General features: G+C 39.4%; 216 protein-coding genes, 2 tRNA genes and 2 riboswitches (2 of these 220 only partly in view). Of the genes, 179 read left to right on the top strand and 39 right to left on the bottom strand.

All coding sequences use genetic code 11. The features are described 5' to 3' along the window. From PLZ15_01385 to bglX, 17 genes are all read left to right on the top strand, one after another. Positions 1-137 carry the 3' end of an SDR family oxidoreductase gene (locus PLZ15_01385; GenBank protein ID HOI28382.1) on the top strand. 838 nt of this gene lie to the left of the window's left edge, so only the last 137 of its 975 coding nucleotides appear in the window; its start codon lies beyond the left edge, outside the window; its stop codon occupies positions 135-137. Continuing rightward, a complete protein-coding gene (locus tag PLZ15_01380) occupies positions 137-577 on the top strand; it encodes a dTDP-4-dehydrorhamnose 3,5-epimerase family protein (protein ID HOI28381.1) in 441 nt (146 codons plus the stop codon). Before PLZ15_01385 ends, PLZ15_01380 begins: the two co-directional genes overlap by 1 nt. A 2-nt stretch (positions 578-579) precedes the next feature. Next, positions 580-1,434 carry an SDR family oxidoreductase gene (locus PLZ15_01375; GenBank protein HOI28380.1) on the top strand — a complete coding sequence of 285 codons (855 nt, stop codon included), beginning with the start codon at positions 580-582 and terminating at the stop codon, positions 1,432-1,434. Positions 1,435-1,436: 2 nt separating this feature from the next. Continuing rightward, positions 1,437-3,089 carry a hypothetical protein gene (locus PLZ15_01370; GenBank protein ID HOI28379.1) on the top strand — a complete coding sequence of 551 codons (1,653 nt, stop codon included), beginning with the start codon at positions 1,437-1,439 and terminating at the stop codon, positions 3,087-3,089. A gap of 22 nt (positions 3,090-3,111) precedes the next feature. Further along, positions 3,112-7,530, top strand: coding sequence for a glycosyltransferase (locus tag PLZ15_01365; GenBank protein HOI28378.1), 4,419 nt, complete (start codon positions 3,112-3,114; stop codon positions 7,528-7,530). Continuing rightward, the gene (locus tag PLZ15_01360) at positions 7,523-9,043 is read left to right on the top strand and encodes a glycosyltransferase family 2 protein (GenBank protein ID HOI28377.1); all 1,521 of its coding nucleotides are present in this window, start codon (positions 7,523-7,525) and stop codon (positions 9,041-9,043) included. The genes PLZ15_01365 and PLZ15_01360 overlap by 8 nt, the downstream gene beginning before the upstream one ends. A gap of 125 nt (positions 9,044-9,168) precedes the next feature. After that, positions 9,169-9,978, top strand: a complete 810-nt coding sequence (locus tag PLZ15_01355) for a flagellin (GenBank protein HOI28376.1) — start codon at positions 9,169-9,171, stop codon at positions 9,976-9,978. A 93-nt stretch (positions 9,979-10,071) separates the two neighbouring features. Beyond that, positions 10,072-10,404, top strand: a complete 333-nt coding sequence (locus PLZ15_01350) for a flagellar protein FliS (protein HOI28375.1) — start codon at positions 10,072-10,074, stop codon at positions 10,402-10,404. 3 nt (positions 10,405-10,407) lie between these two features. Next, a complete protein-coding gene (fliD, locus tag PLZ15_01345; protein HOI28374.1) occupies positions 10,408-12,171 on the top strand; it encodes a flagellar filament capping protein FliD in 1,764 nt (587 codons plus the stop codon). Positions 12,172-12,188: 17 nt separating this feature from the next. Continuing rightward, positions 12,189-12,509: a hypothetical protein gene (locus PLZ15_01340; GenBank protein ID HOI28373.1), complete on the top strand. Its 321-nt coding sequence runs from the start codon at positions 12,189-12,191 to the stop codon at positions 12,507-12,509. 4 nt (positions 12,510-12,513) lie between these two features. Further along, positions 12,514-12,768 (top strand): hypothetical protein, encoded by a 255-nt coding sequence (locus PLZ15_01335; GenBank protein ID HOI28372.1) that lies wholly within the window; start codon positions 12,514-12,516, stop codon positions 12,766-12,768. Between the two features lie 243 nt (positions 12,769-13,011). Beyond that, positions 13,012-13,494 (top strand): chemotaxis protein CheW, encoded by a 483-nt coding sequence (locus PLZ15_01330; protein ID HOI28371.1) that lies wholly within the window; start codon positions 13,012-13,014, stop codon positions 13,492-13,494. Positions 13,495-13,579: 85 nt separating this feature from the next. Continuing rightward, entirely contained in the window at positions 13,580-15,604 is a 2,025-nt protein-coding gene (locus PLZ15_01325) for a methyl-accepting chemotaxis protein (GenBank protein HOI28370.1), read from the top strand. Positions 15,605-15,774: 170 nt separating this feature from the next. Continuing rightward, entirely contained in the window at positions 15,775-16,182 is a 408-nt protein-coding gene (locus tag PLZ15_01320) for a bacteriohemerythrin (protein ID HOI28369.1), read from the top strand. Between the two features lie 37 nt (positions 16,183-16,219). Further along, positions 16,220-16,612: an energy transducer TonB gene (locus tag PLZ15_01315; protein ID HOI28368.1), complete on the top strand. Its 393-nt coding sequence runs from the start codon at positions 16,220-16,222 to the stop codon at positions 16,610-16,612. Between the two features lie 13 nt (positions 16,613-16,625). Beyond that, entirely contained in the window at positions 16,626-18,707 is a 2,082-nt protein-coding gene (locus PLZ15_01310; GenBank protein HOI28367.1) for a methyl-accepting chemotaxis protein, read from the top strand. Positions 18,708-18,805: 98 nt separating this feature from the next. Next, positions 18,806-21,019 (top strand): beta-glucosidase BglX, encoded by a 2,214-nt coding sequence (gene bglX / locus PLZ15_01305; GenBank protein ID HOI28366.1) that lies wholly within the window; start codon positions 18,806-18,808, stop codon positions 21,017-21,019. Positions 21,020-21,042: 23 nt separating this feature from the next. Here bglX and PLZ15_01300 read toward each other — a convergent pair whose 3' ends face one another. The 3 genes from PLZ15_01300 to PLZ15_01290 are packed head-to-tail and all read right to left on the bottom strand — an operon-like array spanning position 21,043 to position 24,898. Then, positions 21,043-22,233, bottom strand: a complete 1,191-nt coding sequence (locus tag PLZ15_01300; GenBank protein ID HOI28365.1) for a uroporphyrinogen decarboxylase family protein — start codon at positions 22,231-22,233, stop codon at positions 21,043-21,045. Then, positions 22,223-24,070 (bottom strand): Na+:solute symporter, encoded by a 1,848-nt coding sequence (locus PLZ15_01295; GenBank protein HOI28364.1) that lies wholly within the window; start codon positions 24,068-24,070, stop codon positions 22,223-22,225. Before PLZ15_01295 ends, PLZ15_01300 begins: the two co-directional genes overlap by 11 nt. Positions 24,071-24,097: 27 nt before the next feature. Continuing rightward, the gene (locus PLZ15_01290; protein ID HOI28363.1) at positions 24,098-24,898 is read right to left on the bottom strand and encodes a glutamine amidotransferase; all 801 of its coding nucleotides are present in this window, start codon (positions 24,896-24,898) and stop codon (positions 24,098-24,100) included. 231 nt (positions 24,899-25,129) lie between these two features. On the opposite strand from PLZ15_01290, the gene PLZ15_01285 reads away from it, so the two are divergent. The 52 genes from PLZ15_01285 to PLZ15_01030 all read left to right on the top strand — a co-directional run bounded on the left by PLZ15_01285 (position 25,130) and on the right by PLZ15_01030 (position 97,037). Continuing rightward, positions 25,130-27,976, top strand: coding sequence for a TonB-dependent receptor (locus PLZ15_01285; GenBank protein ID HOI28362.1), 2,847 nt, complete (start codon positions 25,130-25,132; stop codon positions 27,974-27,976). Positions 27,977-28,026: 50 nt separating this feature from the next. Continuing rightward, the gene (locus PLZ15_01280) at positions 28,027-29,571 is read left to right on the top strand and encodes a FlgD immunoglobulin-like domain containing protein (GenBank protein ID HOI28361.1); all 1,545 of its coding nucleotides are present in this window, start codon (positions 28,027-28,029) and stop codon (positions 29,569-29,571) included. Positions 29,572-29,585: 14 nt separating this feature from the next. Next, positions 29,586-30,734, top strand: coding sequence for a GntR family transcriptional regulator (locus PLZ15_01275; GenBank protein HOI28360.1), 1,149 nt, complete (start codon positions 29,586-29,588; stop codon positions 30,732-30,734). A gap of 30 nt (positions 30,735-30,764) precedes the next feature. Further along, a complete protein-coding gene (gene uidA, locus PLZ15_01270; GenBank protein ID HOI28359.1) occupies positions 30,765-32,555 on the top strand; it encodes a beta-glucuronidase in 1,791 nt (596 codons plus the stop codon). A 3-nt stretch (positions 32,556-32,558) separates the two neighbouring features. Next, positions 32,559-34,259: a sodium:solute symporter family protein gene (locus tag PLZ15_01265; protein ID HOI28358.1), complete on the top strand. Its 1,701-nt coding sequence runs from the start codon at positions 32,559-32,561 to the stop codon at positions 34,257-34,259. 92 nt (positions 34,260-34,351) lie between these two features. After that, entirely contained in the window at positions 34,352-36,244 is a 1,893-nt protein-coding gene (locus PLZ15_01260) for a hypothetical protein (GenBank protein ID HOI28357.1), read from the top strand. 40 nt (positions 36,245-36,284) lie between these two features. Next, positions 36,285-38,138 (top strand): beta-N-acetylglucosaminidase domain-containing protein, encoded by a 1,854-nt coding sequence (locus PLZ15_01255; protein HOI28356.1) that lies wholly within the window; start codon positions 36,285-36,287, stop codon positions 38,136-38,138. Positions 38,139-38,149: 11 nt separating this feature from the next. Next, a complete protein-coding gene (locus tag PLZ15_01250) occupies positions 38,150-39,964 on the top strand; it encodes a beta-N-acetylglucosaminidase domain-containing protein (protein HOI28355.1) in 1,815 nt (604 codons plus the stop codon). 20 nt (positions 39,965-39,984) lie between these two features. After that, positions 39,985-41,229 carry a glycoside hydrolase family 127 protein gene (locus PLZ15_01245; protein HOI28354.1) on the top strand — a complete coding sequence of 415 codons (1,245 nt, stop codon included), beginning with the start codon at positions 39,985-39,987 and terminating at the stop codon, positions 41,227-41,229. A gap of 14 nt (positions 41,230-41,243) precedes the next feature. Then, the gene (locus PLZ15_01240) at positions 41,244-42,461 is read left to right on the top strand and encodes a metallophosphoesterase family protein (GenBank protein HOI28353.1); all 1,218 of its coding nucleotides are present in this window, start codon (positions 41,244-41,246) and stop codon (positions 42,459-42,461) included. 4 nt (positions 42,462-42,465) lie between these two features. Next, complete coding sequence (locus PLZ15_01235) at positions 42,466-43,698, top strand: Nramp family divalent metal transporter (protein ID HOI28352.1); 1,233 nt, start codon at positions 42,466-42,468, stop codon at positions 43,696-43,698. Positions 43,699-43,712: 14 nt separating this feature from the next. Next, entirely contained in the window at positions 43,713-44,624 is a 912-nt protein-coding gene (locus PLZ15_01230; GenBank protein ID HOI28351.1) for a sugar phosphate isomerase/epimerase family protein, read from the top strand. After that, a complete protein-coding gene (locus PLZ15_01225; protein ID HOI28350.1) occupies positions 44,606-47,191 on the top strand; it encodes a family 20 glycosylhydrolase in 2,586 nt (861 codons plus the stop codon). Before PLZ15_01230 ends, PLZ15_01225 begins: the two co-directional genes overlap by 19 nt. A gap of 2 nt (positions 47,192-47,193) precedes the next feature. Then, entirely contained in the window at positions 47,194-48,930 is a 1,737-nt protein-coding gene (locus tag PLZ15_01220) for a glycoside hydrolase family 88 protein (GenBank protein HOI28349.1), read from the top strand. A 25-nt stretch (positions 48,931-48,955) separates the two neighbouring features. Continuing rightward, the gene (locus PLZ15_01215; GenBank protein ID HOI28348.1) at positions 48,956-49,714 is read left to right on the top strand and encodes a glucosamine-6-phosphate deaminase; all 759 of its coding nucleotides are present in this window, start codon (positions 48,956-48,958) and stop codon (positions 49,712-49,714) included. After that, on the top strand, positions 49,711-52,248 hold the full coding sequence (locus PLZ15_01210; protein HOI28347.1) for a hypothetical protein: 2,538 nt from the start codon (positions 49,711-49,713) through the stop codon (positions 52,246-52,248). Before PLZ15_01215 ends, PLZ15_01210 begins: the two co-directional genes overlap by 4 nt. Before the next feature lie 18 nt (positions 52,249-52,266). Next, positions 52,267-53,727 (top strand): TonB family protein, encoded by a 1,461-nt coding sequence (locus PLZ15_01205; GenBank protein ID HOI28346.1) that lies wholly within the window; start codon positions 52,267-52,269, stop codon positions 53,725-53,727. 1 nt (position 53,728) lies between these two features. Further along, a complete protein-coding gene (locus PLZ15_01200; GenBank protein HOI28345.1) occupies positions 53,729-54,940 on the top strand; it encodes an oligogalacturonate lyase family protein in 1,212 nt (403 codons plus the stop codon). A 4-nt stretch (positions 54,941-54,944) separates the two neighbouring features. Next, complete coding sequence (locus tag PLZ15_01195; GenBank protein HOI28344.1) at positions 54,945-56,303, top strand: DUF1080 domain-containing protein; 1,359 nt, start codon at positions 54,945-54,947, stop codon at positions 56,301-56,303. 15 nt (positions 56,304-56,318) lie between these two features. Further along, on the top strand, positions 56,319-57,677 hold the full coding sequence (locus PLZ15_01190; protein HOI28343.1) for a Gfo/Idh/MocA family oxidoreductase: 1,359 nt from the start codon (positions 56,319-56,321) through the stop codon (positions 57,675-57,677). A gap of 1 nt (position 57,678) precedes the next feature. Then, entirely contained in the window at positions 57,679-58,596 is a 918-nt protein-coding gene (locus PLZ15_01185; protein ID HOI28342.1) for an FAD:protein FMN transferase, read from the top strand. An 11-nt stretch (positions 58,597-58,607) separates the two neighbouring features. After that, a complete protein-coding gene (locus PLZ15_01180) occupies positions 58,608-59,885 on the top strand; it encodes a Gfo/Idh/MocA family oxidoreductase (protein HOI28341.1) in 1,278 nt (425 codons plus the stop codon). Then, a complete protein-coding gene (locus PLZ15_01175) occupies positions 59,882-60,133 on the top strand; it encodes a hypothetical protein (protein HOI28340.1) in 252 nt (83 codons plus the stop codon). Before PLZ15_01180 ends, PLZ15_01175 begins: the two co-directional genes overlap by 4 nt. After that, positions 60,130-61,743 carry a glycosyl hydrolase family 28-related protein gene (locus PLZ15_01170; protein HOI28339.1) on the top strand — a complete coding sequence of 538 codons (1,614 nt, stop codon included), beginning with the start codon at positions 60,130-60,132 and terminating at the stop codon, positions 61,741-61,743. Before PLZ15_01175 ends, PLZ15_01170 begins: the two co-directional genes overlap by 4 nt. An 8-nt stretch (positions 61,744-61,751) precedes the next feature. Continuing rightward, positions 61,752-63,008: a mandelate racemase/muconate lactonizing enzyme family protein gene (locus tag PLZ15_01165; GenBank protein ID HOI28338.1), complete on the top strand. Its 1,257-nt coding sequence runs from the start codon at positions 61,752-61,754 to the stop codon at positions 63,006-63,008. A 14-nt stretch (positions 63,009-63,022) separates the two neighbouring features. Continuing rightward, positions 63,023-64,240: a mandelate racemase/muconate lactonizing enzyme family protein gene (locus tag PLZ15_01160; protein ID HOI28337.1), complete on the top strand. Its 1,218-nt coding sequence runs from the start codon at positions 63,023-63,025 to the stop codon at positions 64,238-64,240. 210 nt (positions 64,241-64,450) lie between these two features. After that, positions 64,451-65,479 (top strand): LacI family DNA-binding transcriptional regulator, encoded by a 1,029-nt coding sequence (locus PLZ15_01155; protein ID HOI28336.1) that lies wholly within the window; start codon positions 64,451-64,453, stop codon positions 65,477-65,479. 400 nt (positions 65,480-65,879) lie between these two features. Further along, positions 65,880-68,879 carry a TonB-dependent receptor gene (locus tag PLZ15_01150; protein ID HOI28335.1) on the top strand — a complete coding sequence of 1,000 codons (3,000 nt, stop codon included), beginning with the start codon at positions 65,880-65,882 and terminating at the stop codon, positions 68,877-68,879. A gap of 109 nt (positions 68,880-68,988) precedes the next feature. Continuing rightward, positions 68,989-70,683, top strand: coding sequence for a FlgD immunoglobulin-like domain containing protein (locus tag PLZ15_01145; protein ID HOI28334.1), 1,695 nt, complete (start codon positions 68,989-68,991; stop codon positions 70,681-70,683). A 100-nt stretch (positions 70,684-70,783) separates the two neighbouring features. Next, positions 70,784-72,199 (top strand): glycoside hydrolase family 28 protein, encoded by a 1,416-nt coding sequence (locus tag PLZ15_01140; GenBank protein ID HOI28333.1) that lies wholly within the window; start codon positions 70,784-70,786, stop codon positions 72,197-72,199. 20 nt (positions 72,200-72,219) lie between these two features. Continuing rightward, the gene (locus PLZ15_01135; protein HOI28332.1) at positions 72,220-73,464 is read left to right on the top strand and encodes a glycoside hydrolase family 88 protein; all 1,245 of its coding nucleotides are present in this window, start codon (positions 72,220-72,222) and stop codon (positions 73,462-73,464) included. Positions 73,465-73,568: 104 nt separating this feature from the next. Then, entirely contained in the window at positions 73,569-75,107 is a 1,539-nt protein-coding gene (locus PLZ15_01130) for a right-handed parallel beta-helix repeat-containing protein (protein HOI28331.1), read from the top strand. Between the two features lie 187 nt (positions 75,108-75,294). Then, complete coding sequence (locus PLZ15_01125; protein ID HOI28330.1) at positions 75,295-76,278, top strand: TRAP transporter substrate-binding protein; 984 nt, start codon at positions 75,295-75,297, stop codon at positions 76,276-76,278. 2 nt (positions 76,279-76,280) lie between these two features. Continuing rightward, complete coding sequence (locus PLZ15_01120) at positions 76,281-76,766, top strand: TRAP transporter small permease (GenBank protein HOI28329.1); 486 nt, start codon at positions 76,281-76,283, stop codon at positions 76,764-76,766. Between the two features lie 35 nt (positions 76,767-76,801). Next, a complete protein-coding gene (locus PLZ15_01115) occupies positions 76,802-78,100 on the top strand; it encodes a TRAP transporter large permease (protein ID HOI28328.1) in 1,299 nt (432 codons plus the stop codon). A gap of 125 nt (positions 78,101-78,225) precedes the next feature. Next, complete coding sequence (locus PLZ15_01110; protein HOI28327.1) at positions 78,226-79,458, top strand: DUF4861 domain-containing protein; 1,233 nt, start codon at positions 78,226-78,228, stop codon at positions 79,456-79,458. 15 nt (positions 79,459-79,473) lie between these two features. Beyond that, positions 79,474-80,886, top strand: coding sequence for a glucuronate isomerase (uxaC, locus tag PLZ15_01105; protein HOI28326.1), 1,413 nt, complete (start codon positions 79,474-79,476; stop codon positions 80,884-80,886). Between the two features lie 11 nt (positions 80,887-80,897). Continuing rightward, positions 80,898-82,448 (top strand): tagaturonate epimerase family protein, encoded by a 1,551-nt coding sequence (locus PLZ15_01100; GenBank protein HOI28325.1) that lies wholly within the window; start codon positions 80,898-80,900, stop codon positions 82,446-82,448. Between the two features lies 1 nt (position 82,449). Further along, a complete protein-coding gene (locus PLZ15_01095; GenBank protein ID HOI28324.1) occupies positions 82,450-83,097 on the top strand; it encodes a bifunctional 4-hydroxy-2-oxoglutarate aldolase/2-dehydro-3-deoxy-phosphogluconate aldolase in 648 nt (215 codons plus the stop codon). A 10-nt stretch (positions 83,098-83,107) separates the two neighbouring features. After that, positions 83,108-83,953, top strand: coding sequence for an SDR family oxidoreductase (locus PLZ15_01090; GenBank protein ID HOI28323.1), 846 nt, complete (start codon positions 83,108-83,110; stop codon positions 83,951-83,953). A 43-nt stretch (positions 83,954-83,996) separates the two neighbouring features. Continuing rightward, positions 83,997-85,085, top strand: a complete 1,089-nt coding sequence (locus PLZ15_01085; protein HOI28322.1) for a sugar kinase — start codon at positions 83,997-83,999, stop codon at positions 85,083-85,085. A gap of 14 nt (positions 85,086-85,099) precedes the next feature. Then, entirely contained in the window at positions 85,100-86,374 is a 1,275-nt protein-coding gene (locus PLZ15_01080) for a lactate racemase domain-containing protein (protein HOI28321.1), read from the top strand. 19 nt (positions 86,375-86,393) lie between these two features. Beyond that, the gene (gene gnd / locus PLZ15_01075; GenBank protein HOI28320.1) at positions 86,394-87,857 is read left to right on the top strand and encodes a decarboxylating NADP(+)-dependent phosphogluconate dehydrogenase; all 1,464 of its coding nucleotides are present in this window, start codon (positions 86,394-86,396) and stop codon (positions 87,855-87,857) included. Between the two features lie 28 nt (positions 87,858-87,885). Beyond that, entirely contained in the window at positions 87,886-89,868 is a 1,983-nt protein-coding gene (tkt, locus tag PLZ15_01070) for a transketolase (protein ID HOI28319.1), read from the top strand. A 15-nt stretch (positions 89,869-89,883) separates the two neighbouring features. Continuing rightward, on the top strand, positions 89,884-90,717 hold the full coding sequence (kduI, locus tag PLZ15_01065; protein HOI28318.1) for a 5-dehydro-4-deoxy-D-glucuronate isomerase: 834 nt from the start codon (positions 89,884-89,886) through the stop codon (positions 90,715-90,717). A gap of 12 nt (positions 90,718-90,729) precedes the next feature. After that, positions 90,730-91,491: an SDR family oxidoreductase gene (locus PLZ15_01060; GenBank protein HOI28317.1), complete on the top strand. Its 762-nt coding sequence runs from the start codon at positions 90,730-90,732 to the stop codon at positions 91,489-91,491. Then, positions 91,488-91,928, top strand: a complete 441-nt coding sequence (locus tag PLZ15_01055; GenBank protein HOI28316.1) for a cupin domain-containing protein — start codon at positions 91,488-91,490, stop codon at positions 91,926-91,928. The genes PLZ15_01060 and PLZ15_01055 overlap by 4 nt, the downstream gene beginning before the upstream one ends. 97 nt (positions 91,929-92,025) lie before the next feature. Beyond that, positions 92,026-93,087, top strand: a complete 1,062-nt coding sequence (pelA, locus tag PLZ15_01050) for a pectate lyase (protein HOI28315.1) — start codon at positions 92,026-92,028, stop codon at positions 93,085-93,087. Between the two features lie 137 nt (positions 93,088-93,224). Next, positions 93,225-93,599 carry a response regulator gene (locus tag PLZ15_01045; protein ID HOI28314.1) on the top strand — a complete coding sequence of 125 codons (375 nt, stop codon included), beginning with the start codon at positions 93,225-93,227 and terminating at the stop codon, positions 93,597-93,599. 193 nt (positions 93,600-93,792) lie between these two features. Next, positions 93,793-94,995, top strand: coding sequence for a HAMP domain-containing sensor histidine kinase (locus tag PLZ15_01040; protein ID HOI28313.1), 1,203 nt, complete (start codon positions 93,793-93,795; stop codon positions 94,993-94,995). Positions 94,996-95,044: 49 nt separating this feature from the next. Further along, complete coding sequence (locus PLZ15_01035; protein ID HOI28312.1) at positions 95,045-96,412, top strand: hypothetical protein; 1,368 nt, start codon at positions 95,045-95,047, stop codon at positions 96,410-96,412. A gap of 34 nt (positions 96,413-96,446) precedes the next feature. Then, positions 96,447-97,037 (top strand): pseudouridine synthase, encoded by a 591-nt coding sequence (locus tag PLZ15_01030; GenBank protein ID HOI28311.1) that lies wholly within the window; start codon positions 96,447-96,449, stop codon positions 97,035-97,037. 55 nt (positions 97,038-97,092) lie between these two features. Here the strand turns inward: PLZ15_01030 and PLZ15_01025 are convergent, their stop codons facing one another. Continuing rightward, positions 97,093-99,012 carry a TonB-dependent receptor gene (locus PLZ15_01025; GenBank protein ID HOI28310.1) on the bottom strand — a complete coding sequence of 640 codons (1,920 nt, stop codon included), beginning with the start codon at positions 99,010-99,012 and terminating at the stop codon, positions 97,093-97,095. A 141-nt stretch (positions 99,013-99,153) separates the two neighbouring features. Continuing rightward, positions 99,154-99,361: riboswitch (cobalamin riboswitch) on the bottom strand. Positions 99,362-99,569: 208 nt separating this feature from the next. Between PLZ15_01025 and PLZ15_01020 the strand changes: the two genes are divergently transcribed. The 10 genes from PLZ15_01020 (at position 99,570) to PLZ15_00975 (ending at position 109,063) form a co-directional block, all read left to right on the top strand. After that, on the top strand, positions 99,570-100,238 hold the full coding sequence (locus PLZ15_01020; protein ID HOI28309.1) for a succinate dehydrogenase cytochrome b subunit: 669 nt from the start codon (positions 99,570-99,572) through the stop codon (positions 100,236-100,238). Continuing rightward, positions 100,235-102,148, top strand: coding sequence for a fumarate reductase/succinate dehydrogenase flavoprotein subunit (locus PLZ15_01015; GenBank protein ID HOI28308.1), 1,914 nt, complete (start codon positions 100,235-100,237; stop codon positions 102,146-102,148). The genes PLZ15_01020 and PLZ15_01015 overlap by 4 nt, the downstream gene beginning before the upstream one ends. After that, positions 102,145-102,915 carry a succinate dehydrogenase/fumarate reductase iron-sulfur subunit gene (locus tag PLZ15_01010; GenBank protein ID HOI28307.1) on the top strand — a complete coding sequence of 257 codons (771 nt, stop codon included), beginning with the start codon at positions 102,145-102,147 and terminating at the stop codon, positions 102,913-102,915. The genes PLZ15_01015 and PLZ15_01010 overlap by 4 nt, the downstream gene beginning before the upstream one ends. 173 nt (positions 102,916-103,088) lie before the next feature. Further along, complete coding sequence (locus PLZ15_01005) at positions 103,089-104,753, top strand: hypothetical protein (GenBank protein ID HOI28306.1); 1,665 nt, start codon at positions 103,089-103,091, stop codon at positions 104,751-104,753. A gap of 6 nt (positions 104,754-104,759) precedes the next feature. Beyond that, the gene (gene obgE, locus PLZ15_01000; GenBank protein HOI28305.1) at positions 104,760-105,746 is read left to right on the top strand and encodes a GTPase ObgE; all 987 of its coding nucleotides are present in this window, start codon (positions 104,760-104,762) and stop codon (positions 105,744-105,746) included. Further along, positions 105,725-106,735 carry an iron ABC transporter permease gene (locus PLZ15_00995; protein HOI28304.1) on the top strand — a complete coding sequence of 337 codons (1,011 nt, stop codon included), beginning with the start codon at positions 105,725-105,727 and terminating at the stop codon, positions 106,733-106,735. The genes obgE and PLZ15_00995 overlap by 22 nt, the downstream gene beginning before the upstream one ends. 11 nt (positions 106,736-106,746) lie before the next feature. After that, the gene (locus PLZ15_00990) at positions 106,747-107,577 is read left to right on the top strand and encodes a M48 family metalloprotease (GenBank protein HOI28303.1); all 831 of its coding nucleotides are present in this window, start codon (positions 106,747-106,749) and stop codon (positions 107,575-107,577) included. Between the two features lie 115 nt (positions 107,578-107,692). After that, positions 107,693-107,766 (top strand) — tRNA-Met (locus tag PLZ15_00985). Positions 107,767-107,788: 22 nt separating this feature from the next. Then, positions 107,789-108,133 (top strand): preprotein translocase subunit SecG, encoded by a 345-nt coding sequence (gene secG, locus PLZ15_00980; protein HOI28302.1) that lies wholly within the window; start codon positions 107,789-107,791, stop codon positions 108,131-108,133. Positions 108,134-108,223: 90 nt separating this feature from the next. Continuing rightward, a complete protein-coding gene (locus tag PLZ15_00975; GenBank protein ID HOI28301.1) occupies positions 108,224-109,063 on the top strand; it encodes a TIGR00730 family Rossman fold protein in 840 nt (279 codons plus the stop codon). Positions 109,064-109,080: 17 nt separating this feature from the next. On the opposite strand, the gene rpsU is transcribed toward PLZ15_00975, so the two are convergent. The 5 genes from rpsU to PLZ15_00950 form a co-directional block, all read right to left on the bottom strand. Further along, a complete protein-coding gene (gene rpsU, locus PLZ15_00970) occupies positions 109,081-109,284 on the bottom strand; it encodes a 30S ribosomal protein S21 (protein ID HOI28300.1) in 204 nt (67 codons plus the stop codon). 84 nt (positions 109,285-109,368) lie between these two features. After that, entirely contained in the window at positions 109,369-109,824 is a 456-nt protein-coding gene (locus PLZ15_00965) for a universal stress protein (GenBank protein ID HOI28299.1), read from the bottom strand. A 2-nt stretch (positions 109,825-109,826) separates the two neighbouring features. Continuing rightward, on the bottom strand, positions 109,827-110,663 hold the full coding sequence (locus PLZ15_00960; GenBank protein ID HOI28298.1) for a hypothetical protein: 837 nt from the start codon (positions 110,661-110,663) through the stop codon (positions 109,827-109,829). Further along, the gene (locus PLZ15_00955) at positions 110,663-111,253 is read right to left on the bottom strand and encodes a sigma-70 family RNA polymerase sigma factor (GenBank protein ID HOI28297.1); all 591 of its coding nucleotides are present in this window, start codon (positions 111,251-111,253) and stop codon (positions 110,663-110,665) included. The genes PLZ15_00960 and PLZ15_00955 overlap by 1 nt, the downstream gene beginning before the upstream one ends. 59 nt (positions 111,254-111,312) lie before the next feature. After that, positions 111,313-112,710, bottom strand: a complete 1,398-nt coding sequence (locus PLZ15_00950) for a M14 family zinc carboxypeptidase (GenBank protein HOI28296.1) — start codon at positions 112,708-112,710, stop codon at positions 111,313-111,315. Between the two features lie 103 nt (positions 112,711-112,813). On the opposite strand from PLZ15_00950, the gene PLZ15_00945 reads away from it, so the two are divergent. Beyond that, a complete protein-coding gene (locus tag PLZ15_00945) occupies positions 112,814-113,353 on the top strand; it encodes a thioredoxin family protein (protein ID HOI28295.1) in 540 nt (179 codons plus the stop codon). 4 nt (positions 113,354-113,357) lie between these two features. Here the strand turns inward: PLZ15_00945 and PLZ15_00940 are convergent, their stop codons facing one another. Next, positions 113,358-114,077 carry a DUF2461 family protein gene (locus PLZ15_00940; protein HOI28294.1) on the bottom strand — a complete coding sequence of 240 codons (720 nt, stop codon included), beginning with the start codon at positions 114,075-114,077 and terminating at the stop codon, positions 113,358-113,360. 5 nt (positions 114,078-114,082) lie between these two features. Continuing rightward, on the bottom strand, positions 114,083-114,727 hold the full coding sequence (locus tag PLZ15_00935) for a hypothetical protein (protein HOI28293.1): 645 nt from the start codon (positions 114,725-114,727) through the stop codon (positions 114,083-114,085). Positions 114,728-114,842: 115 nt separating this feature from the next. Between PLZ15_00935 and PLZ15_00930 the strand changes: the two genes are divergently transcribed. The 10 genes from PLZ15_00930 to PLZ15_00885 all read left to right on the top strand — a co-directional run bounded on the left by PLZ15_00930 (position 114,843) and on the right by PLZ15_00885 (position 127,019). Beyond that, positions 114,843-115,343 carry a class IV adenylate cyclase gene (locus PLZ15_00930; protein ID HOI28292.1) on the top strand — a complete coding sequence of 167 codons (501 nt, stop codon included), beginning with the start codon at positions 114,843-114,845 and terminating at the stop codon, positions 115,341-115,343. A 34-nt stretch (positions 115,344-115,377) separates the two neighbouring features. Further along, positions 115,378-118,521 (top strand): exodeoxyribonuclease V subunit gamma, encoded by a 3,144-nt coding sequence (locus PLZ15_00925; protein HOI28291.1) that lies wholly within the window; start codon positions 115,378-115,380, stop codon positions 118,519-118,521. Positions 118,522-118,748: 227 nt separating this feature from the next. Further along, positions 118,749-119,375, top strand: coding sequence for a helix-turn-helix transcriptional regulator (locus tag PLZ15_00920; GenBank protein HOI28290.1), 627 nt, complete (start codon positions 118,749-118,751; stop codon positions 119,373-119,375). Positions 119,376-119,583: 208 nt separating this feature from the next. Next, complete coding sequence (greA, locus tag PLZ15_00915; GenBank protein ID HOI28289.1) at positions 119,584-120,054, top strand: transcription elongation factor GreA; 471 nt, start codon at positions 119,584-119,586, stop codon at positions 120,052-120,054. Beyond that, positions 120,055-121,146, top strand: a complete 1,092-nt coding sequence (gene ribD / locus PLZ15_00910; GenBank protein HOI28288.1) for a bifunctional diaminohydroxyphosphoribosylaminopyrimidine deaminase/5-amino-6-(5-phosphoribosylamino)uracil reductase RibD — start codon at positions 120,055-120,057, stop codon at positions 121,144-121,146. It abuts the gene before it with no gap. Between the two features lie 15 nt (positions 121,147-121,161). Beyond that, complete coding sequence (tilS, locus tag PLZ15_00905; GenBank protein ID HOI28287.1) at positions 121,162-122,526, top strand: tRNA lysidine(34) synthetase TilS; 1,365 nt, start codon at positions 121,162-121,164, stop codon at positions 122,524-122,526. Beyond that, complete coding sequence (gene hpt, locus PLZ15_00900; protein HOI28286.1) at positions 122,523-123,077, top strand: hypoxanthine phosphoribosyltransferase; 555 nt, start codon at positions 122,523-122,525, stop codon at positions 123,075-123,077. Before tilS ends, hpt begins: the two co-directional genes overlap by 4 nt. Before the next feature lie 17 nt (positions 123,078-123,094). Next, complete coding sequence (gene ftsH, locus PLZ15_00895; GenBank protein HOI28285.1) at positions 123,095-125,194, top strand: ATP-dependent zinc metalloprotease FtsH; 2,100 nt, start codon at positions 123,095-123,097, stop codon at positions 125,192-125,194. Continuing rightward, positions 125,181-125,849: a dolichol kinase gene (locus tag PLZ15_00890; protein ID HOI28284.1), complete on the top strand. Its 669-nt coding sequence runs from the start codon at positions 125,181-125,183 to the stop codon at positions 125,847-125,849. The genes ftsH and PLZ15_00890 overlap by 14 nt, the downstream gene beginning before the upstream one ends. A 51-nt stretch (positions 125,850-125,900) precedes the next feature. After that, positions 125,901-127,019, top strand: coding sequence for a DUF4837 family protein (locus tag PLZ15_00885; GenBank protein ID HOI28283.1), 1,119 nt, complete (start codon positions 125,901-125,903; stop codon positions 127,017-127,019). On the opposite strand, the gene PLZ15_00880 is transcribed toward PLZ15_00885, so the two are convergent. Together PLZ15_00880 and PLZ15_00875 are read right to left on the bottom strand one after the other, a co-directional pair. Further along, complete coding sequence (locus PLZ15_00880; protein HOI28282.1) at positions 127,020-128,972, bottom strand: DUF2723 domain-containing protein; 1,953 nt, start codon at positions 128,970-128,972, stop codon at positions 127,020-127,022. Next, complete coding sequence (locus PLZ15_00875; GenBank protein ID HOI28281.1) at positions 128,935-131,715, bottom strand: hypothetical protein; 2,781 nt, start codon at positions 131,713-131,715, stop codon at positions 128,935-128,937. The genes PLZ15_00880 and PLZ15_00875 overlap by 38 nt, the downstream gene beginning before the upstream one ends. A 217-nt stretch (positions 131,716-131,932) precedes the next feature. Between PLZ15_00875 and secA the strand changes: the two genes are divergently transcribed. The 4 genes from secA to PLZ15_00855 are packed head-to-tail and all read left to right on the top strand — an operon-like array spanning position 131,933 to position 138,445. Next, positions 131,933-134,995, top strand: a complete 3,063-nt coding sequence (gene secA / locus PLZ15_00870) for a preprotein translocase subunit SecA (GenBank protein HOI28280.1) — start codon at positions 131,933-131,935, stop codon at positions 134,993-134,995. Between the two features lie 12 nt (positions 134,996-135,007). Next, entirely contained in the window at positions 135,008-135,346 is a 339-nt protein-coding gene (locus tag PLZ15_00865; protein HOI28279.1) for a P-II family nitrogen regulator, read from the top strand. After that, positions 135,321-137,762, top strand: coding sequence for a tetratricopeptide repeat protein (locus PLZ15_00860; GenBank protein ID HOI28278.1), 2,442 nt, complete (start codon positions 135,321-135,323; stop codon positions 137,760-137,762). The genes PLZ15_00865 and PLZ15_00860 overlap by 26 nt, the downstream gene beginning before the upstream one ends. A 26-nt stretch (positions 137,763-137,788) precedes the next feature. Further along, on the top strand, positions 137,789-138,445 hold the full coding sequence (locus tag PLZ15_00855) for an ATP-binding protein (GenBank protein ID HOI28277.1): 657 nt from the start codon (positions 137,789-137,791) through the stop codon (positions 138,443-138,445). Between the two features lie 17 nt (positions 138,446-138,462). Here the strand turns inward: PLZ15_00855 and PLZ15_00850 are convergent, their stop codons facing one another. From PLZ15_00850 to PLZ15_00830, 5 genes are read right to left on the bottom strand one after another with little or no spacing between them, the layout of a single operon-like run. Further along, the gene (locus tag PLZ15_00850; protein ID HOI28276.1) at positions 138,463-139,005 is read right to left on the bottom strand and encodes an RNA methyltransferase; all 543 of its coding nucleotides are present in this window, start codon (positions 139,003-139,005) and stop codon (positions 138,463-138,465) included. Further along, positions 139,005-139,337, bottom strand: a complete 333-nt coding sequence (locus tag PLZ15_00845) for a multidrug efflux SMR transporter (GenBank protein ID HOI28275.1) — start codon at positions 139,335-139,337, stop codon at positions 139,005-139,007. The genes PLZ15_00850 and PLZ15_00845 overlap by 1 nt, the downstream gene beginning before the upstream one ends. A gap of 15 nt (positions 139,338-139,352) precedes the next feature. Beyond that, on the bottom strand, positions 139,353-139,859 hold the full coding sequence (locus tag PLZ15_00840) for a hypothetical protein (protein HOI28274.1): 507 nt from the start codon (positions 139,857-139,859) through the stop codon (positions 139,353-139,355). Positions 139,860-139,915: 56 nt separating this feature from the next. After that, entirely contained in the window at positions 139,916-140,821 is a 906-nt protein-coding gene (locus tag PLZ15_00835; protein ID HOI28273.1) for a DUF4249 family protein, read from the bottom strand. Between the two features lie 14 nt (positions 140,822-140,835). Then, positions 140,836-143,208 carry a TonB-dependent receptor gene (locus tag PLZ15_00830; protein HOI28272.1) on the bottom strand — a complete coding sequence of 791 codons (2,373 nt, stop codon included), beginning with the start codon at positions 143,206-143,208 and terminating at the stop codon, positions 140,836-140,838. A gap of 204 nt (positions 143,209-143,412) precedes the next feature. On the opposite strand from PLZ15_00830, the gene PLZ15_00825 reads away from it, so the two are divergent. Continuing rightward, positions 143,413-143,676 (top strand): hypothetical protein, encoded by a 264-nt coding sequence (locus PLZ15_00825; protein ID HOI28271.1) that lies wholly within the window; start codon positions 143,413-143,415, stop codon positions 143,674-143,676. Positions 143,677-143,753: 77 nt separating this feature from the next. Here the strand turns inward: PLZ15_00825 and PLZ15_00820 are convergent, their stop codons facing one another. Together PLZ15_00820 and rlmN are read right to left on the bottom strand one after the other, a co-directional pair. Next, the gene (locus PLZ15_00820; protein ID HOI28270.1) at positions 143,754-144,278 is read right to left on the bottom strand and encodes a hypothetical protein; all 525 of its coding nucleotides are present in this window, start codon (positions 144,276-144,278) and stop codon (positions 143,754-143,756) included. Between the two features lie 59 nt (positions 144,279-144,337). Continuing rightward, complete coding sequence (gene rlmN / locus PLZ15_00815; protein ID HOI28269.1) at positions 144,338-145,402, bottom strand: 23S rRNA (adenine(2503)-C(2))-methyltransferase RlmN; 1,065 nt, start codon at positions 145,400-145,402, stop codon at positions 144,338-144,340. Positions 145,403-145,530: 128 nt separating this feature from the next. Here rlmN and PLZ15_00810 point away from each other — a divergent pair, with 128 nt between their 5' ends. The 10 genes from PLZ15_00810 to PLZ15_00765 all read left to right on the top strand — a co-directional run bounded on the left by PLZ15_00810 (position 145,531) and on the right by PLZ15_00765 (position 152,927). After that, complete coding sequence (locus tag PLZ15_00810) at positions 145,531-146,673, top strand: acyl-CoA dehydrogenase (protein HOI28268.1); 1,143 nt, start codon at positions 145,531-145,533, stop codon at positions 146,671-146,673. Positions 146,674-146,680: 7 nt separating this feature from the next. Then, positions 146,681-147,136, top strand: a complete 456-nt coding sequence (gene yidD / locus PLZ15_00805) for a membrane protein insertion efficiency factor YidD (GenBank protein ID HOI28267.1) — start codon at positions 146,681-146,683, stop codon at positions 147,134-147,136. Next, entirely contained in the window at positions 147,126-148,037 is a 912-nt protein-coding gene (locus PLZ15_00800; GenBank protein ID HOI28266.1) for a tetratricopeptide repeat protein, read from the top strand. The genes yidD and PLZ15_00800 overlap by 11 nt, the downstream gene beginning before the upstream one ends. Next, positions 148,030-148,872, top strand: coding sequence for a hypothetical protein (locus PLZ15_00795; GenBank protein HOI28265.1), 843 nt, complete (start codon positions 148,030-148,032; stop codon positions 148,870-148,872). The genes PLZ15_00800 and PLZ15_00795 overlap by 8 nt, the downstream gene beginning before the upstream one ends. Beyond that, entirely contained in the window at positions 148,869-149,297 is a 429-nt protein-coding gene (locus PLZ15_00790) for an ACT domain-containing protein (GenBank protein ID HOI28264.1), read from the top strand. Before PLZ15_00795 ends, PLZ15_00790 begins: the two co-directional genes overlap by 4 nt. Positions 149,298-149,379: 82 nt before the next feature. Beyond that, positions 149,380-150,741 carry a PFL family protein gene (locus tag PLZ15_00785; GenBank protein HOI28263.1) on the top strand — a complete coding sequence of 454 codons (1,362 nt, stop codon included), beginning with the start codon at positions 149,380-149,382 and terminating at the stop codon, positions 150,739-150,741. 21 nt (positions 150,742-150,762) lie between these two features. Further along, positions 150,763-151,368: a LemA family protein gene (locus PLZ15_00780; protein HOI28262.1), complete on the top strand. Its 606-nt coding sequence runs from the start codon at positions 150,763-150,765 to the stop codon at positions 151,366-151,368. 25 nt (positions 151,369-151,393) lie between these two features. Then, positions 151,394-152,140, top strand: a complete 747-nt coding sequence (locus PLZ15_00775) for a TPM domain-containing protein (protein HOI28261.1) — start codon at positions 151,394-151,396, stop codon at positions 152,138-152,140. A 66-nt stretch (positions 152,141-152,206) separates the two neighbouring features. Then, complete coding sequence (locus tag PLZ15_00770; protein HOI28260.1) at positions 152,207-152,563, top strand: DUF309 domain-containing protein; 357 nt, start codon at positions 152,207-152,209, stop codon at positions 152,561-152,563. Positions 152,564-152,594: 31 nt separating this feature from the next. Further along, positions 152,595-152,927: a 4Fe-4S dicluster domain-containing protein gene (locus PLZ15_00765; GenBank protein HOI28259.1), complete on the top strand. Its 333-nt coding sequence runs from the start codon at positions 152,595-152,597 to the stop codon at positions 152,925-152,927. Positions 152,928-152,976: 49 nt separating this feature from the next. Here PLZ15_00765 and PLZ15_00760 read toward each other — a convergent pair whose 3' ends face one another. Further along, positions 152,977-153,852, bottom strand: a complete 876-nt coding sequence (locus tag PLZ15_00760) for an endonuclease/exonuclease/phosphatase family protein (GenBank protein ID HOI28258.1) — start codon at positions 153,850-153,852, stop codon at positions 152,977-152,979. 69 nt (positions 153,853-153,921) lie between these two features. Between PLZ15_00760 and PLZ15_00755 the strand changes: the two genes are divergently transcribed. The 4 genes from PLZ15_00755 (at position 153,922) to trxB (ending at position 157,061) form a co-directional block, all read left to right on the top strand. Further along, positions 153,922-154,770, top strand: a complete 849-nt coding sequence (locus PLZ15_00755; protein ID HOI28257.1) for an MBL fold metallo-hydrolase — start codon at positions 153,922-153,924, stop codon at positions 154,768-154,770. After that, a complete protein-coding gene (locus tag PLZ15_00750; protein ID HOI28256.1) occupies positions 154,770-155,105 on the top strand; it encodes a nitrite reductase (NAD(P)H) small subunit in 336 nt (111 codons plus the stop codon). The genes PLZ15_00755 and PLZ15_00750 overlap by 1 nt, the downstream gene beginning before the upstream one ends. Before the next feature lie 3 nt (positions 155,106-155,108). Continuing rightward, positions 155,109-156,029 carry a tRNA epoxyqueuosine(34) reductase QueG gene (gene queG, locus PLZ15_00745; protein HOI28255.1) on the top strand — a complete coding sequence of 307 codons (921 nt, stop codon included), beginning with the start codon at positions 155,109-155,111 and terminating at the stop codon, positions 156,027-156,029. Positions 156,030-156,110: 81 nt separating this feature from the next. Next, positions 156,111-157,061, top strand: a complete 951-nt coding sequence (gene trxB / locus PLZ15_00740; protein HOI28254.1) for a thioredoxin-disulfide reductase — start codon at positions 156,111-156,113, stop codon at positions 157,059-157,061. Between the two features lie 61 nt (positions 157,062-157,122). Here trxB and PLZ15_00735 read toward each other — a convergent pair whose 3' ends face one another. Beyond that, entirely contained in the window at positions 157,123-157,467 is a 345-nt protein-coding gene (locus PLZ15_00735) for a hypothetical protein (GenBank protein ID HOI28253.1), read from the bottom strand. A 189-nt stretch (positions 157,468-157,656) separates the two neighbouring features. On the opposite strand from PLZ15_00735, the gene PLZ15_00730 reads away from it, so the two are divergent. The 10 genes from PLZ15_00730 (at position 157,657) to PLZ15_00685 (ending at position 165,225) form a co-directional block, all read left to right on the top strand. Next, on the top strand, positions 157,657-158,229 hold the full coding sequence (locus PLZ15_00730; GenBank protein ID HOI28252.1) for an RNA polymerase sigma factor: 573 nt from the start codon (positions 157,657-157,659) through the stop codon (positions 158,227-158,229). Next, entirely contained in the window at positions 158,226-158,753 is a 528-nt protein-coding gene (locus PLZ15_00725; protein HOI28251.1) for a hypothetical protein, read from the top strand. The genes PLZ15_00730 and PLZ15_00725 overlap by 4 nt, the downstream gene beginning before the upstream one ends. Before the next feature lie 121 nt (positions 158,754-158,874). After that, complete coding sequence (era, locus tag PLZ15_00720; protein ID HOI28250.1) at positions 158,875-159,783, top strand: GTPase Era; 909 nt, start codon at positions 158,875-158,877, stop codon at positions 159,781-159,783. Continuing rightward, a complete protein-coding gene (locus tag PLZ15_00715; GenBank protein HOI28249.1) occupies positions 159,776-160,729 on the top strand; it encodes a DMT family transporter in 954 nt (317 codons plus the stop codon). Before era ends, PLZ15_00715 begins: the two co-directional genes overlap by 8 nt. Further along, positions 160,716-160,988 carry an acylphosphatase gene (locus PLZ15_00710; GenBank protein ID HOI28248.1) on the top strand — a complete coding sequence of 91 codons (273 nt, stop codon included), beginning with the start codon at positions 160,716-160,718 and terminating at the stop codon, positions 160,986-160,988. The genes PLZ15_00715 and PLZ15_00710 overlap by 14 nt, the downstream gene beginning before the upstream one ends. Further along, positions 160,985-161,476 (top strand): 2-C-methyl-D-erythritol 2,4-cyclodiphosphate synthase, encoded by a 492-nt coding sequence (ispF, locus tag PLZ15_00705; GenBank protein HOI28247.1) that lies wholly within the window; start codon positions 160,985-160,987, stop codon positions 161,474-161,476. Before PLZ15_00710 ends, ispF begins: the two co-directional genes overlap by 4 nt. Then, positions 161,476-162,084 carry a DedA family protein gene (locus tag PLZ15_00700; protein ID HOI28246.1) on the top strand — a complete coding sequence of 203 codons (609 nt, stop codon included), beginning with the start codon at positions 161,476-161,478 and terminating at the stop codon, positions 162,082-162,084. Before ispF ends, PLZ15_00700 begins: the two co-directional genes overlap by 1 nt. Next, positions 162,081-163,727, top strand: coding sequence for an apolipoprotein N-acyltransferase (gene lnt, locus PLZ15_00695; GenBank protein HOI28245.1), 1,647 nt, complete (start codon positions 162,081-162,083; stop codon positions 163,725-163,727). The genes PLZ15_00700 and lnt overlap by 4 nt, the downstream gene beginning before the upstream one ends. Beyond that, positions 163,724-164,755 carry a GntG family PLP-dependent aldolase gene (locus PLZ15_00690; protein HOI28244.1) on the top strand — a complete coding sequence of 344 codons (1,032 nt, stop codon included), beginning with the start codon at positions 163,724-163,726 and terminating at the stop codon, positions 164,753-164,755. The genes lnt and PLZ15_00690 overlap by 4 nt, the downstream gene beginning before the upstream one ends. A gap of 20 nt (positions 164,756-164,775) precedes the next feature. After that, positions 164,776-165,225 (top strand): thioesterase family protein, encoded by a 450-nt coding sequence (locus PLZ15_00685; protein ID HOI28243.1) that lies wholly within the window; start codon positions 164,776-164,778, stop codon positions 165,223-165,225. Here PLZ15_00685 and PLZ15_00680 read toward each other — a convergent pair whose 3' ends face one another. Beyond that, positions 165,226-166,356: a heparan-alpha-glucosaminide N-acetyltransferase domain-containing protein gene (locus tag PLZ15_00680; GenBank protein HOI28242.1), complete on the bottom strand. Its 1,131-nt coding sequence runs from the start codon at positions 166,354-166,356 to the stop codon at positions 165,226-165,228. A 128-nt stretch (positions 166,357-166,484) separates the two neighbouring features. Here PLZ15_00680 and PLZ15_00675 point away from each other — a divergent pair, with 128 nt between their 5' ends. The 11 genes from PLZ15_00675 to PLZ15_00625 all read left to right on the top strand — a co-directional run bounded on the left by PLZ15_00675 (position 166,485) and on the right by PLZ15_00625 (position 175,394). After that, entirely contained in the window at positions 166,485-167,171 is a 687-nt protein-coding gene (locus PLZ15_00675) for a ribonuclease H-like domain-containing protein (protein ID HOI28241.1), read from the top strand. A 45-nt stretch (positions 167,172-167,216) separates the two neighbouring features. Next, positions 167,217-167,828: a hypothetical protein gene (locus PLZ15_00670; protein ID HOI28240.1), complete on the top strand. Its 612-nt coding sequence runs from the start codon at positions 167,217-167,219 to the stop codon at positions 167,826-167,828. 69 nt (positions 167,829-167,897) lie between these two features. Next, on the top strand, positions 167,898-168,446 hold the full coding sequence (locus tag PLZ15_00665) for a hypothetical protein (protein HOI28239.1): 549 nt from the start codon (positions 167,898-167,900) through the stop codon (positions 168,444-168,446). 89 nt (positions 168,447-168,535) lie between these two features. Then, positions 168,536-169,174 (top strand): molybdenum cofactor guanylyltransferase, encoded by a 639-nt coding sequence (locus PLZ15_00660; GenBank protein ID HOI28238.1) that lies wholly within the window; start codon positions 168,536-168,538, stop codon positions 169,172-169,174. 189 nt (positions 169,175-169,363) lie between these two features. Then, positions 169,364-169,807, top strand: a complete 444-nt coding sequence (locus PLZ15_00655) for a MerR family transcriptional regulator (GenBank protein ID HOI28237.1) — start codon at positions 169,364-169,366, stop codon at positions 169,805-169,807. Positions 169,808-169,810: 3 nt separating this feature from the next. Beyond that, entirely contained in the window at positions 169,811-172,009 is a 2,199-nt protein-coding gene (locus PLZ15_00650) for a molybdopterin-dependent oxidoreductase (GenBank protein ID HOI28236.1), read from the top strand. A 1-nt stretch (position 172,010) separates the two neighbouring features. Further along, positions 172,011-172,550 carry a 4Fe-4S dicluster domain-containing protein gene (locus tag PLZ15_00645; protein HOI28235.1) on the top strand — a complete coding sequence of 180 codons (540 nt, stop codon included), beginning with the start codon at positions 172,011-172,013 and terminating at the stop codon, positions 172,548-172,550. Between the two features lie 45 nt (positions 172,551-172,595). Beyond that, entirely contained in the window at positions 172,596-173,540 is a 945-nt protein-coding gene (gene nrfD, locus PLZ15_00640) for a polysulfide reductase NrfD (GenBank protein ID HOI28234.1), read from the top strand. Positions 173,541-173,551: 11 nt separating this feature from the next. After that, positions 173,552-174,124, top strand: a complete 573-nt coding sequence (locus PLZ15_00635; protein ID HOI28233.1) for a YeeE/YedE thiosulfate transporter family protein — start codon at positions 173,552-173,554, stop codon at positions 174,122-174,124. Continuing rightward, on the top strand, positions 174,121-174,726 hold the full coding sequence (locus PLZ15_00630; protein ID HOI28232.1) for a YeeE/YedE thiosulfate transporter family protein: 606 nt from the start codon (positions 174,121-174,123) through the stop codon (positions 174,724-174,726). Before PLZ15_00635 ends, PLZ15_00630 begins: the two co-directional genes overlap by 4 nt. Next, positions 174,723-175,394: a rhodanese-like domain-containing protein gene (locus PLZ15_00625; protein HOI28231.1), complete on the top strand. Its 672-nt coding sequence runs from the start codon at positions 174,723-174,725 to the stop codon at positions 175,392-175,394. Before PLZ15_00630 ends, PLZ15_00625 begins: the two co-directional genes overlap by 4 nt. Positions 175,395-175,459: 65 nt before the next feature. Here PLZ15_00625 and PLZ15_00620 read toward each other — a convergent pair whose 3' ends face one another. From PLZ15_00620 to PLZ15_00610, 3 genes are read right to left on the bottom strand one after another with little or no spacing between them, the layout of a single operon-like run. Further along, positions 175,460-175,927: a nucleoside-triphosphatase gene (locus PLZ15_00620; protein HOI28230.1), complete on the bottom strand. Its 468-nt coding sequence runs from the start codon at positions 175,925-175,927 to the stop codon at positions 175,460-175,462. After that, a complete protein-coding gene (locus PLZ15_00615; protein HOI28229.1) occupies positions 175,920-176,969 on the bottom strand; it encodes a hypothetical protein in 1,050 nt (349 codons plus the stop codon). Before PLZ15_00615 ends, PLZ15_00620 begins: the two co-directional genes overlap by 8 nt. Before the next feature lie 18 nt (positions 176,970-176,987). Then, positions 176,988-177,311 (bottom strand): carboxymuconolactone decarboxylase family protein, encoded by a 324-nt coding sequence (locus tag PLZ15_00610; GenBank protein HOI28228.1) that lies wholly within the window; start codon positions 177,309-177,311, stop codon positions 176,988-176,990. 148 nt (positions 177,312-177,459) lie between these two features. Here PLZ15_00610 and galE point away from each other — a divergent pair, with 148 nt between their 5' ends. Genes galE through PLZ15_00595 form a run of 3 tightly spaced genes read left to right on the top strand, consistent with a single transcriptional unit; the run spans position 177,460 to position 180,337 of the window. Next, the gene (galE, locus tag PLZ15_00605) at positions 177,460-178,434 is read left to right on the top strand and encodes a UDP-glucose 4-epimerase GalE (protein ID HOI28227.1); all 975 of its coding nucleotides are present in this window, start codon (positions 177,460-177,462) and stop codon (positions 178,432-178,434) included. A 9-nt stretch (positions 178,435-178,443) separates the two neighbouring features. Then, positions 178,444-178,992: a dTDP-4-dehydrorhamnose 3,5-epimerase gene (gene rfbC, locus PLZ15_00600; protein ID HOI28226.1), complete on the top strand. Its 549-nt coding sequence runs from the start codon at positions 178,444-178,446 to the stop codon at positions 178,990-178,992. Between the two features lie 22 nt (positions 178,993-179,014). Next, positions 179,015-180,337: a UDP-glucose/GDP-mannose dehydrogenase family protein gene (locus tag PLZ15_00595; GenBank protein ID HOI28225.1), complete on the top strand. Its 1,323-nt coding sequence runs from the start codon at positions 179,015-179,017 to the stop codon at positions 180,335-180,337. A gap of 44 nt (positions 180,338-180,381) precedes the next feature. Here PLZ15_00595 and bshA read toward each other — a convergent pair whose 3' ends face one another. Beyond that, positions 180,382-181,509 carry an N-acetyl-alpha-D-glucosaminyl L-malate synthase BshA gene (gene bshA, locus PLZ15_00590; GenBank protein ID HOI28224.1) on the bottom strand — a complete coding sequence of 376 codons (1,128 nt, stop codon included), beginning with the start codon at positions 181,507-181,509 and terminating at the stop codon, positions 180,382-180,384. A gap of 97 nt (positions 181,510-181,606) precedes the next feature. Between bshA and PLZ15_00585 the strand changes: the two genes are divergently transcribed. From PLZ15_00585 to PLZ15_00565, 5 genes are all read left to right on the top strand, one after another. Beyond that, positions 181,607-182,476, top strand: a complete 870-nt coding sequence (locus PLZ15_00585; GenBank protein HOI28223.1) for a carbohydrate kinase family protein — start codon at positions 181,607-181,609, stop codon at positions 182,474-182,476. Continuing rightward, positions 182,469-183,383, top strand: coding sequence for a dTDP-4-dehydrorhamnose reductase (gene rfbD / locus PLZ15_00580; protein HOI28222.1), 915 nt, complete (start codon positions 182,469-182,471; stop codon positions 183,381-183,383). The genes PLZ15_00585 and rfbD overlap by 8 nt, the downstream gene beginning before the upstream one ends. Positions 183,384-183,543: 160 nt before the next feature. After that, on the top strand, positions 183,544-183,909 hold the full coding sequence (locus PLZ15_00575) for an H-type lectin domain-containing protein (GenBank protein ID HOI28221.1): 366 nt from the start codon (positions 183,544-183,546) through the stop codon (positions 183,907-183,909). A 157-nt stretch (positions 183,910-184,066) separates the two neighbouring features. Beyond that, on the top strand, positions 184,067-184,786 hold the full coding sequence (locus tag PLZ15_00570; GenBank protein ID HOI28220.1) for a hypothetical protein: 720 nt from the start codon (positions 184,067-184,069) through the stop codon (positions 184,784-184,786). Continuing rightward, positions 184,783-185,145 carry a hypothetical protein gene (locus PLZ15_00565; protein ID HOI28219.1) on the top strand — a complete coding sequence of 121 codons (363 nt, stop codon included), beginning with the start codon at positions 184,783-184,785 and terminating at the stop codon, positions 185,143-185,145. The genes PLZ15_00570 and PLZ15_00565 overlap by 4 nt, the downstream gene beginning before the upstream one ends. A 66-nt stretch (positions 185,146-185,211) precedes the next feature. On the opposite strand, the gene PLZ15_00560 is transcribed toward PLZ15_00565, so the two are convergent. From PLZ15_00560 to PLZ15_00550, 3 genes are all read right to left on the bottom strand, one after another. Further along, positions 185,212-186,705 (bottom strand): DUF6089 family protein, encoded by a 1,494-nt coding sequence (locus tag PLZ15_00560; protein ID HOI28218.1) that lies wholly within the window; start codon positions 186,703-186,705, stop codon positions 185,212-185,214. Positions 186,706-186,831: 126 nt separating this feature from the next. Beyond that, positions 186,832-187,104: a hypothetical protein gene (locus tag PLZ15_00555; GenBank protein HOI28217.1), complete on the bottom strand. Its 273-nt coding sequence runs from the start codon at positions 187,102-187,104 to the stop codon at positions 186,832-186,834. Positions 187,105-187,128: 24 nt separating this feature from the next. Then, positions 187,129-187,201, bottom strand: a tRNA-Arg gene (locus tag PLZ15_00550). A 180-nt stretch (positions 187,202-187,381) separates the two neighbouring features. Here PLZ15_00550 and PLZ15_00545 point away from each other — a divergent pair. From PLZ15_00545 to PLZ15_00490, 12 genes are all read left to right on the top strand, one after another. Further along, the gene (locus tag PLZ15_00545) at positions 187,382-188,386 is read left to right on the top strand and encodes a site-specific integrase (GenBank protein HOI28216.1); all 1,005 of its coding nucleotides are present in this window, start codon (positions 187,382-187,384) and stop codon (positions 188,384-188,386) included. 262 nt (positions 188,387-188,648) lie between these two features. Next, positions 188,649-189,104 (top strand): hypothetical protein, encoded by a 456-nt coding sequence (locus PLZ15_00540; GenBank protein HOI28215.1) that lies wholly within the window; start codon positions 188,649-188,651, stop codon positions 189,102-189,104. A 291-nt stretch (positions 189,105-189,395) separates the two neighbouring features. Continuing rightward, complete coding sequence (locus PLZ15_00535) at positions 189,396-190,139, top strand: hypothetical protein (GenBank protein HOI28214.1); 744 nt, start codon at positions 189,396-189,398, stop codon at positions 190,137-190,139. Positions 190,140-190,351: 212 nt separating this feature from the next. After that, complete coding sequence (locus tag PLZ15_00530; protein HOI28213.1) at positions 190,352-190,546, top strand: hypothetical protein; 195 nt, start codon at positions 190,352-190,354, stop codon at positions 190,544-190,546. Beyond that, positions 190,546-191,382, top strand: a complete 837-nt coding sequence (locus tag PLZ15_00525) for a DUF4373 domain-containing protein (GenBank protein ID HOI28212.1) — start codon at positions 190,546-190,548, stop codon at positions 191,380-191,382. Before PLZ15_00530 ends, PLZ15_00525 begins: the two co-directional genes overlap by 1 nt. Next, positions 191,369-192,697 carry a DnaB-like helicase C-terminal domain-containing protein gene (locus PLZ15_00520; GenBank protein HOI28211.1) on the top strand — a complete coding sequence of 443 codons (1,329 nt, stop codon included), beginning with the start codon at positions 191,369-191,371 and terminating at the stop codon, positions 192,695-192,697. The genes PLZ15_00525 and PLZ15_00520 overlap by 14 nt, the downstream gene beginning before the upstream one ends. Further along, entirely contained in the window at positions 192,694-193,092 is a 399-nt protein-coding gene (locus PLZ15_00515) for a hypothetical protein (GenBank protein ID HOI28210.1), read from the top strand. The genes PLZ15_00520 and PLZ15_00515 overlap by 4 nt, the downstream gene beginning before the upstream one ends. A gap of 96 nt (positions 193,093-193,188) precedes the next feature. Further along, positions 193,189-193,854 (top strand): hypothetical protein, encoded by a 666-nt coding sequence (locus tag PLZ15_00510; GenBank protein ID HOI28209.1) that lies wholly within the window; start codon positions 193,189-193,191, stop codon positions 193,852-193,854. 101 nt (positions 193,855-193,955) lie between these two features. Beyond that, the gene (locus tag PLZ15_00505; GenBank protein HOI28208.1) at positions 193,956-194,189 is read left to right on the top strand and encodes a hypothetical protein; all 234 of its coding nucleotides are present in this window, start codon (positions 193,956-193,958) and stop codon (positions 194,187-194,189) included. A gap of 22 nt (positions 194,190-194,211) precedes the next feature. Next, entirely contained in the window at positions 194,212-194,472 is a 261-nt protein-coding gene (locus PLZ15_00500) for a hypothetical protein (protein HOI28207.1), read from the top strand. A 251-nt stretch (positions 194,473-194,723) separates the two neighbouring features. Beyond that, positions 194,724-194,927 carry a hypothetical protein gene (locus PLZ15_00495; GenBank protein HOI28206.1) on the top strand — a complete coding sequence of 68 codons (204 nt, stop codon included), beginning with the start codon at positions 194,724-194,726 and terminating at the stop codon, positions 194,925-194,927. Further along, positions 194,927-195,523, top strand: a complete 597-nt coding sequence (locus PLZ15_00490) for a hypothetical protein (GenBank protein HOI28205.1) — start codon at positions 194,927-194,929, stop codon at positions 195,521-195,523. Before PLZ15_00495 ends, PLZ15_00490 begins: the two co-directional genes overlap by 1 nt. Before the next feature lie 352 nt (positions 195,524-195,875). Here the strand turns inward: PLZ15_00490 and PLZ15_00485 are convergent, their stop codons facing one another. Then, positions 195,876-196,217, bottom strand: coding sequence for a DUF190 domain-containing protein (locus PLZ15_00485; GenBank protein HOI28204.1), 342 nt, complete (start codon positions 196,215-196,217; stop codon positions 195,876-195,878). A gap of 11 nt (positions 196,218-196,228) precedes the next feature. Continuing rightward, complete coding sequence (gene crcB, locus PLZ15_00480) at positions 196,229-196,600, bottom strand: fluoride efflux transporter CrcB (GenBank protein HOI28203.1); 372 nt, start codon at positions 196,598-196,600, stop codon at positions 196,229-196,231. 23 nt (positions 196,601-196,623) lie between these two features. Continuing rightward, positions 196,624-196,718, bottom strand: a riboswitch (Fluoride riboswitch). Between the two features lie 102 nt (positions 196,719-196,820). On the opposite strand from crcB, the gene eno reads away from it, so the two are divergent. The 6 genes from eno to PLZ15_00450 all read left to right on the top strand — a co-directional run bounded on the left by eno (position 196,821) and on the right by PLZ15_00450 (position 203,263). After that, positions 196,821-198,116, top strand: coding sequence for a phosphopyruvate hydratase (gene eno / locus PLZ15_00475; protein ID HOI28202.1), 1,296 nt, complete (start codon positions 196,821-196,823; stop codon positions 198,114-198,116). A gap of 68 nt (positions 198,117-198,184) precedes the next feature. Continuing rightward, positions 198,185-199,567: a type I glutamate--ammonia ligase gene (gene glnA, locus PLZ15_00470; GenBank protein ID HOI28201.1), complete on the top strand. Its 1,383-nt coding sequence runs from the start codon at positions 198,185-198,187 to the stop codon at positions 199,565-199,567. 67 nt (positions 199,568-199,634) lie between these two features. Continuing rightward, entirely contained in the window at positions 199,635-200,249 is a 615-nt protein-coding gene (locus tag PLZ15_00465; GenBank protein ID HOI28200.1) for an acyloxyacyl hydrolase, read from the top strand. 52 nt (positions 200,250-200,301) lie between these two features. Further along, complete coding sequence (locus PLZ15_00460; protein HOI28199.1) at positions 200,302-201,306, top strand: glycosyltransferase family 9 protein; 1,005 nt, start codon at positions 200,302-200,304, stop codon at positions 201,304-201,306. After that, positions 201,300-202,355: a glycosyltransferase family 9 protein gene (locus PLZ15_00455; protein HOI28198.1), complete on the top strand. Its 1,056-nt coding sequence runs from the start codon at positions 201,300-201,302 to the stop codon at positions 202,353-202,355. The genes PLZ15_00460 and PLZ15_00455 overlap by 7 nt, the downstream gene beginning before the upstream one ends. Before the next feature lie 17 nt (positions 202,356-202,372). Beyond that, a complete protein-coding gene (locus PLZ15_00450; protein HOI28197.1) occupies positions 202,373-203,263 on the top strand; it encodes a DMT family transporter in 891 nt (296 codons plus the stop codon). A gap of 31 nt (positions 203,264-203,294) precedes the next feature. Here PLZ15_00450 and PLZ15_00445 read toward each other — a convergent pair whose 3' ends face one another. The 3 genes from PLZ15_00445 to PLZ15_00435 are packed head-to-tail and all read right to left on the bottom strand — an operon-like array spanning position 203,295 to position 205,098. Further along, the gene (locus PLZ15_00445; GenBank protein HOI28196.1) at positions 203,295-203,804 is read right to left on the bottom strand and encodes an O-acetyl-ADP-ribose deacetylase; all 510 of its coding nucleotides are present in this window, start codon (positions 203,802-203,804) and stop codon (positions 203,295-203,297) included. Further along, positions 203,804-204,307, bottom strand: a complete 504-nt coding sequence (locus tag PLZ15_00440; GenBank protein ID HOI28195.1) for a cupin domain-containing protein — start codon at positions 204,305-204,307, stop codon at positions 203,804-203,806. The genes PLZ15_00445 and PLZ15_00440 overlap by 1 nt, the downstream gene beginning before the upstream one ends. Before the next feature lie 5 nt (positions 204,308-204,312). Beyond that, entirely contained in the window at positions 204,313-205,098 is a 786-nt protein-coding gene (locus PLZ15_00435) for an alpha/beta hydrolase-fold protein (GenBank protein ID HOI28194.1), read from the bottom strand. Between the two features lie 143 nt (positions 205,099-205,241). On the opposite strand from PLZ15_00435, the gene PLZ15_00430 reads away from it, so the two are divergent. From PLZ15_00430 to PLZ15_00420, 3 genes are all read left to right on the top strand, one after another. Continuing rightward, on the top strand, positions 205,242-205,436 hold the full coding sequence (locus PLZ15_00430; protein ID HOI28193.1) for a hypothetical protein: 195 nt from the start codon (positions 205,242-205,244) through the stop codon (positions 205,434-205,436). 136 nt (positions 205,437-205,572) lie between these two features. Beyond that, positions 205,573-206,025, top strand: a complete 453-nt coding sequence (locus PLZ15_00425) for a hypothetical protein (GenBank protein ID HOI28192.1) — start codon at positions 205,573-205,575, stop codon at positions 206,023-206,025. Between the two features lie 273 nt (positions 206,026-206,298). Continuing rightward, positions 206,299-207,492: a PLP-dependent aminotransferase family protein gene (locus PLZ15_00420; GenBank protein ID HOI28191.1), complete on the top strand. Its 1,194-nt coding sequence runs from the start codon at positions 206,299-206,301 to the stop codon at positions 207,490-207,492. 44 nt (positions 207,493-207,536) lie between these two features. Here PLZ15_00420 and PLZ15_00415 read toward each other — a convergent pair whose 3' ends face one another. Both PLZ15_00415 and PLZ15_00410 read right to left on the bottom strand, forming a co-directional pair. Then, the gene (locus PLZ15_00415; protein HOI28190.1) at positions 207,537-208,133 is read right to left on the bottom strand and encodes an indolepyruvate oxidoreductase subunit beta; all 597 of its coding nucleotides are present in this window, start codon (positions 208,131-208,133) and stop codon (positions 207,537-207,539) included. A 23-nt stretch (positions 208,134-208,156) separates the two neighbouring features. Next, positions 208,157-209,752 carry a thiamine pyrophosphate-dependent enzyme gene (locus PLZ15_00410; protein HOI28189.1) on the bottom strand — a complete coding sequence of 532 codons (1,596 nt, stop codon included), beginning with the start codon at positions 209,750-209,752 and terminating at the stop codon, positions 208,157-208,159. A 178-nt stretch (positions 209,753-209,930) separates the two neighbouring features. On the opposite strand from PLZ15_00410, the gene PLZ15_00405 reads away from it, so the two are divergent. From PLZ15_00405 to PLZ15_00345, 13 genes are all read left to right on the top strand, one after another. After that, on the top strand, positions 209,931-210,404 hold the full coding sequence (locus tag PLZ15_00405) for a PTS sugar transporter subunit IIA (GenBank protein HOI28188.1): 474 nt from the start codon (positions 209,931-209,933) through the stop codon (positions 210,402-210,404). 17 nt (positions 210,405-210,421) lie between these two features. Next, positions 210,422-211,684, top strand: a complete 1,263-nt coding sequence (gene hisS / locus PLZ15_00400) for a histidine--tRNA ligase (GenBank protein HOI28187.1) — start codon at positions 210,422-210,424, stop codon at positions 211,682-211,684. After that, complete coding sequence (locus PLZ15_00395; protein HOI28186.1) at positions 211,685-212,200, top strand: hypothetical protein; 516 nt, start codon at positions 211,685-211,687, stop codon at positions 212,198-212,200. A 54-nt stretch (positions 212,201-212,254) separates the two neighbouring features. After that, a complete protein-coding gene (gene rlmB / locus PLZ15_00390) occupies positions 212,255-212,986 on the top strand; it encodes a 23S rRNA (guanosine(2251)-2'-O)-methyltransferase RlmB (GenBank protein HOI28185.1) in 732 nt (243 codons plus the stop codon). Between the two features lie 104 nt (positions 212,987-213,090). Next, on the top strand, positions 213,091-214,575 hold the full coding sequence (gene sufB, locus PLZ15_00385; protein ID HOI28184.1) for a Fe-S cluster assembly protein SufB: 1,485 nt from the start codon (positions 213,091-213,093) through the stop codon (positions 214,573-214,575). Positions 214,576-214,625: 50 nt separating this feature from the next. Then, complete coding sequence (gene sufC / locus PLZ15_00380) at positions 214,626-215,390, top strand: Fe-S cluster assembly ATPase SufC (protein HOI28183.1); 765 nt, start codon at positions 214,626-214,628, stop codon at positions 215,388-215,390. Positions 215,391-215,402: 12 nt separating this feature from the next. Further along, entirely contained in the window at positions 215,403-216,749 is a 1,347-nt protein-coding gene (gene sufD, locus PLZ15_00375) for a Fe-S cluster assembly protein SufD (protein ID HOI28182.1), read from the top strand. Between the two features lie 63 nt (positions 216,750-216,812). Continuing rightward, positions 216,813-218,060, top strand: a complete 1,248-nt coding sequence (locus PLZ15_00370; protein ID HOI28181.1) for a cysteine desulfurase — start codon at positions 216,813-216,815, stop codon at positions 218,058-218,060. 75 nt (positions 218,061-218,135) lie between these two features. Then, positions 218,136-218,453 (top strand): SUF system Fe-S cluster assembly protein, encoded by a 318-nt coding sequence (locus PLZ15_00365; GenBank protein HOI28180.1) that lies wholly within the window; start codon positions 218,136-218,138, stop codon positions 218,451-218,453. A gap of 74 nt (positions 218,454-218,527) precedes the next feature. Further along, entirely contained in the window at positions 218,528-219,064 is a 537-nt protein-coding gene (locus PLZ15_00360; protein HOI28179.1) for a BrxA/BrxB family bacilliredoxin, read from the top strand. A gap of 122 nt (positions 219,065-219,186) precedes the next feature. Next, complete coding sequence (locus PLZ15_00355) at positions 219,187-219,651, top strand: Rrf2 family transcriptional regulator (GenBank protein HOI28178.1); 465 nt, start codon at positions 219,187-219,189, stop codon at positions 219,649-219,651. Between the two features lie 148 nt (positions 219,652-219,799). Beyond that, positions 219,800-220,117, top strand: a complete 318-nt coding sequence (locus PLZ15_00350) for a hypothetical protein (protein HOI28177.1) — start codon at positions 219,800-219,802, stop codon at positions 220,115-220,117. A 22-nt stretch (positions 220,118-220,139) separates the two neighbouring features. Further along, positions 220,140-222,434, top strand: coding sequence for a T9SS type A sorting domain-containing protein (locus tag PLZ15_00345; GenBank protein ID HOI28176.1), 2,295 nt, complete (start codon positions 220,140-220,142; stop codon positions 222,432-222,434). Between the two features lie 59 nt (positions 222,435-222,493). Here the strand turns inward: PLZ15_00345 and PLZ15_00340 are convergent, their stop codons facing one another. Further along, positions 222,494-223,540 carry a deoxyhypusine synthase gene (locus PLZ15_00340; GenBank protein ID HOI28175.1) on the bottom strand — a complete coding sequence of 349 codons (1,047 nt, stop codon included), beginning with the start codon at positions 223,538-223,540 and terminating at the stop codon, positions 222,494-222,496. Positions 223,541-223,632: 92 nt separating this feature from the next. Beyond that, positions 223,633-224,670: an NAD-dependent epimerase/dehydratase family protein gene (locus tag PLZ15_00335; GenBank protein ID HOI28174.1), complete on the bottom strand. Its 1,038-nt coding sequence runs from the start codon at positions 224,668-224,670 to the stop codon at positions 223,633-223,635. A gap of 172 nt (positions 224,671-224,842) precedes the next feature. Between PLZ15_00335 and rplM the strand changes: the two genes are divergently transcribed. The 7 genes from rplM to pta all read left to right on the top strand — a co-directional run. Beyond that, on the top strand, positions 224,843-225,268 hold the full coding sequence (rplM, locus tag PLZ15_00330) for a 50S ribosomal protein L13 (protein ID HOI28173.1): 426 nt from the start codon (positions 224,843-224,845) through the stop codon (positions 225,266-225,268). Positions 225,269-225,280: 12 nt separating this feature from the next. Next, on the top strand, positions 225,281-225,667 hold the full coding sequence (gene rpsI / locus PLZ15_00325; protein HOI28172.1) for a 30S ribosomal protein S9: 387 nt from the start codon (positions 225,281-225,283) through the stop codon (positions 225,665-225,667). A gap of 109 nt (positions 225,668-225,776) precedes the next feature. Further along, positions 225,777-226,727 carry a 30S ribosomal protein S2 gene (gene rpsB / locus PLZ15_00320; protein HOI28171.1) on the top strand — a complete coding sequence of 317 codons (951 nt, stop codon included), beginning with the start codon at positions 225,777-225,779 and terminating at the stop codon, positions 226,725-226,727. A gap of 28 nt (positions 226,728-226,755) precedes the next feature. Beyond that, positions 226,756-227,625 carry a translation elongation factor Ts gene (gene tsf / locus PLZ15_00315; GenBank protein ID HOI28170.1) on the top strand — a complete coding sequence of 290 codons (870 nt, stop codon included), beginning with the start codon at positions 226,756-226,758 and terminating at the stop codon, positions 227,623-227,625. A 57-nt stretch (positions 227,626-227,682) separates the two neighbouring features. Continuing rightward, a complete protein-coding gene (gene pyrH, locus PLZ15_00310) occupies positions 227,683-228,414 on the top strand; it encodes a UMP kinase (GenBank protein ID HOI28169.1) in 732 nt (243 codons plus the stop codon). A gap of 32 nt (positions 228,415-228,446) precedes the next feature. Further along, the gene (frr, locus tag PLZ15_00305) at positions 228,447-229,007 is read left to right on the top strand and encodes a ribosome recycling factor (GenBank protein HOI28168.1); all 561 of its coding nucleotides are present in this window, start codon (positions 228,447-228,449) and stop codon (positions 229,005-229,007) included. Positions 229,008-229,153: 146 nt separating this feature from the next. After that, on the top strand, positions 229,154-230,686 hold the 5' portion of the coding sequence (gene pta, locus PLZ15_00300) for a phosphate acetyltransferase (GenBank protein ID HOI28167.1). 723 nt of this gene lie beyond the right edge of the window; only the first 1,533 of its 2,256 coding nucleotides appear in the window; the start codon lies at positions 229,154-229,156; the stop codon falls past the right edge of the window.

The raw sequence follows: 230,686 nt of genomic DNA, 5'->3' as shown, positions 1-230,686 counted from the left end.
TTGAGGAACTGAAGTACCTGGTGGAAACAAAAAGAATTAAAGACCTTAAGAGTCCACGCTATTCAAATCAGGCATACCTGAAAGAACATTATGAGGAATTAATGCTGAAAGTATTCGAAGAGGTAGAGGCTGCCTGATGACTGAACCTACTTTAATTAAAGGCGGATTGGCAGTTGATGACCGTGGTACGGTCGGATTCGTTAACGACTTCAATTTCGACGGCGTAAAAAGATTCTATACTGTTGAGAATCACAGACAGGGATTTGTCCGTGCATGGCATGCACATAAGAAAGAAGGCAAGTATGTAATGGTTATTAAGGGCTCGGCAATAATAGGTGCTGTTAAAATCGATAATTGGGAAAATCCTTCAAAGGATTTAAAAGTAAATCGCTTTGTGTTAAGTGAAAAAAATCCTTCCGTTTTATTTATTCCTGCGGGTTATGCAAACGGATTTATGTCGCTTTCTGAAGACACAAAAATAATTTTCTTTTCAACATCGGAGTTAAAAGATTCCCTTAATGACGATATCCGTTATGATGCTCATTACTGGGAAGCATGGAAAGTAGAGGAGAGATAGAAATGGAAAAAATAATGGTAATCGGTTCAACCGGAATGCTCGGCTATGCTGTCAGTTCCTATTTCAAAACAAACGACTATGATATCGTAGAGATTTCTCGCGATCAGTTCGATATAGCCAATGACCCTATCGATAAATTAAAATCGTTTATGATCGGAGTTGGTGTGGTTATTAATTGTGCGGGAGTAATTAAACCGACAATAGCTAAAAATTCAATCGAAAATGTTTTGAAAATAAATTCATTGTTCCCCAGGAACCTTGCTAAATTATCCGACCAGCTCGGAATTAAGTGCTTTCATATTACTACTGATTGTGTTTATACCGGAAGGAAAGGGAATTATTCAGAAGAGGATTTCTTCGATGCTGAAGATCTTTACGGATTGAGTAAGAATGCCGGCGAGAATAAAGACTGCATGACTCTCAGAACCTCTATCATCGGGGAGGAGAATAATCAGAGCCGCTCCCTGCTCGAATGGGCAAAGAGCCAGGCCGGTAAAGAAGTAAACGGATTTACTAATCATCTCTGGAACGGTGTTACAACACTTTATCTTGCAGAAATTATTGAGACTATTTTAACTCAGGGACTTTTCGAGAAAGGATTATTTCATATCCATTCGCCAAATACTGTCGATAAATATCAGTTGTTGCAGATCTTCAATCGTGCTTACAAACTGGAACTTAAAATTAATCCGGCTGAGGCAAAAGAACCGGTCGATAGAAGTCTTTCAAGCATATACGACCTTTCCAAAAATGCAGCAGTTAAAACAATTGAGCAGCAGGTAACCGAAATGCAGGAGTTTTTTTATTTTTTCAACAACGCAGCTGCAGTCGATGAACAATTAGTTGTCGGATTCTGAAGATGAGGTTTGATACAGATCTTTACACTGCAACCGGCGATTCGCCAGATAAGAGTTTGAAAGAGATTGATTGCAGAGATTGTGTGGAAGCGGATATTCCTGTCATTGCTGATATCTCAACGAGAATCATCTTGAAAGAATTGCCAACCAGTGTAATTTATGAAGTTTGTATTTCAAACCGGAGGTATATCTATAAGGTAATCCGGGAAAATCCGAATATGGATTTCAACCTCGTTTTCCAGTCATATACTAATCTCAGTAAAATGAATTCCAAGGAAGGACTGGTTAAAGTTTATAATTACCGGATCTCGGATGACAATGAAAGTTTTGAGATTCTAATGGAATACCTAGAGGATTACTTCGACGTCGAAACAATTCCTGAAGAGAGCAGACTTAGTTATGCCGAACAAATTTTTGAAATAATTGAAAATGTTATTTCTAATGATTTAATTCCTGTCGATTGCGGTCTGGCAAACTTTGTTACTAATGGTCATAAGGTTAAAATGCTCGATCTCGATTTTATGCTCGGGTGGGATCAGGTATCCTATTTCAATACGTGCTGGTTTGAATCACGGCTTGAAGAGTTAAAAAACTGGTGTCCAGCTATATCAGACCGGGCCGACAATCTCATCTTCACATTTAATTTAAGAAGAAAAAGTTTTTTCGAATCAATTCCATATAATCCCCTGACACAAAAAATAATTGAAGAAGGAGAACAATTACTGGTTGACGGTTATAGCACAAAAGCTATAGACTATTTTCATAAAGCTTTGCGCCTTTCACCTAATTCAGCCTCCTCGTACAATAATTTAGCGGTTGCATATTGGAATATGGATGATACTGAAAAGGCATTCCGGCTTCTGAAGATTGCATTGGAACTAGATCCTCTCAATCAAAACATTATGGCGAACTATATTGATGTTCTCAACTCAAAAAAAATGTATGATGAAATTGAAAAAATATCTGCGCCTATTAAAAATTATGAGTCAGAAATTCTAAACGGTTCGGATTTCAAAAGACTGAAAAATATTCAAAACGAAATTGATAGCTATTCTTATCCCTCTAACTACGCTTATGATATTATGAACCTAAAGCCGAAGGGAAGTCTTGAAACAAGAGTAGAATATTTTGTAAAGTACTGCCCGGAAATATTCGAACCGTGCAATAATTTGCTGTCGGTAGGAAGTTCATTGGGATATATGCTTCTGTTTCATTCCCACAAGGCCCGGAAATGCACCGGAATTGAACCTGACTTTAAAGCCAATGAAATAGTAAGAAAAGTCTGTGAATATAGAAATGTAAATAATATAGAGTTATTCACAGGTACATTTAAAGATTTTGAGAAGAAAGAGAAGTATGATCTTATCTGGATGGGAAATGTTTTTCAGTATATGTATGTCGATTACGGATGGCGGGTCGCATGTGAACTGGCGGAAATATCGGATGGAAGATGCGTAATTGAAGCCCCTTTTGAAGGTGAATACCTTAAACAACAGTCACACCTGAATGCCAACTGGAAAAATGATGTGATGATGAATGAATATACGTTTGCCCGTTTCGAATTTGAAATGAAAAAGTATTTCGATCTGGTCTCTGTAAATCCTTCCGGAACGGATCCTGTTAACAGGCTACTTGTTGTTCTATCAAGAAAATAAACATTAAAATAAAAACTGGACTATGACATCACACAAAGTAAAAAGAGAAGAACTCTTTGAGATCGTAAAGGAAAAAATCCTGCCCGCAAAAATTGTAGGTGATATTGGCTGCGGCATTCGACCTCAGGACTTTATTGAACCACTATATCATTTATGCATCGATCCTCATTATCAATATCTTGAACACGTAAGAGACAAATTAAAATCCGGTGTTAATTACTCGTTTGTTAATGTCGATTGGGCTCGGGCAATTCAGATATTCCCGAAAGATTCAATAGAAACGATTTTCCTGCTGGACGTGATTGAACATCTGGAAAAAGATCCGGCACTTGCATTAATAAAACAGACTGAGCAAATAGTTACAAAGCAGATAGTTGTTTTTACCCCGTTGGGTTTTATTGAACAAAATCACGAAACAGAGAAAGATGCGTGGGGACTTGATGGAGGGAAATGGCAGGAGCATAAATCCGGCTGGCTCCCTGAAGATTTTGGTGAAGGATGGGAGTTTTATATTTGTGAAGATTTTCATACACACGATAATGAGGGTGTTCAATATGAAATACCGAAAGGAGCTTTTTTTGCAATTTACAACTCGCCAAAGACTTCTGTTGAAATCAAACCGGTATTTACTGTCGTGGTTCCAACATATAATCAGGCTCAGTATTTAGGCCATGCGCTGGATAGTCTTATTAATCAATCATTTCCCCTCTGGGAAGCCGTCGTGGTTAACGATGGAAGCACTGATTCCACGCCTGAGGTAATGGAAGAATATTTCCGAAAGGATAAAAGGATAAGATGTTTTCACAAAGAGAATGGCGGTGTTGCGACGGCTCTTAATGTTGGAATTAAAAACTCAATGGGGAACTGGATCTGCTGGCTTTCATCAGACGATCTTTTCGAACCGGATAAACTCGAAACTCATTTTAAAGCAATTAACGATTATCCAGAAATAAAATTCTTTCACAGTCACTGGTATCTTCTACTTGAAGAAACAAAACAGAAAATCGCACCGCCGCTATGGCTTCAGATACCGCCAACGGAATTTCAGGTCACACGATTCTTCTGGGCTAATTATATCCACGGTAATGCTATTGCTGTTCATCGAACTGTCTTCGATCAGGTAGGATTGTTTAACGAATCGCTCAGGCAGGGACAGGATTTTGATATGTGGCTCAGGATTTCAGCGCGGTTCGTTTCTTTTTACATCGACAAACGAACCTGTGTAACCAGAATCCATAAGGGGCAGACAACAAACTCATTCGTTGAAGGCGGAGTGCTCGATTCCACCCGCTCGCTTGTTCAGTTTTTAAATCAGAATCCGTTGGAAGTACTTTTTCCGTTTACAGATTTCAATAATCCTGCGAATGCAGTTAAGGTTATCAATGAAGTAATCTATATATCAACTAAACAGGATGCTTTTCTATACCGCTGCGGTTATACGACAGCACTTGCCGAAAGAACTATGGAATGGTTCTCGCGGAAGTACCCGGTTGAAATCCGTGAAAAAATATTCCCCTTTATTAAGAAAATGGTGAGTGATTACCTGGATCAGCCATTTCCCGAAGAGATAAAAAAAATTCTGAAATTATTTTTAAGCAAAAAAAATATTTTATATGTAAATCATGATTTTATAGCTCTTACTAAAAATTACGTTTTGCAACTGATAACTGCCGGTGATCAAAAAAAAGCCAGGGCTATAGAAACGTATTTGGTTAAGATAACCGGCGGCAATCAATCTGGTGCCGATGGCGGAACTTACATTCCGCTGCTTCCGCAAAATTCAAAAAACGGCTCATTGGAAATGCTTGCGCCCGAAAGTATTCAACACTGGCTTGTTGAGCCGGGTGGTATGCTTGATAATTCAATTAAACATACTATGTCTGTTAAGTGCAAAAAGTGTGATATCCCTTTCAATATCTTTTTTGAATATGAAATGGGGATAAATTCAAATGTTCAGAGCTTTGTCTGTCCGACTTGCCGGCAGGACTACTCATACAGTGATACAAATTTCGATAATGATTTTGTAACATTTAATCATAACAAGACTAAGAATGAAGTTCCGATTAACAGAAGCAAAATAAAGATTGCATATTTTATTCGTGATGCTTCTGTTCTAGGAGGCGGAACAAAAATATTATTTAAGCATATCGAATGGCTTACCAGACTGGGAGCCGGGGTAATCATTTATTCATTTGCCTCTAAACCGGATTGGGTCGATTCAAATCTTAAATATTTCAGAATTAATAGTGAAAAGGAAATTAAAACCGGCTTAGATCTTTATATTGTATTTAGCATTTATGATGTGCCGTTTATTCTAAACCGGATTCCGATTTCAAAAGTTGTTCATATCTGTCAGGGGTATGAAGGTTATCATTACGGCCGGAATTACGATGAACTTCGCGCTGATAAACATATTCTTACAAAACTTCATGCAATACCGGTAAGAAATATTTCGGTCTCCAACCATCTTGTGGATCTCTTCTATTCTAAATTCGGAAGAAGGTCGGAGTATATTCCCAACGGAATCGATCACAGAATATTTTCTTTTAAAGAGTTTGATAATAAAAGGGAACAGTCAATTCTCTTTGTCGGCAATCCTTTTCATCCCCTCAAAGGATTCGATTTTCTGGGATCGGCTATCCGTATGGTTCAGAATTCTCCATTTAAAGTCGACAATCTGAAGCTCTATATTGTGATGGGGTATGAACCGGATCATTTGGAAAAAATTTCTTCTCATATCTCGGACCAGATCGGATGCCCTGTTGAAATTAAGTTCAAATTGAAAAGCGAAGAGATAGCAGAACTGACCGGACGTGTAAGTATTGTAGTCTGTTCTTCATGGTACGAAGGATTCTCTATGCCTCTTCTGGAAGCAATGGCCTGCGGTACTCCTGTGATTACGACTAAGAATCTCGGGGCGCAAAGCTTCTGCAAAAACGGATTCAATTCATTAGAAGTAAATTACGGCGATGCAAATTCTCTTGCTCAGCATATTATTGATATCTGCTATAGAACAATTGATATTAAATCAAGATTGATGAACGCTTTCAATACATCACTCGATTACACAGAACATAATACGGTTGAGAGACTTGTTAAATCCTTTGAAAATCTTCTGAACATGAAATTCGATAGTTCGAAAGTTGATTCACTACTTGAACAATACAAAATAGAATTAGGAAAATTTGCATGCGAAGATTTGCCTGCCGCCGCTACTGAACCTCCTGAAGTAAGTATTGTGATCCCGGTTTTCAATCAGCTTGAGTACACGAAAATGTGCATCAACAGCATCCTGGAGACGATTAACAATAGAATTGAACTGATTATTGTAAATAATGCAAGTTCAGACAGTACTGCTGAATATCTTTCCGGACTTCGGCATGAGAAATTTGAACTTGCTATAGTTAATAATGAAGAGAATATCGGTTTCCCCGGAGCAGTTAACCAGGGAATTGAAATATCGAATGGGAAATATGTTGTTATAGCAAATAACGACATAATTTTTAACCAGGGCTGGCTCGATAGAATGATTGAGATCGCGGATAGCGATTCCAGGATTGGACTTGTAGGCCCGGTGAGCAACGAAGTAAGCGGTCTACAGAAGGATGAATCTGCGGATTATAACACGATTGAAGCAATGAGAAACTATGCGGAGAATCTACGCGAAAAAAATAGGCAGCAGACCCTTAACTTTCCAAGGCTCGCCTTTCTTTGTACACTTGTTAAACGTGATCTTATTAATTCAATCGGCGGGCTCGACGAAAGATTTTCTCCCGGTAATTACGAAGATGATGATTACTGTCTCAGAGCTCAACTGGCCGGTTACAAAGCAGTAATTGCAAAAGATGTTTTTATACATCACTTCGGATCGAAGAGTTTTAAAGCGGACGGAAATAACGCTTATGCCGAAAGACTCAATAAAAACCGGGCTGTTTTTGTAAATAAGTGGGGCGCAACACCGGAAGAGATATGGCTCGAAAACAGATCCGTATCGCCACGTCAGTGTTTTTATCCGGTTAATAAAGATCAGTTTTTAAAATATTTTGAGCGGACAAAAATACATCTTGCTGATAACGAATTTGAACTCGCCGAAGACTCAATTTATTATGCCGTAAGACACTTCGCTCCTGATAATCCATTCATCGCTTATGAAGACTTACTCAACCTCGGTGGTAACATATCGCTGGCAATTAATAATCTTGAGAGAGCTGCGGAATATTTCGAAAAAGAACTGACGGAAAATTCGAATTCTTCCCAGGCTTGTGTAGGATTAGGTCAGGTGCTATTTCAGGGTGAAAAGTTTGAACAGGCTAAATTGATGTTCGAGTGGGCGCTGAAGTATGATGAGTCGAATGAACACGCGCTGAAATTTCTTAATGAAGTAAATGAAAAACTCGGTCTGCAAATCAATCATATAACTCTGGTCGAAACAAATGAATAAGCTAACTCTCTCCATGATTGTTAAGAATGAAGAGAAGTATCTGGAAGGGTGTCTTCAGTCAGTTACGGGTATTGTGGATGAAATTGTGATTGTTGATACCGGTTCTGCGGACAGAACAATTGAGGTCGCAAAAAAATTCGGCGCGTCAGTATTTCATTTCAAATGGGTAAATGATTTTTCGGCTGCAAGAAATTTTGCCTTGAGTAAATCGAACGGCGACTGGATCCTTTACCTTGATGCTGACGAGAGACTAATGCCGGAATCGAGGAATGAACTGCTCGATATTATTAAATCGTCCGGAAGATCGGGATACAATTGCATTGTAAAGAGTCTCGATTCCGAAAACGGGCGGGACAATCAGATGACCTATGTACGGCTCTTTAAAAATTCCGGTGAGATCCGGTTCAAAGGATCCGTACATGAACAAATCCTTCCGTCACTCCTGGATTGTGATTATCGGATTCTTGATTCATCAATATTAATCGAACATATCGGTTATAACATTTGCCTGGAAGGTAAAAGGGATAAGGCGCTAAGAAATCTCGAGCTTCTCTTAAAAGAATATGAAAGTGTCCAGACGCCTTATACCGCATTTCAGCTCGCTCTTACTTTTGAGATTCTGGATAATTACAGCGAAGCCAAAAAATATTTTGAGATTGCGGCGGGATCAACTTCTTTTAGCGCAATTTACAGAGCGCATGCTTATACTTCGCTCGCACTTTTTTCTCACAAAGAGCATAATTCCGCTGCTGCCGAAAATTTTCTAAAACTTTCATTTGAGCTTAGACCGGAAGATCCGTTCTCAAATCTGCTGGGCTCTAAAATATCGATAAGAAAAAACGATTGGAAAAAAGCTCTTGATTACTGCAGGAATGCTGAACGCTTCAATCAGCTTTTATTAAAGGGAAGCGGTAATAAGGAATATTCAGTCTATTTGAACCCTGAAGAAATTGTTTTATGCGGACTGGTAATTGCCAGAAGTACAAATTCTACAGAGCTTCTAAAACAATATTATCGAAAGCTCATTGAATTTGTTAATAGTCAATCTCCCAATAAACCGAACCCGGTCTCAACTGTTCTTAATAAAATATTTAATGACTCAGAACTGAATTCATTCGAATCACAAATTCTGGTTGATTATGCATCGCAGAGAAATCTTTTTTTAATTCTTCAACTATTGCGATTTTATAATTCATCAGGATCTAAGGGAAAAATTCTTGAAAAACTGAACGACATTTTCCCTTCAAATGTTGAAATAATGAAAGTTCTGGCAGAGTTTTATCAATCTGTGAATCTAATCGCAAAAGCTTCTTGTATCTATATAGAATTATCCGCTCAGCAGGTTGACGACCCGTCAATCTACTTTTATCTTCTTTCCTACCATATATCCGAAGGGAACTATGATGATTTTCTGAATATCATGGAATTAATTGAGCGGAAATATGGGAATATACCCGAAGTAGCCGACCGTATAAATCAGATCAGAAGCAGACTTGTAAACATTCCTGATTAGTCATATCAATTTATCTTTAAACTTTTTCAGCATCCAACCGATAATATAACTGAGAAAAAAATCTCAACAAATAACGGTTCAGGCAAGGATGCCTGGGCAAAATAAAAAAACACATGGAGGTAGTTATGTCATTCTCAGTTAACACAAATCTTGGTGCATTAAAAGCTTACAACGCTTTAGTAAAGGTTAATGCGCAGACAGAAAAAGCTCAACTTCGTCTTGCTACACAGAAAAGAATCAACTCAGTAGCAGATGATACATCTGGTTACAGTGTTGGTAAAAAGCTGGAAGCTGAAACAATGGTTAAAAAAGCTCAGCTCAACAACATATCTTCTGCAAAGAACTTCTTATCCACCGCAGAATCCGCTCTTTTACAGATCAACGATAAACTGAATCAGATTAAAGCAAAACAGGTCGACGCTAGCGATCCTTTGAAGGATTCAGCTTCTATCGCAAAGGATATCAGAACTCTGGCCGGTGAAATCAGCTCTATTCTTGGCAACACATCAATCAACGGTACAAATCTCTTATCCAGCACAACCGCACCTTCATTCAATGTTAGCGGCGCAACTTTAACCTTCGATTTCTCAACATCTTCATTAGGCGTTGCATCTCTTGAAGCCGCAGTTGGCACAACTAATCTGCAGAGCACAACCGACAGCACAGTTATCGCCTTTGATACAGCTACAGTTGCCGGTAATGTTAGTGCAGCACTCGGAAGAATCGGTAACCTGTCGCAGGCACTCGATTCAAGAGAAGAATTCTTAACTGCCGCCATTGCTAACAACACAGCCACAATCAGCAGTATATTCGACGCTGACGTTGCAATGGAACAATTGAATGCTACTAAAGGCCAGATCTCTTCACAGATCGGTACAGCAATGGTAGCTCAGATGAATTCTGCACCACAACAGATTCTTAGCTTGTTTCGATAATCTGGATCTCAGTATCGAAACATTGCTCTCTGAGAATTGATTGGAACCCCGGCTTTAATGCCGGGGGTTTTTTAATAAAACTGCGGATAAAAAATGTATAGTGCTCAGTCATTTCAAAATAAAACTAATCCTTACATCGTAAACCAGATCAGTATTGCTTCACCCGAGCAGTTGATTATGAAGGTGTACGATTTTGCTATTCTTCACTGCCAGAAGAATGATATGATCAAAACAAATGAAGCGCTCCAGGTCCTTATCAACGCGCTAAATTTCAGCGATCCTGCAGCTACAGAAATTTCTACCGGACTCCTGAAACTTTATCAATACTGCCAGGATCAGATGAGGAAAAATCATAATCAGGTTGTGTTCAAGATACTCAGCGAATTGAGAGAAACCTGGCTAGAATCAATGAAAAATATGAGATAAGTGATGGCATACGATGCCCTTACAACTTCCGGAATTAATAATCTTGTAAACAGTTTTAAGATCTCCGAGCAGAATAAGCGGATCTCTCCGCTCAATACGCGAAAGACTTACTATCAGAACATTACCTCCGCCTACTCACAGTTAAGCAGCAAACTCGATTCTTTAAAAAGTATTCTTAGCGATTTGAAGTCGACTTCAAGCGATGCTGTCTATTATTCGAAAAGCGGAACGTCTTCCAACACCTCTTTTCTCACAATAAATTCATCGTTGGGCGCCAGTGACGGCTCATATTCGGTTAGAATCAATCAGCTTGCTAAAAACGATCTGCTCCTTTCAAACGACTTGATTTCTGATGATGCCTCGTCAATAATTACAATGCCCGGAACATATGATTTTGAAATCAAAGCAGGTGACGGCAACGGGGGAGAATTTGTTAGTAAAGTTTCTTTAACACTTTCCGAATCGGATTTTACAGAAAGTACGATTAAAAATTCTGCCCTAATGCAGAAAATTCAGAATGCAATCAACTCGGACAGTGCCGTTATTAATTCCAGTTCAGTTGCCGGAAGTACTTTATCATCCGGTTCCTTCGTTTTCGATCTGAACGGAACCGAAACCACGATCAACTACGAAGCCGGAAATTATTCGGAAGTAATTGACAGCATCGTTTCGCAGCTTAATGAAATTGACGGTATTAGTGCCGAAAAAACTACTGACGGTGGAAATGTTGGTTTTTATGTGACCGGCGACAGCACCTCAAACTATATTGGATTCGGTAGCGATACCGGAACGCTTTTAAGCGAACTCGGGATTTCTGAAGGTAAAGAAAAAGCAGCTTCGGGAATCGTAACTGCTTCTCTATTTTCTCCGGTATCGGGACGTTCGCAATTATCTGTTACTGCCAAGAACTCCGGATACGATTACCGGATTACTTCTATAGCCGAATCCGGATCGAATGGAATTCTTGAATCGGTTGGATTGAACCTGGGTACTACGCGACAGGAATTTGTTCAGAATGAAGGACTTGATACCGCGGGATTCCTGTACACGACAACCCTGCTTAATTCGAAGATTGAGTTCAATGGTATTAATATTGAAAGGTCCTCCAATTCAATTTCCGATTTAATAGATGGATCAACTATTCAACTCAAATCGGTTATGCAGGAGGATGATACCACAGTCAATTTAACTGTAAGTAAAAATGTGGATACAATTAAAAATAAGGTGCAGGATTTCATAACCAAATTCAATGAGGTCTATACCTATATAAAAAATAATCTTAAGTCGGATGGATCTACCAGAGCATTATTTGCGGGCGATACAACAGCATCTTCAATTCTTACTACTCTTAGCTCGTTTGCATATACAGCTGTATCCGGCATTCCATCGAATCAGATAAACTCGCTCTCAAAACTCGGTATTACATTTAATGTTGATACTGGTCTATCATTATCAAATACAGATACTTTTAATTCTGTTGTTGAGAACCGGCTTTCTGAAGTGATTACTTTATTAACGGCCGGGACCGGTATTGCGTCTACAATGTATGATAGAATAAATCCATATCTGGGAAGCAGCGGTTATATTACCAAATCCCGAACTGCTTTCGATAATAATATAAAAACGCTTACCGACTCAATTACATCTGCACAGAATAGAATTGATAAGAACGCCGAGATGCTGAGGCAAAGATATATTACACTTCAAATGCAGCTGGCGGAATTAATGTCCTACCAGAATTATTTTTCATCCACTTCTTATTATTAATTTTTATGACAGACTTAATGCAAAAAACAGCCGAAATAAAGGACATGCTCAATAGCCTGGAGAGACAGATAAATCTGATTACACCTGAAAATTTCGAAGAAAATCTAAAAATTTCGCTGGAAATGAAGAAAAGAGTGGATAAAATGAGTTCGGATCTTGCCGCAAAATACGGATTGAAAAATCTCGCGAAATATGATCCCGAAATGATGATTAAAGCTAAACTAATTGAAAAAACTTACGATAATATTATAGAGAACTTCAGAAATGAGTTAAAAAAGACGGAAAATCAGATTTTTCGTTTGAATAGAGAGAAAAAAATAACAACATACATCAGGTGAAACCGTGCAAGTAAAAGGGATCAATAACGGATTATTTTCACAAAGTCCTTCAAAGGTCGGCAAACCCGGGGCAAATAATTCTGTCGATAAGAAAGACAGGATCGAAATTTCAGTTGAAGCCAGGGATATTGCAAAAACCGAACTGGGTTCGCAAAGACTTGAAGAGATCAAACAAAAATTACAAAGCAAATACTACGATAGAGAAGAAGTTCTATCTAAGGTTGCTGCCGCTATACTAAAAGAAATAGAAAATGAATAATTTCTGATTAAGAAACCGGAATAAGGGTAGATAAACTGTCTTTATCTACCCCTCTTTTGGTTTTAAAAAATAATTCCTTATCGCAGTCGCTTCAGCTTTAAATCTCACCGTTTGAATACATTCTTACTATTAAAATTTCTTATGATAATTAATTGTATTGAACCTTTTGAATGCTAAAGAATATTAATGGAACTTCGATAATACTCTACGGAAAAATATTGCATAAAAAGGGACGGGTGGTATATGACAAATAACGAAGTACAGAAAAAGGACTCCGGCCAATTACTTCAGCTTGTTAGCTTTATGATAGGCGATGAGGAATTTGGAATTGATATTCTTCTTGTCCAGGAGATAATAAGGATGCAGCAGGTTACTAAAGTTCCTAATGCACCGGAGTTCGTAGATGGAGTAATTAACCTGCGTGGAAAAATAATCCCGGTTATCGATCTACGATGTAAACTCGGAATTGAAAGAAAAGAACGGGATAAAAATACCAGGATTATTGTTGTTGAGGTAAGCGGGAAAACAGTTGGATTTATTGTTGATGCTGTTACGGAAGTTTTGAGAGTTCCGGAAAACATATTTGAAACACCGCCGGAAATTGTAACCGGAATTAATTCCGATTTTATTAAGGCAGTCGGAAAACTTGAAGATCGTCTCTTAATTCTGATTGATCTGGAAGTTACGCTTACTGCAAATAATGAAGTTGAATTGCTCCCGGTATAAGTTTTAATCGGTATATAACGAGGGGGAGAATAGAGCTGCATTAATGCAGCGGAAAGGAAAAATTATCCAACTATATGAGGGCAAAATGGATTTGTTAAACGTATCCAAATCCGTATCTAAAAAAATATCCCTTTCGGTTGCTGCCGGATTAGTAGCGGTACTTGGATTGGTACTGATTTTCATAATATACTATTCGCAGAATTCAAAACTCGAAAGTGCTCAGGAAATCGCTAAAGAAATAAGTCAGACAATGAAATACTCGATCCTCTTTTCGATGGGAGAGGGCATTACAGATGTTGATCCTTTTGTCGAGAGAGTTAAAAAACTCGATAATGTTGCAGAAGTAAGAATAATCCCTACAAAAATTATTAATGAGTCCAAAGCGGAGAACCTTAATGAACTGGAAAAGACTGTCGCTGCTTCTAAAAAGGATTTCTTTGCCGAGGAGGAGTTTAATAATATCCCAGTGTTTCATTCAATCTCTACATTAACTGCAGAGGAATCATGTACATCATGCCATGAAGGAAGTGCAGGGGATGTATATGCGGTAATGAGCATTAAATATTCTCTCGAAAGAACAAATGCCGAGATATTCGCGGAAAAGATCGGCGCGTTGGTCCTCATTGCTGCGCTTGCTCTTTTTGTCTGGTATATGATTGTGTATCTGATTAGAAAAAATATTCTGAATGACCTCTATAATTACATAAGCAATATTAAAAAATTAGCCCTGGGGGATCTATCCGGTGAAGTAATTGTCAACCGTCAGGATGAATTCGGACAGCTCGGCGACTCACTTAAAAAGCTGAAAGAGAGTCTCTCGGAACAGGCTGCTACGGTAACTGAATTTTCCAAAGGAAATTTAAATGTTGATGTAAAAGTCTTGTCCGAAGACGATACACTGGGTAAAGCGGTAGTTGAAATTAAAAAATCTCTTGTTGCTCTATCGGGTGATGCCGATCATCTATCTAAAGCTGCCGAAGAGGGAAATCTTTCTGAAAAGGTTTCACTCGAAAAACACCAGGGAGTTTACCGGAAAATTATCGAAGGATTCAGTTCGGCATTCGATTATTTGACCGCTCCTATTAAAGAAGGTGCAAAAGTACTTGAAAGATTCTCTACCGGCGATCTTACTGCAAAAGTAATCGGGGAATACAATGGCGAGCATCAGCTGATTAAAACCAGCATTAATAATCTCGGTGCCTCTTTATCATCTCTAATTAGCAGTGTAAACCAGGCTGTCGAAGCTACAGCAAGTGCTTCGAACCAGGTTTCATCTTCCACTGAAGAGATGGCTGCCGGTGCCCAGGAGCAGAGCGCTCAGACTCATGAGATTGCAAGTGCTATCGAAGAGATGACTAAAACAATATATGAAACTACGCGTAATGCCGGAGAGGCTTCTAAAAACGCAAAGTTATCCAGCGGCAAAGCTCAGCAGGGTGTTGTTAAAATAAACGAATCGATGAGAGGTATGGAAAGGATTACCGAATCTGCACAGAAGACGGGACAGATAATTTCTTCTCTTGCAAATAAAACTGATCAGATCGGAGAAATTGCACAGGTAATTGATGATATAGCAGATCAAACAAATCTACTTGCACTTAATGCGGCTATTGAAGCGGCAAGAGCGGGTGAGCAGGGAAGAGGTTTTGCTGTTGTTGCCGATGAAGTAAGAAAGTTGGCGGAACGTACAACAAAAGCTACCAAGGAAATTGCCGAAACTATTAAGGCAATTCAAAAAGAAGCTAAAGAAGCAAACAATTCTATGGTTGAAGCAGGCGAGTCTGTTAAAGTAGGTATCGATTCAACAAAAGAGGTTGAAGAAGTGTTGCAGCAGATCTTCGAGGGTATTCACAGTGTATCGAGTCAGATCGATCAGGTGGCTGCGGCAAGTGAAGAACAGAGCTCAGCTAGCGAACAGATTAGTAAAAATGTTGAGTCGATTAATTCTGTTACACAGGAATCCGCTTCCAGAATTCAGCAGATTGCGAAGGCTTCGGAAGATTTGAGCCGCTTAACCACTAATCTTCAAAGCCTTATCGCTCAATTCAAGGTGGAGGAAAAACAGGGCGGGTATGCTATCCGTAAGAACGGAAAATTGATTACCGTCTGATAATCTTTTAAAAAAGGGATGAAGATTTCATCCCTTTTTTTAATCGAAAAATAATCCTTAAAAAGTCCCTCTATATCTCAAAAAGCACATTTCTTTTTATTTCATTCAACTAAACAAAATTGCTCTGCAGGCGATAATATAGTATAAAATCCATCATTCGGAGAATTCGTATGAGTCTTATCTTGTGGAATAACAGTTTCAGCGTAAATATTATGAAAATTGATCTGCAGCATCAGAGATTGGTTGATATGATTAACAAGCTGCACGATTCAATGAAGAAAAGAGAATCGAACAACGTTCTAGCGGGAATCCTAAATGATATGGTCGCTTATACTTTGGTTCATTTTAAATCGGAGGAAGATCTTTTTATCAAATTCAATTATCCCGCCGGAAGGACTCACAAAATGGAACATGATCTTTTTATTAAGAAAGTCGAGGAGTTTGTTGGTGAATTCAAATCCGGAAATAAAATCCTTTCTATTGAGGTTCTTAATTTTCTGACGGAATGGCTTTCACAGCATATCAAAATTCAGGATAAAGCTTATACGAATTTTCTAAACGATAAAGGAATAGTTTAATCAAAAAATAATTATAAAATAAAATAGGGGAGTTCATATGAAACTAGTTTATTTCTGTGCAGTTCTTTTTTTCATGTTCATTAAGGTTACAGGCGAAAAACTGAATTCAAATTTATTACCGGGCGAGGAAGATTATCTTGCCATAGCTGAAGTTATGCCCGAACCTGTAAGCGGATTACCGGGTTTAATGAAAAAGATTGGCTATCCCACAGTTGCGAGAAAAGCCGGTGTAGAAGGGAAAGTAATTGCGATGGCTTATATCACCGAAAACGGGGATGTTGATAATGTAAAGATTATTAAAGGGCTCGAAGGCGGATGCTCCGAAGAAGTTGAACGCGTTTTAAGAGAAAGTAAATTTAAACCCGGTTCAAATGCTGGAAAAAATGTAAAAGTAAAAATGGCAATGGCATTCCAATTTAAACTACAATAAGAGTGGTATAATCATGAAATCTATCAGGGATATAAAATTCAAAACCAAGTTAAGATCCTCTTTCTTTGTACTCGGCTTAATCTGTACTTTGATTGTTATTAATGTTCTTTACCAGATGACAGTTATTAACGAAGTCAAGGATGAGATTAATTCGGAATATATCGAACCAACAAATAAAGTATCGGAAGTAAATCAGAGATTTCAGACTCTGAATAACACATTGCTGAAGTTCTCAATCGAAGTCTTTCAGAATGATATGAACAAGAACCTACAGGCTCTTGAGGTGAATAAAAAAGCAATCGATGAAAATATAAAGTCGCTAAGTGAAGAGTATCAGGATACCGATATAAGTCAGTATCTGGAATCGATTAAGGCAAGCTGGTCTGATTACAAATCGCTCGTTATCGACGGAACCATCAGTGCGGCAGCGACGGGAAGTTTTGAACTGGCCGCAGAGGTCGCTTCAACTTTCGGTGAGGAAGTGGGTGAGAAACTTGGAAATAATTTCAGTGAGATCAATAAGTACCTTGTTAACAAGGGTGAATCTCTAAACACAGAATTATCTGATATCGCAAATAATTCGCTTATCGTCAGTCTTATAGGAATGGCTCTCGGTACAATCGCATTTCTTTTCTCATTCTTTAAGATTACATCAATGCTGACCAAACCGATAGACGAACTGAAAAAATTAATAGCAAGATTTGCTGAAGGCGATTTTGCTGATTCCGCGGTTATTAATACCAGGGATGAATTCGGTGAATTATCCCGACTGCTTGAAAATATGAGAGAAGGTCAGCAGAATAAAATTGAAGCCGCTAATGAAATTGCCAAAGGTAATCTTGATCTTCAGATAAAAGTACTCTCCGATAAAGATATGCTTTCACAGAGTTTCCAGATTGTTATGGAAAATCTGAACAACCTGATATTTGAAATCAAACTTATAACCGATGAAATTATTAACGGAAAAGTATCAACACGCGGTAATCCGGATAAATTCTACGGAGCTTTCAAAGAAATTATTATCGGAGTCAATACAACGCTTGATGCTCTTTTCATGCCGATAAAGGAAGGAGTTGAAATTCTCGAGGATATGTCGAAAGGAAATTTCACCGCACGTGTGAAAGGTAATTATAAAGGTGACCATAGAATGATTGCCGACAGCATCAATACTCTGGGTAATTCGCTTAACAGGATCCTTGCTGAAATTAGTGATATGGTTAACCGTACGGCATCGATTAGCGAGCAGATCTCCTCTTCTACAGAACAGATGGCTGCAGGTGCACAGGAACAGAGCGTTCAGGCTACAGAAGTTGCTACAAGCGTTGATGAAATGACGCGTACTATTCTCGATACATCCAAAAACGCTTCCAAAGCTGCCGAAGCTTCCAAGAAAGCCGGTGAAGTTGCACAGGACGGCGGTAACGTAGTTGAAAAAACAATTGTCGGAATGAATAGAATTGCAGATTTTGTTGAAAAAGCTTCTGAAAAAATTCAGGCGCTCGGAAAGAGCAGTGAACAGATAGGCGAGATTATTCAGGTTATCGACGATATAGCAAACCAGACAAATCTCCTTGCTCTCAATGCCGCGATTGAAGCTGCAAGAGCCGGAGAACAGGGCAGAGGATTTGCTGTTGTAGCCGACGAGGTAAGAAAACTTGCCGAAAGAACTACCAAGGCAACAAAGGAAATCTCCGATATGATTAAACAGATTCAGGGAGTAACTGATAACGTTGTTCAATCGATGCATGAGGGAAGCTCCGAAGTTGATAACGGAAAGAATCTTGCTAACAAGGCGGGCGATTCCCTTAAACAGATTATTCTTACTTCAGGCGAAGTTCAGGATGTTGTTGCCCAGGTAGCTTCTGCAAGCGAGGAACAAAGCTCTACCAGTGAAATAATTAGCAGAAATGTTGAATCGATAAGCAAAGTTACTAATGAGAACGCCGCAGGTATACAGCAGATTGCCGGTTCCGCTGATGAACTGAACAAGATGACGGATAACCTTAAAGAGCTTCTTACACAATTCAACTTCAGTAATCTTGACTATGCTGATCATCATAATCAAAAACAGGTTACGTCTCCTCTTTACAACTGATTATAAGAGCCCCGTTTTAACGGGGCTTTTTTAATTACCGCATTCTTTTGAAAATCAATTTTCTTATATTAATTCAGACAAACAAAATTTTCACTCCAATGAAAAAAATTTATCTTATCATTTTTTTATCATCGATGCTCGCTGCGCAGAACAGGACTGTTGATCAAAGAGTCGATTCATTACTTTCATTAATGACTCTTGAAGAAAAGATCGGTCAGACGGTTCAATACAGCGGAGGGAAAGTAACTGGTACTAAATCAGCTCGCCCACGTAATGAACACATCGAACTGATCAGAAAAGGAAAAGTCGGCTCATTCTTAAATGTTTTCGGTGCTAATACTACTGCCGAAATACAGAGGATTGCCATAGAAGAGAGCCGCCTGAAAATTCCGCTTTTATTCGGCATGGATATAATACACGGTTATAAAACAATTTTTCCTGTACCTATTGCCGAGGCAAGTTCCTGGGACCCTGAACTGGTAAAGCTTTCGGCAAGTCTTCAGGCAGAGGAAGCTTCATCCGCAGGTATTCACTGGACCTTCAGCCCGATGGTTGATATTGCTAGAGATCCTCGATGGGGAAGGGTTGTTGAAGGGAGTGGCGAAGATCCTTTCCTGGGATCTGTTATGGCTGAACATAGAGTATACGGTTATCAGGGTAATAATCTCGAGGATCCTAAAACAATTGTTGCATGCGCCAAACACTTTGCTGCATACGGCGGTGCTGAAGGCGGACGCGATTATAACACTGTGGATATTTCAGAAAGAACTCTGATGGAGATCTATCTTCCTCCATTTAAAAAAGCTGTTGAAGCAGGAGTCGGCACTTTAATGTCGTCTTTCAATGAAATTAACGGAATCCCGTCTTCTGCTAATCCGCTATTATTGAATCGGATTCTGAGGGATAAATGGAATTTCAATGGTTTTGTTGTAAGTGACTGGAATTCAATCGGTGAATTAATTCAACATGGAATCGCTGCAGATTTGAAAGGTGCTGCCGGACTGGCTTTAAATTCAGGCGTTGATATGGATATGGAATCCGATGCTTATTTCGATTATTTGAAATCCTTGATTGAGGAAGGGGTAGTTTCGGAGGAGACTCTTAATCAAAGTGTTATAAGGATATTAAAAATAAAATTCAGGCTCGGCCTTTTTGACGAACCATTTAAATACTGCAGCAGCGAGCGAGAGAGTAATACGGTCTTAAATGAAAAGATGATAGAAACAGCCAGGGAGGTTGCTAAACGTTCAATTGTTCTCTTGAAAAACAGGAACGGCCTATTACCCCTTTCAAAGAAAATAAATAAAATTGCTATTATAGGCCCGCTGGCCGATTCTAAAGATAATCTGCTCGGACCCTGGAAAGCAGAAGGTGATTCATCGAACGTAATTTCGATTCTGGATGGAGTTAAGAATAAACTCGCAAATTCTGCTCAGATTTTTTATGAAAAAGGCTGCTCGATAAATGGTGAATCCAGAAATGGATTTGAGTTAGCTAGATCAGCTGCTGATCAGTCGGACTTTGTCATTTTATGCGTTGGTGAATCGAGACAGATGAGCGGTGAAGCACGTAACAGAACTAACATAGACTTGCCCGGTATTCAGGAGGACCTGGTTAAGGAGATGCATAAATCAGGTAAACCGGTTATTGTGGTACTTATTAACGGACGCCCGCTTTCAATCAATTGGATAAGTGAGAATGTTGATGCAATTCTTGAAGCCTGGTTTCCCGGTATCCAGACTGGAAATGCAATTGCTGACGTGCTCTTTGGAGATTATAATCCTTCCGCAAAACTTCCGGTTACAATCCCGAGAAGTGTCGGTCAGATTCCGATCTATTATAATCATAAAAATACGGGCCGCCCTTACAATCCTGATTCATTTTATACATCAGGATATATCGATTCAGGCATTACTCCTCTGTATCCATTCGGATTCGGATTGAGCTATACCAGTTTTAACTACGGAAAAATTAAAACCGATAAAATCAGAATGGCAATCGGAGATTCTTTGAGGGTGAACATCGATATTACCAATTCCGGAAAATATGACGGAGAAGAAGTGGTTCAACTCTATATAAGAGACATGGTTGGAAGTGTAACAAGGCCTGTTAAAGAATTAAAGGATTTCAGGAAGGTTTTTATCAGATCCGGTGAAGTTGCAAGAGTCGAGTTTGTTCTGTCTTCAGACCAATTCAAATTCTATGATGCCGATATGAATTATGTCGTAGAACCTGGGAAGTTTAAAATTTTTATCGGTCCGGATTCTGTAAATTTGGAAGAAACCGAAATTGAAGTTTTTCGCGGAAACTAATTGAATTTGCCGGATAAAAAAAATTACTTAATCGGTTGACCCGATTTATCCAGTGCTTCTCTCAATAGAAGAATATTTTCCCTTTTGACCGGAGGAGCAATAGAACAGGCGGTACTGAGAATAAAACCCTTTTTCAATCTCCCGATTTGAATCCTTTTTTTAACATCTTCAAGTATTTCCTCACGGGATGAATTAAGAAGAAGGTTGACTGAATCGATATTCCCTTTTATAAAACCTTTATTCCCGATTCTCTCAACCGCATCCTTAAGTTCAACATTTCCGAGCGGGGGAGGATCGAGGCATTCAATTCCGCTGATACCGGCTTCGAACATTAATTCCAATCTGTCGTTTATAGCTCCGCAGGTATGCGTATAAATATGAACATTCCGGCTTCGTACCGCTGTTGCAATTTCCTTTTCGAACGGGAGGACGAATCTCTGGTAATCCTCCGGAGAAATAAATCCCGACCCGGCGAAAGGCGAAGAGATTTTTATCGCATCAATTCCTGTGTCGCACATGTCGAGTGCCAGTTCTTTAATTAATTCTGTGAAGCGGGATAAAATCATTAGGCACTTTTCCGGGGTATCAATAAGTGCGAGCATTGCATTATCGAGACCGAGATAATCGAGCAGGTAATCGAATGGTGAAGTAATTTCGCCGTGAATCGAGAACTCGCTGCCGGCGCGGTTTACTATATCCTCAATTACATCAAACTTATGTCCGCTGTTAATTAAAAAATGGAGATTCTGGGAAACCGGAATGTAATTCAGTTCTGCCGGCAGATCATCGGGTGAAAGAGTATTTATATCGATCTCTTCTTTTTGATTTCTGAATTCGAAGAATGGAAGATCGTTATACGGGCAGAATGTTTTATCTCCGTTTTGCCACTCAACAATCTCTTGTTCACTTTCTTTAACTACTCTTAAAACTTTCTTACGCCACTCCGGATCATGTCCGTGCAGACTGATCAATATTCCGTCGAATCCGTAAATCTCTCTAAGAGTTATCAAACCATCCGAATATATTTTGGGATCGAACCAGAATTCTGAAGGGGAAACATTAAGCTGCAGCAACATATGTCCGATACTGAACTGGCACATAAGAGGGATCTTATCAACCTGCTCGAGATTCATTGCTGCATTTAATCGTTCCTTCGGCGTCATATTAATTTGTAATCCGTTCTCAGTTAAAATGAAAATTAATTTAGTTTGCATGAAATTTATTCCAGATCCTTAATATCAGATATGAGGAAACTACTGCTACCAATGTTAGAAAAGCTGCAAGCAAATACTGAGAATAGATCCAGTAACCGATTGAAAAAAGGAGACTGTAAACGCCGATGCATCCGATAAACATTCCGAGAATTCCCTCGGCAATAAATGCCTTGCTGAATGACTGGTCGTAATTCGGATCCTCCTTCTTCATAAGATCAGTAATTTTCCTCCATCCAATTCCGCCCGGATGTACAAGCTTGTAGAAACTGATCAATTTCTCTGTTCGTGTCGGCTTTGTTATCAATGTTGCTATTATCCACGAAAGCGTAGTAATGCAGACACCTATAATCAGTTCTTCATAAGTCTTTAACGGTCCTACCTGCTGAATTGCTTCCGCCCGTTCCATTCCTGATGCAATTAAAAGATCAATCTGGCCGTTGTGATACTTTGAAAGAAAGAAGAAAAACAGCGCAACCAGAAATGATACAACCATTGCTGTAATTTCACTAAAAGCATTGATACGCCACCAGAACCATCTGAGAATGAAAAGCAGGCCCGTTCCCGCACCAATTTGAAGTAGAATGTTGAAAGCACTTAGAGCATTCTGTAAAAGAAGTGCGAATGTTCCCGCCAAAACCATCATAAGTACAGTTGATAATCTTCCAACAAGCACAAGTTCTTTTTCTGTTGCTGCAGGTTTTATAAATCTCTTGTAAAAATCGTTAACAACATATGAGGACCCCCAGTTAAAACTTGTCGACATTGTGGACATGTATGCCGAAATAAGGGAAGCCACAACAATTCCCAATATGCCGCTGGGCAGATATGTAAGCATCGCGGGATAAGCCATATCGTGCCGGATGATATCCGGATTAACGTGAGGGAAAGCATGCTGAATGGTTTCAAGGTTCGGGAAAACAACTATGGATGATAATGCCACAAGGATCCAGGGCCAGGGTCTTAATGCATAATGGGCGAAATTAAAAAAGAGTGTTGCGCCCATAGCGTGTTTTTCATTTTTAGCTGCCAGCATTCTCTGAACTATATAACCTCCGCCTCCAGGCTCAGCTCCCGGATACCAGACGCTCCACCATTGCACGGCTATCGGAATAATAAAAACTACCAACGCTAATTCATAATTATTGAAATCGGGTAGTAAGGATAACTTGTTCGAAACTTCCGGATGTGAAAGAAGTTTATCAATTCCACCTATCTGCGGTAAATTGACTGCAATATATGCTGCAACAACGGAACCGATCATTGCGATTATAAACTGTATAAAATCGGTTAATAGAACTCCAAGCAGCCCTCCTAATGAACTGTAGACAACTGTTAATCCCCCTGCAATCAGAATTACTTCAAGCGGACTCATATTCAGCATAACCGAACCAACTTTAACGGCAGCTAACGTAACAGATGCCATGATTACTACATTGAAGAAGAGTCCGAGATAAAGCGCTCTGAATCCTCTGAGAAACGCGGCAGGTTTTCCGCTGTACCGGATTTCATAAAACTCAACATCAGTCATAACATTGGATCTTCGCCATAATTTTGCATAGATGAATACTGTCAGCATTCCGGTAAGCAGGAATGCCCACCATACCCAGTTGCCGGCTATTCCGTTTTGTCTAACGATGTCGGTTACAAGATTCGGTGTATCGACAGAGAATGTTGTGGCTACCATTGAAAAACCGAGTAGATACCAGGGCATGTTTCTGCCGGAGAGAAAAAATTCCGTAGAGTTTTTGCTTGCCCGTTTTGTTGCCCATAATCCGATAATTGTCGTCACTATAAAAAAAGCAATGATGATGATCCAGTCAATAGATTGTAGTAGCATAAAGGTTCCGCTTGAATGATTCATAAATTATTTAATGAACTGAAAAACCTGCTGCCAGAATTTATTATAATATTTCCACTTCATGAAATTAATTCCCCAGTGGGGGCTTGCGCCAGTCATCCATCCGCTTACAATACCGTGATTAAATTTTCTGTAAGCAAAAAGCGGATGCCAATCGTTTCCATTCTTAATATCCACAAGACTTATTGCATCAATCCGGATTTTTGTTTCGTTAAATCCGAGAAGTGGTGGAATTGTTGACCAATCGATTCCATTGACAGCGGGGTGATTTTCATTATTGCATCTTACTTCGTATCCGTCGGTCGACTCGATCAGATCATCATATTCAAGACATTCAACGGGAAAGACTTCATGCAGCCGGCTTCTGCGCCATCCGCCTTTACCCAATTCACCTGTAAAACTGTACCATCCTCCGTTCATATGAAAATGACCTCCTCTTGATACCCATTCTTTTAATAAATCAAATCGGTCAGGGAATGTTACAGGGATATCACCCCACTTTGCGCGGGTGAAAAAATCCGGGTGCAGCATCATACATTTTGTCTCTACATCCCCAAAAATAATTGAAGTAGCCCATTTCAATCTTTCGTTAAAAAGCTCGGGCAACATATTATAAAGTTCCCAGGAAGGTTCGCTTATCACTTCTGCACCGGGAATAACTTTCAAAGCATCGATTAACGGTTTGGCGTAATTCAGAATTTCAACACCCTTGGAAGGTGCCTGGAAAGGTGACTCAACATACTTTTGACCGGTATGAACACACCAATTTCCAACATGCCAGATTTTCAGATTTTTGGAAGGATTCATAACAACCTCTAAATGTGTTTGCTAAAATGTAGAATTAAAAGCAAAATTAAAACATTTTCTTTCTGTATCAACTGTTAGATAGATTGGAAGAAAGATTCTGCTTGACTAATTAATCGAAACTGGTTATTATGCAACCGCCTGGTATACCAAGTATGCCAATCTGTTTTGTTACAACTTGTTTCTCTTTAATAAATCGATTCTTCTTTATTCCTTTTCATTTCGGAGGATTGAATGAAACGTAATAATTCAAAACAGCTTCTCTCTCTCTTATTGCTTTTCTTTTTTTCTTATCAATTAAATCTCTTTGCCCAGTCGGGAAATATCGCCGGCGTTGTTTCTGATGCTACCGATGGCTCTCCTCTTCTTGGTGCGAATATTATTATTAGCGGAACTTCAATCGGTACAACAACTGACCGCGACGGTAAATACAGATTAATTAGAATCCCGGAAGGTCGAACACTTGTACTCTTCATGTACTTAGGTTATGAAACGGACAGTGTCTGGGTGAATGTTGTAAACGGCCGTACAAGTTCCGTCGATGTCAAACTAAGCCCTAAAGTAATAGTTGGACAGGAAGTTGTTGTTACAGGCCAGCTGCAGGGTCAGGCCGCTGCAATCAATCAGCAGATTACTTCTAATACTATTATTAATGTTGTCTCCAAAGATCGCATCCAGGAATTACCCGACCAGAATGCCGCAGAATCTGTTGGAAGACTGCCGGGTATATCGGTTGAAAGAGATGCGGGTGAAGGTACTAAAGTGATTGTAAGGGGACTCTCTGCAAAATTCAATTCGGTTACGGTTAACGGTCAGAGAATTCCTTCCACCGATCCGCAGAACAGATCTGTCGATCTAAGTATGATCTCTTCCGATATGTTAGCCGGTATAGAAGTTTTCAAAGCTCTTACACCCGATCAGGATGGAGATGCCGTAGGAGGCAAAGTAAATTTTGAAATTAAAAAAGCTTCCAGCGGTTTCAATACAAGTATCAGAATGCAGGGGACTTACAATAATCACGAAAAAGATTACGGCAACTATCGGGGCAGTTTTACGCTGAGTAACAGGTACCTGGATAATAAACTCGGTCTGGTTGCAACAGGATCTCTTCAAAGAGCTAACAGAGGGTCGGACCTTCTCGATGCTTCGTACCTTTTCGCTCGCGAAGCTTTACCCGGTGAAAAACACGCGCGGATTACCGTGGAGAATTTGAACCTCGGAGACCGTCAGGAAACAAGAGACCGTTACGGAGCCAATATTGTTCTCGATTACGACCTCGGCAACGGCGAACTGATGTTCAGCAGTATGTACGCAAGAACTGACCGGGATGAAGTCAGAAATCGAAAAAGATATCGTGTTGATAATGCTTATGTCGAATACTGGTTGAGGAGTAGAGAAATAGGAATTGACCTCTTTACAAATTCGTTGAGCGGTAAACACAATTTCAGCTTTATGAAATTGGACTGGCAGACAACCTATTCATATTCTAAATATAATATGCCGTTTATGCATGATTCCGAGTTCAGGGAGGTTGGAGCATTTTTAGGAACTCTTGTTACTGATAAAGGCCCTCAAATAATTCCTCAGGGTGCAAAAAATAATCTTGACCAGACACGATTCTATCAGGATTTCTTCAATAAAGAAATGACTAAGGATAGAGATTTCACCGGACAATTTGATGCTACGATTCCCTATACGTTAACAAACGATCTGTCTGGAAATATTAAAGTCGGCGGTAAATATCGGGATAAAAGCAGAAGTCTTGATAAAGAAGAATGGATGACACTCGCCTTTAAGATAGATCAGATTGGTAAATTAAATCCAAATCTATTTAATGTTACAGGTGAGGGTTATATAAAGATTAATAACTTCTATGATCCCGATTATGATGTTGGCAAGTTTCTTGACGGGAAATATTTATATGGTCCTGCTAAAGCACTCAGCAGAGAGAAAATCGACAACTTTATGAATACCTACTGGTCGGATTACACACGCAATTTCGGAAGAGATCTGGAAGATTACAGTGCCAGCGAAGCCATTACCGCAGGATATGCTATGGCTGAAATAAATATCGGGCCGCGATTAATGATATTACCCGGATTCAGATTTGAAAGAACTACCACCAGCTATAAGAGTGTTTTCGGACAGGCAAAGGTTGATGAAAGAGGAATTGTTACTCTTGAAGGTTCAACCGATACGGTTGGTACGGTCTCCTACAACGAATTTCTTCCTATGATTCATGTGAGGTATAAATTTACCGACTGGTTCGATACTCGAATCGCAATTACCAAATCACTTGCAAGACCCGATTATTTTAATCTGGTTCCATGGGAGAGAATCAGTTATTTCGATGGCACTGTTGAACGCGGGCAGCCTTATCTTAAACACACAAAAGTCTGGAATTACGATATCTTCTTCTCCTTCTACGGCAACTACGGATTGTTTACTCTCGGAGCCTATTATAAATCCCTAAAGGATATTGAGTATATAAGAGTTAGTAGAGTTACTGAACCGGGACCAACTTTAGGATATACACTCACACAACCCGAAAACTCTGAATATGAAACTGAAGTTTATGGAATTGAATTCGAAGTTCAGACTAATTTAAGATTCCTTCCGAATCCATTCGATGGAATCGTTATCTCCGCAAATTATTCATACATCCACTCTAAAACTCATTTCCCGTTTCTTAAAGTCGGACCGAGAAGCCCTCTTCCTCCATTCAATTTTACTTTTATTGATACTGCACGAGAAGGAAGAATGCCGGGTCAGGCCAATCATTTAGCAAATCTGACTCTGGGATATGAGAAAGGGAATTTTTCGGGTAGAATTTCGATGATATATCAGGGAGATGCACTTCAGACAATTGGAGTTCGTTCAGAACTCGACGGTTATTCAGATGATTTCGTAAGATGGGACCTTGCAATGCAGTATAAGTTTCTTCCGAATATGGCAGTTACATTTAATATGAACAATTTAACCAACCTTCCCGAAGGTGCTTTTCTAGGAATTGAAACTTATGCCACAAGAGAAGAATACTTCGGGTGGACAGCTGATCTCGGGATTCGTCTGGATCTCTGATTTTAATCCTTAATTAAATAATATTATTCACACAAAAAAGTGAGGCAGTAATGAAAAAAAATCACAGCAGAATCATCAGTACTTTCCTGGTACTTACTCTTATTGTCTTCGGTTCGCTCAGCTTTGTTAATGCGCAGCGAATTGTTCAGGTCCCTCAGGGTGTCGGTACACTCGATGCTACAATAAGAGGAGATACTCTTGCCAACGGGCAGAGAGTAAATCTTAATACTATTTACGAATTGCAAAGAGGAGGTTACTACATTACACTTTCTTCGATCGAAAATACTACCTATCCGGTTCATATCCGCGCAGCTGCCGGCGGAGGTAAAAAACCGATTATAAGACCGGGTGTATCAGGAGGCGGTGTTTCTAACAGACCTTTCCAGGCAAGAAACAATCTTACTCTCGAGGGCGTTTATGTTACTAACCTCGATGAGCAGAGCGCACTACTACAGAATATTATCAGACTTAGCGCGGATAATATTAAACTTACTATTATTGATTCCCATCTGGATCGTGATCTTCAGGCCGCTATTAGATGTGACGGAAAGAATACAAAAATTATCATTAAGAATTCTATTATCAGTAATATTGGAAGAATGGCCAGCCCTGATAATGGAAGAGGCGTTGATGATAGAGGCAACGATATCGACACATTGATATATGAAAACAATACGTGGTATAATTTAACAAGCAGAATTCTGCGTGACGGCGGCGGAATAATTAAGTACTGTTATATCAATCACAATACTGTTGTTAACGTTGCTCAGTGGGGTTGTTCAATTGGCGGAGCAATCGAAGCACATTTCAGGAACAATCTTTTCATTAATACAGGATTTCTAGGCAGGTCTTCCACTCAGACTTGGGTTATGCTCGAAACAGCCGCTCTGAGCCAGACATGGCTTGATCAGGGATTCACACAACGGCTGATGATACACAATAACAACTTTTATGTTGACCCTCAATTAATTGCCGCAATTCCGTCTGACAGAACTCCTACACCAATGATGAATGATCACGCACTTGCTGCAGCATCTTTATCAGGTTCAACCCTATATAACCAATCTGTTACATTTGGTGCATCACCTGCGGTTCCATTGAATGTATTGCAGGATTATTTCAATGCTGCGGTAACTACAAAACCTGATATGGATATGGGTGGCGGTTCGCCTGACTTTGGAAAAACCCAGATGCCGTTTATTTTCTCCTATCCTACTTCATCGCCTCTTTATACAGCCGGTACAAGCGCTCAGCCGCTTGGCGATCTTAATTATTTCGGTATCCCGGTTTCTGTTACCAACGACGAAATTATTGCAACAGATTATCAGCTTTATCCAAATTATCCGAATCCTTTCAACCCTTCTACAAACATCCGTTATTCACTGCCTGCAGCCGGTAATGTGAAGGTTGAAATCTTCAATACTCTTGGACAGCTGGTTAATACAATCGTCAATAATTATCAGGAAGCCGGTTCTCACAATGTTGTATGGAACGGTAACGATATGAACGGTAACCAGGTTTCTACAGGTATCTATATTTATAAACTGTCTACAAACAATTTTGTAACTGCTAAAAAAATGGTATTGGTAAAATAATTTCAGGATGAATTATGGGCAAAGGGATTAATCCGCATGATCCGGCTCCCTTGTATGAACAGGTTGAATTAGATATAAAAAACAAAATTCAGAAAGGGGAATTATTACCTGGTCAGCAGATAGCTTCTCAGAATGACCTCGCAAGGGAATATGAAGTTAGCCTTATTACAATAAAAAAGGCTCTCTTCAACCTTGTAAATGAAGGTGTGCTTTATACTAGAGTAGGTAAGGGAACTTATATTGCTGAACCTTCTCCTAAAAAGATTGATCTCTCTGCCCATAAAACTATCGGATTGGTATTAAGGGACATTAAGCATCCGTACTTTTCCTATGTTGTCCATTATATTGAAGAACGAGCAAACGAACTAGGATTCAATCTTCTACTATCAAGTTCTTCCAACAGTATGGAAAAGGAGGAAGCCCAGATAAACCGTTTCAGAAGTCTGGGTGTGGATGGAATTATAATTGCGTCTCTATCTCTTCAATACCGTGCAACAGATTATATTAAAAAACTGCACGAGGAAAATTTTCCCTACGTAATGGTCTCATATATGCATGATCCGGAATACTGGTATGTCGGTTCCGATCATGAAATAGGAGGATTTCTTGCTACAGAGCATTTGATCAAACTCGGTTATAAAAGAATCGGGTTCCTTCATGTTGGAAAAGGGAATCTCCTCAGTGAAATCAGAAAGAACGGTTATTACAGGGCTCTGTCTGATTATAATATCCCTTACGATTCGAAACTCGTCTATTATATGGGTGATGAAAATTTCGAATTTATTAACGACCGCTTTTTACAGGGATATCAATTCGGTAAAAGTTTCAAAACACTTGATCCAAAGCCTGACGCACTGTTCATCCACAGTGATTTAATGGCCGTCGGATTCGAAAATGCAATGCTCGAAGAAGGATTCGATATCCCTGATGATATAGCAATTGTTGGTTACGATGGTATTGAGGCCGCTGCCCTCGCTTCGGTACCATTGACCACAATTGTTCAGCCTGTCGAGAAAATCGGAACACTTGCTGTTGACATAATTTTAAAGAGAATTGAAGGAAGTGACATAGGTAACCGTACAATTCTTAAACCCGCCCTGGTTATAAGAGAATCATGCGGAGCTAAGAAAAAATTCTCATCAAAAGAATTGCAGGCCGGCTGATTTTTTTCCCTATTAACAGAGAGAAATGAAATGTTATATCCAATTGTTAATAATTACAGAAATACTCTGGATCTGAACGGAATCTGGAATTTTAAAACAGATCCTGATAAAAAAGGCGAAAAAGATAAATGGTTTAAAGGTTTTAATAACTCCGTTTCAATTGCTGTACCCGGAAGCTGGAATGAACAGCTTGAAGAATTGGGGCTTCTTCATTATACAGGGAATGCCTGGTATTCAAAAAATATCTTTATTCCACCCTCGTTTAAATCAAACAGAATTATACTCAGAATTGGTTCTGTCGACTATAACTCCAAATTCTGGATTGACGGAAAATTTGTCGGTGAAAATAAAATCGGTTTTCTCCCGGTTGAACTGGATATAACCGGTTTTGTTTCCCCCGGTAAAGAATCGCTGCTGGTAATTCTTGTTAATAATGAATTGAATGATGAATCAATTCCGCAGGGAATAACATCAGGCCGGTTCCGTAATGAAAAAAGATTGAGGGAGGAAACCAATCCTCCTACAAGGTTTGACTTTACACCTTACGGCGGAATACACCGCTCTGTTCAGCTTGTTTCTCTTCCTGAAATATCTATTGATAAAATTAGAATCGATACTGCCATTCTTAATAAAAAGACCGGCCTTATCAGTGCGGAAGTTTTTATCAATTCAAAAATTGACGGGATGGTTTCCGCAGAAGTGACCTACGGCAAAAAAACTATAAAAACTGAAAACCGGTTCCGCGGAAATAAATCCACACTTAAACTTAAAATTGATAACTGCAAATTCTGGTCGCCTGAAAATCCTTTTTTATATGATATAAAATTTAAACTCCTCAGAGGCAGCGATATAATTGATGAATATCTTCTTCCGGTTGGTGTCCGCGAAATTGTAATTAATGGAAATAAATTCCTGCTGAACGGCAAAGAAGTTTATTTGAAAGGATTCGGTAAACACGAGGACTTCGATGTAATCGGCAAAGGCCTTTTCCTTCCTCTGATGGTAAAAGATTTCGAGTTAATGAAATGGATTAACGCAAATTCATTCAGAACTTCACATTATCCTTATTCGGAAGAAATGATGTTTTATGCGGACCGGAAAGGAATACTTGTAATTGATGAAGTTCCGGCTGTCAGTCTCGATTTCAGACGCGTAAATGGAACAACATTAAAAACTCACAAAGAACATATTCAAAGACTTATCGATAGGGATTATAACCACCCTTCTATAATAATGTGGGCTGTTGGAAACGAACCGAACCTGGTTGGCGACCAGGAATATTATAACGGTTCCGCAAAAAAATACTGGAAAGAGATTTTCGGTTTTACAAAAAAACTCGATAGCTCGCGCCCGGTTACAGTTCCAAATTGTACGCGTGCCGGTGTAAATGATCCGGTATTTGAATTCTCCGACGTAATTTCCTTAAACAGATATTACGGATGGTATGAGTATCCCGGTTATCTGGAAGAAGCGGTTGAAATCCTTGGCAAAGAAATGGATACTATTTATAAGAAATATAAAAGACCTGTCCTGTTTACTGAATTCGGTGTTGATACAATGCCGGGATTCCATTCGATATCTACTCAGATGTTTACCGAGGAGTATCAGCAGCTTTTCCTTGATGCTTATATAAAATTGATTCGTTCAAAAGAATATACAATAGGCGAACATGTCTGGAACTTTGCTGACTTCAGGACACCTCAGCATTTCAGAAGGGTTGTACTTAACCTTAAAGGAGTCTTCACCAGAAGCAGAGAACCAAAGTCAGCTGCATTTCTTTTAAAGAAGATCTGGCAGAATCCCCAAAAAAATAAAAGATAATCTATGTTCGGAATTTCAATTATAGATCTTCTGGTAGTCGCTTTTTATGCTTTCATTGTAATATGGCTCGGCTGGAAGGCGAAGAAAAAAGTCTCCTCTTCAGGCGATTATTTTATGGGAGGAAGGCGCGGCAGCAAAATTATGCAGGTTGCAAACGCGCTAGGTGCCGGAACTCATACTGCACAGGCTATTGCAGTATCTGGTGCCACTTACCAGATAGGTCTTGCCGGAATCTGGTATCAATGGCTCTACCTCTTTTCAACTCCAATCTACTGGCTTCTGGCCCCGGTCTACAGACGTCTTCGGTATATTACGATCGGTGATTTTTTCCAGGAACGGTACGGTCTTAAACTGGCTTCGGCCTATTCTGTTATGGGATTGATCTATTTCATCGGCGAAGTAGGTCTGATTCTTAAAGCAACCGGCGTTTCGTTAGAAGCAATTACAGGCGGTATGATCTCCGCGGAAGTAATTGTAATTGTCCTTACGGTTTTCTTCCTTTCATACAGTGTTATAGGCGGACTTACATCAGCACTTATAATCAATCTTCTTCAGGGTGTTCTTATAGTTATGCTTTCATTCCTCATCATTCCTTTTGCATTGTTTGCCGGCGGGGGAATAACTGCAATTAAAGAAAAAATTCCGGAACACATGTTCAGTTTTGTCGCACCCGAGGAAGTTACTCTCTTCTTCATTATAATGCTTATTGTTAACGGGCTCGTCGGTGTTTCCGTTCTTCCGCATCATATGGCGATTAACGGTTCGGGCAAATCTGAAATGAACTGCCGTACCGGATGGACATACGGAAATTTTACGAAACGTTTTGCAACACTCGGCTGGGCTTTCGTCGGAGTCTTTGCTGCCGCGCTCTTCCCGGGATTGACTTCGGATAAAAGAGAGTTTGCGTTCGGACTTGCAATTACAAATCTGCTTCCGGTCGGATTAGTCGGTGTTATGATTTCAGCAATGATCGCGACTGTTCTTGCGGCGTGCCATAATTATATGGTAGGCGGTTCGGCTTTATTTACGAGAAATTTTTATAAGCGGTTTACTCATCACAATTCAACCGAAAAAGAAAAACTCCGTGTAGCAAGAATTTCCTCCTTAGTTGTAGTTGTTGGTGGTGTGACAGTTGCATTGACAATTCCAACTGTAGTTGACGGGTTAAAATATATCTGGCAGATAACTGCTTTCTTTGGAATTGCATTCTGGGTCGGTGTTATGTGGAAGGGAGCTAATCGCTACGGTGTATGGGCAAGTTTGATTACCACCATTGCTGTGTCATTGTATGTCGGCAATTATACTCCGTGGAGCCTCGGATTGGCTTATGAATACCAGATAGCTCTATATCTTCCTGCAGGTTTTATCTCTCTTGTCGTTGTTAGTCTTTTTACTAAGAAAGAACCGGATAGCCAGTTGAATAAATTCTTTGCACTCCTTCATACACCGGTTGGAGAGGAGAGCAAATTGAAAGAGCAAGGATTCGATATTATGCTGGAAGGGGAGAGCGTTGCTCATAAATCCGCGGCTGACGGAAAATCGCTCGAAGAGAACGGACATAGTCTGCTCTTAGTCGACCTTCTTTCGCTAAAATCAAAATTCAGTTTTAAACGATATAAAATAGATCTGATCGGGTTTGGTTTTGCTGTACTTTTTGTGATTGCAATTTTATTGTTTGGAATTTTTGTATCCGGCATCGGTTGATTTAATAAACAGAATCCGGTTGCTCTGCATTACTTTCAATTATTTACCGCCCGGTCGGTTTTTGCGTCATTGTTCTCAGTGTGAATGATAATATGATAAAATCAAAATCAATGTTAACTATAATAAAACTGGTATTTTATATCAGTGTGATTTTCCTGTTACCTTCTAAAATCCTTTCGAATGATCAGTTGTCACTTAAAGAGAGTCTTAAAAAAAATCTTTTAATCCTTGCCGATGATCTTATTAAACTTCAGGTACTGAAAGCCTCCGATTCTAATTACGGTGCCTTCTGGTGCGAATCGTGCAAAGACTTTCATACCCGGACCTCGGAAGCTGTTCTGCCTTTGACTGTTGCTTATAAAGAAACAGGAAATCAGAGGTATCTTAATTCGGCAATCGCAACCGGCAACTGGTTGATCAATCAGCAGAAAGAGAACGGCTCATGGTTCGAAACTCCTTCCGAATGGACGGGCACAACCACCGATCAGCTTTTAATGATGGCTGCAGCATATCCGCTTTTAAATAAACATCTTACTGAGACTGAAGCTGAGCGCTGGAAAAAGTCCATTAAGAAAGCTTCCGATTGGTTAGTTGAGAATATGAACCATGTCTTTGCAAGCATAAATTACTGTGCTACTTCCACTGCAGCTCTCGCGGTTGCATTTCAGGTGGTTCCGGATTCAGCATACATAAAAAAAGCCGATCAGCTTGCTTTCCTTGTCCTTTCTAAACATGATGAAGATTTTTTCCTAACTGGGGAGGGAAATAGAGTCCGCGGAACCAAGTATGGAATTGATCTCGGCTATAATATGGATATGTCCGCCTGGGGAATCGCATTATACGCAAGACTTACCGGAAATAAATTAGCATGGAATTATGTGAGTGAATCGTTGAAAAGAATGATCTATTTCATTTATCCAGATGGTTCAACGGACGGATCCTGGGGTGTTCGATCAAGTAAGTGGACTACTTACGGAAGCCTTACTGCCGACGGCTCTCAAATTCTCTTTTCTCTCTTTGCAAGCGAAGACCCTGTTTACAGAACAGCAGCACTCTCAAATATGAATTACTTTATGAATTTGAGAACTAACGGATTGCTTCCACCCGGCCCTCATTATAATAGAATGTTTAAAACTCCTCCTTGCATTTATTCAACATTCTGCCGGGCTAAGAATCTTGCAATGGCGATTCTGTACGGTGACATGTCCTCTGGAATGGCTCCTCAGCTTCCAACTCAAAAAACCGGCTGGGCAAAACATTTCAAAACAATTGATGTTTCCTTAGTACGGACAAAAAATTTTATGGCAACCGTTACTGCTTATGGATATAAGGATATCAGAAGGGGAGCGGATTTCAAATATATGCACCGGCCTTCTGGCGGCTCTGTCACAAATCTCTGGGTCGTAGATTACGGATACCTTCAGTCTTCGAGTCAGACTGAATATTATCAGTGGGAATTTAATTATCCGCAGGCCGAAAACACTCTTCCTCTTACTCCCAGAATCGAGTTTAGTGATACCAGCGCATATTACACTAATCTGTACGAATTTGACGGTGATATGGAACTGGTTGAGAGTGATGGAGCATTTATTGTTTCTACAAGAGGAGAATTAAAAGACAGGAACAGGTGGGAAGGAGGAGTTGCTTACACACTTATAAATAGATTCACGGATCAGTATATCGAGAAGACTATTAAACTCAGATTCCACGGACAAGATCCTGTTGTAAATATTGTTGAACCTTTCGTGCAGAATTCTGATACAAGGTTTAACAAAATTGATGATAGAACAATTGAAATAACAGGCGGCAAAAAAGAATTTGTATTTAAGATGATTTCTGATGGCTCTGATGTCGAAATGGGATCCGGTGAAGGGAGATATTCCCAACCTCTCCCCGCGCTTAAAGGTTATCCGGTTATTATTAAAGTAAAACCCGATCCCGGAAGTTATGAAAAGGAAATTAAATTCAGAATAAGCATAAAATAAAATGACCCGAATAAGAGCGTCAATATTACTGTTTTACTTTATGATTCCATTTTATATCTGCGGACAGAATGATCCTGCCCGTCCAGTACCTCTGGATGAGAGACTAAATTCCGATTCGGTAAAGTTTGTATGGATTGAAAATGGAACCGCAGATATTTATCCGGTACCTGTCGATATCAAATATTCAGATCGTTATCATGATCTGTTTGATGATAACGGCAATCCGGTTGCTGTAATATTATTTTCAAACAAAGGTGGCGAGAGGGCGGCCAGAATGCTTAATCGTCTCCTCCAGAAATTTAACTATGGAACTCTTCCGGCTGTTAATAATAAAAATTCAATTCCTCTAAATACAAAAATTATTTTCTCCTTCCTGAACGATAACCGGTTGCTTAAAAAATATGGAGAGCAGTCGTATTCAATAAAATGGAACTCCGGAAAAGTAATTGAAGTAGTGCTCTCCGGTGCGGATCTTAAAGGAGTTCTCTATTGCGCAGCTTCCTTATCCCAGTTAGTTGTAAGAAATTACGGAAGGGTTATGATCCGTGAAGCGGACCTGACCGACTATCCGTCATTTAAAAGACGTATGTTCAACAGCAAACCGGTTCCTAATCATATTCAATACGATCTCGACTGGATGATCCGCCATAAAATCGAAACAATCTCTTTTCACAATACAGATTACTCATGGGATAAACTCGATTACGAACTTGCCGGAAACCTGGAGCAATTCTCTGACTGGTCCAAACAGTACGGCGGTGTTGAGGGTCTTCTGCTTCTTAATCTTTATAAGGGCGACCCGATTGAAATCTCTAACAAAGATCATCTCCTTAAAATAAAAAATGTAATTGGTTCGGCACGAAGTAAAAGTGTCAGCCGCGTTATGATTCTGGCGGACGATACCCCTCCTTTCAAATTCGGGGAAGGATATGTTCTGCCTTCCAGTAAAGACCGTGAAAAATTCTCTTCAATGGCCGAAGCACATGTTTATCTTATGAATGAACTGGTCGGGTGGAGTAAAAAAAATAATCTTAATATAGAATTCTATTATTGCCCTTCGTTCTATACTTATGAAGAGATGCACTACGGTGATATGGAGCTTTATACGGATACGCCCTGGGAGGACGCAGCTTATAAACCGTTAAAAAGAGATCTGAAAATTATAGGCGACAAGATGAATAAGAATGTTCACATAATGTGGACCGGTCCTTATGTATGTACCCGTACATTAACTGATCAGGATCTTAAAGACTGGACAAGCAATTTAAGCGGACGTGTTCCGTTCCTTTTTGATAATTCTATCTTCGCGCAGCTGGACTATACCGCACGCACAATGTTCACTCCTTATCAGAACGACTTTCCATCAGATTTCGGAAATAAAACCGGCGGTAACGGAATCTTTATTAACGGCGACGGTGTTGGTGAATCGAGCCGTGCAGCTACTCTTACGGCCAACGCTTATATGTGGGAAGGGGACTCTTATAATCCTTCTGTAAGTCTTATTAATGCAATGACAAAATTGTACGGAGCGGATGCTCTTAATACTATGTTTAGATACAAAGAAACTGAGCTGGAACTTGTAAAGGAAATTAAGCAGAGAGAAATTTGGTATGCTGCTGATGAATTGTGGAAATCGATACGGGATACCAGATTTATCACTGAAAAAAATCCTTTTCATTATCACCTCAATTACGGGAGATTTAAAGCTCTCAGGATGCAGCTGAAATATTCGGTTCCTGAACCGGAGGATTATGAGTCGTTTAAAAGAAAATGTATCGAACTTGATAAGAAACGCCGGCTCCTTATTGATGAAATAGAAAAACTCTCTTTTAATAGATTGAGCTATACACTTCAGATGGAAATGGTAAAACTTCCTGATTTTGATAATCAATAGCTTGGATAATTATGAAAAAAAGAATTCTAATACTTCTCCTTTTCCTGTCTGTTAATTCATTCTCTCAGGAGTTAATTAACTCCGGTGATAAAATGCCCGAGATACAGCCGGCACCTGTTCATATTAAATCACTCGGGAAATCGGTTCTCCTTTCTCCGGAAATAAATTCACTCAAAATTATTGCACGGAACGAGGCCGAAATTAAATCTGCCCGTTACATTAATTATCTTCTTAAAAATAAATATGGAATCGAATTCAGTATCGAAAATCCTTATGAATCGAAAAGCTTTGACGGATGGGTTATTAACATTTCCCGAAGTGAAAACAATTCTTTTAATAATAATCAGCATTACAGGATAATACCCGATATATCCGCAAAGGAGATTAATATTTCTTCACCCGGTCAGCTAGGTTTGTTATTCGGAGTTGCTACATTCTCTGAATTTATTGAGCGTGAGAACAGTTTACTTAAATTAAATCTCTTTGAAGTTGATGACTGGCCTGAGTATAGCCGAAGAATTTTTTCCACCGTATTGAAACCCGGGCGTGTTGAAGAGATAATGAATTATGCGCTGATGAATAAAATGGAAACCATTGCCATTGCAAGCAGAGTCTATTCCTGGTTCAGGATTGATGATGAATATCAGAAAGTGCTTGACGAGATAAAAGACTGGCGCGACCGTTTCGGCGGGCCGGAAATTATGCAGTCCCATAATATTTATGAGAAAAAACAGATCGAAATTTCGAATCCCGATGATATAAATCTTCTTAAATCCGTGATTGAAGCAGGATTGAAAATTGGTATCGAGAAAATAATGATTCTTGCAGACGATACGCCTCCTTTTAAGTATCATGAAGGTTATACTCTTACAAGTGAAAATGACAAAAAGAAATTCAGCCATATGGCCGAAGCGCATTGTTACCTGATTAATGACTTGATAGAATGGCTTGATTCAAATTCTTATAAATCGGAAGTCTATTACGTGCCGGCATTTTATACATATGAAGACATGAACTACGGTGACATGGAGCTTTATAAAAATACTCCGTGGGAAAAGGAACCGTACGGGTTTTTGAAGCAGGACCTGAATTTTATCGGTTCGAATATGAATGAGGATGTCTATATTATATGGTGCGGTGTCAATGTAAGAAGCCGCAGCATTACAGTTGATCAGATTAATGACTGGTCACTTAATCTTAAAGGCAGGGTACCATTCCTCTGGGATAATACTATTTACAGTCATCACCCGTTTACATCCGCACCTTTATTCTCCGCATACAGCAATGAATTGCCGGGGGACTTCAGCAAGAGAACCGCCGGAAACGGAATGTTTGTGAATGGTAATGCTGACGCCGAGGATTCAAAGGCTTCTATTATCACAGTAAACGATTTCCTTTGGAATTCTTCAACGTATGATTCTCTCCGGTCTATTCAAAATGCAATGATTCGCTTGTACGGAAAAGCTTCTGCATCGCTTCTGTTTGAGTTCAAGGAAACCGAACTTGAGTTCAGAAAAAAAATCGGCGAGAGGAAACTCTGGTTTGAAGCCGATACTCTCTGGTCAATAATAAGAAAGATCAGATATATCCACGACAAGAATCCGTTTCATTATCATTTCAATTATACACGTATGAAAGCATTACGGCTTCAGCTTAAGAACTCAGTCCCGGAACCGGTGACTAAAGAAAAGTTTGTTGACGAAATTCATCTTCTGGATGGAAAAAGAAACGGAATACTTAGAAAAATGGAAATGATCGATAAAAAAGTTTATGAAAAAATTATTCCGGTAATGTTGCCGGTGCCTGATTATAATATCATTCAATAATGAAATTCACCGGAGATTAAATGAAAAGTTATATGAAAGGATTTGCTCTAATCCCCCTTGTAATCGTTTTGATAACGGGGACGCTGACAGCTCAAAATCAATCTTTTGAAAAGGAAGCTGTCCTTAAAGCTATTATAGAAACTTCGAACTTTGCCGCTTTTACTCTGCTCGATGAACATGGAAAATCGAGATGCGATTACAATCTTACCGAAGGTAAGTGGTACGAGTATGAGCCTCCGTGGCATACAGGCCAGGTTATTAATGCTCTCGTAGAATCTTATAAAATCACAAAGAATCAGAAATATCTGAATGAGGCAATTCGGGCAGGGAACTGGTGGACAAGTCTCCTAATAACCGATCATCCGGTACTCAAAGGAATGCTTAATGCAATTCACGGCGACGGTAATGACAATATTGTATTCGCAACAGTTACAGACGGTACCCCGGGATTATTCAATCTCTATAAAACTACAGGCGATAAAAAATATGCGGAGGTCGCTACCAGCGCAGGTAAATGGATGCTCAAGCATATGTATGTCCCTGGGCACGGCGTCTTTTACGATGCTGTCGATCCCAAAACAGGAAATGTGCTTAAAGAAAATAGTCCCTTCTGGCCCGATAAAAAAGAACAGACACTTTATGATGTCTCGCGCCCGAATAACGAGGGATCTCTATTCAAAGATATGTATGAGTTCACGGGGAATGATGAATTTAAAAAAGTATTTCTAGACCTGTGCGAAAGTCTGATTCAGAAACAGGATCAGTACGGACTCTGGATGGATTTTACTCCCAACAACAAGGATGCAGGATCATTTCATCCACGCTTCAACTTATGGTATGCCGAATCACTTATTGAAGGATTTGATTTAACAGGCGACCGCAGATACCTTGAAGCGGCTGCCAGAACTTTGAGAACCTATCTTAAAGCTATGAGGAAGGACGGCACTTTCTTCTATGTAAATTTCCTGGATGGAAGATATAATGAGAATTCAGTTACGGGCTCTGCAACCGCGTTCTGCGGAATACTGGCTATCAGACTTGTTAATAACGGTTACCAGGAATTTAAAGACAGTATAGAACTTTCTCTCAAATGGATTCTTAAAAACAGATTCTCTTCCGATCATCCCGACCCGAACCTCCGCGGTTCCGTTATTGATTCAAGAACCAGGAGCCGGCAGGGAAAAATCTGGCTTACACAGAGAGATGTGGGAACTTCTTTCGGACTCAGATTTTTATGCGATTATTACAATTATAAATTCAATTGATTATTGGGGAATGTATGAATAAGAAACTAATAACAATACTCCTTCTTTTTATTGGGGCTCTTCTTTACGGGCAGTCGCAGGATCCGGAAACCATTCCCGATAGAATAATTTTAAATCTTACTGAAAATCCCGCATCAGAAATTGCGGTTACATGGAGAACTGTTAAAGAATCGTCTGATCCGAAAGTTGAAATATCCCGGGCTACCCAATGGACTGAATTCGTTAAATCCGCAAGTTCCCATAGCGCACAAAAAGAAAAATTTGTTTCTGACCGCAGCGAAGTGGTTTATCATTATTCGGCAGTTATCAAAAACCTCGACCCTGAAACAAAATATGTTTATAGAGTCGGCTCCGATTCAGTCTGGAGCGAATGGAATCAATTTACAACCGCCTCAAATGAGACAAAAGATTTCAGCTTTGTCTATCTCGGCGATCCTCAAAACGATTTAAAAGAGCATTGTTCAAGATTATTCAGGGAAACTTTCAGGAAAGCACCGAATGCCAGTTTCTGGCTTATCGGCGGAGACCTTGTTACAGATCCGTTCGATCATTTGTGGGGCGAATTCTTTTATGCCGCCGGATTTATCCCGAGAGTAACACCAATAATCGCGGCACCAGGTAACCACGATCATCAAAGAATAATGGTCGACGGGAAATCAAGACGTACTAATGATATAGGTTCAACATGGACATCTCATTTTACTCTTCCTCAAAACGGTCTGAGTGAATTGAAAGAAACTAATTATTATCTCGATTACCAGGGAACCAGGTTTATTATTATTAATTCCCAATCACGAGTTAAAGAACAGGCAGTCTGGCTTGAACAGGTTCTTCAAAATACAGTAGCGAACTGGACAATTGTCTGCTTCCATCATCCGGTCTATTCTTCCGGAAGTGATAGGGACAGCAGAATAACCAGAGATGCATTCCAGCCCTTATTTGATAAATATGGAGTTGATCTGGTTCTTACCGGGCATGATCATACGTATGCCCGTTCAAAAAAAATATTTGAAGGCAAAATTGTAAGTGATGACGCCCAAGGTACCGTGTACATTGTTTCTGTTAGTGGTCCTAAAGCGTATGATCTTGGTAATAAATACGACAGCATTATGGTCAAGACTGCCAATAATATTCAATTATACCAGGTAGTTGATGTTAAAGAAAATAAACTCGTATACAATTCTTATACTGTCGACGGTCGATTATTCGATTCCTTTGAACTAACCAGATAAAAAAATGAAAAACAAACTTTTAATATTTATGTCGTCTATCGGTCCCGGCTTATTCCTTGTCGGTTATAATATCGGAACCGGAAGCGTTACTACTATGGCATCTGCCGGCGCGTCTCATGGAATGATGCTTACTTGGGCTGTACTTCTATCCTGTATCTTCACATATTTTCTTGTCGTCGCCTTCGGCAGGTTTACTGTCGTAACCGGAAAAACCGCACTCGAAAGTTATAAGGAACATTTCGGTAAGGGGATTACAATTTTTGTCCTGGCAACAATAATCTTTACAGAAATGGTTTCCAGCATCGGAGTTATGGCTATTGTTACTGATGTTATCAGGGAATGGTCTATACCGCTCACTGAATCGGGCGAGGGTTTTAATACTGTAATACTGGCCTTAATCCTGGCTGCTGTTATGGTTTTTACATTATTGAACGGCAGGTACAGTCTGATTGAAAAGATTCTAACTGTTTTTGTCACGCTCATGGGTTTAAGTTTTATTCTCACTTCCTTTATGGTTATTCCCGATGCCGGCGCAGTTATAGAAGGACTTATCCCGAACATCCCGTCGGATTCAAATGCTGCGTTGATTGTTACCGGTATGATCGGTACTACGATGGGCGGTGTATTGTATGTGGTTCGCTCTGTAACTGTAAAACAAAAGGACTGGAAACTCGATGATCTGAAGTTTGAAAAGAGAGATGCTTTTATTTCTTCCGCATTAATGTTTCTACTGAGCATTGCTGTTATGGCGAGTGCTGCCGGAACTCTTTTCCCGAAAGGCCTTCATATCGAAAATGCTATCGATATGATCCGTCTGCTCGAACCTCTTGCAGGAAGATTTGCAATATCGATTTTTGTTGCGGGAATTGTTTGTGCGGGATTATCATCACTCTATCCCCATTATATGCTTGTTCCTCTACTTCTTTCCGACTACAATCATGAAAAGCTCGATTTCAAAAAATGGCGCAGCAGGGGAATTGTAATCTTCTATGCTTCTCTTGGACTCGTTGTACCAATATTCGGCGGAAGACCGGTTCTTGTTATGATCGCTTCCCAGGCATTTACACTTGTAGTAACACCTGTAGTTATTATCCTAATGATGATATTAATTAACAAACCTTCATTGATGGGTGAGTATAAAGCATCAAGAGGAATGAATATAATCCTTTCAATTATCTTCATCTTCTCGCTCATTATGTCGGGAATTGGATCTGTCGCACTTGTTGATTTATTTTAAGAGGTGGAATTGAAATGGTTGATTCCAGAATAGTTTGCTGTTATTTGCTTCCGATTACAAAATACGGCTATCCTCCCAATGCCGAAAATACAATCGATTATATAAGCGAGATGCATTCGCTCGGATTCTCGTCGGTCGAGATCGAAGGAATTAGAGAAACTCATTTAACAAAAGTATTCGAAATGCGTTTCGACATAAAAAAAATGATCGACGAGCACAATATTTCTATCCCCTATTTCTGTGCGGTTCTTCCCGGTTTGTCATCTATGGATAAGAAGGAAAGGGAGGCAAATCTCGAACTCTTCGATAAGGGATGTCAGGTTGCTTCCGTATTAGGTTCTAAAGGAATACTAGACAACGGACCTCTGCCCCCGTATCAATTCCCTAAGGAAATTCCGGTTGTAAGACATTATGATGAGGATTCTCTCAGATTTGCTTATTTGCCCGATAACTTCTCGTGGAATAAATTCTGGGATCAACTCGTAGATACATATAAAACTTTATGCGATATTGCTGCCGGTTATAAACTTGAATACCAGGTACATCCGGCTGTCGGTGTAATCTCTTCCTCCACCGATGGGTTCCTCTGTCTTGCAAGAGATGTTAAAAAAGATAATCTCAAATTCAATTTTGATACTGCAAATCTTTTTGCAACCAAGGAGAATCTGGTTCTTTCCTTTATGAAAGTGAAAGACTTTGTGAGTTATATCCATATTTCTGACAACAGGGGATGTAAAGTTGAACATCTCGAAATTGGAGCGGGACTTATAAACTGGCAGAAATTTTTTGAGGTGATAAATAATAATGGTTTTGACGGTCACTTCGGAATCGATATAGGAGGCGAAGAGTCGGGTGTTAAAAAACTGAACGTAGCATATCTTTCAGCAGCTAAATACTTAGAGGAAAAATGGTTAAAGAAAAATTAATACGGTTATTTACAGCTCTTGTTATCATGTCGGTATTGTCACCAATTGCAAAAGCTCAGGAAAAAGTTCTATCTATAATTCCGCTTCCTAAAGAGTACCGGATTTTTGACGGATATTTTGAGTTATCCGCTGGAACAATCGTCAGAAATTTTATGGATGAAAATGAATCCCTCAATATTGTTCTGAATGATATTGATTCGGTCTTTTCACATTTATACAATAAAAAATTTATCGGCCGGAATTCCGGATCAGAACTTTTAATCGGTATTCCGTCAAAGAATAGAAATTTTAAAAAACTGTGCGAGACTCTTAAACTAATTCCCGGAAAAGAAATTGGAAATGAGGGCTATTTACTTCTGATAGAGAAAAACAGGATTTTTATTTCTGCTAATTCTGTTAAAGGGGTGTTTTACGGTCTGCAGTCACTTAAACAACTTATAAAAGGTTCGGTTGGAACCGGCACAATTCCAAATGTTTATATAAAGGATTATCCTTCTTTCGAGTTCCGGGGCGTGATGGACGACATCAGCCGCGGACCGATTCCAACCCTCGACTTTGTAAAATACCAGATACGGCGCCTGGCCGAATTAAAAGTGAATCTGTTTTCTCACTACGTTGAACACGTGGTCAAAACTAAAAAACATCCTGCAATCGCTCCCGATGACGGGTCGTATACTATTGAGGAATGGAAAGAGATCTCCGATTATGCTAAAAAATATTTTATTACTGTTATGGGGAGTTTCCAATCATTCGGTCATTTCCAGAGTATTCTCAGTAATCCGGATTATGCTCATCTCGGCGAAAGCGGAACATTGATATCGCCGGTTAAAGAGGAAAGCTATCAGTTCCTCAAGGATATCTACGATGAAATGATTCCTGCATTCGACGCTCCATTCTTCAATATTAACTGCGATGAAACTTTCGACCTCGGTAAAGCCGAATCAAAACGGCTGGTCGATTCTATTGGCTACGACGGCGCTTATATTCAGCATGTAACCAGACTCAATAAATATGTTAAAGCTAACGGTGTAAGAGCCCTTATCTGGGGAGATATTATACTCGATTATCCCGGCATAATCCCGAGATTACCGGAAGATATGATTGTAGGTACCTGGAATTATGACGACAATGAAAACTTCGAAAGATTCCTGAAACCGTTCAGAGGTGCGGGTCGCGATTTTATGATCTCTCCCGGCGTTCTTAATTCGAATAAAATTTTCCCCGATTTTCATAAAGCTTTTAATAACATTAAGAAATTTATTTCGGAAGGAAAAGAGGCCGGCGCATTCGGTGTACTAGTCTGTGTCTGGGATGACGGCGGTACTGCTCTCTTTAATAATGATTGGCTCGGTGTTGCCTATGGTGCAGAAAAATGCTGGAACCATAATTCAGATGACCGCGATTTTGATTCCCGGTTTAACAGAGCGATCTATGCCGGCTCTAACAATTCTCTTACTTCTTCAATATGGAAACTGAATGAACTGATTCCACTCGAATCGACAGATGGTATGAATGACAAAATCCTGTTCAGCAAATTAGTTCCGGATTCCGGCAGGAGTACAAAAATTTCGCTTGTTGATTGGGATGAAGTCAGTGGAATTATATCAGACGCAGAGAAAGAACTGATTAATTCTCAATTTGTTTTCCATATGGAAGAGAGGAATTTTATTCAGTTCATAATTGATCTTTACCGCGTACTTGTTAATGAAAGGATGATTCTAATTCAATCGGCGGAATCTTATAAAGAAGCTCTTAATATTCAGAATAAAAACAGATCTGCCGCTCGAAACTTGATTCTTCAATCATTGAATAATATTGAAAGATTAATCCGGCAGATAAATGGAGTAAAAGCGGATTTTGAAATTCTCTGGTTGCAGGAGAATCATACTTATGCGCTCGACCGGATTTCAAGCCGCTATCAGAAAAAGGTCGATGATTATAACGATATAAAAAGCCGGCTTAAAGCTGCGCTTAAAAATATTGACAGCTCGCTTCCTCTCCCTTCGGCTGAATCAACTCGGCTTTCAATTACTAAGCTGCCGGGTAAATATTTTCGTGAATGGTTGATGGTAAACCCTATTATCAATAAGGATAATTCTAAAATCTCTGCGGTGGATTATCTGATTGAAATGGGAGGTGAATTGAATGCTGAACCGAAAGTTGCAGAAGAATTCTTTTTCGATTCGGCAAAATACAGATGGCGCAGAGTGGTTACTGATTATCCTGATACAGTCAAACTGGCCGAAATTTTTCCGGATAATAATCAGAATTCGGTTCTCTATGCTTTTGCAAATATCTTCTCGGAAGAGGATCAGTCCGTCAATGCTCTCGTAAGCGGTGACGACGAAGTTGAAGTTATAATTAACGGAAGTTCCGTATTTAAAGGTGCAGAAGATCCGGCTATTCCGGGCAAAGAGGATCCTTTCATGCTTCCGTTAAAGAAAGGGAAGAATAATCTGATGCTTAAAATATCCCAGACGTCTGGTGACTGGCGGTTTACATTCCGTCTTCCGGAATCATCAGTAAGAAACAGTAAAAACAGATATCGAATTGTTACGGATAATTAATTATGAAATTAAAGACTCTTTTATTTGTACTTCTTCTGATTTTTTCGGGATTCAGTTCGGAAGAGGATAAGCGTACTCCGCTTCAGATAGCCCGTGCTATTGCCGACCGTGTAATCAATGATACTGTTTTCGAATTGAAACCGGTTGTTCAGTCACCCCAGCTTGATATCCAGGTAATCGATTTTAACAACATACCCGGGAAAATAAACAAAGGTGCTGGTTATGCTCTATCCTCAATTGATGTAAAGGAAAATGTAAAATTAAAATACGGCCTGAGTTTCAGTTCTCCTGCTAAAATCTGGATAAATGATAAACTAGTATTCGAAAACGGTTCAGATACAAAATTCAGTTTCAAAGAAATTGCATACGGAATATTCAAGTTTCAGGATACAATTGAAGTGGAATTAAATGCCGGACTGAATAAGATCTTGGTAAAAACTCTTTCCGGAAATAATAAAATATATTTAAGGGAAATCTCTGAACCGGAGGCGCCGTTAAAATCCGGATTCACATCCCCATTTAATAACCTGCCGGGAAAATGGTTTTATATAGGAGGATTTGCAGTAAATGAATCGAATCCATTAGAGGAAGTATTTCCACCTGAGAAAGGAATTCATTCCTATTATAAATGGGGTAGTGATTATTTAACATGGCAAATGGAAAAACAGAATCTTCTCCTTGAGCTTGTTATAAAAGATGACGCGGTCTACAAACGTGAATCTTTTGTTGAATGGATGTACCCGACAGGCACTGTTCTATTCGGATTTCAGCATCTGGCGAAAATATCCGGTGAAAAAAAATATTCCGATTATGTTGAAAAGGTTACTGACTTTACATATGCAAACTTTGATCTATTTCAAAAACAATATTTTGAAATGGACGGATTCCGTTCCTCGAATCACCGGTTATTCAGAATAGGAATGCTGGACGACGCATCGGCACCTGCGCTCCCGTACATCCAGCAGATGCTCGATAAACCCGACCCGAAACATGAAATTGTAATTAAACCTGTTCTTGATTATGTCTCCAATGGACAATCGCGCTTAAGCGATGGAACTCTCTGCAGGCCGGAACCGCGGGAAATGACCGTATGGGCAGACGACCTCTTTATGTCCGTTCCATATCTTCTCCGTGCATCAAAGCTCTATAACAATCCGGATTATCTGAATGATGCATCCGTACAGATTATTAATTTCAATAAATATCTTTTCGATAAAGAGAAAAAATTATACAAACATGCCTGGTTCGATTTTGCGAATGAAAAATCTGTCGCTTTCTGGGGACGTGCTAACGGCTGGATTATCTGGGCTTCTTCAGATGCTCTGATGAATATTCCCGGCAATCATAAGGACTTTAACAAAATCAAAAAAATATTTAAAGAACATATCTCCGGACTCATAAAGCATCAGGATCAGTCGGGTATGTGGCACCAGGTACTTGATCGGAATGATTCGTTTGAAGAGACCTCATGCACCGCAATGTTTATAATCGGTCTGGCAAGGGGAATTAAAAACGGATGGGTAAGCAAATCGTATGAAAAAAATTTACTGCTTGCGTGGAATGCACTTAAAAAAAATATAACCAGCGACGGTGTTGTCAAAGATATTACAAGAGGAACGGGAATTGGCAACGACCTCGATTTCTACTTTAATAGAGAACGGTTCGATAACGACCCGAGAGGTTTGGGCGCGGTTATAACTGCTGCGGTTGAAATGGAAATCTATTTGCGAAATAAATAATACTTACATAACTGCGGGATTTTTAATGAAAAACTTTTTAGTCGACAGGTTAAATGTAATTATCACCGAGGATAGGAATGAACTCGGTTCGCTGGCTGCTGAGAACCTGAGCGGACTTATCAACTCCTTACTCCAGGTAAAAGAAAATATCAGAATTGTGTTTGCGGCAGCTCCATCTCAAAACGAATTTCTTAGAGAACTGATTGCTTTCAGGAATATCGACTGGTCTAAAATAACAGCGTTTCATATGGATGAATACGTCGGGTTGGGACATGGTTCCGACAAATTGTTCAGCAGGTATTTGTACGATAATATTTTCTCGAAGGTTAAATTCAGAAACGTTAATATCATCGATTCGTCTGCTCCGGATATTTGGAAAGAGTGCGAACGGTATGAAAAACTTTTAAGAGAGGATGTAATCGACATTGTTTGCATGGGTATCGGCGAGAATGGCCACATAGCATTTAATGATCCTCCGGTAGCCGATTTCAATGATTCTAAATTAGTTAAAGTTGTAGAGCTTGATAACGAATGCCGTCAGCAGCAGGTTAACGACGGCTGCTTCAGCGGATTTGATGAAGTACCTAAAATTGCTATATCTCTTACTGTTCCGGCTCTGTTGTCCGGCAACCATCTCTCCGTTATCGTTCCGGGTTATCGGAAAGCCGAGGCTGTTAAAAACACTTTAACGGGTGAAATATCAACTAAATGCCCGGCTTCGATTTTACGGACTCATAATAATGCAATTCTCTATCTCGATAACGATTCCTCCGGATTACTATGAAAAAAATAAAATCAATAATTCAAAAGTCTGTTATTCTATTCTTCGCTTCAGTTCTGGTTTTTGCACAGGGTACAAATACACGCAGCAGAGCGTTATTGTTCGATTTCGGCCCGGTTAATTCGAAACTGGATCCGCTTGCAATATCGATTGATGAAAAAAGACTTTTCAATTCTGAGGACGGCTTCGGTTGGACTCTTCCTCCTGTTCATTCGTTCGAAAAAACTAAAATGAATGGAACTACTTTAAGAAATAAATTGACAACAGATGGAGTTACAGGAAAAGAGATTGAATTTAAGACTAACATCAAATCCGGCAAATGGTGGCTTACTTTCTGGATGGAAGCTGGAAATGATTATACCAATTCAGCACGGTTGAAGATCAACAGTAGGGATAGGGAGATAAACTGGTTCCGTGTTAAAGCCGGCGAACTCGGTGAATCCGAGTATATGAATCTTTACAGAGTATATCACTCGCTTATCGAAATCGACGGAAATGAATTTGTACTTAACCTTAAAGGCGGGAAAGATTCCATCCGCGTCCTGTCTCTTTCGCTTATTCCTTACGAAGATCCTAAAACTGATTTACATTTTAAAATTGAGCGCCTCGTTAAAGAAGCCGGAAAACATAAATCGAAAATTTCTTTGAATGATCTGAATCGTTATTTATCTGAACAGTCGGCTCTTTATCCTGATGATTCCTATATCCGGTATGTCAGTAATCTGACCTCACTAATGGCGGAAGCTGATCGGCTTAACAATATGATGGGGTGGGAATGGGCTTCGCAAATGACCGGGCTGGGTATATTCGACCGGCTTCATCAGACAATTTGCCTGCTTGATGCCCAGATTGAACACGATTATGATAAAAGAAATCCTTTCAGAGAAAGAGCACTCTGGATGAGAGGAAAACTCGGCTACGATCTTAATCTTCAAAGAGGAGGACAACATGAAAAGGAAATGGCTGCAAGTGATCTAGCCGAATTATTGAAATTGTATCCGGAGGATGAGAACCTCATAATGCTGAACGGCACTAAAATAGATCAGCCCGATTACTGCGATTTTCTTCCTTCCGAACCGGATGCGCCTGAATGGTCACTCCTTCAAAGAGAATTAATATGCAGATTAAGCGGCGAAATAAAATGGTGGGTTACGGAACGGCAGGCGCCGAACGGTGAACTGGGTGGCAAACTTGGCGACGATGTTGAATTACTGAGATGGTGGACGCCCTTCCTTCTCTCAGGCAATAAATACGCGATTGCTGGATGGAAAAAACTGGCAGATGAAGTCTGGAGAAGTCCTAAAGTTTATAAAGGTTATTCTAAATTTCCGATCGATGTTGAACATGCTTCGGAATTTATATCCGACTCTACTCCTGAACTCTTATTTGTTGACTCAGACTCAACTTACTTTAAACGCTTATTGTATACAGCCGAATACTTCGAGAATCTCTGGTCTGCTAAAAATAAATTCGGTAGAAGATTCTTTAAGTCGGCATGGTTTGGTTCAACTGAAGTAGACGATAGACCTCCGCGGGACCGCGACGTTGATTATAACACGCGAGCATTGAAACCGCTCAGGTATCTTGCATGGTCTTCTCGCAAGCAGGAGTTAATCAACCTACTTAATGAATGGTCCGAAGCATGGCTTCATGTCGCACTTAGTACCGATAAGAAGAAACCTGAAGGTTTGCTCCCCTCATCGGTCCGGTGGTATGATGAAGCTATAAACGGCGACGGCCTTACTTGGTACCAGTCCGATATGCTCTGGGATTATTTCGATTGGAGGCATTCCGCCGGTTCTATGATACTCGACCAGATGTTTTTTACATATACATTGAATAATAATTCAAATCTGCTGAAGCCGATCATTCTCAGCCTCGATTTAATTAAAAGTAATATTCACCGGATCGGGAGTAGCAACTCAGAACCCGGCAGCGAAATCTGGGCCGTTAATACTCTGATAAGTAAAAAGAACTTCTGGGAAGTTATAAGCAAATGGCGATTTACAACTGAAAATAAAAACTATGATTCTATTCTGTTGAAATACGGAAATGACTATACAAAATTCCGCATAACCGGAAATTACAATTACCTAATTAAAGGACTGTCGGAAGCATTAGAAGAAATCCGCTATAATACTCCGTTACGTACTACGCTTGCGTTGCATACCGACCGTGTTAGAACCGGCGGAGCGGATCTGCTGAAAGCAATGCTGACTGGCGACGGTACTCCTGAGGGAAGCTCGCCTTATTATGCTGTCACATGGGAAAATACTGATAATAATTTCACAGCTCTCGTTACTGATTCAAATAAAGAAAAACTCAGTATTGAAATCTATTTATTCGGCAAGGATGAGTTAAATGTTACCGCACGAATCTGGCAGCTTCAGAAAGGTGAATATGATCTTCTGTACAAGAATTGTTATGGTGATGTCCTGAAAAAAAACCGGTTTGCAGTTAATAAAGTCGGACAGAAAATAAACCTTGAAATCACTCCGGGAATTACAATGGTTATTGAATTTGTCAGAATTAAATAATGGGATAACTTTAAGAGAATGAAGAGTCTAGCATTTAAAGTTTGCATACTGCTGATTTTATTTACCGGATTGATCGCCTGCGGTACCGGTTCCCGTTTTATTCCGCAATTAGAATTTGAGCCGGCACTTAATTACCCGAAGGAGGCAATTGAAAAATATCTGGAGGGTGATGTTGAATTATTGATTCTTGTTAACAGGGAAGGGAATGTTCATAATGTAAAAATAAAGAATGGATCAGGATTCAAAGTGCTTGATGATGCTGCAGTTAAGCATGCCGAAAAACTGAAATATTTTCCGATTAATAGTTTAGACAAAGATGAAGAGATCTGGATCGATACAAAGATAAAGTTTCGTCTGGATAATCTTGAGAATGGAAATTCTTTCGTGGGAAGAATATGGCCATCCGAAAAAGTATCATGGATTGATGATGAATTCGGATTTGAAATTACAAAGTGGACATCCGAGAAATATGAAAGCTGGCATCTCTATTTCAATATTGAATCTTTCATTGATGCCGATAATGCAATCATCTACTCGACACGGGCAGGCGGTGTTAATCTTTTCCGGCTCAATTTGGTAGACGGTTCAATAACCCAGCTTACAAATCATCAGGGAAGAGTCGGAGGAGTCTGGCATCTTCCCAATCTTAAAAGGATCTGGTACGAAATTGACAATTCTGTTAGAGAACTGAATTACGAAACGATGGAAAACAGACTGGTATTTAAAGATGAAAAGGTTGATATCCGTTCATTCACTGTAACATGCGACGGAAGGTATCTGGTATACTCAATAAATAAGAATCCCGGTTATTCTGACGAACACAGTACCGGACCGTTTGCTGTTATCCGTTTCGATCCTAAGACTTCAGAAACAAAACAGATTTCACCCGATTATGGATTTACTATTAATCATCTGCAGGCATCACCTGACGATCCATCAATTGTAATCCACGCCTGGCAGCATCAATACCGTGAAGGCGGTGCCGGAACTGTCGGCAATGCTCCTATCAGAATCTGGTGGCTGAATGTAAACGGTGAGGAAGGGGGACCCGTTGGACCCCAGGAATTCGGGATCCATAGGACTCATGAATTCTGGTTTTACGACGGCTCGCGTATCGGTTATTCCGCGCGGTATATGTTTGGACCTGATAAGGGGAAACAATTCCTGGGTTCTTGTAAATATGACGGGACAGATAATTTCATGTTCGAAGCACCTGTAGGCCCGGCTCATTCGCAGGTTTTCTCTGATAACAAACATTGGATAGCAGACCAGAATAACGGAATGATTCTGACGCTCTGGAAGTTTGATCGGGACAAAATTCAGGAAGAAATTAAACTATTCCGCCACAATTCTTCCTGGGAGGGACAGCCGGGTCATCCGCATCCACGTTTCAGCCCGGATGGCAAGTATGTTCTCTTCGGAACTGACAAATCCGGATCTCCTCAGGTTTATACTGTGAAAGTAGACATCAATAAATAAAATGAAAACTGGAATTATTCATTTATTAGTTTTTAGTACAGTTCTGCTGCTATCTTTCTATACAATTTGCAGCCCGGCAACAGGTGTTGTAGATACTACTGGTTTTATAGGAAAGAAGAATATTGCTGAATTCAAAACATGGATTGACGACACAACCGGTTATGAAATTACACAGTGGACAAATACCGGGATTAATAATCATCCCTACTTTACCATTGAATCATTTATAGATGAAGAAACCGCAATTATTTTTTCAGACAGAACAGGTAAAAAACAGCTCTACAAACTCTCATTGAATAATGGTGAAATGATCCAGATAACCGATGCTTCGCATCTGGAAACCGGGAATATTTATTTCCTTTCCAAGTTTAAGACAATCTATTTTTTTGATGAAAATAAACTATACTCCCTCAGCATTGAAACACTGAAGACAGATTTCATTTATGATTTTTCCTCCTTAAAGTTTAAGATCCTCTCCTTCTCGGTAACATGCGACGGTAAGTTCTTAGTCTTTTCCGTCAACAAAAAAGAAGCTCTCCCCGGCAATCCCGAATATGGCCCTTTTGCTCTTTACAAATTCAATATAATAGCTAAATCAATTATACCGATTACACACGATCTCGGATTTAATATAGGTCACGTTCAGACAAATCCGGTAGATCCGGACTTAATATTATATTGCTGGCAGTGGGATAAACCGGGCAGACCCAGACTGGTAGGACACGCACCTATTAGAATCTGGTGGATCTCTATTGACGGGAATAACGGTGGTCCGGTGGATCAGGAATACGGTACTCAGCGTACTCACGAAACATGGAGTGCCGACGGTAAATATATATCATACATATCTAAATACAGATGGGGACCTATGAGAGGTAATCAGTTTATAGGGTTACAGACTATTGACGGAACAGAAAACCACACTTACGATATCCGCGTATCCCCTTCGCATCAGAACCTGTTTAAAGATAACCTTCACTGGGTTGTGGACCTTTATAATGATCAGCCCGTACTTGCACTTCTTAGACGGGGAGCTAATAAAATTGAAAAGGTAGAAATTCTCTTTCGTCACAACTCAACATTGATCGAGCAGGATTCACATCCGCATCCCCGGTTCAGTCCTAACGGAAAATATGTCCTTTTCAGTTCCGACAGAAGCGGGTCTCCCCAGGTTTATACTGTAAAAATTAATCTTGAAAAAAATAAACGGTAAAAAAATGAAAACTAAACTGAAATTAATTCATGTGATTCTAATTCTGCTATCTGTTGCTGTCAATGCGCAGCCGAACTGGAAATCTCTCTTTAACGGTAAGGATTTGTCCGGCTGGGAACAGTTAAACGGATCTGCAAAATACTACGTGATGGATGGTGTGCTTGTGGGAGAGGCAATAGTCGGCTCACCGAATTCATTCCTCTGCACAAAAGAAAAATTCTCGGATTTTATTCTGGAGTTCGAAATTAAAACTGATACGCAGTTGAATACAGGTGTACAGTTCAGAAGCGAAAGTTTGGTAGACTTTAAGGAAGGAAGAGTGCACGGTTATCAGGTTGAGATTGACCCGTCCGATAGAGCCTGGAGCGGTGGAATTTACGACGAAGCAAGACGCGGCTGGCTCTATACTCTCGATGAAAATCCGAATGGAAGAAAAGCTTTCAAAAATAATCAGTGGAATTTAGTCCGTGTTGAAGCAATCGGGAATTCGATCAGAACATGGATTAACGGTATACCCTGCGCGGATATTATAGATGACCTAACAAAGACCGGTTTCATCGCATTGCAGGTTCATGATATTAAAAATGATCCTTTAAAAAATGGTATTAAAGCTATGTGGCGAAACATTAGAATCATCACCGATAATCCTTCAAAATTCAAATCTCCTGAATCGGGGATTCCCCAATACAACTATATAAGTAACACAATCTCTGATTATGAAAAGAAGACCGGCTGGAAATTATTATGGGATGGGAAAACTACCGATGGCTGGCGCGGTGCAAAGCTCGATAAATTTCCCGAGTACGGCTGGGAAATTAAAGATGGGGTTCTAAGTGTCCTCTCGTCGGGAGGTGCGGAATCGAGAAACGGCGGTGATATTATCACAACAAAAAAATATAGAAATTTTGAATTGATAGCCGATTTCAAAATAACTGATGGTGCTAACTCCGGTATAAAATATTTTGTCGACCCCGAATTGAATAAAGGGGAAGGATCGGCTATCGGATGCGAGTTCCAGATCCTCGACGATGCCAAACATCCCGATGCCAAACTCGGAGTTGCCGGCAACAGAACTCTCGGCTCTCTCTATGATCTTATTGCACCTGTCGGAAAACGTTTTAACGGGATCGGAATGTGGAACCGTGCCAGAATTATTGTTAAAGATAATCAGGTTGAACACTGGCTCAACGGATTCAAGGTTGTAGAATATGAACGGAATACACAAATGTGGCGGGCTCTCGTTGCATACAGCAAATATAGCGTCTGGAAAAATTTTGGTGAATTTAAGGAAGGACATATTCTCCTTCAGGATCATGGGGACGCGGTTTCTTTCATGAATATAAAAATAAGAGAACTTAACTAGCAGGAGTTAAACCCAATGGGAAATTCAAGAAGAGATTTTATAAAAAAATCTGCGATGGCGGCTGCCGGTGTTGTTGCCGGTTCGGTCGGATTGAATGCAAGAAGTTATTCTAGAATAGCGGGAGCTAACGACAGGGTGTTAGTTGGAATTGTCGGTTTCTCCGACCGCGCCCGCGATTCGTTAATACCTGCGTTTATGAATCATGCAGATAACCTGAATTTTGAGATCAAAGGTGTCTCAGATATCTGGAACCGAAGAAGAAAAGAGGGATCGGAATTTTTCAAAAAGAAATTTGATAAGGATGTTTTAACATATTTGAATAATGAAGAACTGTATGCTGATAAGGATATTGATGCTGTTATTATCTCTACAGCAGATTTTCAGCACGCGCTTCATACGGTCGAAGCTGCTAAAAACAGGAAAGATGTTTATGTAGAAAAACCTTTTGCCGAAACTATGGAGGATAACCGGCTTGCCTTCGACGCTGTTAAGGAATCAGGTATTGTTTGCCAAATCGGTTCACAGCGGAGAAGCGGACCCAACTATCACAAGGCATTTGAGTTTATTAAGTCGGGAAAGTTTGGCGATATAAAAATGGTTGAGATGACGTGGAATGTAAATCAGCCTGGAAGATGGCGTCGGCCCGAACTTGTCTCTTCAATAAGAGAATCCGATACCGATTGGAAGCGTTACATACTAAACAGACCTTTTGAACCCTGGGATCCGAGAAAATATATCGAATACAGATTGTTCTGGCCCTATTCTTCCGGAATTCCCGGGCAGTGGATGGCTCATCAGATCGATACTGTTCACTGGTTCAGCGGATTGAAATTTCCACGCTCCGTTTCAGCTAACGGCGGTATATATATGTGGAATGACGGAAGAAAAAATTTTGACGCTATGACTGCAGTATTTGATTACGGTCCTGAAGATGATCCTACAAAAGGTTTTCAGGTTCTATATTCATCAAGAATGTTCAATTCGGCAGGAGGAGTAAAAGAAATTTACTATTCCAACGGCGGCGAATTGAATCTGGATACTAATAAAGTAACACCGACAGGTGGATTGACCGAGCAGTATGCAAAATCGATGAAGATGAAATCAAACCTGCTTTCTGATTTGGATCTATCCATATCAGATGTGAAAGCTGAAACTTCAGCTAATACTGGCGTGGATCTTATGACCTCACTTCATATGAAAAACTGGATGGAATGCATAAGATCCAGAAAAGAACCCAATGCACCTGTTGAAGCCGGTTACGATCATTCGGTTTCAAACATAATGGTTACCGCTGCTCTCAGAACTAAAAAATTCGTGACATTTGATAAAGTTAACCGGGAAGTTCTGGCGGACGGAAAAGTATTTCAATATTAAAATGAATAAAATTTATTATAACAGTTTTTTTGCGATGGGAACAAGATTTAACCTGCTGTTTCCGTCAATTGATTATGAAAATGGAGATAGATTATTTCTTCTTGTTAGGAACGAGGTTGTTAGAATTGAATCGCTGATTAGTTTTTATGAGAAAGGAAGTGAGATAAGCCGATTGAATAATCGTAAATCAGATGAAATTGATAATGTAAACGATGAGGTCTTTGAAATACTCGAACGGTGCAGGAAATACTATCTCTTAACTGCCGGAGCTTTCGATATAACTGTTAAACCGCTCATGGATTTCTGGATTGCTCATGACTCTCAAAGAAATTTGGAAAACCTGCCTGACCAATTGAAAACAACAACTGGATTCGATAAGGTTTATTTGAATAGCAACAATCGTTCGGTTTCATTCGGTAATCGTGGTATCAGAATAGATCTTGGAGGTTTCGGTAAAGGGTATGCGCTCGCTAGTGTAAAATCATTGCTTATAGATAAAGGTGTAATCAGCGCATTTATAAGTTTCGGTGAGAGCTCAATCCTTGGGCTTGGTTCACATCCCAACGGGAACTGCTGGAAGGTCGGGATTAATAATTTGCTTGAACCGGGTTCAACAGTTTATTCGTTCGATATGGCCGATGAATCTGTCTCAACATCAGGCAGCTATACGATAACCGACGAAGGGAAATTGCATAAAAGTATTAATGTGATTGATCCGGTGAACCATCTGCCTGTTAATTCGATAAAAAGTGTAAGCGTTAAATCCGATTCACCGGAGGAGGCCGAGGTTTTTTCAACCGCTTTTTTAGTAATGCAGAAAGATGAAATAAATAAGGTCGTGCTTAACAGCAATGCAATTTCTGCAGTGGAAGTCTGTTATGATACTGGTCTTCCTGAATTATTTTTTTATACAAAGTAAGGAGTTGGAAATTGAATCAGTTTTTTATTCAGAGCAGGAGAGAATTTCTTAAAAGAATTTCGCTGTTCGCCGGATCCTCCCTCGCTGCTGCTTCAATGCCGTGGTTGTCTATTTTCGGTAATGCTCAGCTTCCTGGAAATTCCGCCTCGGATAGAGTAAGGCTTGGGATAATTGGTATTGGTGATAGGGGAAGCGCTCTTCTTCTTAATGTAAAAGAATTTATGGAATTATTAAATGTTGAGATAGCTGCCGTATGTGATGACTATGAACCGAATTTAAAAAAAGGTCTGCAGCTTGCTGATGGCAAGTCCGAAGGATTTTCTGATTATAGAAGAATGCTTGAAATGAAGAACATTGACGGGGTCATAGTTACTACACCGCTAAATGATCACGTCTATATGACGGTTGACTCACTAAATAGCGGCCGCCATGTTTTCTGTGAAAAAGCGATGGCGCGGAAAATTGAAGATGTAAAATTGATGTACGATTCTTCTTTACAAAGCAACAGGATCCTTCAAATCGGACTGCAGCGGATGTTCAATCCTGTCTACCTTGAAGGAATTGAAAAAATCCATAAAGGTGAAATTGGTAAGGTTACTCAAATACGTGCATACTGGCACAGAAATAATAATTGGAGGCGGCCTCTGCCTGAACCCGGACTCGAAAAGAGAATCAACTGGAGATTATACGATGATATTTCTGCCGGATTATTTACTGAGCTAGCATCACACCAGATCCAGGTTGCTAACTGGGTGAAGAAAACAGAACCTGTATCTGTTATGAGCGCAGGTTCAATTAATTACTGGAAGGACGGGCGCGAGGTTTATGATAGTATTGCCTGCATATTTACTTATCCCGATGGCACTCACTTTATTTACGATTCTATGATCAGCAATAAACATTACGGGTTGGAAGAACAGATTTTAGGCGATAAGGGAACTATCGAATTCGAAGTAAATAAAATTTATTCTGAAAATCCTCCCGATCCTCCGGCTATCCTTAGACTGATTAATGATATTGAAAAAGGAATCTTCGACACAATTCCGATTGGCGGAGCGAGCTGGATTCCTGAAACTGCCTTGCAGAATAAAGGGGAGTTTATCTCGCACAATTACAGAATGGATGAAACAAAACTCCAGCTGGAGGCTTTTGTGAAATATATCCGGGAAGGCAGATCTCCTCAGCAGCTTACAAGACACGGGTATTACTCCTCGGTCTGGTGCCTGCTTGCCGAAGAAGCTGCTAAAACCGGAAAGTCTGTTTCCTTACCCGGAGAATACCTGATATGAAAAAGATTGTTATAAAAAGGAAAGTTCAGCTAAGGGAAATTTATATATGGCTCGTTCTCTTTATTTTTTCCTTCTTCCTTAATATTCTTGCAATTATAATCTACGACGCTTCTTGGTGGGAAATTCTTTCCGAAATTCACTATGTCTTAATACTCTCAGTAATACTTTATTTTGGTATTCTATTAATAAGAGCTGTTATTAAACTCATAAGAATTTTTATGCACAAAATCAGAATGAATGAAAAATGAAAACAAATTCAATTAATTTCTTAAAAGGCAGGATTCTCCCGATATACTTTTTGGCAGCTTCCTTCATATCAGCACAATCTGCTTTTATTAATGTTAAGGAGTATGGAGCAATAGGAGATGGAGTTACTCTGGAAACATCTGCTATCCAAAAAACTATTGATCATTCTTATCTTTACGGCGGTGTCGTATATTTCCCCCCGGGTAAATATTTGACCGGCTCTCTCGAACTTAAAAGCAATATTGAAATCTTTATTTCACCAGGAGCAACTATCCTCGGTAGTACAAATATTTCTGATTACACGGAATATCTTCCGAAGATGAAATCCTATAACGACTCTTTTCTCAAACACAGTCTTTTTTATGCGGAGGGAGCAGAGAATATTTCGATACGCGGTGAAGGTACTATAGATGGACAGGGAAGCGCCTTTAAAGTCACTACCAGAGAAAAACCGGAAAGGTATAAAAACCGGCCGTATATAATAAGGTTTGTCGAATGTAAAAATGTAAAGATCGAAAATATTACTATGCGCAATTCGGCAATGTGGATGCAGCAGTATCTTGCCTGCGAAGATCTTTTTATAAAAGGAATCCGGGTTTACAATCATGCAAATCAGAATAACGATATGATAGATATCGACGGATGTAAAAATGTAATAATGTCGGATTGTATTGGTGATACTGACGATGACGCCATAACTCTTAAAAGCACATCTTTCAGTATTACTGAAAATGTTGTGATTACAAATTGTGTTATCAGCAGCCACTGCAATGCGATTAAACTCGGCACCGAATCTCACGGCGGTTTCAGGAATATAACAATATCCAATATGGTTGTAAAACCGAGCATCGATACCGAACCGATTTACGGTCTGCCTAAAGGAATAAGTGGTATCACGTTAGGCATGGTAGACGGGGGAATACTCGAGGGCGTCACTATTTCCAATATAAGAATTGAGGGAACACAGATTCCGATCTATATGCGTCTTGGAAACCGAGCGAGAAAATTCTATGACGGACAGCCTCAGCCTGGAGTCGGGACTTTTAAGGATGTATCAATCAGCAATGTAATGGCAACAGATATTCAATCGAATATTGGAGCATCAATTACGGGAATCCCGGGTTACAATATTCAAAACATCAGTCTTGAAAATATAACTCTCGAATTTCCTGGTGGAGGAACAGCCGATGATGCTCTTAAATCAATACCTGAACTCGAGGACCATTATCCTGAAAGCACAAAGTGGGGGACGCTTCCGTCGTTCGGATTTTTCATCCGACATGCCCGGAATATCAGTCTGAATAATATTGAATTGAGATTGAAGAGGGAGGACCACCGGCCCGCAATACTCTGCGATGATGTAGAGCAGTTGAATATTTCGGGATTAAAAATCGGAAGCGGAGTTCTTGCTCGGAATGCGGTAATATTCCGCGATGTTAATGAAGGAATAATTCAATCATCTCTTCTTTTTTCCCGTGTAAACAGCTTTCTTAAAATTGAAGGAGAGAGAAATAAAAATATTTATCTCTTAAATAATATTTTAAGTAATGTTGGTAAAATAGTGGATAACAGAAGCAGGATTAAAATTATTCAATCTGGAAATATTAAATAGGAAATAACATGGATCGGAGAAAATTTTTAAATAATTCTGCACTTATTCTTTCAGCTTCTGCTCTACCCGGGATAGTTTCAGGTAAGGTTGAAAGTAATCAGGCAAAAAAAGTTACTATTGATGATAATATATACAGGAAAGTATTTGATGCGTCGTTAATAAAAGATCCTGTAATAATTGAGTCAATCCGGCTTGTTAAGAATGGCAAAGTTTATATTGTAATTGTAAGGTCGAAAGACGGTGCGGAAGGATACGCTGTGTCCCATCCTAAGTTCATGGAGGCTCTATGGCCCGTATTTCTTAATTACGTTGTTCCCCCTTTCATCGGAAAAGATGCAAGGGAAATAGAAAAACTTTTGAATGACGTTTACCTTTTTGACAGTAATTATAAAAAACAGGGTTTGCTCTTCTGGGTTCCTGTGGCCTCCCTTGAATTTGCAATTCTCGATCTGCTTGGAAAGATTGCTGGCACTTCAATCGCATCATTTTTCGGAGGGATAACCAGAACCGAAATTGAGGTCTACAGAGCCAGTGAGAAACGCGGAAATAAACCTGAAGAAGAAATTGCATATTTAAAAAGGATTGTAGAACCGATCGGAGCCCGCGCATTAAAATTCCGGCTTGGCGCACGGATGAGATATGACGATTCTTCAACAAAAAGAGATCTGCAATTAATTCCCCTTGTCAGAAAAACTTTCGGAGATGATTTCACGATCTATGCGGATGCAAACGGATCTTACGATGTTTCTATGGCACTGAAGATTGGACGAATTATGGGAGAACAGCGTTATGGCTTTTTCGAAGAACCAGCTCCATTCGATTATTATGAAGAGACAAAGGAAATTGCTGATAACCTGGAAATTAATATTGCCGGAGGCGAAGAGGAAAGCAGTTTAAGAATGTTTAAGTGGATGATTGAAAATGACGTTGTTCAAATTGTCCAGCCTGATTTGCTTTATTTTGGCGGATTGATAAGGTCGGTTAAAGTTGCACGTATGGCGCAGGCTGCAGGTATAAACTGCACCCCGCATATGTCCGGTAATGGTCTTGGATATTTGTACGTACTTCACTTTGCTTCTTTTGTCCCCAATTCTGGCCGGTTTCAGGAATTTAAAGGTGATGATGATAAAGTTCCTTTTATATGCAGCACCTCATCACTTAAAGCTGTCAAAGGGAAAATGTCCGTTCCAACCGGACCAGGACTCGGTATTGAAATCGATCCCGATTTTATTAAATCATCTACTGAAGTAAAAATCAATAAATAAACAAGAGTCTGATTATGAAACGAACTGATTTCTTAAAAACTCTTTCACTTGGGGCGGCAGCTTCTGTCTTTCCTGTTACAAATTCTTTGGCAAAAGAATTAATTGATACGAAATCTAATAATGATAAATCCGGTGTCGAAATTACAAAGCTCGATACATTCGTTTTCCGGAATGCAACTTTTGTAAGAATTGAATGCAGCGAAGGTGTTGCGGGATGGGGAGAAGCCGACCATGATTATCCGAAATTGACAGCCAGTTTAATTGAAGAAATCTGCAAACCTATAATCCTTGGTAAGGATCCATTTGATACTGAGTTTTTATGGCATCAAATGATATTTAAAGGAGAAGATGCGGGTACTACCGGGTTATTACCCGGTGCAATTGCAGGTATTGACAATGCCCTCTGGGACTTGAAAGGGAAATTATTGAATTTGCCGGTACATAAAATTTCCGGAGGATTTAATATTAAAAAGGTCCGGGTTTACGGAAGCTTTGCTCGGGGTGATAATCCCAAAACTAGAAAAGGTCCGGACGCAATGGCCAAAACCGCTCTCGATTTTGTTTCGCAAGGATACAAAACCATTAAAGCAAGAATGCAGATAAGACAATTGAATGTCGATCCTGACCCGGATGATACTTTTGAAGTTGTTAAAGCTATACGTAATGCTGTAGGTGAACAGATTGAAATCTTTGTTGATTATAACAACGGTTATACACCGGCTAAAGCAATAACGCTTACAAAAAAACTGTTTGAGAATTTTAATATTGCGGCGGTAGAAGAACCTGTATCCTATCATAACTACGAGGGACTCCGGCAGGTAGTCGAATCGGTAGATATTCCGGTTATGGCCGGTGAACATGAATTCAACAGATGGCAGATGCGCGATCTTATAACCGTTGGAAAAGCAGATTTCATAAATGCCGACTTGATAAAGTGCGGAGGATTTTCAGAATGCAGAAAAGTCTCATTTATGGCACATGCATTTGATAAGTATATAATGACTCATAATACCCGTCCCACACTTGCAACGGCGGCAAGTCTTCAGTTGGTTGCATCAATTCCAAATGCGGCAAGAGTGCAGGAGTACGCCGGTACCCGTCCGGAGATGGGGCTTGACAAATTATTTGAGAATTATTTTGAATTCAGGGATGGATACATTTCGATTCCGGCTTTGCCTGGATTGGGATTAGTGGTAAATGAAAAGGAGATGATAAAAAGCAAATTGAATTAATAAAAAGTTATAATTTGGTAATGGAATAAAGTTCGACCTGAATATTCATTAATGATTTCCTTAATACAACACGGATCCTGGTATAAATCCTTATAAAAAAAATCTTGACAATAAGGCGAATATTAATGAAGTTGCGTTATCAATAAAGTAAACCATAAAGTAAATTAATAAACACCGAAAAAATGCTAAAATCTCAATGTTGAGTCGATCATGAAAGATAAAGCTATTACACTGAATGATATTGCTGCGCGATTGAATGTTTCTACTGTTACTGTCTCAAAAGCCCTCAGAAATCATCCCGATATATCCCCCGCTACAACAAAACTGATTAAAAAAGTAGCAGAAGAATTAGGATATACTCCGAATATCATGGCGAGGAATTTATCGGCAAGAAAATCAAATACTATTGGTGTAGTTATTCCTAAAATAGCACACTTCTTCTTCGGTTCAATAATTGAACATATCTATGATATTGCTTTTGAACATAACTATGAAATCATTCTTACTGTATCACAGGAAAATCCGGAACGGGAAAAAAAACATATTCATACTTTAATGGCAATGAAGGTCGATGGAATTATTATTTCGATCACTCAGGAAACACGTGATTATGAAATTTTTGAACTTGTAAGGCGAAGGGGAATACCGATTGTCTTCATGGACAGAATTCCGAATATAGAAAATATTAATTCGGTTGCTGTAAACGACTGGCAGGGTGCTTATAAAGCAATTGAACATGCTATTAAACTCGGATACAGGAAAATTGGCCATCTCGCCGGATATACTAATATCAACATCGGTAAAAACAGAATGCAGGGTTTCTACGATGCGATGAATAAATATAATCTGGAAATTAATCCTGAATGGATAATTGAAGGAGGATTTGGCGAGAAATACGGTTATGATGCTTTTATGAAATTATTTAAAGAGAACAATCTACCCGATCTTTTCTTCACTGTTACATATCCCGTTGCCCTTGGAGTCTATATCGCGGCTGCAGAAGTCGGATTGAAAATTCCTGATGATATTGATGTGCTCTGTTTTGGAAATGCGGAAGTCCAGAATTTTCTCTCCCCGCCGTTAAGTTGTATTGATCAATCCACAAAACAGTTGAGTGAGAGTGCGATGGATATTATTATGAAAAGCATAAAAGATCCCGAAACGGAAACGAAGAACATAATAATAGACACCGAATTAGTTCTGAGAGGAACCTGTATCTCTTATAATAAAAATAATTAATTCCGATTCCTGATTTTCTATTCTGTTGTTAAAACGACTCTTTTATAAGTATCAATACTCTCTGTATTTGAGATGGGGGTAGGTATGCACTAATTCTATCTTTAATATAGTTGTTCCTCCGGGGTACAAGCTCTTAAGTGGATATTAGGGCTATTATTTTTTTTATAAAAATTTTTTCTGCTAAAAATCCTTCACTTGATTTTTTTCGCTTGACAATTTGAAATTTATTAGGCAGATTTAGTTAGCAATAAAGTAAACAATAAAGTAAACTATTTCTATCCCGACTCTTAAGTGACCAATAATTCAATATAGATCTATTCATTAAATAACTGTTTTTATTAAAAAGAATTTTCATTGATTATTTATATCCGTAAACGACAATCGTACTAGGGAGTTATCTATGAAGAAGTATACTTCATTTTTCATCTTTTCATTTCTTCTTATCAGTTCTTCCATTCTTGCTCAGGGTTCTATTCGAGGTTCTATTATTGACTCAACAACATCTAAAGGTTTGATTGGTGCGAATGTTTTTATACTCGGTACCTCGCTGGGTAGCGCCACAGATATTGAAGGGGCTTATAGAATTTCGAAAGTACCTGAGGGGAATTATACTTTGAGAGTCTCCTATATAGGATACCTTTCAAAAGAAATTCCAATTAATATCCAGAACAACCGAACTATTGAACTGGATGTTTTTCTGGTTCCCGATGTACTCGAGGGAGAAACTATCGTTGTAACTGCGCAGGCGTTGGGTCAGGCTGCGGCAATAAACCAGCAGTTAACTTCCAACACAATTGTAAACGTTGTCTCGGAAGAGAAGATTAAAGAATTGCCCGACGTCAATGCCGCCGAAGCAATCGGAAGACTTCCCGGAGTTTCCATCATCAGATCCGGAGGAGAGGCAAATAAAATAATATTAAGAGGATTGGAAGATAAGTATACCAATTTTACAATTGATGGAGTTAAAATAGCCTCCACCGACGCTACTAGCCGTGGACTCGATCTCTCAACTATTTCTCAAAGTTCATTAGCCGGTATTGAGTTATTTAAAGCATTAACATCCGATAAAGATGCCGATGCAATTGCCGGCAGCGTAAATCTTGTTACAAAGAAAGCTCCAAGCTTGAGAGAAATAACAGTTTTAGCAAAAGGAAATTATAACGATCTAATGCAATCATTCGGACAGTACGATTTCTCATTCAAATATGGGGAACGATTCTTTGATGAGTTGATCGGGGTACAACTAACCGGAAATCTTGAACAGAAGATTCGAAGCAACGAGAGAATTGACCTCGACTACGATCAGACTCTTAACAATCAAACCGATTATGTGATCAATAATTTTACGCTGGAATTTACAGATGAAATTAGAACCAGAAATGGTTTCAGTATTCTGCTGGATTATAATACCCCGGATAAAGGTTCTATTAAACTGAATACGGTTTTTAACAGCACTCACAGAGATTATTTAATTCATTCAAGAGATTATCCGGCCGGAGGCGGTACGGGCGGTTCGGTTACTTATACTTTCAGAGACAGGGAACAGGAGATTCAGACATTTACGAGTGCTTTAACCGGCGATAATAATCTGTTAGATCTAAGAATCAACTGGGGTCTATCATTCGCTCAATCAGTCTCTGATTTCCCTTACGATTATCAGCTCGATTTCCTCGAAGCTTCGACCAACACTTCAGGTATGAACAACCCGCCGCGCGTAAAAACTAATCCCGAACAAATTATACCATTCGCTAGGAATAATTTCCCGAGCTCAACTTTGTATAATGCGTACTATAGAGGTCAGAATAATCTTGATAAAGATAAAGCCGCATTCTTAAATGCAATGTACAATTACACTATTGGGAAAGATCTGGCCGGTGAAGTAAAAGCCGGTGCGGCATATAAAGCTAAAACCAGAACTAACGCTAATTCCGAACTCTATTCCCCGTATTACCTTGGTTACTGGCGTCCCTATGAAAGAGCTGCCGACGGTACAATAAAACCGAAAAGTCTTTCGGGTTCCTATTTCGACGCGTTTTATAAAAGATATCTTGCGAATCCTTTAATCAATACACTCTCTCTTAGTGAGTTTCTTGATGGCACTCCCGATTCCCGGGATATGTATGATTTATATGAACTATATCCACTTATTAACAGAGACAAACTTAGACAATGGTACGACCTTAATAAAAACGGTATTGATCAAAACGGTGTTGGAAAAGAATATTTTAACGACCCTTCAGTTAATGCATACTCTTATGACATTCACGAATCGGTAACTTCTTTTTATGCCATGAATACGTTGAAACTTGGTCAGGCAATTACGTTTATTGCCGGCGTCAGAGTTGAATCGGAAAACAATGATTACAAGAATAAATACTCAAAAGTTGATTTTACAGGATTCCCGGTACCGCGAGATGATACAAGGGATACAAGTTCTACATATACCGAAACTGTTGTGCTTCCTAACTTCCACATTAATATTAAGGCTACAGATTTTCTTAACATCCGCTTAGCTGCCTATAAATCGCTTGCAAGACCCGATTTTAACATGAGACTCAATTCTTATTTTGCATGGAGGCCTTCTCTGGTCGGATCCGATAAGCAGCTTATCCTTGGCAACCCTATTCTCAAAACTGCCAAAGCTTGGAATTTTGAAATCAATACTTCGTTCTACGGCAATGAAATTGGTCTGATTTCAGTTTCGGCCTTCTACAAAGAAATTAAAGATATGTACCATATGCTGAGTCAGTTTAATACTTCAGGTAATACAATGATTGAGACTTTAGGGCTTAACTGGAAATCGCTCCATTCCGGTACTTATCAGCTTACGGTTCCATATAATTCACCGGAACCTACGAAAGTCTGGGGATTCGAGTTCGAACATCAAATCAATTTTACTTTCTTGCCAGGGTTACTTAAGAATATTGTTCTTAGTTATAATGCTTCGTTCGTAAAATCCGAAACGGTTTTAATAGGGACACGTATAGATACTGTTATGGTAATACAGCCTCCGTTCCCGTTCCCGTTACCCAAATATGTTGAGGTACCGATAACAAGAAAACAACAGATGGAAAATCAACCGCGGTTCTACGGTAATATCGCGCTCGGTTATGATATCGGCGGATTTTCGGCTAGGATCTCTTTGTACCATCAGTCGGAATACAATAGAACATTCAGCCCCAGCGGCCGGAGCGATGGAATGGTCAGCGGATATACTCGCCTGGACCTCGCACTTAAACAGGATTTATTCAGTTACCTCTCTTTAATGCTGAATGTTAGTAATCTGTCCAATATTAAAGAGGATCGCATGATTAATAATCGAGTTAATGGTTATAAGATTTTGAATACTTCTGAATTGTATGGTATAACAGCTGATTTTGGAGTCAGATTAACTTTGTAATTTTTATGATGTATATGAATTTCATTTATAAAATAATAAAAAAAGTAGAATTATAATTAATTTCTTTAGTTAGTAGAGAACTAACAATCAATAATCAGGAGGAAGTAATATGAACAAAAAGAAACTTATTTTAGTAGTTGTCCTCATGTTTTTGGTCTCCTCTTTGTCATTCGGCCAGGTTCTGAGAATATTGCCTTATGATCAGGATCCCAGGTCGATAATAGCAATAATAAGAGCCGATACTACGGCTAATCCCGGTATCCTCGCAACTCGTGTTTACGAATTGGTTAACGGTGGAATTTATCTTAGTACTGAAATTTTAACTCTTGTAAAAAACAAAACCCTTAGGATCCGTGCACCGCAGGGTGAAAAACCGATTATTTATTTGTATCCAACAGGTACCGGTTCTAATCCAACCCGTCCTCCCGGAAACTTTGTTGTCCTTAATGGAGGACATATTGAGTTTACAAATATTGCAATTGCAGGTATCTTTGAACCAACTCCAACTACTCTTAACGATGTTCAAGGCGGATTGATAAATACTACCGGTGTTGGCTCGAGAATTAAAATCGATGACTGTCTTTTAACAAACATCAACGGTCAGCATATCCGTACAGGCAGCGGTACTAACCTTATCAGGGTTACCAACACTATCTTTGCAAATATGGGTTCCCTTACAACTTCAAACTTTGGTGCAGGCAAAGGACTTGACCTGCGTGAAGTTTCATGCGACTCATTAATACTTGTTAACAATACATTCGCCAATTATCAGGATCGGCCTGTAAGACATTTAAATCTTGCTGCCGGTAATACGGTTACAGGTATACTGAACTACTGCATAATCGATCATAATACTTTTGTTAATGGAATGGGATTCCATGGAGTCCTTTCCCTGGGTAACGTAGGTGAGAGAGTTCAGATTACAAATAATCTATTTGTTGATGCTTATGCTCTTGGAGCAGATTCTCTCGACGTAACACGTTCTGTTGAATTTAACAATACCGGCGAGAAATTTCCAAATGGTAACAACTCAATGCCCTGGATTTTTACAGCACCGAATGATACAACAATCTGGAGAGTAAGCAATAATTTCTATGCGGTCTCCAACGACGGACAAAACTGGTTTATTGCCAATCCCCGCCATTTCATTGGTTCGCCATTATCAGACCATATCATGACCAGGCTGGGTACCGGAGCTGCAACTGCTTTTACTAAATTGAATAATTTTAATTTAGTAAAAACTCCAAGACTTATGATTAACCTGATGAACTATTATATCAGTCCAACCGGCGGAAATTACACAAAGGATAAACCGGGTTACAACTATCTGATTCATGATATGGATAGAAAAACATATAAGTATTATACGGATACACTCAACTGTACTTATGCAATACAGTCCCCTGCTTTCACGGGTGGTCAGAATGGTTTCCCGGTTGGCGACCTGAACTGGTTCCCGACACAGAAAGCCGATTGGGAAAACGCAGGAGGAACAAGTGTTAAACAGCTGGAAGGAATGCCGACTGAATTCACTCTTGAACAGAACTACCCGAATCCGTTTAACCCGACTACAAATATCCGTTACAGTCTCCCGAAAGCAGCTTCAGTTACTTTAATAATTTATAACACCCTCGGGCAGAAAGTTGCTATTTTAATTGACGGCCAGGATCAGTCAGCCGGCAATTACAACTTTACATGGAACGGAAAGGATATGAGCGGAAATAATCTGTCGTCCGGTATCTATTTCTATCAGCTGAAGACAAGCGATTTCTCAGTAACAAAGAAAATGATGCTCTTAAAGTAATGTCAGCTTAATCATTTTTACGTTTTTGAATGCGGTAGCCTGAAACACGGCTATCGCATTTTTTATCTAAGAGTGTTCTAAAACAACCATCCGGAATCGAATGAGAAAAATCAGAATATCCGTTTCAATAATTACAGCTCTTTTTCTAATTAGCTGTATTGACCATAATGAAATTCAAACTGTCGGCTGGCATAGTATTGATAGTATTTTAACCAAAATTAATCCGCCTCAATTCAATGACCTTACCTACAGGATAACAGATTTTGGAAATGCTGAAGAGGTTAAGAAAAATATAAAACCCTTTCTCGATAAAGCAATATCGGAATGCAATTCCATGGGGGGAGGAAAAATTATTATCCCGGAAGGAGAGTATTTTTCGAAAGGACCTATTCATTTGAAAAGTAATATTAATCTGCATCTTGAAGACGGGGCTCTAATTAAATTCAGTACTGATCCCGATGATTATCTTCCGGTCGTTTTTACAAGATGGGAAGGTGTAGAATGCTACAATTATTCTCCTTTGATTTATGCGTATGATGAGACAAATATTGCGATAACGGGAAATGGCACATTGGACGGCCAGGCAGATAATACCAACTGGTGGCCCTGGAAAGGTAAAACCGAATACGGATTTACGAAAGGTATGCCGAGTCAATTGGATCAGAATGCGCGTCCCCGATTATTGAAACTAGACGAGGATCAAATCCCGGTTTCTGAGAGAATCTTCGGAAAGGATTTTTATCTAAGGCCTAATTTTATCCAGTTTTATAAATGCAGCAACATTATGCTGCAAGACGTAAAGGTGATCAATTCTCCTATGTGGGTTATTCATCCCGTCCTTTGCGAAAATGTTATTGTTAAAAATGTTAAATCTATCAGTCACGGTCCTAATTCGGACGGTTGCAATCCCGAATCGTCAAGGTATGTATTGATCGAGGACTGTTATTTTGATAACGGCGATGATTGCATTGCTATTAAATCGGGCCGGAATTTTGACGGAAGAAGAATTAATGTCCCGAGCGAAAATATTGTTATCCGTAATTCAACTATGAAAGACGGCCATGGGGGTGTGGTTATCGGCAGCGAAGTTTCTGGCGGATGCCGTAATGTGTTTGCGGAAAATTGTGTGATGGACAGCCCTCATCTTGACCGGATGCTCCGTATTAAATCAAATTCGCTGAGAGGCGGCGTCGTCGAAAATATTTTTGTAAGAAATATTGAAGTCGGTACGGTCAGCAATGCAGTATTTCTTATCGAATTGCTTTATGAAATGAAGGAAGGGGAGAAGGGAAATTTTCCACCGACCGTTAGAAATATACAAGTTGAAAACGTTGAAAGCAGGAATAGTGAATATGCGCTTCAATTAATTGGTCTCGATGATCTGCCTATTGAAGGAATTACGATAAAGGATTGCAGATTCAACAATGTCCGGAAAGGAAATTATTTTCAGAATGTTAAAAATATTTCTCTTCACAATGTTTATTTGAACAACCAGCTGCTCGAAGAAGTTAAGTGAAGAACAAAACGGAAATGAAAATGAAAAAGAATATTGCTTTTCGTGCATTGATAATAATTCTATCAATTACTTCAATAATCAGCTGCCAGAAACAACCGGATCTACTTGTTGATAAAGAACTTCCGATGTATAAAAGGCTGGCTGATTCATTCCTTCTCCGTCATCCCGGCGGTGTTACATACGATTCAATATTTACCGAAACAAAATGGAATTACGAGCAGGGCCTCATTCTTGAAGCATTGTACCGGATTAATAAATATACCGGTGAAAGAAAGTACCTCGATTTTATTCTCGAAAATCTTAATCAATACATAGATAAAAACGGTAATATAAAAACTTATAAGTTCGGTAATTTCAATATTGATCTTGTCAATCCCGGCAGGGCTCTCCTTTACGCATACTCTGAAACCGGAGATGAAAAATTTAAGATTGCGGCGGACACTCTTAGAAAGCAGCTCGAGTTTCAGCCCCGAACTCCGAGCGGCGGTTTCTGGCATAAACTTATCTACCCTAATCAGATCTGGCTCGATGGCCTCTATATGGGGCAGCCTTTCTATGCTTTCTATTCCAAATTGTATAATCAAACTGAGCGCTTTGATGATATCGTAAATCAATTTGTCCTGATCGAACAAAAAACCCGGGATGAGAAAACAGGACTCCTTTACCATGCATGGGATGAAAGCAGAAAAATGAAATGGGCCGATCCGCTTACCGGTCGTTCACCCCATTTCTGGGGCAGAGCAATGGGCTGGTACTCAATGGCTCTGGTTGATGTTCTCGAAATTCTTCCGGAATCATATCCTAGAAGAATTGAACTTGTAAATATTCTTAACCGGCTGGCCGAAGCAATAGTAAAATTCAAAGTCTCTGAATTTAATATCTGGTATCAGATTGTTGACCAGGGAACTAGAGAAGGTAACTATCTCGAAGCTTCTGCCACCAGTATGTTTGCATATGCTCTTGCAAAAGGCGCTAACGATGGACATCTGAAAAAAGATTACCTTAAAATTGCAAACGATGTCTTTGAGGGTTTGCTTAATCATCTCACTAAGATTGAAGATACCGGTTTTATTAATCTTTATAACATCTGCAGAAGCGCCGGCTTAGGCGGTAATCCTTATCGCGACGGAAGTTTTGAATATTATATAAGTGAACCGAAACGCATGAACGATATTAAAGGATACGGACCGTTTATTCTTGCTGCTCTCGAACTTGATAAGGCTGGTTACCGGTACAATAAGATTGAATTGAAAAAAGCACAATAATTACTTTTATTACAAAATCCAGCTGTTCTATTAAACAATGTGAGTCTTTTAAATTCTTCATCCCGTTTTTTTAAAGTAATAATAAAAGTAAAAGCAGGTTTGATATGAGTAAAAATGTAATATTGGTTTCTTTAGTAATTCTATTCAATACTATGAGCGGCGTTGTTTCCATGGCGCAAAATGTTTATGTGGCGCCCGATGGCAACGATATAAATCCGGGTACAATAGCTCAGCCCCTCTTTAATCTTGCTTCTGCAATCACAAAAGCGAGGGCGGGGGATACAATATTTGTACGGGGCGGTACATTCGCTTATAATTCAACTATTTCAATCTCAAAAAGCGGAACGGCAGATGTCCGATTCTGCGTTTTTGCGTACGTTAACGAGAGGCCGGTGCTTGATTTTTCATCTCAGGGCTTTGGTTCAAGTAATCGTGGAATACGGCTGACCGGAAGCTACTGGCATATCAAGGGTTTAGATATAAAGGGCGCCGGAGACAACGGAATGGAGATCAGCGGCGGCTCTAACAACCTGATTGAATTCTGCAGCTTTTATGAAAACAGGGATACCGGTCTTCAATTGAGTAACGGTGCTGCAAACAACCGGATAATTAATTGCGACTCGTTTTATAATGCGGATCCCGATGACTATGGTGATGCAGATGGATTTGCACCTAAATTGACTGTTGGTTCAAATAATTACTTTTATGGTTGCAGGGCTTGGAATAATTGCGATGACGGGTGGGACGGATATTTAACTACTTCTAATAATGTTACGACTATTCTGGAGAATTGCTGGACGTTTAATAATGGTTTTTTAAAAGACGGAACTGATCCTGGAGAAAAAGCAAATGGAAATGGATTTAAAATGGGTGGCGGAGATAATTCAAACAGCGCCCGCCTTATGCACCATATGATTTTAAAAAATTGTTTTGCTTTTAATAACAAGTCAAAAGGATTTGATCAGAATAACAATGACGGTTCAATGACAATTCTAAACTCAACTGCTTTCAATAATAAAACGGCTGATTATAGAATAACAAGAGCGGTAAATGCAGGACAGACAGTTACTATAAAAAACTCTGTTGCATATCTTGGATATGTGGAACTTGGAAATTTTGTTTTAGAAGAAAAAAACAGCTGGAAAACTCCTTTTGTTGTAAATGAAACTGACTTTGTAAGTCTTGATCCTTCGGCTGCGTCATCACCAAGAAAATCGGATGGCAGCCTTCCGGATATTGCCTTTATGCACCTCGCTTCCGGGAGTGATCTGATTGATGCAGGAGTTGATGTCGGCTTGCCTTTCAAAGGGAACGCACCGGATCTCGGAGCTTTTGAATACGATGGCACAACCTCTGTCCGGCAGCTCTCATCCATCGAAACCGATTTTATAATGCATCAGAATTATCCTAATCCTTTCAATCCGGTTACAAATATTTCTTATTCGATACCGGCAGACATGAAAATCCGTCTCGAGATTTTTGATTTGCTCGGTAAGTCCGCGGCACTTCTCGTAAATGATTTTCAAAGAAAAGGATCCTATTCGGTAATGTTTAATGGAGCCGGACTTTCTTCAGGTGTTTATTTCTATCGATTGAGTTCAGAGAATTACTCAATAACTAAACGATTAGTCATCTTGAAATAGATTTAACAAAAAATTGTTTGGAAAATGTCTGTTTTTTTACGACTTCTGAAAAAAATTATAAAAAAATTGACATAATCTAATTTTTTTAAGATTTTTAGTTAAACGATTAAGTAAACGATATGATTTTCGTTTTTTAACTTTTTCCCAGAATTTATTACAATTAGATTCTTCAACAAAAGTGATAATTATGAAAATAGTAAAATTGCTTCGAGCCCTTCTTCTAATAACTTTAATTTTTATTTCCGGGTGCAGTAAAGACTCTAAAGTCACACGAATAAAAATTGGTCATGGATTGGATCAGACTCATCCGGTCCATCAGGCAATGCTATACCTCGCTGAAAGAGCGGCTGAAAAATCGTATGGGAAAATTTCGATTACCGTCTATCCGAGTCAGCAGCTCGGGACCGAACGGGAATGCCTCGAACTTCTGCAGATTGGAAGTTTAGGGATGACTAAAGTTTCATCATCGGTACTTGAAGGATTCGTCCCGGATTTCAAAGTCTTTTCTTTACCCTTCATATTTACAAGTGAAGAACAGAAATTTCATTTCTTTGAAAGTAATGTCGGCAGGGAATTATTGAATAGCACACAAAAATTTTGGCTTAAGGGATTGTGCTATTATGATGCCGGGAACAGAAGTTTTTATACAAAAACAAAACCTGTTCTTATTCCGGATGACCTTAAAGGTTTGAAAATAAGAACACAGGAGAGCCCTACTTCAGTTAAAATGGTTAAAGCACTGGGCGGATCTGCAACTCCTATTGCGTGGGGTGAATTATATACTGCACTTCAACAGGGTGTGGTTGATGGAGCCGAAAACAATCCTCCTAGCTTTTATCTCTCAAGACATTATGAAGTTTGCAAATACTATTCTCTTAACGAACATACTTCCGTTCCGGATGTTTTATTAATCAGTACTGTTATCTGGAACGATCTCTCGCCCGAGGAACAGAAGTGGATTCAGGAAGCGGCTGATGAATCGTATCAGTATCAGAAAAAATTATGGAAGGAAGCTACAGAAGAAGCGCTTAGAGAAGTTCAAAAAGCTGGAGTGACAATCTATTACCCCGACAAACGTCCGTTTGAGGATAAAGTGCGGCCGTTAATCGAAGAGTATCAAACTGAACCGTCTGTCTACAACCTTATTAAAAAAATAAAATTGGTTAAATAATTATGACCAGGATTAAAGAACTTATCGACGTAGTATTAAAATGGTTCTTGGTTTTTATCATTTCATTGATGACAATTAATGTACTGTGGCAGGTCTTCTCCCGCTTTGTTATCAATAATCCAAGTTCATTTACAGAAGAGCTTGCGCGTTATACTCTCGTTTGGCTCGGTATTCTCGGCGCCAGTTATGTTGCCGGTCAGAAGATGCACCTTGCAATTGATCTTCTGTCATTAAAGCTTTCCGGAAAACCGAAGCAGTACCTTGAGATTTTTATACAGTCATCCATTCTCTTCTTTGCTCTATTTGTGATGGTGATCGGCGGTATAAGACTGGTTTATATTACTCTTGGACTAAATCAGATTTCTGCGGCTCTTCAGATACCTCTCGGATATGTCTATCTCGTTGTTCCTGTAAGCGGAATACTGATAGTTTTTTATGCGTTCTATTACATATTAGATGCTGTTAAAAAAATAAAAGAAGAAAAATAATCGTGGTTCAATTCCAATAACAAAAAAGATTGACTATGGAATCCTTAGAAATATTTGTACTGGTAATTACATTTGCAATTCTGCTTTCAGCAGGTGTTCCAATCTCGTTCAGCATTGGTATCTCAAGTCTGTTTACTATGCTAATGAGTATACATACCATGCCTTCATTAACAACAATTGCCCAAAGGATGTCTACCGGTATCGACAGCTTTGCACTCCTTGCTATTCCGTTTTTTATACTTGCCGGACAATTAATGAACAGCGGGGGAATTGCAAGACGGTTAATAGATTTCGCTAAAATTCTGGTCGGAAAACTCCCCGGCGGATTAGCGTTCGTAAATATTATGGCTGCAATGCTCTTCGGCGCAATTTCCGGTTCTGCTGTGGCGGCCGCCTCTGCTATCGGTGGTTTTATGACTCCCGTTATGAAAAAGGAAGGCTACGACAGAGGTTTCGCAGCCGCCGTCAATATTACTTCCGCCACAACCGGAATGATTATTCCGCCGAGCAATATCCTAATAGTCTATTCCCTTGCAAGCGGAGGAGTCTCTATTGCGGCTCTCTTTCTTGCGGGTTATATACCGGGTATCCTCCTCGGTATTTCACTAATGGTACCTTCATACATTTTTGCGAAAAAAAATAAATACAAAGTATCAATAACTTTTACATTCGGTGAAGCTGTTAAAAAATTCTTGGATGCTATTCCAAGTCTTCTGCTCATAATTATAGTAATAGGTGGTATTGTTGCAGGATACTTTACTGCTACCGAAGCTTCTGCCATCGCTGTGCTTTATGCATTCATACTTTCTGTTTTCATCTACCGCGAAATTAAATTTAAAGATCTCCCCGCGATACTGCTGAATAGTGCGTCCACAACGGCTGTGGTTATGCTTCTGGTAGGTACGTCAATGGCTATGTCATGGGTAATGGCATATGAAAATATTCCTCAGAATGTTGCCGAAGCCCTTATATCATTGTCCAGCAACAAATTTGTTATTCTGGTAATTATAAATGTAATTCTGCTTATCGTTGGTACTTTTATGGATATGACTCCGGCGGTTCTGATCTTTACACCGATTTTTCTTCCGGTAGTAACGCATCTTGGAATTGATCCGATTCATTTCGGAATAATAATGGTTATGAATTTAAGTATCGGATTATGTACTCCTCCTGTGGGAAGCGTTCTCTTTGTCGGATGTTCCGTTGCTGAGCTTCCAATAACCAAAGTTATTAAACCACTTATTCCGATGTTTATTGCAATGATGATAACTCTTCTTCTCGTTACTTATATACCTGAACTCAGCATGATAATTCCTGACTTTTTCGGCTATTGATTAAATGCTGGAGATGTTTGTTCTTAAATGAAAATTTCATGGTGCCTCCCATGAATTAAGGAAGGCGGCCTAATTAATAATTTAGCTGCCTTTCTGAACTTTTATCAAATAAAATGAGTGATATTATGTCATTAAAAAAAATTTTTCCGGTACTTTTAATTGCTCTCTCTTCAGTCGTTTATTCTCAGAATATTAAAACAGCTGACATTACCGTTTCTAATCCTACAGAAATTAATAGAGTTGATGAAATGGTAAGTATCAAAATACCGGATCTGATCAGGAAATTCGGCGGTTTCGATGCACGGTCGTTTATTATTCTCGATAACGGGATTGAAATACCGCATCAGGTCGAAGGGAAAAAGGAAACTGGAAAGATCAGTTTTCTTGTTACTCTCAAATCCAATGAGAAGAAAACTATTCAGATTAAGTACGGCAAAGGCGTAAAAAAATCCGAATACAAAAATGAAACATACGCCGAACTCGCTCCCAAAAAGGGAAATATTTATCAGGATGGAAAGTTCAGAGGAACCCAGTTTGAACCTGTTAAAAATTATAAAGTACCGTCTATTCACAAAGACCACGACGCTCTTTTTAAGTATGAAGGGCCCGGCTGGGAATCTGAAATTGTTGGATACCGGTTCTATCTCGACTGGCGTAATGCGACGGATATTTTCGGTAAAAAAATGAAAAAGCTTGTTCTTAAAGAAGTCGGTATTCATGATACCGTTGCAAACGACGATTCCTACCACAAAATGCAGGATTGGGGTATGGATATTTTCAAAGTTGGCAGTACTCTCGGTATCGGTTCAATCGGAATGTGGAATGACGGAAAAGTAAATATGGTCTCCAAAACCGACAGCGTTATTTGGAAATTAATTAAGAATGGTCCTCTTAAATCCGAATTTACAACATCTTATTATGGCTGGCTCGTCGGCTCTAAAAAGTATGATCTTAATTCGCGTATTTCAATTTCTGCTAGAAGCAGAATGACGCGATGCGACCTTACTATCGATGATGCTGAAAATATCGTAACCGGACTCGCGAAATACGAAGGTACAAATTTTATTAAGAGCGATCTTAAAGGAAACTGGCAGTATATAGCTCTTTATGGAAAACAGACTCTGGCCGATGACGATCTGGGTATTGCACTCTTCTATAATAAAAAGAACCTGAGTGAAATAACCGAAGATAATATCAGTCATATTATTAAGCTCGTTCCTAAAAGTTCAAAGGTCACATATTACTTTTGTGCTGCATGGGTTCAGGAACCGGGGGGAATTAAAAATGAAAAAGAATTTGTTAATTACTTGAACAATACAGCCCTTATGTTAAGCAATCCACTTACTATAGAATTTTAATATTAGGAAATACCTATGCCAAATTTTGAGTTGCACCCCGACAGATTTTTCGATCCGGATCCCGTAATACGTAGTTACGCGCGTACTATTTTTGACTCAATAAAATCGATGCCCATTATCAGCCCTCATGGTCACGTTGATCCTCAAATCTTTGTTGAAGACAAACCGTTTGAAAATCCCACAAAATTATTTATTACACCCGACCATTATCTTTTCAGAATGCTCTATTCCCAGGGGATTCCAATGGAAGCCCTTGGAATTCCGTCAATAAACGGGACTGAAGTTGAATCTGATCCAAGGAAAATCTGGAAACTTTTTGCTGAAAATTATTACCTCTTTCTCGGCACTCCATCCGGCGTTTGGCTCGATCATGAATTTTACGAAGTGTTTGGTATTAAGGAAAAGTTGAATGGCTCTAATGCTGAAAAAATTTATAATGAATTGAGTGAAAAAATTAATTCGCCGGAATTTCGCCCCCGCAGATTATTCGAAAGATTCAATATAGAAGTGTTATCCACGACTGATGCTTCAACCGACATTCTCAGTCATCATAAAAAAATAAAAGAATCGGGATGGAATGGAAAAGTAATTCCCTGCTTCAGGCCGGATGGAGTTACAGACATTTCGAATCCGGCGTGGAAATCGAATGTTGATCTCTTAAGCTCTATCTGCGGTTATGAGATCGGTTCATTTTCCAAATTTATTCAGGCACTGGAGGAGAGGAGAGCTTTCTTTAAAGCAATGGGGTGTACTTCCACCGATCACGGAGTGTTTTCACCTTTTACGCATGAGTTGTCTCCGTCGGAGTCAGAAAAAATTTTCCAGCGCGCTTTAAAAGGCAAATCAACTCTCGAAGACGAAAACCTCTTTACCGCAAATATGCTTATGGAAATGGCCCGCATGAGTGTTGATGACGGGCTCGTGATGCAGATTCACCCCGGGTCTTTCAGAAACCATAATCCGGTTATTTACAGCAACTATGGTCCCGATAAAGGCGCGGATATTCCGATGCATGAAGAATTTACATTTAATCTGAAAGAACTTCTTAATAAATACGGAAACAATCCGGATTTTACTGTCATTGTCTTTACTCTCGATGAAAGTACTTATTCACGCGAGCTTGCTCCTCTTGCCGGTCATTACCCGGCAATGAAGCTCGGACCCGCATGGTGGTTCCATGACAGCATCGAAGGAATAACCCGATACAGACAGATGGTAACTGAAACAGCCGGATTCTATAATACTGTTGGTTTTAATGACGATACACGCGCTTTTGTCTCAATTCCTGCAAGGCATGACGTTGCGCGTAGAATTGATTCCAATTTTCTGGCAGGACTTGTAGCCCGTCATATTCTTTCAATCGAAGACGCATTTAAAATTGCAAAAGACCTTACTTATAATCTCGTTAAAAAAACTTATAAACTATAATAGAGAATTAAATGACCTATAATGAACTGAAAAAAATACTCGAGAAGTTAAATCGTGATCAGAATTCACTGGTATTAATAAACTTATCGCCGTTAGTACAAACCGCGATTTATCCGAAATCTGTTATCGAGTTGAATGGTTCTCTCTTCTTCATCGGAAAAGAAGGGAATGTAAAATTTCTATATGTTGTTTCGGAAAGTGATTCTTATACAAAATTGTTTGAAGGAGAAAACATCAGCACTGATAATCCGGCTCTCGAAATTAAACGGTCGTATCATAATACTTCAAATAGGAAATTGCTTCAGTCCCTTTTTACCTTCACAATTCCTAAAGTTCTCGGTCTTAACAATTCTTTCGGATTTGGTGATCGATTAGGATTGGCAAATGCCGGACATATCCGGTCGCTTGAAGGAAGTGATTTTCAACCTGTCCTGGCGCAGCAATCGATTCGTGAGTTATCCAGAACCAACAGAAAACCTGCAATGGTTATGGATGCTGCTGTCTGGGCTGTGTTTCAGGAAGGATACAGGAATGGTTTCGGATCTGATGCCGATCATCTTAAAACTACCGACGACATCGATCTAATGCTGAATGCAGGTTTTACTATGTTCACTTTCGATCCGAGTGAACACGTCGATAATAAATCCGATAATTACGACGAGGAAACATTACTGAAAACAGCTTCAAACCTGCCTTGGAACGAACTTAAAGATTCATTCCCCTCTGCAGAAAAAAGGTATTCAGGCAAAGTATTCAGAATCTCCGATGATTTCACAATCCAAGTTACTCCGATTGATTTTCTCCGCGCGTATTCAAAATACGGTAAAGCAATTGCCCATATAAAAAAAATGTTCGATTATATCGACTCTAAAACAAGTCGTGAAAATTTTGAAGTTGAAGTCTCCGTCGATGAGACAGAGTCTGTAACAAGTCCTTTTGAACACTTCTTCTTTGTAAATGAATTGAACCGGCTCGGTGTTAGTTTTATTAGCCTTGCACCGAGGTTTATCGGGGATTTTGAAAAGGGAATTGATTACAAGGGTGACCTTAACCTGTTTAAAGCTGAATACAGAAAGCATCTTGCAATTACTAAATATTTTGGAAGCTATAAAATTAGTCTTCATTCGGGCAGCGATAAATTCTCTGTATATAAAGTAATCGGCTCTCTCAAAGAGGCATACACACACGTCAAGACAGCCGGCACCAGTTATCTCGAAGCTTTGAAAGTGGTTGCCGCTGAAAATCCGGACCTCTTCAGGGAAATACTCGATTTTTCAAGAGGTCTTTATGAAAATGAAAAAAAGACTTATCATGTATCTGCGGATATTCAAAAAGTACCGGCCGGTAATATGATGAATGATAATCAATTGATCGATCTGTTCGATTCTAACGATGCGCGCCAGGTACTCCATGTAACATTCGGCAGGGTCCTTACTGATAAAGATCAGTCGGGTAATTATCTCTTTAAAGATAAAATACTCAACTGCCTTGTTGACAATGAAGAGACTCATTACAGATTTTTAGTCAAACATTTCAAAAAACATTTAGACCCGTTCAATTAATATGAAAAAAGATCAAATAGTTGATGAAATATTAGGGAGGAAAGCGGTTGCTGTCCTTAGAATTAAAGAACCGGCTAAACTGAAAAAGGTAATCGAGTTTCTAAATGAAGGAGGGATCTCGGTTGCTGAAGTTACTTTAACCGTACCGAATGCAATTAAACTAATTGAACAGATGACCAATGAACTTGACAAAAATATAATTGTTGGTGTTGGATCAGTCTTAAACCCTTCAATCGCGGAAGATGCTATTAAAGCAGGAGCCAGATACGTCGTAAGTCCAATCTTTAAAAAAGAAATTATCGAGATGGCACATAAGTACGATATTCCGGCTATGCCGGGTTGTTTTACGCCGACGGAAATTCAAACGGCATATGAAGCAGGCGCGGATATTATCAAAGTTTTTCCGGCAGATGTTCTGGGTATCGATTTCTTTAAAGGAATTCTGGCTCCCATGCCTCACCTCAGATTGATGCCGACCGGCGGTGTAACATTGACTAATGCGGGTGACTGGCTTAGAGCAGGCGCATGTGCAGTAGGTGTTGGCTCCGCTCTTCTTGATAAAGAGGCTATTGAGAAAGAGAATTATAACAAGCTTACGGAAAACGCCAGAATAATTATGGAGTCTATTAATAAAGTGATAAAAAAATAAGGATTAGGAAATGAAAGTTTCATTTGATGATATAAAAGGAAAAGTATGTGTTGTAACCGGGGGATGCGGCGTGTTCGGTAATATCTTCGCTCAGACTATGCTTGCAGCCGGCGCTAAGGTAGCAATTATGGATTACAAACAGGGAAGATGTGACGATTGCGCACAGGGTCTCGCAAAAAAAAGCGGGGCTCCTGTACTTTGCGTTGTTGCAAATGTCCTTGATAAGGAAAGTCTGATTAAAGCCAAAGCCGAGATTAATCAGATCCTGGGCAAAGTTGATATCCTTATTAACGGTGCGGGCGGGAACGCCCCCGGCGCAACTACTGCAAATGAATTTATTACTGAGGATAATATTCAGGATCTCTCTAAATCGTTTTTTGGATTGGACCTCGAAGGATTCAGAAGCGTGTTCGACCTCAACTTTTTAGGAACTGTCCTTCCCACTATGGTCTTTGCCGAGGATATGCTGGTAAGAGGTGGATCTGTAATTAATATTTCCTCAATGAATTCATACAGACCTCTTACAAAAATTCCAGCTTATTCAGCCGCTAAAGCGTCAATTAACAATTTGACGCAGTGGCTCGCGGTCCATTTTGCGAAAGTTAATGTCAGGGTTAATGCAATTGCACCGGGTTTCTTTCTTACTAATCAGAACAGGTTCCTTCTGACTGATGAGAAGACGGGTAAGCTGACGCCCCGCGGGAATAAAATTATTTCTAATACTCCGATGGATAGATTCGGCGAACCTGAAGAAGTATCGGGTGCGCTTCTCTTCCTCGCTTCGGAAATTTCGAAATTCGTAACCGGTATTGTACTCCCGGTGGATGGCGGGTTCAGTGCGTATTCGGGTGTATAAATCCTAACCGTTTTAAAATTATAATTTAAAAGAGGAATTTATTATGTCATCGATCGATCGATTAAAAATCAACAACAATGCATCAATGGATTTTATCTCCTTAGGGGCTCTTGTTCATCGCCTCGATACTGGAATTGTTCCGTTTAGAAAAGCAACCGAATGTAAAATACATGTAAGCGGCGGAGAGTTTAACGTTGCTGCTAATCTGGCTGATTGCTTTAAACTCAATACCGGAATTGCTACTGCTATGGTCGAATATCCAATCGGCGATCTGATTGCCGAACGTGTTAAAGCAATGGGCGTAAAACCTTTCTATAAAAAATTCAAGCATAACGGCGTTAATGGTCCTAATATGGCTACTGTTTTCAGCGATAGGGGTCTTGGCGTACGTGCACCCGTTGTGTTTTATAATAGGTCTAATGAAGCTGCAGCCCTTCTTAAACCGGGCGACTTTAACTGGAAAGAGATTTTTTCCGGCGGCGTTAAGTGGTTTCATAGCGGCGGAATATTTTCTTCATTATCGGAAACTACAGGACAGGTTATTATTGAAGGGATGAAGGCTGCTAAAGAAGCCGGAGCCGTTACAAGCTTCGACCTCAACTTCCGCGCTAAACTCTGGAATATCTGGGGCGGTGATCATAAAGCCGCTGAAGTAATTGATCAGATCGTGCAGCATGTCGATGTGCTTGTCGGAAACGAAGAGGACCTTCAGAAAGGACTTGGAATACCGGGACCGGAAGTTGCAGCTAAATCGAAACTTGACCCGTCCACTTTCTTCGGAATGATCGATAGTGTGGTGAAGAAATATCCTCAGGTTAAAATAGTAGCAACAACTTTGCGAGAAGTTCACTCTACCAACCGTCATAGTTGGAGCGCGGTTGCATGGGTTAACGGAAAAACTTATACCGCACCGACAGCGGAACTCGATGTTTATGATCGTGTAGGAGGCGGCGATGGTTTCGCAGCGGGATTTATTTACGGTCTGCTTAACAATGAATCGCCCGAGGAGTCTGTTAAACTCGGTTGGGCACACGGTGCATTGCTTACAACATATCCCGGTGATACTACTATGGCAACTGTCGAAGAAGTTAAAGCATTTGCTAAAGGCGGCTCGGCAAGAATTCAAAGATAAATTAGAAAATCTTTATGTTACTATTTGCAAAAGGTCACGAAAAATTTTCTTTATCGGAATCTGAAATTCGGGAAGCGGTTTATTCTTCTCTTTCGAAACTTGGAATAAGACAAAGAGTGCTTGCCGTTCCACCTGATTTTACGCGCTTTCACTCGCAGGCCGGAATTATTACACGCCATATTTATGATTACTATAAGGAATCGCTTACAGATATCCTCCCGGCTCTCGGTACGCATGCTAAGATGACCGATCAGGAAATCCTTACAATGTACGAGGATCTTCCCCTCCCATTATTTAGATACCATAACTGGCGAGAGGATCTTCATACACTTGGTGAAGTACCCGCAGGTTTTGTAAATGAAGTTTCGGAAGGAATGTTGAATTATTCCTGGCCGGCCCAGGTTAATAAACTTCTTGTGGAAGGTGGTCACGACCTTATAATTTCGGTGGGACAGGTTGTCCCTCACGAAGTAATCGGAATGGCAAATTATAATAAAAATATTTTTGTCGGAACCGGAGGACGCGAGGGTATTAACAAAAGTCATTTCCTCGGCGCTGTTTACGGGATGGAAAGAATTATGGGCAGAGCTGATAATCCGGTTAGACAAGTTCTGAATTATGCTTCGGATAACTTTGCCAAGCATCTCCCGGTTATCTATATACTTACTGTGGTTGATAAAAATGAAAAAGGTGAGCTTGTTATTAAAGGATTGTTTATAGGAGACGATTACGAATGTTTCAAGTTGGCATCCGAACTTTCTCTTAAAGTTAATTTCGTTATGCTGGAAAAACCGCTCAACAAAGTTGTAGTCTATCTCGATCCGCATGAATTTAAAAGTACCTGGCTCGGGAATAAAAGTATCTACCGGACCAGAATGGCAATTGAGGATAATGGAGAGTTGATTGTTTTAGCTCCGGGTCTTAAAGAATTCGGCGAAGATAAAGAGATTGACCGATTGATAAGGAAATACGGATACAGGACTACACCCGAAATTCTTAAGTTTGTTGAAGATAATGATGAACTGAAAAATAATCTTAGTGCAGCGGCTCATCTTATTCACGGTTCATCGGAAAACCGCTTCTCGATTACTTATTGCCCCGGAAATTTAACTAAGGAGGAAATCGAAAGCGTCAATTTTAATTATGCTGAATTGAATACTATGCTTAAGCAATATGACCCCAAAAAATTAAAAGACGGTTTTAATATTTTGCCAGGAGGCGAGGAGATATTCTATATCTCTAATCCTGCTCTCGGCCTGTGGGCTTACAAGGATCGATTTAATAACTGAATAAATTAGGAGTATGTAAATGCAGAATGCAGAATCAAAAGCTGACATCGGCTTAGTTGGCCTTGCCGTAATGGGTGAGAATCTTGTACTCAATATGGAAAATCACGGATTTACTGTTGCAGTTTATAACAGGACAGTCGATAAAGTAAATAATTTTGTTAATGGAAGAGGCAAAGGTAAAAAGATCATTGGAACAGGTTCAATTGAAGAATTAGTCGCATCGCTAAAATCCCCCAGAAAAATTATGCTTATGGTCAAAGCCGGCAAACCCGTTGATGATTTTATCGAACTCCTACTTCCGCATCTCGATAAAGGTGATATTATAATTGACGGAGGTAATTCGCACTTTCCGGATACTGTTAGAAGAACTAAATATGTAGAGGACAAAGGTTTCCTTTATATCGGCACAGGAGTATCCGGCGGCGAAGAAGGCGCTCTTAAAGGCCCATCTATTATGCCTGGCGGATCTGCTGCGGCCTGGCCATTCGTTAAACCGATCTTTCAATCTATCTCTGCAAAAGTTGAAGACGGTTCACCCTGCTGCGATTGGGTAGGCGAAAACGGAGCCGGTCACTTCGTTAAAATGGTTCATAACGGAATTGAATACGGGGATATGCAGCTGATCTGCGAAGCTTATCAGATTATGAAAGACCTTCTCGGATTGACTCATGATGAAATGTATAATGTCTTTAAAGAATGGAATTCAGGTGAACTGGACAGCTACCTTATTGAGATTACACGTGATATCCTCGCATTTAAAGATGAAGACGGGTCGCCGCTGGTTGAAAAAATTCTCGATACGGCAGGACAGAAGGGAACCGGTAAATGGACGGTTTTGGCTTCTCTTGATGTCGGCGCCCCTCTTACTTTGATCGGCGAAGCCGTATACGGAAGAACTCTTTCTTCTATGAAAGATGAGAGGGTTGAAGCTTCTAAAGTTTTGAGCGGCCCGGTTCCGAAATTTGACGGAAATAAAAAGGAATTTATTGAGGATCTTAAGAAAGCTCTCTACGCGTCAAAAATTGTCTCATATGCACAGGGTTATGTTTTGATGAGATATGCTGCAAAAGAATTCGGCTGGAATCTGAATAATGGAGGTATCGCCTTGATGTGGAGAGGTGGATGTATTATCCGTTCCGTTTTCCTCGGAAAGATAAAAGAAGCTTTCGATAAGAACCCGGAACTAACTAATCTTCTCCTCGATCCATTCTTTAAAGAGAAGATTGAATCGTCACAGAAATCCTGGAGGAGAGTTGTTGCTGCTGCTGTTACAAACGGAATCTGGATCCCGGCATTTTCAACTGCCTTAAACTATTTTGATGGGTTCAGAAATGGAAGATTACCTGCTAACCTTTTACAAGCACAGCGCGACTATTTCGGTGCGCATACCTATGAAAGGATTGATAAACCGCGCGGTGAATTTTTCCATACTAACTGGACCGGAAGAGGCGGTACTACTGCATCCTCAACTTATAATGTTTAATTTTGGATAACAATTTTACGGACGAATAATGCCAAACAGTGAACTGCTTAATCTTGCCGCAAATACAATCAGAATTTTAGCTGCTGAAGGTGTTCAAAAAGCCAACAGCGGGCACCCGGGAATGCCTATGGGTATGGCCGATGTTGCTGTGGTGCTCTGGACTGAATTTTTAAAGCATAATCCCGATGATCCGAAATGGATTAACCGGGACCGTTTCGTTTTATCTGCTGGTCACGGTTCAATGCTTATCTATTCACTCCTTCATCTCAGCGGTTACGACTGTACTATTGAGGATTTGAAATCTTTCCGTCAGTGGGGAAGCAGGACAGCAGGCCATCCTGAATACGGTCATCTTCCCGGAGTTGAAACAACAACCGGACCTCTCGGACAGGGCTTCGGAAATGGTATAGGAATGGCAATTGCATCTAAAATGTTCTCAGCCCGCTTCGGCGAAAATCTCTTTGGGGATAATTATATATATGCTATTTGCGGGGATGGTGATTTGATGGAAGGTGTAAGCTCCGAAGCAGCATCAATAGCCGGACACCTGAAACTAGGAAACATTATTTATTTCTATGATGATAACGGAATTACAATCGAAGGACATACTGATCTTACGTTCAGCGAGGATGTTGGCAAACGCTTTGAAAGTTACGGCTGGCAGGTTCTTAGATCGGATGCATACGACCATGATCAAATTAGAAATGCAATCCTTTCCGCTCAAAAAGAAAAGAACCGGCCGTCACTAATTATTACTAAATCGAAGATTGGTTTCGGAAGCCCCAATAAAGTCGACACCCATGATGTCCACGGGGCTCCTCTTGGAAATGATGAGCTTGTTGCGACTAAGAAAAATCTTAACTGGCCTCTTGATAAGGAATTTTATGTCCCCGATGCCGTTTCCGAATTGTTTAATTCACGCAGGAAGCAGCTGAAAGAAATCTATTCGGACTGGCAGAAAAATTATGAAGATTGGAAAAAATCCGATTCAGGAAAAGCTGACCTCTTTGAAAAATATCTGAACAATTATTTGCCGCCGAATCTTCAGGACGAATTGATTGCTGCGGTTCCAAAAGAACCCAATGCTTCACGGTCTTTGTCAAGCAGGGTAATTCAAAAAATTGCTGAACTCGTACCGAATTTTATTGGCGGTTCTGCCGATCTGGCCCCGTCAACAAATACATTAATGACAAAATACGATGCAGTGGCTCCGAGAAAGTTTGAAGGACGCAACTTCCATTTCGGAATCCGTGAACATGGAATGGGCGCTATCCTCAACGGAATAGCTTTATACGGCGGATTCAGGCCGTTTGGTGCTACATTCTTTGTTTTCAGCGATTATATGCGCCCCACTATCCGTCTCGCTGCAATTATGAAAATTCCGGTAATCTATGTCTTTACACATGACAGCATCTTTGTCGGCGAGGATGGCCCTACTCACCAGCCGGTTGAACAACTTGCAGCATTAAGATCGATTCCTAATTCAACTGTATTCAGACCTGCTGATGGAATCGAAACAGCTGTTGCATGGTCATACGCACTGAAGCATAAGGACGGACCGGTTTCGTTAATACTTTCACGTCAGAAAATTGAAGCTTTCGATAGAGACCCGGATTTCAATCCAGATCAGATTTTAATGGGAGCTTATATTGTCTCGAAAGAAAAATCAGGAAAGCCCGACCTTATTATTGCCGCAAGCGGTTCGGAAGTACCGGTTGCCTCGGAAGCAAAGAAACTTCTCTCAGATCTTTCTGTCAGAATTGTTTCAATTCCTTCGCGTGAAGTATTTAATAAACAAAATGTACAGTATAAAGAAAAATTGTTCCCGCCGGATGTTCCTGTTGTTGTAATTGAAGCAGCTACAATGACTGGATGGGGCGATACATTCAGACAAAGACTTCTTACAATTGGAATGGAAAGTTACGGCGCTTCAGGTCCTTATAAAACTCTGGCGGAAAAATTCGGATTTACCGCTTCTCACGTCGCCGAAAAAATTAAAAAATGGTTTTAATAAATAGAGGTTAGAATGGAAGTAAGATATTCACCGGACAAAATTGGATTCAGTAAATTCAGTACGGACGAATTGAGAAAATCGTTTCATATAGAAAATCTTTTCGAAAAAAATAAAATTCCGATGATCTATTCAGATGTCGACCGCTCAATCACTGGCAGCGCTGTCCCATCCGGTAAAAAATTGAAATTAACTGCCACTAAAAAAGAAATGGCAGCGGATTATTTTGCGGAGAGGCGGGAAATTGGTGTCATTAACATCGGCGGTCCCGGCTCAATTGCAATTGACGGCAAAAAATACAGGATGGATAACAGAGACGGACTCTATATCGGAAGAGGTTCAAAAAATATTGAATTTGAAAGCGCGTCCCCATCGAAACCGGCAAAATTTTATTTTGTTAGTTATCCGGCTCATAAGGATTATCCTTCAAAACATATCAAGTTCAGCGAATCGACTCCAAGAAAACTCGGGGATCAGGTAACTGCTAATAAAAGGACTATCTACCAGTATATTCATCCTGGAACAATGCCTACCTGTCAGCTGGTAATGGGACTTACTGAATTGGATGAAGGAAACGTTTGGAATACAATGCCGGCTCATACGCATCAGAGAAGGTCGGAAGTCTATATGTATTTCAATATGAAGCCGGATTCTCTTGTTGTTCATTTATTAGGTGAGCCTGCGGAAACCAGACACATCATTATCAGAAATGAGCAGGCGGTTCTTTCAACAAGCTGGTCCATGCATGCCGGTTGCGGATCTCAAAACTATTCTTTCATTTGGGCTATGGGCGGCGAAAACCAGGTATTCGATGATATGGACTGGATTCCGATGGATCAATTAAAATAAGGCGGAGATGAAATGGTACTGAACAAATTTAAACTCGATGGCAGAACTGCGCTTGTTACAGGAGGAAACAGAGGTATAGGACAGAGCTATGCTCTTGCACTTGCTCAGGCCGGTGCCGATATAGTTACTGTTTCTTATGAGAGCGACTTCTCAGAAACCGAGAAACTTATTGCAGGAACCGGAAGGAAGTTCAAATCGTACGTATCTGACTTTGCGGATCGGGAAGACCTTTATAAATTTATTAAAAATGTTAAATCGGATTTTAAGAAAGTCGATATTCTTGTTAACAATGCCGGCACTATCCTTCGTAAACCGATAGCAGAACATCCGGATGATTACTGGGATAAAGTGATTGAAATAAATTTAACTTCTCAATTTGTTCTTACCAGGGAGTTTGGTAAGGATATGGTTGAACGCGGTTACGGTAAAGTTGTCTTCATTGCTTCTTTACTTTCATTCCAGGGTGGAATTCTTGTCCCCGGTTACGCCGCTTCCAAAGGCGGAGTTAAACAGCTTACCATGGCGTTCGCAAACGAGTGGGCTTCTAAAGGTGTAACAGTAAATGCAATTGCACCCGGTTATATTGCAACAGATAATACAAAACCGTTACGTGAGGATCCGGTAAGAAATAAAGCAATTCTCGACCGGATTCCGGCCGGACGATGGGGAACTCCTGAAGACCTTATGGGTACCGTTGTCTTTCTCTGCTCGGATGCTTCAAACTATCTTAATGGAACTGTAATTACCGTCGATGGCGGATGGATGGGCCGGTGAAAAACATACTGCGTCAAATAGTAATACTACTGCTTGTTTCAGGATTCGTTTTCAGTGTTAACTCACAGACCGGAAAATCCCCGTCTAAAAAGGAATTTACAATTGATAATTGCGTTAACACTTTGGATAAAGAAAAAACGGTTCCTACAAAAGTCGGATATCAGTACTGGTTTGCCGGTAAAGATTTCATAGACGGAAGAACACTAAAACTGAGTGTTGTAGCTCCGCGTTCGGCAACTCATCCTCCGCACTCGCATCCTGAAGACGAATTCTTTTTTATACTGGAAGGTGAGGCTGAGTTTTTCCTCGCCGGTCAGACAAAAAATGTAGGGCCAATGACGAGTCTCTACTGCCCGCCGGATGTTGAACATGGAATTAAAAATATAGGCGATACGGAATTAAAATACCTTGTAATAAAAAAATATCCCGTTGAATAAATTGAAACTGGTATTGTTTAAAATATCCTTTCTTTTTTTACTGACAGTTATTGCCTCATGCACTCAACAGATTAACTCGGATTATGATTTCTTTGAAATGTCCGGCTTTTATGATAGCGAGCATCACTGGTATGATATAAACGATTCGGAGAAAATTATAAGCCCGGTAATAGATCAGCCCCGTTATAGCAGGGATCAAATTGAAAAAATTGCCGATAATATGCTTCTGTTCCAGAAAGAGAACGGCGGCTGGCCGAAAAACTATGATATGACTATTATCCTTACCGACCAGCAGAAAGATATTTTGAAAAGACATAAATCCGGTCTAAATACTACCTTCGATAACGGAGCCACTTATAATCAAACAGAATACCTTGCAAAAGTTTTTCATGTTACTGGTAAGGAAAAATATAAAAATGGATTTTTAAAAGGATTGGAGTTTATCCTAGCTTCTCAATATTCTAATGGTGGCTGGCCTCAGTGTTTCCCGGATACAACCGGATATCAGAAGTACATTACTTTTAACGACGGCGCAATGATCGGTATAATGAAATTCCTGAAAAATATCGTAGAAGATAATCCGGTTTATAAGTTTCTTAGTTTGGAAATTAAACAAAGAGTGATTAATTCTTACAGGAAGGGAATTGATTGTATTATCAATTGTCAAATTAATGAGGGCAGGGAACTGTCCGTCTGGTGTCAGCAGCATGATAATATCACATTTGAACCGCGCGGAGCCAGAACTTATGAACTGGATGCAATCTGTAATATGGAAAGTGCGGAGATAGTTGAATTCCTTATGAGCATCGAGAATCCCGACCAGAAAATTATTAACGCGGTAAAATCTGCTGTCAACTGGTTTGAAAAGAGCCGGATTTATGGTATAAGAGTCGAAACAGTTAACGCACAACCAGCTGATTATAAATATCACTCTACGAGCGTTGATAGAATTGTTATAAATGATCAAGAAGCTCCCCCGATCTGGCCCCGCTTTAATGAACTTGAAACTCACCAATCTCTCTTCTGTAACCGCGACGGAATTAAAGTCTATTCCATGGCTGAGGTGGAAAGGGAAAGGAGAACCGGTTATGCCTGGTACACATATGCCCCCCAGCTCGTAATTGATAAATTTTCTTCGTGGCATCAAAAAATAAAGTAATCTCCGGTTTTTTAAGCTTTGTAATTAAAATCACAATTAAAAAAAATTTAAGTTAGCAACTAACTGTTTTTTTTGGCAAATTAATTCCGTGTATTTTACAGGGTGTCTATTATTAATTGGATTGACAGATTGCTAATATGAACAAAAAATTATTACTGGTAGAAGACGATAAAAACACACAGAACATTTATAAGAAAATGTTCGCGACTTATTTTGATGTTCAGGTTTGCGATAATGATGACACATTTTATAAACTGCTGAGAAAATACAAGTTCGACATTATTCTGATGGATATTTCACTTAAAGGGATTAAGGACGGGCTGCAGCTTACAAGAGAAATTAAGAACGACAATGACTTTAAAAATATTCCGGTGATCTGTTTAACTGCACATGCATTTCCTCAGGATCGGGAGAATGCTATTTCTGCCGGCGTCGACGATTTTCTTACAAAACCGGTTGAATCGTCCCGGTTAATTCAGATCCTGTTAAAAGCAGTTGAAAAAAAGAAATAATCTTTTTATAACGAATAAACTCATTTACTTATATTCAATTATAAAAGGATTTATTATTGAGGGGAATTCAAATAGTGCGATGTAGACTTTACCTGTCTCTTTTACTTGATTTTCACTTCCATATTTTACTTTTCGCATTGTTATCGCCCGGTATGAATTTTGAACATCCAAAGGCAATAAAAGCGTTCAGTTAATGAAATTATTTCCGGCAACTAAAATTCGGAGAAGAACTCCTGTCCTCATCCCGCAGGGATTACTCTGGCTTTTTCTAACTCTTCATTCAGCAACCGTTGCTAATGGAATTCATCCATTTAAACAAATTGATCCTGCTTCTTGTAATGCAAACTTCAATTCTGTCCGGTTGAACCAGGTATCTGTTAATGTCAGTTCTATTCCTGCTTTCTCTAATACTTTAACCACGTATCAGGTGTTTAATTCAATCTGGTTCAAAATATTTATAGGTGCATCAATTGTTGCGCTGGTCTATTTCATTATCCATATCTGTTTTATAGTAGTAAAGCGCAAAAGGAAAGAGCTTGAAGAGCAGGTCGGTTTGAGAACTCACGAATTAATTAAAATTAACGCTAATCTGATCGAAGAAATCAAAATGCGTAAGGAAGCCGAAGAAAGATTGATGGAGCAAACCGAACAGCTGAAGGAAATGAATCTTGCGAAAGATAAATTCTTCTCTATAATATCACACGACCTTAAAAGCCCTTTTCAGGGATTACTCGGATTTACGGAAATGATCACTGAGGATTTTGATTCGATGAGTGATGAACAGAGAAAGAATATAATTAAAGAGATTCGTAATACCTCGCTCCACATTTATAACCTATTAATTAATGTTCTGGAGTGGTCTAGACTTCAAACACACAGGATCGATTTTATGCCCGAGAAGATTGTTCTTCGTGATGAAGTTGAAGCGGTGAAAAATCTATTGCTTATTAATTCATCCAATAAAAATATATCTGTCCATAATGAGGTCGCGATCGATTGCCATGTATTTGCGGATCCTAATATGCTCCGGTCGGTCCTTCATAATCTTCTTAGTAATGCCGTTAAATTTACAAGGCAGGACGGATATGTTAAAGTGCGCGCTTCACTTGCCGGAAATTTTTATGTGGTAAATGTTATTGATAATGGTATCGGTATTTCTCAGGAGGATATCGGCAAGATATTTTCGATCGGAATTCAGTACAGTACACGTGGAACTGCAAACGAACAGGGAACAGGGCTCGGTTTAACTCTTTGTAAAGAAATGGTTGAAAGGCACGGAGGAAGCATCTGGGTGGAAAGTACTCCTGGTGCCGGTTCTTCCTTCCGTTTTACACTTCCAAGGTTCCGAAGCCAGTCAAGCGATCAGGCACAACCTCTTGATTTATTTTCCGCTTAATGCTAAATACCATTCGTTAATTTTTCTTTCAATTAAATCTGGCCTACATATGATCCGGAAATCAATAGTACTATCTCTGCTGCTATTTGCATTCAATACTTTCGCTCAATCCGATGACCGGATAAATCTCATAATCAGTTATCCGAGTCAACCTGTTAAAAATTTTGTCGGTTTCGGTGCCGAGTGGGATTCAAGAGCTTACGATCTAAATGGAGTTACTCAAGAGGATTTTGAACTGATCGCAGAAAGAATTAAATGGATGCGAATGCCTGTCGTCAGAATTATGATGCAGACAAGGTGGTGCTTCAGCCAATCCCTCGGCTACGATTGGAATAACAGGGATATGGAGCTTCTTTACCGCCATCTCGAATTCTGTCAGAAAAACAATATCGATGTTGTCTTATCTGATTGGGGAATTGAAGTTGATTGGCTGGCTGTTGATGGAATTGAGAAAATGGATAACCCGCTCTACGCCGAAGTTATTGGAACCTATCTCGACTACTTGGTCAATACTAAAGGGTTCTCCTGCATAAAATATTTCGGACTTGTTAACGAACCGAATTATGAAGTAGGCAACTTTGAAAGATGGCGCAACGGTGCTGAAAATTTATTCCAGATATTTAAAGATAAAGAGCTTGATAAAAAAATTAAAATCATAGGGCCGGGGCAGAGTAACGACAATGAATGGTTTTACAACACAGTTGACGAAGCAAGATATATTTTTGATGTGTATGACGTACATATGTATGCTTGGAAAGACCGGACTGCTCTCGGAAGTGTCCAGACCGATTTAACCCAGCTCTGGAATTATGCAAGATCTCTCGATATGAAATCCCCGCAAAAACTCTTCTTTGTCACCGAAGCCGGTATGCGCGACGGTCAGTCTGCCGCTATTAGCACACAGATAGATGCTTACTATTACGGAGTATTCATGACTGATTTCGCTATTCAGGCGGTCCATTCCGGTGCTCATGCCGTTCTCGCCTGGATGCTCGATGACAACAGTCACCCCGATTTTAAATGGGGAATGTGGACGGATAAAAAGAACGGAATGAAGCTGAGGCCCTGGTTTTACACATGGTCTTTGCTGACCAGATATTTCCCCGCGGGATCAGATATATTTAAAATCCGTTCGAGATCAATTAATGTTAGAGCTTTAGGATCCAGAATTATTAAAAACGGTAAGACTGAATGGTCTTTCTCAATTGTTAATATTAATCCGGCTCCCCTTAAAATATTTTTGAGAGTAGATGAAGAAAAAGAATATAATCTGAAGAAATTTGTTTTTAATGAAAAAGAAATGAAAACCGATGCGAGAGGATTCCCGGTACATTCAGAATCTTTTACGGCAGATCTTGGAAAAGGTTTCGAATTTGAAATCCCTTCCAATACGGTTTTCATTTTTACAAGCATGTAACTAATCCGCTCTTTTCTGGTCAAGAGAAAACCTTATGAGTGCTGGTTCTATATTATTGCCTAAGAAATATTTTATCATCTATAAACCGTACGGGGTATTGTCCCAGTTTACCGATCCAGAAGGCAGAAAGACAATTAAATCGGTATATAATTTCCCCGAGAATGTTTATCCGGTAGGCCGGCTCGATATGGACAGCGAAGGCCTTCTGATACTTACTAATGATAAAATGCTGACCGACTACCTTCTTAATCCAAAGAACCGGCATGAAAAAGAATATTTTGTTCAGGTGGAAGGAATTCCAGACGGGAAAACTCTTCTAAAACTTGAAAACGGTGTTGTTATTGAAGGGAAAAAGACTTTACCGGCCAGGGCTGGAATGATTGACAATCCTGGTTTTGAACCACGTGTACCGCCGATCAGGGTGCGGAAAAATATACCCGATACATGGATTAGCCTTGTTATTACTGAAGGAAGAAACAGGCAGGTAAGGAAAATGACCGCCGCTGTCGGACACCCTACTCTCAGGCTTGTCAGGGTAAGAATAAAAAATCTGACTATTGATGGGATGAAGTCAGGAGATGTTAGAGAACTTACACGCCGGGAAATAGAGGATCTTAAAAAATAAATTTCTGTCTAAGGATCGGGACGAATTTATCTCCGCCCCGATTCCTTTTTCACATCTATAAATTAAAATTAAGTCCCAAATAGAAAGTCCTGCCCGGTGTACCGTAGTATAAAACCTCTTCGTATTCCTTGTCTAATAAATTCTCCAGTTTTCCCGTAATTATCAGAAAATCCGTAATCCTGTAAGATGCTGCGAGATTTACCAGAAAATAATCCGGCATTGTTATTCGCCTGGAAAGGAATCCTGAAAAATCTTTATCATCTCTTTGCCCGGAATACCGGAAAGTTGAATTCAGATTAAACTTCTCATTCAACCGGTAATTTAAATTGACCGAGAGCTGATGTTTGGGCCGTCTTAACAACTGTTTGTTAAAATCCTGGCTCCCCTCAAAAAGATCTCTGGTTTCTGTAAAAGTATAATTCGCTGCGGCAGAAAAATCTCCGCTGTTTCTCAATTCAAAATTGAATTCAAATCCTTTTGATGATGCTCTGGCTATGTTTATTGTTCTAAAGTTTGAATCGAAGCCGAACAGATTGTCAATCAGTAAATCGAAGTAAGTTATACCGACTACAATTCTATCATTATTAAAATATTTTTCGAAACCGAGATCTAATCCTCTGCTCTTTTCCGGTTTAAGGTCCGGATTTCCGAACATCGGATCATAAAGATAATAGAGAGAGGGGGCTTTGAATCCTGTACCGTAAGTGAATTTTAATTTCATTCCTATTTCTTCAATATAATATGCCGGGGCAAAACGGTAGGTAGTTTGATTTCCGAATCTCTGGTGCTTATCTATTCGTAATCCGATTGACGCGAATAATGTGTTGAAAAGATTTACCTGGTCCTGAAAATAAATTCCGGTTGTAGTGACGGACTTTTCCGGAAATATACTTGAGTATGGACCCCACATGCTTTCGCTTATATAACTTGTATTTGCTTTCTCTTTCTCGGCTTCAATCCCGATTGAGATGAGGTGATTCTCCAGGAACCTGAAATTGTTCTGCCAGCCTAACTTTATCCTTTCGGAACGGTTGTAACTGTCGGAGTATTGTAATGGATGAAGATTATCGAAACCGTCGAATGCGTTACTGTAGCGGCGGATAACAGAAGCGCTGAACTGCTTCTCCCATTTTTCGTTAAAAGAATTAAGACTGTATCCGATTTTTAGAATCTTTTCTTCCGTCCTGTAGTTGAAATTCGGATCATCGCCGAGTTTCTCGCTCTGATCGAGGTCGCTATTGTGTTTATTGAATTTATAGAGAAGATCAATTTTTCCGCTTTCATGAAGATTGAATCCGATCCCTGCAGAAAAATTACTAATCAAAAATCCGTCCTTTTCACTGTTGCCGTACTTTGAATTGCTCGCGGAAATTCCGTCACCGGCAAGTCTGTTAAATGCAAAAAAATAATCCACTAGACCCAACTGCCCGGAAGTGCTGAGGCCGGCTCTAAAAAAATTATTCGAACCTCCTTCAGTCTGAAGATTATAATGACGGCTGCTTTTACCGGTTTTAGAATAAATATTTACAACACCGGCAATCGCGTCGGAACCGTACAATGTACTCTGAGGGCCTCTTACAATTTCAATGCGGTCAATATCATAGATTGACAGCGAGGAGAAATCGAACGCATTGTTCGGAGAGGAGGGATCGTTCATTTCAATTCCGTCAAGAAGTACAAGTGTATGGTTGGAATTTGCACCGCGCATAAAAACATTCGATAATTTCCCGGGCCCGCCCTGCTGTACAATGCTTAATCCCGGAATTTCTCGGAGAAGATCTACTATCGAGTAATAATTCTTCCTCGAAATTTCTTCGGCTGTAATTACGGATACAGAACTTGCTATGGTATAATATGGTGTCTCAGTCCGGTTGGCCGAGATTACCACATCCCGGAGAATAGTTTTTAGCGTATCGTTCTGTGCCGAAACGGGAATTGAAAAGAGAGTTAGTGTTACAATAATTTTTTTTAACATGGAAGTTACTCCTTGGATTAAGGTACGGATAAACCGTAACCGGATTTAAAGATGTAACTTCGTGGGTTAACAATTGATAAGAAGTGATTGAAATAGAATTTCTCATGCAAAACCTTACCCGCGAAGGCAGCCGTAGGTGGCTGTTATTTATTTATTACCGGCAGGTCTCCTGGCTCTTCCGGTCTTCAACCGTCTTCCCATCCCGAATTGGAGGGACAGTGACATAATTGATTGAAAACTTTTACCCCGAATTAATCGGGGTCGGAATTACAGTTGCGGGGCAGCACCGGATTTTAACCGGTTTCCCTATTAAGTCCAAAAAACGGACACCGACAATTGTTTAAGAACTTGGACAAAAAATAGAAAAGAAAATTCGGAACAGCAAATTAATTCCTTAATTCAATTTTACTCTTTGAAAAAAATACATTAATGACTTATCTTGTCCTTCAGATAATAACTAACTGATAAATCATAGTGTACTCATTCACCAATTTTTTTCATCATCAGATTCAAATCCAAAATCACCAAACAGAATTAATTAACATAGGAGAATTTTAATGGGCTGGATTTTTAGAGCATTAAACTCCTCGATCGGTAAAAAATTTGTAATGGCTGTAACCGGAATCTGCCTCCTCCTTTTCCTCATCATTCACCTCATTAATAATCTTACTTTGTACGGCGGACCTGAGTTATTCGATACAGTCGTTAAAAATCTTGAAACAATCAAACCGCTCGTTAGGATAATTGAATTAGTACTGGTTCTGATTTTTATTCTTCACATCTTTAACGGTGTGAGGCTCTGGTACGAAAATAAGAAGGCACGCCCTGTTGGGTATAAAGTTAATGCCGCATCGGCTAATTCGGACCTCTTTTCCAGAACAATGTTTGTTACAGGTTCCATCATATTCATCTTTCTTGTTGTTCACCTAAGAACATTCTGGGTTTCTTTTAACCTGGGCCATCCGCTTGCCGACGAACATAAATATTACCAGATAGTTGCGGAGGCATTCAGTGATCCTTTCTATTCAATACTTTATGTCGCTGCAATGATACTTTTAGGATTCCATTTAAATCATGGATTCCAGAGTGCTTTTCAGACGTTCGGATGGAACAATAAAAAATATTTCCCGATTATTGAAAAACTCGGATTCATATACACTCTTGTAATGGTAATCGGTTTTGCCTCTATCCCAATCTACTTTTTATTTTTCGGAGGTAACCTATGACTAAATTAGACGCAAAAATTCCGAAAGGATCAATCGAAGAAAAATGGACCAACCATAAATTCAATATGAAGCTGGTTAATCCCGCTAATAAGCGTAAGTACGACATAATTGTAGTCGGAACAGGATTAGCCGGTGCTTCTGCCGCTGCTTCGATGGCTGAATTAGGATATAATGTTACGGTTCTTACATACCACGATTCTCCGCGCCGCGCACACAGTATCGCCGCCCAGGGAGGTATTAATGCCGCTAAGAATTATCCGAATGACGGTGATAGTATCAAACGTCTTTTCTACGATACTCTTAAGGGAGGAGACTACAGAGCCCGCGAAGGAAACGTCTACAGGCTGGCGGAAGTAAGTAATAATATTATTGATCAATGCGTTGCACAGGGCGTTCCGTTTGCAAGAGAATACGGCGGGCACCTCGATAACCGTTCATTCGGCGGTGCATTGGTTTCAAGAACATTTTATTCCAGAAGTATTACCGGACAGCAGCTTCTGCTCGGTGCCTACAGCGCTTTATCGCGCCAGGTTGGATTAGGAAAAATAAAACAGTATACACGACGGGAAATGCTTGGACTTGTAGTGATCGACGGAGCTGCGCGCGGTGTTGTAGCAAGAAACTTAGTTACCGGTGAAATTGAAAGTTATGCCGCTCATGCTGTATGTCTTGCAACGGGCGGATATTCGAGAGTCTTCTTTCTCTCAACAAACGCGATGAATTGTAACACAACTGCAGTCTGGCGTGCACATAGAAAAGGTGCGTTGTTTGCTAATCCCTGTTTTACACAGATTCACCCAACTTGTTTACCATTACATGGCGAGCAGCAATCCAAACTAACATTGATGAGCGAAAGCTTACGTAATGACGGAAGAGTTTGGGTTCCCTTAAAACCGGGTGATAAGAGAAAACCCGGTGACATCCCGGAAACTGAAAGAGATTATATACTCGAAAGAAAATATCCTACTTACGGAAATCTGGCTCCACGCGATATCTCATCACGCGCGGCTAAAGAAGCCTGCGACGCCGGCAAAGGTGCCGGTGATACTGGTCAGGCGGTTTATCTCGACTTCGCCGATGCAATTAAACGCCTCGGTAAAAAAGTAATTGCAGAACGGTACGGAAACCTTTTCGAAATGTATGAACTGATAACCGCGGAGAATCCATGGGAGGTTCCGATGAGAATCTATCCCGCTCCTCACTATACAATGGGCGGTCTCTGGGTAGATTATAATCTCATGAGTAACATTCCCGGCTTATATGTTCTTGGCGAAGCCAACTTCTCCGATCACGGTGCTAACCGTTTGGGCGCTAGCGCTCTTATGCAGGGCCTCGCGGACGGTTACTTTGTAATCCCGTATACAATCGGCGACTATCTTGCAGGTACAAAATTTTCGGCCGTTAAAACCGATCATCCGGAATTCCAGAAAGAAAAAGATGCTGTTGATGAAATGACTAAGAAACTTCTTTCCATAAAAGGTAAAAGAACAACAGACGATATTCACCGTCAGCTCGGCAGGATAATGTGGAATAAAGTCGGAATGGCGCGTAATGAAAAAGGTCTGAAAGAGGCAATTAAGGAGATAAGGGATTTAAGGGATGAGTTCTGGAAAAACGTAAACGTTCCCGGCTCGGCCGAAGATTTGAATCAGGCTCTTGAACGTGCCGGTAGAGTAGCGGATTTCCTCGAATTAGGTGAACTGATGGCTGTTGACGCACTCGACCGCAAAGAATCCTGCGGCGGACATTTCCGTGAGGAGTTTCAATATGAAGACGGTGAAGCAAAACGCGATGACGAAAAATATGCTTACGTTGCCGCCTGGGAATTTGCTGAACCCGGAAAATGGAAACTTCATAAAGAAAAACTTGAATTTGAGTATCTGAAACCAACAGTAAGGAGTTACAAATGAGCGGAAATATGAATCTAACTCTGAAAATTTGGCGTCAGGCGAACGCTAAAACTGTTGGAGGATTTGAAACCTTCAACGTTAAAAATATATCACCCGATAGTTCTTTCCTCGAAATGCTCGATATTTTAAACGAAGAGCTTGAAGCAAATGGAAAAAATCCTGTAGCATTTGAACATGACTGCCGGGAGGGAATATGCGGCGCTTGCAGTCTCGTAATTAACGGAAGGCCGCATGGTCCTCTTGATAAGATTACAACCTGCCAGCTCCATATGAGGCACTTTAAAGACGGGGATACAATCTGGATTGAACCGTGGCGCGCTAAAGCGTTTCCTGTAATCAAGGATCTGATCGTTGACAGAACTTCATTCGAAAAAATAATTCAGGCCGGCGGTTTTATTTCTGTTGATACAGGCGGCGTTCCTGATGCCAATGCAATTCTGATCCCCAAAGATGCTATCGAAACCGCTACTGATGCCGCTGCGTGTATCGGATGCGGCGCCTGCGTTGCGGCTTGTAAGAACGCTTCTGCTATGCTGTTTGTCTCTGCCAAAGTTTCTCAGTTCGCTGTGCTTCCTCAAGGTCAGCCGGAACGCTATCAGCGCGTTCAGGCTATGGTTAAGAAGATGGATGAACTCGGATTCGGAAGCTGCACAAACACTTATGCGTGCGAAGCTGAATGCCCGAAAGGAATCTCAGTCCGGAATATTGCCCGACTTAACAGAGATTACTTTAACGCAAAGCTTAAGTCGGAAAATGTTGAAGCGTGACGTTAGGATTTTATCTTGAAGGTTGATAAAGACCTTCAAATCTCGGTATTGGAATCCCGGCAAATATTGTCGGGATTTTTTTATTCCATTTTGGTATTATCGCTTAGTACCTTTGTGACTTTGTGCCATAATAGGGCTATCTTTGCTGTAGAAAATAGGAATAAAAGGATTTCATGTTCGAACGTGAAATAAAATTCATTTATGATTTTAACCTGAATAAGGTAAACCGTTTAGGGCCTTATTTCACATTTGAACAGCTCGCATCGATCGATCTTCATCCGGCTATTTCTAATTATATCTCCGCGGAGATCGATTTTCTTGTATTCGAAGACCGTCAGACTCTTCTGAAGAACTCCGTATTCGATTATTCCGGCGAAAAGATATCAAATCATTTTATTGCCATCGGTGAGGAAGTAAAGAAAACAAAGAGATTCTCCTTGGAATATATTTCCAAGCTGATCCTTCATGCCTCCTCGTTTACAATTAATTACCTTATCCGACCGAAATGGACTTTAGCCAAATTTGTTTATGACGAAGGTGACCATAAGACAACTCTTGAGATAAAACAGATACTCAATTATATCTACTATTATCAGTACCTTAAAAAAATTCTGATCTCCTATATCAATTCAAAAAAAATAATATCAATGAATTCCGATGAGTTTAAAGAGCTCCTCGATAAAGTAGATAAAATCGGGATAGAGACTTCGCTTACATCCATTTTATCCAATGCTGCAAAATCGATGTCGGACTTTTTTAATATCGGAGAGATCCAGAAGAATAAAATTCCTTTTATAGCGATCGAAAAATTTCTCGAGGAAAAAGAACTTAATAATCATCTTGATAAACTCCATAATGCCTTCGGCACGGACAATGCACAGAAAATAACTATTTCTGATCTTCAGAAAACTTTTGACGGCGTAATGATCGAAAGATTCGAGACCGTCACCACTGAAGAACCGCTTCAGGGTGAAGAGGAGATCAAGGAAGAATTCCAGCCTGTAAGTATGGCCGAACCGGTGAGTGAAGAAGAGACAATCCGGCAAGAAACTGTTCCTGAATCCGATACTCTCCCGGACTATACCTCCGGGGAAGAAGTTGAAGAAAAGGATGAAATAAATAAACCGGCAAAGCTTAGAATAAGAATTGATAAAGACTTGCAGATTGAACCGGTTGAAGAGTCGGATGAAGTTCTAAACGAACCTGATACCCCGGAGGAAATTGAAGAGGATTATTCAGCCCTGGAGGAAATTGTAAATATTAACAGACAACCCGATTCTGAAGCTAAGGAGGAAGAGCAGGATGAACTCCCCGAAGCTGATCTGATTCAGGAGAATCTAGTAGAAGAAGAATCCTCTGAAATTGAGGAAGAAATTGAAAACGCTGAGCAGCTTAATTTAATAGAAGACGAAGAGGAGTCAGATCAACTGGAGACCAATATTGATGATCATGAAAATCAGCCTGAACAACCTGAACCGGAATCACCAACAGAAGATGAAAATGAAAGCATGCTCGAATCTATTCTTGAAGCTTCTGAGAGCGATTCCGTAAATGATGAAGATAATTCCGGATCGGAAGAAACCGATAACGGTGAAAAACAGAGAATGGATATTGCGGAGCTGCTGGAACATAAGGAGATGACAAAAATTATCGAAGTGATTTTCGATTATGATATCGAAGAGTTCGCAAATCTTCTAGACGAAATTTCCGTCTGCCAGTCACTTGATGATGCCTATGTGGTTCTTAATCAGTCTTTAAAAAACAGGAATATAAACCGTAATTCCAGGGAAGCTGAAGCATTTAAATCGATCATTTCTCAATATTTCAACGATAAGTAATTTCCAATGTTTATTGATTATGCAAAAATTTATGTAAAAGCCGGCGACGGGGGAGCGGGTGCTGTTGCGTTCCGCAGGGAGAAATACGTACCGAAAGGCGGCCCTGCCGGAGGCAATGGGGGTAACGGCGGAAGCGTTATTTTTATTGCCGATTCAAACCTCAATACTTTACTCGATTTCCGATATCAGAAAAAGTACCTTGCCCAGAATGGAGATAAGGGAGGTTCATCACTTAAGGACGGCAAAACTGGCAAAGACATTTTAATTAAAGTCCCGATTGGAACAATAATTAAAGATGCTGAAACTGAGGAAGTCCTTTCCGATCTTGATTCTAACGGTAAGGAATTTGTTGCCGCAAAGGGGGGCAAAGGGGGTAAAGGTAACAGCAACTTTGCAACACCTACAAATCAGACACCGCGTTATGCCGAATCCGGAAAACCGGGAGAGGAAATTAATGTTGTTCTTGAATTGAAATTGATAGCAGATGTGGGACTGGTCGGATTTCCGAATGCGGGCAAATCAACACTGATCTCCGTTATTTCCGATGCCAAACCTAAAATAGCCGATTACCCGTTCACTACTCTCGAACCTAATCTCGGCATCGTCCGGTATAAGGACTTTAAAAGTATTATCGTTGCCGATATCCCGGGAATTATCGAAGGTGCTCACCAGGGAAAAGGTCTCGGACTTAAATTTCTCAGGCATATTGAACGGACAAAAATTCTCCTCCTGATGATCGATATAACTTCTGAAAACCCCCAGAATGATTATGATACTTTGTTAAATGAGTTGAATAATTACTCTAAGGTTCTAAGCAGGAAAAAGAAAATATTGGCCTTTTCTAAGTCGGATCTTGTGGAGAATTCCATCATTAAGAAGATCGAAAAGAAAAAAATTAAAGGTTACACCGGACCCGTAATAGTCTTCTCATCTGCAACCCAATCCGGCATTCAGGAATTATTGGATAAGTTATGGGAAGAACTGCACGATTAACTTTATCCGGATTTATTACCAGGATTCTGATTCTCTTCATTTTTACTTTAATTGTATCGGTTGTGTCTCTTCTAATAGGCCCCGTTAACATTAGTCTTTCAGATGTGCTCATATCTCTATTCTCAAATGTAAAGGATGATACCATCTCACAGATTATATTTGATATAAGGCTGCCGAGAATACTCTATGCTGTTGCAGTTGGAGGCGGACTTTCAATTGCAGGAGCTGCGTTCCAGGCAATGCTTATGAATCCACTGGCTGAACCATATATTCTCGGTATTTCAAGCGGGGGTACATTCGGTGCGGTTCTTTCTTTCTTGATCGGAGCCTCATTCCTTGGTACTCAGGCACTTTCGTTTCTGGGTGCACTGTCCGTAATGCTGATTGTATTTCTTCTCGGAAAACGTTTTGGCGAAATTGAACCTAATGTTCTGCTCCTTTCGGGTGTAATGGTTGGAGCGTTTTTCTCCGCGGCTATACTTCTAATGATGACTTTACTGAATGATTCTCTCCGTACGGCTCTCTTCTGGTTGATCGGAAATTTGTCGCTGGCTGATAAGGACAATTCGGTTCTTGTTCTATTGGTTACAATCTTTATCTCTGCTTTACTGATAATGCTTTCGAATAAATTTAACGTAATAAGCCTCGGTTCCGACTATGCGAAACAACTTGGAGTGAATACCAATTCACTCAAGACAATCACATATATTCTTACCAGTATTATGATAGGGACACTGGTTTCAGTGAGCGGAATAATCGGCTTTGTAGGATTGCTGATTCCCCATCTCTGCCGGATTGTTGTGGGCGTGGATAACCGTATGATCTTCCCCGCATCATTTTTCATCGGCGCTTCGTATCTTGTTATTGCCGATACAATTGCACGAACAATAATTGCACCGGCGGAGCTACCGGTCGGTGCAATAACCGCTTTAATAGGTGCTCCGGTTTTTATCTATTTGCTAAGAAGAAGATTTAAAATAATATCATAGGAGGAATGGTGATGAAATTTAAAAAACTGAAAATTCTGATTGCCGGAATTGTTATTGTCTCCGCCTGTTCAACAGGGATAAATATTTTTTCCGATAACGACGAAGTCGCTATGGGTCAACAGTTCGATCAGGAGATACGTAAGAATTCTAAAGAGTACCCGATTTATAACGGTGACCCCGGAGTAAAGGATTATATAAATAGAAATATTTTCAGTGAAATTTTAAAATCACCCGAATTGAAAAAAACAGCAGTCTACTCTTATCAGATGGAAATAATTCAGAATGATACAATGCTTAACGCGTTTGCTGTTCCCGGGGGATATGTATATCTCTATACTGGATTATTAAAATATCTCGATTCCGAAGCGGCGCTTGCAGGTGTCATCGGTCATGAAATTGCCCATGTGGAAAGACGGCATGCTACCCAAAGAATTACTTCAGCTTACGGAATTCAGATAATCCTTAGTATTGCACTCGGTAACAATCCATCACAGGTAGCCGAGATGGTCGCAAATCTCTTCGGTGGTCTTGCTCTTCTGGCAAACAGTAGGTCAAATGAAGATGAAAGTGATGATTACTCCATTAAGTATCTTAGAAGCACCAGATTTTATCCCGGCGCTGTTAAATTCTTCTTTGAAAAACTCAGGGACGACGGAAAAGTTGCCCGGGGCGGGCAGGGGATTGCCACATTCTTATCGACTCATCCGGATCCGATTGCCAGAATCAGCACAACAGATCAGCGCCTGGCAGCTCTTTCAATCCCGGTAAAATCGTATAAGGATTCCGGGGAGGGTTTTTTCAAGGCGGAATATCAGAAATTCATTAAAGGAAAGCTGAAATAGGATTGCCTGCTTCAAATTCGATTAATATCTATACTTGAAGTTTCTTGTCCCTCTGTTTATATTTGATGCCCGGTTTTAGGAAAAATCTTAATTCCGGGCTGTTTTTTTAGAATTTGGCGAGGTAGCTCAGTCGGTTAGAGCAGTGGAATCATAATCCACGTGTCGGGGGTTCGAATCCCTCCCTCGCTACATCTTTATCGGAGTGATTTATATGTATCCATTATTAATAACCATTTCTGTAATTATTTCTGTATTTCTGGTAATTGTTGTTCTTCTTCAGTCAAGCAAGGGAGGCGGCCTGGCCGGTTCTTTCGGCGGGACAGGTCAGTTCGGAACCGTTTTCGGTACTAGAAGAACCGCTGACTTTTTGAGTAAAGCTACCTGGTGGCTCGGCGGAGCTTTATTAGTCCTGGCAATTATTATAAATCTTTTCTTCTTACCGGGTCAGACTACTGTAGATCAGAGAGAAAGCATTATACAGAGCGACAGGCAGGCAGTACCTACAGCACCTGCCTTACCTCAGCAGCAGTCGACCTCTCAACCTGAACAGAAGTAAAATCATTTTTTAAACCTCTCCTCAGGGAGAGGTTTGCTATTCAATGAATTGCTTCCAATCAATATTATCCCATTTCCCAACGGTGAACTGATGGCTAAAATTACAAAAGCTCAAAAGGCTTATAAGAATCTTGATTTTCTTAATTCAGCAGATGCCAGAACTGTAAGAATTCTATCTGAATATTATGAACCGAAATCGAGGTTCCAGAAACATAATATAGTTGATACAATTGTTTTCTTTGGTTCTGCGAGAATTCTTTCCCGCAAAGATGCGCTTAAGCTGGTTGAAAAAGCACAAAAGGACAATTCGAAAAACGCGGAATATAATTTCGACAGAGCCGTTAAACAGCTTGAAATGTCGAAGTACTACGAGGATGCTGTTCAGCTTTCTAAAAAACTTACTAAATGGTCAAAGTCTCTCGGCGAAGAGAAAAACCGTTTTATCATCTGCAGCGGCGGCGGACCCGGAATAATGGAAGCGGCAAACAAAGGAGCTAAACTCGCCGGTGGGCATTCAATCGGTCTGAATATCTCTATCCCGTTCGAACAATTCGTAAACAAATATGTCGATCCGGAACTAGCTTTTGAATTCCACTACTTTTTTATGAGAAAACTCTGGTTCATCTATCTCGCAAAAGCTTTGATTGTATTCCCCGGCGGATTCGGTACTATGGATGAATTGATGGAAGTACTTACTCTCGTTCAGACTAAGAAGATCACCAAGAAAATGAAAGTGATTATGTTCGATGAAAACTACTGGCGGGAAGTAATCAACTTTGATGCATTAATTGAACACGGAACTATCAGCCGGGAGGATATGAAACTTTTCGACTTCTGCAGTTCGATTGATGAAGCATTCGATAGGATTACAGCGCACTTCAATAAGTATTTTCTCAATAAGAAAAAAATCATAAAAAAACCCCGTAGGTAGTACGGGGTTTTCTGGTCTTAAGCTCTTCTGTCTTTAAAAGCTTGTTCTCTTGACGCTCTCCGTTTCGCTTTAATTAAATCCATCCTTTTTTCTATTGACGGTTTAACAAAGAATGTTCTTTTTTTGAACTCTTTAAGGACTCCGGAACGCTCATACTTCTTTTTAAAACGCTTAAGCGCTTTGTCAATATTCTCGTTCTCTTGAACGGTAATACCTACCACTTATATCACCTGCCTTCTTTGTGGATAAAAATTAGCGCACCAAACCTAATGATTTAAGTCAGAATTGTCAATCTTCAATTCCGATTATTCCTCTTCCTGCGGGGATATTACTAAAACAGGGCATTTTGAGAACCGGATTACCTTTTCAGCTACACTTCCGAGAAGTGTATGAAATATGCCTGTCCGGCCATGCGTAGCTATTACAATCAGGTCGCCGTTGATCTCTTTAGAGTAATCGACTATTTCCTCGTAGTCTGTCCCTATTCTGAAGACTTCAATTATCCTGATATTAGAATCTTCGGTTAAAGTCTCTGCGGTTTCAGAAAGCCGGCTTCGAAGATCTTTTTCCATTGAGATCAGTTTCTCTTCTTCAGTTGTGCCGGAATATTGTCCGTTAAGGAGTGGAGGAGTCTTCTCCATAACGTGAATCAAATGAATCTCGGCGTTCATTTTTTCTGCCATATCCCTTGCATACTCAAATGCCGAAAATGAAATTTTACTGAAATCGGTAGGTACTACTATTGTCTTTATGTCGAACATGTTTAATTAAGGTATGATAAGAAACTGTTTCGCAGATCGGTTGAATGAGCGTTTGATGCAATTGCCAATACGTTATTTTTATGCTTCATAATTAAAATTTCGCAGTCGCTCTCTTTTACTCTGAATACTTTCCCATTGTCTAAATCTTTTTGAGACAAAATTGATCCGTCATTCATTAATTCGCTGGACAGAAAATTCTCTTTTACCTGGCACAGATCTAGTATTTCACCCTTCTTGCTCATAAAAATTGTATGAGCGAATTTTTCAGTGCCTGATTCAGAAATAATTGCACCCTTTATTTCCCAATCCGGACACTTTGGAATTACCGCAATATAGTTTACCCCGTTTTTTTCGTAGAAATTTCTGACTGATTCAGCATCCCCATCCGTAAATTGAATTTCCAATTTCCCTGCCATTATCTGATGAAAACTTGAATGAACCAGCGTAATAAACTGCGACTTATCCGGTTGAGTAATGGATATCGGTTCATCGCCTGAATAAGGAATAAAAGGATAACTGACAAGAATTGCAAAAGTAAGGATAACAGCAAATGCGAATGTATATTTGCTGGTAACCAGTTCCTTTAATATCCGGGTTAGTCTATTCTCCTGTCTCGTTCCGAACTGTTTTGATATTTCATTCCGGATGTTATTCATCAGGTAAGCCGGAGCTTCGTTTTTACTGAACCGTGTCTGGAGAAGATTTTTAATCCGGGTCTGTTGAATATAATCCGCCCTGGATACAGGATCCTCTTCAATCATTCTTCTGATTCTGCCGATAATCGACTCATCAAAAATCTCGTTATCGACGTATGCGGTTATTTCTTCAATTCTATTCATTATTTTTTTGATCCGTTGCCGTCTACAAATCCTCTATCCTTAGCATAATCGTAGAGCTGGGAATAGAGCATCTTTCTCGCCCTGTGAAGCCGCGACCTTACGGTTCCGACAGGAATATCAACAAAATCCGCAATCTCGTCGTAAGTAAATCCTTCTATGTCGCTTAGAATAATTACTGTACGGAAATCCTCGGGCAGATCTGTAATTGCCTTTGATATCTCATCGTCTAGAAGATTGCTGAATACATCCTGTTCGTAATGCCTGGATTCGACTTCATCGGACTTAATATTTTCATAAAAATTCTGAATATCCTCATAATCAACTTTGTTCGGTTCCTTTACCTGTTTACGGTAATCGTTGATATATGAGTTCTTCAATATCCTAAACAACCAAGCTTTGCAATTAGTGCCCTTTTCAAATTTATCAAAGAAACGGAATGCTTTAAGGTAGGTTTCCTGTACCAGGTCGTCTGCATCGTCTTCGTCACCGGTCATTTTAAGTGCGAAGTTATAGAGAGCATTCATATGGGGAATTGCCTCTTTTTCAAACTCCCGGTAAAGTTGATGAAGTTTCTGATCAGTATTTGGCATAGATTGTAATTGCATAAGTGCGAATGCTGCTGAAATATTACTCTTTTCTTAGACCTAATTTAAGAAATTACAATTCCATTTAGTATTGAATTCTTTGATAGATCCGATGGAATTAGAAATCCGTTTAACACTGTAAAACCGGTTTTATTATCGGTCAGGATTAAATTTGCCGGCTCGTCTACAGCAATAATGGGAGAATACTTTGAAAAAGAGGGCACAATGTTGATCGGCTTTTCCGAATAATTAGAGCCGATTGCGCCGGGCTCTAATCTGATTGTGCAGTATCCTGATTTCAGCAGTTGATCAATCTCGGAATTTTCAGGCATTGAACGGAATTCTTTTTCGAAAACTCTCCCCGGTTCCACTGTAAATCCGTTTAAATCGTGCTCTTCAATCCCTTTATAAACCGAAAGGTCGCCTATTTCAGCAATTTTCCCTTTATAAAAAAAACTGTTAGAATCCTGGTCGAATTTTTTCTCCCTGTTAATCCCGATATCAACTTTATATGATGTGCCGTTACTCACTGAATAAACATTCCTGATAAGCAGATCGAACAACAATGATTGATTCTCGGGAATGGAATAATAATCCTGAAAATTAATTTTTTTATAGCTTTCATCTGCAATAGTGTTTAACGCCGCTAAAAGAGAGATGAAATTAAGCTTACGGATCAGGTCCTTATTCCTGTCGCCTATAATAAATCCCGATTCAATCAATATAGAGCTTATGCCTGTCCCGATAAAATTATCGCCGAACGATCTCGGCTCATGATCGTCTTTGTAGCGTGCTATATGCCCGGGTATTAAATTCCCAAGTACATTGTTGATTGCAGAAATTACCTGCATACTCTGCTTACGGCTCTCATTAATTTCGTTAGCGAAATTGAAGGGGGGCGCGAGCATCGAAATTGCAGAACTCTTCCCGGATCTGCCGGCCGTATAATAACTGTTCTGATCGTGGAGGTTGAAACCGAATTCGGGTCTGAGCCTGTCCGAATATTTCCATAAAATCTCAGCTTCAGGTGTAATTCTCCGGAGAGCATCCCGGTTCACGTCCACATTAATTCTATTTACCCTTGAATGACATTCGGCACCGTCGGGATTCAGCATCGGAATGAAAGTCATGCTTAATTTATTAAGAATCATTTTTTTGAAATCAGAAAACTGGTCGTCGCACGAAAAGAAATTGAACAGGTCGAACAGAGCTGCTGTTGCGGTCGGCTCATCACCGTGCATTTGCGACCAGAGCAGAATATTTTTCTTTCCTTTTCCAAGCGTGATTGATTGAATTATTCTGCCTTCAATAGATCTCCCCGCAATTTCAACATCAAAATCACTTCCTTTCCGGTCAATTGATTTTATTATCCGGGAATGTGTAACTCGTTCTGTACTTATTGACCGCTCAAAATAATTTTCATGTTGATCATACAGCTTTTGAAAGTCGATATTTTTCAGCAAACCTGTTTCTCCCTGAATCGATTGATTTTGTTAATGATTTGCTCCAAATTTAGTCTGTCTGTATTAATAATTAAAGAGTAAATAAAAATTTATTGGAGGAGAGATGGCCACCGATAAACTTGTTTTAGGATCGAAGGCCCCGGAATTCAAACTGCCTGCAACCGATGGAAGAACCTATTCGCTCGATACGTTCGCTGACAAAAAGTACCTTATCGTAATATTCAGCTGTAATCATTGTCCTTATGTTCAGGCCTATGAGGACAGAATTATCGGGATACAAAATGATTACCGTGAACACCTTAGTATTGCCGCGGTCAGTTCGAATGAAACGGTAAATTACCCTGAAGATTCGTTTGAAAAAATGAAGGAGAGGGCAGATCTGAAGAAGTTTAATTTCCCGTACCTGTTCGATGAAACACAGGAAACCGCTAAAGCATACGGTGCTACGCATACTCCCGAAATATTCTTGTTTGATGAAGAACGTAAACTGGTTTTCCATGGAAAGATAGACGATAACTGGCAGGATCCGGCAAATGTAAAATCAAAATACCTTAGAAATGCTCTCGATGAACTGATAACAGGAAAAAAAATCTCCGTACCTGAGACGTTTACAATCGGTTGTACAATAAAGTGGAGGAATTGAAAGATTAAACTGCTTCGCCGAAATCATCTTCAAATTTTTGAAGAAGTTTTAACGGCTGTGGTGAAATTGCAAAACAGTAGAGGGGATAGAGTTGGTAAATCATCTTTATCATCTCCCCGACTATTCCTTTCGAAAATAAAATTCTTTTGGAAGGTCCGTTTTTCTTTTGAAGAAGAATCAGATCAATCTTATTTAATTGATCAAAATCTCTCTCCGCAATAAATTTTTTCACAACTATAGTCATATCATCTTCAAGGTCGGAGAGGTTGAAATTATTATCGATTCTCCGGGCACTGCAGATCTCAATAATCTCTTTTTTGTATTTAATCAGGTTCTTTTTAAAGAACAGGTCTTTTTGCGGTGAGTTATTGATGAACAATCCAAGCTCAGCTCCGTTTTTATCAAAGTAAAGGTAGAACTCGCTGTCTAGCTTGAATCTTCCGAAATGAATTAGCAGGAATGGGCGGTAGGGTTCTCCCTTTGCAAATCTCATATCCTTATTGAGCCGCATTATTGTTTCGTTAAATTTCGGCTCGGTGCGGATTGAAGGATTCATCCTGTTAAGAAACGGTGCAATTTCACTTATAAACGCTTTGGCGGGTTCTACAAGGTTTTTCTGATATCTGTCCCTGTTACGGTGAAACCATTCAACGTTGTTATTCTTATTTAACCCGCTGAGAAATTCGAAGATTCCTTCATTGAATCCGGAGAAATTATTTTTCACTTCTTTCAATACATAATTCCGAGATTAAGCGAGATATAAAAATGGCCAAAACTCTTACGGACATTTGACTGCAAACTTTCCACGCCTTCACCGAACAAATAGATATGATAATAACGGATATTAATGCCAACCAGATTAGACTTACTGTCGCCGAAGTTTGCACCCAGCCCGAAATATCCACCGGCGGCGTAATGCATTTTTGCATCGCTGAACGAACTGAAAAATTCTTTTTCGTACGGGGTCGTTATAACGAATGTAGGTCCGACACCGGCGCTCAGGTAAGGCCTAAGATTTTCAGTTAGTACGTCTGCAAAAATCCTGTACTGCAGTCCGAAATTTACAGGGATAAGAAAAATCCTGTTTACTTTGCCAATTACAAATGTATTGCCCCAGTAGTCAATGTATTCCATCTCCCTGTCGTCTTTCGATTCCGAAACAGAAAGATCAATTACACCGGTAAGAGTTCGTGAGAAGGCCCTTTTATAAAATGTACCGAGCCCGAATCCCCCTTCACCGAACATAATATCTGCTCCCCAGCTGTTGTTGGGAAATACTTCAGGCGGCTTTTCAGGAGCCATCTGACCGATACGCTGGGCTTCTATGCTTGAAAAAGCAAGCAGAGCAAATAAGATATATGCAAATACTTTCATTTTTGTCATCCTTTTGCTAACCTTCATGTGTAAGATATTGATATTATGGGAAAAAACAACCCGATAAAATCGGTACTTTGCTCTCTTTAACAACGTCATAAATAAAAAGGTTCTAATGGCCCTCAATCTTGAACTTAAAATTAAAACTCCTTCGCATACTTCTATAATTAAAAAAATGAGGAAACCGGATTATAAATTTATCCGTGAACTGAAACAGAAAGATGTCTATTACAAAGTTAAAAAAGGTCTGCTAAAGCTCCGAATCGAAAATGGTGAATATATTCTTATCAAATATCTGCGGGACGAAAAAGGGAAACGCTGGAGTAATTACTATTTGTTGAAACTTATTGGTGACAATCCTGAAGAATATCTAAGCGCTATCTTCAGAATTGATTCAGTTGTAGAAAAAAAGAGAAAACTTTATATGTATAAGAATACACGTATCCATCTCGATAAAGTAAAAGGTCTTGGAAATTTCCTGGAATTGGAGTCGGTAGTAAAAAGGAGCAGAAAAACCTCAGAAAAGGAATTTTATCAGGTTGTTAGGGATCTGAATCTTGATTTGTCCGGACAGATCAGGGCTTCCTATAAAAAATTAATAGGTAGAATTAAATGAATTATCAGTGAAGAGTCTATTATCTTAAAAGTAAATGATACTTACTAAAGAAAATATAAAAAAGATAGATCTCGATTTTCTCGTTCAGGAAAAAATTACATCGAACAGGATCCACGAACTGCTTTTAATCGTTCCTACGAACCGGAAAGCAAGGACGCTGAAGAAGGAAATAATCTCTCTTATGCCTGCCCGGTCAGCGCACGGAATAAATATAGAGACGATCGGGACTCTCTCAACAAAACTGCTCAAAAAATCGGCCGCGATCCGGCAGCTAAGCGAAGCTGCATCAACTGTTTTTATTAAACAGAGCGCTTCGGAAATTAAGTTGAGATATTTTTCGCTCTATAAAAAAGAGATCCCATTCGGTACTCTCGACCGTATCAGGAATATCATTTCGGAATATAAACGAAATGGAATAACCCCGGTTTCAATCCGGAAAGAAGCTGAAGGACTCTCCGGCTCTGAGCAGCTGAAAGCCGATGATATTGCGGATATATATGAGAGGTATCTCGAAAAGTGCGGCAGACTTAATGCATTCGAGATCGGGGATGTTTACATTAAACTGAATAATCTGCCGTGCATAGAACTGATAAATAATTTTCAATCTCTCTTTCCTGATACGGATCTGGTGATAGTAAACGGATTCGATGAATTTACTCTCCCGGAACATTCGATAATCGATACACTCGCGAAGAATAAGCGGGCTAAACTATTTCTTAATTTCGACTACAATGAGAATAATAATTTTATCTTCTCGCATCTCGATAAGTGTTTTAGAAGATTTATTGATTCCGGTTTCAGGATTGTGATTGATCAGGCAGAAGAACGTCTCAACTCGTTCAGAAAAACAGTTAGAAATGAGCTGTTCAAGATAAGGGGGAAAAAGAAGGTTTTATCGGATAAAGAAAAAATCATAAAATTTTCTGCTTTCAACCGCGAATCTGAAATCGAAACAATATCAAAGGAAATAAAAAAACTGATTGTGGAAGAGAAGGTTGAACCTCATAAAATATGTGTTGTATTCAACCTGATTCAGAATTATTCTCTTATTGTAAGGGATGTTTTCGAAAAGAACGGAATCCCGTATAATTTAACAGATCGAATTTCCCTCGATAATTCCAATCCCGTTACAGCCGTTATCAATTATCTTGAAATAGCAGAGAATGATTTCTACTTTAAAAACATTTTCCGCGCACTAACCGGCGGCTTTATAGAAAACGGCGATATCGATTTCTCAAATCTTCTTAAAGTATCATCGGAATTAAAAATTGTATCGGGTCGGAATAACTGGTTCTCTTCTCTCAATGATGCTATTGAAAGCAGAAAGTATTACTCAGGTATTGATGAATCGGAGCAGGGCAAGCAGATAGAATCTTATAAAAAAGCACTTGTAGATCTCAACGGTATTTCACTTCTTCTAAAACCTTTCGAAGACAAATTAACCGTCAGCGAATTCCTGAAAAGACTCTTTGATTTCCTGTATAAAAGCGGAATAGGTCTCCGGCTTTTATCGTCGGCAAACAATTCAGAAGAAAACATAAGAGGTTTCTCGACATTTATAGACACGCTTAACGAGGTATTCGACCTGATGCAGGAAGAGTATGGAACGGAGAGAAAATTTCATCTCCATTTTTTTATGGAGCAGATAAGAACTGCTTGCGGGTGGGCCCGGTTCAATGTAAAGGAAAAATCGAATTACGGTGTTCAGATAACCACGCTTGAAGAGATTCGCGGACTTCAATACGATTACGTATTTATAGGCGGACTGTGTGATGGCGACCTGCCTACGAGATATTCTCCCGAGATCTTCACATTGCCGTCTTTTAAGAAACGTGCAATCGAGCATCAGGCACAGGAAAGGAATCTTTTCTACCAGACGCTCATTGCCTGGAATAAAAAAATATTCCTTAGTTTCCCGGCAACCGAATCCGGAAGGGAAACAGTTGAATCGTCATTTCTTAAAGATTTTGAGTTGCTTTTCGAAACAGGAACAATAAATGATGAAGTTAACAATAAGCTGATCTGTTCAAAAGAGGACTTTGAAATTGAAATAGGAAGTAACGGTGATGAATTAATGCCTGGAGATTTCTTGCAATCTGATTACGATTACAATGAGATCGAAAAAGCGATCTCGGTTGAGAAAAAGAGGGAAGAAGATCCTTTATGTGTTTCCGGATATACGGGTTTCCTTCTGGATGACGATGTTGAAATGCTAAATCCTGAATCTCTCGAAATTTTAAAATCGTATGCAAACAGGCAGTATTCTATTTCCCAGCTGGAAATGTATGCAAAATGTCCGTTCAAGTTTTTTGTGGAAAGAATATTAAAGATCGATACAATTGAGGAGCCGTCAGAAGATATCGAAGCCATGGAAATGGGAAATATTCTGCATAATATACTTTTTCAGTTCTATACAAGATTGAGGGAATTGAGTATTAACCTTAATTCATGCAATAGTGAAACTCTTGAACATGCTAGAAAATTGTTAAATCAAATTGCTTATGAAGAGATATCAATAACGAATTTCAAATCCCCGCTTACATTTTACGAGAAAGAAAAAATCTTCGGTATCGGCGGAAACGAAAAAGAATCGATTCTTAACCGTTTTATTGAATATGAATGCGAAAATAATAATGATTTTTCCCCTTCATATTTTGAGGTGAGGTTCGGATCTATTACTGATGAGAGTTCGGACTCTGTCTTAAGCGATTCAAAGCCCGTAACAGTTGAGGGAATTAAATTGAAAGGGAAAATCGACCGGATTGATGTCTCGAACACCGACGATACTTTTAATATAATTGACTATAAGCTGAGCGGTAAGAAACCTTCTTTCCGTGAATTGAAAGAGGGTGTTTCGCTTCAATTGCCGGTCTATCTTTATGCCTCTTCACAGCTGTTAAAGAGAAAATTTGGCAGAGACTTTTCTCCCGAAGATATGATAATCTATTCCTTAAAATATTCTGAAGATGAGTTCGGGAAAATAAAAGTCGTTTCGGGTGATTCGGAGATAAAAGATTCATCTCAGCTGATTAAATTAACAATGCAGCATATTCGGGATTATGTACAAAGAATTACTGAGGGGAAATTCGGACTCTCAAATCGTGAGGACCGGGAAACTCTGGTCTGCAGGTACTGCAATTTTAAATCTGTCTGCAGAATTAATTCAATTATTGCTTAGTACGTTGAAAAAGTAGGGGAACTTAATTTATTTTCGATTCGGGAACATAAACAGTGATTCGATTACTCTATCTCATAAATACAATTATTCCTATCGGACCTCTTATTCGGTTCCGCAATCACGAGTTGCGTTTCTTTTTTTTCTTTACAGCGGTAACAGACCCTTTAATTGTTATTTCCAGTTATTTTTTTAATCGGCCGGTAATTTGGATTGAAACCTATCTGGTATTGAATACAATACTGTTCTTTGTTCTGCCGAAGCTTAAATTAAAATTTAAGATCGGGACTCTCATAGTTTTAGTCCTGTTCTGGTTCGTAGATAGAAGTGATGTTACGCTCTTAATAATTTCGTTCTTTCTTATGCTTGTAATTGCGTTATATTTTGCGTACCGGATCTATCTTAATCTTAAAAAAACAGGTTACTTTTTTGTTTATGCACTTCCTATTGTTATAATGTATCTTATCGGTGCGGCAACGGCTTATGTTTATTATTCCGATATCTACTTATTAACACTTACTAATACTTACAGGATATCAATTTATATTCTAATTAACCTTAGCATTTTATTAGCCGGGCCAAATTTCAAAATAAAACTTTTTGAATCCGGACAGATTCTGGATTTTGAGGAATATGAGAGGATTATAAAGAGACTTTCACCCGCGGAGCAGAAAATATTTACATTCATCATAAAGGGAAAAAGTAATATAGAAATCGCTGAGCTTTCACACATCGATAAAAAAACAGTTGAGACACATCTTTATAATATGAAGGAGAGATTGGGTTTAAAAAGTGTAAATGACTTACGTAAAATTGCAGATCAGATAAAAAAAGGGGAAAAAAGTTCTAAAGAATAATTCAGATTTGTTCCATTTACAATTCTCCCGTCGAAATCAAAATTTCAATTTCAAAATAATCTGTTGAAACAGGCATCCGGCTGTTATCTAAATAACACTTTAATGGCTTGCATACATTAATTAAACTTGTTATTTTTTCGCTGCCATTGTCAGGCTTTTGCCGGACGATGGCAATTTTTTTTATATCACCAGAAAAGGAGTTAAATCAGTGACTAATTTGGTATATCTGAGCAGAGAGCGAATTCGTGAAATGGAAAAGGAACTTACTGATTTAAAGACCAATGGTCGTAAATCCATGGCTGAAAGAATTGCCGAAGCAAGATCCCATGGCGATCTTTCTGAAAATGCCGAGTACGATGCCGCTAAAGAAGAACAGGGATTACTTGAATTAAAAATCAGCAAACTGGAAGAACTTCTATCCCGTGCTAGGGTTATAGATACTTCAAATATGCCCAAAGACCAGGCACATATTTTATCGACTCTTACCGTAAAGAATCTTAATAATAAAAAAACTTTTAAGTACACTCTTGTTTCTCCTGAAGAGGCCGATCTTGAAAAGGGAAAAATCTCTATTTCCTCGCCTGTCGGCCAGGCTTTAATGGGAGTAAAAGTTGGTCAGAAGGTTCAGGCAAAAGTTCCGGCCGGTATGATAAATTTTGAAGTTATCAGTCTTGAATAGATGCTCGACGAATCCTATATACAGATAGCGATTGAACTCGCAAAAAAAGGAAAGGGTAAAGTAAGCCCAAGACCCCTTTGCGGCGCCCTGTTGGTAAAGAATGATAAAATTATTGGCGCTGCATACAGGAATTCCCCTTCGGATCAAAGTCCGGAAATCACGGCTATACAAGGTTCGAGAGAAAGTACTTCGGGCGCTGTTCTTTACACAAATCTTGAACCATGCACTTTCTCAGAGAAAGAATTCGATTGCATTGATATTATTATTGAATCTGGGATCTCAAAAATTGTTATCGGCTCGGTTAACCCTAATAAAAATCTGGGCGGCACTTCTGTTAGGAAATTAAAAAAATCAGGAATCGAAGTCATTACGGGTATCCTGGAGAAGGAATGTATTGAATTAAATAAATTCTTTTTCAAACATACTGTTTCTTCCCACCCGTACGTTACGTTGAAAATGGCCGCTACTGTCGACGGAAAAATTGCAGATAAATCCGGTAATTCGAAATGGATTACTTCGGTCGAAACACGAAGCATGTGTCATGAATTGCGCAGTGAGTATGATGCTGTCCTCGTCGGATATAATACCGTTAAAATTGATAATCCGCATCTTACTGTCAGTCTTGTCGAAGGGCGAAATCCCGGAAGAATTATTCTCGATACTGATCTTAAGATTAGTCCGAAGTCCGATCTCGTTCAGAAAAATTATGACCGTAACCTTATGATTGTGACTTCAGATAAAAATAAAACGAAGAATAAAAAATTAACCCGACTTGCTGTTCATGGTGTGGAAGTCATTTTCGTTCGTGAAAAAAAGAACAATTACCTTGACCTCTCCGATATTCTGAAAAAACTAGGTGATAGAAATATAACCTCTATTCTTGTGGAAGGCGGCCGTAAAGTATTTACAAGCTTTATAAATGAAAAACTTGAAGATGAGGTTTTGATCTTTATGGGACCCAAAATTCTTGGGGACGGGTCGTCACTTACCGGCAATCTGGGAATTAAAGGCCTTCCTAAAGCACTAACCTATTATTTTAAGGATATTGATAAGGTTGGTGAAGATGTACTGTTAAGACTTGAAAGACGATAAAAAAGCGTCAGTGGAATGAAAAAGATTGAACAGAAAGTTTTTGAGTTTATCGCTCAATATGGGATGATCAAAGAAGGCGATAGGTTGTTGATCGCAGTAAGCGGTGGACCAGATTCCGTTTTTGCCCTATATCTGCTTAACAGATTTAAAAAGAAATTTAAAATTGATATAAACGCTCTCCATTTTAATCATTCACTCCGCGGAAAAGAATCTGAAGACGATCAATTGTTTGTCTTCGATCTCTGTGAAAAATTAGAAGTCCCCTGTCATTTTGTTAAACTCGATGTTAAAACCCATGCCAGGGCTAATAAATATTCTATTGAAGAGTCGGCTCGACTGCTTCGCTACGAAAATCTTCAAAATTTTTCTACTAAGCTAAAATGTAATAAAATTGTTACGGCGCACAATCAGAACGATAATACTGAAACTGTCCTCTTGAATCTTTTCTCCGGGACTGGCGCCGGAGGATTCACCGGCATTCCGGTTAAGCGGGGCAATATTATCCGGCCTCTGATGTGCCTTACAAAGGAAGAGATTCTGGATTACCTTAATCGATCCGGCATTCCATTCAGAATTGATTCTTCTAATCTTCAATCTGATTTCAAAAGAAATTACATCAGGAATAATGTTATTCCTCTCTTGAAGGAAAAAGTGAATCCATCACTGGATGCTGCTGTTTTCCGGTCTTCAAAAATTCTCGAAGGCACTCTTAAAACTGTTTTAAGCGGGACTTACAAGAGTGCTGGTAAATATATTACCTATAAACACGATCGGCTGAAGATAAATAATAATTTATTTGAGTTTCATGAGGAATCGGTTGCCGGCGGATTATTGAAAGATTACCTCGCCAGGTATTATAAGTACCAGTTTAATTATTCCGATTTAACAAAATTATTTAAATTGAGCCGTACGCATAGAGGAAAATCCGTTCAGCTGAGAAAGGATTTGATGGCTGTTAAGGAAAGCGATTCCATATTTATCCTCAAAAAAAACGTCAGCAACGAAGAACTTTTCTATCAGCTTGAGTCAGGGAGTGAAATTACTGTTGGAAAAAAACGAATCGGTATTATAAAAGTCGGTCGCTCTGATGTAAGATACAATGGTGAAGGGGATGTTGAATATATTAGTGCAGATAAGTCGGATGGTATGTTTATATTGCGTAAGTGGAAAAACGGGGACAGGTTTATTCCGCTCGGAATGAAAGGATATAAGAAGGTATCTGATTTTTTAACGGGCAATAAAATCAGCTCTGTTGAAAAAAAAGATCAGCTTGTTCTTACAAACCGGAACAATATTGTATGGATTATCGGTTTAAGAATTGACGATCGTTATAAGGTTAATTCAAAAACAAAAAGTATTTATAAATTATGGATGAAATGAAAACTGCAGGGAAAAATGAAATTTTAGTTGGTACGGAAAAATTTGTACCGTTATTAACAGAAGCGGTCATTCAAAAAAGAATTGCCGAGCTCGGCAAAGAGATCTCTGAGGAATACAAGACAAAGCTCCCGATTTTTATCGGCATTCTTAACGGATCCTTCATGTTTATGTCCGATCTTATGAAATCGGTCAGCATTAATTGTGAAATCGATTTCTTTAAGCTTTCAAGTTACGGTGACGAAAAGATTTCATCCGGACGTGTAAAACTTGTAAAAGACCTGAACGCGGATATAACTGACAGGCACCTGATTATAGTAGAGGATATTGTCGATTCAGGTCTCTCAATCAAATATGTTGAAGAAATGATCCAGTCTCATAATCCTGCAAGTATGAAGGTAGTCACTCTTCTGCTTAAACCCGACAGTCTGAAATATCAGGTCAAAATTGATTATATTGGCTTCAAAATTCCTAATAAATTTGTAATTGGATACGGGCTGGATTATGCACAGAAGTACAGAAATCTGGGCTCTATCTACGTCTTAAGCGAATAATGGAGAATTACTGACAAATGTTAAATAGATTTCAAAAATTGAATATGGCAGATTCAGATCCATCAAATCAGAATAATAAGAAAAAGCCTTTTGGCGGAGGACCTCAGAAACCTGACGGGGATTTTGACTGGTCTAAAATAATCCGCACTGTTTTCAGCTGGGGCGCGGTAATAATTGCTGCTGTCATAATAATGCAGTTTATGCGTTCCGGAACAACAAGCGCTGTTGAAGTTACTTTCGACATTTACGAGAAATTTTTAGAGGCCGGAAAAATTGTTGATGTGAAAGTTGTTAAGTCAGATATCAACGACTACCGTCTTGAGGGTATACTATCTGAAAAACAGATTGTTTCGATTAAAGGCGCTGATGTAACCGTAAAGGATTTTACAGTTACTTTCGATCAATCCATAATCGAAGAGAATATTAAGATCTGGAAAGAAAAAGGGATTAAATACACATTCATTAAAGAATCGAATGAGTGGATGACCGTACTTCTCGGATTTCTTCCGTGGGTAATCCTCTTCGCGGTTTGGATCCTTATCTTTAGAAGAATGCAGGGGGGTACCGGCGGTACTAGAGGTATTTTTAATTTCGGCAAGAGTAAAGCCAAACTGATCTCCGAATCAGCTATTAAAGTTACTTTTAAAGATGTTGCTGGCGCCGATGAAGCAAAGATTGAACTTGAGGAGATTATTGAGTTCCTTAAAGAACCAAGCAAGTTCCAGAAACTTGGCGGTAAGATTCCCCGCGGCGTTCTACTTTTAGGACCTCCCGGAACCGGTAAAACATTATTAGCCAGAGCAGTAGCAGGTGAAGCCGGTGTGCCTTTCTTTTCTATTTCGGGTGCCGACTTTGTTGAAATGTTTGTTGGCGTTGGTGCCAGCCGTGTAAGGGATCTGTTTGAACAGGGTAAACGAAATGCGCCTTGTATAGTATTCATTGATGAAATTGATGCTGTGGGAAGACACAGGGGTGCAGGACTCGGCGGCGGCCACGACGAAAGAGAACAAACCCTGAATCAGCTCCTTGTTGAAATGGACGGATTTGAACAGAACAGCGGTGTAATAATTATTGCAGCTACAAATCGCCCTGATGTTCTGGATCCTGCGTTATTGCGCCCCGGTAGATTCGACAGGCAGGTTGTTGTCGACCGTCCGGATGTTAAAGGAAGGGAAGGAATATTAAAAGTCCATACACGTAAGATTCCCCTCGATACCGATGTAGAGCTGGAAACACTTGCTAAAGGAACTCCCGGTTTAGCAGGAGCCGACATTGCCAACCTTGTAAACGAAGCTGCCCTGCTTGCTGCGAGAAAAAATAAAAAGAAAGTGGCAATGGAGGATTTTGAAGAAGCCAAAGACAAAGTTATGATGGGAATGGAACGCAAAAGTCTCATTATATCTGAAGAAGAAAAAAAGATAACTGCTTATCACGAAATCGGTCACGTCCTTGTTGCTAAAATGGTACCCGAAGCAGATCCGGTTCATAAGGTTACTATTATTCCTAGAGGCCGTGCATTGGGAGTTACTACATACCTTCCTGTTGATGAAAAACATACTTATTCCAAGAACTACCTCGAAGCTATGATTACTTATGCGTTGGGCGGACGGGCTGCAGAAAAACTGATCTTCAACAGGTTTACTACCGGTGCGGGAAATGATATCGAAAAATCTACAAACATTGCTCGTAAAATGATCTGTGAATGGGGTATGAGCGAAATTCTGGGTCCCATTGCATACGGAGCTAAAGAGGAAGAAATTTTTCTGGGTAGGGAAATTACTAAACACAAAGATTACAGTGAACAGACAGCACAGGAGATCGATGCGGAATTAAAGAGGATAATTATGAACGGTATGGAGAGGGCCGAGAAAATTCTTTCGGAAAATATCGATCTGCTCCATAAACTCTCAAAAGAACTGCTCGAAAGAGAAATCCTTGATGCAGACGAGATAGATAAGATTATGCGCGGTGAGGAATTACCTCCCGTTAAAAAGAACGGTGCCGGTTCCAAGGAGTCTCCCGCGAAGGAAATTCCGGATCATGTGAAAGCACTCCTTGAGGAAAAACAGAAAAGAGAAGCTGATAAATCTCCTGAAAAGAGTGATGGTAGCAACTGATCGCGCAACTATAGATTACCAAAGTGAGGTTCTGAGAAAGGCCATTCATCTCTGCTCCCTTTCTATCCCTGTCGTCTATTATTTCATTACTCGGGAATTGGCCCTTTCTATCCTCATTCCCCTGGCTCTGCTCTCTCTGGTACTCGATTTAAGCAGATATTATTTTAAACCGTTCAGCAATATTTTTTATAAAATTTTCGGTTTCATGCTTCGAAAACATGAAAAGGATGAAAAAAGAAAAAATTTGAACGGTGCAACCTATGTTCTTATCTCAGCCGTTCTTGTTATCGCAATCTTTCCTAAAGTATTTGCAGTAACCGGCTTTGCTGTCCTTATTATCGGTGATATTGCTGCCGCTCTTATTGGCAGGAAGTTCGGACAGACTCAGTTTCTGCTTAAAAGTCTGGAAGGGACTATTGCATTTTTTATCTTCTCTATTGTTGTTATTTTATTTACACCGAAGATAGAAGGAAGTATTACTGAATTTGTTATTGCTGTAATTGCCGTGGGTGTCGGTGCTGTCGCGGAAAATATATCGACCGGATGGGCAGACGATAATCTGACAATCCCCGTTTCAATCGGGATTACGATGTGGATCCTGTATGCTTTATTACTCCCCGATCTGGCCCTGGTTCTGCCGAATGTCCCTAATTAAAGGTGAAACAAACAAATATAGTTTTTGTATAAACAACAAAAATCTTATTCTATGAAAAAAGAAAACCTAAACCGGATGAAATTCAACTCGATTAAAATTTTACTCTTGTTAATTATAACAACAACGCTTTTTATCTCATGCGACCAATCACTTAAACCTGCTGTGGGAAATGAAGATGAGATAATTGTATTTGCAGACTCAACTGAGTTTTACCAGCTTGAAAGTTCTTTACTTACAGTTTTCGGAAAAATAATTTATACACCTCAGCCGGAGAACCTTTTTTATCTTACACGAAAAGAGATTTTTGAGATTGAGAAGTACAGGAATAAGAAGAATATTATCATTCTGGCTCCGTTGAATTCAGAATCGGAAACTTCAAAATATATAACAGGCATGATAAGTCCGGATGTTAAAGAACTGATTAATTCAGATTCGATTTCAGTTATAAACAAGCATGATCTCTGGGCAAAGAATCAGCTTCTTATGATTCTTACGGCGCCGACTATCGAGAAGCTGAATGAGAGCATATTAAATGAGCATGAGAATCTGCTCCATCATTTTCAGAAGGTATCCGATAAAAGACTGTTCCAGAGTCTCTATAACGAAAAGTTCGAAAGGAAGGATATTGAGGCAGGTTTTTTAAAAAATTACGGATGGATGATTTACGTTCAATCCGATTACTATCTGGCTCTCGATAAACCTGAGGATAATTTTGTGTGGCTACGCAGATCACCAGGAACCGATATGGAACGCTGGATCTTTGTCCACTGGATCGATAACGCTTCCCCTGCGATGCTTAATCGGGATTCTGTCTACTCGATTAGAAACCGGCTGACTCAAAAGTATTACCGGAGCTCAGATGATGCAAGTCATGTGGAAATTTCGGACGACTATAAAACAACACTCGAAGTCAACTTCCTTAACCGTTACGCTCTTATGACCCAGGGACTCTGGCGGATGAATGACGGTTCGATGGGCGGACCTTTCATTAATTACGCTTTTTACGATCAGCAGACCAAACGACTTTATATTCTCGACGGATCGATCTATGCTCCTAAATATTATAAGAAAAAACTGATTCAACAGGTTGATGTGATTCTTCAATCGTTCCTTGCAGGTCGTGAAGTAAAAAGTGATGTAAAAGAAGAATTAATGGAGGAACTGAATTAATCAATTCTCGATCTGTTGGATCCGCTCCATAACCTGAGGCGGAATTTGAAATCCGGGAAGTCCCTCCCGGATTTTTTTATAATATCCGATCGCTTTATTTTTCCTGTCCCAGCTTATCTCGTATAATATTCTGTAACTTAGCATTCTCCCGACCGTTTCTTCGATGAATACGTTATACCGGTTTTTGTTTGGTGGGAATCGAAGAATAAAATCAGCATCGGGTGCGTCAATATATTCGTTACTCTTTGTTGCCTTAAATAAAAAAATGTGAGGCACCAGATTATAACCCCCCGGCAAAGAAAATTCACCGCGCTGCATTTCATTGCTGAATAATTCCAGCCCGATATAAAAATCCCTTCCTTCATTTGTTTCAACTAATCTTTTCATAACATTCCGGTAATTCATTTCGAGCAGATTCGGGTCGAAGACATCTCCATCTTCAAAAGGTTGAAGCACTTTAAGGAATTGAGAAATATCCTCCTCCATTCCATCAAATAGATCCGGTTTGTTTCTTTTTAGCTGATTGAAGTACCAGGACCGGCGGAGTAATTCTTTATCTACTATTATCACATCCTCTCTTATCTTCTCAACAAACTGATAATAGTATGATGCTGAAATAAAATAATCCCACTGATAGGAGAATATTATAGCATCCTTTTCAACACTGTTAAGGATCGATTTGGTATAATCGTCAAATGTATGCTGATCACTTTGATCCACTTTGCTGAAGTTGATCAATAACGGGAATAACGAAATAAGAGGAAGAAAAATAATTGCCCTCTTCATCGAATTATATTTACTGATTAGCAGATATTGAAGCCGGTACAGACCGAGCGTAATTAAAATTGCAATCAGTATGTAATTAAAAAGGAAATATGAATCGATATCCGCAATATCATAATTAATTGCGTACAACAATGCCGAAACAAATGAAATGAACAATAACCAGAAAATTCTAATGTTACTTCTGTAAATTGAGAAAAGTCCGAATAGCCCGATAATTAATCCCGGCCATGTGAACTCCCCCGGTAGATTCTCCGCAAAATATTTTAATTGTTTAATTGCAGAATCAAATGATGAAAAAAGCCAGACCTGGTATTGTTTCCCCGTAACATGCCTGAAGAAATTCTCGAAGTTTACAGGATTTCCCCAGTTAATTTCAGGATTCAAAGAAGATCTGATCGGCAGATAAAGATAAAGTAGAAACAGTACCAGAAAAGATACTGTTGCTGTAATCAGAATTTTTTTTAATGACGATGAACCGAATCGCTCCCTGGAAAAGTAGAGTATTGCAGTAAATGGCACAATTAATATCGTGGTCATGTGATTTGTAAATCCTAGAGCTAAAGCGATTCCTGTGCCGACCCACTGAAAAAGTGTGCTCCTTTTTGATTCTGAACTCCGCAGGGAGAAATAGAATATCAGACTGAATATAAATATCTGAAGCGAGTATACTTCCACAGAAGTTGACTGCATCCAGAATGTTCTGCTGAAGGCAAGGAAAACCATACCGCCGGCTGCTGATAAATATGAAATTTTCTTGCTTTCTCCGTCAGCATCAGTAAGACTCTTCTTATTCCCGGTTTTATTTTTGATTTGAATAGAATCTATATTTATGTTCTGCAGCAGCAGCAGAACAGATTTGAACAGGAAGAATATTCCGAGCGCGCACCAGATAGCCGCAAGCAGATTCAATTGATAAATTGAGGAGAAAGGAAGAGGTAATTGTAAAAAAATATAACCGGCAAGTGTGAACAAAGGGTAGCCTGTAGGATGGGCAATTCCTAGAGTTGCCTGAACGGCGGCGAGTTCTCCCGAATCGATTTGGATTACTCCGTGCGCCAGCGTGATCATGTAAATAATCAATACGAAAAACGGTATAATAAATGCAGTAACCGTTTCTATACGTAAATACTTAGACGGTATATTTTTTAAATAACTCACGATTTTCATTTGTTATCTTTTTCAGTTGATCTTTCAAATCAACTCTTAATTTTTTCCTGATCCAGAATTCCAGTATCGATTTTTTGTCGGTTGATTCCGGAATTACACTGTTGTTCACATCAAACAAATTCTGAAGTGAGAATTCAACGAATTTTAGAAATCTATAATTCGATTCGATGTTCTTAACGTCTTCTTTAAATCCGCTTGCTGCTAAAATTTTGAATAATGCTCTCTTTTCTTTACCAAAAGCCAAAGGATATAACCGGCTGTTCGTAATTGTTATTGCGTCGGTAATAAAATCGATGGTAGATAATCCGCCCCGTTCTTTTTTAATGTTGAATGAACCGGTTGTTAGCTTTAACAGCTCACCGGCTATCATTTTATCCATCTGTTTGATCTCTTGAATGACCAGCTCTCTTTCAAATCCGGTGGCCGAGTTGGTAATCGCGCCTGATATATGATCGAATAAATCGACCCGACCGGCTATATACTTCATCTTTAAGAATGCCTGGAATTCCCATACTCTTGCGCGTGTCCTGATATACTCTTCAAATTTTTGAACACCCCAGATTAATTGCGAACTCTTTCCTTCGGGCCGGAGCCTGAAGTCGATAGAAAATGGTCGTAACTGATCCTGTAAAGTTTTTATTAACTCCTTCGCTTCCTTATCGGTTGTATTAGAAGTATCTGAAATAATTATCAAATCGATATCGGAAGAAAAACTAATTGAACCGGATGCAATTCCTCCCAGCCCGATTATAACTAATCTGGATTTCATTTCTGATTTATCAAATTGAATCCTGATCCGGTTAGTGAGGTATTGTGCAAGTGTTTTAGATACCGATTCTGCTTTAATAAATCCGAATGTAAAACGGGATGAAAGGTATAGCATCAGCTGGTTGATTGTTAATTCGTTCAGCCCGGTTTCATTTAAGTTGACGAAAGCTTTCCTTGTTAATAACAGTTCTGCGCAGAGTTTGTCTATTGCAACCAGGTTTACGGATCTGTCTGAATATTCGCAGAGAGTAAGGATGGAATTGAGAAATAATCTGTCGCTGAATTCGTTATACCAGATAGAAGGAATAGAAATGGATCTTACTATCTTTACGAAGTTATCAAGCACACGGTCCGGAAAGCCGGATTTCATCAGGAATTTTATCAGAGTGGGTTTGAAATTATCGAACATTTGTGATGTTCTCTGGTCAAATTCCTTTTGACCGAATATACCTGTGCCCCTGTTTAAATAATCCAGATTTTTATTTGCCCGTTCGCTGTCCCGGAAGTTGATATCACCGCGTGCGGATTTTTTTACTGTCCCGGTTTCAAGTATAGAATTATAAACCGCTCGAACAGCTTTGCGGTGATGATTCATTGTATCTTTAAAATCTTTTATTGATTTGAATCCGCTGAATAAGGACAGTTTCTTTAAGAGGTTCTCATCGTCGGGTAAAAGGTGGGTCTGAGTATCGTTCATTAATTGCAGAAAATGTTCAGTGCGCCTGTAGAAAATATAAGCCTCCGTTAAAATCTTCTTTTCTTTTTTACTCAATAATTTTTCATCGCTCAGGAGGGTGATGCCTTCCAAGGTGTTTCCGGTTTTTAATCGGTTTAATTTCCCCCCGTATATTAATTGTAATGCCTGAACCGAAAATTCTATATCCCGTATTCCGCCTCTGAACAATTTTACATTTTCCATTCCCCGATTCTGCGTTTCAATATTGTTCTTCATTTTATGAATCCGTTCTTTAACGGAGGAGGAAATATGTGAAGGATAAATGAAAGGTGTAACGAAACCATGGAAAGTCTTAAAGAGGGATTCGGATCCTCCGATGAAATCGAGCTTGATCAGCATCTGTCTTTCCCAATCCTCACCCCGTAATTCGTAATACTTTGTATAATCTGTTAACGATTTGCATATCTGGGAGTATCTTCCGTCGGGTCTTAACCTGAAATCGACTCTGTAAATATATCCCTTCTCGGAGATCTCGCTCGATGATTTGATGAATAAAATAGCGGCTTCGGATAGTATTTCCTGATATTCTTTATTGATTGACTCGTAAAATTCATTTGTATCATAGAACAAAAGAAGATCTACATCGGAACTGTAGTTCAGTTCGTTCCCTCCAAGTTTTCCAAGAGAGCAAAGGGAGTATGAGGAATTAATAACCGATTGAAGGTTATATTTTTTTACAATTTCCTGATAGCATATTTCAAAGAGAGAAAAAGTTAAAGACCTTGCGAGTGCCGAAAGCTGTGCAGTGACTTTTATAATATCAATCATTCCCAGAATATCCGCCAGACCTATTTTTAATATGTATCTTTTTTTGAATTGCCGCAGGTAATTCAATTTTGTTTGGAGGGATTTGAGCCGGTCTAAACTTCCCGAAATTTCTCTTCTAAGCTGGGATTCTTCAATCTCCGGAATTAAATACTCCTGGTCAAAAACCTGGTAGAGATACTCGGGATTAATTGAAACAATATCGGTAAGATAATTACTGTTAGCTGCAATAGATGCAACCACTTCGGAGTGATGGGGATATTTAATAAGATCATTAAAAAAGAAGACTCTGTCGTAGATCGAACTTAATATTCTCAATAGGTTTACTTCAGCTGCCCGGTCGAAATGATGCTTTCCGGCATCCGACTCAAGACGCTCAATTATCCTCTCAAACTGTCCGGAATCGATTATCCCTTCAGTTATCCTGATAATGCCTGTAATAAATTCCTTAGAAAAGGAGAAGGTTTTCTTCACTTATCAATCTGAAAGTTATGCTGACTAAAATAAATGATAAAGAATTAAATCGCACACCAATGTGCATCTCAATAAACAGGGAAAATATCCTGAAACATTTGTTGATGAAGAGTTTATAATCTGCAAATTAATTCTGCAAAGAGGGGGAAAACCGCACTTTCATTGCATTTCAGAACCTCTTTATTTAACTTGGTAACCCGAAAATGTGGAGAAATTAATGTTTAATTCACTGCTAAAGAAGATCTTTGGCGATAAAAATGCACGTGTAACAAAGGACTTGTGGCCTGTTGTTGATGAAATAAATGCCCATTTTGAAGAACTGAAGAACCTGACAGACGATCAGTTGCGGGCCAAAACAGCTGAATTTAAAAATAGACTCCTAAATGAAACTCAGGACCTAAGAAGTCATCTCGACGAATTGAAACAAAAACTTCAGGACGTCCAGACTGCCGATGAAAAACATTCTCTTTATGACCAAATAGAAGAAATCAGCGAAGAGCTTGATAACCGTAATGAAGAAATTCTGAATGAACTGCTTCCGGAAGCGTTCGCTGTTGTTAAAGATACCTGCCGTCGGCTTGTTGGAAAATCATGGGATGTAGCAGGTACAAAAATTACATGGGACATGATCCCTTATGATGTACAGCTTATCGGCGGTATGGTGCTGCATCAAGGTAAGATTGCGGAAATGGCAACGGGCGAAGGTAAAACACTTGTTGCGACTCTTCCTATCTATCTGAACTCCCTTACCGGAAAAGGTGTGCATATTGTTACTGTGAATGATTACCTGGCCAAGCGTGATAGCGAATGGATGGGCGAGATCTTTAAATTCCATGGTATGACGGTCGGATGTATTATTAATACGATGGACAGCGATCAGAGAAAAATCGTTTATGGTTATGATATAACTTACGGTACAAATAATGAATTCGGATTTGACTACCTCCGCGACAATATGGCTGTTGATAAGGAAAATTGTGTCCAGCGCGGGCATAATTATGCTATTGTAGACGAAGTTGACTCTGTGCTGATTGATGAAGCGAGAACACCTTTGATCATTTCCGGCCCTGTTGAAAAGGCGGAACACAAATACGATGAAATGAAACCGAAAGTGGAGAGGCTCTTCAGAAAACAGGCTAACCTTGTTGCATCAATAGTTAAAGAGGCTGAAGATCTACTTAAGACCGAAGATTCCAAGAACAGAGAGAAAGCCGGTGTGCTTTTGCTTCGGGCTCACCGCGGATTCCCAAAAAATAAAGCTCTTTTAAAAGTTTTCTCGGAACCTGATTATAAAAAACTGATGCAGCAGACCGAACTTGAATTCTTACGCGAAAATGCGAAAAGAATGCCTGAAATTGATGAAGAACTTTACTTTGCTATTGAAGAGAGAAATAATCAGATCGATCTTACTGAAAAAGGAAGGGAAGAGCTTGCATCAGGATCCAGAGAAGGAAAGCAATTCTTCGTTCTTCCGGATCTCGGAACCGAAATTAGTAAGATTGAAAACGATTCGTCATTAAGCATAGAAGATCGTCTCAGAAGAAAGGATGAACTCTATCATACTTATACTGAAAGATCGGATGTAATTCATACTCTCAACCAGCTTCTTAAAGCTTACAGTCTTTTTGAGAAAGATGTTGAATACGTTATTACGGAAGACGGTAAAATTGCAATTGTTGATGAATTTACAGGAAGAATCCTGCCGGGCAGAAGATATTCCGACGGCCTGCATCAGGCAATTGAAGCTAAAGAAAATGTAAAAGTCGAAAGAGATACTCAAACGCTTGCAACAATTACTCTCCAGAATTATTTCAGAATGTATAAGAAACTTGCGGGTATGACTGGTACTGCTGAAACCGAGGAATCGGAGTTCTATGAGATCTATAAACTCGAAGTGATTGTTATTCCAACTAACAAACCGGTTGTAAGAGATGATGAAGACGATGCGATCTACAGGACTAAGAGAGAAAAATATAACGCAATAATTGAAAAGATTAAGAGTCTAAAAGAGGAAAGAAGGCCGGTTCTTGTTGGTACTACCAGCGTTGAAGTCTCGGAGACAATTAGCAGAATGCTCAAAAGGCAGGGCGTTGGCCATAATGTTCTTAATGCCAAGCAGCATCAAAGGGAAGCTGAAATTGTTGCTTTTGCTGGTCAGCCGGGCGCCGTTACTATTGCGACTAATATGGCAGGACGTGGTACCGATATTAAACTTGGAGCCGGAGTAAGAGAATCGGGAGGACTTTACATTCTTGGTACTGAACGTCACGAAGCTCGTAGAATCGACCGCCAGTTGCGTGGCCGTTCCGGCCGCCAGGGCGACCCCGGTACTACAAAATTCTACATCTCTCTCGAAGACGATCTTATGCGCCTTTTCAGCGGTGATAGAATTACAAATGTGATGGGCCGCCTGGGTATGGAAGAGGGTGAAGCCATTCAGCATCCCCTTATCAGTAAATCCGTTGAACGTGCACAGAAAAAAGTGGAAGAGAATAATTTTGCCATACGTAAGAGACTTCTTGAATTCGATAACGTTATGAATCAGCAGAGAGAGGTTATCTATTCAAGAAGAAAACAGGCATTGGAAGGCGAACGGCTCAAAGGCGAAATTCTTGAATACCTTGAGGAGTTTGTTGATAGCGTTCTTGATAAGTATTACGACGATGCTAACATTGAAAAAATCCACGATGAAATACTGAACACCCTACTCGTTGATTTTAGAGTAGAACCAGAAGCTTTCGAAAAACTTGGCAAAGACGGTCTTAAAGAAAAACTCCTTGAGGCATCAACTGATTTTTACAACAAGAAAGAAGAGATGCTTGGCCACGAGCTTATGTCGCGCCTCGAACGTTTTGCGGTTCTTTCGGTAATTGATAATAAATGGAAAGAACACCTGAGGGAAATGGACGATTTGAAAGAGGGAATCGGGCTGCGTGCGTACGGTCAGAAAGATCCTCTGCTTGAATACAAAGGTGAAGCATACAATCTGTTTGTTCAGCTTCTCGAACATATAAGAACTGAAGTTGTTTCCTTCTGTTTTAAATTCTGGCCTCAGGCACCCGCTGAAGTTCAGGGAAGACGTCCGGCCCCGGCTCAGAGAATGCGTACTATTAAGGATAATACTGATAACCTGGGATTGCAACCCCAATCCCTGGAAGGGGATAATGCCCATAGAGGTAAACAACAGCCTGTAAGGGTTGAAGAAAAAGTGGGTAGAAATGATCCCTGCCCTTGCGGTAGTGGTAAAAAATTCAAAAATTGCCACGGTAAAAACAGCTAATCCGGAATCTTCATGAAAAAAATTGAAGCTATCATACGTCCCTTTAAACTCGATGAGGTAAAAGAAGCCCTTCTTGAAATCGGAATTAGAGGAATGACCATTACTGAAGTCCGAGGTTACGGAAGACAAAAAGGGCATAAGGAAACTTACAGAGGAAGCGAATATCAGATTGAGTTCGTTCCGAAAATAAAACTTGAAATTATTGTCGAAAATTCTCTTTCGGAAAAAGTAATCGAAACTATTCTCGCTACTGCTAAAACCGGGCAGGTTGGCGACGGCAAGATTTTTATATCAGAAATTTCCGAAGTCATCAGAATTAGAACTGATGAATCCGGTCCGGAAGCATTATAAACAAAAGAAAGGTGCGCCTATATCTGTTTTTACCATTATTACCAACAAACATTATATTAAAATGCCTTTCGTTAAAAAATTATCCCTGCTTACCCCGGTAGTTTTATTATTCCTTTTTAACAGCTGCGGTGTCTGGACGGACTTCACAACTTATTTTAACACTTACTATAATGCCAGGACGTTATTCGACAGGACCGAAGAGGAAATCCTTAAACATAAAAAAGATCCTTTCGAATTCAGGGAAGCGGCTAATCAGACTACTCAGCAGAACGTACCGGTAATCAGGACTCAACCGGGAATTACTCAAACACAGCAACAGCAGCAACAACAACAGATTATTCCAATGGCACAACTCAAACAGGATTTGACCAAAGTAATTGAGAAATGTTCTAAAATTCTCCAGTTCCATAAAGAATCCTCTTACGTAGATGATGCTCTTTTCATGACGGGTAAAGCTTTTTATTATCAGCAGGAATATGCCAGCGCTCAAAGAAAATTTCTTGAATTGTCCGCGCTGCAGGAATCGGAATATTTTTTGGAGAATAAACTCTGGCTTGCAAAGACTTATCTTCAGTTAAGAAGTTTTGATGAAGGTCTGGCACTGATTGAAGAAGTGAAGAATGATGCCAGGAATGAGGATGACGAAGAGTTGTTTACGGATGCATCAATTACGAAAATCGGATTTTTCTTATTCCGGGAGGAAAATTCAAATGCTATTACCGAATGCAACTGGTTGATGGAGAATAATGATAACGACGAAGTAAAAGCCCTGGTATCTTTTCAGCTAGGAAAGATCTATCTCAAAATGAATGAGAACGAAAATGCGCTCAACTCATTTGCCTCAGTAATGAATTTTTCTCCTACATTCGAAATAGAATTCGAAAGCCGGCTGGAACATGCAAAACTTCTGAAAAAAATGGGCAGGCTTGATGATAGCGAAAGCGAACTGATCGAATTACGCGACGGCGGCAAATTCAATCTTCATATGGATAGAATCCTCGTTGAGATAGGACAGGTTTTCCAGGAGAAGAATGAATATGAGAAAGCTGTTCAGATTTTTGTGGAAGTAGATTCCACTTACCGGAATTATCCGGCAGCCGGGTTTGCCGGATTCAAACTTGGCGAAATTTATGAAAGATATTACAGGGATTACGACAGCTCTTTGAAATATTATAATAAAGCAACCTCATCTTATGTCGAAAAAGAGATCAAGGAAAAATCGGGTGTCCGCGCCCGCAATATCGATAAGTATTTTAATATCAGAAAATCGGTCGAGGACCTTAATAAACAAATCGTCTATATAGAAAAACCTGAAAAATTCGTTCAGGATTCGATCGATTATGATATAGCTATGAATGAATTTCTTGATGAGAACAGGAGGAAAGCTGAACAGCTGACTCAGATGAGCCAGCAGAACCAGATAGTTCCTCAGACTCAGCAGATTAATTCTGAGCTTCAGACTAACCAGCAGCAGATGCAGCAGCCCGATCTTCAATCCACGACAAATAAAAAGGAAGAAATTACGCTAAAGTACCTTATATCGATCGGTAAAGCTCAAAAACCGGTTAGACCCAAAATATCTGTCGATTCCGTAAATACACTGCTTGCAGAAAATTACTATAACTTCGGGAGCCATTTTTTCTCGGAGCTTGATGTGCCCGATTCAGCTAATTATTATTTCCGATTAGTGCTCGATAAATATGCTGATAAACCGAAACGCGTTCAAACTCTCTTTGCACTGGCTACATATTATGAAACGGTTAATGAGAAAAAATCTGCTGATAGCCTGTATCAAATTATCTATGATGAATATCCGAACTCAACTCTTTTTAAGGAAGCGGGAAAAAAACTCGGACTGATTAAAGAGGAGGAGAAAAAGGTAATTGTAGCGACAGAAGATCCTGCTGAAAATTTTTATGTAGCAGCCGAAGAACTTTACTACAACAAGAATTTCCGCGATGCAATAAAAGCATTCAGAGATATTTACTTAAAATATCCAACTTCCACTTTTACACCAAAGTCGATCTACTATATCGGGCTTATACACGAAGAGTTGAAGGAGTATGATTCTTCTGCGTTTTATTACGGAATCCTTTCCTCAAAGGAATATATGTCCACGCCTATCGGCCGAGCGGTTTATGCAAAATATACCGAATATAAAAACGAACAGGAGAGAATTGCTCAGGAAGAAAGAGAAAAATTAGAAGCGGCAAAACCGAAAGAGGCGGAAGAAAAAAAAGAAACTCCTCCTGAACACGATCGGAGTATTTTAAACCAGAAAGAGGCTCCCGGAAAATTAAAGGAATTACTACCGGGTGAATCCAGGTCCGACTCTTTGCGTATCAAATCCGGTAGTAAGGTTTTACCCGATTCTATGAAGATTCAGAAATCCGATTCGCTAAAAAAAATATTGTAATTATTTAATAATAATTTCTCTTTGAAATGAACCGCAGAAAAGTTCTTGAAATGATCGAAGCGGGCGAGGGACTTCATATCGAATTCAAGCAGCGTTTCTCCACTCACGAAAAAATTGCAAAAAGTATAATCGCTTTCGCAAATACTGACGGCGGCTCAATTCTGATCGGAATTGACGATGATAAGTCTATCTACGGTATCGAAAGCGAAAAAAGCGATACCGAGCTGATAATTCAAACCGCAACTAGATATTGTGAACCGGAAGTTAAATTAAGCATTCATTCATTTGAGATTGAAAATAAAGAGATCCTCGTAGTTGAAATTCCTGAATCCGGTACAAAACCACATAGAATTCAGGACTATTCAGCCAGTCTCGACCTGAATACCGCCCAGGTTTACGTCCGCGTTAACGATAAGAGTATTCTTGCCAGCAAGGAGATGATCAAACTGATGCAGACCCGGCAGACAGGAAAATCGCTTGTAAATTATTCTCTTGGCAAAGAGGAAAGAATTGTGTTCGAGTTTTTGAATAAAAACGAATGCATTTCTGTAAAGGAATTAAGTAAAGCTGCGAATATCTCTGACAGAAGAGCTTCGAGAACTCTTATTAAACTCGTCCGCGCAAATCTGCTCTTTATTCATGTAAAGGATAACGGGGAAAGTTTCTTTACTGCAGCAGGTTAGTTTAAATAAACTTATAATCATTTCAATTTAAGATCGAAAACCTTCCGTAATTCAAAAATAGAAATGCCGTATGCTACGGCGACATTTAGAGATTGTTTAATCCCGTATTGAGGTATTTCTAAAGAAAAATCGCATAGTTCAATTAGGTCCTGCGATACGCCGGAAATTTCGTTGCCTACTATAAGGCAGACCGGAAAATCTGAATGAGTAAACCGGTGGTAGGGAATACTTTTGTCGGTCAGCTCAAGAGCACAAATTTTAATTCCTTTTTTCTTCATGTCAAGGATTAATTCTTTCGGATCCTTAATATATTCCCATTTGATGCTGTTCTGAGCTCCTAAAGCTGTCTTCGCAACTTCTTTCTTTTCCGGAGTCGGAGTATAACCGCATAAATAGAGTTTCTCTATCATGGCTCCGTCGGATGTCCTGAAAATCGAACCCACATTATAACTGCTACGTATGCTGTTCAAAAGAACATATACAGGCAATTTCTCAACCGATTCTATCTTATCGAGTGAAGTTCTTTTAAGCGAGATCTCTTCGTGGGATAACTTCTTCATTACTGAATCTGTGCGCTCTTATATGTTAACCTTAATCCGATTATTCCTATTACGATAAGAAAGATGAAAAAGATCCTTATCAGTTCTTTCGGCTCATCAAAAAAAAGCATACCGTAAATTGCAGTACCAACGGCTCCTATTCCCGTCCATACTGCATATGCAGTTCCAATAGGTAATGTTTTTGTCCCCATTGCCAGGAAGATATAGCTTAAGATCATTGTGACAGCTGTAAAAATTGACGGCTTTAACTGAGTGAATCCCTGACTGTACTTCAGGCCGACAGCCCACGAGATTTCAAATACCGAAGCAATAAGAATATAGATCCAGGCCATATTAATAATACTCAATTATTTGAATGAGGCGCCGGCAACATCGAGGTAATTTTCTAGCGTCTCGTTCTTTATGTAAAAATTAATTTTTGTGTATTCTGTGAATTGTTTTGCGGTTTCGTAAATCTGTTCTTTTATTCTTATAATATCACATGCACCGGAAATTTCGAAATCGCCGGTCAGATAAACATCCGCAATCCCTCTTGCTACAGTAACCTGAACGAGCATTAATCCGGGTCCCTTCACAAAATTAATCAGTTCACCTGTCGATTTGAAATTTACCAGCTCGTAAAATGTTGCTTCCAGAACAGATCGTTCGGCAGATATTTTTATCTCCTCTGTAACAAGAATATCATTACACCCGAACATTTTACCGGGCAATTCAGATCCTTCTAGAGCAACAAGATAGATTTTCACATCCTGTTCTATAACCCGGCTTTCAGATTCGTTCTTGCTGCAGCTGAATAGTAAAAGTGAAACAAAAAAAATAAGTATAGAGGAAATCATTTTTTTAGTGATGAGCATAGCAATCCTCTGATAGAAAATGTACGTAAATTCTTTTGAAAGATAAGGAAAGATTTTTATTTAAGCACCTTAAAGTAGACTGTGTCGGCAATAACGGAACAGAAAACTCCGATCCCGTCACCATCAATGTTTATTCTGGGCTCATGAAAATTTCCGTCGAATTCCTGTACATTCCTGTATGTAAGAAAAAAGAGCCGGTAGTTTTCATCACCGGCATATGTGATAACCCGGTAATTGCCGTAGAACCAGGTGTCCAGCCATTCGATCTTATATTCAATTTTTGGTTCATCCGATTTGACATTCTGAAGCCATTTAGACTGATATCTGTAACGGTCGAAATCTTTTAATAAATCTTCGGGCTTTATTTCGAAATAGGCATTGTCGTAAATGAAATTATCAGGCTTCGCGTCGAGCGCAACAATTGAAAGACTGTAAAATGGATTCCCGGGCGATGGAGAGAATACAATCTTAAACTGTTCAATATTACCGTTTGAATTGCGCTGCCGGTATTTTAATGAATCGAGATTCGATTCCTCATCTATAATTCTGAATCCCTTCGCAGGTACTTTTGTAACAGAAGCTGCAGATAATAATTTATTATCGACAGTAGCTTTAACATCCAGCCTGTAGGATTTTTCATAATCGATAATCAAATCAGACCCGTTATACTCATAGGAAAATTTCTGCGGGTTGTATACCAGTTTGTATTCTCTGAAACTCTGAAGATCGGTAATCCTAACTTCGGCATCGGAAAGAAAAAGTAATCTAAGATCGGGAGTGGTATTGAGAGGAAAATTTCTGGTAATCCTGATGTTCTCTACTTTCTGTCCGGGGTAAAGGTATCCTTCAATCACAATTTTAGGCAGATAAGTATTTTCACCAATCTCAACACTGTTTTCTCCGCATGAGAAAATTAACAGTGCAGAAGAAACCAGAACTAAATATTTATATCTATTAAACATATCAATCATCATATCTAGAATTTAATATTTACGCCGATACTGGGCAGAATTGGAAACATTGTGACATTATTAATTTCCTGTTTAATTACACCGCCTTTTATTTCATTCTTGTATTCAATGAACCAGACATTTTTCCGGTTAAGCAGATTGAATATCTGCAGATAGGGTGAAAGAATCCATCCGCCGTAATTAATTTCGTATGTAAGACTCAGGTCTAATCTTGAATAATAGGGAAGCCGGAACTCATTAATTCCGGAGGGATATATTGCCAGACTTCTTGAATTCGGTTCCCAATCTGGAAACTGGTTTATAAAATAAACCGACGCGGGAAGTGTTATTGGCTGACCAGAGAAGAAAGTAAAATTCAGTCCCAGACTCCATTTCTTGTCGGATGTAATGAATGGTTTTCTGTTTAATTCATTCAAGAAGTTGTTCAAGTCAAAATTGGCAACTATATTAATCGCGTGTGTTCTATCGTGTCTAGGCGCGAAAGGAATTCCTTTATTGATCCTTTCAATCGAAAACTCTGTACCTGCTAAGGAATAAGCAGCCCATCCTGTAATTGCCCCGATATCCTTTCGTAATAGAAACTCAACTCCGTAAGATTTCCCTTTCCCTTCATTAAAAAGTCCTTTCGTTGTACTGAATAACGGCAGATTATCTTCAGTATAACTTTCCGGTGTTATATCGGCAAGAAATGTAGGATTGTACGAATAAATGTTGGTATAATTCTTATAATACGCTTCGACCTCGAATTCTATATTCCGGGCAATTTCCCTCTGATACCCGAGAATAAAATGGGAAGCAGAGGACCCTTTCACATATTCATCGGCACTTGTCCAGATGCTTACAAAAAAGAGCCGCGGGATGCGATTTGCATACTGATGGAAAAGTCCGGAAGAGAATTTCAAACTGCTTGTTTCTGTTAATCTGTATTTAATTGTTAACCGGGGATCAATGTTTTTGTAATCCGTATCCGAATCAAAATACTCGGCCCTAATACCCGCTTCGATATCCCAGAGCGGATTCGGACGCCAGTCTGTGGTAAAGTAGAGTGAGTAGAGAATCCTGTGTTTGGAAACGTCTACCCTGCCGCCGGTAAAACCCTGTTTAAGACTCCCGCTTACGTTTTTCTGTTCGAATCCGAATTTGAATTTCCAGTGATCGCTGTAAAAATATTCCAGTGCTCCCTTTAGAGTAACATCCCGGATTAAATTCTCTTCATAAAAGTCGACATCGTCGAAATCGAAATCCGAGAAAAATCTGCTTCCTGTAATCCAGAAATTGCCGAAGAGTTTAGGTGTAATAATCGATCTCCAGTTTATGCTTCCTGTCTGATTGCCCCATACATATTCGAATCCGAAAGACTCGGGACGCTCTTTGTCGAGAACGAAATTCAGGTCGTCTATACCACCGTAAAAACTGACGCTTAGCTTGTTGGTGGGACTTAAGTCGAAAAATGCTTTCAGATTTCCATCCAGGAAATAATAATCGGGTATATCATCAATAACCTTTGCAAGGGTTTGATCGAAATATGTTCTTCTGAGTGAACCGGACAGCGATCCAATATTTCCCAAGGGAGTTTGAAGCGTTGTATTTAACGAGAGAAGACTCAAGGAAACTTTCCCTTCAAAGTTGTTCCGGTTGCCGTCGTTGTTCGTTACATTTATTACCGAGGATAATCTTCCGCCGTACTCCGCGCTGAATCCGCCTTTGTATACCTCAACTTTTTTTATCGCATCCATATTGAACGTTGAAAAGAGTCCGAAAGCATGCTCTGGATTGTAAACATCAGTTCCGTCCAGAAGAAACAGGTTCTGATCCGGAGTCCCTCCACGTACATAAATGGCTGAGGAGAAATCCGATACCGGTACAATCCCCGGAAGGGATTGAAGCGTTCTTAAAAGGTCCGACTCAACTGCCTGAGGTACTTTGCCGAGCTGGACCGGAGAAAGATCGATTCTTGAGACCGGTTTGTTAAATAGTCTCTCAATTGTTCTTACGGAATCCCCGGTTACAATTACTTCCTCTCCCATTATTATGTCGGGTGCCAGATACACATCAATCCTTTTATCCTCGTTTGATTTCAATGTAACTGATTGTGAAAAGGTTCTAAACCCGACATAACTTACCACAATTTCGAAAGTACCCGGTTTCAGATTGGTTATTACAAAGTATCCGCTAACATTACTGCTTGCGCCGGTATTTATTTCTTTGATGAAAATATTCGCCCCGATTAGCGCTTCGCCATTCGATGAATCGTACACAAATCCGTTTATTGTGGCTTCACCGTTCGACTGAGCAGAAGAATTTGAATTGAGTATAAATAGAAATAGAAAAAACGCGAGAAGAGCGTGTATTCTATTTGTTTTGTTAAGAGACGTCATTTGTCATATAAGTATTTATATCAGGGTCTTTGTTTATATAATTATCTAAATCAGTTTTCATTCAAATTAGTTCCGGATCCGGCAGGGGATTGGTCATTTTATTTGTCGGTAAACCTTTTCACGATAGGATGTATATACACCTAAAGAATCCTTCCGCTGGCACTTGACCAGATAAAAATCTTTGATGAGATTATCAAATTCAGCTTGTATAGTATAATTGCAAATGCATCTGCACAGATTAGCTGCTGTATCTGCAAATACTATTGTGATAGTATCTTTAAATACTCCGGACTTAAAAGAAAAACGGTTGGAATCGGGACAGCAGTTTCCCGGAACACAAAAGTCGATTTTGAGAGTTTCCCTGAAAGTATATGTGAAACAGGAATCGCTTTCCGGGGAGCGGCTGTAAGATTTGTTGCAGCCGCTTATCTGATGGATGATTCCGTCTGCCGCCGACTCGGTTATTGAACTATCGCACTTTAAAAACAGAATTGTTATTGAAAACAACAGTACCAGTTGCGCGGATAAATTTAATTTCATTTACTCTATTTATAACCCATACTAACAAGTTGATTTACAACTTTAAGCGCCATCTCGTCTGTGGACAAATTTTTTCTGAATAATCCCCATCTTTCCGTGTAAGCCATTCTCTCTTTAATAACAGTTTCTTTTTTTCTGGCATCATATATTGTAACTGAAATTGGATTCGAAGTGTAGTAGTTGCCTCTTTGCCTGTACATATTGCTTATCTGACCGTAAACTATAAGATCCACATCTATACTTTTAGATACCAGAAAGGCCTCGTCGGATAATGTCCTGGCAGGATTGAATCCCTGATCTAAAATTTTCGACCAAGTAGAGTCGTCCAGAATTACTGCAAATCCCTTTTCGTAAAATGCTTTTATAAAAGCTTCTCTTATCCAGTCGGTATTATACGGATAATGGAGTTCGTCCAAAAACGGCATAATAACAACAGTATATATTTTTTGATTGATCTTATCCTGCTGGGCATTCTGAATACCGTTAGAAATGAGTAAGAGAAGAATTAAAATCCGAATCGGTTTGATCATCGAATTATTCTCCTAATTTCGCGTGAATAATAATTAACAAATTGTTGAAATGAAAGGTCTTAATTCATGCTTACTGCAAGCTGCCCGCATGCAGCTGCTATGTCATCACCCTGAGTTTCTCTTACCAATACTGTTATGTTGTGGCCCCGGAGTTTATCGGCAAATTTCAGGATATTATCTAAGCTGGTCGGTTCTAACTCCGCTGAAATTCCGCCGGGATTCATATGCCTGATACTGTTGAACGGGATGATATTGATTTTGGAAGGTAACTGGCTGCATAGTTTTACTATTGCTTTTATGTCCTCATCCCGGTCGTTTATTCCCTTCAACATGGTGTATTCGAATGTAGCTCTAGTCTTTGTCTTCTTTGTATAGAATTTCAGCGCTTCAATATTTTCTTTAAGCGAGTATTTTTTATTGATAGGCATTATCTGTGAACGGATATCATCAAAACACGAATGAAGAGACAGTGCCAGTTTGATACGCAAACCCAATTCAGCAATCTCGATTATCTTATTCGGAATACCTGCCGTGGAAATTGTGATCCTTTTCCTGCTTAATCCTTTTGTAAGTTCATGAGTGAAAATTTCTACCGACTTAACAGTGTTATCAAAATTTAAAAGAGGTTCACCCATCCCCATATAGACAATGTTTGTAATTGCTTGTTTACCGGCTTCCTTTGCAGTTAACAGATATTGATCTACAATTTCGCCTGAACTCAGATTCCGTTTGTATCCCATTAATCCGGTTGCGCAGAATTTACAATCAAGTGGGCATCCCACCTGCGTTGAAATGCAAAGTGTGTTCCGCTCGCCTTCGGGAATCAGTACCGATTCAATTTTCCGGTTGTCGGATGTTGAATAAAGATATTTTTTTGTCCCTGTGGAAGGCGAATCCTGTACCGCGACCGGTTCCAAGGTCTTAATAAGAGCAGTTGATTCGAGCCGGGTTCTTAAAGTCTTAGGGAAATTCTGCATCTCATTGAAATCGAATGAAACCCTGTTATAGACCCAGTTGAAGAGCTGTTCGGCCCGGTATTTGGACTCTCCGATCGAAAGAAAATATTCTTTCAGCTCGGAAAGAGTCATCCCCTTTAATACCGCTTTCTTATCTTCCTTTTTCATCACGGCAAATATAATAAATCCTTCGCCATACAAAATTAATCGGCTTTAAAACGATTGAATTTACCAAACCCTTTATTTAGTTTTGAATTGTAATTGACCAATCAATTCAATTCAACTAAGAGGTCCTTATGAAATTTGAATTTACAGAAGAACAATTGATGATTCAGCAGACGGCCCGCGAATTTGCCGAATTGGAAATCGCTCCTTCTTCTATAGAGAGAGATAAAAAAGCCGAATTCCCTTCCGAAATTGTAAAAAAACTCGGCGAACTTGGATTCCTCGGAATGATGGTTTCTCCTGAGTACGACGGTGCTGGACTTGATACAATAAGTTATGTTCTAGCTATGATTGAAATTTCTAAGGTCGATGCAAGTGTTGGTGTTATTATGTCCGTAAATAATTCACTGGTCTGCTACGGACTCGAAAAATGGGGTTCCGATTATTTAAAGGAGACTTATTTAAAACCTCTTGCACGCGGAGATAAGCTCGGAGCTTTTGCCCTCTCGGAACCGGAAGCCGGAAGCGATGCTACTAAACAGAATACTTCTGCTCATAAAGAAGGTGATCTGTGGGCGATTAATGGTATGAAAAACTGGATCACAAATGGAATCAGCGCAGATTATTTTCTTGTTGTCGCTCAAACCGATAAAGAAAAAGCGCACCACGGAATTACTACGTTCCTTGTTGAAAAAGGGACTCCCGGATTCGGCCACGGCGTTAAAGAGGATAAACTCGGTATCAGAAGCAGCGATACATGTTCACTTACTTTCGAGAATTGTAAAGTCCCCGAGAAAAATATTGTCTGGGAAGCAGGCAAAGGTTTTAATTTTGCTATGAATACTCTGAACGGTGGCAGGATCGGTATTGCGGCGCAAGCATGCGGAATTGCCGAAGGTGCTCTTGAAGCTTCCAGAAAATATGCCCGCGTCCGAAAAGCTTTCGGAACTGAAATTGCTAATCTTCAGGCAATTCAGTTCAAACTTGCGGACATGGCTGTTAAAGTTGAGGCAGCTAAACTTCTTACACTCGAAGCAGCAGCACTAAAAGATGCAGGTAAAAAATATGTGAAAGAAGCTGCGATGGCTAAACTGTATGCGTCTAAAATTGCTGTGGATTGTGCCCTTGAAGCAATCCAGATTCACGGCGGTTACGGATATGTGAGGGAATATCTGGTGGAAAGATTTTTAAGGGATGCTAAAATCACCGAAATCTATGAAGGAACTTCGGAAATTCAGAGAGTTGTTATTGCCCGAGAATTATTAAAGGATTAATTAAGGATTGAACCGTTTATTCAATAAAACAGTATTACTGATTTTGATCTTTAACGTCATCAGTTTCTCCCAAACCGATTGGGTGAAATGGGTGGGGCGTGAAGTACAGTATCAGATTGTAAGTAAGTACGAGCTTGATACCGATAAATCTAACTACGGGACAGGTTCTAAGTTTTTATCCGCAGTTAGAAGTGTTTATTCGTTTTTGATCTCGGATCTGGACGGAGATAATTGCCCTTTCTATCCATCATGTTCACATTTCTTTGTTGAATCGGTAAATGAAGCCGGAATGATTAAAGGTTCATTGATGTTTGCCGACAGGTTTATAAGGGACCTGAATTTTTTCAAGGGAAGTAGTAATTATCCTGTTCATATATCAGGAAAGTTTTACGATTCCTCTTCTAATTACACTCTCAATTCCGAAAAGATTATTTATAATCCGGGTGGACTTCTTGTTAAATAGTTTATTAAAAATTATTCATGCTGCCCGGATTTCTAAAAGCAAATTTCTCTTTTTGTTGCTTAGCCTTCAATCCTTCTCTTTAATTGTTGCACAATCTGCAGACAATTATTCCGGTTATTTCTCTGTTGAAAACCGGTTGAGATTCGGCAATTTTCTCTATAACGAAAAAGATTATTTGAGAGCCCTCGAAGAATTCAGGGAAGTTCTGTTGTCGAAGGATAACGATACGGTCCGTTATAAATTTGCCGACTGTTTTTATAATATCGGAAGGTTCAAAGAAGCCGCCGATAATTTTAAAGGACTCTTTTTTAATTCAGATTTTGAGGAAGAATCAAGACTGGCTTTCTTCAAATCACTCTTTTTTGAAAGGGACTTTAAGGAATTCCGGCTGACGGCTGTTCAAGGAAATTATCACACTGAAAAGTATTCACGCGAAATAGACCGGCTCTATTACATTTCTCACCTGATCGATAATTCTGTTTTACCGGACACTTCACTATTTTATAAAGTCTTTCCCGATTCGGATAAAACTGTAATTAAAGAATTTTATTCCAGGAAAAAATCCCCTGCGTATAAAAGTCCGGTTACAGCAGCGCTCCTTTCCGGATTTCTTCCGGGACTAGGCAAGATATATACCGGAGAAGTAAGTGACGGAATTACATCCATGATTGCCACTGGAATTCTTACATTCCTTGCCATCGACAATTTTAAACACAAGCATAACTTCCGTGCCTGGCTCTTCACCGGCCTGGCTACTTTTTCATATGCCGGAACAATTTATGGCTCTGCAGCTTCAGCCCAGATTTATAATGCGGGCGTTCAATTCAATTTTGATTCTGATGTTAAGTTCTTTTTCGAAAAAAGAAATTATTATCTGCCGGAAAAAATTTTTAATGAATAACCGTCTTAAATATTTCCTGGTGCTTTTTTTACTCGGTTCTTGTCAGACCGCTTTTGCTCAATACACCGCAGTAGCACAATTCGAATACGCGAATACTTTATTTGCTAACGGTCATTATTTTGACGCAATTACTGAATATAAACGCCTCCTTTTCTTGGATTCAACCAAAGCATTTGAATACGAAGCAAACATGCGGATTGGGAAATCTTATAAAGCAGGCGCGAAGCTGGATGACGCCATCAAGTACTTTTCGATTGCCGGATTTATTGCATCTTCAGAAAAGGAACTTTACAGTTCCGAAATTGAAATTGTCAGATCAAATATTCTGCGCCGTACAAATTCCCGCGCTTTTCAGCTCCTTGATGATATGGAGAAAAAATACAGTTCTAAGGAGATTACCGATTCCCTTAAATACTGGCGCGGGTGGGTCTATATTTTCGCTGACGACTGGATTAATGCTTCCAGGACTTTTGCCCAGATCAGTCCTGATCACGAACTAAAAATTATTGCCGACCGTGTAGAAAAGGAGAAACTTTCGGTTACTTTTGCAACGGTAATTTCTTATATTTTGCCGGGCTCGGGACAAATATATTCTGGTGAAATACTCTCAGGGTTATTATCCTTAGGTTGGAATATTATTTCAGGGTATCTTACTATTAGTGCCTTTAATGCTGATCGTGTTTTCGACGGAATCGCTCTTTTATCTTTATTATGGCAGAGATTTTACCGGGGTAATATTCAGAATGCCGGGAAATTTGCAGTTGAAAAAAATATCGAAATTTCGAATAGAACTTTAAAATATTTGCAGAATGAATTCAAAGGACTAAAACCGTGAAATTTACAGAAGATGAAATCAGAAAAATTACATTTGATGCAATTCGTGAACTGGGACCAACTGCTACTCCGGATGTCATTAAAGAAGCTGTTCGGCAAAAAATTGAAAGTGCCGGAGGTTCCGACTTTAAATTTTCTAAAGGCGATGTCTCTTCGGGAAGAGTAATCCTCACTTCCTTCGGATTGAATAAGCCGGGTATTGTAGCTGGTGTTACAAAAGCTCTCGGCGATGCTCAGTGCGATATTCTGGACCTCTCCCAGAAATTGATGGGCGATTTTTTTACGATGATTATGATAATAGATATTACCGGCTCTCAGAAGGATCTTAAACAGATTCAGGAAGAGATGTCAGGAATTGGCGATCAATTAAAGATCAAAATCTATTTACAGCATGAGGATGTTTTCCGTTATATGCATAGAATTTAACGGTTTTACTTTTGCAGAGTAATTCATTCTGTTTTGCAAATTCTATTAATACCTGCTAATCAAAAATTAAAAGGATTTTCCAATGCCCTACGAGTTTGAAGAGATTCTTGAAACAATCCGGATGACAGAAATTGAACACTTTGATATACGTACTGTTACTCTCGGAATCAGTTTGCGCGATTGCTACGACCGCAACATTGAAGTAACCAAACAGAAAATATATGATAAGATTTTACGCTACGGGAAAAATCATGTAAAGAATGCCAAAGAGGTCGAATCGCAATTCGGTATTTCAATCGCTAATAAGCGCGTATCCGTAACCCCTATTTCAATCGCATTCGACGCATGCAATGCCGAAGAATTTCTGGAAATAGCACGTACTTTGGATAAAGCAGCAGAGGAGATCGGAATCGATTATATCGCCGGGTATTCCGCGCTTGTACAGAAAGGTATGACGAATGGCGAGCGCGAACTGATCAGATCGATACCTATGGCACTTTCGCAGACTAAAAGAGTCTGTTCAAGTGTTAATGTAGCCTCTACCAAAGCGGGTATTAACATGGATGCTATCCGTATGATGTCTGATGTTATTAAAACTACAGCTGAATACACAAAGGAAAGGGATTCCATCGGATGCGCTAAGCTAGTAGTTTTTGCCAATGCCGTTGAGGATAATCCGTTCGTTGCAGGGGCTTTCCACGGTGTAACTGAACCGGAAGTTGTTCTGAATGTTGGTATCAGCGGCCCGGGTGTTGTGCTCGAAGCAATTAAAGAAGCCGGCAATGTAGACCTTCAGCAGCTTGCAGAGGTGATTAAAAAAACAATTTTTAAGATTACAAGAGCGGGTGAATTAATTGGTCGCAAAGTTGCAGAAAAAAACGGCGTCCCGTTCGGTATAGTTGATATTTCACTCGCACCTACTCCTGCCGAAGGAGATAGCATTGCTGATATTCTAAAAACCATGGGCGTTGAAGATGTCGGTGCGCCGGGAACTACTGCTGCTCTCGCGATGCTTAATGATGCCGTTAAGAAAGCCGGCCTCATGGCTAGTTCTTCTGTTGGTGGTATGAGCGGGGCTTTCATTCCGGTTAGCGAGGACCAGGGAATGATTAGAGCCGCTCAGGTCGGTAACCTCTCTCTCGAAAAACTCGAGGCCATGACTGCGGTCTGCTCTGTTGGACTCGATATGATTGCCATACCCGGAGATACTCCGTCAACAACAATTGCCGGAATTATTGCTGATGAATCTGCCATCGGTGTTATCAATGATAAAACTACTGCAGTCAGAATTATCCCGGCTTACGGTAAAAATGTCGGTGATTTTGTCGACTATGGTGGTCTGCTCGGTAAAGCACCCGTAATGGAAGTTAGAAAATTAAGTTGTGAGAATTTTGTAGGAAGAGGAGGCAGAATTCCTGCTCCGATGAGAAGTTTAACAAATTAATTATTTATTAACGGAGGGTAAATGAAAAAAGGATGGATTATTGCTCTCGTTGTAATAGCTGTAATCGTTGTTCTCGGTTTTGCTATAGTAGGTTGGGGTGTGGGTGTATATAATAAACTGGTCGGTTTGAATGAAGGTGTAAGCCAGGCCTGGAGCCAGGTTGAAAATCAATACCAGAGAAGATACGACCTTATCCCCAATTTAGTTGAAACGGTCAAAGGCGTGGCTGAGTTCGAGAAGGGTACCTTTACGGCTGTTACGGAAGCCCGCGCTAAAGTTGGGCAGGTTCGTCTTTCTGCAGATCAACTTGGCGATCCTCAGGCGTTCCAGCAGTTCCAGCAGGCACAGGATGGATTAAGCAGCGCCCTCTCGAGACTACTTGTGGTTTCGGAAAATTATCCGCAGCTAAAAGCAAACGAGAATTTCCTACAGCTTCAGGCTCAATTGGAAGGGACCGAGAACAGGATTTCAGTTGAAAGGATGAAATTCAACCAGGTAGTTCAGGATTATAATACTCAGATAAAACGCTTCCCGGCAGCTATTATTGCAGGAATTACCGGCTTCTCTGAAAAACAGTATTTTAAAGCTGCTGAAGGTGCTCAACAGACACCCAAAGTACAATTTTAATATATTCTAAAAGGGTGTAGAGTTAATGAGAAAAATATTCTGGATTTTTCTGCTTCCTCTTATTGTTAATGCTCAGGTTCAATTTCCTGAATTGAAAAATTATGCAAACGATTTTACTTCTACGTTAATTAACTCTGAACTCTACACTCTTAATTCTTCTCTGAAAAAATTCGACGATTCCACTTCCAATCAGGTCGTATTTCTTATGATCAATTCTCTGGATGGTTATTCCCTCGAAATGTTTACATATGAGGTAGCAACAAAAAACAAAATCGGAAGCGCAAAAAACAATAACGGTGTACTTTTCTTTGTTGCTAAAGAGGACAGGAAAATGAGAATTGAAGTTGGATATGGTCTGGAGGGTGCTTTACCTGATGCTCTTGCCAGTTCAATACTAAGAAATGAAGTCAGACCTTATTTCAAGCAGGGAGATTATTATGAAGGAATTTTTGCCGGACTGAATTCAATTATGAAGGCTACCGTTGGTGAATATAAGGGAGAGACTAAAGATGACGAAGATGGGATCGGTTTTCCCATTGTTTACATAATTATGGCAATACTGTATATAATCTTTTCGATTATAGGCAAAGGAAAAGGGGGAGGAAAAGGAGGGGGCAGCAATATTCTACCCTGGCTGATAATCTCTTCACTCGGAAGCGGTAGAAGCCGTGGCGGCTGGGGCGGTAGCGGGGGTGGTTTTGGAGGCGGTTTTGGGGGTTTTTCGGGGGGAGGCGGCTCTTTTGGGGGAGGCGGAGCAAGCGGAAGCTGGTAATTATTATTCCTTAATCCACTTCTATGCTTGAAGTTATTCACTTCTTTTATTATTATTTCATCGGTTTTGAAAGATATTTCTAAAGGAATTAGTTACTTTAACAATGCCGATTTCTTTACGGCCCACGATTTATTCGAAGAATTGTGGGTTGAAAGTAGTCGAGAGGACAGAAGGTTTTTTCAGGGATTGGTTCAAGTTTCGGTCGGATGTTATCATTTGGCTTCCGGAAATTACCGCGGTGCTTTGAATCAGTTAACTAAAGGAATCCAAAAGCTGAATGAATACCTTCCTTCTTATTACAATATTGATTTAACTGATTTATCATATAAAATTGATCTCTTAATTCTGGAATTGAATAAGTACTTCTCGGATAATAACTACATCATTGATATTGGAAGAATTCCTATAATAAAAGTTAACTAAACAATTTTTCACTAATCTAGGAGAATTAGTTATGGCTATTATGATAACCGACGAATGTATTAATTGCGGAGCTTGCGAACCTGAATGCCCAAATACCGCTATATATGAAGGAGGCGCACAATGGGAATTGGCCGGTACTCATTATGGAGAGGGCGATGCAGCCCCGTCAGGCGCCGAAGGTTTTTTCTCAAAAGATTTCTTTTTTATTGTACCAGATAAATGTACCGAATGTGTCGGATTCCATGATGAACCTCAGTGTGCCGCTGTCTGTCCTGTTGATTGCTGCGTTCCGGATCCAAAACATGTTGAAGATAAAGATACATTACTGAAGAGAAAAGAATATCTGGATGGCATCGGAAGATAATTCTGAATTGTCCTTAGAGTTTTTATTAAGCCCCTAAAACGGGGCTTTTTTATTTATACTTTAATGTTGCTGTAACCGGAAAATGATCGGATGGATATTTTCCGCTTCTGTTTGAGTGGTCAATAGCGGAATGAACAATCCCGAGATTCCCCCGGATAAAAATAAAATCTATTTTCTCACCTGTCTTGTCTCCTTTGAATCCGTTGAACGTACCTTCGTCAGGTGCGGGCGTATTTAATGACCTGTATGTATCTGTCAGTCCGGCTTCTAATAGTTTCTTGATCCCCGGATTCGATTCGCCGCAATTAAAATCACCTGTCAGAACCAGTGGAAGATTATTGTCGTTCAGACCGATCTTTCTCAATAATGCATCTGAACTTTTTTCCCTTGAAATCTGCGATTGGTGATCCCAGTGAATATTGTAAACATACAGGGATTTGTTGGCAAATTTGTCGAATAATAATCCCCATGTACAGATCCGCGGAAGCGACCCGCCCCATGTAATTGAACCGGGATCCTGGGGCTGATCCGAAAACCAGAATGTTTCCGATGTATCAATTATAAACCTGTCTTTTGCAAATAATATTGCTGTAAATTCACCTTTGCTCTTTCCGTCATCTCTCCCGGAACCGATGAAGCCGTATCCGGGGATGTTCTCAATTATTTCCTGCAACTGAAATTCTAGAGCTTCCTGAAGCCCAAGTATATCCGGATTATTTTCGCGAATTACTTCATAGAGAAACTCTTTCCTTAAGTCCCATCTGTTCTCACCATCATTAGCCGTACCGTACCGGATATTGAACGACATTACCTTAAGCTCTGTTTCATAATCAGTTGCAATAGTTTGCTGCTGAACACAGCCGTACGGAGTGATAATCAGAATTATACTTAAAACAACATAGATTAATAAATTTCCTCTTCTCATATGATTTTATCTGCATTGTTTTTAAATTTATCCCTGTAAAATCTATCAATAATTAACGAAATAAGCATTATGAAAATCGGCAAATACAATCTTAAGTCAATAGATACAATTACTTTCGGGCTTGATGGCGGGGCAATGTTCGGAATAATCCCGAAACCTCTCTGGCAGAAATATAATCCTTCGGATGAACAGAACCGCGTTACTCTAGGTGCCCGTTCACTACTGCTGGAAAGCGGTAACCGGAAAATTCTGATTGATACTGGTATCGGGGAAAACTGGGATGATAAGTTTAAGTCCATATACAGATTTTCCAACGAGGGGAATACTTTACTGCGTGCACTAAAAGTTCATAGAATTGAACCGGGGATGATAACCGATGTTATCCTCACTCATCTCCATTTTGATCATACCGGCGGTTCTACTTCGTTGATCGATGGGAAATGGGAACCGGCCTTTCCGAATGCGAAATATTATGTGCAGAAAAAACATTATGAGTGGGCAATTAATCCATCGGATAGGGACCGCGCAAGTTTTGTTGAAAGCCGTTTTGTCCCCCTTTACAATCACGGTGTGTTAAACCTTGTGGAACCCGATTTCCGGCTGGATGACGAAATTGAATTCATGATTATTAACGGACATACTATGAGTCAGCAGATGGTTAAGATTTCGGATTCCTCCTCTACACTTTTATACTGCGGAGATCTGCTCCCTTTTTCTTCTCATGTTCCTTTACCCTATATCATGGGGTACGATCTTCAGCCGCTTATTACACTCCAGGAAAAGAAAAACCTCTACCCGAAAGCAATTGAGGAAAACTGGCTCATATTTTTCGAGCATGACCCTGAAGTTGTGGCCGCTACCGTTACAAAAAATGATAAAGGGTTCTTTCTGAATGAAGTATTGACGGAGTTAGGATAATGAATTTAACCGAAGAGTTTTCAAAAGTATGTAAATTGAATGAGCTGAAAGAAGGAACCGGTAAAAGGTTTTTTATTGATGATGTGGAAATAGCACTCTTTCTGATTGATAATAATGTCTATGCGTTAAGCAACATCTGCCCGCATCAAAAAACACACCTGATGCATGAAGGATATATTGACGAGGGAAATGTGGTATGCCCGGTGCACGGCTGGAAGTTCGATCTTAAAACAGGTAATCTCGCACCGGGAAGAAAAGGCCTCGATTCTTTTGAAACCGTTATCCGGAATGACGACGTCTACGTTAAAATTGTAAAAAAAGATTTAAAGTGGTAACGGTTGAAGATCAGCAATCAAATAGTTATTGAGAAAGCCAGAGAACTAGGGTTCGATCTGGTCGGTTTCGCTAAAGCTGAACGTTTGACTGACGAACTAAGCCATTTGAATGAATGGCTCTCACGCGGTTATAATGCCGGCATGGATTATATGAATCGTAATCTCGGAAAAAGAGAGGATGTTAATCTGATCCTTCCGGGAGCTAAATGTGTCATCTCTCTCGCAATTAATTACTATACAGATCATTCTCATTGCAATCAGAACGGTATCGGGAAAATTTCACGTTATGCCTGGGGGAAGGACTATCACCTTATTGTCTGGGATAAGCTTGAAATCCTCGAGAAACAACTGAATGAATTAGACCCGGACTTTAGAAGCATCAGCTATGTCGATACCGGCCCGGTCATGGATAAATCCTGGGCTGTTCGGGCTGGAATCGGATGGTTGGGAAAACACTCGAATGTTATTTCAAAGGAAATGGGAAGCTGGTTTTTTCTCTCAACATTAATAACTAACCAGGAATTCGAATACAATGAACCGGTCGTTGATCACTGCGGTACTTGCCGGGCATGTTTAGATGCTTGTCCTACCAAAGCTATTGTTGATGATTATATTGTCGACTCGAACAGATGTATTTCGTTTTTAACGATTGAAAATAAAGGTGATATTGAGAATAGTATTAAAGACAACTTTGATAACTGGCTCTTCGGCTGCGATGTCTGCCAGGACGTATGCCCGTGGAATAATAAATTTTCAGTTGTAACAGGTGAAGGTGCTTTTGAACCGGCAAACGGAACCGGCTTCCGGTTAAGTGATGTGATTAATTTGTCTCAGGCGGAATTTAATTCAAAATTTGAAACGAGTCCCCTTAAGAGGGCAAAATTGAACGGTCTTAAGAGGAATGCAAATTTTCTTCTACGCTGAGAATCCATCTGGCATTTAATTCATCTTACCTTTACTTAATTTTTAAAAAAGAATAAATTGCGTACAAAATCTGGAGATTAAATGTCGGAAAATCATCATAAAGTGATCATTATCGGATCCGGTCCGGCCGGATTAACAGCTGCTCTTTATACGGCAAGGGCTAATCTTAGTCCGGTTGTATTCGAAGGATTACAGCCCGGAGGTCAGTTAACAATTACAACCGAAGTCGAAAATTTTCCCGGATTTGAGCATGGTATTCAGGGACCGGAATTGATGGATGTTATGAGAAAGCAGGCACAAAGATTCGGTGCGAAATGCTTCTATAAGATTGTTGACGAAGTAGATATGTCCAAAAGACCTTTTACTGTAAAAGTTGGTGGCGAGGTATTTACATCTGACGCGCTTATAATTGCTACCGGTGCTTCCGCTAAACTTCTTAATATCGAAAGTGAAAAAGAGTTTATGGGTTACGGTGTATCTGCCTGTGCAACGTGCGACGGATTCTTTTATAAGGGTCTTAAAGTTCTTGTTGTTGGCGGGGGAGATACAGCGATGGAAGAAGCAACTTATCTTACAAGATTTGCCGAAGAAGTCTCCCTTGTTCATAGAAGAGATGAATTCAGAGCTTCGAAAATTATGACCGAACGCGCACATAAAAATCCTAAAATCAAATTCATCACAAATGCGGTTATTAAAGAGGTTTTAGGTAAAAATGAAAACGGCAGAAAATCTGTAACCGGTGCTCTGATACAGAATACCAAAGACGGTTCGACTTATGAAGTGAAAACCGACGGAATTTTTATTGCTATCGGTCATCAGCCTAATACGAAATTATTTGAAAGCAAACTTGATATGGATGAAACCGGCTACTTAAAAGTTAAACCGGGTTCTACATACACGAATGTTGAAGGTGTCTTTGCTGCGGGTGACGTGGCGGACAAAACATACAGACAAGCGGTTACAGCTGCCGGGTCCGGCTGCATGGCTGCTCTCGATGCCCAGCGATGGCTCGAAGAACATGAACTTGCTTAATTAAAAAAAGATTCCCGAAGACCTCTTCGGGAATCTTTTTAATCCTTACTTTACAGAATTTTTACTTATTCTCCTTTTCAAACTTCCTCTCGGCAAGGTAAGCCAGTACAAATCCGAGACCTGTAAATGAGATCATCAGGAATGGAACCCACTCTTCCACATATGTGTACTCTTTGATAAGGAGACCTACTCCCAGTCCTATTCCGAAAAACATTACAACAATTCCGACTTTAAGCCAGGTATAGGGATTTCTTTTTGATCGCAGGAATTCGATCATTTGTTCGTAAGACATTCCTTTTTCGATCATCATCTGTTTCTCTTTCGATTTGAAGTAGATATAAGTAACAGAAATTACTCCAATAATTAGAAACATTATAATCGGTATTAATATTTCTCCGTCGTGCATTTTATCCTCCGTGTTTATTTGTTACTTTTGACTAAAGAGTTATTTAACTGGTTACAAATTATTTCATTTTTTTTCTGATTTAACAAAAAGTTCTAATTCTCACTGATTTGGACAAATTATTAAGTATAAAAGGTTACAATATTTTTTTTAGTTTATTATGTAACCTTTAGGATTTGGGGCCTGTCTAAAATGCCGATGAAACACTTATCCGATATAGAAATCATTGAATCCGTTAACAGGGGTAATCATCAGGATTACTCTCTGTTGATAGACAGGTATAAGGACAAGGCGTTTTCCTTATTAAAAAGAATGTTGAAAAATGAAATGGATGCCGAAGAAGTGTTGCAGGATAGTTTCCTGAAAGCGTTCAATTCACTTAAGGATTTCAGGCAGGATGCTAAATTTTCAACTTGGTTCTACAAGATCGTTTTTAATAGTGCATTGACTGTCATTGCATCTAAAAAAAGAAAAATAGAACAGGAAATGAAATCGATTGACGAATCGTTCGACCCCGGTATATTTGATAATCAGATCTATTCAACAACTGAGAATGCAAGAGGGTATGTCCTGAAAATGGTAGATAAATTACCTCTGAGAAATGCAATTGTGACTATCTTATTTTATGTAGATGGATTATCTTTGAACGAAATAAGTCAGGTTATGGGTACGTCACTCGTTAATACAAAGGTTTTACTTCATAGATCCAGAAATGCTCTTAGAGATCTTCTCTTAAAGCATAATTATCAGGAGGAAATGTTATGAGCAATTTAACAGATGATATGCTGAATGATTATATCGATAATCAACTCGACTCAAACTCAGTCAATAAATTAAACCGTACGATAATTGAAGACCCTGATACTCTCAAGAAATTAAAGGCATTGAAATCAGTCGATCGTTCTTTGAGGGAAATTCCTGTTACTCCAGCTCCGGAAGGATTTACAGCTAAATTAATGAATAGAATTTTAGCTCATTCGAAATCTGTTGTGCCAAAAATTAATTACTTTTTTATTTCAATGATCAGTCTTCTCTCCGTTGCAATATTTGCCATAATGATAGTCGCGTTGTCTGTCATTGATAAACCGGCAGAAGGGTCGGGCAGACTTTCATTTTTGGATTATCTGCTTACTTGGCTGCGCGATAATACTCCAAAGCTGCTTGGATTTTTTACTAATAGTAATGTTACAACTATTGGACTGCTCCTTTCACTTATTCTTCTTACAAGCGGTTATTATGTTCTGGAATCGCATAAGGAATTTAAAAATAAGCTCAAGAATCTCTCCTGATAAATAACAATCTAAATACTTTAGACAGATTAACTTCTGGCGGGCAGGCGAGATAACCGGACGTTTGTCTTTCAGGAATACCTTCAATATTTTGCATGCCGGATAGAACAAATAAAGTGAAATGAATACCAGAGCCGGATTCGCTGCAATAATTGGAATGCCTAATGTCGGTAAATCGACACTTATGAATTCACTTATAGGTGAAAAACTCTCTATCACTACGAATAAACCTCAGACAACTCGAAAACGGATTTTAGGAATACTTTCGTCGGATCAATATCAGATCATTTTCCTGGATACTCCCGGAATCTTAAACCCAGAATATCTACTTCAGGAAAAAATGCTTCAGAATGTTCATGCGGCGGTTAAAGATGCCGATGTTATTCTGTTAATGATCGATGCTTCTTCGGACCCTGACGGGAAAAAAACTCTTTTGAATCCTGTTGTGTCTGCTCTGGTTAATGATGCCTCATTAAAAAAAATTCTTGTTATAAATAAAGTTGATCTTTCGGATCAGCCTTCTGTCTCGCAAATGATTCTAAGTTTTAATTCGACCGGATACTTCCAGAAAGTAATCCCTGCTTCCGCTGAGAAAAAATATAATCTCGAATCAATTATCGAATCAATTCTTGAATTTCTTCCGTTTCATCCTAAATATTTTCCGGATGATGAATTAAGCGATTCTAATCAGAGGTTTTTTGTCTCAGAGATTATCCGGGAAAAGATATTTGAACTTTTCAGGGATGAAATTCCGTACAGTACAGAAGTATTGATTGAGGAATTTATAGAGCGTTCCGAAAGCAAGGACTTTATCCGTGCGAGTATTATTGTAGAGAAGGATTCACAAAAACCGATTATAATCGGTGATAACGGATCCTCGATAAAAAGGCTCGGTAAGGTTGCCCGCTCTGCTGTCGAGGAATTTTTAGGTAAGGGAGTCTTTCTGGAACTCTTTGTAAAAGTACGCGAAAAATGGCGTTCAAATCCCTCTCTCCTTAAAAGCTTCGGTTATACTGAAAACAATGACTGATACAAATAATCCCCTGTATAAAAAATATTTCGGCGAGGGCGCTCTTCTTTTTATGACTATAATATGGGGCGGGACTTTCGTTCTAGTTAAAGAATCCCTGAACGATGTTTCACCTCTTCTTTTTATAGGAGTAAGATTCGGAATTGCAGCCCTTTTAATATCGGTTTACTTCATAGTTAAAAGGATCAGGATAGAACTCAGTTCCCTCCTTCCGGGAATATTTCTTGGTGCCCTTTTATTCTTCGGTTTTTTTCTTCAGACAAACGGTTTAAGGCTCACAACTGCATCGCGTTCCGGTTTCATTACTGGTTCGCTTGTTGTAATGGTTCCACTATTCCAGACAATCTTTGAAAGAAGGTTGCCAACAAAAGGGGCACAGCTTGGAACGCTGCTGGTTTTTATCGGCCTGTTGTTTCTTTCCAGCAGTGGAAGTTCATTAAGCGAATTTATAACCGACCTTGGTACTAATTTCAACACAGGTGATTGGTTAACGCTTGGATGCGCTGCTTTCTTTGCATTGCATGTAGTCTTCATCGATATCATTTCACCTAAATTTAAGTTTCGCGATCTGCTTCTTTTGCAGCTTGCTTCGGTTGCGCTCCTCAGCTTTCTTTTCTCCGGTCTTTTTTCGGCAACAGGAATTGAGAATATGAAATTTGAAATTACTTTAGATTCGGCAAGCGGAATTTTATATACATCACTATTGGCAACGCTCGTCAATTACGCAATTCAAACTAAATATCAGAAAGTCGTTAGCCCCACCAAAGCAGGAATAATTTATTCATTCGAACCGATATTTGCGGCTCTCTTCGCTTTCTTTTTACTGAGTGAAAAAATCACTAATTTTGGCTTCATCGGAAGCGGATTGATATTTTTAGGACTCGTTGTTGCCGAAGCTTTCGATAATCTCCTTGCCGGGAAAGAAAACAGGAATGGAAAGAGCTGAAATAATTGCGAACGGTCTGGTACAGGGAGTCGGCTTCAGATACTTTGTACTTCGGGCTGGAACGGAGCTGGGACTTAAAGGATACACACAAAATCTTTTTACCGGGGAGGTACTGACAGTTGTAGAAGGTGAGCGGTTTTTAATAGAAGAACTTTTTAATAAGATAAAAACCGGCCCCCGGTATGCTGATGTGAAAAATGTTTCGATTAAGTGGGGTACACATCAAAATGAATTTTCAACATTCGAGATAAGACATTGATCAATCCATTTAAAATCGGTTTCGGTTACGATGTACACAAGTTGGCGGAAAACAGAAAGCTTATTATCGGCGGAATTGAACTCGAGCATCCTAAAGGGCTTGACGGTCATTCCGACGCCGATGTCCTGCTTCATGCAATTTGCGATGCTCTCCTCGGGGCACTGGCCCTCGGTGATATCGGAAAACATTTCCCCAATACAGATCTGAAATTTAAAGACATAGACAGCAGGATTCTCCTCTTGAAAACTTACGATCTGATTAAGGATAACGGTTATATACTTGGAAATATAGATTCAACTGTTGTAATTCAGGAACCCAAAATTGCGCCTTATATTCCATCGATGCGTAAGGTGATAGCCGAAATTCTGAGCGCCGGTGTGGAACAGATTTCAATAAAAGCCACCACCTCGGAAGGACTCGGTTATGAAGGAAGAGGAGAAGGCGTCTCAGCATTTGCGATCGTACTTCTAATCAAAAAAGAAAATTAATGCTCCAGGAAATCATTTCTTATATAAGTACTCTCGATCCTGCTCTTATCTATTTTGCACTCTTTTTATTTTCATTCATAGAAAATATTTTTCCCCCCTCGCCAAGTGATCTTATTCTTGTTGTGGGGGCCGCTATTGTTGCAAATTCTCCGGCCGGTTTTTTACCTGTCCTTGTTCTTACTAGTATCGGCAGCGGATTAGGATTTATAGTAATGTACTATATCGGCGTATACTTGGGTGATAAACTTTTACGCAAAGGGAAACTGAAATTTATAAAACAGGAATCGCTCGATAAAGCTGATATCTGGTTTAATAAATACGGTTATAAAATAATTATTATCAACAGGTTTATTCCCGGAACCCGGGCAGTTATCAGCTTCTTCTGCGGTGTACATAAGCTGAAACCTCTGCCAACCTTTTTCTTTGCTGCAATGAGTTCATTATTGTGGAATTCGGCTCTCATCTGGCTCGGAATACTTCTGGGTAGAAATCTCGAACTGATCGATAGCTATCTTAACACATACTCGAATATTGTTTTAATAATTGTTGCTCTCGTTGCCTGTTATTTCATCTATAAATATTTTCGCAGGAAAAAAAGTACTAAATGAAATTATTTAAGAAAATAATCCGGACGCCTGAAGAGAGAAAGCAGATAAGAAATGACAGATTATTAGCATTGGCCAGCGGTATTTTGTTCGGTTTCTCTTTTCCCCCGTTTCCTTTCCCTTATACAATTTTTATTGCCCTGATACCATATTTCTATCTTATAACAAAAAGGGAAACACTTGCGGAAATTAACCGCATAACGTACCTAACTGCATTTGTCTATACACTTATTACTTTATACTGGGTGGGCAGCTGGACGAAAGAAGCGGATCCGTTCTTAATGATTTCAGGTGTTCTGCTTATGTTTGTTAATCCGGCAGTCTATTTAATCCCTTCAACACTGTTTTATCTGGCCGGCAGATTCTTAAATAAAAAAACTGCCCTTTATCTCTTTCCTTTCTTCTGGGTTTCCTTTGAATATGCTTATAGTCTTACTGATCTAAGGTTTCCCTGGCTTACACTTTCAAACAGTCTCCCAAAATTCAATCTTTTTATACAATCGGCGGATATAATCGGCGCATATGGTGTTTCACTACTCGTTCTTTATATAAATCTTTTATTATTCAGATCAATTCAAAATTATAGAGCAGAAAAAAAACTTAATGTGAAACTGCTTGTAATTACTATTCTTTTAATTATTGTACCGGTTCTCTACGGAATTATAAGAGTCAGCACATTTAAAATGCCTGAAGAGAAAATAAAAGTCGGATTAGTTCAGCCGGATCTAAACCCGTGGGACAAGTGGGAAGCGGGCAACGTAAGTCAGCAGCTCGACCTTTATCTTGATTTATCGCGGCAGGCCGTTAAGAAGAATGCAAAACTAATCATCTGGCCGGAATCCGCTCTTCCGGTTTATCTTCTGATCGGGAATTATTTCCCCGAGGTGAGCAGGATCCACAATTTTGCCGACTCAAACGACGTCTTTGTTTTAACAGGTATGCCCGATGCCAGTTACTTTTTTGATAAGGAGAAAGCACCTCCGGATGCTAAATTGTCGAAAGTGATCGACATGTATTATGTTTCATACAATTCAATTCTTCTGTTCACTCCGCAATCGCGTGAAATTCAGAAATACGGTAAGATGAAACTTGTCCCTTTCGGCGAGAAAGTCCCGTTTGTTGAGTCGCTGCCGTTTCTAGGTGATTTGATTAAATGGCAGGTCGGAATTTCCAGTTGGAATGAAGGACGCCAGCAGGTTGTGTTCGACCTGATAGAGGGTGTTCAATTGAAAGTTGGCGGTGTAATCTGCATTGAATCGATCTACCCGGATTTTGTTGCGGGGTTTGTTCAGAAAGGTGCCAACCTGCTGGCAGTTGTAACCAACGACAGCTGGTACGGATACTCAAGCGGTCCGTTTCAACACAAGGAGATTTCGGTACTAAGAGCAATTGAAAATAGACGCTACGTTGTTAGAGCCGCTAACGGCGGTATAAGTGCCATTATTGATCCCCTCGGTAGAACTGTAGCAAATACAAAACTATTCCAGAGGGATATGCTTGTTGGAGAAGTAGCATTAAATAATTCACTTACCCTCTATTCACGTTTTCCGCTTGCAGTTCCATTATCCGCCTCTCTAGTATCTATATTCGTAATATTCTATTCAACCATTAAGAAAATCTCAAACAAACTAAATAAACAGAAATGAAAATAATTGATCTTAGAAGCGACACTGTTACAAAACCTTCCGATGCAATGCGCAAAGCAATGTTCAATGCTGAAGTTGGCGACGATGTTTACAAAGAAGATCCCACAGTTAACGAACTCGAAAATTATGCCGCGCAGCTTCTCGGTAAAGAGGCGGCTCTTTATGTCCCGACAGGCGTAATGGGAAATCAAATCTGTCTTAATGTTCTTACACAGCCCGGCGACGAAGTAATCTGCGAAAAGAACGCTCATATTTTTCAGTATGAGTCAGGTTCGCCCGCACGATTAAGCGGTTTGCAGCTGAGTCTTGTTGACGGTGATAAAAAGGGAATATTCTCATCCGATCAGGTAGAGCCGCTGATACGCCCGACAAGCGCTTACTATATGGCCAGGACACGTGTAATCGAAATAGAAAACACGCACAACAGGGCCGGCGGTACAATTAATCCGATCGAAAATATAAGCGAACTTTCAAAACTTGCCAGGAAATATAATTTGTTTATTCACCTTGACGGTGCGCGAATCTGGAATGCATCCGTGGAAACAGGAATTAAACCTGCAGAGTACGCTTCGCATTTCGATTCTGTTTCATGCTGCCTGTCGAAAGGACTTGGCGCTCCCATCGGTTCAATCATTGCCGGTTCCAGAGAATTCATCAAAGAAGCTTTTGCTGTTAGAAAGGCCTGGGGTGGAGGTATGAGGCAGGTGGGTGTAATTGCATCTGCGGGTCTTTTCGCACTTAAGAATAATATTGAACGCCTCAAGGAAGATCATCAGAAAGCAAAACTTCTCTCCGAACGTCTCCAGGATATTAGCAGCGTAAACATTGATGCTGAACTTGTTGAAACAAACATCGTAATGTTTACACCTCTCGGTATGACGATAGAAGAATTCCAGTCTAAATGCAAAGCCGAGGGTTTGCTTCTTGGTACAGGTAAAGTTGGAGAGATTAGAGCAGTAACTCATATGGATGTCTCTGCAAAGGATATTGAAGCAGCAGCTCGGATTATTTCTAAAGTTTTAGGGTAATTATTAACCGGGAATAATGGATGGATAAAAGTTTATTTCAACACTCAATAACTGAAACAGTCAGATTTCATGAAGTTGACATTCTTGGAGTCTGTAATAATGCTGTTTATTTCAATTATTTTGAGGACGCCAGAATCAAATATGTCCAGGATCTAAAAAGAAATTTTCAGTTGAAGGAATTACTGGAAGGGAATTCTTTTTTTATAATGGTCCATAATAATTGTGATTACCTGGAACCCGCTTTTCTTGATGACGAACTGCGCATCCATACAAGAATCAGTTTTATAAAGAATACTAGTTTCGGATTCGAGCACCTTGTCGAAAAAATTTCTACGGGTAGGATTATTGCAAAAGGCGGGGGCGCAGTTGTTCATATTGATAAAGTAATCAGGCAGCCTCTTCCTATTCCTGATGAATTTTATGAAGCCGTAAAATCTTTTGAGAAGGGAGTAGATATTCTCAGGTCCTGATCAAGCAATAAAAAAGATAATTACACATACCGAAACAATAATTAAAACTCCGCGTGAAATTAAAACCGGGTACTTTATCTTCAAGTAACCCCATCCCTTGGCCAGGAATACCATAATAATAGCAAGTATGATGGTTATAACTGCAACCTCTAAAATTCCGAGCTCGGTTCCGAAAAAATCGATTATATTCTTTCCGTCCCAGAACTTCTTATATAATATTTTAAGGTGAAGCCAGTATACCAGAAGCGATTCGCGGCTTACATCCATTATAAAGGATGAGTAGTTCTCAAACCTGTTAATATAATACCAGAAAATTCCGAGCAACAAAAGTAAAACACCTAAACGCTGCAGGAAAAAAATGGGATTCGGTTTTATTTCAACAACTGATGACGGCAGAATAAAATCGAGCAGGAGATAGGAACCGATAAATAGGGCTGTGCCGTAAATGATTAAATATTTAGAAAACTTTTTCTCCCCGATCCCGATTCTAGCTTCAATATAAAGCTTTCCTATCAACGCACCTGTTAATATGAATGATAGCCACGGGAAAAGAGGAAAAAGAGAACCGTGAATCCGGTTGAAATAATTTGCGATACCAAGTGGAATTGTATTAGAAAAATCAGTCCCCCATGCGTATGGACCGAAAGCAAGTACAAATAGGTCCAGCAGAAGAACAGTAATGTAAAATCCTTTATCGTTTATTATTAATATCCTTAGCATCAAAAGTATAATCAGTCCGACCGCAATGCACTGAAGTATATCAACTTTTAAAAATTCCTGAAGCATATGGGGGTATTCAGGATTAGACAATTTTCTAAGCGACAAAAAAGACATATGAATTGAATACCCGGCAAGGAATACGAGCATCAGTCTTCCAAGCTTTTTCCAGAACTTCATTCCGAATTTCCTCAGTTCGTCCAGACCTTTCTGAAGAGAAAGAACGAATACCATTCCTGAAGAAAACGTAAAGGCCGGCGCTACAAGACCGTTTATGAAATTTAGGTATGAAAACCACCATGCAGATTTAATTTCACCGCTTATAAAAATATTGACTACGTGCACTTCTATCATTACAAGGAGCGCAAGTCCTTTCAGCATATCGATAAACTGTGCGCGGTTTTTCATCTCCATAAATTTTATCCCGATTATCGCCTGTCAAAATTAAAAAATATCCTGTGCCGCGCCACTAAAAAATTAGAGTGGAATTATGATGTAAATTTATTAGATTATAAATGAAATCAAATTCTATGGGGGCATAAATGAATTTGATCTGCGATATTGAAACTACCGGATACGACTTCGAAATCCTCTCCGAATCCCAGCAGGAATACCTTTTAAGATTTACCGGAAGCGAATCCGACCCTCTCAAAAAAGAATTCCAGACTGAAGAAACAAAACGCTATTTAAGCCTTTATCCGCTCACTGCTAAAGTTGTAGCGATAGGTTTGATGAATATTGAAACGGAAAAAACCACCGTACTCTTTGAAAGCGAGGATGAAGAAGAAATTTTAATTGAAGAAAAGGGAATTAAGTACAAACCTTTACCCGAAACCGGTATGCTGGAATATTTCTGGAATATAACGGCTAAATCAGAAAAAATTATAACTTTCAACGGAAGAAATTTCGATATCCCGTTTCTGATGATAAGGTCGGCTATGCTCAGTATAAAACCGTCCAGGAACCTTATGAAGTACAGGTACGATTCCAGAGAGCATATTGATCTTCTTGATCAGTTTACTTTTTTCGGGACAACAAGAAAATTCAATCTGGATTTTTACTGCAACGCGTTCGGTATCCAATCCCCAAAGTCAAAAGGAGTTACTGGAATGGAAGTTAAGGAACTCTATAAGGCCGGTCGCGTTAAAGAAATTGCTGTTTATTGCGGAGATGATGTTTACGCTACTTACAAGTTATATAAGATCTGGAATGAATACCTGAATTTATAAGACAACAAAAAAATGTATTGGCTTGGATCTGTTGCAATCATGGAAATGAAAAACGACAAATATCATTATTACAGGAATTACCAGATTGCCTTAGTTATTAGTCTGTTATTCATCATAATATTATTTAAAATTATACGGCAGAATAATATATATGAAATAGAAAATGTTTTACCTCCGGAGACAATTATTACCCTGGCTGATATACCGATTACCACTCAATCATTTTCCGGTTACAACGCATATACTCGTTTACCCTCAGTAGACCTGAGTTTCTTAGCAATTGATGATCCGCAGATCCTTCCCGATCTGGAATTTATTGATGAAGCCGGTATATCTAACGATAAGATTGCTTATGTCGCCGGGAATGAATATGAAGCCAACTCAAAACGAAATAATGCATTACTTTTCATTCCCCGACAGACTCTGGAAGTTATTCCTGAAAAAGTTGAAGATGCTGAAGGAATTGTGAAACTAAAAATTCTTATTGGTAAAGAGGGAATTCCACTTCGCCATGAAATTCTCTTTAACTCTACAAATAATCAAGTATGCGCAATTAATGTCCTCGCAGCAGTTTACAAATCGAGATGGAAACCAATCGAAATAGAAGACGAACCGATTGAGTTTTGGCTGGAGAAATCTTACACCTTTGGTAAATAATTCCGATTGATGATAAAGTTGAATTTATAAACCAGAAAAAGTAACTTCTAATCAAATTTTGGAGGCATCATGGATTTTTCTAAGATGATCAATTTTGTGGAATCTCACATCGATATTCTTACCAGATCGTATTATGAGCAATTATCTAAATCTGAATATATGACTACATATCAGAAACTCGACGAGGCTAAAGTAATTGCCCGTGAAGAACTTGTTTTCAAGAATTTTATTAAATGGCTCAAAAGCGGTGCCTCTAACGACGAAGCCGAAAAATATTTTGAGGTAATCGGCGCCGAAAGGTATAACGAAGGTTTTCCCCTCACAGAAATAAATTACGCTCTGTATATAACCAAGAAAGTCTTCTGGAGTACGATCGCATGGAAAAAGGAGTTATTTGAGGACTCGGATTTTCATCATCTTATTGAATGCATGACAATACTGAATAACTATTTCGACCTCGGAAGCTTTTACATTATACGCGGTTATGTCCATGAATTATTTGCCAAACTCGATATTTCGGATAAACTCACTCGCGAAGAAATTCACAAGATTCTTGTCAGGGGCTCATTCGACGAGGAGGATTTCGATAAGAGCGATTTCGTCTGGCGGCACGTTTAGTAATTAACCGGATTATAATAGAAAGGGGTGCCTGTTCGGTATCCCTTCTTTAACTGACCAAACACTTCCATAAAATATCTAAATAGTACATGCCGGTAGAAAAATTAAGAGATGATGTAACTGGAGTAATTCTTTCTGGCGGAAAGAGCAGCCGCATGGGAGTAAATAAATCGCTCCTTCTGATCGACAATATCCCTCTTATTCAAATTATTTATGAACGGATGAAGAAGGTCTTTTCCAGAATCATTATAAGTACAAATGAACCGGAACTGTATGATTTCTTAGATGCCGGTAAAGTAGAAGACACTTATAAAGGTTTCGGTCCCCTTGGCGGTATCCATTCATCTCTTAGCTTCAGCCGAACGGAACGTATCTTTGTCGTCTCCGCAGATATGCCTTTCCTGTTGCCCGATCTTTTCCGGTTTCTTCTAGATGTTAAATCTGAAGAAGAAATTGTAGTACCGGGAGCAGAAAACAGGATTCAATTCTTGTGCGGAATATACGGCCGCCGCCTCATCCCGATTGCTGAAAGTATATTATCTGCCAGCAGGGAGGCAATAGTGAATAATAAAGAACTGATCAGGTCTTCACTCAGCTTGTGGAATTTTGCTGAAAGAACCGGGTTTACTGTTGTTGATGTAAGTGAAAAGATTTTTTATATGAAGGACCTCTTCTTTAATATTAATACTCCTGAAGACTTTGAATATGTTAAAGAGAGATTAATTTAGGATCTCAAAAATCCATTTTTCCCCGTCTTAATAATGTCTGATCAGTTTTTCCCGATTTTTGCAAAAAAATCAATCCAAATTCTAAAAAATGAAATTCCCTCTCAAAAATCTCTAAATATTTTAATGAGATAGATATTTATTGCTGGCAGGAAAGTTGATATTTATAAATATCAACAAATTGAAGACAGCATGACCGAAATAAATATTGAACGAAACGAACCGGTTTTTCCGATCGGAACAGCCGCCAGGCTTCTCAACATTTCCGTTCATACATTAAGAATGTATGAAAGGGAGGGATTGTTCATTCCATTTAAAAAAGATTCTAATCAGAGATTGTTTTCCAAAGATGATATTTCGAGGATTGAATGCATCAGAAATGCCATCAATGAATTGAAAATATCGATCAATGGCATTAAGGCAATTTATTCAATGATTCCGTGCTGGGAGGTTGTCAAATGCTCGGAATCGGACCGGAAAAAATGTGAAGGTTATAACGGACATGGAAACCCGTGCTGGACTTATTCCCACCCCGGGACTCCCTGCGAAAATAAAAACTGCAGGGAATGCGAAGTCTATATTAATTATTCAGAATGCGGCAGGGTTAAAGAACTAATCAAATCGATTTCGAGGTAATAAATGAATTCTATTTCCCGTAGAAAATTTTTAAAGATTACTGGTTTCTCTGTCGGTGCCGCAGCAACTGTTTCGGCATTGAGTCCCATAATTAAAGGTTCGAAAAAAATTAACAGTGAAAGTGTAAAAGGGATTCAGAAAATCCCGACATACTGCGATATCTGTTTCTGGAAATGCGGTACTATTGCCTATTTGAAAGACGGACGTCTCTGGAAAGTTGAAGGCCATCCCGATGACCCTTTGAGCAGAGGCAGATTGTGTCCGCGTGGAACAGGTGGCATCGGCGCTCATTACGATCCCGACCGACTCCGCTCGCCTTTAATCCGTACCAGAGAAAGGGGAGAGGAAAAGTGGAAAGAGGTTACTTGGGATGAAGCCCTCGACTATATCGCCGGTAAAATGAAAAAACTAAAATCGGAGTACGGACCCGAAACTATGGCTTTCTTCTCGCACGGTATTGGTGCTAACTTCCTTAAACATATGTTAAAAGCTTACGGCGCAATTAATATGGCTGCGCCATCGTATGCTCAGTGCCGAGGACCGCGCGATGTCGGATTCGAACTGACTTTCGGCGATACCGTCGGTTCACCTGAACGGACCGATATTGAAAACTCTAAGTGTCTCGTTCTTATCGGATCTCATCTCGGCGAAAATATGCATAACTCCCAGGCGCAGGAATTTGCCATTGCCGTTGAAAAGGATGCTGCAATAATTGTTGTAGATCCGAGATTCTCCGTCGCTGCCTCTAAAGCTAAATATTATCTGCCTATTAAGCCCGGAACCGATATTGCTCTTCTTCTGGCCTGGATGAACGTTATTGTAAAAGAGAAATTATATGATGCGGATTATATTAAGAAATACGGATTCGGGTTTGAACAATTTGCTGCAGAAGTATCTCTGTATTCACCCGAATGGGCTTATACTGAAACCGGAATTGAAGCCGAATTAATCAGGACTACTGCCCGCGTTATGGCAGCTAATAAACCGGCTACACTTATCCATCCTGGAAGGCACGTAACATGGTACGGCGACGATGCACAGCGAAGCAGGGCAATTGCATTATTAAATGCTCTGTTAGGCTCCTGGGGAAGAAAGGGTGGTTTTTATTTCGCTTCCAATTATTCTATTCCACCATATTCATACCCTGAATACCCGGTCTCATCAAAAGAACCGCTCGACAATCCTGATAATAAATATCCGTTCGCTATTGAAGAGATTACAACCGGAATCCGCGAAGCAACGATTTCAGGAAAACCGTATCCTGTAAAAGGATGGTTTATATATGCCACAAATCTGTTCCATGCATTACCGAATGAAGAGGAAACAATTAAAGCTATTCAGAATCTGGACCTTATGGTTGTTGTCGATGTAATACCGAGCGAAATTGCCGGCTGGGCTGATGTTGTTCTGCCTGAATCAATTTATCTGGAAAGGTACGACGATCTTCATACCTCTACCTTCAAAGAGATATTCGTCGGGATCCGTCAACCCGTTATTGATTCACCTGCGGATCAGAAACCAAACTGGTGGATAGCCAAAAAACTTGCTGGTAAGCTCGGATTGGATAATTACTTCCCATGGAATCACATTGAAGAATATCTCGACTACAGGTTGAAAAATGCCGGATTGAGTCTTGAGCGGTTGAAGAAGGAGGGAATCATCCGCGGAGAAAAAATTCCTCTCTACATAGAAGACGGCATTGAACCCGAGTTTGCAACTCCTTCCGGTAAAATCGAATTTTACTCCACTCAGCTTGCTGATGCAGGATTCGATCCCGTTCCGAAATATTCCAGGCCCGAAGAACCGCCTCCTGGATTTTTCCGGCTTCTATTCGGCAGGGCGCCTGTCCATTCATTCAGCAGGACTCAATCGAACAGAATTCTGATGGATATGATGGACGAAAATGAAGTCTGGGTAAACTATGATATTGCTCAAAGGTATGGACTCTTGAACGGGCAATATGTAAAACTGAAAAATCAGGACGGTATTCTAAGCAACAAAATTAAAGTCAAATTAACCGAAAGGATCAGAACGGATTGCGTCTATATGGTTCACGGTTTCGGTCATAATTCTAAAATGCTAAAAGGGGCTTACGGTAAAGGTGCCAGCGATGCACAGTTAATAACCCGCTATAAAACAGATCCGATTATGGGAGGAACTGGGATGAACGTCAACTTCGTAACTTTTGAGATGGAGGTGTAATATGGCCCGATTCGGTATGGTGATAGATACAAAAAAATGCGTCGGCTGCATGGATTGTGTCGTTGCATGTAAAACTGAGAATAATGTTCCGGAAGGATATAACCGCGACTGGGTCGTGACAGTGGCTAACGGAAAATTTCCCGATATTCATATGGAAATCCAGTCGCAAAGATGTAATCATTGCGATAATACTCCGTGTGTCTCCTGCTGTCCCACGGGTGCAAGTCATGTTGAGGGATTCGGACAGGTTGTTCTTGTAACCCATGATATGTGCATCGGATGTAAAGCCTGTGTTGCTGCCTGTCCATACGATGCCCGGTTTATAAATCCGGAGGGGTATGCCGATAAATGTACATTCTGCATTCATCGAGTTGAAAAAGGGGAATTGCCAGCATGCGTTTCTGTATGCCCTACTCATTGCATGTACTTCGGAGATCTTGATGACCCGAACAGTGAAGTGAGCAGACTACTTACTTCGCGTAAGAATCATTCATTAATTCCTGAAGCCGGTACGAATCCGAGAATTTTTTATTTGACTTGATAAATTAAACTGTCTAATAACTGATTTTAATTAGGAGTGTCATCGATGCTAGAATTAACAAATACACGTTCAAATCCGCATATCGACCCGGTAATGAATGTTTGGGGATGGGAGATTCCTGTCTATCTGTTCCTCGGCGGCATGGTTGCCGGTATGATGATAATCTCCGGTTACTTTTTATTCAGCAAAAGATACCGGGATACCAGCTGTGCCTGTTATACTTTGCCGCTAATAAGTCTTATTCTTCTTAGTCTGGGTATGATTGCTCTTTTCCTCGATCTCGAACATAAATTATTTGTGTGGCGCCTCTATACTACTTTCCAATTTGCGTCACCAATGTCCTGGGGTGCATGGATTCTGGTTTTAGTCTACCCGGTAATAATCGCAAATCTTCTGATGGGTCCTCCCAAATTTATTGCTGATTTTTTCCCGAAGATAAACAAGGTTACTACATTCATTAATCAGCGTCCCCGGTTAATTCAGAATATCGGAGTTGCCAATATGCTGCTCGGCGGATTGCTGGGAGTCTATACCGGTGTTCTCTTAAGTACTATGGGTGCACGGCCTCTCTGGAATACTTCGATTCTCTGGGTTCTCTTTTTATTCTCTGGGCTTTCGGCTGCAGCGGCGTTTGTTCATATGATCGCAAAGAATGTAAACGAGAGAGAACTTCTGGCTAAAGCTGATAACGGATTTTTAACGATTGAAATTTTTGTAATCGCTCTGATGCTGATAGGACTATTGACTTCAACGCAGGTTCACATCGATTCGGCTAATCTTCTTATCAGCGGATCATATGCGCCGGTCTTCTGGGTATTCGTTGTAGGAATGGGAATAATCATTCCACTTTTCATTCAACTTCTCGCTGTTAATCATAAAATAAAACACACTCCGATTGCCCCTGTTATGGTAATTATCGGAGGATTGATATTAAGATTTGTAATAGTATCGGCCGGACAGTACAGTCATTGGCTTAATGCACATAATTAAGGGAGTAATAAATGCGTTCAATTACAGGGATTTTTTCCGGTAAGGAAGAATCTGTTCATGAAATAGTTCATGAACCGAAACCCTATTCAAATCCTTACCTTGTTGGTATTGGTTTAGGTCTGGTTCTGCTTGCTGCTTTTGTAATTATGGGAAGAGGATTGGGTGCTTCAGGAGCATTCTCCTCGCTACTTGCTGCAGGTGTTTCTCAGGTTGCGCCTGATCATGCCGCTTCGAATACTTATTATCAGGAATACATAGGAGACGGAACAATTAATCCGTTGAAAGACTGGCTCGTCTTCGAAGTCCTAGGTGTTTTCGTTGGCGGATTACTATCAGGTCTGCTTGCTCACAGAATTAAAATAAAAGTAGAAAAAGGGGATCGTATCTCAACACGCAACAGACTGATCTTTGCATTTATTGGAGGCGGTCTTATGGGATTCGGCGCTAAACTCGCACGAGGCTGCACAAGCGGACAGGCATTAACTGGCGGCGCTCTTCTTAATCTAGGGAGCTGGGTCTTTATGATGATGGTCTTTGCTGGCGCTTACGGTATGGCTTATTTTATGAGGAGGCAATGGACATGAACGCACCATTTTTTAAATTCGATCTCTTTTCACCCGACTTCAGTCTGGTTATTGCATTCATAATCGGAATCGGATTCGGTTTCGCTCTCGAAAGAGGAGGATTCGGAAATTCACGAATACTGGCTTCCCAATTCTATTTCACAGATATGCGGGTGCTTAAAGTAATGTTCAGCGCTATCGTAACGGCAATGCTTGGAGTCTTCTTTTTCGTTGCTTTCGGTTGGCTCGATCTTTCATTGGTCTATTTCACAGACACAAATCTTATCCCGCAGCTCGTTGGCGGTTTAATTCTCGGGGTTGGTTTCGTAGTAGGGGGTTATTGTCCCGGTACTTCATGTGTCTCGGCTGTTACCGGAAGAATTGACGGCGTTGTTTATCTGCTCGGTGTTATAGCTGGCATTTTTGTCTTTGCAGAATTATTCCCGATGATCGAGAATTTCTATTTTTCATCTGACATGGGTAGAGTTTTTCTGCCGGATTATCTCGGACTCTCATACGGTATGGTTGTCTTTCTAGTTGTTTTAATGGCTGTCGGGGCGTTCGCTGCTGCTGAATGGGGTGAAAAGAAAATGAGCGCTAAGAAGTCGGGAGGATTAAAATGAAATTTCTTGAATTTCTATTCAAACTTGATCTTAAAATAAAATTAGCCGCTGTGGCAGTCTTTCTGGGATTTACAGCATTTGTAATCTCGGATCCTTTCGAGAATTCGACTGCGAAAATTAATATGAAGGATCTTTCCTATATGGTTCAGAATGAAGTGGATCATGTTAATGTTGATGATCTGGCAGATTGGATAATTAAAGGGAAATCGGATTACCGGCTTGTAGATATCCGCTCTGAAAAAGAATTCGGAAATTATAATATACCGGGCTCTGAAAATATCCCGATCACCGGTCTTCTCGATGGTAATTTATCCCGCAACGAGAAGATAGTCCTCTATTCGGAAGGTGGGATACATTCGGCTCAGGCCTGGTTCTTATTGAAAGCAAAGGAATTTAAAAATGTCTACATTCTGAGAGGAGGACTCGACGAATGGAATGACTTAGTACTATTCCCCAAATTAAGTGCAAATGCTACGGAACAGGAAAAAGCCCGGTTCGAAATCTTATCGGCAATCAGCAGATATTTTGGAGGTGCTCCGCAGCTTGTTTCAGGTGAATCATCTACGGCAATCACCCTGCAGCCGGCAGTTCCAAGCGCGCCTAAAATTCAGGCGCCTGCTTCATCTTCACCCGGCGGTGCCAAGAAAAAAAAACGTGAAGGCTGTTAGTATTCTTGTTAAAAGTCTTATTGATTCCGGTTTATAACCGGGATAAGTTCTAAACTGCGCAATTGTTAAAATTGCGCAGTTTCAAATTCTTCGTACGAGGATATTTTATAGTGATCTAAAAAGCGGTGCAGAATCTTTTCTCTTACAACAATTATTATTCTCCCTTTGAAATTCACACAGTCAGTAAGGATCTTTGAAATAACCGGCTCAAGTCCTTTACCTTCCAGTTCGAGAGGACCCACTTCGTCAATAATCAACCAATTGGGATTTTTGTTATAGGATTCCATTAAGTTATTCCGGGCCCATTCCAGAGTAGATAAGTCGAATTTATAATCACCGATTATTATAGAATTGGCTTCGTTACCGCTCTCTAAAGCTTTAAGACTTCTTGAATCAATATGATAGACAAATCTTTTGTCGTCAATAACCGGCTGAAATATTCCACATACATTTTTCTTTGATGCGGCCCATTCCATTAACCGGGTTGTCTTTCCGCTTTTTACGCTTCCTGTATAGATAAAAATATTATTCATTGGGATTGATGTCTGTTGCCAGAAGAAGGAAAAGGGATTCACTCAGGAATATTCTGAATCTACGAATGCTTCCTTTCCCTGAAGATGATTTCCATGCGTAATTAATAATTTTTTTAAACTCAGGAAACAAGCCGGTCACAATATTTATCTCGGAAGCCCTTTCGTATTTATTCCGCTCAATAAATCTGTTGAACCACTTAACAACATACGGGGATAAAACCGAAAACCAGATAAATGTTATAATAATCGATCGAAGAATCATTATTAGAATTTCAAATCCTCTGTTATCTTCAAATCCGGGAGTTAAGTAAGACAATATCATAATAATTAATAGGAAGAGAATAAAAATTATCCGTGAAATTCTTTTTCTGACGATTTTCTTTTTCCGGTTTGTATCTTTGTCAAAAAGATCTTCAGCCAAATGGTTCTTATAATTCTGAGAAAGAATATGATTGCGGGTTTCGTTCAATTTCTCCGGTATTTTCGGTGCTTTCCATCCTACATAAATTCCGGCAATAACATGTATAAGTGAATAAAATCCTATCAGAAAAAATGAGAAACCAGCAGTTACATCAAAAATTTGAATATTCACCTGCAGGAGAATATAATTTACAAATTCATCGATTGCTTCCCAGAGTGTATTCCCGAATAAAATTGTAAGAATTACAAATTTCTGAAGAGCAGAAAACAGGAGAGCGAAAAATCCGAGCAGCAGCGCGGCAATTCTCTCGATCCTTATAAACGAAAATAACAGATATCCTAAAATCCCCTGCAGTGCAACAGCAAAATACGCAGCTAGAGGTGTATGAGGACTGATCAGCGCCTTGATTATTATTACTGTAACTGTAGCATGTAGAATTGACTTTTTACTAGTTGAATAATGTGCAATTAAAGTGATAAATAGAACCGCTGCCGCTCCAATAAACATTCCGGTAAGAGGAATCCGTAACGCATGAAGGATTCCGCCGAATGCGGCTTCACTGAATCCCCACAATGCTATTATCCTCTTTACATCTATCTGAATGCCGGGTGTGGCTTTCATAACAAACAATGGCCGATCCTATTTCCCTTTTTTCCTGTCGAGCAGGTCATCAATCCAGCTCATTGCTGCCATAGCAGCCGGGAAACCGATTGTCGGAATTGCTAAAAGCGCCACCTGCCTGATCTCTGCCTTCGATATCTTCATTTTAAGAGCCTTGCGTACCTGAGCATGAACAGATCCCTCCATCCCGGATCCGATTGCAATACCGAGTTTTACCAATGCTCTCGACTTTTCATCGAGGGGGCCCTGTTTATGGACCGCATCTCCGAGGTTTTCGTAAGCTACAGCAATTTCCGGAAATTCTTTTAAGAATCGTTCGAATCGTTTGGGTAGCTGGGACATTTTTTTATTCCTGTTATGATTTTTTGTGTGTCAAAGTTATATTAATTTCACTGCAGCCGCAATTTTTGTAAATGTGATTTTTCAAATGGGCGAAATTACTTAAGAATAATTTTGTATTTTTAAGCGCTTCAAAAACATCGGAGTATGATTGAAAATTCTGGTAACGGGCGGTGCCGGATATATCGGTTCTCACTTTGTAAAACTTCTCGTCGAAAAAGGGCTCGATACTATAGTTGTCGATAACCTCAGCCGGGGTCATATTGAATCGGTTCATCCGGACGCTAAATTCGAAAATACCGATCTTTTAGAACCCCGTGCGCTATCGCAGGTATTAAGTAAATATAAACCCGATGCTGTTGTTCATTTTGCTGCGCTTGCTTATGTCGGTGAATCGGTTGAAAATCCTTCACTCTATTATGAAAATAATGTGGTCGGCAGCTTTAACCTCATCAGAGCGTTTGTTAAGAATAAAATCAAAAAATTTGTCTTCTCTTCTACCTGCTCAATCTACGGAAATCCGGAAACAATCCCGATCGATGAAAACCAGAAATCAAATCCGATCAATCCTTATGCGAATACAAAACTTACTGTGGAAAAGATTCTTGGGGATTTTGATGCTGCATACGGGTTGAAGTATGTTGCTCTCAGGTATTTCAATGCAGCCGGCGCGGACCCTGATGCTCTGATAGGTGAAAGCCATAATCCGGAAACTCACCTTATTCCGCTTGTCTTAAGTGCTGCAATGGGCGGAAGGGATAAAGTTGATGTTTACGGGAATGATTATGATACTCCCGATGGAACCTGCATTAGAGATTATATCCATGTTAATGATCTTGCCGCAGCTCATCTCAAAGCAATCGAATATCTTAACAATAAAAACAGATCCGAGATAATTAATCTGGGAACCGGCAAAGGTAATTCGGTGATGGAAATAATCAATAATTGTGAAGCGGTTACCGGTAAAAAAATAAATTATAATATAAAGGGAAGAAGACCCGGCGATCCTGCAGTTCTTGTTGCGGATAACAGGAAAGCAAAAAGATTACTCGGTTGGGAAACTGAATTTAATCTCGAACGGATTATCTCAACCGCCTGGAAATGGCACCTTAATAAAAAATATTAAGAGGTTAATTTGACTATTGAAAACACTCAGATTAAAGGACTTCTTTTAATCCGTCCCGATGTCTTTGCTGATTCAAGGGGATATTTCTTCGAGTCCTTCAATCAAAAAAAATATAGCGATGCAGGAATAAATTCACCCTTTGTACAGGATAATATTTCCAGATCTGTTAAAGGTACAATAAGGGGATTGCATTACCAGGTCCCGCCGTTTGAACAGGGGAAACTCTGTTCAGTGATTTACGGTAAAGTTCTCGATGTTGCCCTCGATATACGGTTTGGCTCTCCTACCTTCGGGAAACATTTCGCATTGGAACTTAGTGAAGAAAATAAAACGCAGCTCTGGATTCCTCCCGGATTTGCTCACGGATTTTCCGTCCTCTCCGATATTGCGATTTTCAGCTACAAATGTTCGGCTCTCTATAACAAAGATGCCGAGCGGTCAATTATTTATAATGATCCCGATCTGAATATTAAGTGGCTTGCAGAATTTCCTGTTGTTTCTTCTAAAGATCTAATGGCAAAAAGTTTTAAGGAAATTGAAAAAGATTTTTCTTATTAAATGATATTAAGGAGTAATTAACATGAACCTGGCGGTAATTGGCAGCGGGTATGTTGGTCTTGTAAGCGGTACTTGTTTTGCAGAGATGGGTAATTCGGTAATCTGTGTAGATAATAATATTGATAAGCTGAAAAAACTTAAACAGGGTGTTGTTCCAATATATGAGCCGGGACTCGATGTTTTATTTCACAGGAATATTGAGAAAAAAAGACTTTCATTTTCTGATGATTTAAAATTTGCTACGCTCAATTCAGAAATGATCTTTCTCTGTTTGCCCACACCGCAGGGCGAGGACGGCTCGGCCGATCTTCAGCATGTTTTTAAGGTGGCTCACGATATTAGCAGAATTCTGAAAGAGAACGGCAGCGGGGATTTCAAAATTATCGTAAATAAAAGTACAGTTCCGGTCGGTACCAGCCGGAAGGTCAAAGAGATTTTTAACAGTTACGGCTTGAGCAGGTTTGAAGTTGTTTCCAATCCTGAATTCCTTCGGGAAGGATTTGCTGTAGATGATTTTATGAAACCCGACCGGATAGTTATTGGCGCTGAATCGGATTTCGTATTCGAAAGACTGAGAGAACTCTATGAGCCATTTGTCCGCCAGGGAAATCCGATATATGAAATGGATCCGGAGAGTTCCGAAGTAACCAAGTATGCTTCTAACTCATACCTTGCAATGCGTATCACTTTTATGAACGAGCTGGCAAATTTCTGCGAAGCAGTTGGCGCGAATGTGGACAATGTAAGAAAAGCGATGGGCTCCGATACAAGAATCGGAAAAAGATTTCTGTTCCCCGGTATCGGCTACGGCGGCTCCTGCTTCCCGAAAGACGTTAATGCCCTTATCAGGACTGCCTCGGATAATAAATCGCCTATGAAAATACTTACAGCTGTGGATGAAGTTAACAGATTACAGAAACTCGTTATTGTTAAGAAAATTCAGAAGCACTTCGGTGATAATCTGAAAGGAAAAAAGTTTGCGGTATGGGGACTTGCATTTAAACCGAACACAGACGATATGCGGGAAGCACCTTCAATTGTAATTATAAAAGAATTGGTAAGACTGGGGGCAGAAGTATCGGTATATGATCCCGCTGCTGTTGAAAATGCCCGCTTTTATTTAAAAGATCTGCCTGAATATTCCGATGATCAGTATGGCATTCTGAAGGACGCCGATGCTCTGCTGATTTTAACCGAATGGAATGAATTCAGAAATCCGGATTTTCATGCAATCGGTAATCATCTTAAATCGAAAATTATCTTCGACGGAAGAAATGTATTCGAACCGGAAAAAATGAATGAGCTCGGATTCCAATATTACAGTATCGGCAGGAAAGAGATCTAACCGGTTTATAGCAACTATTCGGAAATATTTATTTTAAAGTAATTTTACTCATTCAGTATCCGTTCGTAGTATTGTATATACTGGGGAAGGATCAGATTCATATCGAAACTATTTACAGCTCTCTCCCGGGAGTTTCTGGCAAAGGATTTATATTTTTTATCGTTTGTAAGTAAATCGATAGTATACTTTGCCATTCTATCAATATCCCCGATCTCGGCAATATATCCAGTTTCATTGTGAACAACCAGTTCGGGCAGGCCTCCAACCGAAGAGGAAATAACCGGCAGACCGCAAGCCATCGCTTCAAGAGCGGAAAGTCCGAAGCTCTCCGATTGAGACGGCATAAGGAATAGATCGCCTGCAGTAAGAATCTCTTCTATTGCATCCTGCTTACCTAGAAAGATTACTTCCTTATGTATATCGAGTTCCCGTGCAAGCCTCTCGCATTCGGAACGGTCCGGTCCGTCGCCTACTAATACCAGCTTTGCAGGTACTTCTTCTCTAACCTTTGAAAGTATTCTGATTGTATCAGTAACCCTTTTAACTACTCTGAAATTAGAAGTGTGTATAAGAACTTTCTCGCCCTGAGTCGCAATATGTTTTTTGAACGGTTTATCCTCAGCCGGTTTGTATTTTTCTGTATCAATAAAATTATAAATCACTTCAATCTCTTTTTTCAGATTGAAGTTAGTCAATGTCTTTTCTTTTAGAAATCGTGAGACAGCTGTAACTCCGTCGCTCTCTTCTATGCTGAATTTAACAAGTGGCATAAAAGTCGGCTCCAGGCCCATCAATGTAATGTCTGTGCCGTGGAGGGTTGTAATGAACTTTATTTTTTTGCCCGACTTTTTCCAGACCTGCTTTGCCAGGTATGCGCTTACTGCATGTGGAATTGCATAGTGGACGTGCATAAGGTCCAGGTCTTCATATTCAATTACTTCAAGCATCTTACTGGTGAGTGAAAGATCGTAGAGAGAGTGTTCAAACAGGGGATATGTCGTTGTTTCTACTTCATGAAAAAAAATATTATTGACAAACCTTGTCAGCCTGTGTGGTAATGCATAACTTATAAAATGAACCTGGTGGCCTAAAGATGCCAGAGCCAGACCTAGTTCCGTTGCTACAACTCCGCTTCCTCCGTATGTAGGGTAACATGTAATTCCAATCTTCATATTATTCTTTCGCAAATATTTGAATTGAGTTGATTATTTTTCCAAGTAGAAGAACAAAATTAATTGTGCGGAATTAAAATACGGCTATTTTATCACAATGAAAATTCTACTTGTCGGACATTCGATTATAGATAATATTGATTTTGAAGGAATTAAAAGGATTCTACCTGGCGGGATTTTCTATTCGGTCCTCGGCACTCTTGCTGTTAAAAATACTTCCGATCAGGTCTTCCTTCTTACTTCTATGAATAAAGAAAATTATTTTCTGTTCGAAAAAGTCTATTCCAGAATAAACAGAGACTTTCTGATTCCAGCGGATTCAATGCCTGAAGTGTTTTTGCAAATCTCTGAAGTTGGGGAAAGAGGTGAAAGGTATCTAAATATTTCCCGCCCTCTGATGATCGATGGCATTGGGGACTGGAATCGTTTCGGCGGAATACTGATAAATATGATCACAGGATTTGACATCTCGGCAGGACAGTTAAAAACGATCCGCGAAAATTATTCTGGACCTATCTATTTCGATCTGCACACATTATCCCGTGGTGTTGACGAGAAACTGAACCGGGATTTCAGACCGGTTCCGGATATAAATGATTGGCTTAAGAACATAGACATTCTTCAATGTAACCAGTACGAATTACGAACTATCGGCAACTCTGATAATACAAAAAACATTGAGACGGTTCTGAATGCGGGTGTAAAATATCTAATTGTTACCAGAGGTGAGAAAGGGGCTTCACTTTACTTTAAAGATCTGAATGAAATTAAAATTATTGACAAACCTGCTAAGGCGGTAAAAGTAGTAAATAAAGTTGGTTGCGGAGATGTCTTTGGGTCAGTCTTTTTTTATAATTATCTTTGCCGCAAAGATGCTGAGTTCTCCCTGGAACAGGCGATTGAATATTCTGGGAGGGCTGTATCTGTAAATATTTTTAATAATATCGATTTATTTATTAATGATTGACGGCAACATAATAAAAACAAGAATATTGGTTATCGGCTCTAACGGAATGCTTGGCCAGAGACTAACTAAAGTTTTCGCAAATCTGGCTGATGTGGAATTGCTGACTGCCTCTGCCGAGGAGAAATCCTTCTACGAAGGAGTGGAATATAAAACACTCGATATTACCAATAAGCAGGGTGTCAAAGAGATTATTCTGAATTTTTTCCCGGATTTTGTGATTAATGCCGCAGCCTTCACAAATGTCGATCAATCTGAATCCGAAAGAGAATTGGCATGGAAAATAAATGTAAACGGTGTTGAAAATGTTGCACTATACTGCTGGACAATTGATGCTCACCTGATTCATATTTCGACCGATTATATTTTTAACGGTAAAAACGGGCCATATACGGAGGACGCAATTCCCTCGCCAATTAATTACTACGGAAGATCTAAACTGGCTGCCGAAAATTCGATCAGAACCAGCGGAGTCAGATTTACGATTCTCCGGACTAATGTGCTTTACGGGCCTACGAGTTTCGGGCGCCCCGATTATGTTAAATGGGTTGTCGACTCGTTAAAGGCCGGTCAGCAGATTAGAATTGTATCAGATCAGATTAACAATCCTACTTTTATAGATGATCTTTCCACGGCAATTAACCGTGTAATTCAGTTTAGTAAAGAGGGAATATACAACATAGGGGGTGCAGAACTCCTCTCCAGGCTGGACTTTACTATCAAAATAGCAGATTTTTTTAATCTGGATAAGAGTTTAATTATTCCTATCACTACCGATCAGTTGAAACAACCCGCCCCACGTCCGTTAAGATCCGGACTGGTAAATTTGAAAGCCGGGGCAGAACTTGGTTATAAACCTTTGCGGTTGGAAGAAACACTATTCATAATCAGGAAGGAACTGGGTCTTTAAGAAATGAGCTGTAGTTACCACCGGCACTGTTTGTTCTCAGACACAAAGCTCACCTGTGAAATCTTATTAAATTATAGTTATTGACAAATAAATAATTAATTAAGAACTTTGAGTAGTAGTTCGAGGGTTTATCAAATAGTCATCTAACAGGAGGAAAAAAATGAAAAAATTATTTTACACACTATCTGTTCTTCTTTTAGCCAGCATAGTTTCATACGCTCAAGTCCAGGTACAGAGCGGAACATATTTCTACAGTAAGGATCAGAATAAAGACAATTATACCCTGCATACAAACCAGGGAAAGAGAATTGTTGAATATGAAGTCAACTTTCCTAAACCATTTGAGAAAAAACCTAAAGTTGTAATTATGCCGTCATTACTTGATGCCGAAAGATCTTCGCAGGTAAGATACAGTATCAGAGCTTCAGGTGTTTCCCGCGACGGATTTGTTCTGCTTGCGGAAGTATGGGGAGATACTCAATTAAATGCCATTGGCGGATTCTGGCTGGCTCATACCGAAGAATAATTTAGTTTTTATATTATATAAAAAGCCGCTCTGCCTAAATATGCAGTGCGGCTTTTTTATTTTATGTCTGACGGTGTGGAAGTAATCCGAATTGTTATTTACTTTTCCGGTGCGTTGTTTATGATAAATGTTAATATCCCTCTAATTCGGGGTTCTTATGAGCAGTGAACAGTTCGACCTCTTTCTTATTTTGCTGAAATTAAAATCATATCTTGTCAGTCTTCTCGACAGTCCTTCGTCAGGCAGTGAGTCTATGGATATAACGGAGGAATTTCTCGACAGAAAATTCCCGGAGAGAAAAGAGGAAATTATTGAGTTGCTAACCTCTTTTAATATTAATTCCGATGCTCAGATTGCCTTTGATGAAAAGATCCATCACAAATTCAAAGAGATTGTTCGAGGCAGGGAAAAAGCCTTTCATCTCTCAAGCATACTCGAAAAATTCCATATTGATTCGATAGAGGAAACAGTTAAAGAAAGAAGAGTTGAAGAATTTAGAAATGCCCGCGATCAGAAATTAAAAGAAATTGTCAGCGTTCTTCTCCAGCTTGCCAGAATCTGGGCTCAGAGAAGCGATATCGAAAGTGATGTAGATAATTTTTCTCTGCTTGACGAGGAGAACCTTATCCGTCCCGAAGAGGAAGCACATCTTGGAAGGCTCGGTAAAGATACTTCCGCTTCTTTCGAATCGATATCTAAAATAACCCAACTCTATCTTGAACAGTTGATCGAATATTACTTTAAATACGGAGGGGATCTATCTCTTTCAGAATTTATAAAGGGACTTGATGAGTTCAAGTCAATTGTTCGGGATAAATACAATGAGTTGTTTAAGCAGTCAGGTCTAGACCCTACAAACATTCGAGGTGATAAATGATTAAAAAAATGTTCTTCGTTTTTTCAATTCTTTTAATTGCTGTCTCATGCAGCATCTTTCAAAAGGATACCTTCCAGGGGACCTGGACTATTACCGTTACCGGCGACTTCTCTGATTCATTTGATTTTGTGGTTGATGAAAAGGATTCGTTCAGTTTCTCAAGAAATATCAACACGCAGGGCGGAAGTTACGAGGCACGGTTCAGCGGTAAGATCAGTGAGGACGGAACAATGTTCTGTGATGTTAATGTAATGAGTATGAAAGTGGCACAGTTTGACGGCAAGATGAACTATGAAAATGGTTCCGGCAAGTGGTCCGGTGCGGGAATGAGCGGTTCCTGGTCGGCTGTTAAAAAATAACATTTAAAATAAAAGAGGCCTGAATGAACAGGCCTCTTTATGAAATAAACTACTTCAGCCTACTGCTTAATTCTTCTCTTTATAGTTGGCTTTTATTTCAACTCTTCTGTTCTTGCTTCTGTTTTTCTCTGTATCGTTCGGGAATGCAGGCTTGGTTTCGCCGAATGATTCAGTATTGATGATGTCAGCATTGATTCCCTTCTTAACTAAGTATTCTTTTACTGCAGTAACTCTCTTTTGGGAAAGTTTCATGTTGTATTCATCAGGTCCTAAAGAACATGCATGGCCCGATAAATGAAGTTTAGCTTCATTTAATTTTGTGAATACATCGAATACATTATCAAGCGTTGATTTAGCTGTCTTGGTTAATCTTGAACTGTTTAGAGCAAACCAGACATTATCGAAGCCCTGTTCCTTTTCAATAAAAGCTGGTGGAACGTCATCGCTCGGATCGAGTGGATTTGTTCCGCGTTTTACTTCAACTCCGTCGTTAACTGTGCCGCCGTCTGTATCGGCTTTCAACGGATCGGTTTTGTGTTTCATAACTTCTTCGCCGTCCATCAGTCCGTCACCGTCTGTATCAGCTTTCAACGGGTTGGTTTTGTATTTCATAACTTCTTCGCCGTCTTTCAGGCCGTCGCCGTCTGTATCAGCTTTTAATGGATCGGTCTTGAATTTGGTTACTTCTTCGCCGTCGTTCAATCCGTCACCGTCTGTATCAGCTTTAGCAGGATTTGTCTTGTAGGTCATGACTTCTTCGCCGTCTTTAAGACCATCGCCGTCGCTGTCAACATTTTTCGGATCGGTGTTGTACTGTTTAACTTCTTCGCCGTCTTTCAGGCCATCGCCGTCTGTATCCGGATTATTAGGATCTGTACCTAATTCAAGCTCTTCTCGTTTTGTAAGTCCGTCATTGTCTTTATCGGAATTCATGCTCTCGCCGGTAAAGGTAATGCCTGCACCGATATTGAAATACCCGTCGTTGAATTCGTCAATCTTAAAGAAGTTTACATTGTCTGTCATTGTGTAATTGAGCCCAACGCTTAAATCGAGCAGAATCTCGTCGGCTAATTTAATTTCAGTACCAATACCGACCGGTATAACAGCCGACCAGCCGTCTGCTTCAACCGGATTCGGAGAAACAACACCAGGTTTGGTTCCAACGTTATAATTCATAAGACCAATTCCGGCATAGAAGTAGGGGTTCCAGCTTTCGAGATCGAATGGAGTGAAGAGCAAGCGGGCATCAATCGGAATAATTGATGTACTGTATTCGCCGGTTCCCTGTTTCATTGTAGTATAATTGAAATCGTCACCATTCAGTTTTCCGTAACCGGCACCGATTTCCGCGTTGAACTGATTCGATAATTCGAAACGCAAAAATGCTCTGAAAAGATAGGATGCAAGGGCAATACCGTTATCATCCTCAAATTCTGTTGCGGATAATACACCGTTAGCCTGAATCCCGCCTTTAATTCCGAATTCTTTGAATTGTGCATATGAATTCGTACTTAAGAAAGAGAATAAGACCACCATTAATATCAATGAAAGTTTTTTCATGATACTCCTTTGTATATGTTGTGAGAAAATTTGTACAAAAATAATGTAAAAACAAGACTTTATTCGTTCGCTAAATCACAATAGAATTTTAATAGTCCGTTAAAGTTTAATAACTTCTAAGTAAACTTAATAATTTTTCCGCCAACTTCTCATTAAAAAACCCGTTATTATTAACGCAATACCTATAAGTGCAACTTTAATATATGGATCGGAATAGTAATAATAGCCCCCTATGGCTACCGGAACATTCTGCATTTCTAGTGTATTAAATCCGTCGCCCCGAACTATTTCAAGTTTATAACTGATATGAAACAGAGCATAAGCCAGTATAATACCTCCCTGAAGGAAACAAACTATATCAACAAGAGCAAAAATGACTGCTGACATTACCTTTTTCATTTCGAGATTCCTGGAAATTGATAGTACCCCGGAGAGGAGTTGAACCTCCGACCAACGGTTTAGGAAACCGCTGCTCTATCCACTGAGCTACCGGGGCATTGAGTTTCTTGAAAATTTTCTGCGAATATGGAGTAAAATATAAGGATTTAGAAATTGCCTAACAATGCCTAACCTGGAAAAGTTACTCAAATTTGGTGCGAAAGTATTCAAATAGGTATCGAGTTTAATACTTACATATCTTGTTTAGCATTTAAAGTTATTTGCGCCGGGAGGTTATATGTTTCTCACTAAAAAACCTAATGGAACCTGGTATATAGTTTATGCAGATCAAAACGGAAAAAGAACCTCACTTTCTACTAAAACTATTTTTAAATCTGAGGCAGATTATCAGTTAAAAAATTTCAGAAAGAAATATTATGAGGAGTTAATGCAGGACTTCACGCCGATAACTCTCAAATCATTTAGATGGAATTTTCTAAAATATAGTGAATCAGTCCACACTCCCAAGACTACAAAATCATATCGAGTAACATTTAATTTTTTATTAAATCATTTTGGAGATATTCAGTTGAGTGAATTAACAAGCAAATCAATCCAGGATTTTTTACTATCTCGAATTAGTCATTCATCTATTTATGCAGCGCGTAAAGATCATATTCATTTATCAAGCATGCTTAATAAAGCGGTTTTGGATGGGTTCCTGTTAAAAAATCCATGCAACGGAATAAAAAGATTAAGACTACCCGAAAAGCAACCAAAATTCTATACCCGAGAAGATATTGAAAAGTTATTATCGGTTATGGATAATCAAGATATTATTGACATAACCAATTTTGCTCTTAATACTGGAATGAGAAGCCAGGAAATTTGCTCTCTACAATGGCACCAATATGATCAAGCAAAAAGAATAATCACACTTGATAACAGTCTTTATATAACTAAAACAAAAAAAATCAGATCTATTCCACTTAACAATACTACACTTGAATTATTAAACCGCAGAATGGGGCGGAACAAGAAAGGATTTATTTTTTCTGTAAATGGAGGACCGACATCCTCCGATAAATTATCAAAGATATTCAAAAAATATGTTTATGAATCTAAAATAAACAATCAATTAAATTTTCATTCATTGAGGCACACCTTTGCAAGTTGGTTAATACAAAAAGGAGTGCCAATAGCCCATATTAGCAAGCTTTTAGGCCATGCAGATATTAAAACAACTCAAATATATGCACACCTCAGACCGGAAGATTTAAGGAGTGCTATAGAGTTATTATGATATTCTTTTAGGGATGTTCTTTTCTTTTTTAGGCTGATAATAAAATCCACTTGCATCTCATCCGAGAAAGTGTATTTTAGTTATTGAACGAATCAAAGGACGGTTATGCTTTGTCCGTTAACAAAGGTTTTTTGTTTTAAAGGTATGCCTATTATTGCCTTGAGATTTTCGGTTGCGCGAGCGCCGAAGGGTTCTCCTTTGAACCCGTTCAAAATCTCAGGGCTTTTATTTATTATTTATAACAAATCAAAGGAGTAGCATCATGAAAAACTTAGTTGCATTAAAAACTAACTCTCAGCCTCTTTCTGTTTCGGAAAAAATTTCAATTGCTTTCAAAGATGTTCATCTCGTAAAACTGGAGGGACAAGGCTGCACACTCGAACAATATATCAAATCTGAAAAAATAGAGGATATATTCAAAAAGGTTGACCGGAGGATCCTCAGTATTACTCCATTTAAATATTACCACAATGGGAAATTTGAATCCGATTTATATCGAATTATCTCACTGGCAAATTTATTAACTCAAAGCGAAACACCTCACCGCCTCGATAATTATTTTCTTAATGATTCGGATCTAACTCCAGCTCAATTAACGCAATTGCGTGATGAAATTTTAGAATTAACTACTTTAGTTGATGAACTTGAAATAATGATTAAGGGGATAAAGAAAAGCATCTGGAATAATTATCAGTATTTTGATAATTGCACTGAATAAATAACTCAGCGAGGCCGGGCAAATATTTTAAAAAAAAGAATATTTTATAAATCATAAGAAAATAAACTTTGGATAATAATTGAACTTGGATTGCTAAACTCTCCCGGAAAATACCGGGCAGTTAAGCAATTTCCCGGCAATAAAATCAGATGTTTTTTGTAAAATGGAGTATCTAATTTTAGTTAAGTTGTTTTATAATAAGGGCAAGAATAGGTTATAAATACCGATGCTAATTTAGACCGCGAAAATTAATTAAAAACAAAGCCTTAATTATCAAATAAGGGGGCGAAAATGGACCTAAAAGATTTATCAATTAGCGATTTAAAAGTAACACTGAAAGAATATGAGGAAAAACTTGACAAAATCTATAATAAAAAATATTACGACACTTATGAATTTAATTTGATAAAAGAACTGGAGGGAGATCTTTATTACCTGGGCTGGGGTAAGCCTAAAAAGTTATCTGATATTAAATATCAAGATTCAGGAGAATTATCCGTAAAGTTATTCCCAAATATCTCGAGATACCACCGCGCACAAGGTCTGGACTTTTCCTCATTAAATAATAATAAGGTTGTTTATTATGATGAGGTCCGAAAAGATTATGATGATTATTATTCTTTACTTCCGCGATATGAACTTATAAAAAATGAATTACAGTATAGAATTAATATTGCGCCAACAAGCATTATAGATCATGTTTTTTCACAAAGTAAAAAACCAAAAACACAATATAAGAGGGGTGTGTTCAAACAAATTTTTAATAGAGAAATTAACAGGTATGAAGGTGAATTGAGAATATTATATAATTCACTTACTATTCAAAAAGTTGCCTCAGAGATATTCGATATTATCGCAAATGAAATAGATTTAAATGGTTATTATAAATGCAAAGACTACGGCAGCCCGGACAACTTTAAGAACAGGGAAAAAACAATAGATTACCTTTGCGATAAGATCAGAGATTATATGTTGGGAAAATACCCGGATCTTAAGGGAGTTTTAGTGAATGAAAGAATCAATAACAAGAAATGACGGCCTTTTTTATCTTCAGAAATCAGCTATTTTTTAATATTACAAAATTATTTAGTTAGCCTCACATAGCCCTCGGATAGCCTCGGATAGCCTTTTTTAATTTGCATATATGAAAAATTTGGCATAAGTGTAACAAGCCGGCATTTTTCATGAGAATAAAATATTAATTACAATTTGACCGATTATTAAATAATCGAAAAGGGGGAATTAAAATGAAAAACCCTAAAGCAACATTAACCTTCCTAATACGCAAACAATTGATACAGATTGAGATTGCCCGCAACAAAGCACTAAAATCTCCGGACCTCACACCAAAAGAAAAGCGAATTTTGACAGAATCATTTAACAATATGCTGGTTGATGGATTGATCCTGTATGATGAGCTGCACTCCGGGGGGTCAAACTAATGGCAAGGCCTCTAAAAATTGGACTTGATTACTTTCCTCATGATGTTGATGCATCCTCAGATGAAAAAATTGAAAGACTGAGAGCGCAATTCAAAAACGATGGTTATTCATTCTACTTTATGATGCTTGAAAGAATTTATCGGACCAATGACGGCAGATTGCTTTTAGATGAAACCGCTAAAAAAATATTTGCCAAAAGGATGGGATTATCATTAAAGAAATTTTCTGAAATCCTGAATTGTTGCTTAAAAAACTTTTTATTCTCTCAAGATGAGTTCGAAAAAAATTCTGTTATAACAAGTCAGGGAATCCAAAAAAGGTTTTTTGAAATTCAAGCCGAAAGAGAAAGAAAGAGAGATCGTTACTATCAGAAAAGAGAAGTTTCTCCGGTAGTTTCTCCAGTAGTTTCTCCGGACAAAACACCTGGAGAAATGGGGGGAGAAACGCCACAAAGTAAAGTAAAGAAAAGTAAAGCATTAAAAGAAGATCAGTTTGAACAATTCTGGAAACTATACCCTAATTCTGGATTAGGTAACAAAGGATCAAAACAAGATGCAAGGAATGAGTTTATGAAACTTGATCTTGAGGGCGGCCTATTTGATATAATTGTTGCTGCACTAAACAAACAGATTATCTTTAAAAGGAAATTGAAAGATCGCGGAAAATTTTATGAGAGCTTTCCGCATGCAGTCCGATGGATAAAGAAAAAGCGATGGGAAGATGAAGCAACTGAACCAAATAATATTCTTGATGAAAGTCAGCTTGAGGAAAAAAGAAGTCCTATAACCAATGATATAATGACTAAACATAGGAGGCAAATCAATGGAGAAGCTTGAACAAACTATCCTCGGAGAGTTTCTATCTTTGAATATTTATCAAGATCAAGTTGATGTTATGCTTGAACTAAATACTGGATTGTTCAAGGGGGAAAAAGCGAAAAAACTTGTAGAAGCTTTTTCAAAAATTCTATTTGAGAAAAGACATGTTATTGATGCCGTATCAGTTTATAAAGAAGTAGTTAATATACCGGGAATAGAGGTCGTTGATCTTGCAGAGCTTGTTCGAGGTTCATGCCCTATAAATGAAATATTTCATCACATTGAAATATTGAAGGAAAGGAAATACCGGAGGGATATTGAAAGAAATGTTCTTGATTCTTTAGATGAATTAAAGACCTCGGTTACAATTAATGAGTTTAATGATAAAAAAGAAAAATTAATTGTTGCTTTAAGTGGTATTGAATTTAACTCGAATACTAAACTTGTTGATCCCCTGCAGCATATAAAGAAATTAGATGAGCATCTTGGCAAGAATAAAGTTCTGGAGGGTGCTTCATGGGGTTTAATTGATCTCGATGTTTATACAAACGGCATTGAAACACCTCGATTAATTGTTTTGGGAGGACTGAAAAAATCAGGTAAAACAAAATTTGTTATTAATACTCGCTACCAGTTATATAAACAAAAAATTCATTCTCCTTTTATCAGTTTAGAAATGCCGGGGTATGAAATAACAAAACAAACCATTTCAAGATTCTCCGAAATACCCGAACCATATTTCAGAGCCAGATCATATATGAGCAATGATCAGAAAAAAATATATGATCGGGTAAAACAAGAAATTGATTGGAGTCTTTTGCCAGTGATGGACAAATCCGGAGTGGATGCTTATCAGATAGTAGCAATGATCCGGTATTTCTCAAAACAATATCCCGGCTGCATAATTTTTATTGACTACTTGCAAAGAGTGAAACATGACCGGAATAAACAAGCTCAAGAATTAGAAAAAATCTCAAATATGATAGCAGACGCAACCCGGGAATATAATGTTTCAGTAGTTCTATTAAGCCAGTTGAATAATTCAGCTGAATGGACTGATCCCTCTATTGGCACTCTCAAAGGATCCGGGGGGATTGGTGAAAGTGCAGACACAATTATTCTACTTGATAATTTATATCGGAGAGAAAAGATTGATTCAAACCGGGGTATTATTAAACTCCATTTAGAGCAAAGATATGGAGATAGTGGAACAATCAGAATTAATTCTGATCTATCAATTAATAAATTTTTTGATAGTGAATTAACGCCTGGAACAAATGAGATCCATGCAAGAAATTATTATGAATCCGAAGTTGAGGAGTTGAAAATATGAATCAAAGATTAGCAAATAATGGTAACTGGAAGGGCGGTATTTCATTCAATAGATACCATTACACAAAGAAATATCGGAAACTCTATCCAGAACAAGAACCAGCCCGAAAAGTGGTCCACAGAGCTATTAGAAGCGGAAAATTGGCAAAGCCTAATTATTGTCAGTTCCCTAAATGCTTCAAAACGGAAATTTTTGCTCATCATGTTGATTATTCAAAACCTTTAGCGGTCGAATGGTATTGCCGAAAGCATCATTCATTGATTCACAAAGGTTTTGATAATAACCTGGAATTATTTGCGGATGATCCTAAACAAGAAATTCAAATTGATAACCCGGCCAGGTTAGTAAATCCCAAGAATGCTCCTTCAATTCAAAATATAGTGGGGGGAGCATGACTTTCTTAACGGCAGCGGTTTATCAAATAGATGCAAAATCAATAATCACAACAAGCTACAATAAACTAAATACCTGTAATAGGGGGAGTATGTAAAATGGAAACTAAAAATCAGAAAAACGCAAATCCGTATGTGGAGCAAGTAAATCAATTAAAAAATGATTTTACTGCAGACCTTGGCAAAATTTCTATTCATGCAGATCTTAAACCTGAAGTTGCTGAAAGGAAAAAACGCGAAGAAAATGGAATGGTAATTGACAAATTCAAAACAAAACTTGAAATCCTCATGGATAACTTTGAAAGGCAGCGCAAGGGCCTTGTTACAAAGGCAAATAAAATAAAATTTCCTTTGTTCTATTCAATTGTATCAACTGAAAAATTAATCGGTTCTAATGAGATTCAGTCGGCAATAAATTTACTTTCATCCTCGAGGCCGGAAGCTCTTATTATTAGCGAGTTGAAATCGGCCGTTGATGAGGATCGGATGGACTATTTTAGTCAACTTGTTAAAATGCTATCTCAGATAACCGGGAATACCGAAAAGAATGCTATTCTAAAATCTGAAATATTAAGCTTTGCAAAATCGGTTTATGATAAACTTGGAATAAATGAAATTGAAAGACAAATTTCTGAAATAGAGATGGGAATGATTGCAGCAAAATCATTTGGCAAATTACTTGGACATGGAACGGAAATTCTTGAACCTGTTAAAACGCTTGATGACTGGAAAAGAAAATTCAGCACGATTCAGAGGAATTACTAATTCAATACTGGGTAAAAATTCCCGGAGAAGTTGTTATTATTTCAAATTCTCATCATATCTAAGTATTGATTTAATAAAAAGTTAGGCCAGGGGGTTAAAAAATGGCAAATTCTTTAGCCGAAAGGCATGTGAGAGTAAGCAATCTCTCAGATGTTAAAAGGTTGTTAGGCCGCATTATTTGGTTATATCAACAAGGGAAAATCTCGAGTGTAAAATCTCGGGATTTAGCCTATTTATGCTCTAAATATATCGAGGTCTGCAAAGCTGATAAGGAGCTTAATGAACTTGATGAAATCACTAAAAGAATTAATGATTTAGAAAAAAAATATCAATAAATAATTTCGAGGGGGGGGTGTATTGAAAGGGATTGACAAAATAAAAAAGCAAATATTAGATCTGAATAATAAAATCGGATTTATTGATGACAATAAAAACTATTCAATCCTTATAACAGATGACAAAAAGAACGGAAGGTTCCATTGTATCAAAGAAATCCAGAACAAATTCGGAGAGCAAATCGAAAAGAATCTGAATGAATGGAGGGATCCAGAAAGCACATGGATTTTTATTGATTCTAAAATCAAGAGGGAAAACGATGAAAGCACTAACCCCGGTTAAGTCAATAAGAAAATATTGCCTGGAGTGTTGCAACTTGCAACCGAAAGAAGTAAAAAATTGTCCTGCACTTGATTGCCCGTTATTCAATTTCAGATTAGGCAAAAATCCTAATAGGAATAAAATAAAAGAGAATTTGAGGCAAGATAATTTATGAGCCATATCCAGGTATCAATTTGAGGACTTATGAATAAAAAACCATAGCTAACCATTAAGAAACAAAAAATAAAAGGATTTTAAGAGGAGGGGGCAACATGAATTTTGATAAAATTAAAAAGCAATTGGACCGGATTGAATTTATCACAGGAAAGGAGCCTGTATTATTGGAGATACTTCTTGTTGATAGTAAAAGAGGGGATAACAAAATAATCGCTAAGGAGAAATTGAGATTCAATTTTAATTCCAGCGATCACGAAATAATTCAACTCGAAAAACCAATAATAATGGAGGCTAACTAATGAAACTTAGATTAGATAAAAATATCAATCTTGGTAAATCATTCTGGAAAAAACTTGGTGCAAATATAATTAAGTGGGTAAGGGATGATTTTCAAAGGGGAATTTTCCAGAATAATAAATCTGGATTAGATTATAAATCGGATGAATACAAGAAATATAAAGCCAATGATATGCGCCGCTTCACAACAGGCGAAGGACAAACCTTCAGTGATAAGACTGGATATTTTTTCGGGAAAACCTATTTTCACAACAAGAAAGCAAAACAGAAAAAGGGGAAATCCTATACAACAGGCCAACGATTAAAGGAGTATTATGGGACCTCAATAGAATCTCATCAGACTGGATATGTTGATATGACCTTGACAGGACAATTAAAAAAAGGGTTAGCGGTTAAAGATGTTTCTGATAATAGTGTAACATTAGGATATAATTCTGCTGATGCGGGAAAAATTGAAGGTAATAGGAAATACGGCCGGGAGGTTGTAGGATTGAATGATAATAACATTGAGAAAACGCGCGATATGATTATTCAAGAAATGAAAAAGAATTTATTATCAGGCATGCAGGGAGATATAAATATTGAAATCAAATTGTGAAAAAATTCTTGTAAGATTTTATAGGATCTATTGAGCATGAATGATATAAGTGAAGAACAAAATTGATTATTATCTGCAGAAAAATTTCTTTGAAAAAATCTTCTATTTAGTTAGATTGAAGTGAAACAATTAATCAATTATCAATCACTTAATCGAGGCGAATTAACTTTAAAAATCTAATTTGGAGTATTTACTTAAGCGTAAGTTGAGCAACTTCAAAAGCATTTTACGGTTTAGGAAACCGCTGCTCTATCCACTGAGCTACCGGGGCATTTTGTTGAATTTCATCAAATTTTCCTTTGAAATATAAATATTCGTTTTCCCCTTTCCAAGATTCCGGTGGAAGAGCAGTTCATTTTATGTATTTAATGATCTCTGCTTTCTCTATTGTTATCAATCCTCCGCAGTCTGCTTCCTCAAACATCTTTTCGATTACCGGAATAAAACTGTCGATCTTTTCGGATTCATCAACTATTTCAATTATAAGGGGCATGTCCTCCGATAGCCGTAATATTTTTGATGAGTGAATCCTGCTTCTTCCTCCGAATCCCATAATTCCTTTGTAAACTGTTGCTCCGGCAAGTCCCGATCTTCTGGCTTCGAGAACAACACTTTCGTAAAGTGTAGTTGAGTGGATTTTGTCCGATTCACCAATAAAAATCCTAAGTAATTTTGCCTCTCCCTTAATCTGCATCTCTCCTCCGGTTAGTTTTTTACCAAAAGTGATACAAAATAGACCGCTGCGAAACAGAGTATTATGCTTGATGCAATATTCATTGATGCCAGAAAATATTCTGAATTTTTAATCAAATTTACTGTCTCTAATGAAAATGTGGAGAATGTTGTAAATCCCCCGCAAAAGCCGATTGTAAGAAAAAGGCGAAGATCAGGCGAGATTAATTCCTTGCTGTCAAAAAGGTAGATTATTATTCCTAAAATAAAACTCCCGAGAAAATTAACTGTTAATGTCCCATATGGAAAGTTTTCAGGTAGGATTTTATAAACCTGATTCGATAGCCAGTAACGTGCTGCGCCTCCTAATGCGGCACCGGTTGAAACAAGTAAGTAATTTATCATAACGATTCCGTTTTTATTGAACTTGGAAATCAGGAGTTATCAGCCGGAATGGCGGTTCCTTCGACCTTTACATGTTTTCTGGAGGAATGAAGTGGTGAACTCCATCACCGGTTCAAACATAAAAAATATTTATGAATTATATCCGTATGAATTCGTCCTATTTTACTAAATTTGATTCTGAAAAAATTGAGTTTATGCAAAACTAGAACAGGAGAAAAAAATGACAACTATAGTTGATGTATGGGGTCGCGAAATACTTGACTCGCGCGGTAATCCTACAATTGAAGTCGAAGTTACACTCGAAAACGGTATCGTTGGAAGAGCGGCTGTTCCAAGCGGTGCTTCAACAGGTGAAAACGAAGCCGTTGAATTACGTGACGGAGACAAATCAAGATATCTCGGTAAAGGAGTTAAAAAAGCTGTTGATAATGTGAACGACAGGATCGCTGACGAACTGATCGACTTTGATGCAACCGATCAGGTTGCTATAGATAACATGCTTATTCAACTTGACGGAACTCCGACAAAATCCGAATTAGGAGCTAATGCAATTCTCGGCGCTTCACTTGCTTGCGCTAAAGCGGCTGCCGAATCACTCGGACTTCCTCTCTACCGGTATATAGGCGGTGTAAGCGCCCGTACTCTTCCGGTTCCTATGATGAATATTCTTAACGGCGGAAAGCATGCTGATAACAATGTTGATTTCCAGGAGTTTATGGTTATGCCCGTCGGCGCTCCGAACTTTGCTGAAGCTCTCCGGTATGGCGCAGAAACTTTCCATACTTTGAAATCTGTACTTAAGAAAAAAGGTTACAATACCGCTGTTGGCGACGAAGGTGGATTCGCTCCGAATCTTAAATCGAATGAAGAAGCTATCGAAGTAATTTTAGAGGCTATCGAAAAAGCTGGTTTTAAATCCGGTAAAGATATTTTCATCGCACTCGATCCCGCTGCAAGCGAAATGTGGGATAATGATAAGAAATCCTATTTCTTCTTCAAATCCGATAAATCCTATATGGCTCCCGAAAAGATGGTTGATTACTGGGTTAACTGGATTAACAAGTATCCGATAATTTCCCTGGAAGATGGAATGGCCGAATTCGATTGGGAGGGCTGGAAAATGTTAACCGATAAAGCCGGTAACAAAATTCAGCTTGTTGGCGACGACCTTTTCGTTACAAACACCGATTACCTTGCTAAAGGGATCGAAAAAGGTGTGGCTAACTCTATCCTCATAAAAGTAAATCAAATCGGTACGTTAACAGAAACTCTCGACGCTATCGAAATGGCTAAGAGAGCTAAATACACTGCTGTTATCAGTCACCGCAGCGGTGAAACCGAGGATACTACTATTGCCGATATTGCCGTTGCTACAAATGCAGGCCAGATTAAAACCGGATCGGCATCCAGAACTGACAGAATTGCAAAATACAATCAGCTCTTAAGAATTGAAGAAGAACTTGATACTACTGCAGTATTTCCGGGAATTTCAGGTATTAATTATTCCGGTAAATAAAAATTCAATAAACTAAATTAAGCCTCGCTAAGGGCGGGGCTTTTTATTCTCTACTAATCGAGGAATTTATGCCAAAAAATACTTTACAATCAATTAATACTTTGATCAAGAAAAATAAAATCGAGGTTATTGATCTTAAAGCAATCGATCTGTCGGGAAGGCTCCATCATATCTCTCTCCCAGTTAATGATAATGTAATGTCTAAACTGATCAAAGAAGGTGTCGGATTCGACGGTTCAAGTTACGGATTCAGAAAAGTTGAAAACAGCGACATGATTCTGATACCGGACCTTGATACTGCTGTAATTGATCTTTTCAGGGACGCGCCGACTTTAAGTTTTTATTCTAACATAATACTTACGGATGAAAAACGAACCAGATTTTCTCAGGACGGAAGATTCCTTGCTAAACAGGCTGAAGATTTGCTAAAGAAAACTACCGGAACCGATGCTTCAATGTGGGGACCAGAATTTGAATTTTATATCTTTTCAAAAGTGAACTATGATACACGGACTGCAACTTCGTACTATACGGTTGAACACGCGGAGGAATTCTATAAGAAAGCATACCACGCAGCTAATCCATTCGATATTTATGATGATTTCCGTGACGAAGCGTGCAAATTGTTATCACGTTTCGGAATTAATGTTAAGTATCATCATCACGAAGTTGGCGAACGCGGTCAGCAGGAAATTGAAACATATTTTTCTGACCTATTAACGACAGCCGATAATATTGTTACTGCGAAATACGTACTATTTAATTTTGCGCGTCAGAAGGACCTCTTCATTACGTTTATGCCTAAGCCGATGTACCAGCAGGCCGGCAACGGAATGCATCTTCACCTTTTCCTTACTAAGAAAGGGAAGAATGCTTTCTACAAAAAAGGCGCGTACGGAAATCTTAACGACCTGGCACTAAATTTTATCGGCGGTTTATTGAAACATGCGCCGGCTCTTTCGGCGTTTACTAATCCGAGTACCAATTCCTATAAACGGCTTGTACCCGGATTTGAAGCACCGGTTGCCCTAACCTATGGGCAGGGAAATCGCGCGTCTGCAATTCGAATTCCGAAATACATCTCCAATCCTGATGAAGTCCGTTTTGAGTACCGTCCGCCTGATGCAACTGCAAATCCGTACCTCTGTTTAACTGCTATGCTCCTTGCAGGAATTGACGGTGTTGTAAATAAAATCGATCCCGTAAAAGAGGGTTTTGGACCCTACGATAAGAATTTCCTTGATGACGAAACAAAACATAAAATTCATATGCTGCCGAGAAATCTATCGGATGCACTTGATGCTCTGGAAGTTGATCACGAATTTCTTAGACGGGGAAATATTTTCACAGATGAATTGTTGGATCAATGGGTTAAGATAAAAACAGAAGAGATTCAGGCTATCGGTACAATGCCTCATCCCTTCGAATACAAAATGTATTTCAACCTGTAATCAATTATGGACGGGTTTCCGGGACTTCCCGGAAATCCGGCCCTTTCCTCAACAACAGAGATTGCTAATGATTAAACTAAGTCATAGCCTCTTTATGATCCTCTTAGTTAACTTCAACATTCTATTTGCTCAAACAGATAGCCTCAAAGAATCTTATCCCCGTTTTGGCGTCAGCTTAGGATACGGTAATCAGGTAATGAAGATTTTTGGCGGGGGAATAGACCTGAACGTGAAATACCTCTATGAGGTCTATCTCTTTGAAGTTGATTATATCACATCATTATTTGAAGGCGAAACCTGGAATGTTGAGTCTCAACTGAATATTATTTACGGGTATTCTAACTTTAAGTCGAATATAAATAATCGCGAAAAAATTAAGAGTAGTGAAGTTGGCATTAATTCAGGTTTTTTAATCAAAAAAAATATTTGGGATGATAATCTTAAAATATATTTTGCTTCGTCTCTTGGCTTAATTTATACCGAAGCTCTCCCGGAAAGACAAATATCAGGTATTATGTTCTGCGGAAATTATTCTGTGGGAGTTCAGATAAAATTGAACCGTAATCATTTTATAGATTTAAGGACTGGATTCAGGCATCTCTCAAATGCCGGCCTGAGAAGACCGAATGGCGGTATTAACAACTGGATTGTTAATTTCGGGTCAGTGTTTGTAATTAATTGACCGGTCTGTTTGTAATTAAACTATTTATTAATATTTGTAGTGATCTGCTTTTTTGAAAATACTTGTAATAAATATAAAGTATCTAGGTGACCTGATAGTATCTACTCCGGCTCTCAGGTCGCTCCGTAAAACATATCCTTCGGCAGAAATAGTTTTGCTGATCAGGAAAGGATTTGAGACCTTCTTCGAGAATAATCCGAATATTAACAGAACAATCCTCTTCGATCCCGGAATGAAAGGGAATTCAGGTTTGATGAATTTTCTTAAGGGGATAAAGTTTATAAACAATATAAGAAAAGAGAAGTTCGATACGGCTATTGTCCTCCATCCGGGCGATCGGACTGCATTCTGGGCCTGGTTCTCCGGGGCTAAAGCCAGAATTGCCCCGCGCAATCAGAGTTTCTCTTTCCTATTCAATAACAAAGTGGATGTTGAAGAGAACACGATCGATTATATCCACTACTACAACAAAATTATTTCCGCTTATAACGTGGTTATAGATTCAGACAGGACTGAAATTTTCTTGTCCGAAGCTGATGCCGGATGGACAGATCTTTTCTTTGATGAAAATAATATAGACCGTAAAGATTTTGTGATCGGAATTCATCCGGGCGCCAGCGAACCATCGAAAATCTGGAAAAAGGAAAATTTTATTCTTCTGATCGACCGGCTGGTTCAAAAAGCCGGACTGAAATTAATAATTATGGAAGGACCAAAAGAAAAGGAGATTTGCGCGTCAATCAGGACTTCTTTCAAATTAAACAGTAAAATCTCATTCACAGATGCAGGAATTAATCGCACTGCTGCGTTAATTAAAAAGTGCAATCTGTTTATTACTCACGATACCGGGACAAGACATCTTGCTGTTGCTGCCGGAACACCTGCACTTATTCTGATGCCCGACGATAATGAAAAGTACTGGGATTTTTATACTGACGGACATAAGCATTTTACGCTGATTGGCAGGAGAAATTTATCGGAAGGGCATCCCTTCCTGGACGGAATAACGGTAGAAGATGTTTATCGGAAAATAGGAAGTATTTTAAATCAATGGTAAATCAGCAAATTAAAAAGATCCTGATTATCAAATGGGGAGCGCTCGGCGATCTTATAGCTTCTACTCCTGCCATTAAAGCCGTAAGGGATAATTTCCCTGATGCCCGCATTACCCTGCTTACAAATCCTCTAATGACCCAGATAATCCCTGAAGGCTTTCTAGTTGATGAGCATATAACAATTAATACTAACCGGAATAAGGTTATCGATTCTGTACCGAAGCAGTTGATCACAGCATTCAGATTACGCAGAAAAAAATTTGATCTTGCAGTGAATTTGAGATGGACTTCCGAAAGAGCAGCTCTATTAACGTATCTTTCGGGTGCGAAAGTAAGAATTAGCAGCGGCCCTGAAAAGCTTATGAATCTTTACACTGTCCGTCTTAAACACCCCTCAGGCAGATATCACGAAATTCACCGTAACCTCGATATAATTAAAGGGCTCGGATTGAATGTTTATGATGAAAACCCGACTCTTTATGTCTCCGGCGGCGATAAAAAATTCGCAAGCGATTTTTTTAATTCGGTTCACATTTCTAAAAAAAATACGATTTGCATTCACCCGGGCGCCAGCAGGGAAATTAGAGCATGGCTTCCCGACCGGTTCGCAGAAATTGGTAAACGGCTTGTAAAAGAATTCAACTCAAATATTGTTGTTACGTGGAGCGGAAGTGAATCCGCGCTGGCAGACAGGATCGTAAACGAGATAGGGAAAAACGCTTACAAAGCGCCAGCAACCGAATCGATCGGCAGACTTGCCGCCCTGATAGAAAATTGCGGATTTTTCTTCTCCAATTGTACCGGCCCTATGAATGTAGCAGTTGCGGTTAAAACTCCGGTTGTTGCTTTGCTCGGATCGTCGGATCCTACCGACTGGGGTGCTTATGGAAAGGAACACATTAATATTAAATCTCCATTGGTGCTTGAACATTACTCGGATGAAACCGAACATGAAGCAATGAAAGCTATCCAAACCGATTCTGTCTGGAATGTTGTTCAATCAAGATGGAAAGATTTAAGCAGTATTTATAATCAATCAATTAATCAATAAAGAAATTTTGAAATACCATGCCATTTCTCGGTGAAATTTTTGCAATTCTTACGGCCCTCCTCTGGTCGGCTACTTCAATTGTATTTACAGAAGCTTCTGTTCGAGTCGGTTCGTTATATGTAAACATATCCCGGTTGATTCTGTCTGTTGGATATCTCGCTTTAACTATTCTGATTTTTAGAATCGAAATAAACTTATCCTCCGGTCAGATTTTTAATCTAATCCTTAGCGGATTTGCCGGACTTGTAATTGGCGACACATTTTTATTCAAATCCTTTCAGCATATCGGAGCCAGATTAAGTATGCTGATAATGGCATTGGCTCCGGGAATAGCAGCAATTCTGGCATTCTTCTTTTTGAACGAAATAATTTCCTTTATCGGTGTTGTTGGGATGGTAATAACCGTCGCAGGTATTTCGATGGTTGTATTACAGAGAAAGGAAAAACCGGCCGCAAAATACAAAGTTGATTATACAGGTATTATTTATGCGCTCATTGGTGCTTTGGGTCAGGCTGTCGGTTTGATTTTTGCCAAACACGCATTTAATGAAGGCGAAATAAACGGATTTGTCGCAGCTTCTGTACGGATTATTGCATCTATCATATTTCTCTATCCGCTCTTTCTTTTTTCCAAGAAGATCCGGAATCCGTTCAAAGTATTTTACAATGAGAGAAAGGCTCTTATATATACCGTAATCGGATCTGTCATCGGTCCGTTCCTGGGTATTACTTTCAGTCTTATATCGGTCTCATATACTAAAGTCGGAATTGCCTCAACACTTATGGCAACAGTTCCGATTATTATGCTCCCGATGGTCCGCTATTATTATAAAGAAAAACTTTCCTGGATCTCTATTACAGGAGCGTTTGTTGCTGTTAGCGGGATTGCAATTCTATTCCTGCGGTAAATCAGATTTTAAAACCGGGGAGATGTAATTTTTATCCAGACATTAATACTGATTCATAAAACCTATAATCATTGCTACTGAAACAGACAAAGATTACTTTTTCAATTGAATCATTATTTGTTAGAAAGTTTTTTACACATCGTATTGCAATCTTTGTTGCGCGTTCAATCGGAAAAGAATAACTACCTGTGCTGATAGCAGGGAATGCGATTGATTTAATTCCCTTTTCAACGGCTAGCTGTAATGAATTTCTATAACAATCCTCAAGGAGCTTATCCTCGTTTTTATTTCCGCCTTGCCAGACCGGACCAACGGTGTGTATAACAAACCGGGCAGGAAGATTATATCCCCCGGTAATTTTTGCCAATCCTGTTTCGCATCCGCCGAGTACTCTGCATTCATCCAGCAATTCCTTCCCCGCCGCTCTGTGAATTGCTCCGTCTACACCTCCGCCGCCAAGCAGTGTTCTGTTGGCTGCATTTACTATTGCGTCCACTTTTAATTCAGTTATATCACCCAGAATGATTTCAATATTTCCCATTATCTCTTTCTGCAGAATTTTTTTATCAATTCACTTTGCCATGGAAATGACCTGGTGAGACTTGATTCATCGGCAAACTCAAAGTCTTCAAAATCAAAACCCGGAGCTACTGTGCAGCCGATAAGAGAGTAAGAGGATTTATCTGAAACCTCCGCTGCAAAGTAAATCCCATTTTCTATTACAAATTGCGGTATCTCACCGGACGTTAAATTATTTCCTAAAACAATTTTACTATATCCCTTTTTCTCATTCAGGAGATGTAAAATTATTCGGGACCCTGAATAGAAGTGCCAGATTTCATCCGACTTCAGCCGGTGAAATGCGGAAAAATCCTCCCCGGCCAACATATAGTAAATGGATGTGGAGATTGAGCGGTCATTATTGTATCGCTCCGGCAATGATGTTTTTTTAATTAATTCTCCTGAACGGTAAATCTCCTTATAGTATCCACCTTCAGGGTGTGGAAGTAGTCCTAATACTCTAATTATTTCATCAGATTTCATTTCTCTTAGATCCCGAATAAAAATTCTAACGGAATATGAAGGCGCTTTGACCAGTCGATCTCAGAATGTTTCCCGCCCTTAACAAAATAACAGTAGAGGTTCTCTTTATGTTTAAATCCTTTTTTCTTTAAAAGCAGGCACATTTCTTTATTGTCTCTTATAAGTTCCTTTTCGTCGCAGCCGCAGTCCAGATAGATTTTTTGATCCAGATGATCCCTTTTATCGTTGGCGATGTTCTCAAAAATTTTCCTGTTATCAACCCAGAATGAGTTTGACATGCATGCCGCTTTCCCGAATACTTCCGGATAATTCCAGGCAAGCTGAAAAGAGATTAGTCCGCCCATCGATGAGCCCATTGTCGCTGTATTCTCTTTATCGCTTTTTGTTTTATAATGCTGGTCAATAAATGGTTTTAACTCCCTTGTAATAAACTGAACGTATTTTTTCCCTTTTGCAGTACAGTAATTGTATTCTTCCAGACGTTCCCTGGAATTATAAATCCCGACTACAATTATTTCTTCAACCTTATTTCTGCCGATAAGATCGGTTAGTACCTCGTCGGTACGCCAGTCGTATCCGATAAAGGATGTAGTAGGACTGAATAAATTCTGGCCGTCGTGCATATACAATACCGGGTAATTCCTGTTTGAGGATTGGTATGAAGGAGGGAGCCATACAAGAATATCTCTCTCATTTTTTAAATTGATACTGTAAAACTCGTGATGATATTCGATATGCCCTAATATATCTTTGTTGCCTATCTCAGGCTTGTTATCTCTGAAAACTATCATTGAAAATTGGATATTTATTTCTTCATTTCGAATATAATATTTTTGTGAAAGAATATAGAATCAAATTCTTTATGATAATTTGACATGGTAAAAATAATTCAAGAACTTAAAGGGAAATATTCTTAAACTTTTTAAAGTTTTGTATGCCTGATTTGCATGAAAAGGTCCGGTGTATGTGGTGCGGTTTTGAAGGTTTATTAGTCTGGGTGCACGGACACGGGCAGTGTTCTAACTGCGGAATAAATATCGACGAATGCTGCAGGGGAGAGGCCTGTGAATCTAAAAATGATTATAAAGAAGAGAATAGTAATTCAAAAGAAGGTGAATCCCGGAAATAATTGTTGTCTTACTTTGTAGACTCTTCTCAACTTGACACACTAAATCCGCTTATAAACTGCCAATACTCCCTCATTTAGCTCTTTTTTCTGGCATTTCGCTTGAGACTAATTAATTAATTAAACTATCTCCGGCTTCATGGAATTAATCGAAATTATTTTTGACATATTAGTTTTCGGCGGAGCTTTACTACTTATTGTGATTCTTGTCTCCTATTTAATATCCAGATCCAATCATAAACAAAGGGAAATCGGACCGGAATCCGCTGTTAAACCCCCTTCAATTATTAAAAATCCTGCTGCCCGTAAAGAGCAGTCAGTCAATCGTTTTAATCCTAGAGGTAATCGGCCGGTTATTATTGAAGTCGATCATAATAAAAGCAGAGAATTGAAGATAGTACGAAAATATTCGTTATCGGACCGCGATGACCAGCAAAATGTTCAGCGGAGTAAAAAAACCGGTTCCGGTACCGGGAGATCAACAGATTCACGCTATACAATAGTGAATGAAGAAATGAATAAAGATAAAAAACGGATGGCAGTAAATTTCTTTAACGGATTCATTTCTTTTCTCATATCTCTTCATCTTTAATTTTTTTATTGAATCAGTAGTTCTCATCCTTTAATTGATTTTACTCAATCCTGATTTATCTGGATTTTTTTTGACCCCGTTTTTTATTATTATTTCAATTGAAAAAATGATTGATAAGTCCAGTTAATTGACCGGAGATTCAGACTTCAACTTTCTAAAGAATAGACCGAAAGAAATTACTGCAAATGCTATTTCCAAGAACTATATCCACTCTTTAACAATTTTATATAGACTTACTTTCTCATTATCCCCCCAAAAATCAAGGAGTTAATAATGATTTCATTTTCCAAATGTGTACAGGAGATGCGTACTTCGGAGATTCGTGATTTAATGAGCGTTGCTACAAGACCCGATATTATTTCTTTTGCCGGCGGTATGCCGAACAATGATCTCTTCCCGGTTAAAGAGATTGATGAAATCTACAACACACTCAGCGATCGCGATAAGAAAACCGGTTTCCAGTACGGACCTACACCCGGTTATCCTCCGCTTATCGAATCGGTTAAAGAATATCTCCGTTCTAAAAATCTTCCCGTCGATACCAATGAATTGATGATCACTTCCGGTTCGCTCCAGGCAATTAATATTGTAGCTAAGTTGTTTATCGATCCGGGTGAATCCGTTGTTACTGAAAATCCTTGCTTTATCGGAGGTACTTCAGCATTCAAATCTTATCAGGCAAATATCGAGAGTGTAGATCTTGACGCGGACGGATTATTGATAGACCAGTTAAAAGAAAAATTTTCAAGCGGAAAAAATCCAAGATTAGTCTATCTTTCTCCTTATTTCCATAATCCGGCAGGAATAGTCTATAGCGAAAAGAGGAAAGTGGAATTGCTGGAATTCCTGAGCGGGAAAGAAACTGTTCTGATTGAGGACGATCCTTATAATGAACTCTATTTCGATGAAAAGAGTAAATCGTTAACTATTCCAATGAAAACTATTCAGCCGGAACCGGTTCCAAACTGCTATATCGGATCGTTCTCAAAGATTCTTGGGCCCGGTATGCGACTTGGCTGGCTGCTTGCTTCTCCCGAAATAATCAGCAAAGCTCAGTTGGCTAAACAATCGATCGATGCCTGCTCTTCAACGTTTACTCAGGTGCTTGCCGATCAGTTCCTGAGGCAGGGTAAACTGAAAACTTATGTTGAGAATTTGCGAGTGATCTATAAACGCCGGATGAATATTATGAACGATGCCCTAAAATCTAATATGCCGCCTGAAGTTAAATGGGTTGAACCATTAGGCGGTTTCTATATCTGGGTTCAATTACCGGATGGAGTTGATTCTCTCGATATTATGCGCGAGTCGGCTTCAAGGGGCGCAATATTTGTGATTGGCAAAACGTTCGATCCCCACGGCGTTAAGAATAATTGCTTTAGGCTGGCATTCTCGCATACTCCGGAAGATCTCATTGAAAAGGGTGTTAAAATTGTTGCTGAAGCGGTCAAACATAAACTTAAGTAGATATTTAATTGTGGTGCGTTGCAAAATTTTTTGTAACGCACTTTTTAAACTTCCGTCTTTCCCGTAAATCTTTTCGATTCTTCAACTCCTGCTAATAGAGCATTGATGTTCATATTGATAATTTCATCGCCTTTCCGGCCGAAGAGTGTTTTTATTCCCCCTTTCAAATTTTCTATCGGTATTTCCAAAAACGGGGAAGCTGCTCCGAGCGTTACAACATTTGAAGCTTTCGGAGCTTTAATTTTACGAGCCACCTCATCTGCATTAAATGCGATTACATTTCCGTAAGAATTCAACTGTTCAAGAAGCTGATTCAAGTCGGGATAATTCGGAATGTTTACAAATGGTGTTGTGTTGGTGATTATCCAACCTTCTTTGGATAGGAAGGGGAGATACCGCATCGATTCCATCGGCTCTACTGAAATAATAAGATCCGCCTCGCCATAAGGAATTAGATCGGATGCAATTTCACTGTCTGAAATTCTGAGGTGGGATTGAACAGCTCCGCCCCTCTGACTCATCCCGTGGACCTCGGATTGCTTTATGAATAAAATCCTTTCGAGCGCGGCAAATCCGATAATCGCTGCTATCGATAAAATACCCTGTCCGCCTACTCCGGATAATATAATATCTTTTTTCATCTCTCTTTTCTATTTGTAAACGATTATTTTTTTGCTTTCTTCTTTTTTGTCACTGTCTGTATGCATTCCCTTTCGGCAATAATAACCGATACTCCGTTGTAAGCTAATTCCTCTTTCAGAATGTCTACCATTTCGTTATGGTATTTTGGTAATGGAGTTAGAATTCTTACATGCTCCGGTTCAACTCCTACTCCCAGACATATTTCCTTCAATCTACCGGTTGCCGATGATTCCTGGCCTCCGGTCATAGCTACAGCGCTGTTATCGGAGATGATAATTGTTATCGGAGAATTTGCATTGACCGCGTCGAGTAGTCCGGTAATTCCCGAATGTGTGAAAGTTGAATCGCCTATCATTGCAACCGATGGAATTAGTCCTGCATCTGCGGCTCCCTTTGCCATTGTAATCGATGCGCCCATATCAACGCAGGAGTTTATCGAGTTATATGGCGGGAGTGCACCAAGTGTGTAGCAACCGATATCGGAGAAAACTCTTTTTTCGCCGAAGACTTTCATCGCTTCATTAAGTGCTTCATAAACATCTCTGTGACTGCAGCCGTTGCAAAGTTCAGGTGGTCTGTTGGCTACAATCTCCGGCACAGGCAGGCCCTCTCTGGTTTGTAATTTAAGCGCCGTGGCAACAAGCGTTGGATTTAGTTCGCCGTCCCTTGGCAATGTCCCGTCAAGCCTTCCCTTAAAAATTTTTTCTGTTTCGAAAAATCCTTTTAACGTCTCTTCAACAAAAGGATATCCGTCTTCAAGGACAAGTATTGTCTCGCATTCGTCAGTAAGTTTCTTCAAAAGTTTTTTGGGTAGAGGGTACTGCCCGATCTTTACAACCGGGTGCGGGGATTTCCTACCCGGATAATTTTCGACAAGGTAATTAAATGCGATTCCGCAGGCAACTATTCCCATCGATTTGTCATCAGCATCAATATACTTATTGAATCTGGAATTCTCGGATTCAATTTCAAAATTTTTCTGATTCTCCAGCAGTATCTTATAACGGTTCCTTGCAATTGCGGGAAGCAGTACAAATTGCCTGGAATCATTCGGAAGCGATCCGCTATTTTGCTGAACCATCTCACTTACTTCAACACCGTATCTGGAATGTGATAGTCTTGTTGTAATCCTGATCATAACCGGTGTCTTATATTTCTCCGAAAGTTCGAATCCCTGCCGGGCCATATCATATGCTTCCTGCTGGTTTGAAGGTTCAAGTACCGGTATTAGTGCAAATTTTCCCAGATAACGGGAATCCTGCTCGTTCTGGGATGAATGCATCGATGGATCATCCGCTACCGTTATTATAAGTCCGCCGTTCACTCCCGTTATAGCAGAATTGATAAATGGATCTGCTGCTACATTGAGACCGACATGTTTCATGCAGACCATTGCTCTTTTGCCGGCATAGGACATCCCGAGAGCTGCTTCCATTGCAGTCTTCTCATTAGCAGACCATTTGCTGTGAATATTTCTTTCAGCAGCCACCCTCGATCTCTGAACGTATTCGGTTATTTCCGTTGACGGTGTCCCGGGGTATGCGTAAATGCCGGACATCCCGCCGTCGATTGCGCCTTGTGCAATTGCTTCCGCACCTAATAAAAGTAATTTTTTCATCGAAACTGATTCTCTGTGTTTAATTTGATTTTTTCTCTGTGCAAATTACGTTATGCATTTAACCACTGCAAGGAGGAAAGGATAATACTCACAATTTATCCTCCTGTTAATTGATAAAGGGGTGCGCCTTTCTTAAATTTGGACCACAATATTATAAAACATTTTCCGGCCTATTGAAATGAGAATTTGCGATATACTTCGAAAAGACAAAATCATTCCTTCAATGAATTCAAAATTTAAGAATGATGCTATTAACGAACTGATAAATCTGTTTAAAGAGGATGATCGTGTTAAAGATGTTGAATCGATGCGAGATTCGGTCCATGACCGGGAAAAAATTATGTCTACCGGTGTCGGTAAAGGATTCGCAATTCCTCATGCAAAATCAAATAGCGTTACTGATATAATTGCAGCTTTCGGAAAGTCTGATGAACCAATCGATTTTCAGGCGCTCGACGGACAACCGGTTAACCTTATTTTTCTGCTCGTCGGAAAAGAGAATCTTGTCGGCCCTCATATAAAACTCCTCAGCCGTATCTCAAGAATGATGAATAAAGAAGAATTCAGAGAGAGTCTTTCCAAAGCCAAAACTTCAGACGAAATTTTTGATCTCTTCGAAAATGAGGAGAAACAATATTTCGAAATCTCCTAGGAAACGGAATTAACCCGATGATTAAAGCAATTACCGGTACAAAGGATATTTTACCAGCCGATATTTCTAAATGGCATTACCTCGAAAAAATTGTCTCCGGCGTTTTTTCTCACTTCAATTATAAGGAAATCCGTACTCCGGTTTTTGAAGAGACTTCTCTCTTTGCAAGGGGAATCGGCGAAGCTACCGATATTGTTAGTAAAGAGATGTATACATTCCTCGACCGGAGCGGTACGAGTGTTACTCTAAAACCGGAAATGACTGCCGGTGTTGTCAGAGCTTTTATTGAACACTCACTCGATAAAAAGCAGAGCGTAAATAAACTCTACTATATCTCACCGATGTTCAGACAGGAGCGGCCGCAAGCCGGTAGGTTCCGCCAGTTTCACCAGTTCGGTGCCGAAGCTCTCGGAAGTAATGACCCGATGCTCGATGCCGAAATGATTATAATGGCTTACGATATTTTTAAGAAACTGGAACTCAAAAACCTGATTGTTAAAATCAATTCTCTCGGTATTCCGGAGTCCCGTGAAAAATATAAATTGATATTGAGGAACTATCTCGAAAAATATTTTGATAAACTGACTCCTGAAAGCAAAAAAAGATTTGATACGAATATTCTGAGAATTTTCGACAGCAAGGAAGAGGCCGATCAGAAAATTATGGAAAATGCTCCTCTCCTAATTGAGCATCTTGACAGCGAAAGCCTTGAGCATTTCGAAAAGGTAAAACAGTCGCTCCTTGACGCTCAAATTCCTTTCGAAGTTGATCCTAAACTTGTAAGAGGACTCGACTATTACTCACACACTACATTTGAAGTAGTAAGCGGAAGTGTCGGAGCGCAGAGTTCGCTCTGCGGCGGCGGACGGTACAATATGCTTGTTAAAGAACTTGGCGGCGGCGATGTGCCCGGTGTCGGATTCGCTGCCGGTATGGAAAGAATTCTGCTTGCCTGCGAAAATGAAAATTCACTGAACATTCCTGATGATAAGATCGATCTTTATATTGTTGCGATTGAAAAAAATCTTGGTTCGAATGCGTTTTCTTTATCAGTTAATCTCAGAAGAGAAGGACTGATTGTTGAATGTGATTATTTGAGCAGAAGCGTTAAAGCCCAGATGCGTGAGGCTAATAAATTTAATGCCCGTTTCGTTTTGATGATCGGCGGAGATGAGTTCCAAAAAGGGGAGTATGTTCTTAAAAATATGTCGAATGGAGAACAGATAACCCTCTCATTAAATGACCTGGGTCAAATATTATCTAAAATAAAGGTGTCCTGATTGCCGCTCCGTAAACCGAAAAACATTCCCAAAATTCCTAAAACCCGGAAGAAAAAAGCTCATACCGCTCTTTCGGCAATCCCGTCTAAAAAACCTGACAAACTCGAATATCTTTGCAAGGCATATTACAGCTACGACGAAAAAATAAAAAAACAGTATTGTGTTTTCGCTATCGAAACAATGGTGGAATTTACGAGCTTTGCCTACGAAATCTCTGTCGAAGTCATACGTGAAAAAAATATTTTTTATTTTATTGTAATGGGCCTTAAAGCAAAAATGGATGCGGTCCCCAGAATTCAACCGGCAAAGAAGGAATTGTTGTTTGAAGACCTTGTCGGCGATTATATCGTTAATGTACTGAAGCAGGACGGCGCCATAAATTCTGCCGACTTCCGTTTCAATTTATACAAAAAAGAAATTGTACTTGAAAAAGAATACAAACCGAAAAAGAAAAACAATCGTGTCTTTTGTAAATTCAAAGTTGCCGAAGATGAATTCACTTTTGTTTCAGAATAGAATTGATCTGTATTCTCTGAAAGTTTTTATCTATCCTTAAAATAAATTCGATTTATGGAAAAAATTTACGGCCGGAAACCGGTCCTCGAAGCGATTAACGCAGGAGTTGAACTGGAGGTTATATACATCTCATTCGGTCAGCACGGTGATGCGATCAACAAGATTTTTGCCTCGGCTAAAAAAAACAGTATCAAGGTCACTCAGCTTTCAATACAAAAATTTAACGACCTGGCCGGTAATTTAAATGCTCAGGGTGTAATAGCTCTTAAATCCGGTATAAAGTTTTTTGATCTGGCAGAATTAATCCAATTTTCAAAAAATTCAAAAAAATATCCTTTACTGCTTCTCCTAGATTCAATTCAGGACCCGCACAACCTCGGAGCGATTTTAAGAACGGCGGAATGCGCTGGGGTAGATGGCGTAATACTTACAACAAATCAGAGTGCGCCGGTAACTGAAACTGTAGAAAAAATTTCTGCCGGTGCTGTATCGCATCTGAAAATCTGCAGGGCTAACAATCTTGTAAGGACAATTGAACAACTGAAGAAAGAGAATTTCTGGATTGTTGGGACTTCACTTAATAATTCCAGAGAGTATACTTCGGTAGATTATAAAATGCCGGTTGCACTTGTAGCCGGAAACGAGGAAAAGGGGATTAGAAAACTTGTTGCCGAAAATTGCGATTTCCTCGTTCAGATTCCGATGAAAGGACGTATTGATTCCCTGAATGTATCGGTTGCAACCGGTATACTCCTTTTCGAAATTATCCGTCAGCAGAACTCCTGAAAATTTGGAACGATTTCCAACTGAATTCGGTTTCTAATATTAATCTTGATATTTTTTTCAAGATTGACTACGTTTTAATCCAAAATTCTAGAATAAAGGCGAAAATGAACGAAATCAAAGAAAATCTGGATAAACCGGAAGAACTTTCCGAGGATATGAAAGTTCTGGACGAGCTTACCAGCTCGGAATATAAATGGGGGTTTGTCACCGATATTGAAACAGAAACTGCTCCGAAAGGATTGAACGAGGATGTAGTCCGTTTAATCTCTCATAAAAAAAATGAACCCGAATGGATGACGGAGTGGCGTTTGAAAGCATTCCGCTACTGGCAGAAAATGGAAGAGCCTCATTGGCCTAATGTTAATTATCCACCAATCGACTATCAGGATGTCAGTTATTATTCAGCTCCGAAAAAGAAACCTCAGCTCAATAGTCTAGATGAAGTTGATCCTGAATTGTTAAAAACATTTGAAAAGCTTGGCATTCCGTTGAATGAACAGAAACTTCTTACAGGTGTTGCCGTCGATGCCGTGTTCGATTCTGTATCGGTTACAACTACATTTAAGGAAACACTGAAAGAAAAGGGAATAATTTTCTGTTCAATCTCCGAAGCCATTCAGGAACATCCCGATCTGGTTAAAAAATATCTCGGTTCTGTTGTACCTTACACAGATAATTATTTCGCTGCATTAAACTCTGCCGTTTTCAGCGACGGATCTTTCGTATTTATTCCTAAGGGAGTCCGCTGCCCGATGGAACTTTCAACCTATTTCAGAATTAACGCGCAGGAGACCGGACAGTTCGAGCGTACTTTGATTGTTGCAGAAGAAAGTACTTATGTAAGCTATCTGGAAGGTTGTACTGCTCCAATCCGCGATAAGAATCAGCTCCACGCTGCAGTTGTTGAACTCGTTGCGCTCGATAATGCGGAAATTAAATATTCAACGGTTCAGAACTGGTACCCCGGCGATAAAGATGGCAAGGGAGGTATTTATAACTTTGTTACCAAACGGGGCGCGTGCAGAGGTATAAATTCAAAAATCTCCTGGACTCAGGTTGAAACCGGTTCTTCTATTACATGGAAATATCCGAGCTGTATTTTACAGGGTGATAATTCAGTCGGCGAGTTCTATTCTGTCGCAGTTACAAATAATATGCAGCAGGCCGATACCGGAACGAAAATGATCCACCTCGGAAGGAATACACGCAGTACAATTATCTCCAAAGGAATTTCCGCCGGAAGAAGCAATAATTCCTACAGAGGACTTGTTAAGATCGGAAAGAATGCCGAAGGTGCCCGCAACTTCACACAGTGCGATTCGATGCTTATGAGTGACAAATGCGGTGCGCATACATTCCCTTACATCGAAGTTGAAAACGAATCCGCTAAGGTTGAACACGAAGCTACAACTTCCAAGGTAGGCGCCGATCAGATATTCTATTTGAATCAGCGCGGAATTGCTACTGAGGATGCCGTCAATATGATTGTAAACGGATTCTGTAAAGAAGTCTTTAATGAATTACCTATGGAATTTGCTGTTGAAGCTCAAAAACTTCTTGCTATCTCTCTTGAAGGTAGTGTAGGATAATAAATTTTGAATAAATAATGGCGTAAGCCGATTAAGATTGAGGAGAAAAAATGTTATCTATAAAAAATCTACATGCCAGCGTTGAAGGAAAAGAAATTCTAAAAGGAATTAACCTTGAGATCAAAGCTGGTGAGGTTCATGCAATTATGGGTCCCAACGGTTCCGGTAAAAGCACTCTCGCTAATGTCCTTGCCGGGAATGAAGGTTATGAAGTAACCGGAGGCGAAATTGTATTTGAAGGGAAACAACTTCTTGAATTGGACCCTGAAGACAGGGCGCGCGAAGGCGTCTTTCTTGCCTTCCAGTACCCGGTTGAAATCCCCGGTGTCAGCAACGCAACATTTTTAAAAACAGCTATTAATGAGATCAGAAAATATCATAATCAACCAGAGTTAACTCCAAAAGAGTTTCTCGAACTGATGAAAGAAAAATCCAGAATTCTAGGAATGGAAGATGCTCTTATCAACCGTTCTGTTAACGTTGGGTTCTCAGGCGGGGAAAAGAAAAGAAATGAAATCATGCAGATGCTTATGCTTAATCCGAAACTCGCACTTCTTGATGAAACGGATTCCGGACTCGATATCGATGCGCTCAAAATTGTTTCAAATGGCGTTAACCTATTCAAGTCTAAAGATAAAGCTGTACTGGTGGTGACTCACTATCAAAGACTGCTCAATTATATCCAGCCCGATTTTGTACATGTTCTCTATAACGGAAAAATTATTAAATCCGGCGGTAAAGAACTCGCTCTTGAGCTTGAAGATAAAGGATACGACTGGATCAAACCGGAATTAAAAGAAACCGTTAGTGTGTAAAGGAGATTTTTAATGAATAATAAGTCAGAATTTCAGAATACAAAAGAGTGGTACCTTTCCGGCTTCAAAAAGTTTGAAGAGAAACTTAACGGCGAATCTAAAACTTTCCTGCACGATTTAAGGAAAGATGCGCTAGATAAACTGGCCGCGTCCGATTTCCCTACAACCAGGGATGAAGAATGGAAATACACAAACATATCGCCGATTCTAAAACAGAATTTTATTCCGGCTTTCACGCTCGATCGTCAGAAAATCTCGGTTAATGAAATAAAAAAATTTCTCTTCAGCGGATTCGATTTTTATCTAATGACTTTTATTAACGGTATCTACTCTGAAGAATTGAGCGACCTTAAAAACCTGCCCGGTAAAGTAACTGTAAACAGTCTAAGCGTTCTTCTTAAAAAAGATCCCGAAATTATAAAAGGCAGAATCTCAAAATATGTTAAATCCGATAATGCCTTTAATCTGCTCAATAAAACTTATTCAACGGACGGAGCAGTTGTAATCGTTCCGGATAATATTGTAATAGAGAAACCGGTTCAGGTACTTTTCCTAAACGGCGATCCCGGTAATTCTGTCCTCTCAGTTCCTCATAATATTATTATTGCAGGAAAAAATTCACAGGTTACGGTTATCAATACTTATGCTGCCATCAATAATTCAATTTACTTTACAAATGCAATAACCGAAGTCTTTGCGGATGAATCTTCGATTGTCGATCTCTATAAAATCCAGAATGAAAATGATAACTCATACCATTACGAGAAGGTGGAAGCTTATCAGCTGAAGCGGAGCGTTTTCAATCATTATAATTTTACGTTCGGTGGCGAGATTGTTCGCAACGACATCAACTCGGTACTCGACGACGAAAATATTGAAACTCATTACTACGGACTCTACCTCGCAAACGGTAAGCGGCTTGTGGATAATCATACATTCGTAGACCATGCCAAGCCGAATTGTATGAGCAATGAGCTTTACAAGGGAATTCTTGATGATGAAGCGAGGGGTGTTTTCAACGGAAAGATAATCGTTCGTAAAGATGCTCAGAAAACGAATGCGTACCAGCAGAATAAGTCTGTGCTTTTATCCAAGAAAGCCAGAGTAAATACAAAACCGCAGCTCGAAATTTTTGCCGACGATGTAAAATGTACTCACGGAGCGACTGTAGGGCATCTCGACGACACGGCGTATTATTACATCCGTACGCGCGGTATCCCGTCCGAACTCGCCAAGTCGATTCTCATCAGGGCTTTTGCCAATGATGTGGTGGAATCTGTTAAAATTGAATCTCTGCGCGAGCAGCTGAACCATATGATATTCGAACATCTTAATAGAGTTGAAATCGAAAATAATTAAAACAGAACCGGTGGTAATTCTGCCGGTTCAATTTTCAGTTTCCCTTAATAGGGGGTTAATGTGATTAATACGGTTCCGGACGTAAAAAGAAAATTTGATGTTAATGAAGTAAGGCAGGACTTCCCGATTTTAAGCCGGCTTGTAAACGATAAACCTCTTGTCTACCTTGATAATGCGGCCACTTCCCAGAAACCCCGGCAGGTAATAGAAGCTCTTAACAGGTATTACACATTCGATAATGCGAATATTCATCGCGGACTTTATTTTTTAAGTGAGCTTGCAACCGATCAGTATGAAACAGCCCGGCTTAAAGTAAAAGAGTTTATTAATGCACTTAGTGCCTCCGAAATTATTTTTGTAAGAGGTGCTACCGAAGCTATAAACCTGGTTGCCTCTTCACTTTGCAGAGCAGGTATATTTAAGAATGGTGATGAAATCATTATCTCTCATATGGAACACCATGCCAATATTGTTCCCTGGCAGTTGTTGTGCGATAGAAAAGATATTAAACTGAAAGTGATTCCGATAAATGACAATGGTGAACTGGACCTGGATGCGTTCCAGACCTTGATCACCGGTAAAACAAAACTTGTATCTGTTGTGCAAATCTCTAATACGCTCGGTACTATAAATCCTGTAAAAAAAATAATTGAAATTGCCCATTCGAAAGGTATACCCGTTCTAATTGATGGCGCGCAATCGGTTCCTCATGTTAAAGTCGACCTTCAGGAACTCGATGCCGATTTCTTTGTCTTCTCCGGCCACAAGGTTTTTGCGCCTACTGGTATTGGTGTGTTGTACGGTAAAACTGAATACCTGGAAATGATGCCGCCCTACCAGGGAGGCGGAAGTATGATTCGTACCGTTACATTTGAAAAGACCACCTACGATGATCTCCCCGGCAAATTCGAAGCGGGTACACCGAATATCGCCGGCGCTATCGGACTCGGCGCTGCGATCGATTATATGAACCGGTTCGACAGGAATGAACTTACTCTTCACGAGGATTCCCTGCTTAAATATGCAACGGAGGAGTTGAATAAAATTGAAGGGCTCAGGATTATCGGTAACGCAAAAGAAAAAGCCTCGGTGATTTCTTTTGTGATTGAAGGAATTCATCCCTACGATATAGGAACTATTATCGATACTGATGGAATTGCGATCAGGACCGGTCATCACTGCACTCAGCCGATAATGGACCGTTACAATCTGCCGGCAACTTCAAGGGCTTCTTTCAGTTTCTATAATACGGATGAGGAAGTTGATAAGCTTGTTAAGGGATTGCTGAAAGTAAAAAAAATGTTTTCTTAAAATATTTTTAATTGGCCTCATTACTGAATTAAAGAGTAATGAATTGACAAATATTAAAATTGATTAAAAGGAACTATGATGATTGACAAAGGGAAATTAGAACAGGATATAATCGCTCAGCTTAAGACCTGTTTTGATCCAGAGATCCCAGTGGATATCTGGGAACTGGGTCTTATCTATGAAATAAGAATTGATGATGAGGCAAATATTTACGTTAAGATGACTTTAACTTCTCCTGCTTGCCCTGTTGCCGGTACTCTGCCTCCAGAGGTAAAAGAGAAGGTCAAAAAAGTTAAAGGTGTTCATGACGTTTATGTCGACCTTGTATGGGAACCTGCATGGAGTATGGATAATATGAGCGAAGAAGCAAAGCTTGAACTTGGATTCCTCTGATTTCTAAATTGAAATATTTAATTGTGCCGGATAAATGCGGCATTATCTAAAATGTATTAAGAAAGGATCTAATAATGTTCACAATAAATCAAAAACCTCCAATATACGACCCGGAAGCTGTTCAACCGATGAGGGATGAATTAGTCTATGTCGGGTTCGAAGAGATGCTGACACCTCAAACTGTTGAGGAAACCCTGTCCCAGAAAAATGATCAGACAGTTCTTGTTATGATCAATTCTGTATGCGGCTGCGCCGCGGGCAGTGCTCGTCCCGGCGTTACTCTCGCGCTTCAGAATAATATAATCCCGGATAAATTTGTAACGGTCTTCGCCGGACAGGATAGGGATGCAGTAGATCACTTTAGAGGAAAATTTCTTCCAAACTTTCCGCCTTCTTCACCTTCAATAGCCTTATTGAAAAACGGCGAAGTCCTTTTTATGATGCCCCGTCATCATATTGAAGGAAGGGGACCGGAGGAAATTGCCGATGACCTTAAAATGGTTTTCGAGAAGTATTGCTCTAAGGAGGGCCCGTCAATTCCTAAAGAAAAATACGATGAATTAATCCATGCAAAAATGTGCGGCTCTAAAATACCGATGAATAAAAATTAATTAAGTAATAAGGAATAGTCTTTTTTAAATTTCTTGATCCTGATCTTGCTCATGATCATGATCCTGTTTATGATCCTGCTCTTGCTCTTAACCAAACAGGTAAACAGAAATTAAATGATAATATGAAATTCAGTGCACAGGAAGAATACGGTTTAAGGTGCCTTCTAAGAATTGCTAAATTCTATCATGTAGGTAAGTCCTTAACCATTCCCGAGATAAGTCGGAGTGAAGGTATTTCCGAACATAATACGGGTAAGATCCTCCGGGTATTGCGCCTCGGAGGATTCTTAACCGCCGGTCGCGGACAGTTCGGCGGATACACTTTATCGAAAGCTCCGGAGGAAATTAAAGTCGATCAGGTCCTCTATGTCCTTGGCGGTAAACTATACGACGATTCATTCTGCCGGAATCATTCGGGTGCCGGAGATCTTTGTACCAATTCTATCGATTGTTCCGTACGGTCGCTCTGGAAAATAATCCAGGACTCCGTTAATTCTGTAGTTAAAGACCTTACTCTAAAAGATCTTCTCGGCTCCGAAAGTGAGCTCTTTGAACTGGTATCCGGCGACTCTGTAAAACACAATTAACGTTCTGTTAATTCTTTTTGTTTGAACATCACGGAAACAATAAGACAGTTCTTTTTAATCCGTGTCACATATTTGATTTGACCATTTAAGTTCTCTTTTTTTTAGAAACGGAAATTATTATTTTGAAACCGGACTAAAAGGAAATGAAATGAAAAAGAAAATTCTTCTCTCTTTAATTACACTCACTTTATTTTCTATCGGTCTTTCTGCATGCTGCAACTGCGGTGAGAATGATAAGATTACTTTGAAAGGGGAAATTGTGATTGTCGGGAATGAACCTTTTACACAATTGGCTTTAAAGCTCGACAACTCCAAAATATATCTTCTCGAATGCGATGATATCCTCCGGAAGGAGCTGTGGAATAAACAGGGAAGCAGATATGCAATAGAGTTTACAGAAAGCAGAGTAGACCAGCTCGGTATACCCGTTCTTATGGTTGAATCTGCACTCCCAATTAACAAATAATTAAAATATTAAAGAGTATAATATGAAGCTGAAATATAAAATCCTGTTTCTTCTTGTTGTGTCGTTTTTTTATACTACCTCGTTTGCTCAGTCTTCTGCAGCAGTAATTACTCAGGAGACAATTAATTCACAGGAAGGTTATCCGGTTGACCCCCGCCCGCTGCTCGAAAAGCTTAGTAAAGCTGCTGGAATTGACTTAAATAATATAGAACCGGTTCCTCCGCGGCTGGGGAAAGTGGCATGGAATTTTAATGTAGGTTCAAAAGGACCTTATTCCGATGGCTGGTGGGCTCATGATTTATCAGGAACAATAATAAGTTTTTATCAAACTCCGGCTACATGTCGTGCTGTTGGTGATAATTGCTACATTTTTGTTGAAGACGCACAGTGGAATAACGGAAGAGTCGATCAGGCTGCAGTCAATAAAATATTAGAAGCTTTTGATTCAAAAAATGCTCTTCCTAATTCGACTAAGGGGATTTATGACACGAATGTTGAATTTTTTGGTAATCCACCCAACGTAGACCTCGATCAGCGAATAATAATTCTGATACTGGATGTTATTGATGGTTATACTGAAGGAGGAGCTTATACAGCAGGATATTTTTACAGCTATAATCAGGGTAATGCATCCAATAGTAATAAAGCAGAAGTTTTTTATCTCGATGCAAACCCATTAAATCTCAAGACAGCCACTGGCAATAGTAGCCTCGAAACGGGGTTGTCAATAACTGCCCACGAATTTCAGCATATGATTCATTGGGAATCGTTCCGGGGAACTGGGACTACTTCTCAAACTTTTATAAATGAGTCTATGTCGGAGCTAGCATCATTTATCAATGGTTATCAACTTAGATCTACCGACCGTTTTGCAGTTGAACCAAATCAGTTTCTATTTGAGTGGAGAGATGGCAACGATGTACTTATTGATTATTCTAGAGCTGCGCGGTTTTCATTATACCTAAAAGAACAATTCGGTGATGAATTTTTTAGAAAGTATCATCAGAATAAGATTACGGATATTAACGGGATTAATACAGCACTAATGACTATGTCTCCAAGTTCTTCAAGAAGATTTGCTGATATTATTGAAGATTGGTTTGTTGCAAATTATCTTCACAATGTTTCTTATAATAGTAAGTTCGGATATACACTTGCGAATCAACAAAAATCATCTTCATTATTAATAGTAAATCCCAACGTATCACTTACAACAGATAATGTCTATAAATATGGCGCACGATATTTGACTTATAAAGGTGGGTCAAATTTGAATATTACCTTTAATAACTTTGGAAATAGTGGTATTAAAGTAAGAGCTATGAAAATCGGTACTGGAACCACTGAAGTTGTAAACGTTCCGCTAAACACCACATTTTCAGTCCCTGATTTCGGGACAACCTTCAATGAAGTCACATTTGTAATTTATTACAATAATGTTAGCTTGGGTGCTTTAGATAACGATAAGGGACCTCATAATTTTTCTTATACATCTTCGGGTACGGTTACAAACTCAACGACTGAATTAGCATATGATACACCTTATAATGATTCGTATACCATTGGTATAGAAGCTAATTCTAAACAAGGGGTCGTTTTTGAAGGAGTAAGTAGTAGCAGATTAAATAAGATTAAAGTTTATCTCAATAGTAATAATAATTCGTTACCCGGAGAAGTTTGGAGTTATACTGGAAGTTCTGCCGCACCACTTGGTTCCAAATTATCAACTTCAATCACTGCTACCAATCCGAATACTACCGGCAGTTGGATAGAAATTGACGTAGCGAACCAGAACATTAGTACTGTTAATCGTTTCTTAATTGTTTTTCAGATTGCTGCAAATGCTTCAAATGGTGGAACTATGGTTTTGCTTGCAAAAAAACCTGGTACTACGTTCGGAAATAGTATTTTCTACAGACCAAGTACAGGAACATGGATTTATTTCACTGATGGTGCCGGCAATATATGGCTAAATAGAATTAGAGCAATAGTCGAAATTCCAACTGGAATTGGTACTGAAGAAGTTGAACTTTTGCCCGTTGCTTACTCTCTTGAGCAGAACTATCCTAATCCTTTCAATCCTGAAACAGTAATCAGTTTCAGTCTGCCCAAGTCTGGCAATGTTCAGATTAAGGTTTATGATGTTCTCGGTAAGGAGATCAAAACTCTAATGAGTGAGGATCGTACAGCAGGAAATCATAAAATCTACTGGAATGCAACTGACGATCACGGCAGAAGAGTATCGAGCGGTGTCTACTTCTATACAATCTCTTCGGGTGATTTTATCCAGACAAAGAAAATGGTTTTAATGAAGTAAAAAAAATCCCCCTCCTTTTCAGGGAGGGGGATTCTATTCATAATTAATAATAATTCGGATTACTTTACTCCTACACTTTCCTTCGAAAATAATTTCTGAAATTCTCTCTTCTTTCTGTTTTTCCAGACACCTTTATGATATGCATATCCTGCAATCAGAGGCATAGCAAGCGTTGCTTCCGAATAGACCATCTGCTCAAATGTTGTTTCAACTTTACCCCATGAACTGGCTTCTTTCAATGTTGAACTTGAAAGGGCTCCGTCCCGGACGTCTGCAACAGTAATCTGAATAGCATATTTGTGCATCGGTGCTTCTTCCTGCAGAATATCTGCGGCTACTACTATATCCTGTGTAAAGTTCTTTGGTACTCCGCCGCCGATCATGAAGATACCTGTCTCTTTTGTCTTCAGCTTTATCTGTGTCAGTTCGTAAAAATCTTTTCCTGAATCGAACGAAACGTGTTTATCTGGATTGTTGTGCTGATGCATTACAATTCCGAATCCTGCGGAACAGTCCGAAAATGCCGGCACAAAGATCGGTACATTGTTCTTATATGCGGCCCAGATTACTGAGTCTTCCACTTTCGGTCCGCCGTTATCTTCCAGGTATTTACCGAAATGCCAAAGGAGTTCGCGGGAGGAATAAGGACGGGGCTCAAGCGAATCGAATATCTTTGCTGTTGTATCGTCGCAAATCCTTAATTCATCCTCATCAATAAAGGTATCGTAAATACGGTCTATGTGAAGATCCCGCATCAGATTATCATCGACGAATGGGGAGCCGATGTAATGTTTAAAACCGAGTGCCTCAAAGAAATCCTGATCAACCATAATAGCGCCTGTGGAGACAATTGCGTCAACCATATTGTTGTTTACAAGATCGAATACTACTCTCTTTAATCCGGCACTGAATAAACTCCCGGCGAGAGTTAATATTACCGAACAATTATCGTCCTTCAGCATCGTCTCGTAAATCCGTGCCGCACGGTTTAAATCTCTCGCAGTGAACGCCATGTTTTCCATGGAATCTACAAGCTTAATTACATTATGCTCCTTAATGTCTATATGTTGAATAATCTCTTTTAAGAAATCCTTTTTTGTTGCCATCTTTATTCCTTTATTGTTTTTATTAATCAGGTGCAAATATAAATAAAAAAGTGGGCAGAATATAGAATCTGTCCTTTAACTTTTATTGTGCGCTAAAAAAACCATTTTGCCATCTTTAAGATCCCCTGCCTCCACGGAACACGGTGGCTAATGCCCGACTTATCTCTAAACGATTCCATATTCTCGAGGTACCACTTATAATTTCTTATCAACGCATCTTTGTTGGAGTACTTGGGAGAAAATCCTAATACCTTCTCGGCTTTTTCTATTGAAACGAATGAGTCCTTAGATGCAGTTTCATAGACCCATTTATAGAGTGGTGATAATTTCAATGCCTCAAGAATCTTTAAAGTAAGTATAACCGGTTTTTCCGGAAGCCCGATTATTCTCTTACCGTGCCCGGCATAGTCCAGCACGGACTGGTAATCTTCCCTCATTGTTGTAAATTCCTTTGCGCCGATATTGAAAGTACTGTTAACAATTTTTTCCGGCAATATTAATGTTTGTTCAATCGCGTCGCAGAGATCTTCCACGTCGAGTAATTGATAATGGTTTTTTCCGTTTCCGATCATAGGGAAATTTTTCCCGTCGTGTGCCCAGTCATACAAAAGCGCAAATACGCCTAGCCGTTCCGGACCTATAAATGATTTCGGTCGTAAGATCGGAATACACATTCCTTTAGACCTGAATTCCAGGCAGATCTTTTCTGCTTCAATTTTTGCTTCACCGTATGGGCCGACTCCCTTTAGTTTATCCGTCTCAAAAATCGGGTGATGGTCTGGTATTCCGTAAACAGCTGTTGAAGAGATGTGAATGAATCTTTTAATCGAGTTTTCGTAGGCTTGATGAAGAAGCAGTCGCGTTCCTTCAATGTCGATTGAGCGGATCTGATCGGCGGGGTAGAGCGGAAGAGCAGCCGCTGTATGAATGACGTAATCAACGCCCTTCATCAACTGTCCGACCAGACTCGAATTCCTTATGTCCCCTTTGATAACACGGATTTTATCTTTAACATCCTTATAATCAAAGTTGGCAATATCCAGTGAAATGAGTTCGTAACCTTTCTTCAGCAGGTGCCGTATCAGGTTAATTCCTAAAAATCCTGCCCCCCCTGTAACTAAAATCTTCATTTTTATCGCTTTTTTAGGTTTTTATACGGTATATTTACGGAGCCTTAAAAAAAATCTTCCGTAAGTTATTAAAAAATCAACACTTTCTTGACATTCTTGCCGTATAAAAATATATTTGAAACCTTTGAAAAATAGAATTTCGCATTTGGAGGATGTTTTGAAGCAAGAAAGAATTACTAAATCAATTAAAACCGAAGATGCTAATCATAAATGGTATCTTGTTGATGCAAAAGATCAGGTTTTAGGAAGATTGGCTACTAAAGTAGCAAGAATCATCAGGGGAAAAGACAAAGCAATTTTTACACCTCATACAGATACGGGCGACTTTGTTGTTATTATTAATGCTGAAAAAATCCGCATGACCGGAAAAAGAGAAACATTGAAAAATTATATTTCACACTCAATGTATCCAGGCGGTCTTAAGGTAAAGAGTTTTGCGGAAGTTATGGCAAAGAAGCCGGAGTTTGTTGTTGAAAATGCTGTAAAAGGTATGCTTCCCAAAACCCGTCTCGGTAAAAAATTAATCAAGAAATTAAAAGTATATTCAGGCGAATCCCATCCTCATACTGCTCAGAAACCTGAAGTATTAAGTTTATAACGGAGTGATTTAATGGCAGATAAAATTTTTGTCGGTAGAAGAAAAAATGCAGTTGCCAGAGTCTATTTAAGAAACGGTTCTGGAAAAATTTCTGTTAACGATAAAGAAGTTGAAAAATATTTCCCTTTGAAAGAGCACAGAGATAATCTCCTGCTTCCGTTCATTGCAACAGAAACACTCGGCAAATACGATGTTTATGCAAATACTAACGGAGGCGGTATTTCAGGCCAGTCCGATGCCGTCCGTCTTGGTATCTCGAGAGCCCTTGAAGAGATCAATCCCGAATTCCGTTCTTCACTGAAATCGGAAGGACTTCTGAAAAGAGATCCAAGAATGGTTGAAAGAAAGAAATACGGCCAGAAGAAAGCTAGAAAGAGATTCCAGTTCTCTAAGAGATAATTTTACAATAGTATATTTATTAACCATACTCTCGGATTTGTCACCGTGCCCCGCATTGAAAAGGGGTGAAAGACAAAGTTGATGAGGGTAGAAGACAAACGGAGAAAACATGTCTAGAGTAGAACTCACAGAACTCATTGAATCAGGTGCACACTTCGGACACCTGACCCGCAGATGGAACCCGAAAATGAAACCTTACATCTTCATGGAGAAGAACGGGATCCATATAATTGATCTTAAGAAAACCCAGCAGTCAATCGACGCTGCCGCCCAGGCGATGACAGAAATTGTATCGACCGGAAAGCGCGTCCTCTTTGTTGGAACTAAAAAACAGGCAAAAGGAACAATTGCAAACGAAGCAAGAAGGTCCGACAGCAACTGGGTTAGCGAACGTTGGCTCGGCGGAATGCTTACAAACTTTTCAACTATCCGTAAGAGTATTAAGAGACTTCAGAATATCGAAAAGATGGAAAGCGACGGAACATTCGAAAAAATAACAAAGAAAGAACGTCTCTTCTTAACACGCGAAAAGGATAAACTCAGAAAAGTTCTCGACGGCGTTGAAACAATGAATAAATTGCCAGGCGCTCTCTTTGTTGTAGATATTAAAAAAGAATCGATCTCTATCAAAGAAGCATTGCGCTTGAATATCCCGATATTTGCCATCGTTGACACCAACTGCGATCCTGATCCGATCGATTTCCTTATTCCGGCTAACGATGACGCTTCAAGAGCTGTTGAAGTTATTACAAAAATAATTGCCGACGCAGTTATTGAAGGAAATGCTAAATCAAAAGAATTGAGAGCTCAGGAAGCTGCTGATAAAGAGAGAGAAAAGAAAACCGCCGAAGAAGAAACTCCTGATCACGATAAAAAGGATTCTAAAGGAAAGATTAGAAGAGTCCGCCTGGAGAATAGGGACGATAGAAAAGCAAGACCCCGTCAGGATAGAAGAGAGAGAAACGAACCAAGACAGGAAAAACATTCTGAAGCTAAACCTGAAGCGGGTGCCCCTGAAAAAACTGAATCCAAACCTGAAGCTGCTCAGGAAAACAAATAAGATTTTTGAAAAATAGGAAGAATAAATTATGTCAGTAAGTGCTAATCAAGTTAAAGACTTAAGAGAAAAAACCGGCGCCGGAATGATGGATTGTAAAAAGGCCCTTGAGGAATCGGGCGGGGACTTTGATAAAGCTATCGATATCCTCCGCAAAAAAGGCGCGGCTGTAGCTGCTAAAAGAGCAGAAAGAAGTGCCAATGAAGGTGTCGTGCTTACAAAATTATTCGATAACGGTAAAAGCGGCGCGATTCTGGAAGTTAATTGCGAAACTGATTTCGTTGCAAGAAGCGAAGACTTTATCAGCTTTGCTAATTTCGTCCTTGAGATTCTCGTTTCACAGAAACCGGCCGACGTTGCCTCGTTGATGGAATTATCGGCGGATGGTAAAAAAGTTTCTGAAGAACTCAACGCGATTATCGGAAAAATCGGCGAGAAGATTGAAGTATCCCGATTTGCAATCGAGAATACCCAGAGCGGTGAGATTGTCGATTACGTTCATCACGGTTCCAAACTCGGCGTTATTGTTAAAGTCGATAGTATCCCGGCTGATAAATCAGCTGAATTGCATCCGGTTATTAAAGACATAGCCATGCAAATCGCTGCTATGAGGCCATTGACGATTTACCGCGATGAAGTGGACAAAACCGTTGTTGAAAAGGAAGTTGAAATCTATAAGGAACTTGCACGCAAAGAGGGAAAACCGGAACCTGTCCTCGAAAAAATTGCTACGGGTAAACTGAATAAATTCTTCGAGGAAAACTGCCTTTTCGAACAGGCTTTTATTAAAGATAATACAAAGAAGGTTGGTGATCTTATCGCTGAATTCAATAAAAAGAATTCGGCGGAATCGAAGCTGGTTCTGTTCCGAAGATTTCACATCAGTGATGAAAATAAATGATTACCGTAAAGGTCTTATTTCGCAATAAGGCCTTTTTTTTTATATTGGAAACCAATTATGGCAAAGAACCTTAAATACAAAAGAATCCTGCTGAAACTGAGCGGCGAATCCCTTATGGGAAAACAATCCTTCGGTATCGATCCGGATATCCTAGAATACTTTGCAAAGGAAATAAAGAAAGTACACGAGCTTGGTGTTCAGACCGGAATTGTTATTGGCGGAGGAAACATCTACCGCGGATTGAATGCGCAGGCACAGGGAATCGATAGAGTTACGGGCGATCAGATGGGAATGCTCGCTACAATTATCAATTCACTTGCGCTTCAGAATACACTCGAGAATCACGGCGTCTTTACCCGGCTTATGTCCGCTATCAAAATGGAGGAAATAGCCGAACCTTATATAAGGCGGCGTGCTATTCGGCACCTCGAAAAGAAAAGAGTTGTAATCCTCGGAGCTGGAACCGGGCACCCCTATTTCAGCACAGATACTGCTGCATCCTTAAGAGCTGTTGAAATTGAAGCCGATGCTATATTTAAAGGCACGCGAGTCGACGGAATTTTCGATTCCGATCCTGAAAAAAATCCGAATGCTAGCCGTTACGATGAGATTAATTATATGGATGTGTTGAAGAAAAACCTCCGCGTAATGGACCTTACTGCCATTAGTCTTTGCCAGGAGAATAATTTGCCGATAATAGTTTTTAACATGGATCAGCCGGATAATCTTCTTAAACTTGTAACCGGCGAGAGTATCGGAACTGCTGTCGGAAACTTTGCTCACAAATAGGAAGTTAATAGTAACAAAATTTTGAGGCGGTTATGATTAACAATCAAATTATTAAAGATGCCAGACAGAGAATGGATAAAACCATCGAAGCATTCAGAATGGAGATATCAAAAATCCGGACCGGTAAAGCGACCACTGCGCTGCTCGACGGTGTTAAAGTTGATTACTATGGAACTATGAGTCCGCTGAACCAGGTCGGAAGCGTTTCTGTCCTTGATGTTCATACAATTTCAGTTACTCCATGGGATAAAAGTATGGTCCCGTTGATTGAAAAGGCAATACTTTCGTCGGATCTCGGACTTAACCCGATAAGTGACGGAACGAATCTTAAAATTCCGATTCCGGCATTGACTGAAGAACGCCGTAAAGAACTTGTTAAGGTGGTTAAAAAATTCGGTGAGGAATCTAAGATTGCCCTTCGCAACGTCCGGCGCGACGCTAACGATCATCTGAAAAAATTGGAAAAAGAAAAGAAACTTACTGAAGATGAATTGAAAGAAGCCGAAAAAGAAACTCAGAAACTTACTGATGAACACATCACAAAAATTGATGATATGATCAAACATAAAGAGAAGGAAATTTTGGAAGTCTGATAAACCCCTTCTAAAAAATGATGTTATTTAAGGCCCCGTTGAAATCGGGGCTTTTTTGTTTTATTTAATCTGCCTATCTTACAATCGTTAAATAGCTTAATTATCATATCAATTAATAACATTAGACAATTCAAAGAGGAAAAAACATGGCATTTAATCGTGACGAAGCTTTGAAGTATCATAGCGAAGGTAGAAAAGGTAAAATTGAAGTAATCCCTACCAAACCATGCTATACCGCACGTGAATTATCATTGGCCTACACTCCCGGTGTTGCCGAACCGTGTAGAGAAATCGAAAAGAACGACGACGACGTTTATAAGTATACTGCCAAGGGAAATCTCGTAGCAGTTGTCTCAAACGGTACAGCCGTTCTTGGGCTCGGAGATATCGGCCCGCATGCCGGTAAACCCGTTATGGAAGGAAAAGGAGTTCTGTTTAAGAGATTTGCCGATATAGATGTTTTTGATATTGAATTGAAAACACATGATCCTAAAGAAGTTATCCGCGCCGTTCAGCTCCTCGAACCTACATTCGGCGGAATTAACCTGGAGGATATTAAAGCGCCCGAATGTTTTGAAATTGAGGAAGAACTTATTGAAACAATGAATATCCCTGTCTTCCACGATGATCAGCATGGAACAGCAATCATTTCCTGTGCTGCTTTGATTAATGCCGCCGAAGTGGCGGGTAAAAAACTCGATAAGATGAGACTTGTTATTTCAGGTGCCGGTGCATCAGCAGTCGCATGCTGTAAAATGTATATCGCTGCGGGTGTAAAGGTTGAAAATATTGCAATGTTCGATACTAAAGGTCACATAAACAAAAAACGCACTGACCTTAACAAATATAAAGCAATGTTCGCTCAGGATGTTGTCTATAAAGATCTTCTGGATGCTATGACAGGTGCCGATGTATTTGTCGGATTATCAAAAGGTAATGTTGTTTCCAAAGATATGGTTAAGGCAATGGCTAAAAATCCGATTGTGTTTGCTATGGCAAATCCCGATCCTGAAATTTCGTACGAAGACGGCGTAGCCGCACGCAAAGATATTATAATGGCAACCGGAAGAAGCGATTACCCCAATCAGGTTAATAACGTTCTCGGATTCCCGTTTATATTCCGCGGCGCTCTCGATGTAAGAGCACAGAAAATTAATGAAGAAATGAAAATGGCCGCTACAAAAGCTCTTGCTGAACTTGCCAAGGAAAAAGTACCCGAAGTGGTTATCAATGCTTACGGCGGTAAGGAATTCTCATTCGGTCCGGAATATATAATACCGAAACCGTTTGATCCGAGAGTTCTCTGGTATGTTGCACCGGCAGTCGCTAAAGCCGCAATGGATACCGGTGTGGCTAAAAATCCGATACAGGATTGGAATAAATACAAAGAACAGTTACAGGAACGGCTCGGCTTCTCTTCCGAAATAGTTCGTGTTATGGTTCATAAAGCGCAGAAGAGTCCGCGCAGAATCGTTTATCCAGAAGGAATGGAAGAAAAAATTATCCGCGCAGCAAATTCTGTTTTTGAAGAAAATATCGGTCAGCCGATACTTATCGGCAATGATAGTATAATTAAAGAAAAAATTACTGAGCTCGGTTACGATACTAAAAATTTCGAGATAAGAGACCCTGAGCACTGCCCGAAAATAGACAAATACGCAGAGGAGTTTTATAAGATT

Source organism: Melioribacteraceae bacterium, assembly GCA_035362835.1.
Taxonomy (GTDB): domain Bacteria; phylum Bacteroidota; class Ignavibacteria; order Ignavibacteriales; family Melioribacteraceae; genus DSXH01.
This window is presented reverse-complemented; position numbering and strand designations above follow the sequence as displayed.

Bases quoted from the DNA above. Each gene is read 5' to 3' on its own strand.
- PLZ15_00435 (HOI28194.1), bottom strand. From the start codon at position 205,098: ATGATAGTTTTCAGAGATAACAAGCCTGAGATAGGCAACAAAGATATA.
- bshA (HOI28224.1), bottom strand. From the start codon at position 181,509: ATGAAGATTGGAATTACATGTTACCCTACATACGGAGGAAGCGGAGTT.
- PLZ15_00995 (HOI28304.1), top strand. From the start codon at position 105,725: ATGGGAAGAACTGCACGATTAACTTTATCCGGATTTATTACCAGGATT.
- PLZ15_01165 (HOI28338.1), top strand. From the start codon at position 61,752: ATGGATCGGAGAAAATTTTTAAATAATTCTGCACTTATTCTTTCAGCT.
- tilS (HOI28287.1), top strand. From the start codon at position 121,162: ATGAAAAAGATTGAACAGAAAGTTTTTGAGTTTATCGCTCAATATGGG.
- PLZ15_00415 (HOI28190.1), bottom strand. From the start codon at position 208,133: ATGAAAAAAGATATTATATTATCCGGAGTAGGCGGACAGGGTATTTTA.
- PLZ15_01160 (HOI28337.1), top strand. From the start codon at position 63,023: ATGAAACGAACTGATTTCTTAAAAACTCTTTCACTTGGGGCGGCAGCT.
- uidA (HOI28359.1), top strand. From the start codon at position 30,765: ATGTTATATCCAATTGTTAATAATTACAGAAATACTCTGGATCTGAAC.
- PLZ15_01280 (HOI28361.1), top strand. From the start codon at position 28,027: ATGAAAAAAAATCACAGCAGAATCATCAGTACTTTCCTGGTACTTACT.
- PLZ15_01265 (HOI28358.1), top strand. From the start codon at position 32,559: ATGTTCGGAATTTCAATTATAGATCTTCTGGTAGTCGCTTTTTATGCT.
- tsf (HOI28170.1), top strand. From the start codon at position 226,756: ATGTCAGTAAGTGCTAATCAAGTTAAAGACTTAAGAGAAAAAACCGGC.
- lnt (HOI28245.1), top strand. From the start codon at position 162,081: ATGAAATTATTTAAGAAAATAATCCGGACGCCTGAAGAGAGAAAGCAG.
- PLZ15_00345 (HOI28176.1), top strand. From the start codon at position 220,140: ATGAAGCTGAAATATAAAATCCTGTTTCTTCTTGTTGTGTCGTTTTTT.
- PLZ15_00885 (HOI28283.1), top strand. From the start codon at position 125,901: ATGAAAAAAGAAAACCTAAACCGGATGAAATTCAACTCGATTAAAATT.
- PLZ15_00735 (HOI28253.1), bottom strand. From the start codon at position 157,467: ATGCACGACGGAGAAATATTAATACCGATTATAATGTTTCTAATTATT.
- rfbD (HOI28222.1), top strand. From the start codon at position 182,469: ATGATTGACGGCAACATAATAAAAACAAGAATATTGGTTATCGGCTCT.
- PLZ15_00685 (HOI28243.1), top strand. From the start codon at position 164,776: ATGGATAAAAGTTTATTTCAACACTCAATAACTGAAACAGTCAGATTT.
- PLZ15_01320 (HOI28369.1), top strand. From the start codon at position 15,775: ATGAGTCTTATCTTGTGGAATAACAGTTTCAGCGTAAATATTATGAAA.
- PLZ15_01040 (HOI28313.1), top strand. From the start codon at position 93,793: ATGAAATTATTTCCGGCAACTAAAATTCGGAGAAGAACTCCTGTCCTC.
- PLZ15_01120 (HOI28329.1), top strand. From the start codon at position 76,281: ATGACCAGGATTAAAGAACTTATCGACGTAGTATTAAAATGGTTCTTG.
- rpsB (HOI28171.1), top strand. From the start codon at position 225,777: ATGTCTAGAGTAGAACTCACAGAACTCATTGAATCAGGTGCACACTTC.
- PLZ15_01190 (HOI28343.1), top strand. From the start codon at position 56,319: ATGGGAAATTCAAGAAGAGATTTTATAAAAAAATCTGCGATGGCGGCT.
- PLZ15_00555 (HOI28217.1), bottom strand. From the start codon at position 187,104: ATGAAAAAGGTAATGTCAGCAGTCATTTTTGCTCTTGTTGATATAGTT.
- PLZ15_00620 (HOI28230.1), bottom strand. From the start codon at position 175,927: ATGAATAATATTTTTATCTATACAGGAAGCGTAAAAAGCGGAAAGACA.
- PLZ15_00960 (HOI28298.1), bottom strand. From the start codon at position 110,663: ATGAATAGAATTGAAGAAATAACCGCATACGTCGATAACGAGATTTTT.
- PLZ15_01110 (HOI28327.1), top strand. From the start codon at position 78,226: ATGTCATTAAAAAAAATTTTTCCGGTACTTTTAATTGCTCTCTCTTCA.
- PLZ15_01340 (HOI28373.1), top strand. From the start codon at position 12,189: ATGCAAAAAACAGCCGAAATAAAGGACATGCTCAATAGCCTGGAGAGA.
- PLZ15_01095 (HOI28324.1), top strand. From the start codon at position 82,450: ATGAAAAAAGATCAAATAGTTGATGAAATATTAGGGAGGAAAGCGGTT.
- PLZ15_00615 (HOI28229.1), bottom strand. From the start codon at position 176,969: ATGAAAGCCACACCCGGCATTCAGATAGATGTAAAGAGGATAATAGCA.
- PLZ15_00880 (HOI28282.1), bottom strand. From the start codon at position 128,972: ATGAAAATCGTGAGTTATTTAAAAAATATACCGTCTAAGTATTTACGT.
- PLZ15_00750 (HOI28256.1), top strand. From the start codon at position 154,770: ATGAATTTAACCGAAGAGTTTTCAAAAGTATGTAAATTGAATGAGCTG.
- PLZ15_00765 (HOI28259.1), top strand. From the start codon at position 152,595: ATGGCTATTATGATAACCGACGAATGTATTAATTGCGGAGCTTGCGAA.
- PLZ15_00485 (HOI28204.1), bottom strand. From the start codon at position 196,217: ATGCAGATTAAGGGAGAGGCAAAATTACTTAGGATTTTTATTGGTGAA.
- PLZ15_01115 (HOI28328.1), top strand. From the start codon at position 76,802: ATGGAATCCTTAGAAATATTTGTACTGGTAATTACATTTGCAATTCTG.
- PLZ15_00630 (HOI28232.1), top strand. From the start codon at position 174,121: ATGAACGCACCATTTTTTAAATTCGATCTCTTTTCACCCGACTTCAGT.
- rlmN (HOI28269.1), bottom strand. From the start codon at position 145,402: ATGAAAAAGGAAGATAAGAAAGCGGTATTAAAGGGGATGACTCTTTCC.
- PLZ15_00760 (HOI28258.1), bottom strand. From the start codon at position 153,852: ATGAGAAGAGGAAATTTATTAATCTATGTTGTTTTAAGTATAATTCTG.
- PLZ15_00505 (HOI28208.1), top strand. From the start codon at position 193,956: ATGGCAAATTCTTTAGCCGAAAGGCATGTGAGAGTAAGCAATCTCTCA.
- PLZ15_01200 (HOI28345.1), top strand. From the start codon at position 53,729: ATGAAAACTGGAATTATTCATTTATTAGTTTTTAGTACAGTTCTGCTG.
- PLZ15_01170 (HOI28339.1), top strand. From the start codon at position 60,130: ATGAAAACAAATTCAATTAATTTCTTAAAAGGCAGGATTCTCCCGATA.
- PLZ15_00525 (HOI28212.1), top strand. From the start codon at position 190,546: ATGGCAAGGCCTCTAAAAATTGGACTTGATTACTTTCCTCATGATGTT.
- PLZ15_01010 (HOI28307.1), top strand. From the start codon at position 102,145: ATGAGCGGAAATATGAATCTAACTCTGAAAATTTGGCGTCAGGCGAAC.
- PLZ15_00845 (HOI28275.1), bottom strand. From the start codon at position 139,337: ATGGCCTGGATCTATATTCTTATTGCTTCGGTATTTGAAATCTCGTGG.
- PLZ15_01005 (HOI28306.1), top strand. From the start codon at position 103,089: ATGTTCGAACGTGAAATAAAATTCATTTATGATTTTAACCTGAATAAG.
- PLZ15_01300 (HOI28365.1), bottom strand. From the start codon at position 22,233: ATGCAAACTAAATTAATTTTCATTTTAACTGAGAACGGATTACAAATT.
- PLZ15_01330 (HOI28371.1), top strand. From the start codon at position 13,012: ATGACAAATAACGAAGTACAGAAAAAGGACTCCGGCCAATTACTTCAG.
- PLZ15_01205 (HOI28346.1), top strand. From the start codon at position 52,267: ATGAAGAGTCTAGCATTTAAAGTTTGCATACTGCTGATTTTATTTACC.
- PLZ15_00645 (HOI28235.1), top strand. From the start codon at position 172,011: ATGGCCCGATTCGGTATGGTGATAGATACAAAAAAATGCGTCGGCTGC.
- PLZ15_01315 (HOI28368.1), top strand. From the start codon at position 16,220: ATGAAACTAGTTTATTTCTGTGCAGTTCTTTTTTTCATGTTCATTAAG.
- PLZ15_01370 (HOI28379.1), top strand. From the start codon at position 1,437: ATGAGGTTTGATACAGATCTTTACACTGCAACCGGCGATTCGCCAGAT.
- PLZ15_01215 (HOI28348.1), top strand. From the start codon at position 48,956: ATGAAAAACTTTTTAGTCGACAGGTTAAATGTAATTATCACCGAGGAT.
- PLZ15_00440 (HOI28195.1), bottom strand. From the start codon at position 204,307: ATGAAATCTGATGAAATAATTAGAGTATTAGGACTACTTCCACACCCT.
- PLZ15_01245 (HOI28354.1), top strand. From the start codon at position 39,985: ATGAAAAGTTATATGAAAGGATTTGCTCTAATCCCCCTTGTAATCGTT.
- PLZ15_01210 (HOI28347.1), top strand. From the start codon at position 49,711: ATGAAAAAAATAAAATCAATAATTCAAAAGTCTGTTATTCTATTCTTC.
- PLZ15_00755 (HOI28257.1), top strand. From the start codon at position 153,922: ATGAAAATCGGCAAATACAATCTTAAGTCAATAGATACAATTACTTTC.
- PLZ15_01185 (HOI28342.1), top strand. From the start codon at position 57,679: ATGAATAAAATTTATTATAACAGTTTTTTTGCGATGGGAACAAGATTT.
- PLZ15_00670 (HOI28240.1), top strand. From the start codon at position 167,217: ATGAAAAACGACAAATATCATTATTACAGGAATTACCAGATTGCCTTA.
- PLZ15_01290 (HOI28363.1), bottom strand. From the start codon at position 24,898: ATGAATCCTTCCAAAAATCTGAAAATCTGGCATGTTGGAAATTGGTGT.
- frr (HOI28168.1), top strand. From the start codon at position 228,447: ATGATTAACAATCAAATTATTAAAGATGCCAGACAGAGAATGGATAAA.
- PLZ15_00520 (HOI28211.1), top strand. From the start codon at position 191,369: ATGGAGAAGCTTGAACAAACTATCCTCGGAGAGTTTCTATCTTTGAAT.
- PLZ15_00780 (HOI28262.1), top strand. From the start codon at position 150,763: ATGAAAAAAGGATGGATTATTGCTCTCGTTGTAATAGCTGTAATCGTT.
- tkt (HOI28319.1), top strand. From the start codon at position 87,886: ATGCCAAACAGTGAACTGCTTAATCTTGCCGCAAATACAATCAGAATT.
- PLZ15_00710 (HOI28248.1), top strand. From the start codon at position 160,716: ATGGAAAGAGCTGAAATAATTGCGAACGGTCTGGTACAGGGAGTCGGC.
- PLZ15_00430 (HOI28193.1), top strand. From the start codon at position 205,242: ATGCCTGATTTGCATGAAAAGGTCCGGTGTATGTGGTGCGGTTTTGAA.
- PLZ15_01025 (HOI28310.1), bottom strand. From the start codon at position 99,012: ATGTTAAAAAAAATTATTGTAACACTAACTCTCTTTTCAATTCCCGTT.
- PLZ15_01295 (HOI28364.1), bottom strand. From the start codon at position 24,070: ATGCTACTACAATCTATTGACTGGATCATCATCATTGCTTTTTTTATA.
- PLZ15_00680 (HOI28242.1), bottom strand. From the start codon at position 166,356: ATGGAGATGAAAAACCGCGCACAGTTTATCGATATGCTGAAAGGACTT.
- PLZ15_01240 (HOI28353.1), top strand. From the start codon at position 41,244: ATGAATAAGAAACTAATAACAATACTCCTTCTTTTTATTGGGGCTCTT.
- PLZ15_00455 (HOI28198.1), top strand. From the start codon at position 201,300: ATGGTAAATCAGCAAATTAAAAAGATCCTGATTATCAAATGGGGAGCG.
- PLZ15_01155 (HOI28336.1), top strand. From the start codon at position 64,451: ATGAAAGATAAAGCTATTACACTGAATGATATTGCTGCGCGATTGAAT.
- PLZ15_01360 (HOI28377.1), top strand. From the start codon at position 7,523: ATGAATAAGCTAACTCTCTCCATGATTGTTAAGAATGAAGAGAAGTAT.
- PLZ15_00785 (HOI28263.1), top strand. From the start codon at position 149,380: ATGCCCTACGAGTTTGAAGAGATTCTTGAAACAATCCGGATGACAGAA.
- PLZ15_00810 (HOI28268.1), top strand. From the start codon at position 145,531: ATGAAATTTGAATTTACAGAAGAACAATTGATGATTCAGCAGACGGCC.
- pelA (HOI28315.1), top strand. From the start codon at position 92,026: ATGTCCGGCTTTTATGATAGCGAGCATCACTGGTATGATATAAACGAT.
- PLZ15_00595 (HOI28225.1), top strand. From the start codon at position 179,015: ATGAACCTGGCGGTAATTGGCAGCGGGTATGTTGGTCTTGTAAGCGGT.
- PLZ15_00635 (HOI28233.1), top strand. From the start codon at position 173,552: ATGCGTTCAATTACAGGGATTTTTTCCGGTAAGGAAGAATCTGTTCAT.
- sufC (HOI28183.1), top strand. From the start codon at position 214,626: ATGTTATCTATAAAAAATCTACATGCCAGCGTTGAAGGAAAAGAAATT.
- PLZ15_00425 (HOI28192.1), top strand. From the start codon at position 205,573: ATGGAATTAATCGAAATTATTTTTGACATATTAGTTTTCGGCGGAGCT.
- PLZ15_00655 (HOI28237.1), top strand. From the start codon at position 169,364: ATGACCGAAATAAATATTGAACGAAACGAACCGGTTTTTCCGATCGGA.
- PLZ15_00965 (HOI28299.1), bottom strand. From the start codon at position 109,824: ATGTTCGACATAAAGACAATAGTAGTACCTACCGATTTCAGTAAAATT.
- glnA (HOI28201.1), top strand. From the start codon at position 198,185: ATGCCAAAAAATACTTTACAATCAATTAATACTTTGATCAAGAAAAAT.
- PLZ15_00700 (HOI28246.1), top strand. From the start codon at position 161,476: ATGCTCCAGGAAATCATTTCTTATATAAGTACTCTCGATCCTGCTCTT.
- gnd (HOI28320.1), top strand. From the start codon at position 86,394: ATGCAGAATGCAGAATCAAAAGCTGACATCGGCTTAGTTGGCCTTGCC.
- PLZ15_00575 (HOI28221.1), top strand. From the start codon at position 183,544: ATGAAAAAATTATTTTACACACTATCTGTTCTTCTTTTAGCCAGCATA.
- PLZ15_00820 (HOI28270.1), bottom strand. From the start codon at position 144,278: ATGATCAAACCGATTCGGATTTTAATTCTTCTCTTACTCATTTCTAAC.
- PLZ15_01175 (HOI28340.1), top strand. From the start codon at position 59,882: ATGAAAAAGATTGTTATAAAAAGGAAAGTTCAGCTAAGGGAAATTTAT.
- PLZ15_01085 (HOI28322.1), top strand. From the start codon at position 83,997: ATGTCATCGATCGATCGATTAAAAATCAACAACAATGCATCAATGGAT.
- crcB (HOI28203.1), bottom strand. From the start codon at position 196,600: ATGATAAATTACTTACTTGTTTCAACCGGTGCCGCATTAGGAGGCGCA.
- PLZ15_00350 (HOI28177.1), top strand. From the start codon at position 219,800: ATGAAAAAGAAAATTCTTCTCTCTTTAATTACACTCACTTTATTTTCT.
- PLZ15_01060 (HOI28317.1), top strand. From the start codon at position 90,730: ATGGTACTGAACAAATTTAAACTCGATGGCAGAACTGCGCTTGTTACA.
- PLZ15_00930 (HOI28292.1), top strand. From the start codon at position 114,843: ATGGCCCTCAATCTTGAACTTAAAATTAAAACTCCTTCGCATACTTCT.
- PLZ15_01140 (HOI28333.1), top strand. From the start codon at position 70,784: ATGAGAAAAATCAGAATATCCGTTTCAATAATTACAGCTCTTTTTCTA.
- PLZ15_01235 (HOI28352.1), top strand. From the start codon at position 42,466: ATGAAAAACAAACTTTTAATATTTATGTCGTCTATCGGTCCCGGCTTA.
- PLZ15_00610 (HOI28228.1), bottom strand. From the start codon at position 177,311: ATGTCCCAGCTACCCAAACGATTCGAACGATTCTTAAAAGAATTTCCG.
- PLZ15_00830 (HOI28272.1), bottom strand. From the start codon at position 143,208: ATGACGTCTCTTAACAAAACAAATAGAATACACGCTCTTCTCGCGTTT.
- PLZ15_01090 (HOI28323.1), top strand. From the start codon at position 83,108: ATGAAAGTTTCATTTGATGATATAAAAGGAAAAGTATGTGTTGTAACC.
- eno (HOI28202.1), top strand. From the start codon at position 196,821: ATGACAACTATAGTTGATGTATGGGGTCGCGAAATACTTGACTCGCGC.
- bglX (HOI28366.1), top strand. From the start codon at position 18,806: ATGAAAAAAATTTATCTTATCATTTTTTTATCATCGATGCTCGCTGCG.
- PLZ15_00990 (HOI28303.1), top strand. From the start codon at position 106,747: ATGAAATTTAAAAAACTGAAAATTCTGATTGCCGGAATTGTTATTGTC.
- PLZ15_00690 (HOI28244.1), top strand. From the start codon at position 163,724: ATGAAAATAATTGATCTTAGAAGCGACACTGTTACAAAACCTTCCGAT.
- PLZ15_01220 (HOI28349.1), top strand. From the start codon at position 47,194: ATGAAATTAAAGACTCTTTTATTTGTACTTCTTCTGATTTTTTCGGGA.
- hisS (HOI28187.1), top strand. From the start codon at position 210,422: ATGATTAAAGCAATTACCGGTACAAAGGATATTTTACCAGCCGATATT.
- PLZ15_00715 (HOI28249.1), top strand. From the start codon at position 159,776: ATGACTGATACAAATAATCCCCTGTATAAAAAATATTTCGGCGAGGGC.
- PLZ15_01285 (HOI28362.1), top strand. From the start codon at position 25,130: ATGAAACGTAATAATTCAAAACAGCTTCTCTCTCTCTTATTGCTTTTC.
- trxB (HOI28254.1), top strand. From the start codon at position 156,111: ATGTCGGAAAATCATCATAAAGTGATCATTATCGGATCCGGTCCGGCC.
- PLZ15_00730 (HOI28252.1), top strand. From the start codon at position 157,657: ATGCCGATGAAACACTTATCCGATATAGAAATCATTGAATCCGTTAAC.
- PLZ15_01250 (HOI28355.1), top strand. From the start codon at position 38,150: ATGAAAAAAAGAATTCTAATACTTCTCCTTTTCCTGTCTGTTAATTCA.
- PLZ15_01100 (HOI28325.1), top strand. From the start codon at position 80,898: ATGACCTATAATGAACTGAAAAAAATACTCGAGAAGTTAAATCGTGAT.
- PLZ15_00665 (HOI28239.1), top strand. From the start codon at position 167,898: ATGGATTTTTCTAAGATGATCAATTTTGTGGAATCTCACATCGATATT.
- hpt (HOI28286.1), top strand. From the start codon at position 122,523: ATGAAAACTGCAGGGAAAAATGAAATTTTAGTTGGTACGGAAAAATTT.
- PLZ15_01125 (HOI28330.1), top strand. From the start codon at position 75,295: ATGAAAATAGTAAAATTGCTTCGAGCCCTTCTTCTAATAACTTTAATT.
- nrfD (HOI28234.1), top strand. From the start codon at position 172,596: ATGCTAGAATTAACAAATACACGTTCAAATCCGCATATCGACCCGGTA.
- PLZ15_00340 (HOI28175.1), bottom strand. From the start codon at position 223,540: ATGGCAACAAAAAAGGATTTCTTAAAAGAGATTATTCAACATATAGAC.
- kduI (HOI28318.1), top strand. From the start codon at position 89,884: ATGGAAGTAAGATATTCACCGGACAAAATTGGATTCAGTAAATTCAGT.
- sufD (HOI28182.1), top strand. From the start codon at position 215,403: ATGAATAATAAGTCAGAATTTCAGAATACAAAAGAGTGGTACCTTTCC.
- PLZ15_01350 (HOI28375.1), top strand. From the start codon at position 10,072: ATGTATAGTGCTCAGTCATTTCAAAATAAAACTAATCCTTACATCGTA.
- PLZ15_00545 (HOI28216.1), top strand. From the start codon at position 187,382: ATGTTTCTCACTAAAAAACCTAATGGAACCTGGTATATAGTTTATGCA.
- secA (HOI28280.1), top strand. From the start codon at position 131,933: ATGTTTAATTCACTGCTAAAGAAGATCTTTGGCGATAAAAATGCACGT.
- PLZ15_00795 (HOI28265.1), top strand. From the start codon at position 148,030: ATGAATAACCGTCTTAAATATTTCCTGGTGCTTTTTTTACTCGGTTCT.
- PLZ15_00835 (HOI28273.1), bottom strand. From the start codon at position 140,821: ATGTTTAATAGATATAAATATTTAGTTCTGGTTTCTTCTGCACTGTTA.
- PLZ15_01020 (HOI28309.1), top strand. From the start codon at position 99,570: ATGGGCTGGATTTTTAGAGCATTAAACTCCTCGATCGGTAAAAAATTT.
- rlmB (HOI28185.1), top strand. From the start codon at position 212,255: ATGGAAAAAATTTACGGCCGGAAACCGGTCCTCGAAGCGATTAACGCA.
- PLZ15_01380 (HOI28381.1), top strand. From the start codon at position 137: ATGACTGAACCTACTTTAATTAAAGGCGGATTGGCAGTTGATGACCGT.
- PLZ15_01130 (HOI28331.1), top strand. From the start codon at position 73,569: ATGAGTAAAAATGTAATATTGGTTTCTTTAGTAATTCTATTCAATACT.
- PLZ15_00725 (HOI28251.1), top strand. From the start codon at position 158,226: ATGAGCAATTTAACAGATGATATGCTGAATGATTATATCGATAATCAA.
- PLZ15_00975 (HOI28301.1), top strand. From the start codon at position 108,224: ATGGCTAAAATTACAAAAGCTCAAAAGGCTTATAAGAATCTTGATTTT.
- PLZ15_01310 (HOI28367.1), top strand. From the start codon at position 16,626: ATGAAATCTATCAGGGATATAAAATTCAAAACCAAGTTAAGATCCTCT.
- PLZ15_00420 (HOI28191.1), top strand. From the start codon at position 206,299: ATGATTTCATTTTCCAAATGTGTACAGGAGATGCGTACTTCGGAGATT.
- PLZ15_00865 (HOI28279.1), top strand. From the start codon at position 135,008: ATGAAAAAAATTGAAGCTATCATACGTCCCTTTAAACTCGATGAGGTA.
- PLZ15_00355 (HOI28178.1), top strand. From the start codon at position 219,187: ATGAAATTCAGTGCACAGGAAGAATACGGTTTAAGGTGCCTTCTAAGA.
- PLZ15_00935 (HOI28293.1), bottom strand. From the start codon at position 114,727: ATGAAAGTATTTGCATATATCTTATTTGCTCTGCTTGCTTTTTCAAGC.
- PLZ15_01230 (HOI28351.1), top strand. From the start codon at position 43,713: ATGGTTGATTCCAGAATAGTTTGCTGTTATTTGCTTCCGATTACAAAA.
- PLZ15_00945 (HOI28295.1), top strand. From the start codon at position 112,814: ATGGCCACCGATAAACTTGTTTTAGGATCGAAGGCCCCGGAATTCAAA.
- PLZ15_00855 (HOI28277.1), top strand. From the start codon at position 137,789: ATGAACCGCAGAAAAGTTCTTGAAATGATCGAAGCGGGCGAGGGACTT.
- fliD (HOI28374.1), top strand. From the start codon at position 10,408: ATGGCATACGATGCCCTTACAACTTCCGGAATTAATAATCTTGTAAAC.
- PLZ15_01225 (HOI28350.1), top strand. From the start codon at position 44,606: ATGGTTAAAGAAAAATTAATACGGTTATTTACAGCTCTTGTTATCATG.
- PLZ15_00515 (HOI28210.1), top strand. From the start codon at position 192,694: ATGAATCAAAGATTAGCAAATAATGGTAACTGGAAGGGCGGTATTTCA.
- PLZ15_00860 (HOI28278.1), top strand. From the start codon at position 135,321: ATGAATCCGGTCCGGAAGCATTATAAACAAAAGAAAGGTGCGCCTATA.
- PLZ15_00675 (HOI28241.1), top strand. From the start codon at position 166,485: ATGAATTTGATCTGCGATATTGAAACTACCGGATACGACTTCGAAATC.
- ftsH (HOI28285.1), top strand. From the start codon at position 123,095: ATGTTAAATAGATTTCAAAAATTGAATATGGCAGATTCAGATCCATCA.
- PLZ15_00890 (HOI28284.1), top strand. From the start codon at position 125,181: ATGGTAGCAACTGATCGCGCAACTATAGATTACCAAAGTGAGGTTCTG.
- PLZ15_00410 (HOI28189.1), bottom strand. From the start codon at position 209,752: ATGAAAAAATTACTTTTATTAGGTGCGGAAGCAATTGCACAAGGCGCA.
- PLZ15_01355 (HOI28376.1), top strand. From the start codon at position 9,169: ATGTCATTCTCAGTTAACACAAATCTTGGTGCATTAAAAGCTTACAAC.
- PLZ15_01150 (HOI28335.1), top strand. From the start codon at position 65,880: ATGAAGAAGTATACTTCATTTTTCATCTTTTCATTTCTTCTTATCAGT.
- PLZ15_00365 (HOI28180.1), top strand. From the start codon at position 218,136: ATGATGATTGACAAAGGGAAATTAGAACAGGATATAATCGCTCAGCTT.
- PLZ15_01275 (HOI28360.1), top strand. From the start codon at position 29,586: ATGGGCAAAGGGATTAATCCGCATGATCCGGCTCCCTTGTATGAACAG.
- PLZ15_00510 (HOI28209.1), top strand. From the start codon at position 193,189: ATGGAAACTAAAAATCAGAAAAACGCAAATCCGTATGTGGAGCAAGTA.
- PLZ15_00650 (HOI28236.1), top strand. From the start codon at position 169,811: ATGAATTCTATTTCCCGTAGAAAATTTTTAAAGATTACTGGTTTCTCT.
- PLZ15_00445 (HOI28196.1), bottom strand. From the start codon at position 203,804: ATGGGAAATATTGAAATCATTCTGGGTGATATAACTGAATTAAAAGTG.
- PLZ15_01045 (HOI28314.1), top strand. From the start codon at position 93,225: ATGAACAAAAAATTATTACTGGTAGAAGACGATAAAAACACACAGAAC.
- PLZ15_01135 (HOI28332.1), top strand. From the start codon at position 72,220: ATGAAAAAGAATATTGCTTTTCGTGCATTGATAATAATTCTATCAATT.
- PLZ15_01260 (HOI28357.1), top strand. From the start codon at position 34,352: ATGATAAAATCAAAATCAATGTTAACTATAATAAAACTGGTATTTTAT.
- PLZ15_01145 (HOI28334.1), top strand. From the start codon at position 68,989: ATGAACAAAAAGAAACTTATTTTAGTAGTTGTCCTCATGTTTTTGGTC.
- PLZ15_01015 (HOI28308.1), top strand. From the start codon at position 100,235: ATGACTAAATTAGACGCAAAAATTCCGAAAGGATCAATCGAAGAAAAA.
- PLZ15_00565 (HOI28219.1), top strand. From the start codon at position 184,783: ATGATTAAAAAAATGTTCTTCGTTTTTTCAATTCTTTTAATTGCTGTC.
- PLZ15_00850 (HOI28276.1), bottom strand. From the start codon at position 139,005: ATGAAGAAGTTATCCCACGAAGAGATCTCGCTTAAAAGAACTTCACTC.
- PLZ15_00955 (HOI28297.1), bottom strand. From the start codon at position 111,253: ATGCCAAATACTGATCAGAAACTTCATCAACTTTACCGGGAGTTTGAA.
- PLZ15_00585 (HOI28223.1), top strand. From the start codon at position 181,607: ATGAAAATTCTACTTGTCGGACATTCGATTATAGATAATATTGATTTT.
- PLZ15_01030 (HOI28311.1), top strand. From the start codon at position 96,447: ATGAGTGCTGGTTCTATATTATTGCCTAAGAAATATTTTATCATCTAT.
- PLZ15_00360 (HOI28179.1), top strand. From the start codon at position 218,528: ATGTTCACAATAAATCAAAAACCTCCAATATACGACCCGGAAGCTGTT.
- PLZ15_00775 (HOI28261.1), top strand. From the start codon at position 151,394: ATGAGAAAAATATTCTGGATTTTTCTGCTTCCTCTTATTGTTAATGCT.
- PLZ15_00570 (HOI28220.1), top strand. From the start codon at position 184,067: ATGAGCAGTGAACAGTTCGACCTCTTTCTTATTTTGCTGAAATTAAAA.
- PLZ15_01080 (HOI28321.1), top strand. From the start codon at position 85,100: ATGTTACTATTTGCAAAAGGTCACGAAAAATTTTCTTTATCGGAATCT.
- obgE (HOI28305.1), top strand. From the start codon at position 104,760: ATGTTTATTGATTATGCAAAAATTTATGTAAAAGCCGGCGACGGGGGA.
- ribD (HOI28288.1), top strand. From the start codon at position 120,055: ATGCTCGACGAATCCTATATACAGATAGCGATTGAACTCGCAAAAAAA.
- pyrH (HOI28169.1), top strand. From the start codon at position 227,683: ATGGCAAAGAACCTTAAATACAAAAGAATCCTGCTGAAACTGAGCGGC.
- PLZ15_01375 (HOI28380.1), top strand. From the start codon at position 580: ATGGAAAAAATAATGGTAATCGGTTCAACCGGAATGCTCGGCTATGCT.
- PLZ15_01035 (HOI28312.1), top strand. From the start codon at position 95,045: ATGATCCGGAAATCAATAGTACTATCTCTGCTGCTATTTGCATTCAAT.
- PLZ15_00625 (HOI28231.1), top strand. From the start codon at position 174,723: ATGAAATTTCTTGAATTTCTATTCAAACTTGATCTTAAAATAAAATTA.
- PLZ15_01195 (HOI28344.1), top strand. From the start codon at position 54,945: ATGAAAACTAAACTGAAATTAATTCATGTGATTCTAATTCTGCTATCT.
- PLZ15_01325 (HOI28370.1), top strand. From the start codon at position 13,580: ATGGATTTGTTAAACGTATCCAAATCCGTATCTAAAAAAATATCCCTT.
- PLZ15_00490 (HOI28205.1), top strand. From the start codon at position 194,927: ATGAAACTTAGATTAGATAAAAATATCAATCTTGGTAAATCATTCTGG.
- PLZ15_00465 (HOI28200.1), top strand. From the start codon at position 199,635: ATGATTAAACTAAGTCATAGCCTCTTTATGATCCTCTTAGTTAACTTC.
- rpsI (HOI28172.1), top strand. From the start codon at position 225,281: ATGGCAGATAAAATTTTTGTCGGTAGAAGAAAAAATGCAGTTGCCAGA.
- PLZ15_00660 (HOI28238.1), top strand. From the start codon at position 168,536: ATGCCGGTAGAAAAATTAAGAGATGATGTAACTGGAGTAATTCTTTCT.
- PLZ15_00535 (HOI28214.1), top strand. From the start codon at position 189,396: ATGGACCTAAAAGATTTATCAATTAGCGATTTAAAAGTAACACTGAAA.
- PLZ15_00925 (HOI28291.1), top strand. From the start codon at position 115,378: ATGATACTTACTAAAGAAAATATAAAAAAGATAGATCTCGATTTTCTC.
- uxaC (HOI28326.1), top strand. From the start codon at position 79,474: ATGCCAAATTTTGAGTTGCACCCCGACAGATTTTTCGATCCGGATCCC.
- PLZ15_01255 (HOI28356.1), top strand. From the start codon at position 36,285: ATGATTCCATTTTATATCTGCGGACAGAATGATCCTGCCCGTCCAGTA.
- sufB (HOI28184.1), top strand. From the start codon at position 213,091: ATGAACGAAATCAAAGAAAATCTGGATAAACCGGAAGAACTTTCCGAG.
- PLZ15_00405 (HOI28188.1), top strand. From the start codon at position 209,931: ATGAGAATTTGCGATATACTTCGAAAAGACAAAATCATTCCTTCAATG.
- PLZ15_01365 (HOI28378.1), top strand. From the start codon at position 3,112: ATGACATCACACAAAGTAAAAAGAGAAGAACTCTTTGAGATCGTAAAG.
- era (HOI28250.1), top strand. From the start codon at position 158,875: ATGAATACCAGAGCCGGATTCGCTGCAATAATTGGAATGCCTAATGTC.
- PLZ15_00840 (HOI28274.1), bottom strand. From the start codon at position 139,859: ATGCTCATCACTAAAAAAATGATTTCCTCTATACTTATTTTTTTTGTT.
- PLZ15_00540 (HOI28215.1), top strand. From the start codon at position 188,649: ATGAAAAACTTAGTTGCATTAAAAACTAACTCTCAGCCTCTTTCTGTT.
- PLZ15_00335 (HOI28174.1), bottom strand. From the start codon at position 224,670: ATGAAGATTTTAGTTACAGGGGGGGCAGGATTTTTAGGAATTAACCTG.
- PLZ15_00495 (HOI28206.1), top strand. From the start codon at position 194,724: ATGAATTTTGATAAAATTAAAAAGCAATTGGACCGGATTGAATTTATC.
- secG (HOI28302.1), top strand. From the start codon at position 107,789: ATGTATCCATTATTAATAACCATTTCTGTAATTATTTCTGTATTTCTG.
- PLZ15_00560 (HOI28218.1), bottom strand. From the start codon at position 186,705: ATGAAAAAACTTTCATTGATATTAATGGTGGTCTTATTCTCTTTCTTA.
- PLZ15_00450 (HOI28197.1), top strand. From the start codon at position 202,373: ATGCCATTTCTCGGTGAAATTTTTGCAATTCTTACGGCCCTCCTCTGG.
- PLZ15_00530 (HOI28213.1), top strand. From the start codon at position 190,352: ATGAAAAACCCTAAAGCAACATTAACCTTCCTAATACGCAAACAATTG.